The following is a 212,432-nucleotide window of genomic DNA, read 5'->3' as shown; positions in this document are numbered from 1 at the left end:
GTGTCCGCGCCGCCCTCGAGACGGATCTGGTTGCCGTAAAGCCGGCCGCGCGCCCCGATCGAGGCGACGTCGGCGCCCATCATCGGCTTGTAGCTGGGGTCGAGGTTGTGCCGCTCGGTGATGACCTGGGCGATGATCTCGCCGTCGCGCTCGACGTAGCTGCCGAGATGCGCAAAGCCCGAATTGCCGCCCAGCATCCTGCCGTCATGCAGGCACATGATGCTGCAGCCGAACGCATCGTTGACGCCGTATTCAACCTTGTAGAGCCCGTCCAACAACGTCCTGAACCTGCAAAATCAGAAATGAATTGCGGGCGACCCAGCATCGTCGCCCCAGCGAGACCACCGGCTTTTCTGCGCATTACCGCCCCGGGGACCTCCGCCCGCCATGATGCCATTATGCCCCTGTTTTGCCCGACGGGTCAAACTCCACTTCGCAAAATCCGCAGTCAATGATTTCAGGGACTTGGCTACTGTGCATGGGGTTGTTTTTCGACTTTTTATGTCCGGTCCTGTGGAAAGGGCCTTCACGCCTCAGTGGCGCTTGAAATACTGCACCTCGCGCTCGTGCTTCTCGGCGGCCGCACGGCTCTTGAAACTGCCGAGGTTACGGCGCTTGCCGGTCTTCGGATTCACCTTGCGTGAATAGAGGCGGTATTCGCCCGATGCCAGTTTGCGGATCATCATCGCGCTCCGTTTCGTCTGGATGTCAACGGCGTACGCGCGAGCCGGGTTCCGTCGAATCGTGGCTCTGTTCGTGAAGCACTGCGCGACCCGATGGCGTTCAGAAGCACAGCGTGGTCACCAGCCTGCCCTGCTTGTCCTTGATCGCATAGGGACAGCGAATGCGCTCCAGCGCCTTCTTGGCGTCCTCGTCACCGAGCGCGGCGGCGCGCTCGTAATAGGCTTTCGCCGCGTCCTTGTCCTTTGCACCGCCGCGGCCGCCTTCCGCGAAGGCGCCCATCCGCTCCAGCGCGCCGGGATGGTTTTGGGCCGCCGCCTTCTCGAACAAGGCGCGCGCCGCAACATCGTCCTTGTCGCTCCCTGAGCCTTCGGACAGCATCAGGCCGAGCTGGTACTGCGCCTCCGCGTTGGTCTCGGCGGCCTTGCCGAGCAGCGCGCGCGCCTGGGCGGGGTCGGCCGGCGCCGCGCCGCCTGCAGCGCCGAGCGCGGCAAGGTTACTGACCCCGCGGGGATTGCCGGCCTGCGCCGCCTTCTCGAACAGCTTTCGCGCTTGCACTTCGTCCTTCGCGACGCCCGAGCCGGTGGCGTAGGTAACACCGAGCTCGACCATCGCCGCACTCGATCCCTTGTCGACGGCCTTGCGCCAGGCCGCGATCGCCTCTGCCGTCTGCCGGTTGGCCGCGTAAGCGCGCCCGAGCTCGAACATCGCGCGGCGCGAAGAGTTTGCCGCCTGCTTGCAGAACTTGATCGCGGTGGCGATGTCGGCGGAAGCGATCTCCGCGACGCCCTTCACATCGGCCGGCTTGTCGGGATCGCTGGGATCGGCGGCGAGACGGTCGCACAACACGAGGTCGGCCGATTGCGCCTGCGCCGTCAGAGGTGCGGCGAGCGCAAAGAGCATGGCAAGAAGGAAAGTCCGCATGATCGTCACGTTGCGTCTGTGGCTCGGCAAATTCAAGGCTCGAGTCGGCTCACGTCTGCGATGGTGGCTCAGGCGCGATGCATCAGCTTGAGCGCTGCGGTCAGGCGCAAAGATCGCTTGCCGGCCAGCGCGGTTGCCTCCAGCACCGCCTGCTCCGCGTCGTAGCTGCCGGAGAAGCCGATGCCGACCTCGTGCCCGCCGAAGATCGGATCGTCCTTGGCCGGCGTGTGCTCCTGGTTGAGGATCTGGCCCTTCCAGCGGCCCTTCGCGGCGGTGTAGCTGCCGAGATAATAGAACGATGCATCGCCGCCGAGGATGCGGCCCTGGTTGAGCAGCATCACCCCGGTGAGCCCGCCGTCGAGGCCATCGAGCATGCGCAGGTGGATGGAGTAGAGACCGTCGCTGATACCGGCTTCGCCGATGCCGCCGGCGATCGGCACCTCCTCGTCCGTGATCGGCGTCATCAGCGACTGAAACGGCACGCCCGGCAGCTCCTTGAGCTCGCCCTTGAAGCGATAGAGATCGCCGTCGGCCCAGCCCTTCGCGATCAGGGTTGCATCGTCCGTGCCCGCCATGGCGCGGTAGCTCGGATCGGGATTATGGCGGACGGTCTTGATCACGATGTCGACGCCGCTGCCCGTCTTCTCGTAGCTGCCGATATGGGCGAAGGCCGAATTACCGCCGAGCATCTTGCCGTTGCCGACATGCATCACGCTGCGGCCGACGGCATCGCCGAGCTGAAATCTCACCTTGTAGAAGCCTTCAAACACCAGCCGTGTCCCCGGCCCTCGCTCGCATCCGGATGCACTCTATCCCGCTTTCGCCGGCGATGGACAAGTTTCGCGGCGCCGAAGTCGGCAGGCACACGGACAGTTGTCATCAAAATGCAAAAATCCGCCGGAGCCTGCGCTCCGGCGGATTGCAAGCCAACCCGGGCCAGCCCCCCAGCCCGGGCCGGGAGGATCTTAGGCCGCGGCCTTCTTGTCGGTCGGCACGGACGAGATCGTCTTCAGGATCTGCGAAGCGATCTGGTAGGGGTCGCCTTGCGAGTTCGGACGGCGGTCTTCCAGATAGCCCTTGTAGCCGTTGTTGACGAAGGAGTGCGGAACGCGGATCGAGGCGCCGCGATCGGCAACGCCGTAGCTGAACTTGTTCCACGGCGCGGTCTCGTGCTTGCCGGTCAGACGCTTGTCGTTGTCCGGGCCGTAGACGGCGATGTGATCCATCAGGTTCTTCTCGAAGGCGGCCATCAGGGCCTCGAAATACTCCTTGCCGCCGACCTCACGCATATAGGCGGTCGAGAAGTTGGCGTGCATGCCCGAGCCGTTCCAGTCGGTGTCGCCGAGCGGCTTGCAGTGGAATTCGATGTCGATGCCGTACTTCTCGGTCAGGCGCAGCATCAGGTAGCGGGCCATCCACATCTGGTCGGCAGCGGTCTTGGAGCCTTTGCCGAAGATCTGGAATTCCCACTGGCCCTTGGCGACTTCCGCGTTGATGCCTTCATGGTTGATGCCGGCGGCGAGGCAGAGGTCGAGATGCTCTTCGACGATCTTGCGGGCGACGTCGCCGACGTTCTTATAGCCGACGCCGGTGTAGTACGGGCCCTGCGGTGCCGGATAGCCGGCCTCGGGGAAGCCGAGCGGACGGCCGTCCTTGTAGAAGAAGTATTCCTGCTCGAAGCCGAACCAGGCGCCGGGGTCGTCCAGGATGGTGGCGCGCTTGTTGGACGGATGCGGGGTCTTGCCGTCGGGCATCATGACTTCGCACATCACCAGCACGCCGTTGGTGCGCGCACCGTCCGGGAACACGGCGACCGGCTTCAGCACGCAATCGGAGCTGTGGCCTTCGGCCTGCTGGGTGGAGGAGCCGTCGAAGCCCCAGAGCGGAAGCTGCTCGAGCGTCGGGAACGACGCGAATTCCTTGATCTGAGTTTTGCCGCGCAAATTCGGAGTCGGCGTATATCCGTCGAGCCAGATGTACTCGAGCTTGTACTTGGTCATTGAGCCTCTCTGTAGATGATGCGAAAGGTTGGGGGCCCGGGAGGGCCCCCGCACGTTTGTACCCGGCCATCATCGGCCGGCCCTTCCCAAGCATTTCGCGTGCCAAAAGGCCGCAGTACGGGCGGTTTTCCACCGCTTCCGGCTCCTCCTCACCGCGGACAAGCCCTCCACGGTGCCATGCGTCATAGCCGCGCACCTTGACGCGAAGCTGCGCTGCAAAAATCCCGCGGAAAACGCCCGATTCAGAAGCAGCGGACGCCACTCGGCGCGTTGCCGATGAAACGCGCATCAACGTCCGGTAACTTTCGCAAACTCCGCCACCCCTCCGCAGCAACCTTCGGAATAGCACACGCGTTGGTCAGCAGCAGCGTGCCTTGGAGGATGCAGAAGGCTATCTGCCTACAAATTGGGCGGAAACTGATTTCCTTTTCAGCACTTTCCAATCCGGGATGAGCGGCCGATATGGGGATTCCAGTAACCACAATCGAACGAGTCGGGCGCACCATGGAGGCCAAGGCGCTTCGACCAAGGAGAATCGCAATGATGAACAATGGTCTGAGTCACGGATCTGCAAAGATCTACCAATTCCCCGTCGGCGGCCGTGCGGCCCTCGCCGGACGCCGCTATGGCGAGACCCGCCTTCCCGCCGATCAGGCTTCGCTGCCCGCGAACGTCTCGATCTGCAGCGACAGCTGGTATCATCAGGATGCGGTCGACGAAGCCAAGCCCAAATGGGAACGCTGATGCCAGCTGCTGGTCTGACAGTGCCGGGCTTTCGCAAGCGGCCGGCGGCAGTTTGCAAAAGGGTCGAAACAACGGCGTTTCGGCCCTTTTTGATTCGAGGTGCGCCCCCGCCTAGATCCCGGGCTTTTCGACCACCGCGCAGGCCGTAACCGGCCGCTTCAGGTGCTTGACCGTGGCGGGCCCGGTCTTGGGAATCCTCAGCGTGACTCCCGCCCCCGAATAGCGCGCCCCCGAAACCGCCAACCGCTTGGCGAGCGTGACCGGCTGGCCATCGATCTGGACGAAAGCCCGCTTGTCGTAGTCATAAAAGCCCAGGATGAACTGCGTACCATCGGCGCAGCGGTAAGTCTGGAAGGTCTGCGCATCGACCTGCCGCGCACCGAGCATTGCGCCCGCCAGCATACTGACCGTCAAAACAATGGCCTTGTGCCGGCCCATGATCGCCCCCTGTAATAGACCGCAAGGACGCCAAACGTGCATCCGGTGGAACCATAACCCAAGCTGATCCCATGCAAGACTCCTCCCCGAAGGACTCCCCCGCCCGCCATCTCGCCCTGCAGGGTGCGAGCAATTTCCGCGACCTCGGCGGCTACCCGACAATTGATGGCCGCACCACACGCTGGCGGCACATTTTCCGCTCCAACCATCTCGGCCAGCTCACCGCGGCCGACATCGAGGTCGTCCGCGCGCTGGGCGTGCGCAGCGCGTTCGATTTCCGTGGCCTGGAGGAGCGCGCGGCCGGCATCTGCGTCGTGGACGAGATCACGGTGCATTCGCTGCCGATCGAACCGACCGTCGTAGCCGCGCTGCGCGCCGAGCTCGCGAAGGGTACGCTGACCGCGGCCGTGGCGCTCGAGCTCATGCGAGAGTCCTATCGCAATTATGTGCGCCACAACACGCACAGCTTCCGCGCGCTGTTCGGCCATCTGCTGGAAGATCACGCGCCGCTCGTGATCCACTGCACCGCCGGCAAGGACCGCACCGGCTTCGCCAGCGCGCTGATCCTGCATGCACTCGGCGTGCCGGACGAGGTCATCGCCGAGGATTATCTCTTGACCAACCGGCACTACAAGCACGACCCGTCGAACGCCTCCGATCTACCCGCCGATGTTCTCGACGCGATTGGCAGCGTCGAGGCCTCGTACCTTGCGGCCGCATTCGAAGCGGTCGACAGCGAATATGGCGATCTCGAAGCCTATTTGCGCGACGGGCTCAAGCTCGGCAGGGCAGAACGAGACGCACTGAAGGCGCGCTATCTGCAGGTGTGACCCGCGGCGGTAGCGTCAGGCCATCGGCCCGAGGGCTTTGATGATGGCGTTCTTGAGCGCCAAGGAAACTTGTTGGGTGCTCCAATCATTCTGGTGCAGCTTGTCGGGATCGCTCGGGTCGATCAATTGCTCGAACGAGACATTGTTATGCACGTGCCAGTGCCGCATCAGCGACCAACGCCGAAACAAATTCACACCTGCCTCATTGGCAGCTTCGCGGATAAGCCGGACCATCTTGCCAGCGAGCTCGGCGCGGTCATCCCAAAGCATCTTCGTCACATATTGCGGATCGATCACCAGAACCTCGAAGCCGCGAGCGCGTAATTGCGCTAGGCCCTTCCTGATGATCCCGGCAACGATCTCCACGTCATACTTATCGTTATGAAAGACCGCGTTGGTTCCGACCTGCCAAATGACCAATGCCGGATCATCACGAAAAACATCGTCCTCGAAGCGTCCGAGCTCTTCGTTTGCTTCTTCGCCGCCCTTGCCCCGGTTCAGGACGTCAATCCGGATGTGCGGCCGCGGCACCACATCCTTGAAATACTGCCGCAAATACATCTCCAGCCGATAGGGATACGGGACGACATCGGCTCGTCCGGCGGTTGACGACGAGCCGATGGCGACGATGCGCACGGGTCCCTTATCATCCAGCGCCTGTCGGAGCCGCATCAGCGGATATGTCAGGTCGACGATCGCAGCGGGAAATTCGACGATTGGCAAATTGTCAGACATGAAATGACCTCCTCAACGATCTAAAGTTGCATTTGTAGCCCAGTCTTGATGTTGCCGCCATTGCAAGCGCAATCCACCCCGCGCAATAGTCAGTGAAGTATAACGATGGAGAGCAATCGTGCAGGGGAAAGTGGTTGTCGTGACCGGCGCGTTCGGCGCGCTCGGCAGGGTCGTCGCGGAGATGGCACGGTCCCGCGGCGCGCGCGTGGCCTGTATCGATCACGCGCCTTCACAAGTGTCCGCGACTCCCGAACGCATCGAGATCGGCGGTGTCGATCTGTCCGACCCAGCGCAAGCGAAAGCGGCTGTCGATGCGGCCGCGAAACATTTCGGCCGGCTCGACGCACTGATCAACATCGCCGGCGGCTTCGCCTTCGAGACCGTCGGAGACGGCGACATCGCGACGTGGCAGCGCATGCATGCGCTGAACGTGCTGACCGCGCTCAACGCCTCGCGCGCGGCGCTGCCGCACCTCGCCGAGTCCACGGCCGGTCGCATCGTCAATATCGGCGCCATGGGCGCGCTTCAGGCCGGCAACGGGATGGGCCCCTATGCGGCATCGAAAGCCGGCGTGCATCGCCTGACCGAGGCCCTCGCAAGTGAGTGGAAGGGCAAGGTCACCGTCAATGCGGTGCTGCCCTCGATCATCGACACCAAGGCCAACCGCGCCGACATGCCGAAAGCCGACTTCTCCAAATGGGTGACGCCACACGAACTCGCCGAAGTCATCCTGTTCCTCGCCAGCGATGCCGCGAGCGGCGTCACGGGCGCCCTGATTCCGGTCGGTGGACGGGTGTGATCGCGTTCCGATCGAAACGTTAGAGGCATCGGCTCCGATTCAATCGGGGCCGAGAACGCTCTAGACTGTCTGCAACTGATTCTCCGATCGGACGTCCCTTGGAAACCGCGCTTTACCTGCCCGTCAAACGCTTCCTCGAAGAGCTCGGCTTCACGGTCAAGGGCGAGATCGGCGGCTGCGATCTTGTCGGCCTCAGCGCCGGCGATCCACCCGTCGTGGTGATCGGCGAGCTCAAGCTTGCCTTTAATCTCGAGCTGATCCTGCAGGCAGTCGATCGCGCGCCGGCCGGCGACGAGGTCTGGATCGCAGCGAAGATGTCCGCGCGCGGCAAGGGGCGCGAGTGCGACGCGCGCTATCGCAATCTCTGCCGTCGGCTCGGCTTCGGCATGCTTGGCGTGACCGATCGCGGCCAGGTCGAAGTGCTGGTGAAGCCGCCGACCGCGGCGCCGCGCCGCGAGCCGAAGGTGCGCTCGCGTCTCGTCGCCGAGCATCAGCGCCGCCAGGGCGATCCCGTGCTCGGCGGGAGCACCCGCGCCCCGATCATGACGGCCTATCGCCAGCAGGCGTTGTCCTGCGCGGCGGCGCTTGCCGATGGGTCGAAGCCGGTGCGCGAGCTGCGCGCTCACTGCCCCGATGCCGGCAAGATCTTGCTTAACAATGTGTATGGCTGGTTCGAACGCACTGAGCGGGGAATCTACCGGCTGACCGAAGCCGGACACGCGGCCCTGAAGCGCTGGCCCCAGCAACGGGTGGAGGTCGGCGCAGGTGCTGCGTCACCGCTGTGACACCAGAGCGGTGCATAGCTGAGATGCCACACCGATTTCATATTGCAATGCAACATTGGCGGCACTAGGTATCCCGGCATCAAAATGAGGCCGTTATGAGCGCAGACTGGAATACCAAATATGGCACGCGGCGCGTCCGCCACGATCCCCCGACCCTGGACGAGGCGATCTTCGCCGCTGTCGGCATCACTGACGACCAGGCGCAGCAGGCTGAGATCGCCGCAGCCTTGATGGGGATGCCGCTCGACGTCGTCCAGGCCGAGGTGAAAAAGCAAGCCCGCACCAACAGCCGCATCACGGCCACGCGCGTGATCGCCGGCGAACAGGGCGCGCAGCGCTCCGTCGTGGTCGAACGCCGCGTCGTCCGCCGCTTCGGCGCCGCCACGCGCAGCTGAGCATTCGTTTCATCGCATCGAACACGAAAGCGGACCGGCCTTGCCGGTCCGCTTTGTGATTCCTGACCGCAATTTCCGGGCTATGCGGCGCGATTGCCGTACATGCTCGAGATCAGCTTCCAACACGTGCTGTTGAAGCTGAGGAGCGCGCGCCCGGCCGTGAACGGCGAGGCCGCGAGATCGGCAAGCTCGGCCTCGGGCGTCTTCTTGGCGAGGTCGATCGTGCCGGTCGATTCACCGTGGCGGAAAGCCAGATGGGCCCCGAACTTCCTGGCGAGCGCCCGCATCGCATGATTGTCCGCGCCCGTCGTGATGCGCAGCTGCTTGTAGCCCTTCCAGCGCGCCTCTGCGATCAGGCGGCGGAACAGCACGGTGCCGACGCCCTGGCGGCGCGCGGAGGCTTCCACGCTGAAGGCGACCTCCGGCAAGGAACCGTCCTCCGGCGGGTGCAGCTCGGCCGCGCCGCGCACCACGCCATCGACGATATAGGCAACGATCACGGTGCCGTCCTCGGCGCAGCGGGCGGCGTAGCGCTCGATGAAGCTGTCGTCGAGAAAGCCGTTGAAACGGTCATGCCGGCTGCCGGCATCAAGCCTTAGCAGGTGATCGCGCAGGAGCGGCAATTCTTCCTGCTGGATCAAGGTCCGTACATAGCCGGGAATGGTACGGACGGTGTCTTCAAGTACCACGTCAGAACTCCTCTTGGTGTTCCCTCGAGGAGGCGTTCGAATCCCTAGGCCCCCTATATTGTGCATCGCACCATGATTTTCAAGACGGAGACCTGCCCAAGTTTCGGGCACCGGCGCGACTAATTCGTGAATAAAATCAAAGTCCGGTAGTTTCACAGGACCAGCTGGGTCTGGGTCACCACCGCGACCAATTTGCCGTCCTCGGTTTCCAGTCTGGTGGTCCAGACCTGGGTCCGCCGGCCCCTGTGCACCGGGGTGGCGGTGGCGATGAGCCTGGCCCCCTCCTTCGCCCCGCCGATGAAATTGGTCTTACTCTCCAGCGTCGTCGTACCCTTGGCGTCCTCGGGCAGATTGATCACGGTCGCCGCCGCGCCGACGGAATCGGCCAGCGCCATCACAGCCCCGCCGTGGATGGTGTGGTGAAGCGTGCAGAGGTCCGGCCGGACCGTCATCCGCGCCACCACGCGGTCCTTCTCCGCCTCGACAAACTCGACGCCCTTGAGCTCGGCGAACGGCATCTTCATCGCTTTAAGTTTCTCGAGCGGCGTCATCGGAACTGCTCCCAATTGGTTGTTGTCTCAGCGTGAATTGCCGCGCGGGGCGAAGCAATGACGTCCCAGGTAATCATCCCGGATATCTGAGAATCGTCCTTCCTCACGTCACCGCATTCACGACCTGGTACTCCGGCCGGCGCCAAATCTCATCAGCAATCACCTCTTCGATGATCTCGGCCGCACGGATGATCTCGTCCTCTCCGACATAAAGCGGCGTGAGGCCGAACCGCATGATGTCGGGCGCGCGGAAATCGCCGATGACGCCGCGGGCGATCAGGGCCTGCATCGCGGCATAGCCGTCGGCGAACGCGAAGGAGACTTGCGACCCGCGCCGCTCATGCTCGCGCGGGGTCACCAGCTCGAGTTGCGGACAACGGCGCTCGACTTCACTGATCAGGAGATCACCCAGCGCCAGCGAACGCGCGCGAACCTCCGCGATGTCGACCTGGTCCCAGATATCGAGCGAGGCCTCCAACGCCGCCATGGCGAGCACCGGCGGCGTGCCGACGCGCATGCGTTCGACCCCACCCGCGGCCGCATAGCCAAGCTCGAACGCAAACGGTTTTGCGTGGCCCATCCATCCCGACAGAGCGGCGCGCGCGCCGTCGGCATGGCGCGGCGCGACATAGAGGAAGGCCGGCGCGCCGGGGCCGGCGTTGAGATATTTGTAGGTGCACCCCGCGGCGAAATCGGCACCGCTCCCGGCGAGATCGACCGGCAGCGCGCCGGCGGAATGGGCGAGATCCCAGACCGTGACGATGCCGAGCGCATGCGCTTTCGCGGTGAGCCTTGCCATGTCGTGGCGGCGGCCGGTGCGGTAGTCGACCTCGGTAAGGTAGAGGACGGCGATCTCCTCGGATAATGCGCCCTCGATCTCCTCCGGTGCCACCAGGCGCAATTGATGGCCGCGTCCGAGCGTCGCGATCAAACCTTCGGCCATGTAGAGGTCGGTCGGGAAGTTGCCGGTATCCGACAGGACGATCCTGCGGGACGGGGTCATGTCGAGCGCGGCGGCGAGCGCCTGATACACCTTCAGGGACAGCGTGTCTCCGACCATCACCGAGCCGGCCTCCGCACCGATCAACCGCGCGATGCGATCGCCGACATGGCGCGGTTGGACATACCAGCCGGCGGTATTCCAGGCGCGGATCAGCTCGTTGCCCCACTCCGCGGTGATCACGCGGTTAACACGCTCGGCAACGCCCAGCGGCAGCGCCCCAAGCGAATTGCCGTCGAGATAGATCACGCCGTCAGGCAAATGGAACAACGCTCTGGTATCGTCGTAGACGCGAAGCCGGGCCATGGACATCCCTACAAAATCGTACGCACGCGCCAGAGCTCGGGAAACAGTTCGACCTCGAGCATGCGCTTCAGATAACTGACGCCGCCAGTGCCGCCCGTACCACGCTTGAAGCCGATGACGCGCTCGACCGTGGTGACATGGTTGAAGCGCCAGCGCCGAAAATAGTCCTCGAAATCGACCAGCTTCTCGGCGAGTTCGTAGAGCATCCAGTGCGTCTCCGGCGCCTCGTAGACGATACGCCAGGCCTGCAGCACGCCTTCGTTGAAGCTGTGGGTCTCGCGAACGTCGCGCGCCAGCACCGCCGCAGGCATCTTGAGCCCGTTGCGGTCGGCGAGCCGCAGCACCTCGTCATAGAGGCTTGGCGTCGCGAGCTCGGCTTCGAGCAGCCTGATTGTCTCTGCATCGTGCGCGTGCGGCTTCAGCATGGCGTGATTGCGGTTGCCGAGCAGAAATTCGATCAGCCGATATTGCCGCGACTGAAAGCCCGAGGATTGTCCGAGCTGCGAGCGGAAGCGGGTATACTCGCTAGGCGTCATGGTGCGCAGCACGTCCCAGGCGCCGTTGAGCTGCTCGAAGATGCGCGACATCCGCGCCAGCATCTTCATCGCGGGCTGCACCTCATCCCGTGAGATCGCACGGCGCGCGGCGCTGAGCTCGTGGATGGCGAGCCGCATCCACAGTTCCGTGGTCTGATGCTGGATGATGAACAGCATCTCGTCATGCGCCTCCGACAGCGGATGTTGCGCACCGAGGATCGCGTCCAGCGCGAGATAATCACCGTAGGACATGCGCCGGGCGAAATCGGTCTCGGCACCTTCGCTTGTGGGATCGTAATCGCTGGACGTCATGGCTGGCCCTCTCGATCGATCGTTCCCTGGCCTCATTCATCGAGGCCGATCAGGCGCGCGGTGATCTGTGACGACGGATCCTTGAGCCCGTCGATCACTGTGAAATGGTTGAGGCCGGGCTCGACGACGAGGTGCGTCGGCACGTCGAAGCCGGTCCAGATATTGGCCATCAGATCGGACTGGCGGATGAATTCGGGCCGCTCGCTGCCGCCGACCCAGGCCGTTACGGGCGAATGCCCCCGTGGCAGATGCAGTGCGGCGCTTTCCAGCGTCGCCTCCTCCATCGTCATGCGCAGCGTCTCGTTCATCCCAGTCTTCAGAAGCGGACGTAAGTCGTGCAGGCCGCTGATCGAGAGCGTACCGGCAACGCGGGTGTAAACGGCGGACTCGAGCCGGCTGTCGTTGCACAGCATGCGCGTGACGAGATGGCCGCCGGCAGAATGGCCTGCGAGCCGGATCGGTCCCGAGACGAGCGATGCCGCTTTGGCGATCGCGGCGGTGATTTCCGCAGTGATATCGGAGATGCGGGCTGCCGGTGCCAGCGTGTAGCTCGGCAGCGCCACCGTCCAGCCATGATGCCGCGCACCTTCGGCGAGATCGGTCCAGGTCGACTTGTCGAAACGCATCCAGTAGCCGCCATGGACGAAAACGACGAGACCCTTGCTGTCGCCGTCAGGCAGGATCAGATCGAGCTTCTGGCGCTCGCCGCCGCCGTAGGCGATGTCGGGGCGAAACTCCTTCAGCCCGGCGCGGTAGGCCGCCGCCCGCTCCGCCCACAGCGCCGGCATCTTGTCCGAGCCCGGGATGTGGGCCGAATTGGCGTAAGCGTCATCCCAATCGCGCATCGTTGCTCCCGAGGACTCGTCCGACGAACCGAACGCCAGTCTGCCACCGGTCGGGACGGCATCCTAGTCTTTCTTTTAAGCTTAAAGGAATTAGGAAGCCGGTGGATTGGGCGCTGGCCGCTCCGAACGAGACGCCGTAGGGTGGGCAAAGCGGAGCGTGCCTACCAATTCATTCGAGTGAGGATAACGTGGGCATGGCGCAAGAGCGCCTTTGCCCACCCTCCGATATCTCGCAATGACGGGGGAGAGGCCTACGCCTTCTCCACGCCGCACCATTCCGCGATGAACAGCGCCATCGTCTTGGTCGCCTTCTTCAATGACTCCAGGTCGACGAACTCGTTGAAGCCGTGCATCTCGCCTCCGCTGGCACCAAAACAGAGACTCGGGATGCCGTGGTTGAGGCCGTAGAAGCGCGTATCGGTCAGTGCCGTGAAGACGAGATCCTCTGGCGTGCCGCCATAGACTCTGTTGAAGGCCTTCCCGAACGCCGCCTCGGGCTCCGCGGCATTGGTCAGCTCATAGCCTTCCGAGAGGAAGCCGGACCACTCGACCTGCGGCGGATTGTTGGCGAGGAAGCGGTGGTTGCGCGAAGCGGCGGCGACGCAAGCCATGATCTCCTTCTGGTGATCGGCGATCGACCAGCCCGGCAACACTGCAATCCGGCAGTCGACGTCGCACCAGGCCGGCACGCTCGAGGCCCAGTCGCCGCCCTTGATTACGCCGGCGTTGAAGTTGACGGGATGATCGAGCGTCTTGAAGTGACGGTCGGTCTTGGCCCGCTCGTTCCATTCGATCTCGAGCTTTTGCAGCGCCTCGATCAAATGATACGCCGCCATGATCGCGTTCGCGCCGGAGCCTGCGAAGGCAACGTGGGTCGGGTGCCCCTTCACGCGGAGGCGGAACCAGATCACGCCGACCTGGGAGCGCACCATCTTGCCGCCGGTCGGCTCCGGAATGAAGCAGGCGTCCGCGCGATAGCCGCGTTGCAGCGTCGAGAGTGCGCCGACACCGGTGCTCTCCTCCTCGATCACCGATTGGAAATGGATCCGCGCCGTCGGCCTGAAGCCCGCAGCCTTGATCGCGTCCAGCGCATAGAGCGCACCGATCGTTCCGGACTTCATGTCGCAGGCACCGCGGCCGAACATCTTGCCGTCCTTGATGACCGCCGCGTATGGCGGCGTATCCCACAATTCCAGCGGACCGGCCGGCACCACATCGCAGTGTCCCTGCAGGATCAGCGACTTGCCGCCATTGGTTCGCGGACGGTAAGTTCCCACCACGGATCGCGCCTTCGAAAAGTCGTGCTCGATCGGACCGAAGCCGCGCAGATCCTTCAAATCATCGACATCGATGTGCCAGTCGTCGACCTCGTAGCTGCGTTCGCGCAGGAGATCGCCGATCATGTCCTGGCACGGTCCCTCCGCCCCGCGGGTCGAAGGGATCGCGACGAAATCGCAGGTGGTTGCAAGCTGAGCCTCGAAGCCGCTGTCGACGGCGTCAAGAATCCTCTGCTGCGTTTCGGCATTCATTCGGGCGACTCCAGACATTCCAATGGTCCCATGGAGCGCGCAAACTAGCCGATTTCAGCCGTTCGGGTACTCTAGAAAATATGCATCCCGCAATGCATCTTCGAGCAGCCGGCCTTCGGAATAGCCGTTCAGCGTCGCAGGCCGGCTCACACCCTGGAGCAGGCGCGGGCAAGGTTCGGGGGCGCCGAGCACGGTGCGGACCGGAATGCGTTCCGCATAGATCGGCAACGCGTAGTCCTCGTCGTCGTCGGCGACACCCTTGGCGCGGATCTTGGCCGAGGCTTCCTCGATTTCCATTGCGATGAAGGACGTCGCCTTGATTTCCTGCGTCGTGCTCTGTCGCAGGCCGGCGGTGCGATCCGGGAAGAAGCGATCGACCATCGCGATCACCGCCCGCTCCTTCTCATCAGGGTCGGTGACGAGATAGGCCGTGCCGAACGCCATCACGGCGCGGTAGTCGGCGGAATGGTTGAAGCCGCAGCGCGCCAGCACGAGGCTGTCGAGATGGGCGACGGTCAGGCAGACGCGCTCGCCCTTGCTCTGGTTGCGCAGCATGCGGCTGGCGCTCGATCCGTGCCAGTAGAGCCTGGTGCCCTCGCGCCAGAAGAAGGTCGGCGTGCAATAGGGCTGGCCGTCGATCACGTAGGAGACGTGGCACAGCATCGAGGAATCCAGGATGCGATGAACCGTGTCGTGATCATAGAAGCCGCGGTCGTGCCGGCGCTTCACCTGGTTGCGTGCCGATGTCGGATAGGAATTCGAGGTCTCGGTCTGGCTCACGGCCGCTCCTGCTCGGATGGAAGAAATCCGGAAGCAGTTGTAGCGGCGCATTTGGTCTGCGATAGTTCCAATTCCATGCAAAAAATTCCGACCAATTCGCCCTCCAGAGCCAAGCCCGAGCTTCCGCTCGACCTCACCGGCCCTCACGTCACGGCCGGCGCTTCCGCCGCGCACCGGCTCTATCAGGCGCTGTGCGAGATGATCGTCTCCGGTCTGGTCAGGCCGGGCGAGCCGCTGCCGCCGACGCGGATGCTGGCCAGGCAGACCGGCTTCCGCCGCAATGCGGTCGTCACCGCCTATGAGCGCCTGATCGCCGACGGCTTTGCCGACGCAACGGTCGGCTCCGGGACGTTCGTCGCGGCGCGTATCCCCAAACGCGCCGCCGAGCCGAACAAGCCGAAAGTCGTTCTCGAAGCTCCAAGGCAAGGCGCGTTTGCCCTTGGCTGCACCCATATCGACGAACGCGCCGTGCAGCGCTTTCGCGCTTTCGTCGGCCGCCGCATGCGCGCATTCGGATCCGAGCACCTGCATTATGGCGACCCTCGGGGCAGCCGCGAGCTGCGTGTGGCGATCGCCGACCATCTGTTGTCGGCGCGGGGCCTGCGTTGCGACCCCGACCAGATCATGCTGACCTCGGGCACTCTGCACGCGCTGCGCATCGTGCTGAGCGCGATCCTGAGATCCAGCGACCAGGTCTGGTGCGAGGACCCGGGCTATCCCGCCGTGCAAAAGACCATCGCCCATTGCGGTTATCGCACCGTGCCTGTCCCGGTGGACGAACACGGGATGCGCGTCGCCAAAGGCCGCATCGCAGCGCCGTCCGCGCGCGCGGCCTACGTCACACCGTCGCACCAGTTTCCGCTTGGCGTACAGATGTCGATGCCGCGACGGCTCGAGCTTCTGGACTGGGCGAAACAGGCCGGCGCATTCGTGCTCGAGGACGACTACGACAGCGAGTTCCGCTATGACGGCGCGCCGCTGATGTCGCTCGCCGGCATCGATCGCCTCCAGCGCGTGATCTACCTCGGCACCTTTGCCAAGACGCTGTTTCCGGGCCTGCGCATCGGGTATTGCGCCCTGCCCGAACGTCTGATCGCGGACGTGACGGCGGCGCGCGCGGCGCTCGACCGCTTTCCCGGCACGCTGATGGAGGGCGCGGTGGCGGACATGCTCAATTCCGGCGCCTTCGCCGCGAACCTGAAGCGCGTGCGGAAACTCTATCGCGAAGCCCGCGACGTGCTCGCCGAGACGCTGGAAGTCGCATCCGGTGGCGCGCTTTCGGTGCCGGTGCCATCACAAGGCCTGCATCTTGTCGCCCGGTTCGATCCTGCCGTCGATCCGGCGGTGGCGGCGCATGCTAAGCAAGCGGCCGGCGCCGAAGGCTGGCTATTGGCGGACACTTATTCGCGCGGGCGTCCCCTGCCCGGCTACGTACTGGGATTTTCCGGGCATCCGATGCCACAGCTCGTGGCCTCTGCCGAACGTCTGGCAAGGGAAGCGCGCGCAGCCTTGGGCGCCGGGGGAAACCGGCCCGCCGGGCGTGACGAAGCTTCACTATCAGAATCGCCCGCCGCTCCCTAGATTGCGGCATCGATCCGAGACCTCACATCATGCTCCTGCGCCATGCGACCTGCCTCTCGCTGCTGATCTCCATCGCACTTGCCTCGACGGCACGCGCCGCCACCATCGGACGCGAGCAGGACATCGGCGATCTCAAGCTCGGCCAGCGCGTGCTCGTGGATGACGGAACCTGCCCCGCCGGCCAGGTCAGGGAAGTGCGCGGTGCGAAGATGACCGACAAGGGAGTCTCGCGCACGAGTTCCTGCGTGCCGCGGCACGGACCGAAAACGAAGTGAGGATCTGGGAAGCTATTTCGTCGGATCGAACATGCACTGCAAGGTCGGTTTGGCGATCTTGGTGAAGGTCGGGCCGATCTCGCTGTGCTTGGAGGCCGGCACCCAATCGGTTTCGATGGTGGGCACGCCGGTCTCGCTGATGCCGCGCAGCAGCGCTTCGCGCAGATCGCGATCCTCGACGGCTGCGGCGGCGTGATCGTGCAGGCAGCCGCAGACCTCCTCCGGATGCTCCCAGCGCCCGAGCATGCGCGGCGCACACTGGCGCACGAATTCGCCACGGGGATCGGGTAGCCTGGACGGTGAGCGGACCTGCGCCTGAACGGAGCTGATCGTCAGAAGGGACACGAACGCTGCGGCGCAGAGACGAAGCAACATGATGGCTTTGCCGGCTGTTTTATTGTGTGCGGTCAGAAGCGCGCGGCGACCATGATCGGCTGAGCGGCCGGAACCGCGACGGGCGAGCCGCTGTACTGGAAGGTGCCGACACCAGGGAGATTGCCGTCAGGCGCGCCCGCCAATGAGGAGCCGGCAAGCACGAAACCGAAAGCAAGGATGAAGCTGAGCGCGCGCATGATCTGAGTCCCAATTCGGTGGCCGGCGGTGCGCCGTCGTCGTTATGAGCCTGATAACCATGGGCGGTTTCGCGCGTGATGCGCGAAAAGCTGAAAATGGTTTCGTCTTCGTGAGAATTGTTTCGTCCCAGCATGGCGACGAAACAATTCTCGGAAAATGCCAGTTATTTCAGACAGGTCTCGCGGCAGCCGAAGTCGCCTGCCAAGTTCCGGCGCCGGCCCGGACATCCGCCCTGCGCTGGCGTCGTCATGTGGCCGCCGCGCGCGCTTCACATGCATTTTACGTTTTTCTGTTGAAAGGACGGCAAAAGAAGGCTGGATCCTGTCGAACCGGAATTGGTTCAACAACGACCCAAGCCATCGAAACCGAGACGCCCGGATCACCGGGCGCATTCACGTGAGGGATGGCCATGATGGCGGGAAATCGCGCAACGCCGCGCGATGAAAATCCACCGACGGACCGCGGAGATCAACCAGTCATTCGGGGCAGCGCCGGCGCAATGGCGCTGCAATCGAGGCGCGGCCTCGAGGCGGCGCCGCAGACGTTCGTGCGACTGACCGGATCGCGCCTTGCGACGCCGCGCGATCGCCACCTGGTGAACACGAGCGCGTCGCAGGAGTGAACGCGGAGCGCCTCACTGCGTGAAGAACTCGCCGCACTTCTGGACGCTTGCGTCTGCCGCTCCCCACGGCATGATCGGCACGGTCGAGGTTGAGTTCTTGGGCGAGCCTTCGATCAGCTTGTCCGAATAGACCATGTAGACCAGCACGTTGCGCTTGGCATCGCAGCCGCGCACGATCTGCATCTTCTTGAAGAACAGCGACCGGCGCTGGCGGAACATGTCGTCGCCCTGCTCCATCTTGTGCTTGAACTTGATCGGACCGACCTGGCGGCAGGCCAGCGAGATATCTGAGACCTCCTCGGCAAGGCCGAGCCAGCCCTTGAAGCCGCCCTTCTCCGGCACCGTGAAATGACAGGCGACGCCCTCGACCTCGGGATCGTCGAGACCATAGGTCGCGAGCTTATCGTTCGGGCTCATCCATTTGAACACGGTGGAGCGGCGGAAGATCAGATCGGGCTCGTCGGCCGCGGATGCCGATGCCATAGGCGCGGTTAGAGCCAAGAGGATTAAAGCGAGGCCTTTCAGACGGATGCTGGAAAGACCGGGGAAACGAGATGACATGAAGTTCTCCGGTAACAAGTCCCCGCAATGTAGGAACGCAAGCGGCGGTCAGGAAGGCGGCGACGGAGCGGACGCGGCCGTCGTTTACCGCTCCGTGAGGCTTTTTTGCTACGCCCTGAACAAAAGTAGCTGATGGCAGAACCGCGCTGCCGGTGAACGCGTATCCCCTTTGCGAGACTAACGTCTGATTTGGATTATGGATTCGAAGATGAACAGCATGAACGGGTGGGGTTCTTCTGCCAGGCCGGCACGGCTGTGGCAGGTCGCCATTTTGACGGCGGCGGGTGCGATCGGCGCGACCAGCGAGGCAAACGCAGCATTTTATTACTGGACGGACTATTCCGACGGGTCCTACTACGCCCGGCAGGATCGGTTTCCCGAAATACCGCGCCAGAAGCCGCAAAAGCGCGGCGCCGCGAGCAAGAAGGACGTCATCGTCGAGAAGGAAGCGGGCACCAAGCCGCAAGGGCCGCTTGTCATCGTCGTCTCGATCGAGCGGCAGAAGGTGACGGTCTACGACAAAACCGGCGTGTTCGCCGAATCACCGGTGTCGACTGGCATGAAGGGCCACTCGACGCCGATGGGCGTGTTCAGCATCATCCAGAAGCACAAATTCCACCATTCCAACATCTATAGCGGCGCGCCGATGCCGTACATGCAGCGGATCACCTGGTCCGGCGTCGCGATGCATGCCGGCGTGCTGCCGGGCTATCCGGCCTCGCATGGCTGCATCCGCATGCCCATGGCGTTCGCGACGAAGATGTGGAACTGGACCAAGATGGGCGCACGCGTGATCGTGGCACCCGGCCAAGTGTCGCCGCAGAGCTTCTCCCATCCCATGCTCGCCTCCATGCGCGTGCCGCCGCAGCCCGCCGCGAGCCTCGCGCCGCAGACCAATGTCGCTGACAAGGCCGACACGGGCGCGGCCGAAGCCAAGCCGGTCGAGACCAAGACGGCCAGCGCCGACAGCGTGCTCGAGCTGCGCACCTCGGTCGGCCATGCCGTGTTGTCGGACGTGACCACCGGCCATGCGGCGGCGCGCGAGGAGGCCGCGGCGACGGCCGACGAGGTCAAGACGGCCGACGCAGTCAAGCCTGCGGCCGAAGACACCGCCAAGCCGGCGAACGAGAACAAGCCCGCCGACAAGATCGAGCCGGTCAAAACGGAAGCCGCGAAGGCACCCGATGCGCCGGCGCTCGCCACCGCACCCGATGCAAGGAAGGACGAGGGCCTCGTCACCGATCCTGCGCCGGCGGCAAAGCCGGACGTGCCCAAGCGGGTCGGCCAGGTTGCCGTCTTCATCAGCCGCAAGGATTCCAAGCTCTATGTGCGGCAGAATTTTGCGCCGCTGTTCGAGGTGCCCGTCACGATCGCGGCGAGCGACCGGCCGCTAGGCACGCATGTCTTCACTGCCGAACTCGACAAGGCCAATGCCAACACGCTGCGCTGGTCGGTGGTGTCGCTGCCCGTGTCCGCCCGTTCCGCGGCGCGCGAGGACGACAGCCGCGTAGCGCGTCGCCAACGCGGCGCAGCTTTGATCCCCATCGCCGCAAAACCGGTGGTGACGCCGGATAGCCCGGCTGAAGCCCTCGATCGCATCTCGGTCCCTGCCGACACCCTGGCGAAGATCAACGAGATGCTGACGTCAGGCGGCTCGATCATCGTCTCCGACCAGGGCATCAACCAGGGCGAGACCGGCGAAGGCACCGACTTCATCGTCCGCCTGTACTAGCTCGCTCGCAGGACCGATAACGCTGTGTTGACGCGCGAGGTCGCAGTTGCGGAGTAATCTGTCCTCGGATCATCTCGGGGGGCGCCGTCATGATGAATCGCAGAACCGCGCTGAGCGTCACTCTTGCGGGCGCGTTTGCGCCTGTCACGCGCGCCCTCGCTGATGGCGCCATGAGCCGGATCTCGGCCTACGCCTTCTCCTTCCCCGCATTGTCAGGCGACGACATCCGCCTCGCAGCGTTCACCGGCAAACCGTTGCTGGTGGTGAATACGGCCTCGCTCTGTGGCTACACGCCGCAATATGCCGGCCTGCAGGAAATCTGGAGCGAGTTTCGCGGGCGCGGACTCACCGTGATCGGCGTGCCCTCCAACGATTTCGGCAGCCAGGAGCCCGGCGGCAGCAGCGAGATCACGCAGACCGCACATCACCAATATGGTGTTACCTTCCCGATCACGGCCAAGGCGGCGGTGCTCGGTGCGAGGGCGCATCCCTTCTACAAGTGGGCCGCCGAGGCCCGACCGAAGGAAGTTCCGCGCTGGAACTTCCACAAGTACCTGATCGGCCGCGACGGCTATATTGCCGAGGTGTTTCCCTCCGCCGTGGAGCCGGCCGACACGCGGATCAAGACCGCCATTGCCAGGGCCCTGGCCGACACGTGACGCAGGTGCACGCCATGCGGCTGGGCACAATTGCGACGTGCGGTCAAACAGCCGTTGCAATGGCGATGGCCCACCATCTAGGCTAGGATTGTTTTGGGCAGGACGGTTTTTGCCGCAGGCGAAAAGCCACGGCGGAACAACGGGATCAATCTCGAGGACAACACCATGCGCGTGGCGGCAGGACTGATTCTAGCAGCGGCGATGTCGGTTGCGATGACCGGCGCCGCATGGTCGCAGACGCCGGCCGCGAAGCCCGCGGCCGCACCGCAAGCCGCGCCGGCGGCAACACCGGCGGCTGCGACGTCCCCTGCAGCTCCAGCGCCCGCAGCAGCGGCCGCGGCGCCAGCGGGCTTCGTCAATCCGCCCCCGCCGAAACAGGCGCCGCAGCCGGCCCGCGCGGCCTGCAACACGCCGGGCGCCCTCGGCGTCGCCCGCACCGTCGAGATCGACACCACGGGCGGTCCCGGCTTCGGCTTCGAGCATTTCAAGGAACTCGACTTCCTGCGCGACCACGAGGTGGTGCTGACCTTCGACGACGGCCCCTGGCCGCGCAACACGCCCGCGGTGCTCAAGGCCCTCGCGGACGAATGCACCACCGGAATCTTCTTCATCATCGGCAAGCATGCGACCTATGAGCCGGAGATCCTGAAGCAGGTCTACGCCGCTGGCCACACCGTCGGCGCCCACACCTGGTCGCACGCCAACCTCAACAACAAGAAGCTCAACGAAGCGCAGCGCAAGGAAGAGATCGAGAAGGGCTTTGCGGCGGTGAAGTGGGCGCTGGGCGGCATCTCGCCCGCGCCGTTCTTCCGCTTCCCGGCGCTGCAGCATCCGCCGGAGATGGTCACCTATCTCGGCAACCGCAATGTCGGGATCTTCTCCTGCGACATCGACTCGTTCGACTTCAAGGCCTCCAAGCCCGAGAAGGTGGTCGAGACCGTGATGAAGAAGCTCGACACCAAGGGCAAGGGCATCGTCCTGATGCACGACTTCCAGAAGCACACCGCGGAGGCCCTACCCGAGCTGCTCAAGCGGCTGAAGGCCGGCGGCTACAAGGTGGTGGCGATGCGTGCCAAGTTCCCGGCCTCGACCCTGCCGGAACACGACCAGCAGCTGCTCAAGGACATCAAGCTGCCGACGGTGAGCCAGCGCCCGGTCAATTCGGTGGTGACCACCGTCTCCGAATAGCAGGCCATTGTCTTTCCGCTTCGAAGGCTACGTCATCGTCTCGGCGGACGGCATGCTGGCCGACGCGGGCCGCGTCATGCCCGGCAGCCTGAAGTTCGAAGGCGACAAACGGTTCTTCGAGCAGGCGCTCGATCGCGCCGCGCTGATCGTGCACGGCCGCAACTCGCACGAGCAGCAGCCGAATTCGGCCAAGCGCAAGCGGCTGATCCTGACCCGCAAGATCAGGGACCTCACCGTCGATCCGGAGATGCCGAACGCGACGCTGTGGAATCCGGCCCATGCCAGCTTCGAGGAGGCCTGCGCCTTCGCCGACGTCGCCTCCGGCATGGTCGCGGTCATCGGCGGCCCGGTCGTGTTCGACCTGTTCATGGATCGCTACGACACGTTCTGGCTCTCGGAGGCTCCGCATGTGCGGCTGCCCGGCGGCGAGGGCTGCTTCGTCGGTGTGCCCCAGCGAACGCCTCACGAGGTGCTGGCTGCGCACGGGATGAAGCCGGGTGCGCCGTACCTTCTCGACGCCGCGCATGAGGTGACCGTGACACCGTGGCGGCGAAAATAGCTCACGATCATGGTGCAAATCGCCGCCAGTCCGCTGTGAGCCGCCGAAGCCAGCCGCCCGCTTTCAGGGAATCGCCGCGGCCCGCGCCCGTCGTCGCGCACGCTCCTGCATCCCCGGTTGCAGACAGAGAGAGCCGTACCGAATGGCGAGGGTGCGGCGGAGTCAAGACGTTCTCATCCCGAGCCTGTTTAAGGCGCCGTGAACCGGCGAAGCCAAAGCTCCTTCCCACACGAGCAAAAAATTAGAACTTCTCTGTTATGCAGATCGCATATGCGACTTCATTCCGCTCTCTGGCGATAGCCCGGCCTCTCATTAAGGACAAAGAGACCATGCGTTCGATTTTTGCCTCCCTCTCCTGCCGCAAGTTTCTCGGCGCCATCGCCGTCCTGGTGTCACTGACCTTCCTGTCAGCGATGTCGCCGTCATCGGCGTACGCCATCGACCTGCCGACCGACGACGAGCAGGACGTGCTGGTTCGCACGACGCTGATGACCTTCAACGACGCCAACATGACCGGGAACTACTCGGTCCTGCTTGCCAAGGGCTCGAAGCAGTTCCAAGAACAAATGACGGCCGAGAAGCTGGCGGCCGCGTTCGAATCCTTCCGCAGCAAGAAGTTGTTCTTCGAGGGGATCGTCACCGACGACTACGAATCACAGCAGAAGGCCAAGCTCGATTCGGAAGGTGCGCTTGTTCTCGCCGGCGAGTTCAAGAACGACGATGTCCGGGTCAAGTACAAGCTGCGTTTTGCGCAAAGCGACAATGCCTGGAAGGTCATCGGCATCGACGTCGATGCCAAGAAACTCTGACGAGACGCCGAGACGGGAAATCCTGAGCCGGCGGTCCGGCGCGGCTGCCAAGAGGAGGTTGCTTCGATGTCGACAAGCAATACTCGATCGACGCCAAAACCTTTTTGGCGCCGTGGCCTCGCCGGCTTTCTCGACTTCCTGACGGTGTTCTTCGTCGGCGGCTATTCCGTCGGCGCCGCTACCGGCGAGACAACGAAGGACGGTTTCAGCCTGCACGGCGCGTCCGCTCTTGTGCTGTTTGCCCTGATCACCCTGTACTTCTATCTTGGCTGGAAGGTGCTGGGTGGCACGCTCTGGCAGCGCATCCTCGGCGCGCGTTAGAAGCGGCGGTCATACCCTGCCCTAGACGTCGCCGTAGGCCGCCTCGGCCGGGCGGGTGGTGCGGCCGTAGCCGATGATCATGCAGAGCGCGCCGATGATCGAGAGGTTCTTGAGCGCGTCGACCAGCATCTTGGCGTTGTCGGGGGCCGGCTGATTCCAGAAATCGTAGAACAGGACGGTGGCGACCGCGACGTAGACGATCAGCAGCATCGCGAAGAAACGCGCGCCGAAATTCAGCGCGATCATCAGGCCTGCGATGATCTCGAGCCCGCCGATCGCGATCGCCAAGAGCTGCGGCATGGTCATGGCGGTCGCCGTCTCGACCTGCTTGGCGTAAGGCGCGATGACGTCGGGCACCACGAGCTTGGTGGCGATGAAGTCGGCGGTGGCCTGGATGGCAAAAAGCTTGGTCGCGCCCGTGTAGATGAACAGCACGGCGAACAGGATTCGCCCGAAAGTCACGAACGCTGGCATGATCGGCCTCTTGGCAAGCTCAGAGCGCGGAACGCTTGAAGGGATTATGGAGAGTCGTGCGCCGGTTTACAAACGGGGAAATGGCGAACTGCTTTGAAAAGCTTGAGATCAAAAGGCTCGGATGGTGCGCCCCTGGCCCCGTTCTTGCGGGGAGAGGGTTGGGGTGAGGGGCTGCTTCCGCAATCACGGTGAGAGTCGGACTCGCGGAGAGTCCCCCTCACCCGGAATTTGCTCTCGCAAATTCCGGCCTCCCCCCGCACGCGGGGAGAGGCGAAGGCAGCGTCGCAAACCGCCTTACGTGAACAACGTCGGCTGCTGGCGCGAGGCGCGTTCCTGCGCTTCCACCACAGCGACCGCGGTCATGTTGAGGATGCCGCGTGCCGTCACCGAGGGGGTGAGGATATGAGCGGGCCGCGCCGGGCCGACCAGGATGGGGCCGACGGGCAGCGCGTCCGCCAGCGACTTGATCATCTGATAGGCGACGTTGGCGGTATCCAGGGTCGGCATGATGAGGATGTTGGCCTCGCCCTCTAGCTTGGAATGCGGCAGCACCATCCTTCGCGCAGCTGCGGAGAGTGCGGTGTCGCCCTGCATTTCGCCGTCGGCCTCGATCTCCGGATGCTTGTCTTTCAGAAGCTGGGTCGCCAGCCGCATCTTGCGCGAGGAATCGGTGTCGTAGCTGCCGAAATCCGAATGCGAGACAAAGGCGATTTTCGGCTTGATGGTGAAGCGCTGGACGTGGACCGCGGCGAGCGATGCGATCTCGGCGAGCTCTTCCGCGCTCGGATTGGGCCGCACCTGTGTGTCGGCGATGAAGAAGGCGCCCTTGCTGGTGATCAATAGCGCCAGCGCCGCGTAGTCGCTGATCCCCGGCGAGAAGCCGACGATCTCGCGGACATGGCGCAGATGGCTCATGTAGCGGCCCTCGACGCCGCAGAGCATCGCGTCCGCCTCACCGCGCGTCACCGCAAGCGCCGCGATCACCGTGTTGTTGGTGCGCACCACGGTGCGCGCCGCATCCGGCGTCACGCCGCGGCGACCGGCGACCTCGACATAGGACTGCACGTAGGAACGGTAGCGCGGATCGTCCTCGGGGTTGACCAGGTCGAAATCCTTGCCGGCGCGGATCGAGAGGCCGAAGCGCTTGATGCGCGCCTCCACGACCGACGGACGGCCGACCAGGATCGGCCGTGCCAGCTTTTCCTCCAGCACGACTTGCGTGGCGCGCAGCACGCGCTCATCCTCGCCTTCGGCATAGATCACGCGCACCGGCTGGGTCTTGGCCTTGGCGAACATCGGCTTCATGACGAGGCCGGAGCGGAAGGCGAAGCGCTCGAGCAGCGCCCTGTATTCGTCGAAATTGGTGATGGGACGCGTTGCGACGCCCGATTCCATCGCCGCCTTCGCCACGGCCGGCGCGATGCGGAGAATCAACCTGGGATCAAAGGGGCTCGGGATCAGCGAGCCCGGACCGAAGCCCTGCGTCTCGCCGGTGTCGAAACCTTGCGCAACCGCATCCGACGGCGCCTCGCGCGCGAGCTGAGCGATGGCTTCGACGGCGGCGTGCTTCATCTCCTCGTTGATCGCGGTGGCGCCGACATCGAGCGCGCCGCGGAAGATGAAGGGAAAGCAGAGGACGTTGTTGACCTGGTTCGGGTAGTCGGAACGGCCGGTGCAGATCATGGCGTCGGGGCGCGCCTTGCGCGCCTCTTCCGGCATGATTTCCGGCACCGGATTGGCGAGCGCCATGATCAAAGGCTTGTCGCCCATCGCCTTGGCCATATCAGGCTTGAGCACGCCCGGCGCCGAGAGCCCGATGAAGATGTCGGCGCCGCCGATGACCTCGGCAAGCGTGCGCTTGTCGGTCTTCTGCGCATACACCGCCTTCCAGCGGTCCATCGAGGTGTTGCGGCCCTCGTGCACGAGGCCGTCGATGTCGCAGACCCAGATGTTCTTGCGCTGCGCGCCCATCGAGACCAGGAGATTGAGTGTCGCGATCGCGGCGGCCCCTGCTCCCGACGCCACGATCTTGACGTCGGACAGCTTCTTGCCGTTCAGCCTGAGGCCATTGACGATGGCGGCGGCGACGATGATCGCAGTGCCGTGCTGGTCGTCGTGGAAGACCGGGATCTTCATGCGCTCCTTCAGGCGCGCTTCGATCTCGAAGCATTCCGGTCCGCGGATGTCCTCCAGATTGATGCCGCCGAAGGTCGGCTCCAGCGCGGCCACGGTCTCGACCACGCGGTCGATGGTGTCGGCGGCGATCTCGATGTCGAACACGTCGATGCCGGCGAATTTCTTGAACAGGACCGCCTTGCCTTCCATCACCGGCTTGGAGGCCAGCGGGCCGATATTGCCGAGGCCGAGCACCGCGGTGCCGTTGGAGACCACGGCAACCAGATTGGCGCGCGTGGTGAGCGTGGCCGCCTCGGCCGGGTTCTTGGCGATCTCGGTGCAGGCCGCGGCGACCCCCGGCGAATAGGCCAGCGCGAGGTCGCGCTGGTTGGCAAGCGGCTTGCTTGCCTGGATCTCGAGCTTTCCAGGGCGCGGCAGACGGTGGTAGGCGAGCGCCGCCTGGTGGAGATCATCAGAATAGGACGACATGCGGTGTCTCGCCTCGCGTTACCGGCCTCAAAAATGCAGGATCCGGAGCGACGGCCGAAGCGGACCGCATTTCCGGGTCATGGAAACGGGATGAAGCACGGCCGAAGGCCCGGTGGCAACATCCGATTGCGTCCCCGTCAACAGGGCGCGCCGTCAAATATTTGAAACCAAAGCTTTCTCTGGACCGCGCGGCGTTTCGCGAATATGGCAGGTTGCGCGGTGCGAAACGAGCAACTGGAGCTGGGAATGAAGCGAATCCTGATCGGCCTGGTCGTGGCTGCCGTGCTCGCTGCGGGAGGATGGTTCGGCTTCAACCTCTATGTCCAGCACCGGGCGACCAGCGAGGTCGAGGCGGCGTTCGCGCAAATCCGCTCGGGCGGTGGCAAAGCGAGCCATGGCAAGATCACCTTCGAGCTCGCGACCCGGACGCTCACGGTCGACGACATCGCAATCACGCCAGCCGGCCAGCCGCAAGCGCAGGTCAAGATCGCCGGCATCAAGGGCACCGGCGTTCGCCTGATCGACGATGCCAGCTTCTCGGCCGACAGCATCGACATCAGTGGCTTCGACGTCGCCCTGGACCAGGTTGGCGCCGCGAAGCTGAAGGCATCCTACAAGATCCCGCAGCTCACTCTCCGGGCCTATGCCGGCCCCATTCGCGGCGGCAATCCGCCGGCGGGCGGCTCCTTGTTCGACATTTATCGTCACGTGCTCGAACAATACGCAAGAATCACGGCATCATCAGTCGCGGCTCCGACGCTGACCATGACCTTCGACGCGAGCGGCACCGCCGCTGGAAGCGGCGAAATCACCTATTCCGGGCTGGCGATCCAGAATCTCAAGCGCGGCAAGCTGGAGGCCATGAAGGTCGATCGCGCCGTCTTCACCATCGACGTGCCGCAGCCGGGCAAACCGGACAAGCTCACCGGCGACCTCTCCAACATCATCGTCAACGATTTCGACACGACCGCAATTGCCGCGGCGCTCGACCCGCAGAAGGCCGCCGACGACAGCTATCACCGCATCTACAGGCAGATCTCGGCGGGCCCCTATGTGCTGAAATCCAGTCAGGGCATGCGGATGGAGATCGACGGGATCAGGTTCGAGGACATCGCGGTGCAGCCCTCCAAATTCCGGCCGGCCGAGATCGTTGCACTCATGCCGACGGACCGGTCGGTGGTCGCAACCGCCGCGCAATCGCGCGAGGTGATGGAGAAGCTCGCCGGATACTATGAGGGTCTTCGCATTGGTCGGATCGAGATCGGCAAGACGTCGATGGGCCTTCCGCAAGGAACGGCCACGATCAAGGCGGTCAGATACCACGACGGCGAATTCGCGATCGAAGGCGTCGACACGCCGTCTCCGCAAGGGCCGTTCAAGATGGAGCGCTTCGCGCTGAAATCGTTCAGCGCGGCAAACCTGATGCGCTGGGCGGCCGGCATCAGCAGGCAGGGCCAGCCGCCCCCGCCCGAAGAGATGCTGGGCCTGTTCCGCGTGCTCGAAGGCGCCGAGGTCAAGGGCGTGGTTGCGCCCCACAACGCCGCGCGGCAGCCCATCACCATCGACACCATCAGCCTGAACTGGGGCCAGCTGGTGGGATCGATCCCGAGCAAGGCAAATCTGGTCGTGAAGATGGTCACGCCGACCGATCCCGCCAATCCGGCGCTGCAGCCGCTGATCGTGGCAGGCGTGGACAAGCTCGCGATCGACCTCGATCTCGGCGCGGCCTGGACGGAATCGTCGGGCGCATTCGCGCTCGCACCCGCCACGCTCGATCTCGGCAATCTCGCCAGGGCGCAGGTGAGCGTGGCCCTTGCCAAGGTGCCGCGCGATCTCTTCACCACGACGGACCCGTCCGAGGTGATGGGTCAGTTGGCGCAGGTCGAGACCGGCGCGATCGAGCTCTCCTTGCGCGACCGCGGCGTGGTCGATCTGGTCGTGGCCCAGTTCGCGCGCATGCAGAATGTCAGCCGCGATGGGGCGCGCAGCGCCATCGTCGCGATGATCCGGGCCCAGGGCGAGAAGATCGCCGCCTCCAATCTCGATGCCAAGGTCGCGGTCGATGCACTCGCCGGCTTCGTCGAGACCTCAGGGCAAACGCTGAGCATCAGGCTGACACCGCTCGGCAAGCTGCCGGTGCTTCAGCTGATGGATGTCCTCGACCAGGAACCAACCATCGCGCTGGCGCAGTTCAGGATCGAGGCCTCGACGGGGTTGTGAGGCTTATTGCTGCGAAAGCGCCGGCAACTGGCCTGGCGAAAATCCCACCCCGTCATTGCGAGCACAGCGAAGCAATCCAGAGTCCCTCCGCGGAAAGATTCTGGATTGCTTCGCTGCGCTCCCAATGACGGGGTAAGAACAGCGTCACTTCTGCGGCAGGTTCACCCGGATGTGCAGCTCGCGGAGCTGTTTCGTGGTGGCTTCCGACGGGGCGCCCATCAGGAGGTCCATGGCCTGCTGGTTCATCGGGAACAGCGAGATCTCGCGCAAATTCGTGGTGCCGCAGAGCAGCATCACGATGCGGTCGACGCCTGCGGCCATGCCGCCGTGCGGCGGGGCGCCGTACTGGAAGGCGCGGTACATGCCGCCGAACCGCTCGACCACTTCCTGCTCGCCGTAACCTGCGATCTCGAACGCCTTCACCATGGCTTCCGGCACGTGGTTGCGGATGCCGCCCGAGGCGATCTCGTAGCCGTTGCAGGTAATGTCGTACTGGAACGCCTTGATGGTCAGTGGATCCTGGCTCTTCAGCGCCTCCAGCCCGCCTTGCGGCATCGAGAACGGGTTGTGCGAGAAGTCGACCTTCTTGTCGTCCTCGTTGTACTCGTACATCGGGAAGTCGACGATCCAGGCGAGCTCGAACCGCTCCTTGTCGGTGAGGTTCAATTCCTCGCCGACCTTGTTGCGGGCAAGCCCTGAGAACTTCCAGAACTTGTCGGGATCGCCGGCGACGAAGAAGGCGGCATCGCCTTCCTTGACGCCGAGCTGTGCGCGGATCGCGGCGGTGCGCTCGGGCCCGATGTTGTTGGCGAGGGGACCGGCGCCCTCGCCGCCCTCGCGCCACATGATGTAGCCGAGGCCGGGCTGTCCCTCGCCTTGCGCCCACGAGTTCATGCGGTCGCAGAAGGCGCGGCTGCCGCCGCCCGCTGCGGGAATCGCCCAGACCTGGTTCTTGGGATCCTCTAACATGCGCGCGAACACCTTGAAGCCGGAGCCGCGGAAGTGCTCGGAGACGTCCTGCATCTCGATGGGGTTGCGCAGGTCCGGCTTGTCGCTGCCATACTTGCGCAGCGCTTCCGCGAACGGAATCCGGCGCCAGCCCTTGGTGACCGGCTTGCCCTTGGCAAACTCTTCAAAGACGCCCGTGATCACCGGCTCCATCGCCGCGAACACGTCTTCCTGCGTGACGAAGCTCATTTCGACGTCGAGCTGGTAGAACTCGCCGGGCAGACGGTCGGCGCGCGGGTCCTCGTCGCGGAAACAGGGCGCGATCTGGAAATAGCGATCGAAGCCGCTCATCATGAGCAGCTGCTTGTACTGCTGTGGCGCCTGCGGCAGCGCGTAGAACTTGCCGGGATGGATGCGCGACGGGACGAGGAAGTCGCGTGCGCCTTCCGGCGAGGACGCGGTCAGGATCGGTGTGTTGAACTCGAAGAAGCCCTGCCCCTCCATGCGCCGGCGCATCGACTTGATGATCTCGACGCGCGTCATGATGTTCTGGTGCAGCTTCTCGCGGCGGAGGTCCAGGAAGCGATACTTCAGGCGGATGTCTTCGGGATATTCCTGGTCGCCGAACACCGGCAGCGGCAGGTCGCCGGCCGGGCCCAGCACCTCGATCTCGTTGACATAGACCTCGACCTTGCCGGTAGGCAGGTCATCATTGTCGGTGCCTTCGGGGCGGCGGCGGACCTTGCCGTCCATCTTGACCACGAATTCCGAACGCAGCTTTTCGGCGAGCGAGAACGCCGCCGAGTCCGGATCGACCACGCACTGGGCCAGGCCGTAATGGTCGCGCAGGTCGATGAACAGCACGCCGCCATGGTCGCGGACGCGATGGACCCAGCCGGAGAGGCGGATGGTCTCGCCGATATTGCTCTCGCGGAGCGCGCCGCATGTATGTGACCGGTAGCGATGCATGGTCGTCCTAAAATCGATGTCGAAAGGAGGCGAATCGAACGGCCTGAAACGACCGGTCCGAAGTTGCGGCAGGGTTTACCCGACGAGGACCAAGGCGGCAACCAAGGGAACGGCCTGTTTTGGACCCGAAGGGCCCATTTTTGGCTTATCAGAGACCGAGCCTTTGCCATCAGGCGTTCCAGACCTATCTTGAGCCCATGACGGTCCATTTCCCCTTCCAGAACTCCTATTCGGCGCTGCCGGACAGCTTCTTCGCCCGCGTCGCGCCGACCCCTGTGGCCGCCCCCCGGCTGATCAAGCTGAACCGGCCGCTGGCGGTCCAGCTCGGGCTTGATCCCGACATGCTAGAGACGGCGGAAGGGGCCGAGATCCTGGCCGGCAAGACGGTTCCCGCCGGCGCGGATCCCATCGCCATGGCCTATGCCGGGCACCAGTTCGGGCATTTCGTGCCGCAGCTCGGCGACGGCCGCGCCATCCTGCTCGGCGAGGTCATCGACAAGGACGGCGTCCGCCGCGACATCCAGCTCAAGGGATCGGGCCCCACCCCGTTCTCCCGCCGCGGCGATGGCCGCGCCGCGCTCGGCCCGGTGCTGCGCGAATACATCGTCAGCGAGGCCATGTATGCGCTCGGCATTCCGACCACGCGCTCGCTCGCGGCGGTCGTCACCGGCGAGCATGTCATCCGCGAGACCGCACTGCCCGGCGCGGTGCTGACCCGCGTCGCCTCCAGCCACATCCGCGTCGGCACCTTCCAGTTCTTCGCCGTCCGCCGCGACACCGAGGCGATCCGCCGGCTCGCCGATCACGTCATCGCGCGCCACTATCCGGAGTTGCTGCAGGCCGAGCGGCCCTATCACGCCCTGCTCGCGGCGGTCGTCGCGCGCCAGGCCGAGCTGATCGCGCGTTGGCTGCTGGTCGGCTTCATCCATGGCGTGATGAACACCGACAACACGTCGATTTCAGGCGAGACCATCGATTACGGCCCCTGCGCCTTCATGGATTCCTACAATCCGGCGCAGGTCTTTTCCTCGATCGACGAGATGGGCCGCTACGCCTATGCCAACCAGCCGCGCATCGGCTTGTGGAATCTGACGCGCCTCGCCGAATGCCTGCTGCCGGTATTTTCGGACGAGCAGGAGAAGGCAGTCGCCGAAGCCCAGGACATTCTCGGCGCGTTCTCCGACCAGTTCAGCGCCGCCTATCAGGCCGGCCTGCGCAGGAAGGTCGGCCTGTTCACGGAGCGCGACGGCGACGATGCGCTGATCCAGGACCTGCTCGATGCCATGGCCAAGAACCAGGCCGATTTCACCCTCACCTTCCGCAAGCTCGGTGATGCCGCCGCCGATGACGGCACTGAGGTGCGCGCGCAGTTCATGGACCCTGCAGCCTTCGACGAATGGGCCGGCCGCTGGCGCGCGCGCGTCGCGCTGGAGCCGCAGACCGCGACCGAGCGGCAGGCGGCCATGCACGCCGTCAATCCGCTGTTCATCCCGCGCAACCACCGCGTCGAGGCCGTGATCCAGGCCGCGGTGAACGACGACGATTACGCGCCGTTCGAGGAATTGGTGAAGGTGCTGGCGAGGCCGTTCGACGACCAGCCAGACTACGCCGCCTACGCCGATCCGCCGCTGCCGGATCAGCGGGTGTTGCAGACGTTCTGCGGGACCTAAGCGCCTCGCCAACAACGGACTGAGCGAGCAAGCGCGGCTTAGTGCTCAACAGCCTGCCAAGTCGTGACCGCGGCGGACCACTCGCAAAACCTACCGGCTCGCACCGTGAGAAGCTCGACGCCGTAGACGTTCATACGCATCTGGGACTCGGCGTCGACCCAGGAACCCGTCCACGAGGACGCGAATCTCGGGGCCGAGATGAACTCCAGACGCTTGGACAGCCGGTAGTCACGCATCCGAGCAAATCGCTGCCGGAGCAGATCTCGAAGCTGGGATTTGCCGGCGAACGGCGGATGGGCGCCATAGCGGACTCGCACGTCCTCCGTAAAATCCTCAACAATGGCTTCGACGTCTCCTCGCGAAAACAGCTCCTCGTATCGCGTCAGGGCGGATTGGATCGCGTGCTCCGTAAGTTCCGACAACATCGTATCGTCCTTCGTCAGCGTGACGCGCCCGGCGTGCTGCCAGACGGTGCGGTCACAGTAGAGCCGAGAGAACTCAGGAAATCCGGCACCGACCGTCCTCGTGATCTGAGAAACGTCACCATCGGTCCGAGGACGGCGTGCACAGCCGGTCTGGCGCTGATGCGGTCGCGCCAGCGCAGCACAGCCGGCGTTGCGTCGGTCGCCGGGGCCCCCATGCGAGCGCCGAACACGTGTGCCATGTAGAATGCAATGTCGGCAAAGGAGTAGCGGCCCGCCAGGTAATCTCGCTGTAAGAGAAGTGCCTCCATGTCTTCGTAGTATCGGGCGGCCCCTGCGCGGGCCGACACGGCTGCCGAATCCTCACTGCCCCAGGGAAGGCCCATCAAGCGAACGATGTGGAGAAAATAGACTTCGTCGGATTTGAGCTCGAGCAAACGCGCCTGCGCTCGCTCCTTGACGTCCGTCGGCCAAAGCGCCGGCTCAGGTTGCAGATCCTCGAAATATTCGAAGATCTGGGTGGAATCGAAGATCTCAAGGTCGCCGTGAATGAGGATCGGGACCTGCCGCTTCGGATTGACGCGCAGCACGTCCGGGTGCTTCGGCTCGTAACTCGTTTCGAACGGAACCATCACAAGCTCGAAGTCCAGCCCCTTTTCGAGTGCCGCGATTTGCGCCTTGGCACCGAACATGCTGAGCGGGCCCGAGAACAGTCGGAGCGGCGCGTTGACAGTGTCCATTGCTGCCTCCCGGATATGTTTAGGTTCGCCAGGCCGGCGCCCGAGACGAATGGCTTGCGGTCTTGATGCAAACAGGTCGTCACGGGCGCAGCTGTGAGCGCGACGTCGGCGCGAGTCTCAAGATGTGTGGACGCCCCTGAAGACGCCTAAGCAGAGCGGGATGGATTTCGCGCCGCCATTCGGAGTTATGACCGAGGACGGTCATGGACTTGTGATAGGCCGCCAGACTGTCGAATGCGACAAAGCAAATGAAAACATTCTCGCCTTCCCGAAGCGGCAGCGCGGGGAAATTGTTGGGGCTGTGTTCAGTAGCGAATAGGCCAACGAGGCGCCCGCCCGCAGCGGTGAGAATCGGCACGACATTCTCCTGGAAGAATTCAAGGAAGTCGGCATCGACCGGCTGTGGCAGTGGATGGACGGTGGCGACGATCAATCCCGGCGAGAGCGGTGAATTGACGGACGGCCGATCCGCCGCACGCGCGAGGGCAAAGGCGGCATCCGGACGGATCGGGTGGAGCAGCAGCGCGTCGCTGCTGTCGATCATCTGAGAACGGGCCAGCGCGCTGAAGCGCCGCCATGCTTCACCCTGCTCATAGAACGCCGTCAGCGCCTCCTTGCGTGACGGCATGTCGGGAAAGCCTCTCATCCACACGAAGCGATTGGGATCGCCCAGATCCCGAAACTGGCCGATGATCCGCATTCCCACGCTTTCCTGCGTTTCGACGAACTCGCCATCGAAGAGCTCGATGAATTGATCTCGCGTGCCCGGATGCAGCGTGTACTGCCGCAGATCGATGATCGGGCTGCAGTGCTCTAACGTGGCGGCGGATGGGGCAACTTCAAAGGAGATCATGGTGCAGTCGGCTCCAGAAAAGACCGGTCGTCCTGTTTCAAATACAAACCGGTTGCCCGGTTTTGTCAAGCTGCTAGATTGTGACGGAGGTGACCAGGACATGATTGGCGAAAAAAAACGTACGTATGATCCGCTAGCGTTGCGCGCGCGCATTCTCGATGTTGCAGCAGCGGCGTTTCAGGCCCGGGGCTATCATTCGACCAGCACGCACGACATCATGCGAGAAGCCGGCGTCACCGGCGGCGCCCTCCACCATCATTTTCCGACCAAGAAATCGCTCGGGCTTGCCGTGATCAAGGAAAGAGTCGGTCCGGCCGTTCAGGAAAGTTGGATTGATACTGTCCGCCATGCCCGCACGGCGCTGGACGGAATCCTGCGCGCCTTCGACGATATCGCCGAGTCGATCGACAACCGCGGCACCGTGCTGGGCTGCCCGCTCAACAATCTTGCAATCGAGCTGTCGTTGGCAGATCCCGAATTCCAGGAGGCGATGCGTCACATCTTTGCAGTCTGGCGGGATGCCGTTGCTGACAAGCTGCGGAGCGAGAGATCGGATGCGCAGCAGGCCCGGCAAGCGGAGGAGCTGGCGACGTTTGTCGTCGCGTCCTACTCCGGCGCCATTGCGATCGCCAAAGCGCAGCAGAACGCAGAGCCGCTGAGAACCTGCGCGCGGCAGCTCGCAGCCATGCTGGGGCAGCGCCCCCCGGCACGGCGGCGCCTCGCGCGGGAGCAGCCAGCGTCCTGAGCTGCAACACGAGCAAGACCACTTGGCTCTGCCGGAATTGCTTCCGAGTGGAGGATTGCGCCTTCGGTGCTGGCGAAGCCATTCGGGAGCCAGCTGACACCGCGCCACGCGGATTTCCGATACAGGCAACATGCCCCCTGTTTTGCCCGACGTGTCAACTTGCGTCGGAAAACGCGTAAGCCATTGTCCCGACAACCATTGGCTACTGTGCATGGGGTTGTTTTGGAGATTTCGCGTCGCATCCAGTGGAATTCGGAGACCGCGGAACCGCTGTCATCAAACTGAAACACACGCGCTCTAACGGGCTGACAGCGCCGTCTTGCCGGAGGCGCCGATCCTCCAACCGTCCCGATACAGCGCGCCCATGCCCTTCAAATTCATCCACCTCACCGACACGCATCTCGCGAACCCCGGCTTGAAGCTCTACGGGCTCGATCCGCGCGCCCGGCTGGACGCGGCGATCGCCGACATCAACAAGCACCAGTCCGACGCTGCGTTCGCGGTCGTGACCGGCGATCTCACCCATTGGGGCGAGGCTGAATCCTACGCCAATTTCGCCGAGGCGATGGCGGCGCTGAAAATTCCCTACATCGCGATGGTCGGCAATCACGACAAGCGCGTCACCTGCCTCGACGCACTAAAGGCCGCTCCGCGCGATTCCAACGGCTTCGTGCAGGGCACGCGCACCACCGAGCACGGCCTGTTCGTCTTCCTCGACACGCTGGACGAGACCAGCCATGCCGGCGAGATGTGCGCAAAGCGCCTCGGCTGGCTGGCGAGCACGCTCGCCGGCGCGCCCGACGACCAAGAGTTCGTCGTGTTCATGCATCATCCGCCGTTCCCGGTCGGCGTGCACGCCATGGACGAGATCGCGCTGAAGCAGAGCGCCGAATTCGCGGAAGTCATCGCGCCGTATCGCGCGCGGATCCGCCATCTCTTCTTCGGCCATGTGCACCGGCCGATCTTCGGCAGCTACGGCAAGATCCCATTCTCGACGCTGCGCGGCACCAACCACCAGGTCTGGTTCGAGCTCGACGTTGCGGCCAGCCAGCATCTCGCCAGCCACGAGCCGCCGGCCTATGGCGTCGTGCTGATCGACCAGGAGAACCTGGTCGTGCACAGCCACGATTTCCTCGACCAGAGTCTGCGCTTCCCCTTCGAGCCACCGGCCGGAGTGGACGGCCGCGACTATGCACTCAATTTCCCGGCGCGATGAGATGAGCCTCGCTGAACCCGCGGCTCTCCCGGTCGCGACGTCGGCGGCACCGCGTCTACGCGTCCTGAAGCGGGTCCTGGGCCGCTTCAAGGCCTCGCTGCCGGCCTATTTGCTGCTGCTGCCGTCGCTGATCTTCCTCGCGCTGTTCACCTATGGCGCGATGGGCCGCGTGCTCGTGGATGCGCTCTATCAGCGCGCGAGCCCGAAGGCGCCGGTGCGTTTCGTCGGCTTTGAGAACATCAGCGCCGTGCTTGCCGACCCCGCCTTCACCGGCGCCATCGTCAACAATTTGATCTACGCCGTCGGCACGGCGGTGCCGAGCATCGCGCTGGCGCTGCTGTTCGCGCTGGCGCTGTCGCGCACCAACGCGGTGACCAGTGCGCTGCGCGCCGCGCTGTTCCTGCCGGTGCTGATCCCGATGGTCGCGGCCTCCGCGCTGTTCCTGTTCATCTTCCTGCCGAATGTCGGCCTGCTCGACTATTACATCGGCCGGCTGCTTCCGGTGCTGCCGAACTGGCTCGGCGACCCCGACATCGCGCTCACTGCGATCATGATCATCACGATCTGGAAGAACGCCGGCTATTACATGCTGTTCTTCCTCGCCGGCCTCCAGGCCGTGCCTGAGGATGTCATGGAGGCCGCGCATCTCGACGGCGCCGGGCCGTATCGGCGGCTGCGCCACATCATCCTGCCGGAGCTCAAGCCCACCTTCCTGTTCGTCACCGTCATCGCCACGCTCAACGCGGTGACGCAGGTCGACCACGTCTTCGTCATGACCCAGGGCGGTCCGTCCAACGCGACCAACCTCGTGCTGTTCTACATCTACCAGCAGGCGGTCGAGCACTACGACATCGGCAAGGCTTCGGCGGCGACGCTGCTGACGCTGGCCGCGCTGATGACCCTCACCGCGCTGTCGTTCCGCACCCTGGCGAACCGCGAGGGCGGGCCATGAAGCTGATCGATACGCTGTGGAAGGACGCCCCGCTCGCCACCCGCGGCGAGATCACGCCCAAGCTCGGCTTCGCGCTGACCGTGCTGCTCGCGATGGTCTGGCTGATCCCGTTCCTGTGGATGGGCGTTGCGACGCTGCGCCCGGCCTCGGACGGCATCAACGCCATGGCCGAGCTGATGCCGAGCCTGAAGCCGACGCTCGACAACGTCAGGGATGCCTGGGAGATCGGCGATTTCCCGCGCTACACGCTCAACACCACGATCATCTGCACCGGCATCCTGCTGGTGCAGTTCGTCACGATCACGCTGGCCGGCTTTGCCTTCGCGCGCCTCGACTTCGCCGGCAAGACGCCGATCTTCTACCTGTTCCTGATGCAGCTGATGCTGGTGCCGGTGCTGCTGATCGTGCCGAACCTGTCGCTGGTGGCGCAGCTCGGCCTCTATGACACGCTCACGGGCGTGATGATGCCGTTCTTCGCCTCGGCCTTCGGCACCTTCCTGATGCGCCAGGCGTTCGAAGCCATTCCGACCGAGCTGGAAGACGCCGCCCTGATCGACGGCGCGGGCCTCATCCAGCGCATCCGCCACATCTACGTGCCGCTGTCGATGCCGAGCTTCTCGGCCTTCGCCATCATCTCCGTCACCAGCCACTGGAACGACTTCCTGTGGCCGCTGATGGTGATCAATTCGCCGGACAAGCGCCCGCTCACGGTCGGCCTCTCCGTCTTCACCAAGACCGCCGAAGGCACGCAGGCCTGGGGCACCATCGCCGCGGGGACGCTGATGGTGATCGCGCCGCTGCTCGTCGCCTTCCTGATCTTCCAGAAACGCTTCATCAGCTCTTTCGTCACCTCAGGCATCAAATAGGAGATTTTCCGATGCTGTTCTCCCGCAGGATCGTGCTCGGCCTTGCCATGGCCGGCTCAATAGCAGGCGCCCTCGCCTTCCCGGCTCTCGCCGGCGAAGGTCCGACCGAGGTCGACCTGTTCTTCCCCGTTCCCGTCGACGGCAAGCTCGCCCGCGACATGGGCACCTTGATCAAGGAGTTCAACGAGACCCATCCCGACGTCAAGGCGACCGCGGTCTACACCGGCTCCTACGACGACACGCTGATCAAGACGCGCGCCGCGATCAAGGCCGGCAAGCCGCCGGCGGCCGTGATCATGTCGGCGAACTTCCTGCTGGACATGCAGATCGAGAACGAGCTCACCAACCTCGATGCGCTGATCAAGGCTGACGGCACCACCAAGGAGCAGTTCCTCGGCCAATTCTTCCCGGCGCTGCACGGCAATGCCGTGATCAACCGCTCGGTCTACGGCGTGCCGTTCCACAATTCGACGCCGCTGCTCTACATCAACGCCGACAAGGCCAAGGAAGCGGGCCTCGATCCGAGCAAGCCGCCGCAGACCTGGGCCGAGCTCACCGACTGGGCCAAGAAGCTGACCAAGCGCGAGGGCGACAAGGTGACCCAATGGGGCATCGCGATCCCCTGCGCCTACGATTATTGCGGCTGGATGATGGAAACGCTCACCATGAGCAATGGCGGGCGCTACTACAACGAGGAGTTCGGCGGCGAGGTCTATTACGACACGCCCTCGATGCTGGGTGCGCTGACCTGGTGGAACGACCTGATCTACAAGCACAAGGTCCACACGCCCGGCGCCACGCCTGGCCCCGCCGTCAGCACCTCCTTCATCTCGGGCAACGCCGCGATGATGATGCTGTCGACGGGCTCGCTCACCTATGTGCGCGACAACGCCAAGTTCGCCTACAAGGTCGCCTTCATCCCGCGTAACGTCCGCAACGCGGTGCCGATCGGCGGCGCCTCCCTGATCATGCCGGCTGGGCTCGAAGCCGACAAGCAGAAGGCCGCCTGGACGCTGATCAAGTGGATGACCTCGCCGGAGAAGAGCGGCTGGTGGAGCCGCGCCACCGGCTATTTCGCGCCGAACATGGCCGCCTACAAGACGCCGGAAATGGTCGAATTCCTGGGCAAGAACCCGGACGCCAAGACCGCCGTGGAACAGCTCGACGTCGCAAAGCCGTGGTTTGCGACCTACAAGACCGTCCCGGTCCGCAAGAACCTCGAGGACGAGGTGATGCTGGTCCTCAACGGCAAGAAGCAGCCGAAGGAAGCTCTCGCCGCCGCCCAGAAAGCCGCCGACGAGACGCTGAAGCCGTACAACGCGGAGACGTCGCTGAAGCTGCCGTAAACTCGGTAGCTCATGGCACGAACGAGCTTCGGCGCTCCGTCATGCGGGGCGCCGAATGCGTTTTGGACAGAGCAACTCAGATTGGCACGACGATCTTGCCGATTGAGGATTTGACTTCAGGAGACTTCTCGAACGGGAGCGTTCGGGCAATAACCGGCTTCAGCGAATCGCATGAGTCTGCCGATCGTGAACGTGCGTACCTTCGCGAGGCGCGGAATCGCGGATGATCTGAGCGCGGCTTCATCATAGGGAATTCTAGGCGGCACCTACCGGTGGATCCGCTCGTTCGCAACGTCGCCTTCAGCCGATCACACATCAACTGATCGCTAGACCTGACCTCGATTGGCTGACCATGCCGGGAAGTATTCGCGACGACGCATCTGACCGATATTCACCGACTTGAGTAGGCATCTCGCGATCAGCGCGCCAGAGTGATCTCGATCCGCTCCATTTCGGCATGCGATCAACAGGATGCGATCGAGGTCCGTCCTATCCGCAGTCGCAGGTGAGTATATTGGACAGGCGTTGCCACTCCTCTCGACAGCGAATCTTCTCACGCGCATACTAGAGCATAGTCTATTTATGATTGAGGAGCATCAGAATATGCTTTGCAACCATGGCCTGTACGATTTGGCAAAAGACTTCCAGCCGGCACTCTCCGCAGCTATCGCTCTCTGCGCCGCAGGCGTTGCCTACGTCGTTGGAATGTCAAAAATAAACTTTGACCGTAGGGTCGCCGCGTTCCAACGCATCAGCAGTCAGTTTGGGATATGTCTGCGGCTTAGATCACGAGCCGGGCATCTCGACGATGTAGCGAAGAGTATCAAAGACTGGCTTGCCCAAGGCGAACCTGACCCAACAAAACTCTACCAGGTACTGAAAGCGTGGCCCTCCGCATCCGAGTTGGACGAAGCGTGGAAGGTTGTTGAGAGCATGCCTCGAGATGCAATGGAACACTTTGAGGCGGTGCTGTACTGCCACCGAGGAATGGCGGCTTACGCGAGTGAGCAGCGAGCGGAATGGCTCGACCAGAATAGACCGCGAACGGTGACAAAACTCTGCACCGAGCTGGGCAAATCTTATGCCCAACTCAAGGAAGCACTCAACAAGGAGATTGAAACCCTCAATGACCAAAGAGAGCGCCTGCGCCGACACCTGTGAACGGGATACAAGGTATTTGAGGAGGCCCCTATTCGTAGATCCAACTCTGAGACTTGCCCCTGCCGTCGACACGCCGGCGGCAGCGCACGATTAACCCCTCGTCCACCATGCGGCCGTGCCTGCCGCCGGTAACCATTGCAATTAACAGACCCTCAACGCAGCCCCGACAAATCTAGCCATGTTTCTGGAGATTTCGCCGTGGATCTGTTGGTTTTCGAGTTCCTGGGACTGGCTCTGGTCGCCATGTGCGTGATCGTGGTGGCGCTGCCCTGCGCGCGAAAACCATCGCAGCGGGTCCGCTACGAATAGGAATTTGGTCGGAAAGCGACGATTCCGGCCCGATGCAAGGCTCGAATTCGCTTAGAGCCCCTTGACATCACAGCACTTTCGGCGGAACGGCTGATATCAAGTGTCATGGGCCGTTCATGGATTTAATTACTACCACCGCTGACCTCGCGGCTGCCTGCAGCCGGCTGGCCAAGCACCCCGTCATAACAGTCGATACCGAGTTCCTGCGCGAGACCACTTATTACCCGCTGTTGTGCGTGGTGCAGATGGCCAGCGCCGAGGAAGCCGTGGTCATCGACACCCTGGCCGAGGGGATCGACCTCAAGCCGTTCTTCGAGCTGATGGCTAACGAGGGCGTGCTGAAGGTATTTCACGCCGCCCGCCAGGACATCGAGATCATCTGGCACCAGGCGGGCATCATCCCGCATCCCGTGTTCGACACCCAGGTGGCCGCGATGGTGCTCGGCTACGGCGACAGCATCGCCTACGACGCGCTGGTCGAGAAGGTCACCGGCCACCGCCCGGACAAGACCCACCGCTTCACCGACTGGTCGCGCCGGCCGTTGACCAAGGAGCAGATGCATTACGCGGTCTCCGACGTCACCCATTTGCGCGACGTGTTCGCCGCGCTTGACGCCGACCTGAAGAAGCGCCGCCGCAGCGAATGGGTTTCCATCGAGATGGAAGTCCTGACCTCGCCCCGCACCTACGACTTCCATCCCGAGCGCGCCTGGGAGCGGCTCAAGACGCGGGTCCGCAAGCCCAAGGACCTCGCGGTGCTGATGGAGGTCGCAGCCTGGCGCGAGCAAGAGGCGCAGAGCCGCGACGTGCCGCGCGGCCGCGTGCTGCGCGACGAAGCCATCACCGACATCGCGACCCATGCGCCGACCACGCTGGAGAAGCTCGCGCATCTGCGCTCGGTGCCGAAGGGGTTCGAGAAATCCAAATGGGGTGCAGACATCATCGCCGCAGTCGAGCGCGGGCTGGCGCGGGATTTCTCGAAGCTGCCCAAGCTGGAGAAGCCGCGCAACAATTCCAACGGCGCCGCCATCGTCGAGCTGCTGAAGGTGCTCCTGCGGATGACCGCCGAGCGCCATGCGGTCGCCAGCAAGGTGATCGCGACGGTCGACGACCTCGAAGAGATCGCGGCGGACGATGAGGCCGACGTGCCCGCCTTGCGCGGCTGGCGCCGCGAGCTGTTCGGCGACGCCGCCTTGAAGCTCAAGCGCGGCGAGCTGGCGCTGGCCATCGAGAAAGGCCGCGTGATCGGGGTGCAGCGGGCGTAGGGCTCACTCCGCTCATACCATCGTCATTGCGAGAAGCTCTTGCGACGAAGCAATCCAGACGGTTTCCAAGGAGGGATTCTGGATTGCTTCGCGGAGCCTGTCATCGGGCCGCACTTCGCGCGGACCCGTTGGCTCGCAATGACGCGGAGAGAGCGGTGCTCTATGCCGGCGTCAGCTTCGCGACTTCGCCTTTCATGTCGTTCAGCACGCCGGAGATCGCGTCCACCAGCTCGTCGATCTGGGCCTTGGTCGTGATCAGCGGCGGGCAGATGGCGATGGCATCGAGCATGTTGCGCGAGATCACGCCGCGCTCCTGGAGCAGGCGGCTGGCGATGCCGCCGACGGCGCCGGGCGTCGTGGCGGCGGTCTTGCGCCCCTTGTCGAGCACGAGCTCGAGCGCGGCGATCATGCCGACGCCGCGGACCTCGCCGACCAGCGGGTGGCTGGCGAGTTCACGTAGGCGGCCCTGCATGTAGCCACCGAGCTCGGCCGCGTGTGCGACGAGGCCGCGCTCCTCGATGATCTTAAGGTTCTCCAGCGCAATCGCCGAGCCGACCGGATGGCCGCCCGCGGTGAAGCCATGGCCGAGCACGCCGATCTTGTTGCTCTCGTCCGCGATCGGCTCGAACATGCGGTCGTTCAGGATGACGGCCGAGAGCGGGAAATAGCTCGAGGTGATCTGCTTGGAGACCACCATCGCATCAGGCTTGATGCCGTAGGTCTCGCAGCCGAACATCTTGCCAGTGCGGCCGAAACCGCAGATCACCTCATCGGCGACCAGGAGAATGTCGTACTTCTTCAGGACCTTCTGGATCTTGTCCCAGTAGGTCGCGGGCGGAACCACGACGCCGCCCGCCCCCATCACCGGCTCGCCGAAGAAGGCCGCGATCGTGTCCGGCCCCTCCTTCTGGATCAGCGCGTCGAGCTCCTCGGCCCGGCGAGTGGCGAAGGCTTCCTCGCTCTCGCCGGGAACACCGTCCTTGTAGAAGTGCGGCGAGCCCGTATGCAGGATGTTCGGCAGCGGCAGGTCGAACGAGCGGTGGTTGTTCGGCAGGCCCGTGAGGCTGGCGGATGCGATGGTGACGCCGTGATAGGCACGTAGGCGGCTGATCACCTTCTTGCGCTGCGGCTGACCGAGCGCGTTGGAGCGATAGGCGATCAGCTTCAGCACGGTGTCGTTCGCTTCCGAGCCGGAATTGGTGAAGAACACCTTGCTCATGGTAACAGGCGCGAGCGCGACCAGTTTCTCGGCGAGGTCGATCGAGGGACCGTGCGATTTGGCGGAGAACGTGTGATAGAAGGGCAGAGCCTGCATCTGCTTGTACGCCGCCTCGACCAGCCGCTTCTCGTTGAAGCCGAGCCCGACGCTCCACAGGCCCGCCATCGCTTCGAAATAGCGCTTGCCCGTCGCGTCAAAGACGTAAGGCCCCTCGCCGCGCTCGATCACCAGGGGACCGGCCTGCTGATGCGTGCGCGCATTGGTGTAGGGATGGAGCTGATAGGCCACATCCCGGGCCTCTTGCGAATTGGGCAGCATGGACATTTGCGGAGATCCTTGAAAGCGTCACGGCGCGGGAGCGGCCGGCGTCATCACTCGATGGCACGTACTTGTCTCACGTACTTGGCTATTGCCACGACGCAAAACTTGCAATGCCAATTCGTCGGCGGCAAGCGCTCAGCAGCGATGCACAAAGCCGCACATGACAGCACGGGAATCGCAGAATCCGGCTGGGCAGCTCTCACGCCGCGCCGTCGTCGTCCCCTTCGTCGGTGGCGGAAACGGCTTCCCTCACCTCCACCAGCGCCATCGAGAGCAGGTAGACCGTCGTGGGCAGCCCCAGCCTGCGCGCCTTTTCGGCGGCATGCGACAGATCGCTCGCCAGCTCCTTGAGTTCGTCTCCCCGCGACAATTCTCAACCCCATCGACCGGTCGCGGCCGCCTACACCGCAACGGCGCCGCTGGTTCTGATCAGTTCGGCGCTGGACTGGATTGTAGCAAAATTCGCGATGACATTCACTACCGCATGCCGGTAGGCAACGGCATCGTCCGTGCCCGGCTGCCGGCACGCCACCGCGTCGGTGATCACATGGTAGCGATGACTGCGGTGAAACCCGTCGACGACCGTGGCCAGGATGGTCTCCTCCAGGGAAAAGCCGACCAGGATGCAGCGTGTCGTGCGGATAGAGGACATGTGGCCGACAAACCGCGACGAGCTGTAGGCCGACGGCAGCGGGTGCTCGAACGTCATCTCGCTCGGCTGTGGCCTGATCTCCGCGATCCAATCGGTCAGCCTGGATGACGGATTGAACCAGGCCGCCTGCGCGATGCGCTTCAGATGCATCACCGGCCACAGATTGCCGCGCCACAGCGTCAGGAGTTCCAGACAGCGCGCCGTCGTCTTATCGCCGTCGCGGATGACGTGGCGGCGGCCGGGAGTCAGGTACTCGACCTGAAGATCCGCACATATCAGGATCGGCGGATCATCGTTCATGGAAACCAGCATCGTGTTGCGCGCAGCTGCACCTATTTCAGCGGTCGGCGAGCGCGAGGTCCCGCAGCGGTGAGGTCACCGCCCGCCCGGCCGACGCATCGAGCACGCCAGGCCGGTCCCAATCGCCCTCGGGACGAATGATCACATAGGGATCGCTGTCCAGCGTGATGGCGTCCGGGCCCGGCTCGATCTCCAGCAGCATCTCCGTGTAGGAAAAATCCGAGAAGGTGATCTTGCGGTTGTGACCGAGCGGCTTGGCGCCGAAATGGGCCCAGAAATCGACCAGCCGGTCCTGCGCCTGGCCGTAGATCTTGCGAAAGCCCTTGCGCTTCACATAATCGACGCTGGCCTGCACCAGCTTGAACGAGACGCGCGAGCGCCGATATTGGTGACGCACCGCAAGCCGCTCCACCTTGGCGAAATCGCCGAAGAAGCGTACCCGCAGGCAGCCCGCAGGCTCGTTGCCGACGAAGCCGATGAAATGCGCCGCGACCATGTCATTGCCGTCGAACTCCTCCTCGAACGGACAATCCTGCTCGGCGAGGTAGACCGCCGAGCGGATCGCGGTCACCAGCATGAGATCGCTTGGGTCGCGCGCGAGGCGAATGGTGATGGCGCGGGAACAGGGCTTGGCGACTGGAATCCTAGTACCGTGCATCTGCAAAGCTCCTTGATTGGATGATCGCCGCCGGCATGCGCATCGGCCGCCGATGCCAGGGCCGCTCGTAGCACCAAAGGTCGGGTTGGAAGCTCGGGACAGGCGCAAAGCCTGTCGCCTTCATGATGTCGCGTCCGGCCACCGTTGACGGCTGCGCATAGCAATCCGCGCCGCGAAACCTTATCTGCCGCAGATGAGCCGCGGCCTTGCCGAGACCGGCGATGCCGCGTCCCGTCGCCGCGATCGCCCAGATGTAGATGGCTGCAACGTCTTCGTTCGCCGATGCGAGATAGTGCGCCTCGGGCGCGGTGAGGCAAATCTCGTCGAGCAGCAGCGCATCGTGTCCGCGGTCATTGAGGAACAGGAAGGCCATGCCGCCGACGAGCTTGCCTTTCCGGCTGAATGCCAGGATGCTCTGAGGATCGAAGGTGTAATATTTCGCAAGCTCTGCCGTCCCGATCTGCACGCCCGGTACCAGCCGGAGCGCCATCTCCGAAAGCGCCCCAATTTCGGAAAATTGAGCGCAGCGGACGTCGACATCCGGGCTCAGCGGCAGGGCATCGAAATCGTGTCTTGCGGCAAACGAGCCCCTTTCCATACTCATATCACGCCTCTATCGTTCAAGGTTTTCATGCCCCGCTATGACGATGAGCTTAGCGGTTGGGGATCAGGAGTATGCAGCAGTTATTGCACCGGGGTGCTGCGATGATGCAGCACCGTGAAGAAGCCCTGGGCGCGTCCTGGGATGATTTGAAGCTGTTTTTAGCCTGCGCAAAATATAAAAGTTTTCGGAATGCCGCCGAAGAGCTCGGCCTCACCTCCACCACGCTGATGCGCCGCATCGACCGGCTCGAGGAGAGCATCGGCTGCAAGCTGTTCCTGCGCGACCAGAGCGGGCTCACGCTCAGTGATGAAGGCACCGCGATGATCGCCGACGTCACGCATATGGAGCGTCACGCCTTCAACGTCTTCCGCCGCGCTGCGCGGTCATCGAACGACACCTCGGGCACCGTGCGCGTCGCGGTGACGGAGGGGCCCGGCAATTTCTGGATCCTGCCGCGGCTGATCGACTTCCAGAAGACGTACCGCAAGATCACGGTCGATCTGCGCTGCGCGATGGAGCAGGCCGACGTCGCGCGGCTCGAATCCGATATCGCGATCCAGCTCGAGCCGCCGACCAATCCCGATCTGATCGTCGCCAAGCTCGGCCGCCTTCACATCTATCCCTTCGTCTCCAAGGAGTATGAAAGCCTCTATGGCGTGCCGGCAACGCTCGCCGAATTGAGCAATCACCGCATCATCAAGCAGAGCGCACCGCAGGTCGACGACGGCGCCTATGCCCGCGTGCTCGGGCTGAAATCGCTCGAGGGCATCGTCGGGATCAAGACCAATTCGTCGGTCGGCGTGCTCTACGCGGTGGAGCGCGGCGCCGGCATCGGCTTCCTGCCGACGGTGTCGATCGCGCTCGGTGCGCCGCTCGTTGCGGTCGATCTCGGCGTCAGCCACCACGCCGATCTCTGGCTCACCTATCACAAGGAGTTCCGCACCTCCGAGCGGCACAAGATCGTGGTCGACTGGCTAAAGAAGATCTTCGATGCCCGGACCTATCCCTGCTTCCGCGACGAGTTCATCCATCCGAACGCGCTGGTGCCGATGATGACGGCGGCGCGCGAGGGCTTTGGCCTGGCGGGATACGTGGCGACGGCGCCGACCTAAATGCTCACCATTTGTATTCGAAGCCGAGCGTGCCCTGATGCGAGGTGAGCTCGTTGCGGAACTTGCCGTCGTAATTGACGTAGAGCCGCGCCACGTTGGTCAGGCTGAGCGAAGCCGAGGCACCGGCATCCGCGCCGTAACGGCTCTCGCCGATCCCGGGGACGATGATGTTCTGGGCGCCCAGGCTGACCTGGATGGTTCCCAGGTCCTGGTGGAAATTGTCGACGAACTTGCCGTAGGCCGAAAGGTCCAGGATCTTCTGGTCGATGATGAAGTAGCGGCCGATCTCGGCCCCGATCATGATGCGCGCGCGCGAGAGCGCCGACGAGCCGACGTTGAGCGGATCGAGCCCACCGGTCTCCTGGAACGCGGCGCTGGTGGCGCGCACATATTCCAGCGCGCCCTTGGGCACGATACGCATCTCGTCCTTGGTCCAGTAATAGCTGATCTCGGTCAGCGCGCCGTCGACGGCGGCGCGGTAGCCCGCGGTCGCAAGGCCAAGGCCGGTGTCGCGGCTGGAATGAACCTTGCCGAAGCCGTGCACCACGGCAAAGGCCCAGGTCCACGGGCCCTTGTCGACGGAGCCACTGAAGCCGAGCTGGGTCAGGTCGAGGGTTGCGGATTGCAGCGCCAGCGGCACGTCGACATCGGTGTGGCTGTGGTCGACGGAGAATCCGATGTTGACGCCGGGTGCGAGCCGCGCGCCAAAGCCGGCGACGCCGCCAAAGGTCTTGCGCTTGTCGCCCACGAAGTCGCCTTGCGCATCGGTGCGGACCGAGAGGCCGTAGCCCTCGAACCAGGTGCGGTAGCGCGGATCTTCCGCAGCCGCCGAGGCGCCGCCGCCGCCCGGATTGGTGCGGAACGCCCGGTTGACGCCGCCGGAGGCTTGATTGCCGAGCCGCTCCAGAAAGCCCGAGCCGAAACTGAGCATGCTGTTGCCGGCTGACTGATTTTGATTGGTCGAGGTCGGCGACGGAATCGGGGTCGGTGACGGCGTGGGTGTCGGCGTCGGGGTCGGCGTGGGCGTCGGGCTTTGCGCGAAGCCGGGCGTTGCGGCCGCCATCGTCACGACCAGTGCAAACGCTATCGCAAGCGCACCCACGAACCGGCGGACGCGATCCAGCCCGATTGTCCGCCGTATCCCGGAGAGCTGCGCGGCGCAGCGCATGACGATGAATCCCGTAGCGAAGTGGCGGCGCGCAAAAATGCAACACGGTCGGCGACGCTTGCGGCGATTTGTGCCGAACTGCCACGAGGGGTCAACCGTTCGGCACATGACGGCCGAGGCTATTGCATCGATTGTGGTTCTGCTGCCACAGGTGGCAAATTGCGCTTGAAGGCACCTGGCATGGTCTTGAAATCCGCGCGCGGCTTGCTAGCCGGCGATTTTCATGTTGCAATATCGGTCACAATCGGAATTGGCCGCTGGCCTGTGCGTTTCGCGACATTGCGCCTCAAGACTCGAACAGACTTCCGGAAGCCCGTTTGTGGCGTGGCACGCGAAAAAGCGGCCGCGTCTTTTTTATATCTAGTGGAGGAGACGAGCGATGCCGCAAAAGGGCACCGTCAAATGGTTCAATCCGACCAAGGGCTATGGGTTCATCAAGCCGAACGGCGGCGACAAGGACGTGTTCGTCCACATCTCCGCCGTCGAGCGTGCCGGACTCTCCACCCTCAATGAAAACCAGGTGGTTGAATTCGACCTCGTGGAGAACCGCGGCAAATCATCCGCGGAGAACCTCAAGGTCTCCTGATCTCTCTCGCGGCATGCGAGCGATCATGACGTTGCCCCCGGCTCTGCCGGGGGATTTTGTTTGTGGGGCGCGGAACGAGGGCTCGCCCGTTACGCGTAGGTTCATGGTTCGGCGCGCGCGCCACATATTCCGTCATTGCGAGCGAAGCGAAGCAATCCAGAATCTCTCCGCGGAGCGATTCTGGATTGCTTCGTCGCAAGAGCTCCTCGCAATGACGGGGCGGCGCTTCAGCGCACCAATGGCGATACCAAAAAATTCTCCGACGCCGCGCTCCCCTCCGTCCTGCAGATATCGCCCTCGATGCGGACCTTGCCGGTCGCGAGCAGCCGCAGCGCCTCGGGATAGATGCGATGCTCGATTTCGAGGATGCGCTCGGACAGCGTCTCCGCGGTGTCGTGATCGCCGACGGGAACCGCGCCCTGCATCACGATCGGACCGGCATCGGTCTCGGGGATGACGAAGTGCACCGTCGCGCCGGACAGTTTGACGCCGGCGCGCAGGGCCTGGCCATGCGGGTCGAGGCCGGGGAACGACGGCAGCAGCGAAGGATGGATGTTGAGCATCCGCCCGTACCAGGCCTTGGTGAACTCGGCCGTGAACAGGCGCATGAAGCCGCCCAGACAGATCAGCTCGATGCCGTGCTGGTCGAGCGCGGCCTGCAGCACCTTCTCGAAACCGGCGCGGTCCTTGCCGAACGGCTTGCTCTCGATCACCTCGGTGGTCACGCCGCCCGCCCGGGCGCGTTCGAGGCCGGGCGCATCCGCCTTGTTCGAGATGACGAGCGATATCTCCGCCGGGAAATCCGGAGCGGCGGCTGCCCTGATCAGCGCGGCCATGTTGGAGCCGCGCCCGGAGATCAGGATGGCGACGCGGCGCTTCATCACAGCGCCAGATCGAGGTGGCCGTTATAGACGACGCGGTGCTCGCCCTCGGCGGGAATGACGGTGCCGAGCTGCGCCACGGTCTCGCCGGCGTCGGTGAAGACCTCGATCACCTTGTCGACCTTGTCGGGCTCGACGATCGCGATCATGCCGATGCCGCAATTGAAGGTGCGCAGCATCTCCAGCTCGGCGATACCGGCTTGCGCCGCCAGCCATTTGAACACCGGCAGCACCGGCACGCGCACAAGGTCAATGCCGACACCGAGGTGCTTCGGCAGGACGCGCGGGATGTTGTCGGTGAAGCCGCCGCCGGTGATGTGGGCGAGCCCCTTCACCGCGCGGGTCTCCCGGATCGCGCGCAGGCAGGATTTGACGTAGAGCCTGGTCGGCGTCAGCAGCGCGCCGCCGAGCGTCATCACCGGCGCGAACGGCGCCTGCGCCTCGAAGCTGAGGCCCGACTGCTCGACGATCTTGCGGACCAGCGAAAACCCGTTGGAATGCACGCCGGACGAAGCGAGGCCGATCACGGCATCGCCCGCGGCGATGTCCTTGCGCGGCAACAACGTACCGCGCTCGGCGGCGCCGACGGCAAAGCCGCCGAGATCGTAATCGCCGTCCTTGTAAAGGCCGGGCATCTCGGCAGTCTCCCCGCCGATCAACGCGCAGCCGGATTCGCGGCACCCCTCGGCAACGCCTGCGACGATGGCGGCCGTGGCCTCGGAATCGAGCTTGCCGCAGGCGAAATAGTCCAGGAAAAACAGCGGCTCGGCGCCCTGCACCACGAGGTCGTTGACGCTCATGGCGACAAGGTCGATGCCGATGCCGCCATGCAGGCCTGTCTCGATCGCGATCTTGACCTTGGTGCCGACGCCGTCAGTTGCGGCCACGAGGACCGGGTCCTTGAAGCCGGCCGCCTTGAGGTCGAACAGGCCGCCGAAGCCGCCGATCTCGGCATCCGCGCCCGGCCGTGCGGTGGCGCGCACCATCGGCTTGATCAGGTCGACCAGGCGGTTGCCCGCGTCGATATCGACGCCTGAATCGGCGTAAGTGAGGCCGTTTTTGCGGTCGGTCATGCCCGATTTCCAGTGGGTTTGCGGCTGGTTACGTCGAATTCCGGGGACGCGCAATGGCTCGCATGGCGCTCCCCGCTATACTATGTAGACATATCAACCGGTTCAGCCTGCAACGGGCCGGATTTGAGGTCAGAACCGGTGCCGGGAAGCGCTTTCGTGAGTATTCCGAACATCATTACCTTGGGCCGCATCATGCTGGTCCCGATCATCGTCTGGGCCATCGTGTCGAGCCAAATGGAGGTAGCGTTCGCCGTCTTCCTGATCGCCGGCATCAGCGATGCCGTGGACGGGTTCTTGGCCAAGCGCTTCAACATGACGAGCGAGCTCGGCGCCCTGCTCGACCCGCTCGCCGACAAGGCGCTGCTGGTCTCGATCTACATGGCGCTCGGCATCTGGGGCGCGATCCCGCGCTGGATCGTGATCCTGGTGGTCTCGCGCGACATCATGATCGTCGCTGCCGTGATCGTGTCCTGGCTGTTCGACCGGCCGGTCGAGATGAAGCCGTCGAAAGTGTCCAAGCTCAACACGGTTGCACAAGTGGCGTTCGCAGCTTTGGTGCTGGCGGCGCTTGCCTTCGGCTTCAAGCCCGCGCCTTATGATATCATCCTGATGGGTCTCGTCACGGTCTTCACGCTCTCCTCCGTGTCGCTCTATCTCGTCGAGTGGCTGCGGCACATGAGCACGATCGAGGCAAAATGACGTGGGGATGCGGCCAAGCAAAAGGCCAAGTCCCACATCATCAAATCTTCTCTTCGAACGGGCCGGCGCGCCGGCATGGAGCAAAGCAAGCGTGGCAGGCCGCGTTCATCCCCGACAATTGGCGTTTGCGCTTCCGCATGCGGAGAGCCTTAGCCGGGACAACTTCCTTGAAGGCCCCGCCAATGCGGCCGGTCTCGGCCTGATCGACAGCTGGCCGGAATGGCCGAACCGGATCATGTGGCTGGCGGGCCCGGAAGGAAGCGGCAAGAGCCATCTCGCCGCGATCTGGACCCAGGAGGCTGGCGCCCGCTCGACCACCGCCAATGCGCTGGCCGCGGCCAGCGTGCCCGGCGCGCTCACCACCGGCGCGCTGGTGGTCGAGGATCTCAAGGCTGGAGAATTTGACGAGCGCGCCCTGTTTCACCTGATGAACCTCGCCCGCGAGGACGGCGCCTACGTCCTGTTCACCGGGCGCGAGGCGCCGGCCGCGCTTCAGATCGAGCTTCGCGACCTGCGCTCACGCCTGCGGGCCGTTCCGGTGGTCATGCTGCTGCCGCCCGATGACCAGCTGTTCCGCGGTCTCATCGTCAAGTTCTGCGCCGACCGCCAGCTCAATGTGGACGAGAGCGTGGTCGGTTACCTCGCGACGCGCCTGGAACGATCCTCGGCCGCCGCCCGGCGTGCCGTAGAGCTGCTCGACAGCGAAGCCCTGCGGCTCGGCCGCCCGGTCACTCGGGCGCTCGCCGCCGAGCTGCTTCGGGACGCTTGACTGGCTCGCAGGCCGCCCTGAAGCCCGCTTGACGCGGCGCGGCGGCGGAACATCAATGTCATCGAAACGTCATCGCTCTAACACATGCTCCCGCCGATTTTGCGTTTAAGTCGCAATTGGGGTGAACTGGATGGACCGACTTCTGATGGACTCTGCGCAAGCTGTTGAAATCAAAGAGAAAGCCCCGGAAACCGAGAGCCTTCCGGCGATCGCGTCCAGCCCCGAGCGGTTCATCAACCGCGAGCTGTCCTGGCTGCATTTCAACCGCCGCGTCCTGGAGGAATCGGTCAACCCCAGCCATCCCGTCCTGGAGCGGGTGCGATTCCTGTCGATTTCGGCGAATAACCTCGACGAGTTCTTCATGGTCCGCGTCGCCGGCATCAAGGCCCAGGTGCGCGAGGGCATCGCCGAGCGCAGCCCCGACGGCCTGACGCCGTCGGAGCAGCTCGCGCTGATCAACCGCACCGTCTCCCAGCTCGCCTCCGACCAGCAGGCGATCTGGCGCGACCTCCGCCTCACGCTGGCCGAGGTCGGCATCGTGCTGGTGGACGGCAAGGACGTCACCAAGGCGGAACGAACCTGGATCGAGGACTACTTCCTCAATAACGTGTTCCCTCTCCTGACCCCGCTCGCGATCGATCCGGCCCACCCCTTCCCGTTCATTCCGAGCCTCGGCTTCACCATCGCGCTGCAGCTCACGCGCGCCGCCGACGGCAAGCAGATGAACGCGCTGATCCGCATGCCCGGCAAGATCGATCGCTTCATCCGCCTGCCGGCGGATGGCACGGTGCGCCTGATCTCGCTGGAGCAGGCCACCGCCCTGTTCATCAACCGCCTGTTCCCGGGCTACAATCTGCACGGCCAGGGCGCCTTCCGGATCATCCGCGACTCCGAGCTCGAAATCGAGGAAGAGGCCGAAGATCTCGTCCGCCTGTTCGAGACCGCGCTGAAGCGCCGCCGCCGCGGATCGGTGATCCGGCTCGAGATCGACGCCAAGATGCCGGAGGAGCTGCGCAGCTTCGTGCAGCACGCGCTCTCGGCCGCCGACGACGAGGTGTTCCTGGTCGACGGCGTGCAGGCGATGAACGAGCTCTCGCAGCTCACCCGCCTCGACCGGCCCGATCTCGAATTCACCCCTTACGTGCCGCGCCACCCCGAACGCGTGCGCGAGCATGGCGGCGACATCTTCGCCGCGATCCGGCAGAAGGACCTGATCGTCCACCATCCCTACGAGTCGTTCGACGTCGTCGTGCAATTCCTGCAGCAGGCCACGCGCGACCCCGATGTCGTTGCGATCAAGCAGACGCTCTACCGCACCTCCAACAACTCACCGATCGTCCGCGCGCTGGCCGAAGCGGCCGAAGCCGGCAAATCAGTCACCGCACTGATCGAGCTGAAAGCGCGGTTCGACGAAGAAGCCAATATCCGCTGGGCGCGCGATCTCGAACGCGCCGGCGTGCAGGTCGTCTACGGCTTCCTCGAATTGAAGACGCACGCAAAACTCTCGATGGTGGTGCGCCGCGAGGGCGGCAGCCTGACGACCTACGTCCATACCGGCACCGGCAATTATCACCCGGTCACCGCACGCATCTACACCGACCTCTCCTACTTCACCTCGGACCCGACGATCGGCCGCGATGCCGCTCGCGTGTTCAATTTCATCACCGGCTATGCCGCGCCGAGCGATCTGGAAAAGATGGCGGTGTCGCCGCTGACCTTGCGCAAGCGCATCATCGAGCACATTCAGGGCGAGACTGCGCATGCGCGGCATGGCCGTCCCGGCGCGGTCTGGATGAAGATGAACGCGCTGGTCGATCCCGACATCATCGATGCGCTCTATGAGGCCTCCCAGGCCGGTGTCCAGGTCGAGCTCGTGGTGCGCGGCATCTGTTGCCTCAGGCCGGGCATTCCCGGTCTGTCGGAGAACATCCGCGTCAAGTCGATCATCGGCCGCTTCCTGGAACATGGCCGAATCTACTGCTTCGGCATGGGCCAGGGACTGCCGAGCGCGAAAGCGGCTGTGTATATCTCGTCCGCCGACATGATGCCGCGCAACCTCGACCGCCGCGTCGAGGTGCTGTGTCCGCTGCAAAATCCGACGGTGCATCAGCAGGTTCTCGAACAGATCATGGTCGCGAACCTGAAGGACAATGAGCAGAGCTGGCAGTTGTTGCCGGACGGGTCTTCAACGCGTATGAAGACCGCGAAGGGCGAGGAGCCTTTCAACGTCCACAACTACTTCATGACGAATCCGAGTCTGTCTGGCCGTGGAAAGTCGCTCAAGGAATCCTCGCCGCGTCGTCTCACGCGCCGGAACGAACGTCATCCATCCTGATCGGGGATTTGCGACGTGAAGCGGCCGCGCAAGCGCGGCTCGAGCGTCGCGGTTATCGACATAGGCTCCAACTCGGTCCGCCTCGTCGTCTACGAGGCGCTGGCGCGCAGCCTCATCCCGATCTTCAACGAGAAGACGCTGTGCGGCCTCGGGCGCGAGGTGCAGAGCACGCGCCTGCTCGCGCCCGACGCCGTCGACAAGGCGCTGACCTCGCTGAAGCGCTTCCGTGCATTGTGCCGGGTGATGCAGGTCGGACGCGTGTTTGCGATCGCGACCGCCGCGTGCCGCGACGCCTCCAACGGTCCCGACTTCATTGCCAAGGCCGAGCGGATCTGCGCGGTGAAGATCGAGATCCTGTCGGGCCCGCGCGAAGCACGATTGTCGGCGCTCGGCGTGATCTCCGGCGTCCACCATCCGGACGGCATCGTGGGCGATCTCGGCGGCGGCTCGCTCGAGCTGATCGACGTGCGCAGGAACGCGGTGCGCAGCGGCGTGACGCTGCCGCTCGGCGGCCTCGCGCTACAGGACCTCGCCCACAAATCGCTCAAGCGCGCCGACCGCATCGTGCGCGAGGAGATCGACGGGGTGCCGCAGCTGACCGCAGGTCGCGGCCGCACCTTCTACGCCGTCGGCGGCACCTGGCGCGCGCTTGCGCGCATCCACATCATCCAGAGCGGCTATTCGCTCCAGGTGATGCACGGCTATTCCATCCCAGCTGCGGAAGCGCTCGACTTCTCGCGCCGCCTGCGGCGCCTCGCCGCCGCGAACATGCTGGCCGACATCGAGATCGTGGCCGATGCGCGGCGGCCTCTGCTCACCTATGCGGCGCTGGTGCTCGAGCACATCATCCGCGTCGCGAAGCCAAAGAACATCGTGTTCTCCACCTTCGGCGTGCGCGAGGGCCTGCTGCACGAGAAGCTGTCCGAGACCGAACGCAACAAGGACGGGCTGATCTGTGCGGCCGAGGAACTGAACCAGCTGCTGTCACGTTCAGCCAGGCACGCACGCGAGCTGATCGCCTGGACCGACCGCCTGGTGCGCGTCGTCAAGCTGCGCGAGACGGAAGAGGACCGGCGCCTCCGCCACACCGCTTGCCTGCTCTCCGATATCGGCTGGCGCGTGCATCCCGATCATCGCGGCGAGCAGACGCTCAGCCTCGTCGTCAACGGCAATTTCGGCGCGATCACCCATACCGAACGCGCCTTCGTCGGCCTCTCGGTGTTCTATCGTTATGCCGGCCTCAGCGAGGAAAACCAGCCGCCGGTCACCATGCAGGAGCTGCTGACGCCGGCCCAGCTCGAACGCACGCGCCTTCTGGGTGCTGCATTCCGCGTCGCGCATCTGATCTCGGCCGCACGTCCGGGCGTCCTGCCCGCCACGCATTTCCGCAGCCAGGGCCGCAAATTGATGCTGGTGTTCGAGCACCGGCTCGGCGACCTCGTCGCCGACCGCGTCGGCAGCCGCTTCCGTCAGCTCGCCCGCCTGATCGGCCGCTCGGGATCGATCGTGCGACGCTGATATCGGCGGTGTGAGTGCTCACCTCTCCCTGCGGGAGAGCTGAAGTACGCAATCCCCGGAAAACTCTATTCCGCCGACACCTTGGCGTGGCGCTCCGAGGATTCCAGCGCGGCCTGGGTCAGGCTGCGCCGGCGCCAGATGGTGCCGACCACCAGCACGACGATGACGCCGAGCGCGGCGCAGAAATACTCGCCGCCAGCCCCGCCATGGCCGAATTGCGGCGGGATGCGCAATACCCCGAGCATGGCGTCGAGCGAGGCGCCGAACGGGCCCTCGAACAGCGCGTGCAGCCGCGGCGTGACCCCGGGATCAGTCGCCATCACCTCGCCCGCGATCCAGCCGAGCAGCGCCGCACCGGCCCAGACCAGCACCGGCAGCTTTGTGAGCAGTGCCATGATCAGCGCGGCGCCGGCGACGATCAACGGCACGCTGATGGCAAGGCCGAGGATCAAGAGCGGCACGCTGCCATTGGCCGCGGCAGCGACCGCAATGACGTTGTCGAGACTCATGACGATGTCGGCGACCACGACGATCTGTATGGCGTGCCACAGATGCGCGGCAGCGTCTACATCGTCCTCGTCCTCGTTCTCCGGCACCAGGAGCTTTGCCGCGATCACGATCAGTGCAAGGCCGCCGACCAGCTTGAGGTATGGCAGCTCCATCAGGGTGGCGACGATGCCGGTGAAGATGATCCGGAGCGTCACCGCTGCGCCGGCACCGAAGATCATGCCCCAGAGCCGATGCCGCGGCGACAGACCGCGGCACGCCAGTGCGATCACCAGCGCGTTGTCGCCGGAGAGCAGGATGTTGATCCAGATGATCTTGCCGACCGCGATCCAGAAAGTCGGTGCGGCCATTTCGTTGCGGAACTGGGTGAAGAAGGTCCCGATCGTAGCGGGATCGAAGATCTGCCAGAGCCAGTCCACAATGAGTCCTTTCGCCCGTCGCCTCTAACCTGCCGCCCGGATCAGCCGACGATCTCGTTACCCGAGAAGAACTGCGCGATCTCGATCGCCGCGGTCTCCGGTGCATCCGAACCGTGCACCGAGTTCTCGCCGATCGACTTGGCGTAGAGCTTGCGCACGGTGCCCTCGGCGGCCTTGGACGGATCGGTCGCGCCCATCACCTCGCGGTACTTGGCGATCGCGCCCTCGCCTTCCAGGACCTGAACCACGACCGGGCCGGAGGTCATGAACTCGACGAGCTCGCCGAAGAAGGGGCGCGCCTTGTGGACGGCATAGAAGGTCTCGGCCTGTTCCCTGGTCATGCGGATGCGCTTCTGCGCGACGATGCGCAGACCCGCCTTCTCGATCACGGCGTTGACCGCGCCGGTCAGGTTACGCTCAGTCGCGTCGGGCTTGATGATCGAGAAAGTGCGTTCGATGGCCATAATGTCGTCCTTGGGAAGAAAGCAGGTGGTTGGCGGGTTGCGGGGCTTATATCGGCGCCTTTGCCGGACGGCAAGCGACCGCCGAAACGGCATCACGGGCGCTTCGCCGCAGGCGGCCGGCGTCCGATTTCGGCTTGGATGACAACAATTTCACCCAGATGAACCCAATCTGAAACCGCCGTCAGGGTTCGGTTCAGCTTCGCCGGCGTAAGGTCGGCCCTATCGAAACCGAAGCCTGATGATCAGGCGGACCGTTTCGGCGGCCTTTCCATCGACGCGGATCCCCCGCGCCGGCAGTTTTGAGGAGATCACCATGTTGAGGAAACTTTCGCTTGCCGCTGTCGCTGCGGTTGCGCTCGGTGCCGCGTTGGCCCCGACCTCGGCCTCCGCTCACTGGCGCGGCGGCGGCTGGGGCTGGCACGGCGGCGGCTGGCACCACGGCTACGGCTGGGGCGGCCCGCGCTTCTATGCCCCGGTCTCCTACGGTTATGGCGGCTGCTATGTGCGCCGGCTGGTCCCGACCCCCTGGGGACCCCGCTGGCGGCTGATCAACCGCTGCTACTGAACCCGTCAGCACCTTCCGAAGGCTACCTAAGCCCCCCAAGGTACCTTCCAAGAGAAGCCCCGGCGCCCCCCTCGCCGGGGCTTTGCCTTGAGCGTACAAGGCGCCGCTCATACAATTTTTACGAGAATGCCCGGCGCTCCCGACAATCCGCGAAACCATTTGGCCGGCAATGACTTGGTACCGTGTCCTGACTTTGAGAACACGGAACCTTGCGATGGCTGGGCTTTTTGCCAATGACAGCGAACAGATCGACCGGCGCACCAGCCGCTCGATTTGCGATGCCGTGGGCGAACGGCTGCAGCAGAGCCTCCGGCCCGAGCCGCGCCTTCCAACCCAACTCGAGAAGCTCCTGAAGGAGCTGCAGCGGCGCGAGCGCGAGAGGCACTGACGGAAAAACGAGTTGCGTTCGACGCGCCTTGCGGTGACAAGGCCGCATGCTCGCCATCACCGACCTTTCCATCCGCCTCGCCGGACGCCTTTTGATCGACCAGAGTTCCCTGCAGATCACGCCCGGATCGCGCGTCGGGCTGGTCGGACGCAACGGCACCGGCAAGTCGACGCTGTTCAAGGTGATCCGCGGCGAGCTTGCGGCCGAGCACGGCTCGGTGACCCTGCCGCCACGCTGGCGCATCGGCAGCCTCGCGCAGGAAGCGCCGAACGGACCGGAAAGCCTGATCTCGGTCGTGCTCAAGGCGGACCTCGAACGCGACGCACTGCTGAGCGAGGCGGAGCACGCGACCGATCCGCACCGCATCGCCGAGATCCAGACCCGCCTCGTCGACATCGACGCCCACTCGGCGCCGAGCCGCGCGGCTGCGATTCTCTCCGGCCTCGGCTTCTCCGCCGCCGATCAGCTCCGCCCCTGCGCCGAGTTCTCCGGCGGCTGGCGCATGCGCGTTGCGCTCGCCGCAACGCTGTTCGCGGCCCCCGACCTTCTGCTGCTCGATGAGCCCACCAATTATCTCGACCTCGAAGGCACGCTGTGGCTGGAGGATCACCTCGCGCATTATCCGCGCACGGTGATCGTGATCAGCCACGACCGCGACCTCCTGGAAAGCTCGGTGGACCAGATCCTGCACCTGGAGCGCGGCAAGCTCACGCTCTACAAGGGTTCGTATTCCTCGTTCGAGGAGCAGCGCGCCGCGCGCGAGCTGCTCGACGCCAAGGCGGTCAAGCGCCAGGAGACCGAACGCGCCCGCCTGCAGGCCTTCGTCGATCGCTTCAAGGCCAAGGCATCGAAAGCCCGTCAGGCACAGTCGCGCGTCAAAATGCTGGAGCGGCTGAAGCCGATCACGGCGCTGGTCACCGAGGACGTGCGCGAGATCAGCTTCCCGGCGCCGGAGAAGATCTTGTCGCCGCCGATCATCGCCGTCGACAACGCCTCGGTCGGCTACGATCCGGCGAGCCCGGTGCTGGGCCGCGTCACCTTGCGCATCGACAACGACGACCGCATCGCGCTGCTGGGCGCCAACGGCAACGGCAAGTCGACGCTGGTGAAGCTGCTCGCCGGGCGTCTTGCGCCGTTCTCGGGCAAGGTGACGCGCGCGGACAAGCTGTCGATCGCCTATTTCGCGCAGCACCAGCTCGACGAGCTCAACGAGGACGCCTCCGCCTACGACCACGTCCGCAAGCTGATGGGCGATGCGCCCGAAGCCAAGGTGCGCGCCCGCGCCGGCGCGATCGGCTTCTCCGGCAAGGCCGCCGACACCAAGGCCGGCAAATTGTCAGGCGGCGAGAAGGCGCGGCTGCTGCTGGGCCTTGCGACCTTCTTCGGCCCCAACATGATCATCCTGGACGAGCCGACCAACCATCTCGACATCGACAGCCGCGGCGCTTTGGCCGAAGCCATCAACGAGTTTCCCGGCGCAGTGATCATGGTCTCGCACGACCGCTATCTGATCGAGGCCTGCGCCGATCGGCTCTGGATCGTCGCCGATCGCACGGTCACCAATTACGACGGCGATCTCGACGAATATCGCCGCCTGGTGCTGTCGACGCGCAACGCGGAAGCCCCGCGCGAGCGCAGTGCGCCGGCCGAGAAGCCGCAGCGCCCAAGAGCGGACAATCGCGGCTCGCTGAGGAAGCGCATCGCGGAAGCCGAGGCCGAGATCGCCCGCGTCAGCGAGATCATCGCCAAGATCGACACGGCGCTCGCTTTGCCCGACATTTTCACGCGCGATCCCAAGCAGGCGGCGCAACTGTCGAAGGCGCGCGCCAATGCCGCCGACGCGCTGGCGCGCGCGGAAGAGCAATGGCTCGAGGCGAGCACGCAGTTCGATGAGGCGGCCGGTTAGCGCCTCCACCAAAGAAGCCGCGCCAACAAAAAACGTGCAAAACAACCCCATGCACAGTACCGGCATTATGGCACCGGTGAGCTAACTATTGAATTAGCTGCGTTTTGTCCGCTCGGTGTCGGCAGTCCCCGCGGACCGCACCAGCTCAATCCGCGTATTGCCCGGCCGCCTTGATGATCGGCGCCCAGCGGTCGATCTCACTCGTCAGCATCGCGCCTAGCGCCTCCGGCGTCGCCTTGTCCTGCGGGACCGGCTCGGTGTTGATGTCGTTGAACCGGGCGATCAGCGCGGGATCCCTGAGCGCGGTCTGCAGCGCCGCGGTCAGCTTCTGAACGACCGCCGGCGGCGTGCCCTTGGGCGCATAGATGCCGTGCCAGACACCGAGCTCGAAACCCTTGAGGCCGGCCTCGTCGGCCGTCGGCAGATCGGGCAGGCTCTTCAGCCGCTCCTTGGTGGTGATCGCGTAGGCCTTGACCTGCTTGGCCGTGATCGGACCGGTGGTGTTGGTCGCCTGATCGCAGGTGAGATCGATCTGCTTGCCGAGCAGATCGTTCATGATCGGGCCGTTGCCCTTGTAAGGCACCGTGGTGAGCTGCTTCTGGATCGCCGTCATGAACAGCATCCCGCACAGATGCGAGGCCGCACCCAGGCCGGCATTGGCGTAGGTCAGCTTGTCGCCCTGCTGCTGGGCGTAGGCGACCAGTTCCTTGAGCGAGTCGGCCGGAAAATCCGGACGCGCGATGATGGTCATCGGCGCGTTGGTGACGAGCCCGATCGGCGCAAAGGCGGTCTTGGTGTCGTAGCTGAGATTGCGATACAGCGTCGCCGCGGTCGAGATGCCGACATGATGGATCAACAGCGTGTAGCCGTCCGGCTGGGCGCGCGCGGCGCGGGTCGTGCCGATGGTGCCGCCGGCGCCGGTCGCGTTCTCGACGATGACCTGCTGCCCAAGGGATTTCGCCATGCCCGCCGCGGTCAGACGCGCGATGGTGTCGGTCGGCCCGCCCGCGGCGAATGGAACCAGCATGGTGATGGGCCGGGTCGGATAGTCCTGCGCGAGTGCCGCGCCAGACGACAAGAGCAGCGCCGACACGAGGGCAATGAACCGCATGGTTTCCTCCGGATTGTGGTTGGCGCCATCAAAGCGCATTCCGGAGCGCGCGGCAAAGAGTTTACAATCAATGCTTCCGAACCGCCGGCTTTGCTGATGCATGTTCCGGCGGCGCCATCGAAACCGCGAACGTCACCCACGTGCTCCAAGTGCTCGCGCGGTTCTCCACCTCCAGATCCTTGTAGCCCTTCAGATTGAGGTAGCCTTGGTATCCATCGGACAACGGGATGATGAAACCGATCTGCGGTCCAATGCCAATTGCACGTCCCCGGAAACCTCCGAGCTTCGCGCCCGGACCGGAATCATCGGTGATCTGCTGGTAGAAGTAGCCGACCAGCCCGATCTGCAAATTCTTGCTCAGGAATTGTGACGCCGCCCAGTCCACATGGAAGTCGATGCCGTTCTGGTACTGCAGATACGGATTGGGCAAGCTGTAAGTCAGCCCGCCGACGACCGAGAATTCATGACCGGTCTTCGGGTCGAAGTAGGTGTAGCCGACACCTGCATCCCAGGCGACGAAGCCGAGATTGAGGTTCGCAAGACGCGTTGGATCGTAGGTGCCGCTAGGGATGTTGCCGGTGATGTAGACCATCTCGTTGTGGACGCCTTGATTCCATTTGAGCGTGCCTTGATAGAACACATCCGAGACCGTGGTCCGATTGTCGGTTCTGCCTCCCGAAATGACATTTCCGGCGGGGCCGGTCAGCGTGGCGTCGATGCCGAGACCGACATTGCCCGGCGCGGTGATCAACGAGATCGCGGCTTGCCCGCCAAGCACGGGGGTCGGTGAGACGTAGGTGATGCCGAGGGCGAGTGCATCGGCGTGCGCATTCAGCCCGGTGACTACGGACCCGCTGCCTCCGCCGCTCGTCACGAAATTTTTGGTGGCTCCCGCATCGGCCTGCAGGTGCAGATAGATCGACGCGTAAGCCCAGCCCGGCACAGTTGGCGCAGCGGCAAGGCTGCCGAAGATGCCTGGCAGCCAGAAGCCGACGCCGCCGGCATCGGCGCGGGCGTCCTGCGCGTGGATCGACAGCACAAGCGCACAGGCACCGGCGATGGAAGATACTCTTTTCACCACAGACATCGGTCCCTCCTGCATTCCGCTTTTATCATTTTACCTGCTGTGGCTCGGGAAACTTCCACGTGCCGTTCAGGATCTCTTCACGCGGCCGGTACAAGCGCACCCAGTAATTCCAGCCGCTCGTGGTCGGCAGACAATTCGGGACCTTTCCATCACAGCCTCCGAACTGGATGCGCACTGAACCGTCCGCCTGCTTTTTAGCGCTGACGTTGTTGAGGGAGTAGGCACCGTACGGGTTCGGCTCGATGTAGCCGCTCGCGTTGTACATCGTGACTGACCAGAACCCGTCTACCGGCACGTCCTTCACCTGGAGCTGGTAGACCGTCGAGCCATCGTTCTTCTCGGGGGTGACTGTGAGATACATGGCGTCCCGATCCGGGTTGCCGCCCCAGCCCGTGGCAGCGCCGATCAGGTGACGAACGGAGTCCGTCTGGTCCTTCGATCCGAACATCCCCTTCGCATCCGGGAGCGTGGCGGCGAGCAGCAGCAGAGCGTCACGGACCTTCTTTTGACTGACCGGGTCCCATGAGGGAATCTCGAAGTTGCCTGAACCCTGCTTTTGTTCGATACGGACGGCGTCCTGGAGAGCATGGACCTTCGCAAGATCGTCCGGATCGTTCGGATCCACGAAGGTCCGGATCCCGACGAGGACGTAGCGGGTGCCGACTTCGGATTTGGTGAGCGTCCTGCTGCCGGCGCCATAATGAACGAAGGGGATATATTCGTCTTCGTTGATGATGATCATCGACATGAAGCGTGACCCGGCGTCCGGCATGGTGATGGTCACCGGCCCCGCATCGAGGTCGAACACGGCTGCGGAATAAAGCGTATCGCGGTTGGCCCGGATCACCTTTTGATCGTCGATCGCCATCGGCTTTCGGTTGTGATCAAAGCGCGCCAAGCCGCCTGCGGCCTTCACGATACCGGCAAAGTAGGTGTCCGACTCGGCCCGTACGAAATTGTCCGGCGTCACGGTCATTTTGCCGGCGGACTGCGCCTTCGCGTGATCAATCGGAAGGAGTCCCACCACAAGTCCGGCCGTCCAAAGCAGCTTAAGAACACTCATCGGCATAGCGACGTCCTTCAATTCACGTCCTGCACTTGAGGCCGCTTCCATCGGCGGTTTACGGCCTTGAGCTTAGGCCAATAGATGCGCAAGGTCGGGAACAGACTGAAGATGAAGTAGCCATGGCCGTCACCTATTGCGCAGCGAGTTTCTCGACGTCCGGCAGCGACCATTTCTTTTCGAAGAACTCCTTCTGTGGCCCGTAAGCGCGAAACATCACCTCAAACTCGCGCTCGGGGTCGGTCGGCACCCAGTTCGATTCCTTCCCGGCCGGCGCTTTGGGTCCAAAATAAATGTCGATCGAGCCGTCCGGATTCTTCTTCACGTCGGTGCTGTTTGAAGCTCGGCTGGCGCGACTCATGTTTCGAACGAGCGCATGGGTCTGTCGGTCATAGACGGTGGCCGACCAGTATTGATCGATCGGGACATGCGGCGGCACGGTCAGCTTGTAGGAGTTGGCGCCGTCGAGGGCTTGACCGTCCTTGGACTTGGGTGTCAGTAGGTAGAACTGACCGACGCCGAGGCGTTTGATGCCGATATAGCCCAGCGTGTAGATCATGCCGCGCCAATCGAGCGGATATGAATCGAGCTCAGCGTAGCGTGCCGACATGGCCTTCGCGAGTTCAGGGACGCCGCCTGGACGCCAATACGTTCCGGGATAAAAGGACTCCCACCCGGCTTCGTAGCGCGCATCCAGCCACGCCTTTGCGTCCACGGCGGCCTCGTCGAGGATGACGCGCATCCGGGCGTCAGGCTTGTACGGCTTCCCCTTTTCGATGCCGAGGGTGCGCAGCGTATCAATCATCGCGCGATCGCGTTCAAGCCACGTATCGCGCTGAAGGACGCGGTTCAGGCTTTCGAAGAAGGTGGAGTCGAAGCGGATCGTGGAGTCGAACAGAACATTCTGTGCGTCGTTGAAAACAGTAGGGAGCGGGTTGGCCGCGGCGGAGAGAGGGTAGACCTTGACCTTCTTGCCGTAAGCGATCGACGCCGCCACGTCGGCGTCGCTATGGCTCTTCAGGTTCGAGCGGATGAGAGCGTATCCCTCATAGGTGTCCGACTGAAGCGGCGTGTAACCGGGAGGCGGCTGATTTGCGAAGCCAGGCGGCAGAATGGCGAACTTCCCCCCTGCTCCCTTGTCGATTCCGAGCAGCCCTGCATCCTCGAGCGGCATCTGCCAGATGGTCACCATATTGACGTTGAGCGAACCGCTCTGGTCCGCGGGCGGAACGTCTATGACGATCGGACCGGAATGCGTATCGAAGAAGGCCATGAAGTAGATCGTGTCGGGATTCGGGGTCAGCGTCTGGTTCATCCAGTCGAGCGCACGACCCCAGTAGACGACCTCACCTACCTTGGTCCTCGTCTTAGTCAGCATCTCCTGCCGCATGAGCTCGTAGTTCACGACCGGCATGCCCCAGATGACGGCTTCGACGGCGCGGCTTCTGACGAGACGATCTTGCAGCGACGATGTTTCCGCCGTGGAAACGCCGGTGAGGTATAACAGCGCAAGTACGGCGATGATTGCTCTTCTCATTCGCGTCCCTCATCGGCTCATAACGGATTTACGTAGTCGAGAATTGCGACCTGCCTCAGCAGTACCCGGCGAATGACATGGCTGGGCTTGACGAGGTCGGTGAATATTGCGGCCGTGCCGGTTGCGTCGGCGGGCAGCCGCTGCGCAAATTCTGCGTCGTCCAGCACGACGCGGGCGACGAAGGGGACGGTCGTGATCGTCCTGGGCATCACGGACCGCTTGAGCCCGGCGATGGCCGCGGCGCCTAGCCACGTGGCCCGGCGTCGAACCCATCAACCAGACCACAAGGGCGATCACTGCAACCAGCATGCCCAATGCGATCCAAGCGAGAATATCGAGAGCGCTCATTCAGCTACCCCCAAGGTCATTCACCGACAACATCGTCGGCGAGCGCCAGCAGCATGGGCGGAATCGCAAGATCCAGCGCCTTTGCGGCTTTAAGGTTGAACACAAGCTCGAAGCGCGATGGTTGTTGGATCGGCAGCTCACCGGCCTTGTCCCCGTTGAGGATCCGACCCACGTAATTTCCCAGCTCCTTGTATATCTCCGAGAAATTAGTCCCGTAGCTCATCAGCCCGCCGGCTTCCGCCCATTCACGCTGCGGATAGGCGGCCGGCAATCCGTTCGCAGTAGCGAGCGCTGAAATCTTCGCGCGCCGGCTGTGCAGGAAAGCGTCGCCTCCGACGTAGAGGGCGTCCGCGCGCTGCCGCAGGTCCTTGAAGCAAGCTTCGATCTCTCGGTCGTTTTCTGCCTTCACCACGACAACCTTCAACCTCATCGCAGGAGCGGCAGCTTCCACCTCTCCTACCGCTGGTGCCATAGCTGCCGTGTCGGCCGGATTGACTAATACCGCGACACGGGACAGCCCTGGCGCAAGCTTGCACAACAGGTCGAGACGTTTGGCGTAGAGCTGGACGTTGAAATAGTTGATGCCGGTCATGTTGCCGCCCGGTCGCGCCAGACTCGCCGCGAGACCGAGCTTCACTGGATCATCGGCAGCGAGGAAGACGATCGGAACCTCGCTTGTTTCCGCTCTTGCGATGAGCGCAACCCTCGATCCTCCGGACGCCACGATGAGAGAGAGCGGCCGTTGAACCAGCTTCTTGGCGAGCGCCGGGAGACGGTCGAAGGAGTTGCCGCCCCATTCGTAGGCGATGGTCAAGTTCTCGCCGTCGATGAAGCCGCGCTCGCGCAAGCCGCGGTGGAAACTGGCGAACTGCGCGGCGAAGTCGTCGGCCGACCCTCTCGGATCGAGAAATCCGATGACAGGGGCTGCGTCGTCCGCACGCGCGATGGACTGCCAACCCAACGCAGCACCTGCGGCAAGCCGTAGTGCCTGGCGGCGATGCATGATGCTGCAAATGCTGGTCATCCCCGTTCGCTCTGTTGGACGAACCCCGCTCGCGGAGACAAACGGCACCCCGGACCAGATCGGCGCGCCCATCCAAGCGAAGACGTCGTATCCACTCATGCTCACGCCAGTCTGATCAATCTCCCGTCCTCATTGCGGAAATCACCATTTCCACGCGGGCCTGGTCACGATCGGGAACCAGAACGGCGGAGCCGCTGTCAAACTCAGAAGCTCCGCCAGGGCGGTCCTGCTGCCGTCCACGCTTAGTCCGACAGTCTCGCCAGGCTTGCCCCCCATTAGCGAGGCGACGATCTCCGAGCTCGTCCCTTTGATGGTCATGTCCGGCGACGCGGAGAGTCTGTTGAAGTGGTTCAATACGCGATTGCGCAGCACGAGAGAGCGCTTCTCCTTGCCGTCCACCTCGAAGTTGATGGTTATCGTTTGCCGGCTGCCTTCTCACTATCGATTTGGATTCCTAGAAAATCGAAGGCCATCTCGATCGGCAGCGCTTTGATCATGTCGGGAGATGCGGCCAGACCCGGCTCCGTCTGCGGCAGGCCGCGCCGCAGCTCCTGCGCGCCGGCGAAATAGATGTTGCGCCACGTCGCAGCTTCCGCCTGATAGCCGAGCTGCTCGAAGGCATCCGCCTGGAGATATCGGGCGTCGCGATTGTCCGGTTGGGCCAAAACGAGGTGCTGCAGGATCTGTGCGGCCCAGCGGTAGTCGCCGGCGTCGTAGGCCTTCTGCGCCTTCTCCAGCAGCGCGTCGGCGCCGCCCATCAGCTCCACGTAGCGGGGAGCGGCCTGTACCGGCGGCAGGGGCTCAAGCTCGGCCGGATTTTCGCTGAAGTAGCCGAGATAGAAGTTATAGACAGCCCGCGCATTATGGCTAACGGTGCCGTAGTAGCCACGGGTCGCCCAGTTGCGGTCGAGCTCAGGAGGCAGCTTCACCATCTCGCCGATCTCCGGCATCGTGTAACCGGCATTCGCCAAGTGCAACGAGCGGTCGTGAATGAACTTGAACGCGTCCCGATAATCTTCGATGTGCTTGCGGATGTTGGCATTGCCCCACAAAGGCCAGTGATGCGGCGCAAAAAGTACCTCGGCCTGATCCCCCCACATCTCCAGCGTCTGGTTGAGGTAGCTCACCCATTTTGAGGAGTCGCGCGTCTTTGCGCCGCGCAGCGTGTAGAAATTGTGCAAGGTGTGGCAGGCGTTCTCGGCCGTGCACAGCGCCTTCAGAGCTGGGATGTAAAAGTGCATCTCGCTCGGAGCCTCGCTGCCGGGCGCCATCAAGAACTCGAACTCGAGTCCGTCGATCGTCATCTTTTGGCCCGTTTGGGTGACGAAATCCGTGGGCGTGATGAGGGTCAACGGATCGTTTGCTCCCGATATCCCCAGCGCCGAGCCGAGAGTCTGCCCCGGTCCCGGACCGCGCGGCATCTCGCCCCCGCCCATGTACATCGCTCTGCGCAGCATGGCGTTCCCGGCGTAGACGTTCTCGCTGACCGCCTCCTCCGTGAACCCCGCAGGCGCAATAACCCTCACCTTCCCCGCCGCGACGTCCTCCTTTGAGATGACCGCCGCGACGCCGGCGAAATGGTCGATGTGGCTGTGGGTGTAGATCACCGCTCTGATCGGCTTCTTTGGGCGGTGCGAAAAGTACAGCTCGACCGCGTTGCGCGCTGCGGATGTCGCTATGGCCGGATCCATCACGATCACGCCGGTGTCACCTTCGATGAAAGTCACGTTGGCGATATCCAGGTTGCGGGCCTGGTAGATGCGATCGGCGACCCTGAACAGGCCGGCAAAGCTGTTGAGCTGCGAGATGCGCCAGAGGGAAGGATTCATTGTGTCCGGAGCCGCCGCATCCGTCGGCACTTGAACCGACGAGAGGTCGAACGTCGCCTTTCCCTGCGGATCTCTCAGAGCATTGCCAGGTACACCTGCAATAAAGCCTCGCTGCGCATTTTCGAAGTCGGTGCGGTCATTGAAGGGAAGGGTTTCCAGCACCCGACGGTTCGCAGCTTTGGTGAACTCGGTCGGCGGTTTTGCGGTCGCCGATTGATTGCGTCCGGTCTGCGCCCGGACCGCAGTACCCACGAGGGAGACGGCGGCTATCGCTGAACTCGCCAGCAGCGCGGAGCGGCGATCAATGCCCTGCATGCGGCCCTGAGATACCTCGCCTCGGCTGATTTCTTCACTCATGATTCACTCCCGTGATAGAGCTGAGCCTCATGGCTTCGTCAAAACGACAGCCGTTCGCGCACGGCCGGACGCGCGCTGCGTGAACTCTGCCGTTTCGAGGGGTAATTGGTTGCGGAACGGTGACATGCTGCCGGCCGACATCTACCGTGGGCAGTAGTCCCAGAAACCCTGAGTCTTGGACGGATCGGTGTAGTACCAGCACATGCCGGGCGCCGGGGCCGCGCCTGCCCAGGCGGCCGCGCTTGCTGCGGTCACGAAGCCGATCGCGGCGCCGGCAGCGATGGCGCCGCCTACGGGCCACCGATACCAGCCGGGACGCGCCCAGCGCACGCCACCGCCGTGATAGCCGGGTCGAACGACTGTCGTTCGTCGCACGGCGACGTTGCCGCGTGGCCCGACGACCGCAGTGCCGCGGCGGACCACGGCGCCTCCGCGCGGGCCAACCACTGCGCCTCCGCGATGTGCGATGGCGCGGACCGGTGTGACATCGTCTTCGAATTGAAAGCTTGCCGCGTGGGGCGCGAGGGGCGCAGCCTCAAGTGTGCCTGGGATCGCCAGGCAAGCTGCTACGGCGAGCAGGATCGAGGGCGCAATACGGAAGGTCGTTCCAGGCAGGCGACCAGAATTGATGCGATCAGGCATTGTCAGGCTCCAGACTTTTTCTTGTTTCGCGCGCGAACGATGCGGGCGCCTATGTCAGCCTCATCGGTGATGGGGTTCGGGGGTCTCCTGTTGATGTGCTGCTCCGGCGAGGTGATCGCGTAGTGATTGCATATCAATGATAACTCACCTCGCGCCTCTTGTGATGCGCGGTTTGTGCCATTGCGACGCCTTGCCGCTTGCGATCGAAAAACCATTGCCTTTCAACAGGATGAAGCGCGCGCAATTCAACACAAATTGGCCGCGCCGCTTTTTCGTCGCAATGACGGCGGACGCTGAGATACAGAAGCCAGTGGGTTAGAGATGTCGGGCGTCGTCGGGATCATCGAGCGGGGTCATGGCGGCAGCAGCATCAGCTGCGGCGAGATCACGCTCAACGGGTTCGAACAGCTGCGCGCCGCCACGCCGACGAGCAGCGCCGAGATCATCCAGCTCCAGCCCGGTCGCATGCAAGGTCGCTTGAAGCATGCGAGTGTCGCGGGGCTGTCGCTTGGCTTCGGCACGTTCTCGCACGGGGTTATTTCCCGCGGCGTCTACAGCGACGAGCGCATCACCATCGGGTTCCTCACACAGACCAGCAGGCAAAGGACGCGCCAGCGGGGCATCGGCGGCATACGAATCTGGTCTCCCGGCGTGGAACATCAAAGCCGCTACGTCGCGGGCGTATCCTTCGGCGCGCTCTCGGTCTCGACCGGGGACATGGCGCGCTTCTTCGGGCCCGACAGCCGGTTTAGCGAGCCGACCGTGTGGCTGGGAAAGAGCACCTTCCGCACCAATCCGGAAACGGGCGACGCTTCGGCCAGCGTGCTCAGAAGCATCATGGCCGGCTTCGACCGATACGCCGGCAAATTGGGACCTCCCGAGGCGGAGTATTGGAAGCGGGCCATTCTCGAAAGCGCGTGCTACGCGATCGCAAACTCGGAACGCTCGGATGTCTTTGTCTCTTCACCACAACGGTTGGTGAGGAGAGCGCAGGAATATCTCGATGCCTCCGGTGATGCTCCCATCCACATCTCGCAGCTACTTTCGAGTTTGCGCGTGTCCCGGCGCGCGCTGCATCGGGCCTTCGACGAGGTCCTCGGCATCCCACCGATGAGGTACCTTCGGCAAAAGCGGTTGTGCGAGGCGCGGCTGTTTTTGCAGCAAGGAGCTACGACCGACCTCACCGTGGCGGAGGTTGCCTTCAAGCAAGGCTTCTCCGATTTCAGCCGGTTCTCGGCTTACTACCGCGCCTTGTTCGGCGAAAATCCATCCGAGACATTGAGCAGACATCCAATCCGGAGCTGAAGTCAGCTCGCAGCCAGCGCGCGGTCCGGTTAACGCCTCCGGCGTCGCCTTGTCCTGCGGCACCGGCTCGGTGTTGATGTCGATCATGTCGCTTAATGCTACGATCTAGGTGCTGACTTTTCGGCCAAGGGTATTTCAAATAGCAAATTTCGAAGGAGATCCCGGATGTCGTCACCCGAACCGATCAGATTCACCGACGGCGCGGCTTACGAACGCTTCATGGCGCCCTGGAGCAGATCGGCCGGCAGCCTGTTCCTCGACTGGCTGGCGCCCCGTCCGGGACTGGCCTGGGTGGACATCGGTGCCGGAAATGGCGCGTTCACCGAACTCCTGCTTGCAAGATCGGCCCCCTCGTCGGTTTGCGCGATCGATCCCTCCGACGCGCAGATTGCGACGGCACGCGAAAAGTTGTCGGCAAAGCAGGTCGAGTTCTCGATCGGCGATGCGATGGCCTTGCCCTACGAGCCCAACCGCTTCGATATCGCCGTGATGGCGCTGGTGCTGTTCTTCGTCCCCGACCCGCGCAAAGGCGCCGCGGAAATGGTCCGCGTCACCAAGCCCGGCGGCCTGGTCGCGTCCTACACCTGGGACATTATGCGCGGCGGCACTCCCACGCAGCCGGTGTGGGAGGAGTTGGATGCGCTTGGCATTCCGGCAGCGCGCCCTCCGAGCGCAGAGATCTCGCGTTTCGAGGCGCTTAAGTCACTCTGGACGGAGCTCGGTCTCCGCGATATCGAAACCCGCGAGCTGGTGGTCGAGCGGACATTCGCTGACTTCGACGACTACTGGCTGTCGATGGTCGTGAGCAGCCCGAGCGGAATCGTGGGAAAGCTATCGCAAGCCGAGGGCGCGGAGCTCAAGCGCCGGCTCGAGGCACGATTGCCGGTAAGCGCGAGCGGTGCGATCACCATTCATGCCTCGGCGACTGCGATCAAGGGCCGCAAAGCTGGTTGATGACCTGCACGGCATGGGCGTGGTGAGCCAGCCAAGCGCGCTTATGAGGGCGCGCCGATGCCGCGCACCACATCGCATTCGGTGTGACCCGCGCACGACCTTGCCACTCGCCCAAGCTTAGGTCTGCGCCTCGGCTTCGCTCTCGAGCTTCGTCCGTAGGGCCGAGACGATACGATGAACCGTTTGCAGATCCTTGACCGCAAGCCCTTCGGAAAGGCTGTTGACCCACGGCATCTGCAAAGCCATGGCGGCATCGAAAGCGCGGCGCCCCTTATCGGTCAGGACGACGAGCTGCGCGCGGCGGTGATGCGGATTGGCCTCGAAAGCAACGAGGCCTTCCGCATGGAGGTCGTTGACAATCCGCTGCACGTTCTGGCGATTGCCGCCGAGATCGCGGGCAAGCCAGGCCACCGGCTGGGGCCGCTCCGCCTGCACGATGGCGCCGAGAATTTGCCAGCGGGCGCTAGTGAGCCCGAGCCGGGCCACCAAGCGGTCACCGGCGGTCAAGAGCAGGCTGTTCAGCCGGAACAAGTCAAGCATGAGGTTCGTCAGAGCATCGCCGGCCGGCGTTCGTTGGGCTTTCCGCATCCGTCACCATGGACAGTTATTGACATCATGATGTCAAACTACTAGATTAACATAGTACCATATTGGCATCATGAAACCATCTCGACGGAGTTCGTCATGGCGCGCCTACGCCCACTGGACCCGGACTTTCCCCTCGAGCGTCAGCTCGGCATCGACACCGGCCCCGTGGTGCTGGTGAATCTGTTCACGCTCGACAACGCCGACGAACAAAGCTTTCTCCAGATCTGGCAAGACGATGCCGCCTTCATGAAGCGACAGCCGGGTTTCATCTCTACCCAGCTTCACCGCGCGATTGGCGAAAGCCCCACGTATCTGAACTATGCGGTTTGGCAGACCGTTGCCGACTTCCGGGCCGCGTTCACACACCCCGAGTTCAGGTCGAAGATCTCGGCTTACCCCGCTTCCGTGGTCGCCTCCCCCCACCTGTTCCAGAAAGTCGCGGTGCCCGGCATCTGCGTCGCGTAGCCCGCTTCGAAAACGGCAGACCCGTGACCAAGATCATCCACGCAGTCGCAGGAGCGGCCGCACTGATGACCATTGCGACCTTCTGGCTTTCCACGGCTCTCACCGAGCTGTTTGCGCCGCACGAGACTATAGCCCTGGTGAAGATCGCCATACCGTGGGGCTTCCTGTTGCTTGTTCCGATGCTTGCGGCGACGGGAGGCTCGGGATTCTTCCTGGCAAAGGAGCGGCGCGCCGGCTTGATCGGTGCGAAGATCAAACGCATGCCGTTCATTGCCAGCAACGGCATCCTGGTTCTGATTCCCGCCGCGCTGTTCCTTGCCTCCAAGGCGAAGGCCGCGGAGTTCGACACCACGTTCTACGCCGTGCAGATGCTCGAACTGGTCGCCGGATTAACGAACATCGTTCTGCTCGGTCTCAATATGCGTGACGGCTTCAAGATGAAGGGCCGTTTCCGCGTTCGCCAGCCTGATCGCTTGAGCACCAAGCCGATCCTCTGAGACGCGAACCCGGTTTGCATCGGGTCCGCCCGCTCAAACTCTGGATCGAAGAGTCTCCCGTTTCACTGCGGCGCAGGCGAGCGCTTAAGCGTGCTTCTTCTTCGGCTTGGCCGCCCTCGGCACCGGCTGCGGGTCCGGATTGCCTTCGATCGAGGACAGGCGTCCGGCCGTGAACGTGTAGATGCCGGCGCGCGGACCGGTGGTCCAGGTGACGACGGCGACGCGGCGGCCGATGGCGTCGTTGGAGAGGTTGACGCTCGAGGGCGCGCCGATGCCGCGCACCACGTCGCATTCGGTGTGGCCGAGCGCGACCGTGCCGCCCATCGGCGCGGGCGTCGTCGAGGCATTGGCATCGGCCGGTCCGGGCGGCGGCGCCATGCCGGGACAGGCGCCGTCGGCGCTGACGAGATCCTCAGCTCCGACCGGCTTGTCCGGGGTCAGCGGCGGCGATTCGATCGAGATGTTCTTGATGAAGAGACGGCCGGGTTTCTGGAACCATTCCGCATCCTTCGACAGCAAATCGCTCGCGCCCGAACAGCCCGCGACCAGCGGTGCCACGGCAGCCAACGTAATCAAGAGCGATCCGGGAAGCTTTTGATGTCGCACGATAACGAATTCCCCGCGTGAAGGACCAGCCCTAAGCGATTGTCCCAACATCCCTTTGCGGCACGAAGGTGACAGACGCCAGCATCGCCCGAAAAGTCCAAATTATGATTAATTGCAGCTAATTGCGCTTCTGCCACCGGCCGCGGTCGTCGGCCTGCCAATAAGTGACATCAAATCCCCGCGCCTTGCAATCCGTCCAGGCGGTGCGGGCGAGCGCAAGCGCGTCGGGATCGTCGCCGTTGAACAGCAGCACCATGCGCTCATAGCCCTGTGCGTCCTCCGGCAGCGCGGCGTTGTCGACCAGGAAGCGGACATTGGCCCCATTGGGATTGCCGCCCTCGATCGCCAGCACGATCGGCTGGTCGGCAACATCGTTCACCCGCCATGTCGCGTGCGGCAGGAATGAATCATCGCGATAGGTCCACAAATGCGAATCGAGCGCGTCGGCGCGCTCCTCCGAGGTCGACTGCACCACGACGCGCCAGCCGCGCTCGAACGATTTCTCGAGAAGCGGCGGCAAGACATTCTCCACCGTCATGTTTTGCAGATGGTAGAACAGCACTTCAGTCATGTCGGGTCATTTGCGCTCGTAATGGTCGGCGACCAGGCGGTCGAGCAGGCGGACGCCGTAGCCGCTGCCCCAGCTCTGGTTGATGTCGGTCTTCGGCGCACCCATCGCGGTGCCGGCGATGTCGAGATGGGCCCAGGGCACATTGTCGACGAAGCGCTGCAGGAACTGCGCGGCGGTGATCGAGCCACCATGGCGGCCGCCGGTGTTCTTCATGTCGGCGAACTGGGAATCGATCAGCTTGTCGTATTCCGGGCCGAGCGGCATGCGCCAGACCTTCTCCCCGCTCTCGATGCCGGCCGTGAGCAGCCGGTCGGCCAGTTCGTCGTTGTTGGAGAACATGCCGGCATGCTCGGTGCCGAGCGCCACCATGATGGCGCCGGTCAGCGTCGCAAGATCCACCATGAATTTCGGCTTCACCTTCTTGGCGACGTACCAGAGCACGTCGGCGAGCACGAGGCGGCCCTCGGCGTCGGTGTTGATGATCTCGATGGTCTGGCCGGACATCGAGGTGACGATGTCGCCCGGCCGCTGCGCGTTGCCGTCGGGCATGTTCTCGACGAGGCCGATGGCGCCGACCGCGTTGACCTTCGCCTTGCGCGCGGCGAGCGCATGCATCAGGCCGACGACGCAGGCCGCGCCCCCCATGTCGCCCTTCATGTCCTCCATGCTGCCGGCCGGCTTGATCGAGATGCCGCCGGTGTCGAAGCAGACGCCCTTGCCGACGAAGGCGACCGGCGCCTCGTCCTTCTTGCCCCCATCCCAGCGCATGATCACCGTGCGGCTCGGCCGCGCCGAGCCCTGGCCGACGCCGAGCAGCGCGCCCATGCCGAGCTTCTGCATCGCCTTGACGTCAAGCACCTCGACCTTGACCCCGAGCTTGCGGAGCTGACCCGCTCTGCGGGCGAACTCCTCCGGGAAAAGCACGTTCGGCGGCTCGTTGACGAGGTCGCGTGCGATGATCACGCCGTCGACGACATGGCCGGCCGCGGCGAACGCCTTCTTCGCCGCACCGGCATCGCCGACCGCAAGCGACACATCGGCGCGCGCGCCGCCCTCCTCGCCGTCCTTCTTCTTGGTCTTGTAGCGATCGAACTTGTAAGCGCGTAAGCGCAGGCCCGAGGCGATCGCAACCGCCTGCTCGCTCGTCATGGCGCCACCGGGAAGCTCCGCCAGGATGGTCATGGCGCTGGTGCCGGCGGGCAGCTTGCTGGCCGCCACCCCGCCGAATTTGAGGAAATCGTTGGCCTTGAGGCCGGTCGCCTTGCCGGCCCCGATCACGATCAGCCGGGTCGCCTTCACCCCCTCCGGCGCCAGAATGTCCAGCGCCGCACCACTCTTGCCCTTGAAGGCGGCCGCAGCCGCCGCGCGCTTCACGATCTCGGCAGCGCCGCCCAGTGCCTTGGCCGTCGCCGGGCCGAGCTTCAGGCCGTCGTCGCAGAACACGACCAGGATGCCACGAGGGGCGGCAGACAACGGGACAAAGCCGACCTTGATGGCATCGGACATGGATTAACTCCTCCAAAACATGGGGCTTTTCGTCGTTCGGGGGCTCCAGCCACAACCGGAGCTGAACGGCGATTCACTGAGGGCTTCCCCACTATGGGCCAGCCGCCCGGCAGATGCCAAGCACCGCCGTGGCGGCCTGGCCACAACGGGCGAAATATTAACCGTATAATGAGGGTGCCATGGGGCAGCCATTTTGTTGACGGATCAAAGGGATGGTAGTGAGAGAATGAGCTGGCGGAAGAGCTGTTGGCCGACCTTGGGGATCCCTTGAATCGGGGGATTGGTTGGGCAGCCGGAATTCCGGCCGACATTGGGGACTTGGTGGGTTCGTGCGGTAGCGCATGGGGTCGATCGATAGGTATATCTTCCGCACGACGCTGGCGTCGTTTGCGCTGGTCCTGGTCAGCCTCACCGGCGTGATCTGGATTACGCAGGCGTTGCGCGGCATCGACCTGATGACGAGCCAGGGTCAGACCATTCTCACCTTCCTCGGCATCACCAGCCTCGTGATCCCGGCCCTGGTCCTGATCATCTCGCCGATCGCGCTGATGATCGCGATCTCGCACACGCTGAACAAGCTCGCGACCGATTCCGAGATCATCGTGATGAATGCCGCCGGCTTCTCGCCGTTCCGGCTGTTCTTTCCGTTCTTCTACGCCACCTGCGTGGTGGCGCTGCTGGTCGCGTTCATTGCGGCCTACCTCGCCCCGGACGGGATGCGGCGCATCAAGCAATGGGATGCCGAGATCACCGCCGACGTGCTCACCAACATCCTGCAGCCCGGCCGCTTCGCCCGGCTCGACGAGAGTCTCACGATCCGGATTCGCGAACGCCTGCCGGGCGGCATCCTTGCCGGCATCTTCATCGACGACCGTCGGGATCCGAACGAGCGCGTCTCGATCGTCGCCGAGCACGGCGAGGTCGTGAAGAACGAGACCGGCTCGTTCCTGGTGCTGGAGACCGGCAATCTCCAGCGCTTCGAAGCGGGCAAGCGCGATCCGGCGCTTGTGGCCTTCGGCCGCTACGGCTTCGACATGTCGAAATTCGCCAAGGGCCGCGACGTCACCCTCGGCATCCGCGAGCGCTATCTCTGGGAGCTGTTCTCGCCCTCCGAGAACGATCCCGTCTACAAGCAGATTCCAGGGCAGTTCCGCGCGGCCCTGCATGACAGCCTGCTCGCGCCGATCTATCCGTTCGCCTTTGCCGTGCTGACCTTTGCCTTCCTTGGAGCGCCGCGCACCACCCGCCAGAGCCGCAACTTCTCGATCGCCTCCTCGATCGTGGCGGTGTTCGGCCTGCGCATGGCCGGTTTCGCCTGCTCGGTGATGGCCGTGAAGTCGCCGGGCCCGGTGCTGGCCCAATATGCGATGGTTCTCGGCGCGATCGGCGTCGGACTGTGGATGATCATCCGCGGTGTCGTGGTCGAGCCGCCTCCCGGCCTGATGGAGGCCATCAACAGGTCGAACGCACGGATCGCGCGGCTGTTCGGACGTCCGGCCACCGCATGAGCATGCTCACGAACACACTCGGGCGCTATTTCGCCGGCCGCTTCGTGGTCGCGGCGCTCGGCGTCTTCGGCGGGATTTTCCTGCTGCTGGTGCTGGTCGACTACATCGAGATGGTGCGCAAGACCTCAGGGCTCGCATCCGCCTCCGCGATCATGGTGGCCGAGACCTCGCTGTTCCGGGTGCCGCAGCTGCTGGAGAAGCTGACGCCGTTCTGCATGCTGATCGGCGCCATGACCTGCTATCTCGCCCTCTCGCGCCGGCTTGAGCTCGTGGTGGCGCGCGCCGCGGGCATCTCCGCCTGGCAGTTCATCGCGCCCGCGCTTGGCAGCGCGCTGCTGATCGGGGTGATCGCCACCATCGCCTACAATCCGATGTCAGCGAACTTGCGCGAGCTGTCCAAGCGCATGGAAGCCGAGCTGTTCGGCTCGGCGCCCGGCGGCGGCATCCAGGACGCCTCCGGCTTCTGGCTCAACCAGGTGACCAGCGACGGGCAGACCATCATCAATGCGGCGCGCAGCGAGCAGCAGGGCATCCGGCTCACCGGGCTGACGCTGTTCCGGTTCGACCAGGACCAGCACTTCAAGGAGCGGGTCGAGGCACGCGAGGCGACGCTGGATGCCGGCCGCTGGCTGTTCAAGGGCGTCCGCCGCTTCACGCTGGACGGACCGCCGATCGACCAGGCCACTCTGGAGATTCCGACCACGCTGACCGAGGCGCAGGTCCGCAACAGCTTTTCCACCCCCGAGACTGTGTCCTTTTGGCAACTACCGAGCTACATCCGCTCCTCCGAAAGCTCGGGCTTCGCGACAGCCGGATACCGACTCCAGTATCAGAAGCTTCTGGCACAGCCGTTTTTGCTCGCAGCCATGGTGATGCTCGCGGCCTCCGTGTCGTTGCGCTTCTTTCGGATGGGCGGCGTGCAGAAGATGGTTTTGAGTGGCGTGGGCGCAGGCTTTCTGCTCTACGTTCTGTCGAAAGTAACTGAGGATTTGAGCAAGGCTGAGTTGATGCATCCGATCGCTGCGGCGTGGTTGCCCGTTGTGGTGGGCGGCCTCACCGGCTTTTTGGCCTTGCTCTATCAGGAGGACGGATAGTGACTGCCGTCCGCCGAGGGCTCGTGTCTCGTTTGACGCGGCGCATGTTGGTGCGCGCGAACGGGTACGGCTGGTCCGTCCGCAGGCTTCTGCTCGCTGTCGCCGCTGCCGCCTCGCTCGGCGGGCTGATCGACATTGCCGCAGTCGCGCCCGCCTCCGCCCAGTACACCTATAATCCGCTGCCGCCGCGTCCGAAGCCGCCGAGGGCCCCCAACGACAACCAGATGCTGGTTCAGGCCACCGAGGTGGACTACGACTACAACAATTCGCGCGTCTCCGCGGTCGGTAACGTGCAGCTGTTCTACAACGGCACCAGCGTCGAGGCCGACCGGGTCATCTACGACCAGAAGACCAAGCGGCTGCATGCCGAAGGCAACATCCGCATGACGGATGCCGACGGCAAGATCACCTATGCCGAGATCCTGGATCTCTCCGACGATTATCGCGACGGTTTTGTCGATTCGCTGCGCGTGGACACGGCCGATCAGACCCGCATGGCCGCGCGCCGCGCCGACCGCTCCAGCGGCAATTACACGGTGTTCGAGAACGGCGTCTACACGGCCTGCGCGCCGTGTAAGGACGATCCGAAGAAGCCGCCGCTATGGCAGGTCAAGGGTGCCCGCATCATCCACGACCAGCAGGAGAAGATGCTGTATTTCGAGACGGCGCAGATCGAGTTCTTCGGCGTGCCGCTCGCCTACATGCCCTATTTCTCGACGCCCGACCCGACCGTGAAGCGTAAATCCGGCTTCCTGATGCCGGGTTATATTTCCGGCACGGACAGGACGGGCTATGGCGTCGAGGTTCCCTATTACTGGGCGATCGCCCCCGACATGGACGCAACCATCACCCCGCGCTTCCTGTCGCGGCAAGGCGTGCTGCTGCAGGGCGAATTCCGCCAGCGCCTGATCGACGGCGCCTACCAGATCCGTGCCTACGGCATCAACCAGCTCGATCCCGGAGCATTCGCCGGGCAGCCGGGCGACCGCGACTTCCGCGGCGCCATCGACACCAAGGGTCAGTTCGCGCTGAACGACAAATGGGTCTGGGGCTGGGACGGCGTGCTGATGTCCGACTATTATTTCTTCTCGGACTACCGGCTCTATCAGTACCGCGATCCGCTCGGCTCGTTCCTGCTGCTGCCGACAGAAGCGCTGTCGCAGCTCTATCTGACCGGCGTCGGCAACCGCAGCTTCTTCGATGCGCGCACGATGTACTGGCTGAGCTATTCGGGCAACCAGAGCCAGGTGCCGATCGTCTACCCGGTGATCGACTATTCCAACGTGCTGAACTATCCCGTCTTCGGCGGCGAGTTCAGCTACAAGACCAATTTCGTGAACCTGTCGCGCGACGATGCGGTGTTCGACCCGATCACGACGCTCGCCAACACCAACAGCCTGTGCACCACGGCATCGGCCGATCCGCTGGCGCGCATGCCCTCGCAGTGCCTGCTGCGCGGCTTCCCCGGCAGCTACACCCGCCTCACCGCCGAAGCGCAGTGGCGCAAGTCCTTCACCGACCCGTTCGGCCAGATCTGGACGCCGTTCGCGAGCCTGCGCGCCGACGCGATCAGGTCCTCGATCTCCAACCAGCCCGGTGTATCGAACTACCTGCCCGTCGGCGACACCCAGGCGTTCCGCCTGATGCCGACCGTGGGCCTGGAGTACCGCTATCCCTTCATCAACGTTCAGCCCTGGGGCTCGACCACCCTCGAGCCGATCGCGCAGATCATCATCCGGCCGAACGAGACCTATGCGGGCAGGCTGCCGAACGAGGACGCCCAGAGCCTGGTGTTCGACGCCTCGAACCTGTTCAGCGTCGACAAGTTCTCCGGCTACGACCGCGTCGAGGGCGGCGGCCGCGCCAATGTCGGCGTGCAGTCCACCACGCAGTTCGACAGGGGCGGCGCCGTCAAGGTGCTGTTCGGCCAGTCCTACCACCTGTTCGGCCTGAACTCCTTCACGGTCCAGGATGCCATCAATACTGGCCGCGATTCCGGCCTCGACAAGCCGCGGTCGGATTACGTTGCGAGCGCCAACTACTCGCCGAACAGCACCTACACGTTCAGCGTCCGCTCCCGCATGGACGAGCAGACCTGGAACGTGCAGCGCTTCGAGGCGGAAGGCCGCGCCAACTTCAATCGTTGGTCGGTCAGCGTGGTGTACGGCAATTACGCAGCCCAGCCGGAGCTGGGCTATCTGACCCGCCGCGAGGGCATCCTGACGACGGGCTCGCTGAAGGTCGCGAGCAACTGGGTCGTATCGGGCTCGGCGCGCTGGGACCTCGAGGCCAACAAGATCAACCAATATGTGCTCGGTGCCGGCTATGTCGACGATTGCTTCGTGCTGGCGGCGAATTACGTAACTTCGTATAGCTATTCGGCGGGCACCGCACCGCCCACGCTGAGCCACGCGTTCATGTTCCAAATCGGCCTGCGCACGCTGGCGAACACGTCCACATCCAGCAGTTCCGCCGGCCTCCAGTGAATGGTTTGAAGTGCCGGCCGCGTTCGCCCTATCTCAACGCGGCCGACATGCGAGCGACATCATGACGACGCCATTGCCTGTCTTCCGCCTCCTTCTCGCCATCGGTGCCGGGCTGATGTTGGCCGCCCTGCCCTCGCCGTCGCGCGCGCAAAACATCGTCGTGATGGTCAACGGCGATCCCATCACCGATTTCGACATCGAGCAGCGCACCAAGCTCGACCAGCTGTCGACGCAGAAGACGCCGAGCCGGCAGGACGTCATCAACGAGCTGATCGACGACAAGGTCAAGCTCAAGGAAGGCAAGAAATACGGCGTCGATCCCGGCGTCTCAGATATCAATCAGTCCTATGACAGCACGGCGCAGCGCATGCGCATCACGCCCGATCAGCTTACAAAGTCGCTCGAATCCAAGGGCATCCGTCCGGAGACGCTGAAGAGCCGCATGAAGGCCGAGATGGTCTGGGGCAGCCTCGTGCGCGGCCGCTTCAAGGAGAAGCTGCTGGTCGGCGAGCGCGACGTCGCGCAGGCCGTGCAGGCGCAGACCGGCGACAAGCTCCAGGTCGAGGGCACCGAGTACAAGATGCAGCCGATCGTGCTGATCGTGCCGCGCGGCTCATCGGCGGCGTTCCTGGAAACCCGGAAGAAAGAAGCCGAGTCTTATCGCGCCCGCGTCGGGAGCTGCGAGGAGGCCAATTCGCTGTTCCGCTCGACCCCGAACGCGACCATCCGCGACACCGTCACCAAGACCACCGCGGAGCTGCCCGAGCCGCTGCGCAAGGTGCTCGACGACACCCCGATCGGCCGCATGACCGCGCCCGAGATGACCAAGAACGGCATCGAGATGGTGGTGCTGTGCTCGCGCAAGCCGACCATGATCGACACGCCGAAGAAGCGTGAGGTCCGCGAGAAGATGTATCAGGAGAAGTACGAGAAGACGCAGAAGGCCTATCTCGACGAGCTGCGCAAGGCGGCGATGATCGAATATCGCAACCGCTGATGGCCAAGCCCTCTCCAGAGCCCTCCACCGAGTCCGCAGCCAAGCCCCTTGCCCTCACCCTGGGAGAGCCCGCCGGCATCGGCCCCGACATCACGATCGCAGCCTGGCTCAGGCGGGGCGAGCTGAACCTGCCCGCCTTCTATCTGCTCGGCGACGAGGCCCTGATCGCGCGCCGCGCCAAGGCGCTCGGCGCCGATATCAGGATCGCCACGGTGAGCCCCGGTGAAGCGGCTTCCGCCTTCACGGACGCCCTGCCCGTGGTCGCGACCGGCGAGCGCGCCACCGCCGAGCCCGGCAAGCCCGATTCATCCAGCGCGCCGGCCGCGCTCGCCTCGATCCGGCAGGCGGTCATTGACGTGCGCGCAGGCCGTGCCGGCGCCGTCGTCACCAACCCGATCGCCAAGAGCGTGCTCTACCGCGCCGGCTTCCGTCATCCCGGCCACACCGAATTCCTCGCCGAGCTCGCCGCGGAGAACGGCCGCGTGCCGCAGCCGGTGATGATGCTGTGGTCGCCCCAGCTCGCCGTCGTGCCCGTGACCATCCACGTCTCGCTGCGCGATGCGCTGGGAGAGCTCACCAGCGAGCTGATCGTCTCGACCGTTCGCATCGTCGCCGCCGAGCTGAAGTCCCGCTTCGGCATCGCCAGGCCGCGCATCGCGGTCTCCGGTCTCAATCCCCATGCCGGCGAGGATGGCTCGCTCGGCCACGAGGAGCAGACCGTCATCGCCCCGGCGCTCAAAGCGCTGCGCAACGACGGCATCGAGGCCAGGGGGCCGTTGCCCGCCGACACCATGTTCCACGAGGCGGCGCGACGGACCTATGATTGCGCGGTCTGCATGTATCACGACCAGGCGCTGATCCCGATCAAGACCGTCGCCTTCGACGACGCCGTCAACGTCACGCTCGGACTGCCCTTCGTCCGCACCTCGCCGGATCACGGCACCGCCTTCGACATCGCCGGCACGGGCAAGGCCAATCCAGCGAGTCTGATCGCGGCGCTTCAGCTTGCCCGTCGCATGGCGGCTGCGACAAGCTGATGAGCGCTATCGACGACCTCCCGCCGCTGCGCGAGGTCATTCGCCAGCATGCGCTGTCGGCCAGGAAATCGCTCGGCCAGAACTTCCTGCTGGACCTCAATCTCACCGCGCGCATCGCGCGTGCGGCGGCGCCGCTCGAGGATTCCACCATCGTCGAGATCGGCCCCGGCCCGGGCGGGCTGACGCGGGCGCTGCTGGCGCTCGGCGCTCGCCGCGTCATCGCCATCGAGCACGACGAGCGCGCAATCCCGGCCTTGCAGGATATTTCCGCGCGCTACCCCGATAGGCTCGAGATCGTGCATGGCGATGCCATGACCTTCGATCCGCGCCCGCTGCTCTCGGGCGAGCGCGCCAAGATCGTCGCCAACCTGCCCTACAACATCGCGACCCAGCTTCTCATCAACTGGCTCACCGCCGAACCCTGGCCACCCTGGTACGAGATGATGGTGCTGATGTTCCAGCGCGAGGTCGGCGAGCGCATCGTCGCGCGCGAGGACGAGGAGGCCTATGGCCGGCTCGGCGTGCTCGCCAATTGGCGCTGCGAGACCAAGATCCTGTTCGATATTGCGCCGTCCGCCTTCGTGCCGCCGCCGAAAGTCACCTCCTGCGTCGTGCGCCTCAAGCCGCGCCCAGAGCCGTTGCCGTGTGATCGCAGGCTGCTCGAGCAGGTCGCCGCCGCCGCGTTCGGCCAGCGCCGGAAAATGCTGCGGCAAAGTCTGAAATCGCTGAATGTCGATCCGGCGCGGCTTGCACGAGCCGCCGGCGTCGACGCGACGCGGCGCGCCGAGACCATTCCCATCTCCGGCTTTGTTGCCATGGCGCGTGAATTGGCAGATATACGCAGCGAAACTGAGTAACCAAGAATTCCGGAGGAAAGAAAATGGCGTTGATGCGTCGGCAGTCCCTGGTCAAGTTCGATGCGCCGCTGTGCGAGACCATCGTCGAGACGCCCAAGCCGCAAGGCCGTGAGGTCCTCGTCCGCATCGAGCGCTGCGGCCTCTGCCATTCCGATCTCCACATCCAGGACGGCTATGCCGATCTCGGCGGCGGCAAGAAGCTCGACACCACGCGCGGCATGACGCTGCCTTTCACGCTCGGCCACGAGATCGCCGGCGTCGTCGATGAGGTCGGCCCCGACGTTCCGGCAAGCCTCGTCGGCGCCAAGAAGGCGGTGTTTCCGTGGATCGGCTGCGGCCAGTGCCGCGACTGCGCCAATGGCGACGAGAACCTCTGCGTCAAGCAGCGCTTCCTCGGCGTCTCCATCGACGGCGGCTTCGCCACCCACGTTCTGGTCCCCGACGCAAAGTACCTGCTCGACTACGATCCCCTGCCCGTCAACCAGGCCGCCACCTTGATGTGCTCCGGCGTCACCGCCTATGGCGCGCTCAAGCGCCTGGTCGACCGTCCGCGCCAGCGCAATTTGTTGCTGATCGGCCTCGGCGGCGTCGGCATGATGGGCCTGTCGTTCGCGCAGGCGATGTTCAACCAGCCGATCACGGTGGCCGACCTCTCGCCGGCCGCGCGCGAGACGGCGCTCAAGAACGGTGCGGCGGTGGCCTACGATCCGGCCGAGCCGGAAGTGATCCGCCGCATCCTGAAGGAGACCGAGGGCGGCTTCGACGAGGTCGTCGATTTCGCCGGCAACGAGAAGTCGATGGCCTTTGCCGTGGCGGTTGCCGCGCGCGGCGGCAAGATCGTGGTCTCCGGCCTGATGGGCGGCCAGTTCACGCTGCCGATGGTGCAATGGGTCTACAAGCGCATGACCATCGAAGGTTTCATGGTCGGCACGCTCTCCGAGGCCCACGAGCTGATGGCGCTCGCCCGCGCCGGCAAGATCAAGCCGACGCCGATGCGCGAGGAGCCGATGGGCGACGTGCAGAAGTGGATCGACGAATTGCGCGCCGGCAAGGTCGTCGGTCGCATCGTCTTGAAGAACTGACGGCTGCGCGGCGGGTCCGAGGCCAAGTCCCGCCCACCGTACGGAACGCCTGCGGCCGCGCCGCGTTGGCTGCGCATGTCGATCCGTTGCACCGTCGAAAGCGCATTCTTCATCGCCTGGAGCTGCCTGGAGAAGAGCGGCGAGCTCGGCTCCCCGGACGCGAGCGCGAACTTCCTGCTCGACGCCATAGAGGCCCAGCTTCGAACCGGTGAGCGCCGGCCATTGATGCTCGCCAACAGGGCGATCGACGCGTACCGCGCCGCTGCGGCACAAGGCCGACTGACGGGGGATCGTGAAGTCCGCTGCGGCTGACGATCCTCGCTGCCGTCCAGCCCGCTGAAGCCCGCGACGTCGTGGTCTAGTTTTCAACGCCCGAACGTCCGTTGTGTGCACTTTGGAACCGTCGGTTCCGCCGCGGAAACGTAGGTTTGCCGCTGGCGCCGATTCCCGGCCCGCCAAGAGAACACGATGTGACCGGTCGGCCCCAGAACGATCTGCTCCGGCAGCTCAATCATCAGGATTTCGAACTGCTCGCGCCTCACCTCCAGCTGGTCGAAGTCGAAGCGAGCCACGTGCTGCATCACGCCGGCGACGACGTCGCCGCGGTCCATTTTCCATGTGGTCCGGCGCTGGTGTCGTTCGCCGTGCCGGTCGAGGATGATCGCGAGGTCGAAAGCCTGCTGGTGGGACGCGAGGGCGCGGTCGGCATCGCCGCCGGCCGCAGCCCTTCGCTCGCCTATTCACGCATGATCGTGAAGTTCGGCGGCACCCTGGTGCGGCTGCCGCTGCGCGCGCTCGAGCAGGCGCAGCAGAGGTCGGCGACGCTCCAGGAGGCTTTCGCGCGCTATGCCGACTGCCAGTTCGCGCAGCTCTTGCAGGCCGCTGCCTGCAACGCTGCGCATTCGATCGAGCAGCGGGCCGCCAAGTGGATCATCTCAGCGCAGGAACATATCGGCGGAGCCGAGATTCCTCTCACCCACGAGCAGCTCGCCGGCATGCTGGGCGTCTCCCGCAGCTATGCCAGCCGCGTCATCCAGATGTTCAAGGCGCGGCGCATCCTCGCGACCCGCCGCGGCGCCATTCTGATCCTCGACGCTGCAGCGCTCGAAGCGAGAGCCTGCTGCTGCAACGATTGGGTGAAGAAGCATTTCGACGAGGTGCGCGGTGGAGCGGCGACCGTGGAAGGCTGACGCCTCCGTCTCACCCACGCGGCTGCGACTGCCGCTTCAGATGCAGATAGGCCGGACTGAAATCGCCGAGCCGCTGCAGCTCGCGCCATTTCAGCACGACCAGCTCGCCGTCACGAAGATCCATCGCGCCGCTGCGCCTGAGATCGGCGAGCGTCCGGTTCACCGTCGCGATCGCCATGCCGAGCGTCTCGCCGAGCTGTGCGAGGCTGATCGGCATGCGGCAGCGATTGCCGCGGACCAGCTGCGCCGCGCGGGCGCGGTAGAACAGCTCGCAAAACAAGTGCGCCATGCGCGTCTGCATCGGCCGGGCGCTGTTGTTGGTGATGGCCTCGCGAAAGATCGCAGCATCGCGCAGCGTCTCGCGCCAGACCGCGAGCCCGAAGGTCGGCCGCCGCCGGAATGCGATGAACAATTCGCGGTGCGGGATGAACGCGACCGACGCCGGCCCGAGCGCACTGAGCCCGTGATCCATCTGGTCGATGAACAGCCCCTGCGCGTCCGGAAGATCGCCGGTGAGATGGAACGCCAGATATTGCCGCCGCCCGCTGCCGAGCAGGTGATAGCGGGCAACCATGCCGGAGACGACCAAAGCGGAATGCTCGGGTTCGTCGCCTTGACGAATGAAATCCTCATTGGACGCGAAATCGCGCAGCATGAAGGTCAGCGCGCGAATCTCGCCCGCATCCTCCTCTGCGAGCGCGGTGTGCTCGCTAAGGTTCCGTATCAGCACGTCGTGAGCTTTTTCCATCGGGTCCGCCAAAAATCGCGCCGGTTCTATCAAATGATACGTGCGGCTTGCGTTCAGCGGACTAGAACGCTGATCGGAAGCACAGGTTGCTAATTGGCTTGCGACGCACCGATCGCAGCCGCGCCATCCCCCGATTTCGGACCAGCCAGCCTTCTCATGAAAAGTACCACTCTCCTGGAGCGCATCCGCCGCCTGTTCGCGTCCGATGCCGGCGAGCATCTGGACAGCATCAGCGATGCCTTGCTGAAGGGAACGCTGAGGGAGCCGGTCCGGCCGATGTCGGATCAGGAGCTCGCTCGCGCCATCCGCGAGTTCCGATCCGCGCCGGTTTCCGACTGGACGCTTGCGAAACTGTCGCGTCGTCTCGCCGAGGCCTCCGTGCCGCGGGACGGCTGAAAACAGCACGCGATGCTCATGCCGCATCCGAAGTTCATCGCCCGCCTGCAGGCGATCGAAGGCCTGTCCGAGGACGAGCGCCGGCAGATCGCGGGCTTGCCGTCCACGCTGCGCCAGGTCGCGGATGGCGAGATCGTGCTGCGCCAGGGAGAGGCTGCGACCCGCTGCGTCTTCATCGTCAGCGGCTTCCTCTACCAGTCGCGCATCGTCGGCGATCGCAGCCAGACCCTCGCCTTCCATGTTCCCGGCGACATGCCGTGCCTGCACACGCTGCTGGTCTCGCCGATGGACGCGGACCTCGTCGGGCTCGGCCCGACCATCGTCGGCACCGTCGCCCACAGCCAGCTGCGCCAGCTGCTCGACGGCTCGATCCACCTGACCCGTGCCTTCTGGCGCGAGACGCTGATCGACGCGGCGGTCTCGCGGCAATGGATCGCCCGCCTCGGCGCGCAGGCGGCGCTGCCCAAGGTCGCGCACCTCATCTGCGAGCTCGCCGCGAGGCTGGAGGTCGTCGGGCTCCTCAAGAGCAACTGTTTCCAGATGCCGATGACGCAGCGTCACGTCGCGGACGCCTGCGGATTGTCGATCGTCCACGTCAACCGCACCGTTCAGGAGCTGAGGCATCGCGGATTGATCGCCTGGGACGGCGCCGAGATCGAGCTGCTCCAGCCCGACGAGCTGCGCCAGCTTGCGGATTTCACGCCGGATTATCTGAGCTGAGCGGTCCGCCAGGCGTCGAGCAGCGGCCCGCCGCTCCCCAGCACGGGATCCGTCTTCGGCTTGCGGACCTTGGCAATGCGCTTGACCGCGTCGGGACGCTGGCGCGTGTCGGTGCACTCGTCATACGTGCCGTCCTGCGGATAGGCGCCGACGACCAGAAAGTCCCGGCTGGATCCGATCAGCCGGTGGCCGGTGCCCGCGGGCAGGACCAGCACGTCGCCGGCTTTCAGTTTCAGGATGCGGCCCTTGATCCCGCCGCACTCGATCCTCGCCATGCCGCGCGCCACGCCCATCACTTCATGGATCTGCGAATGATAGTGGACGAAGTCGTAGACGGTATCGCGCCACGACCGGCCCCAGCCGTTCGTGTCGAACAGCGTATCGATGACCACCTCGGGCGGAAAGCGCCGACCGTTCAGCTTCACCACCCCGCGATAGAGCAGCGCCGGAAAGCGCGGATTGTTCGGCACGATGCCATCGTCGCGAAAGTGCATGGCGGTGGGCTTGCGGGCCCGCACCAGCTCCCGCAGCATCGCTGCATCGGGCTGGTCCTCCACCAGCTTCTTGGCGAAGTTCTTGATCTGGTCCTTGACCGGCATGACGTCTCCTCAGCCGCGAACTAACGGCTGCGGAGGCGAGAAGTTTCCGGGCCCTGTCGGAGCAAGGCTCGACAGGGCCTCTCCAGCTCATCATGACGCGGCGTTGGAAAGGAGCGCGTCAACCCTTGCCGGCAATCAGCTCGGCAAACCGCCGCAGATAGAGCGGCCAACCCTGATCACTGTCAACGCCGCTGCGGACGCCTTCCCAGCCCTCGCCGTGGCGATCGAGGTGACGGTGCTCCAGCTCCAAGCGGGTCCGGCTTGGTGTCTCCGCAATGAAGCGGACCTCCCATTCACTCGTCTTGGCGGGATCGGTCTCGATTTGCCAGCGCGGGCTGATGTCCCAGCTCAAGAGGACTCGAGTGGGCGGGTCGAACGCCAACACGCGCGCCCAGCGGCATTCGCTGCCATCGATCCCCCGATCATAGATGCTTCCGCCCACCCGAGGTTCGAATACGGTCTCTGCGATGGGGACAGCGAGCAGATTGTGCTCGCGCGGCTTGAAGCTGCCGAAGTCTTCGGTGAAGATCTTGAACGCGCGCTCGATCGGCGCCTCGACGACAACGGAATGTTTTACGGGCGCAACCGCCACACGTGTGTTCATTTGGATCCCTCCGGTGGTTTTTCGACGGCTAATTTGTAAGCGGCCAGCGTGTCGCTCCAGAACCGGTCGAGCCACGCGCGCATCTGGCCGAGCCCCGCTGGATCGATGTGATAGACGTTGCTGGCGCCCTTCGGCTCTGCACGAACCAAACGAGATTCGCGCAGCACCTTGAGATGCTGTGAGACGGCCGACTGGGACACGGGCAGCTGTCGCGTGATCTCAGCGACGGTGCGTGGCCGTGCACCGACAAGCTCGAAGATCCGCCTGCGGGTGGGATCGCCGAGTGCGGCCAGTTGTGCGCTGTCTTTAGCCATAGCCACTCACCGCCGGATGCCATGCCTGCTCGAACCATTATAAGTGATTGCTAATGATTAGTGGAAACTAATTATCGTGTCAACCGGCTGAGGTCGCGGCGTGAAACTCTAATTTTGGTGTTGAAGAGTCTCGTCCGGCGGCGGAACGAACGCCGCGCAGGCCCGATTCAGGCCACATCCTCTCCGGATTTGCGGCTCATTGCCACCCAAGTCTTTGATGACAAAGGGGTGGTCAAGAGTTGCGTCATGCGTAACCGGGAGACCAGGATGGGCAACCGCGCCGCAAAGTTCATTTCGACCCTCGTCGCCAGCATCCTTGCGGGCGCGCCATTGGCCGCGGTATCGCAGAACGCGCCGACGCCATCGAGCACGGCCAATGCGGCGCCCGACTGCCTGGCTTCGCCAAAGGATGCCGCGCCGCAGGGGCAGCATTGGTACTATCGCCTCGATCGCACGACGAAGCGCAAGTGCTGGTATCTGCGCGCCGCCGGTGAGAAGGAGAGCGCGAAGACCGCGCAGGCCGTCCCGACCGAGAGCGATCCACCGACCGCGGATGCACGGGCGCCGCAGCAGAACCCGGTACAGGACGCGCGCGCCGAATATCTGACGCCGCGCGGAACTGCTGCTGCCAAGACGGCGAACGTTCCGATGCAAGCCGCCGCTGCGGCACCGGTGCAACAATCCACGGACCAGTCCGCTGACGGCAACGCGCAGCAACCCGCTGGCGCCGCGCCCTGGCCCGATGTCTCCACGGCATCCGCGCCGCCCCCGGCACCGACCGTTGTCGCAGCAGCCGCGCAGCCGAGCGCAAAGCCGTCGAAATCCTCCTCGCCCGTGGCGCTCGCTGCGGCAGACAACAGCACGACTGACAAGCCGACCGGCTCGTTGCAGATGCTGCTGCTCGTGATCGGCGGCGCCCTGGCGCTCGCTGGAATCCTTGCCAGCCTCATCTACCGCTTCGCCGGCTCGCGCGTCCGCCTCCGGTCGGCGGACCGTCACGGGCATTGGGACGATTGGCAGGCGCACAACCAGGATGCAAGCCGTGCGCCCTGGCGGGATTCACCGCCGGCCGCCGCCCAGCCGCCACGCCCGATCGACTTCGATGCGGTACGTCCGCGACCGACAAGACAAGCGACGAAACTCGCCGCGATCGGCCGCGAGATCGAGCTGATCGACGCGCGCAGGCAGCGTGCCGCCGCTCCGGCCGCAGAACCTGTCGAGACCAGAAGCAACAAGGTCGAGATCGAAATGGCCGACGAGAAAGCCGAGCTCGTCGCCGCAGCGCTCCAGCTCGCCGCCAGCGAGATCGGCCAGGATCGCGATGACGCGCCGGCGGGTCGGGACGCCGATGCGGTCGACGTCGACGTCATCACGACGATGCTGGAACAGCTGGCCAAGCAAGGGCCGCGGCTGTCGCGGCCTAACCTTGAAGCTGACCTTGCAAACTTCGCACGAAGCCTACGAGGCCAATCCGCCGCTCGCGCTTGAGGCGTTCGGCCTTCAGGATCGACTGCACCTCGGCGAAGGCCTCGTCGACCGCGTGGTTGATCACGATGTAGTCGTACTCGGCCCAGTGACTCATCTCGTCGCTGGCGCGGCTCATCCGCTTGCGGATCACCTCATCGGAATCCTGCGCGCGCGAGTGCAGGCGCTTCTCGAGGTCGGCCGCCGAGGGCGGCAGGATGAAGACGCTGACGACATCGGCGCGCGCCTTCTGCTTCAATTGCTGGGTCCCCTGCCAGTCGATGTCGAACAGCACGTCCTGGCCTGCCGACAGCGCCGCCTCGACGGGGCCGCGCGGCGTGCCGTAGCTGTTGTCGAACACCGTGGCCCATTCCAGGAGCTCGTCGGCCTTGACCATCGCATCGAACGTCGCCTTGTCGACGAACGTGTAATCCTTGCCGTTGACCTCACCCGGGCGCATCGGCCGCGTGGTCGCCGAGACCGACATTTTCAGGCCGGGCATCCGCTCGATCAAAAGACGGGACAGCGTCGTCTTGCCCGCGCCTGACGGCGAGGACAGCACGAACATCAATCCACGGCGCTCGACACCGTCAGTTCCGTGACCGCCCGTCGTCATCGATCACTCCAGATTCTGCACCTGCTCGCGGAACTGCTCGACCACGTTCTTCATGGCGAGGCCCGTGTTGGTCAGCTCAATGTCGTTCGACTTCGAGCAGCAGGTGTTGACCTCGCGGTGAAACTCCTGCGCCAGAAAGTCCAGCTTGCGCCCGATCGGGCCGCCCTTGCCGATCAGCTCGCGCGCCTGCGCGAGGTGGGAGGCGATGCGGTCGAGCTCCTCGCGGATGTCGGCCTTGGTCGCGATCAGGATCGCCTCCTGCATCAGGCGGTCGGAGTCGAAACGGTCGGAGGTGTCGAGCAGCGCTGCGATCTGCTCAGCGAGCTTCGCCTTGATCGCCTCCGGCTTGCGGCCGGGCGCGGCCTCCGCCTTCTTGGCAAGCTGCTCGATCTCGTCGACGCGCTGGGTCAGGATCTGCCCGAGCGAAGTGCCCTCGCGCTTGCGCATCGCGACGAGCTCGTCGAGCGCCTTGTCGAAGGCCTCGGCGGCCGCGGCGCGCGCCGCCTTATCCTCCTCCTCGTTGCCCTCGGGCTCGGCGACCTCGACGACGCCCTTGATGGCGAGCAGGCCGTCGATGCTCGGCGCCACTGCGTCGACCTTCCCCGAGATCAGCGCCGCGGCCTTCAGCACCGCGTTGAGCACATCCTCGTTGACGCGCACCGTGGCGGCGGCGTTGGTGCGCTTGACGTTGAGATTGGCATAGACGGTGCCACGCGAGAGCAGCTCGCCCGCGCGCTTCTTGGCATGGGCCTCGAGCTCGTCAAACCCCTGCGGCAGCCGCACCCGCAAGTCGAAGCCCTTGGCATTGACCGACTTCAATTCCCATTCGAACGTGTACGGCCCGCTCGCGCCGTGGCTTCTCGCAAAGCCGGTCATGGACGACAGCGCCATCAGTTCAGAGTCTCCAGGAACAGGGGATTCGCGAGGCCATCAAGCCACGCGAATCTTAAGACTATTTTGCCGGAAAGTGGAATCCGCAATGCCCGCAAGCTGGTCTGCGCCAAGAAGGTCTGCACCAAGGCTCAGCGCTGGACCACCGGCGGCGAGCCCTGCACCGCGCCCTGTCGGGCCGGTGCGGGATTGGCTGGACCAGCCGGGCGTGCCGCCGGCGGCCTCTTCTGCTGATTGGGCCGTGCCGGCGTGGTCGCGGTCGGCGCGTCCGCGGCGCCAGGCGCGGCAGCCGCCGGCGGCTGCGCGTCCTCGGCCGGCTCGACCGTGTCGTTCTGGATCTGCTTCTCCATCGCGCGGAGCTTGGCGACGTTCTTCTGGTGCGCGTCGTAGGTCTCGGTGAAGGCGTGCCCGCCGGTGCCGTCGGCGACGAAATAGAGATCGCGGGTGCGGGCCGGGTTGGCGGCGGCCTCCAGCGAGGCGCGGCCCGGATTGGAGATCGGGCCCGGCGGCAGCCCATCGATCACATAGGTGTTGTAGGGCGAGGGCTGCGTGATCTCGCTGCGCTTGATCGGCCGGCCCAACGTGCCCTTGCCGCCAACGAGGCCGTAGATGATGGTCGGATCGGACTGCAGCTTGATCCGCTGCTTCAGCCGGTTGACGAACACCGCGGCGACGCGGCTGCGCTCGTCCGCCTTGCCGGTTTCCTTCTCGATGATGGAGGCCAGCGTGACCAGCTGCTCCGGCGTCTTGACCGGAATGTCCGGGTTGCGGCGCTCCCAAATCTCGGTGAGCACGCGCTTGTGCGCCTGCTGCATGCGCTGGATCACCTGCTCGCGCGGGGTGCCGCGCGGGAATTTGTAGGTCTCCGGGAGCAGCGTGCCTTCGCGCGGCAGCTCGCGCACGCTGCCGGTGAAGATGTCGTTGTCGGACAGCCGCGCCACGATCTGCTCGGAGGTCAGGCCTTCCGGAATCGTGACCGCATGCTGCACCACCTTGCCCTCGACGATGGTGGCGATGACGTCGCGCAGCGAGGCGTTCTTCTGGAACGAATACTCACCCGGCTTGAGGTCCGAGCTCGCCTTCAACGCGGCGACGCTGGCGATGAACACCCAGGGATTGACGTCGGTCACGCCTTCCCGGTTCAGCGTCTCGGCGATGTCGCGCTTGCCCGCACGCTGCGGGATGTTGACGATCTTGTCTTCTTTCAGCGGTCCGGGCGCCTCGAGCACCTGGCGGCCGTAATAATAGACGCCGCCGGCGCCAAGCATGGCGATCAGCAGAAGGGTGATGATGGCGTTGCCGACGATGACGAGCGGATTGCGCGCACGGTCCGACCGCTTGGGCGGCGGCGGGAGTTGCTCGGGCTCGAGCGCGGCCCGCGGACTCCTGGGTGAAATGGGCGGCCTTTCACTCATCGAAACAACCTGAATCCTGCCGGTTCAATCGCGGCCCGACAATCGCTTGCCCTGCCAAAAACGCACGCGCCCACGTCCATGACTATCGCCGAATACGGCAAAACGGTGGATTCGTCTCAAACACAAACTAACTGACTAGGCGCCGGACGATCACCGACGCATTGGTACCGCCAAAACCAAAGGAGTTCGACAACGCGACGTTGACCTCACGCTGCTTCGCCTTGTGCGGCACGAGATCGATCGCAGTCTCCACCGACGGATTGTCGAGATTGATCGTCGGCGGCACGACATTATCGCGAATCGCCAGAATCGCGAAGATCGCTTCGATCGCACCGGCCGCCCCGAGCAGATGGCCGGTCGACGATTTGGTCGATGACATTGCCACCTTGGAGGCGGCGTTGCCGAGCAGACGTTCGACCGCGCCGAGCTCGATCTCGTCGCCGAGCGGCGTCGAGGTGCCGTGCGCGTTGATGTAGTCGAGATCGGACGGCGTCAGCCCGGCGCGCTTGAGCGCGGCCGACATGCTGCGGAAGCCGCCATCGCCATCGGGTGACGGCGACGTGATGTGATAGGCATCGCCCGACAGACCATAACCGATCACCTCGGCATAGATCTTCGCGCCGCGGCGCCTGGCGTGCTCCAGCTCCTCCAGCACGAGGACGCCGGCGCCCTCGCCCATCACGAAGCCGTCGCGGTCCTTGTCGTAGGGACGCGAGGCCTTTTCGGGCGTCTCGTTGAAACCAGTCGAGAGCGCGCGCGCGGCGTTGAAGCCGGCAATGCCGATGCGGCTGATCGGCGACTCGGCGCCGCCTGCGACCATGACGTCGGCATCGCCCAGCGCGATCAGGCGGGCCGCATCGCCGACCGCATGCGCGCCGGTCGAGCAGGCCGTGACCACGGAATGGTTCGGTCCCTTCAGCCCATGCGCGATTGAGACGTAGCCGGAGGCGAGATTGATCAGGCGGCCCGGAATGAAGAACGGCGACACCCGGCGCGGCCCGCGCTCCTTCAGCAGGATCGCGGTATCGGCGATGCCGTTGAGGCCGCCGATGCCGGAGCCGATCATGGTGCCGGTCGCGCACTTGTCCTCTTCGGTCTCGGGATGCCAGTTGGCGTCGTCGAGCGCCTGGCCGGCCGCGGCCATGCCGAAGATGATGAAGTCGTCGACCTTGCGCTGGTCCTTCGGCTCCATCCACTTGTCGGGATTGAAGCTGTCGTTCGACCCGTCGCCGCGCACGACCGTGCAGGCGATCTTGGTCTGCAGATCGGAGACATCGAAGCTCTCGATCCTGCGCGCACCGCTTTCGCCGTTGAGGATGCGTTTCCAGGTCGGCTCGACGCCACAGCCGAGTGGCGAGACCATGCCGAGACCCGTGACGACAACCCGCCTCATATCCGAAAACTCCGCATCGAAAGATTCACGGCCAATAACAAGAAACCGGCTGACCGCTGCGAAGCGGCCCGTCCGGTTTCAATGTTGTCCCCGCGAAATTGAAGAGCCTTAGCTCTTCGCGTTCTTCTCGAGAAACTTCGTGGCGTCGCCGACGGTGAGAATCGTTTCCGCAGCGTCGTCCGGAATCTCGCAACCGAATTCCTCTTCGAACGCCATCACCAGCTCGACGGTATCCAGACTGTCGGCGCCGAGGTCGTCGATGAAGCTCGCGTTGTCGACAACCTTCTCGGGTTCAACACCAAGGTGTTCGACCACGATCTTCTTAACCCGCTCGCCAATGTCACTCATTGCTTAACCTCGTGTTGTTCCCTGTAGACCCGACCCCCCGGGACGATACGAGCCGTCGTGGTCGTTTGACTGCCTTCGCTTACGAACTTTGATTTGGCCCATCCTAACCGATGGAGGCCCCGGCGAACGACGGCCAAAGGCTCCGCATCGCCAATATACAGGGTTTCAAAAACCTGCAATGGCGTTCTTTGCCCATCCGTTGAAGGTCCGGTTATCATACTTCAATTGCCTTGACTACAAGCCTCATTTCGCTCCGGAAACGGCCGTTTGCCGCATGCCGCACCGCCCTGACAGGCGGCGCGGCACGAGACATCAGATCATGGCCATGCCGCCGTTGACGTGGATGGTCTGCCCGGTGACGTAAGCTGCTTCGTTCGAGCTCAGATAGACGGCCGCCGCCGCGATGTCCTCGGGCGTCCCCAGGCGGGCGGCGGGAACCTTGGTCAGAATCGTTTCGCGCTGCTTGTCGTTGAGCGCATCGGTCATCGGCGTCTTGATAAAGCCGGGCGCGATGCAGTTCGCGGTCACGCCGCGCTTGGCGTATTCGGCCCCTAACGTCTTGATCATGCCGATCAAGCCGGCCTTCGACGCAGTATAATTGCCCTGCCCGGGATTGCCGGTGACGCCGACCACCGAGGTGATGGCGACGATGCGGCCGAAGCGCTTGCGCATCATCAGCTTGGTCGCGGCGCGCGCCAGGCGGAAGGTCGCGGTCAGATTGACGTTGATGACCTCGTCCCAGTCCTCGTCGCGAAGCTGCACGAAGAGATTGTCGCGCGTGATGCCGGCATTGGCGATGAGAATGTCAACCTGGCCCATCGCTGCTTCCGCAGCGGGCACCAGCGCTTCGACCTCATCGGCCTTAGAGAGATTGCAGGGCAGCACGTGGGCGCGCTCGCCGAGCTTGCCGGCAAGCTCGTCCAGCACTTCCTTGCGCGTCCCCGATATGGCGACAGTGGCGCCCTGCGCGTGCAGCGCCAGCGCGATCGCACCGCCAATGCCGCCGGTCGCGCCGGTGACGAGCGCCTTTCGGCCAGTCAGATCGAACATTGATGGACTCCTTTAAGCCTGCTTGGCAGCGGCCAATGCATCCTTGGCGGCGGCAATATCGTTCGGGCCGCCGACCGCAATGCCGACGGCGCCGTCCGCGATGCGCTTGACGAGACCCGTCAGCACCTTGCCGGCGCCGATCTCGAAGAAGCGGGTGACGCCCTGCCCGGCCATGTAAGCTACCGACTCGCGCCAGCGCACCGTGCCGGTGACCTGCTCGACCAGGCGGCGGCGGATCTCGTCGGGATCGGTGATGGCGCTGGCCAGCACGTTCGACACCAGCGGCGCGGCCGGCGCCTTGATCGTGACCTTCGACAGCGCCTCCGCCATGGCATCCGCAGCCGGCTGCATCAGCTTGCAATGGAACGGGGCGGACACCGGCAGCAGCATCGCGCGCTTGGCGCCCTTGGCCTTGGCGATCTCGACGGCGCGATCGACCGCAGCCTTGTCGCCGGAGACGACGACCTGGCCGCCGCCATTGTCGTTGGCGGCCTGGCAGACCTGCCCCTGCGCCGCCTCGCCCGCGACCTCCATGGCGGCCTCGTAGTCGAGACCGAGCAGCGCGGCCATCGCGCCGGCGCCGACCGGGACGGCCTTTTGCATTGCGAGACCGCGGGTGCGAAGCAGACGCGCGGTATCCGAAACCGTCAGGCTGCCGGCCGCCGCCAGCGCCGAATATTCACCAAGCGAGTGGCCGGCGACGAAGGCAGCGTCTCGCCCCACGGAAAAACCAGCCTCGGCCTCGAGCACGCGCAAGGTCGCGATGGACACCGCCATCAGCGCCGGCTGGGCGTTCTCGGTGAGCTGGAGGGTTTCGGCCGGACCTTCCCAGATGATGGCCGTCAGCTTCTCGCCGAGTGCGGCATCGACCTCATCGAATACGGCGCGCGCCACCGGAAAAGCGTCGGCCAGGGCCTTGCCCATGCCGACCGCCTGGGAACCCTGCCCAGGAAATGTGAATGCAGCCGTCATCGGCGCTCCCTGCTGTCAGGCATGATCCCTATTCTGAACCGGCAGCCGATTACGCCCAGCCTTGGGCCATGGTTCCGGATCATGCTCCAAAGGGGGCCGTAGACACCGTCCGAGGCCGCACTGTCAAGCCGAGACGGGAACTTGGAGCAGCATTCAACGGGGAATGCGCCCCCTCAAAACCCGCCCGCGGTCTGGTTGGCATCGACGTCGGCACCTGCTCGCGCGCGGCGCGCACTGCTGACGAGTTGCCCCGGCCGATCCTCGCGGTTCGGCTTTGCCGTGGCCAGCCGCAGCACCGAAGCATAGTTCGGCTGCACTTCCATGCGATCGGCGTACCGGCTCGCACTCAGCAGCCGATGCACCTTGGGCAGATTGTAGCAGGGCACGTAGAACAACAGATGATGCTCGAGGTGATAGTTCACGTAATACGGCGCGATGAACAGGCGCTCGAGAAAATTGGCATGCGTCGTGCGCGTGTTGCGCAAGGGGTCGCTGCTATCGGGGACGACGGCGTGCTCGGCGATATTGCGGATGCGGGTGATGACCATCATCCAGGTCAATAGCGGCACCAGCCAGAGCAGCGGATAGGCCCACCACACGCGGGCCGCCGCACACGCGGCAAACATGATCCCGTTGACCACACATTGCGGGCCGAGCTTCTCCCAGAAATGCGCCGCACGCTGCCGCCACGGCCAGTCCGCGGGTCCGAGCGCGTTGAGCAGCTGCGCCTTGCGCTGCTGATAGCCCGTCTGCCCGGTGATGTCGCGGATGAACTTGCGGCGGTAGCTCAGCCTGGTGATTGGAAACGGCGCCGACAGCACGAGATCGGGGTCGTCCTCCTGCTGGGTGCGCGCATGGTGCTGAAGGTGATAGCGGCGGTAGCTGCGCGTTTCCGCAAACAGCGGATAGGCGCAGAACCACTGGCTCAGCGCCAGATTGGTTTTCTCGTCGGGGGACAGGCAGCCATGGGCACCGTCATGCATCAGGATCGCAAGGCCGAGCTGGCGCGAGCCGATGATGGCGACGGCGAAGACATAGGTGAGCGGATTGGGCCACCACGCGACCAGCGCGACGGCTGCAATGATCAGCGCCCAGGCGTGCGCGATCAGCGCGGCGCCTTTCCACGTCGCGCGCTGGCGTACCTCGGCCAATTGATCATCGGTGAGGAAATCGCGGGCACGCATGCGAAGCGCGGTCATGGCTAACCCTCTCCATTCGAATGGTCGGATGCCTCGCGCGCCTCGACGAGACGCAGGCGCCCGGTGGCTTCAGTGGATTTTGCCTGCTCGCCCAGGACGCGCAGCATCTCGGCGCAAAGCGCCTCGGGTGAGCGGCCCATCGCATAGCCTTCGAGAATGACGCCGATCGCGACCGCCCAGAAGCGCCGCGAGCTTTCGTCGGGCGCCCGCAGCGAGCGCCAGCCGTGCCGCTCGACCTGCCCCGCATAAGCGCGCGCACCCTCGCTGTGCAGGCGCTCGATGGTGCGCTCCACCAGTGGCGCGAGATCCTGGCGACGCCGCGTCAGCGTCAGCGCCTCGGCGAAGAAGGCGACCGAATCGCTCGCCGTCACGGTCTCGGCCAGCGCGTGGGTGTATTCCCCGGGCGTCCGCGCCTTGAGCGCCGCCTGCTCGGTGGCGCGCGCCAGGTACAACAGATCGCGGCAGGCGCATTCGACGAACAGCGCCTCCTTCGTGCGGAAGTAATAGGTGATCTGGCTCGGGAATGCGTCCGCGGCGGCCGCGATGTCGGTGATTGCCGTGCCGGACAGACCCCGCTCCCGAAACAGCGGGCTCGCGGCATCCAGGAGCAGCGACCGCATCTTGCGGCCGGCCGAGCGCGTCGCGCGCGCGGCGTGCTTGGGGTCGCCTGCCGCCTCGAGCGGCGCATCGGCCGACGTTTCCGCCATGGGAACCTCTTCGCTGATTTATTTGTATGTCATACAAACAAATAGATCAAGCCAAATCTTGGTATTTGAGGATGGGGTCTGGCTCCCGTCGGAGGGGCGGACCCGGCTCGGCTTGAAAATGCCCCTCCAACCTTGCAAAGCCGGCCAAAATCCGTATAAGGCGCCCATCCGCAGACCCCGGCCGGGAGCTGAACGGACGGTCTCAGCAAATCATTCGTGATTTTGGTGTGGCAGGGCCAGTCGGCCCGTCGTCCCGTGTTTCCGCCTTCTGAGCTTGATCCCAGAGTCCTTTCCGAAGGCCTCTTAAGGGTTTGACGCCGGGCGATGCGCCAACATGAGGAAAGGACGACCATGCCTCTTTACGAGCATGTTTTTCTCGCGCGTCAGGACGCGAGCCCGCAGCAAGTCGAAGAGCTGACTGCGCAGATGACCGGTATCGTCGAGGGTCTCGGCGGCAAGGTCACCAAGACCGAGAATTGGGGCGTGCGCTCCCTCACCTACCGCATGAACAAGAACCGCAAGGCGCACTTCGTGCTGCTCAACATCGACGCGCCGTCCGCGGCGATCGCCGAGATCGAGCGCCAGGAGCGCATCAGCGAGGACGTGATCCGCTATCTCAGCGTCCGCGTCGAGGAGCTCGAGGAAGGCCCGTCCGCGATGATGCGCAAGGCCGACCGCGACCGCGAGCGTGACGATCGCGGCGGTGGCTTCCGCGGCGAGCGTGAAGGCGGCTTCCGTGGCGACCGCGAGGGCGGTTTCCGCGGCGATCGCGGTCCGCGCCGTCCGCGCGATGAAGCTGAAACCACGGATGGGGAGTAAGACCAATGGCTGAAGCTGGTGCACGTCGTCCGTTTTTCCGTCGTCGCAAGAGCTGCCCGTTCACGGGCGCCAATGCTCCGAAGATCGACTACAAGGACTCCAAGTTGCTGATGCGTTACGTCTCCGAGCGCGGCAAGATCGTGCCGAGCCGCATCACCGCGGTGTCCGCGAAGAAGCAGCGTGAGCTCGCCCGCGCCATCAAGCGCGCGCGCTTCCTGGGCCTGTTGCCCTACGTCATTCGCTGATACGACCAATTCGACCGGCGGACGCTTGCGCCGCCGGTCGCGACTTTTCTGAACTCATAAGGCTTCCGGGTCGTCCGGTCGCCGATGGTTGGGGCAAACGATGCCTCTAACCGCTCGAAGGGAGCGGGACAGCTGATGATGGCCTTTGGACTGATCGCCCTGATCGCCGGCGCTGCGTCGGCCCTGATGTTCGCTTCGATCATTTCGGGCGCGCTGATCTCGCTCGTCCTGTTCTATCTCGCTCCGCTCCCTCTGATGGTCGCCGCGATCGGCTGGGGCCCGCTTTGCGCCAGCCTCGGCGGCATCGCCGCCGCGATCGGTCTTGGCGCCCTGTTCGGCCTGCCCTACTGCATCGCTTTCGCCGTCACCGTCGCGCTGCCGGCGTGGTGGCTCGGCCATCTCGTCCTGCTCGGACGTCAGGTGGAAAGCGCCGCGCCTGCCACCGGCACCTCCGCGGCGCCCGACATCGAGTGGTACCCGGTCGGCCGCATCCTGCTCTGGATTGCAGGCTTCGCCACCCTGACCACGATGGCCGCTCTGCTCACGCTTGGGACCGACGCGGAGACCATCACCGGCACGTTGCGGCGCGGCCTGATGCGCCTCCTGCGCGCCACCGACCCGCAAACTTCGGGCGAAGCCAGTCAGTTCGTCGACGCGATGGTGCGCATCGCACCGGCCGCCGCCACGATCGCTGCGACGATGACGCTGACCCTCAACCTCTGGCTCAGCGCCAAGGTGACCGCGACGTCGGGCCGGCTGCGCCGTCCGTGGCCGGACCTCAAGACCACCGAGCTGCCGCAGATGACGCTGGTGGTGCTGTGCATCTCCCTCGCCTTCTGCTTCACCGGCGGGCTGCTTGGCATCGTGGCGCAGATCGCCACCGCCGCGCTGATGATGAGCTATGCGCTGGCCGGTTTCGCCGTGCTGCATACGCTGACGCTCGCGCTGAACGGCCGCACGTTCTGGCTCGGGTCGACCTATGCCGCCGTCGTCGTGTTCGGATGGCCCGTGGTCGCGATGGTGATCCTCGGGCTTGCGGATGCGGTGTTCGGCTTGCGCGAACGCTACCTGCGCAGCCGGCAGCCGCCACCACTGCCTACCCCCTGAGTTCAACCCCGAAACTGAAACCTACAGAGAGCACTTCAAAAGGAGAACGAATATGGAAGTCATTTTGCTGGAACGCGTCAACAAGCTCGGCCAGATGGGCGAAGTCGTGAAGGTTCGCGACGGCTACGCTCGCAATTTCCTGCTCAAGCGCGGCAAGGCGCTGCGCGCCACCGCCGACAACCGGGCCAAGTATGACGGCATGAAGGCCGAGCTCGAAGCGCGCAACCTCAAGGCCAAGGGCGAAGCGTCCAAGGTCGCCGAGAAGATCGAGGGCAAGAACATCATCGTGATCCGCCAGGCCTCCGAAGCCGGCCAGCTGTTCGGCTCGGTCACGGTGCGCGATATCGTCATGGCATTCGAAGCCGACGGCGTCCATCTCGACCGCCCGCAGGTGCAGCTCGATGCGCCGATCAAAACCATCGGCAAGCACACGGTCACCGTTGCCGTTCACCCCGAGGTCGAGGTCGAGATCACCGTGACGGTCGCGCGCAGCCAGGATGAGGCCGAGCGCATCAACCGCGGCGAGGACATCTCGACCCGCAACGAGGATCGCGACGCGGCCGCCGAGGCGATCGCCGCCGCCGGCGAGTTCTTCGATCCGGAGGCCCAGCACGACGACGTCGCGCCGGCGCCGGCTGCGGAAGAGAAGTAAGACACTACTCGTCATGCGCGGGCTTGACCCGCGCATCCATCGTCAAAGAATCTTCTTGATGGATTGCCAGGTCAAGCCCGGCAATGACGAAGAAACAACGAAGCCCGGCTGCCTCACGCGGCCGGGCTTTTCGTTTTCGCAGCGACGTCCTCGCTCAGCATCGCGATCGATGCCAGTGCGGTGGCCGTATGCTTCTCGAAGCCGTCGCTGACGCAGAACACGTCGGCCGCGACCACCGCGACCTGGCGGCCCGGCTTGATCACCCGGGCGCGGCAGATCAGCTTTTCACCCACCGCAGGCGACAACAGATTGAGCTTGTATTCCGCCGTCAACGCCGGCTGACCACGCGAGGTGGCGGCTGCGATCGTCGTGGCGTTGTCGACCAGGAAAGCGGTGACGCCGCCGTGGAAGAAGCCGTGCTGCTGTAAGAGTTCGGGCCGGCGCTCCACGGCGATGGTGCAGGTGCCGCGCGACAATTCGGAGAGTTTTGCGCCGACCAGATTCATGAAACCCTGTCGGCCAATATTGGCGTGGATGCGCTCGGCAATCGGCGCAAAGTCCGGATCAGCTTCGGTCCGCATGCGGTCTCCCCTTATTGCTTGTTGATGCGATCGAACGGCCTCAGCGCACGATTGGCGCAGGCGATCAGCGTATCCGCCTCGATGCGCGGATCGGTGCGCTCGCGACCCGACAGGAAGGCGCGGCAGAAGATCTGCGCCGGACCGATCAGCTGGCTGACGAACATCACCGGCGTCATCGGCAGAAGTTCGCCGCTTGCGACCAGCGGCGCGCGCCAGCGCTCAATGCCTTCGGCAAGCCGCGCATTCTGCGCCCGCTGGGCGTTGCGCACGTCCTCGCCCCACTCGCTGCGCGAGATCTCGAACAGGTACCGCGCCTCGCGCCGGCTGGTGACGACCCAGTCGAGATGCGCCCGGATCAGGCGATCGATGCCCTGCTCGACGTCGGGGAGGGGATCGAGCGCGGCCAGGATCGCGGCGTGATAGTGCCGCAGGACCTCGAGAAACAACGCACCGGCAAGTTCTTTCTTCGAACCGAAGACGTGGAAGAAGCTGCCGTTGGAGGCGCGCGCGCGCGTGCGGATCGCGGCCACCGTCGCGGCTTCGAAGCCGACGCGGTCGAACACGGCAAGGCCGGCCGCCAACAAATCGTCTCGCATGCTCGCCGTCATGGGGCGCCTCCTAGAGTAGCACTCTAGAGCACCACTCTAATCACGGTCAAGACGATGCGAAGGCCGCGGATGGCGCAGCCTTCGCATCGTCGATCGAAAGATCCGGCTGACCTAGCGCGAGATCGGCGGCGCCGGCGGACCGGAGGACGCAGGCGGCGCTAGCGGCGGGGCTGCAGCGGTCGCGGGCGGCGCCTGTTCCTGCGGCTTGGCTGCGGGCGCCGGCTCGGCGGATTTCGGAGCAGCCTCTTCCACCGGCTTGGGCGCGGCCGGCTCAGGGGGATTGGCGGCGGCTGGGGCTGCTGGCGTCACCTGCGGCACCGGATCTGGCCGCAGCGCCGGCGTCTCGCTGCTGCGCGGCTCCACCTTGGCGCTGTCAGGCTTGACGGCCTCTGGCTTCGGCTCGGTCTTCTTGTCGTCGGTCCGCGGCGCCGCGGCATCGTCCTTCGGGGCCTCCTCCGTCCCGGGCTTGGCGCGCCGCTTGCCTTTGCGTGCCTCGGGCGCAGCCTGTCCCTCAGGCTTCGCGCCGTCCTCGGCCGGCCGTGCGGCACGCTTCTGGCGCGTACCCTCGGCGGCCGGAGGGGCGCCCTCGCCCTCGGGCCGGGCCGCCTCCTGCGCGCGCGGGCGTCGGCCCTGCTGCTCCGGCGAAGCGCCATCCTTCTTGCCGTCCTTGGCCTGGTAGCGGGTGTCGGTGGCCCCGTTCGAGATCAGATAGGCGGAGAGGACGCCCGCCATATCCGAGCTCGTCGTGTAGTGCTGGCGCAGGAATCCCGGTAGCGAGCCGGGCGGGACGGACTTCAGCAGCCCGCGCGGGCTCTTGTGGCAGGCATTGCAGGTCTGCGAGAACAGCTGGGACGGAGTCTTGCCGGCCTCGAGGTTCGTCGCCTGCGCAAGAACGGAATCGGCCGCACCGAAGCCAATCAGAAGCAACACCGTCGCGAGGCTGAGCGCTCGGCTCGACATTCCCATCATCTCCGTTGAATTTACGCAAATGCAGCCGGCGTCCGGCGCGGCGGCGGTGACCTTTTAACCGATTGAGCCGCGAATGGAAGCAGGTCCGCGCGCAAGGATGTGATTAAGCGGTTTTCGAATATCTACTTTGAATACAGTGCAATAGCGCAGCCGGAACCGGCTCGCTAGATTTGAATGCAAACGCATAGGAACCGCTGCGGCGCTTGGGCGTCAGGTATGAAGGCCGGGTAGTCGCATCTTTCGGGTTCGCTCGAGAGGATTGCCAATGGACCGTTTGTTGCGTCGATTCCTGTCCCAATTCATCCGCCGCGGATCGCTGACGGTGACCAGCGCGAGCGGGGCTAAGTTCACCGTGGGCGACGGCTCCGGCGAAGGGGTCGCGGTCCGCTTCGTCACCGCGGACGCCGAGCGCAGGGTCCTCGTCAATCCCGAGCTGGGGCTGGGCGAGGCCTACATGAACGGCGAGTTCGTGGTGGAGCGCGGCACCATAGCTGATGCCCTCGCGATCCTGCTCGATCAACCCGACCTGTTGCCGCAGTGGGCAAAGCCGTGGTGGCACCTGCGCTACCTGACGCGGCACCTCAAACAGTTCAATCCCCGCCCGCGCTCCCGTCAAAACGTCGCTCATCACTACGATCTCGACGGCCGCCTCTATTCGCTGTTTCTCGATGCCGACAAGCAATATAGCTGCGCCTATTTCGAAACGCCCGAGATGTCGCTGGACGACGCGCAGCTTGCCAAGAAGCGGCACATCGCGGCGAAGCTTCTCGTCGCGAATGGCCAGCGCGTGCTCGACATCGGCTCCGGCTGGGGTGGCCTCGGGCTCTATCTCGCCGAGATCGCGGGCGCCGACGTCACCGGCGTGACGCTGTCGACCGAACAGCTGCAGGTCGCCAATGCGCGCGCAGCCGAAAAGGGCCTGACGGGCTCGGCCAGATTCCAGCTCCAGGATTATCGCGACGTCGAAGGTACGTTCGACCGCATCGTCTCCGTCGGCATGTTCGAACATGTCGGGGCAAGATTCTACGACACCTATTTCCAGCGCTGCGCCGAGCTGCTGAAGGAAGACGGCGTCATGCTGCTGCATGCGATCGGCCGTTCGCAGGGCCCGGATTCGACCAATCCCTGGATCGCCAAATACATCTTCCCCGGCGGCTACATCCCCGCCCTCTCGGAGGTGCTGCCGGCGATCGAACGCGCGGGCCTGCTGGTCTGCGACATCGAGATTCTGCGCCTGCACTATGCCGAGACGCTGAAGGCCTGGCGCGAGCGGTTCATGGCGCGGCGCGAGGATGCCGTGCAGCTCTACGACGAGCGCTTCGCCTTGATGTGGGAATTCTACCTGGCGGCCTGCGAGATGACGTTCCGCAAGCAAGCCATGATGAACTTCCAGATCCAGATCACCCGTCGCCAGGGCGTGGTGCCGATGACCCGCGACTATATCCCGCGGGAGGAAGCCCGGCTGCGGGCCCGGGAGGGCGCGGCCTTGCCAAGGCTCAAGCTGGCTGGTGAATAGATCCGGGATCGTAAAGCGCGATGCGATTGAGATGAATCGTCATCGCGCTTTAGGTTATTGTTTAAGCATGATCTTTCGGAAAACCGCTGCACACTTTTCCCGAATGCTCTAGTGACGAAGCGTCGAAATCCCGAACGTCCGGAAAGAAGCCGTTAACGCCAATTGCGCCCGCAATTCCAGCAGGATTTCGGGGGCGACCGGCTGGCGACGCACCTCAGGCCGCTCCGCGTGCTTCATGGCCGCGATGAGCCCCGACAGCCAAAGCCGGCTGCCTGCCTCGCTTCGCCAATTCTGGTGCTGCCGTTCTGGCTGCATCGCTCGCCTCGTATCCCTGTCGGCGGGGAATGCGATAATCCCCTGCCCTTGCGCCTGTTCCGGCATGCCCCCGAAAGAATCCGGGGAGATGTGATCTGCTTCACATAAGTCTGGTCGGGCCTGGCTTAGACCGTCGCAATGAGCAAAGAGACCCAAACCTCATTCGACGTGCAGGACGACCTCCGCACCGATTACGCCCTGATCGTCACCGGCGTTGGGGCGGCCCTGGTTGCGCTGGTCTACCTCCTGCTGGTCTGAAGCCGAGCCGAATACGGCCAGCGGGCGTCATTTCGCGCGCCTCTCGATAGGTCTGCGCGTCAGCCCTCGGGGTTCACGGGTTTCAGGATTTTTCCGCGGCGCGACCATAGCCCTCTGCGCCGAGCCAGTTCCGCCAAAATCCAGTCAAGCGCGGCGCGTGCTGCGGCTGCAAATCATCCACCATTTTAACTGAGCGGTTGATAGCGGTCAGCTTTTGCTTCCGCTTTGACCTTCGGCGGCGCTTTATCCCGGCCCCGCATCCGCCCAAGAAAATTGCTAAGCACGTCCGACCATGGCACCGACTGATTCGAACGTTCTCAAACTCGCACCCGATGCCGGAACTCCCGCCTATCGGAGCGCGCCGCACAATATCGAGGCGGAACAGAGCCTTCTGGGCGCGATCCTGGTCAACAACGACGCCTTCTACCGCGTCTCCGATTTCCTGGAGGCCAAGCACTTCTTCGAGCCGCTGCACCAGACCATCTTCGAGACCGCGGGCAGCCTGATCCGGATGGGCAAGATTGCCACCCCGGTCACGCTGAAGACGTTCCTGCCGGCCGATACCGATGTCGGCGGCATGACCATTGGACAATATCTGGCGCGGCTTGCAGCCGAAGCGACCACCATCATCAACGCCCAGGACTATGGCCGGACCATCTACGATCTGTCGTTGCGCCGCGACCTGATCGGCATCGGCGAGGACATGGTCAACGTCGCCTATGACGCACCGGTCGACTTCGCGCCGCGGGCGCAGATCGAGGACGCCGAGCGCCGCCTCTACGAGCTCGCCGAGTCCGGCCGCTACGACGGCGGCTTCCAGAAATTCTCGCAGGCTCTGACCGTCGCGGTCGATCTCGCGGCCAAGGCGTTCCAGCGCGACGGCAAGCTGTCGGGCATCTCGACGGGCCTGCGCGACCTCGACACCAAGATGGGCGGCCTGCAGCCCTCCGACCTCATCATCGTCGCGGGACGCCCCGGTATGGGCAAGACGTCGCTGGCGACCAACATCGCCTACAACGTCGCGCAAGCCTATGTGCCGGAGCTTCAGGCCGACGGCACCATGAAGGCCGCCAACGGCGGCGTGATCGGCTTCTTCTCCTGCGAAATGTCGGCCGACCAGCTCGCCACGCGTATCGTGGCCGAGCGCACCGGCATCCCCTCCTCCCACATCCGCCGCGGCGGCATCACGGAGGCCGATTTCGAGAAGATCCGGCAGGTCTCGATCGAGCTGCAATCGCTGCCGTTCTACGTCGACGCCACCGGTGGCCTGTCGATCGCGCAGCTGATGGCGCGCGCGCGCCGGCTCAAGCGCCAGAAGGGTCTCGATCTCCTGGTGATCGACTACATCCAGCTGCTCTCGGGCTCGGGCAAGCGCGCCAGCGACAGTCGCGTGCAGGAAATCACGGAGATCACGACCAGCCTGAAGGCGCTGGCCAAGGAGCTCAACGTTCCCGTGATCGCACTCTCGCAGCTCTCGCGCCAGGTGGAATCGCGCGACGACAAGCGGCCACAGCTGTCGGACCTGCGCGAATCCGGCTCGATCGAGCAGGACGCCGACGTCGTGCTGTTCGTGTTCCGCGAGGAATATTACCTCGCCATGAAGGAGCCGCGCCCCGGCACCGAAGAGCACGCCAAATGGCAGGCCGACATGGAACGTACGGTGGGCCGCGCCGAAGTCATCATCGGCAAGCAGCGCCACGGTCCGACCGGCACGGTCGAGCTGCACTTCGATTCCTCGGTCACGCGCTTCGGCGACCTCGCGCATGACGGCCAGTTGCCGGACCGCAGCGACTACTAGATTGTTCCCCGGGTTGAACGGCGCCGGCCTCTTGCGTAAAACGGCGCCATGACAATGGCGTCCGCCCCGAAATCGATCCCGCAATCCGGCCCACTCTCCGCCGAGGCCAACCAGGCTGCCGCGCTCGCGGCCTATGGCGGCGTCTTGACCGTCGATCTCGACGCGATCATCGCCAATTGGCGCAAGCTCGAGAAGACTGCGGTGCCGGCCGAATGCTCGGCGGTGATCAAGGCCGACGCCTATGGCTGCGGCGCCGAGCAGGTGTCGAGGGCCCTGAGCAAAGCCGGTTGCAAAACGTTCTTCGTCGCCACCATCGAGGAAGCGCGCAAGGTGCGCGCCGCCGTTCCGGAGCCCACGATCTACGTGCTCGGCGGCTATTTCCAGAACACCGGCGAGCACTACGCCAAGATCAATTGCCGTCCTGTCATCGGCGATCTCAACGAGCTCGCCGAATGGGACGTGTTCTGCCGCCGCACCGGCTGGAACGGGGGCGCAGCTGTTCACATCGACACCGGCATGAACCGGCTCGGGCTGACGCTGTCGGAAGCGCAGGCCATCATCCCCCGCATCAATGCCGGCGATCACGGCATCACGCTGGTGATGAGCCATCTGGTCTCGGCCGAGCAGCTCAACAGCCCGATCAATGCCAGACAGCTCGCGGCCTTCCGCAGCATCGCCAGCGAGTTCACAGGCGTGCCGGCGGCGCTCGCCAACTCCTCCGGTATCTTCCTCGGCGCGCCCTTCCAGTTCGACCTGGTGCGGCCGGGAGCTGCGCTGTACGGCGTCAACCCGACGCCGGAGGCCGACAATCCGATGCAGCAGGTGGTCGACCTCAAGGCGCGCATCGTGCAGATCCGCACCATCGAGCGCGGTGAGACCGTCGGCTATGGCGGCACCTGGACCGCGCGGCGGCCGACGAAACTGGCGATCATCGCGGTCGGCTATGCCGACGGCTATTTCCGCGCCGCCAGCTCCAATGACGGCACCCGCGGCGCCGAGGTCATCGTGGCCGGCAAGCGCTGCCCTGTCGCAGGCCGCATCTCCATGGACCTGATCGCGATCGACATCACCGATCTGCCGCCGAACGCGGCGCGGCGCGGCCACATGGTGACGCTGCTCGGAGACGGCATCACCGTCGACGAGCTCGCGCACCATTTCGGCACGATCGGCTATGAGGTGCTGACCAGCCTCGGCCACCGCTATGCCCGCCTCTACAAGGGCGGCCATGTCGAGGAGCCGCTGGTCAAGCCGGAGCCCGCCTCGAACGCCGGGCAGCCGCCGGCGTCGCCGCCGCTGCCGTCTTAGTCAATCTCTCGTGCCCCGGACGCAACGCAATGCGCCGCACTTCGCGGCGTAGTGCGCTGCAGAGCCGGGGCCCACATCTCAACAGTGCACTGTGTCGCCTCTGGGTCCCGGCTCGCGCTGCGCGCGTCCGGGACACGAGACCTACTTCTTCTTTCTGCTGTCCAGCGCCGTCTTGCAGGTGGCGGTGAGTTGGTCGCGCTTGGCGTTGAGACAGGCGACGATACCGCTGCCCGGCGCGATGCCGGCGCAGAACTTGTCGTAGTCCGCCTTGCATGCGCCGCGCGTTTCGGCTGACTGTGCCGTGGCCCCGGAGAACGCAGTGACGAAGGCGATAGCGGCAAAGCTCAACTTGGACATTGTATCTCCGAGGACGGAAGGCAGGAGCCGGTAGCTCTACATGAAGATCGCGACATTCAACATCAACAACATCAACCGCCGCCTGCCCAATCTGTTGGCATGGCTGCGAATGGCGAAGCCCGATGTCGTCGCGCTTCAGGAGTTGAAGGCAAGTGATGGCGAATTTCCGGCAGCCGCCATCGAAAGGGCCGGCTATGGCGCGGTGTGGCGTGGACAAAAGACATGGAACGGCGTCGCCATCCTCGCCCGCAACGCCGAGCCGGTGCTGACGCGCGACCGCTTGCCCGGAAAGCCCGCCGATCTCGAAGCGCGCTATATCGAGGCCGCCGTGCGCGGCGTCATCGTCACGAGCATCTATCTGCCCAACGGCAATCCGCAGCCGGGACCGAAATTCGACTACAAGCTCGACTGGTTCGCGCGGCTGCGGCGCCACGCCAACACCTTCATCAAGCAGGACCTGCCGGTGGTGCTCGCAGGCGACTACAATGTTGCGCCAGGCGAGATCGACATCTATCCGACGCGCTCGTGGGACAAGGATGCGCTGATCCAGCCGAAGAGCCGCGTGGCCTTTGCCGCGCTGGTCGAGCAAGGCTGGTGCGACGCGATCCGCGAGCTCAATCCGGACAAGCGCATCTACACGTTCTGGGACTACAAGCGGAACCGCTGGCCGCGCGATGCGGGCCTGCGGCTCGACCATCTCCTGCTCAGCCCTGCCCTCGCCCCGCGCCTCGTCAATGCCGGCGTCGACAAGAAGACGCGCGGCGAGGACGGCGCGAGCGACCACGCGCCGGCGTGGGTGGTGTTGCGGTGACCCTCACCACAAATTCCTGCCGTCGATCACGTTCACCGGCACGGCCTCCAGATCGAAATCGTCGAACAGGCGCGCATTGAGGGCGACCTTGGGATTGTCGAAATCGGGCTTGCCGGTCGACCAGTCCGGCGACTCCGAATATGTGCCACAGCCGCAAGCCGCGCAAAAATGGTGTTTGACGGTGCGGCTGCCCCAGAGATAGGTCGCGACGTTTTCCGGCGGCGACAGCAACCGGAACTGCTCCGGCTTGTAATAGGCCCACAGCGCACCGCGCTTGCTGCAGAGCGTGCAGGTGCATCGCGTCAGGCTCGAAGGCGCCTCCGTCACCTCGAACACCGTCTCACCGCAATGACAGCTTCCTTCGATCGGCATGATCCGCATCTCCCCATTTGTCAGGAGATGGTCGTAGCCGGCTCCTGCTGCCAACATGCTGTCAGCAGCGGGACGTCCCAAAACCAGAACATGAAAAACAACCCCATGCACAGTAGCCGAGCCCTGTGTTCTCAATGACTTAACGCACCACCGAATAGCTGCCCTCGCCTGGCGCGCATCGCCCTCACACCACGCGGCGGCTACACTGCCCCGATTCCCGGAGCGCTCCCTCCTTGGCCTTCCTGTTCGTCCTCACCGTCGGCCTCCTCGCTGGCACCATCTCAGGCATCGTCGGCACCGGCTCGTCGATCATGCTGATGCCGGTGCTGGTCTATGCCTATGGACCGAAGGAGGCCGTGCCGATCATGGCGGTGGTCTCGGTGATGGCGAATTTTTCGCGGATCCTGGCGTGGTGGCGCGAGGTCGATTGGCGAGCCTGCGCGGCCTATTCGGTCACTGGCATTCCCGCGGCGGCGCTCGGCGCGCGGACGCTGCTGGCGCTGCCCGCGCATGCCGTCGATCTCGCCATCGGCCTGTTCCTGATCGCGATGGTGCCGGTGCGGCACTTTCTGGCGCGGCACGATCTCAAGGCCAATCTCTGGCATCTTGCGATCGGCGGCGCGGTGATCGGCTATCTCACCGGCATCGTGGTCTCGACCGGGCCGCTCAGCGTGCCGCTGTTCCTGTTCTACGGCCTGTCCAAGGGAGCCTTCCTCGCAACCGAAGCGGCCTCCTCGCTCGGCCTCTATTTTGCGAAATCGGTGACCTCCGAGCGTTTCGGCGCGCTGACCGGGGAGGTCTTCATCAAGGGACTGATCGCGGGCGCCTCGCTGATGTCGGGCGCCTTCATCGCCAAACGCTTCGTGCTGCATCTGAGGCCTGATGTTTTCCGCCTCTTGATGGACGCGATCATGATCGCGGCCGGGCTCTCGATGCTCTGGAATGCAGCACAGCCGTGAGCCGGCCGCGGCTCAGGCGGCGAATTCCGGGGTGATCGAGGGGCTGTCAGCGATGACGCGGCTCGCCACGGCCGGCTGCCGGTCAAGCCATTGCAGCACGGCCTCGAGCGGCTGCGGCCGCTGATAGAGGAAACCCTGCCCGAGCCGCACGCCCATCTCACGCATGGCCTCGGCCTGCTCGGCGCGTTCGATGCCCTCGGCGACCAGGGTCAGCCCCAGCGTGGCGGCGAGCGATGCGATGACGCCGACGATGGCCTTGTCCTCCGCGCTGCTGGGGATTTCGCTGATGAAAGCCTTGTCGATCTTCACCTTGTCGAGCGGGAAGCGCCTGAGATGAGCAAGCGAAGAGTAGCCCGTGCCGAAATCGTCGAGGGCGATCGTGGCACCCAGGCGCCGCAGGCGATGCAGCGTTTCGGAGGCGCTGGCGATGTTGTTGATCAGCGACCCTTCCGTGATCTCGAGCTCGAGCATCGATGCCGCGACACCGAAGCCCGCGCAGGTCGCGCGCAGCTCGGCGGCGAGCGAATGGTCGGCAAGCTCCGACGGCGGCAGGTTGATCGCGATCCGGATCTGCGGCCTGCCCGCGGCGGCCAGTTGCTGCAAAGCCCGGCAGGCATCGGTCAGCACGTAACGGGTCAGTCGCGCATTGTTGCCGCTGCGCTCGATCAGCGGCAGGAATTCGCCGGGGCCGATCACGCCGTGCTCGGGATGGCGCCAGCGGATCAGCGCTTCCAGACCGACGACCTCATGGCTGTCGAGGTCGACCTGACTCTGGTACCAGACCTCGAACTGTCCTTCGGCGAAGCCGGTGGGAATGGCGAGCTCGAGATCCCTGCGCCGGCGATAGTCGCGCTGCAGCGCTTCGTCCAGGACGGCGACCGTGCCGGGCGCCTTGCTCTTGGCATGATAGAGCGCGATGTCGGCGAGCGTCGGCAGATGCGACAGCTCCGGATCGTCGGAATGGCGCACGGCAAGGCCGATGCTGGCGCGCGGCACCACCTGCTTGTCGTGGAGGCGGATCGGCTCGGAAATGGCATCGAGCACGCGTTGAGCGAATGCGTGCGCGGCCTGTTCGCCGCTCACCTCGGGGCGAATGACGACGAACTCGTCGCCGCCGAGCCGGGCGACCCAGTCCTCGGCATCGACGGCGCGACGAAGACGCTGCGAAATCTGGACCAGGAACGCATCGCCGGCCTCGTGCCCGAAGGTGTCGTTGATGCCCTTGAAGTCGTCGAGATCGATGAAGCAGAACGCGACCAGCGTATCCGGCGCGCCTCCAGTCTGGCTCGTCACGGCAAGGCGCTCGGTCAGGGAGCGCCGGTTCGGCAGCCCAGTGAGCGGATCGTGCGTCGCCATGTGCCCGAGCCGGTCCAGCGCGCCCGACGTCGTGTGCTGCATGGCGTTGAAAGCGCGCGCGAGCTGGCCGAATTCGTTCGAGGACGTGACGTCGGCCGGATAGGCCCGGCCGTCCTGCTTGCTGCGCTGGATCGCCGACATCATGGCCGCGAGCGGCCTGCCGATGAAGATGTTGGCGGAGATCCGCATGGCGATCAGGGTCGCGAACGTTGCGAGCAGCCCGACGACGAGCAGCAGCATCAGGCGGCTGCCCGCATCCGCGTACAGCGTCGCACGCGAATAGGCGATGGCGATGCGGCCGGCCTGAACGGCCATATTGCCGTTGCTGTAGCGGATCGGGTGCGAGACCTCGGCGGCCGACTGGCCTTCGGGGCGCGCGACCACGCGGGCGATCGCAGCGCCGGTATCGTCATAGACGGCCGCCGCCGCAATGGTCTCGTCGTGCATGATCTCCTTGAGCACGCTTGTGACCTGGTCGTAGCGCATCTTCCAGAGCGGCTCGGCGATCAGCTCGGCCCGGCTCTCGGCGACGCGGGCCATGCGGGCGTCGAGCTGCCTGAGCTGCGACCAGAAGCTCGATGCCTCGACGCCGGCGGAGGCGAGCAATTGCACCAGCAGCAGAACGGGCACGGTGGCCCAGATCATCGCGTGGACGACCGAGCGCAAGCGCGGTGGCGCCGCCTGCTCGTTGCGATCCGGATCGGTCATCACCTCATCCTTGCGCATCAGTCGGCAACGCCTTCAGCAACCGGCAGCGACGAGATGAGCGCATCGAGGGAGAAGTCATATTGGCCGCAGCGCCCGGCCTTCGCCCGGAACCGCGTGAAGTCGATCCGGTCGAACGCACGGGTCTTGATGAGGTCGCCGACCGAAGCGAGATTGTCGCGCGTGATCGCGGACGTCTTGACCTCCACGCGCGGCGAAACGGCTGCAAAATCGCAGCCGTCGGCATAATCGCGCAGGAGAACGACGGACCAGCCGCCGAGCAGGAAATGCCCGCCATCGGTCAGGAGCAGACGGCCCGCCTTGATCTCGCGCAGCGCATCCTCCGACCAGTTGAGGCCGACCACCTGGATGTTCTCGCCGGGGACGAGGCCGGCGGCGATCGCCGCGCGCAGCGCGCCGAGCGCCATCGGATCGTTTCCGGCCCAGATCCCGGCAGGCCGGATCTGCTTGCGCGCGGCCCAGCTCAGGTAGTTTGCCGTGACCCGCTCGGCCTCGGACTTCGTCCAGTTGGCGAACAGCATGCGGTCCACCACGACGTCGGAGGCAGCGTCCACCGCGAGCTTGAGACCGGCGTTACGGGCGATCGAGGCGGGCGTGGTCTCGTCGCCACCGATGCCGAGAATGTGGATCTTGCCGTCTGCGCTCTGCCATTTCTCGGCGCGCGCCGCGGTGATCAGCGCATTGGCCATGCGCGCGCCCGCGGTCTGAAGATCGGTCGTGATGTCGCCGAGCCAGGTCTTGAGCTTTTGCCTCGGCGGTCCAAGACGCACCGCGTCCTCGCCGATCAGCGTGTTCGAAAGCAGCAGGGTCTTGACCCCCGCGGCTTCGGCCGCCTCCAGGATGGGAACGGCGGCGGATTCCTCGTTCGACAGGATGAGGAAGTCGGGCTTGTCGGGACGGGCCACCACGCCGAAACCGAGCTCCTGCATGGTGCGGTAGTTCCGCTCGCTGGTCAGAACCTCGACATGCGCGTCGAGCTTGCGGCCGGCGGCCTGCATGGTCTGCGCGACCATGTCCCAATAGACCTCGCCGGTCTTGCCAGGATTGACGAAGACGATGTCGAGGGGCTTGGCGATGCTTCGGCCAAGGGACCCAAAAACGCCGCAGACCATGCCCGCCGCGAGCAATATTCGCAGGAATTTCGTCAATTTCGCCGCCCCCATTGGTTCCGAGATTGGACCCACGTCCGCTAAGAATTGGCAAAACCGCACCGGGCACAGCCGCGCAGGGCTAACGAAAAGTATATCTCCCGCGCCGAACTGAGATATTCGAAGCGCCCGCGATCGGCCTGCCATTCCGTGCTATCAGCACATCTGAAACTCGCGACTCACGCCCCATGGCCAAATCCACGCTCTCTTTCGTCTGCCAGAACTGCGGCGCGGCCTATAACCGCTGGCAGGGCAAGTGCGAGTCCTGCGGCGAGTGGAATACACTCGCGGAAGAAGACACCAGCGGCAGCGTGCCGGTCTCGATCCGCTCCAAACGCAAGGGCCGAACGTTCGCGCTGGAGAGTCTTGCGGGCAAGAGCCCGGATGCGCCGCGCCTGTCCTCAGGCATGACCGAGCTCGACCGCGTCACCGGCGGCGGCTTCGTGCGTGGCTCGGTGCTGCTGGTCGGCGGCGATCCCGGTATCGGCAAGTCGACGCTGCTGACGCAGGCGACCAGCCTGTTGGCGCGCGCCGGCCACCGCGTCGTCTACATCTCCGGCGAAGAGGCGGTCGCCCAGGTGCGCCTGCGCGCCGAGCGGCTCGGGCTGTCGGACGCGCCGGTGCAGCTCGCTGCCGAGACCTCGGTCGAGGACATCGTCTCGACCCTGTCGGAGGGCGCGGTGCCCCGGCTGATCGTGATCGACTCGATCCAAACCATGTGGACCGACACGGTGGAATCGGCGCCCGGCACGGTGACGCAGGTGCGCGCCTCGGCGCAGGCGCTGATCCGCTTCGCCAAGAAGACCGGGGCCGCCATCATCCTGGTCGGCCACGTCACCAAGGACGGCCAGATCGCCGGCCCCCGCGTGGTCGAGCATATGGTCGATGCGGTGATGTCGTTCGAGGGCGAAGGCTCGCAGCAATTCCGCATCCTGCGCGCGGTGAAGAACCGCTTCGGGCCGACCGACGAGATCGGCGTATTCGAAATGACGGGCCTCGGCTTGCGCGAGGTCAGCAATCCGTCCGAGCTGTTCCTGTCGGAGCGCGATCTCGGCACGCCCGGCACCGCGGTCTTCGCCGGCATCGAGGGCACGAGGCCCGTGCTGGTCGAATTACAGGCGCTGGTGGCCCCGACCTCGCTCGGCACCCCGCGCCGGGCCGTGGTCGGCTGGGATCCGAGCCGGCTGTCGATGGTGCTGGCGGTGCTGGAGGCCCATTGCGGGGTCAAGCTGTCCGGCCATGACGTCTACCTGAACGTCGCGGGCGGCCTGCGCATCAACGAGCCGGCGGCCGATCTCGCCGCTGCGGCGGCCCTGGTGTCGTCGCTGGTTAATGCGCAGTTACCCACCGATGCCGTCTATTTCGGCGAAATCTCGCTGTCGGGCGTGGTGCGCCCGGTGGCGCAGACCCCGGCCCGGCTGAAGGAAGCGGCAAAGCTCGGCTTCCAGCGCGCCGTGCTGCCCGAATCGGCACGGGGCGATGCGGGCGGCGACGCCGGGCTGTCCCTGAATGCGGTGAACAGCCTGACGACATTGGTGGCCGAGATCGCAGCCCGGGGCTCCCGTCGGGGCGAATCCGGCGCGCCGGCCGAAAAAATGCCACACCGGCAAGATTCCGCCGTGGAGAGGGTTAGGTGGAGGTGACGCCGGGGGCCCTCGCCGCTATACAGCCGTCACAAAAGCAGCATGGGATTGCGTGGTTGCGGCCTTGCCGGGAACGCCGTCTGCCCTTCTTTTAGGGCAGCGGCCAAACACCGATTCGCTAGAGCACCTTTGAAGTACGAGCGGACCAGACCAGCCGATGCCAGTGACACTCCTCGACCTGATCCTGCTCGGTGTGATGCTGATCTCGGGCCTGCTCGCGATGGTCCGCGGCTTCATGCGCGAAATCCTGTCGATCGCGGCCTGGGGTGCGGCGGCGATCGTGACGCTGTACTCGTTCTCCAAGCTGCTGCCGACCGCCAAAACCTATTTCAACAACGACACGGTCGCGAGCGTGGTCGTGGTCGCGGGCGTGTTCGTCGGCACCCTGGTCGTGGTCTCCGTCATCACGGTCCGGATCTCCGACATGATCCTGGATTCGCGGATCGGAGCGCTGGATCGCACCCTCGGCTTCCTGTTTGGGCTGGCTCGCGGGCTTTTGATCGTCGTGGTCGCATTCCTGTTCTTCACCTGGCTGGTGCCGGACAAGCAGCGCCCCGACTGGGTCACCGGGGCCAAGTCCCGCGTCGTGCTCCAGGGAACCGGCGATTGGCTGATGGCCCTCTTGCCTGACGACCCCGAGAACACCATCTTGAAGAGATTCAAGAAAAACAAACCAGATGATGATCAAGCTGAATCCGAGCAGCAGCCTTCGGGCAGTGGCGACGGGTACAGTAAATCGGCTCGTGACGGCATGAAAAAGCTGATCGAGAAACCTGCGGCGCGTTGATAGGGCCCAAAAGAGAGGCGAGAACGAGATGCGACACCCTGACCAGGACGCCCTGCTTGATCTCGATCCAAATGCCGGTCCAGGCCCGGCGGCTCTTGAGCTTCAGGACGATCTGGAAGGCGATACGCTGCGCGAGGAATGCGGCGTCTTCGGCATCTACGGCCACCCTGATGCGGCCGCCATCACCGCGCTTGGCCTTCACGCCCTGCAGCACCGCGGCCAGGAGGCCGCCGGCATCGTCTCCTACGACGGCAGCCGCTTCCATTCCGAACGCCGCCTCGGCCTCGTCGGCGATACCTTCTCCCGCCGCGAGGTGATCGACCGCCTGCCCGGCAGCGTCGCAGTCGGCCATGTCCGCTACTCCACCACCGGCGCCACCATCCTGCGCAACGTCCAGCCGCTGTTCGCCGAGCTCAATGCCGGCGGCCTCGCCGTCGCTCACAACGGCAATCTCACCAACGGCCTGACGCTGCGCCGCGAGCTCGTGAAGCACGGCGCGATGATGCAGTCGACCACCGACACCGAGGTGATCCTGCACCTGGTCGCGCGCTCCAAGCGCGCCCGGTTCATCGAGCGCTACATCGACGCGCTGCGCGAGATCGAGGGCGCCTATGCGCTGGTCTCGCTCACCAATAAGAAGCTGGTCGGCGCGCGCGATCCCCGCGGCATCCGGCCGCTGGTGCTGGGCGAGCTCGACGGCTGCCCGATCCTGACCTCCGAGACCTGCGCCCTCGACATCATCGGCGCGCGCTTCGTGCGCGACATCGAGCCCGGCGAGGTCATCGTGTTCGACGAGAACGGCCAGGACATCCACAAGCCGTTCCCGCCGATGGCGCCGCGTCCCTGCATCTTCGAATACATCTACTTCTCACGGCCGGACTCCATCGTGCACAGCCGCTCGGTCTACGAGGTGCGCAAGAATTTCGGTGCGCAGCTCGCGCGCGAGAGCCACGTTCCGGTCGACGTCGTGGTGCCGGTGCCGGATTCCGGCGTGCCCGCCGCGGTCGGCTACAGCCAGTATTCCGGCGTGCCGTTCGAGCTCGGCATCATCCGCAACCATTATGTCGGCCGCACCTTCATCCAGCCGACGCAGGCGATCCGCGAATCCGGCGTGCGCATGAAGCACTCGGCCAACCGTGCCGCGATCGAAGGCAAGCGCATCATCCTGATCGACGATTCCCTGGTGCGCGGCACCACCTCGAAGAAGATCGTGCGCATGATGCGCGATGCCGGCGCGACCGAAGTGCATTTCCGCCTCGCCTCGCCCCCGATCCTCTATCCCGATTATTACGGCATCGACCTGCCCGACCGCGGCGGCCTGCTGGCCGCAACGCATTCGCTGGAGGAGATGCGCGAGATCATCGGCGCCGACTCGCTCGCCTTCCTGTCGATCGACGGCATGTACCGCGCCATGGGCGAGCCCGGCCGCGATCCCGCCAATCCGAAGTTCTCGGATCATTGTTTTACCGGCGCCTACCCGACCCACCTCACCGACCAGACCCAGACCGAACCGCAGCCGCGGCAGCTGTCACTGCTGGCGGAGGCGAGCTGACCTCCTCCTGTCATTCCGGGGCGCGCGCAGCGCGAACTATGGTGCGCAATTGCGCACCTGAGAATCTCGAGATTCCGGGTTCGATGCTTCGCATCGCCCCGGAATGACGACCATGCGGGGCTTGTCCCGGCCGTCCACGGCTGTAAAACCCCGCCATGACCAAACCTCTCGCCAACCGTATCGCTCTCGTCACCGGCGCCTCGCGCGGCATCGGCTTTGCCACCGCGCTCGCACTCGCCAAGGCCGGCGCACATATCGTTGCCACCGCGCGCACCCAAGGCGGGCTCGAGGAGCTCGACGACGAGATCCGGAAAGAAGGCGGCAGCGCCACCCTGGTGCCGCTCAACCTCACCGATTCCGACGGCATCGCGCGGCTCGGCGCCGGCCTGCACGAGCGCTATCGCAAGCTCGACATCCTGGTCGGCAATGCCGGCGTGCTCGGCCCCTCCTCGCCGATCGGCCACATCGAGCTGAAGACTTTCAACGACGTGATGGCGGTGAACGTCTCCGCGAACTTCCAGCTGATCCGCTGCATGGAACCGCTGCTGAAGCAGTCCGATGCCGGCCGCGCCGTGTTCATCACCTCGGGTGCCGCGAACAAGGCAACCGCTTACGTCAGCCCCTACGCGGCGTCCAAGGCGGCGCTGGAGACGCTCGCGCGAGCCTGGGCACACGAGACCGCGAACACGAAGCTGCGCGTCAACCTGTTCAATCCCGGCCCGGTGCGCACCCGTATGCGCGCCACCCTGATGCCCGGCGAGGATCCGGCGACGCTCGACACGCCCGAGCAGGTCGCAGATTTCATCGTGCCGCTGTGCGCGCCCGACTGGACCGAGACCGGCAAATTCTACGACTACAAGAGCCGCACCTTGATGAGCTTCCGCGCGCCGGCGTGATTGCCCTCCTGCGCCACGGACGTCATGCCGGGGGTAACGACCATACCGCCGAGCTCGATACCGGACAGCGCATTCAGAAGTTCAAGCGGGCATCGGACGCGCTGAAATAGCGTCTCAACGCATTTTCTCCAAAAGTTAACCGATGGATGACGCTACGACGCAGCGTCATCCGGCTTTAGGTGCATTGCCGTCGGCCGTGGGACACGGTAGAGCGTCAATTTGGAACAAGGCTCCCGAAGAGGGCCGTCCGCATATTTGACAATGGAGGAAGCCTTTTATGACGATGCCCGCACGCCGCACTGCGGCTCTTCTGGCCTGTGCCGCTTTCGGCTTTGCCACATCCGCCTTCGCGCAGGACAAGACCATCAAGATCGGCGTGCTCAACGACATGTCGAGTCTCTATGCCGACATCGGCGGCCCGAACTCGGTGGCGGCGGTGAAGATGGCGGTTGAGGATTCCGGCCTGAAGGCCAAGGGCTGGACCATTGAGGTGCTCTCCGGCGATCACCAGAACAAGCCCGACATCGGTGTCAACATCGCCCGGCAATGGATCGACGCCGACAAGGTCGATGCCATCGCCGACACGCCGAGCTCCGGCGTCGCGCTCGCGGTGAGCAACCTCGTCAAGGAAAAGAATGCGGTGCTGCTTAATTCGGGTGCCGCCACCGCCGACCTCACCGGCAAGGCCTGCACGCCCAACACCGTGTCCTTCACTTACGACACCTACATGCTCGCCAACGGCACCGGCAAGGCGCTGACCAAGGCGGGCGGCGACAGCTGGTTCTTCCTCACCGCGGATTACGCGTTCGGCCATGCGCTGGAGCGCGACACCAGCGCCGTCGTCACCGCTACCGGCGGCAAGGTGCTCGGCGGCGTCAAGCATCCGCTGAACACGGCCGACTTCTCCTCCTTCCTGTTGCAGGCGCAGTCCTCCAAGGCCAAGATCATCGGCCTTGCCAATGCAGGCGGCGACACCACCAACGCGATCAAGCAGGCCGCCGAGTTCGGCATCGTCTCCGGCGGCCAGAAGCTCGCCGCGCTGCTGCTGTTCATCAACGACGTGCATTCGCTCGGCCTGAAGACCGCGCAGGGCCTGACCTTCACCGAGTCCTTCTACTGGGACCTCAACGACCAGACCCGCGAATGGTCGAAGCGCTTCCAGAAGGTCTCGCCCAAGGGCTCGATGCCCTCGATGACGGTTGCGGGCCTCTATGCCGAGATCCTGCATTACCTGAAGGCGATGGACGCGCTCGGCAGCAATCCGCATGACGGCGCCAAGGTCGTCGCCAAGATGAAGGAGCTGCCGACCGACGATCCGCTGTTCGGCAAGGGCCCGCTGCGCCAGGACGGACGCCGCCTCATCCCCGCCTATCTGTTCGAGGTGAAGAAGCCCGAGGAGTCGAAGGGGCCGTGGGACTATTACAAGCTGGTCGCCACCATCGCGCCGGAAGATGCGGCCAAGCCGCTCAAGGACAGCGACTGCCCGCTGGTGAAGAAGTGACCGCGTAGCGGTCGTACAAATAGTGTTGACGACGTCATGCCCGGGCTTGTCCCGCCTGCGCGGCCGAAGCCGCTTCGGCGAGGCGAAGGCCCGGGCATCCACGTTTGGTCCAACGAGAAAGAACGTGGATGGCCGGGACAAGCCCGGCCATGACGAACAATCAGGCGTTCTTCGTCGCACCCAGCGACCGCACGGCAATCGCCACGCACACCACCATCAGCACCGCTGCGAGCAGGAACGGCGCGCCGGGCAGATGCAGCGGCGCGCTGGCGCCGATGAAATAGGAAAATGTCAGCGTGAACAGGAACGGGCCGACGAGCTGCGACACGCTCTGCACGCTCGCGGTTGCGCCCTGCAGCTGGCCCTGCTGATCCGGCGCGACGAGCCGCGTCATCAGCGCTTGCGAGGCGGCACCGGAGATGCCCCACAGCGCCAGAATGGGAATCCCGAGCCACGATAGCGGCCCGGTCGGCGCAGCGCCGAGGACCACGAAGCCGACCGCGCCGCAGCAGAGGCCGAGCAGCAGCGCGTTGCGCTCGCCGAGCGCGCGCACGATCGGCCCGATCGCAAAGCCCTGCACCACCATGGCGCAGATGCCGACCATGGCGAGCGTCAGGCCCACCGTCTTGGAGTCCCAGCCGTAACGATAGGTCGCGTAGAGCACGAAGGTCGAGGGCAGCACGACGTGGGCGACCTGCGCGATAAAGTTGACGATCGACAACGCGGCCAGCACCGCGTTGGAGCGCAGCAGCTGCAACGCGCCGAGCGGATTGGCGCTGCGCCAGCGGAACGGCGCGCGCTTGTCGGGCGCGAGCGACTCCGGCAGCACGAACAGTCCATAAAGCGCGTTGGCGAAGCTCAAGATGGCCGCGGCCCAGAACGGCAGGCGCGGATCGATATCGCCGAGCAGGCCGCCGAGCGCCGGCCCTAAGATGAAGCCGGCACCGAAGGCCGCGCCAATGCGGCCGAAGATCGCCGCACGCCGCTCCGGCGGCGTGATGTCGGCGATATAGGCGAAGGCGGTCGAGATGCTCGCCGAGGTGATGCCGGAGATCACGCGGCCGATGAACAGCCACGCAAGCGACGGCGCCAGCGACATCAAGACGTAATCGGCCGCGAGCCCGAAATTCGACAGCAGCACCACCGGCCGCCGTCCGAAACGATCCGACAGCGCACCAAGCATCGGCGAGAACACGAACTGCATCAAGGCCCAGGCGGTGCCGAACAGGCCGAAGATGCGCGCCGCATGCGCGGTGTCGTTGTCGACGAAGCTTTCGATCAGCTTCGGCAGGACCGGCATGATCACGCCGAGCGCGACCATGTCGAGCAGGATGGTGACGAAGATGAAGGCGACCGCGCCGCGGCGGGCCGGCGCTGCGCCCTGCACCACCGCCTCGCCGGCACCGTCGCTCACGACGGCCGCTTGCGCTTGTGCGCGAAGGGATTGGCCTTCTCGCGCAGTGTAATGCGCACCGGCGTGCCCGGCAGCTCGAAGGTCTCGCGCATGGAATTGGTGAGGTAGCGCAAGTAAGACTGCGGCACCGCGTCGGCGCGCGAGCAGAACAGCACAAAGCTCGGCGGCCGCGCCTTGGTCTGGGTGATATAGTTCAGCTTCAGCCTGCGGCCGGAGACCGCGGGCGGCGGGTTGGCCTGGATCGCCTGCTCGAACCAGCGATTGAGCGCCGAGGTCGGCACGCGCCGGTTCCAGATCGCATAGGCCTCCTGGATCGCCTGCATCAGGCGATCGATGCCCTCGCCCATCAGACCCGACACGGCGACGATGGGCACGCCCTTGAGCTGCGGCAGCCAATGGTCGGCATCGCGGCGCAGGCCCGAGATCGCGCCGCCGCCCTTGGTCTCCATCAGATCCCATTTGTTGACGGCGAGCACGACCGCCCGTCCCTCGCGCTCGATCAGGTCGGCAATGCGCAGGTCCTGCTCCTCGAAGCGGTTCTGCGAATCCATCATCAGCACGACCACCTCGGCAAAGCGCACCGCGCGCAGTGCATCCGCGACCGAGAGCTTCTCCAGCTTCTCCTCGATGCGCGAGCGCCGGCGCAGGCCCGCGGTGTCGAACACGCGGAAATCGCGGCCTTTCCAGTTGATCTCGACCGCGATGGAATCGCGCGTCGTGCCGGCCTCCGGGCTGGTCAGCAGGCGCTCCTCGCCGAGCAGATGGTTGATCAGCGTCGACTTGCCGGCATTGGGCCGGCCGACGATGGCGACCCGGATCGGGCGCATCGCTGCCTCTTCCTCCGAGATCGGCGCGTCGTCCTCATCGTCGTCTTCCTCGACGGGCTCGGGCATCAGCTTGGCCAGGGCATCGTAGAGCTCACCCATGCCCTCACCGTGCTCGGCCGAGATCTGGATGGGATCGCCGAGGCCGAGCGCGAACGCTTCCATCGCCCCGGCATCGCCGTGCTTGCCTTCGCTCTTGTTGGCGACCAGCAGCACCGGCTTGTCGGCCTTGCGGGCGAAATCGGCGAAGGCGCGATCGGTCGGCGTCAGGCCAATGCGGGCGTCGATGACGAAGAACAGCGCGTCGGCCTGCGCGATCGCGGTCTCGGTCTGCTCCTGCATGCGCGCGGTGAGCGAGCCCCTGGCGCCCTCGTCGAGGCCGGCGGTATCGATGATGGTAAAGCGGAGATCACCGAGCCTGGCCTCGCCTTCACGGCGGTCGCGGGTGACACCGGGCAGGTCATCGACCAGCGCGAGCTTCTGCCCAACCAGGCGGTTGAACAGCGTCGACTTGCCGACATTGGGCCGGCCGATAATGGCGATCGTGAAGGACATCGGTCATTCGTGCGCTGCCGGAGCTGCGCCTGTCAATGCAACGGGAAAATATCAGCGCGAGAAGCTGCCGCTCGGCAGCGGCGCCGGGAAGGCGGTCTGCGATTGCTGCTGCGGGGCCTGGGTCGGTTGCGCCTGCTGGGCCGGCTGATCCGGCGGCGGCGCGGTGGTGCGCTTGCGGACGATCTTGTGCTTGGGCGGTGGAGCGGACGTCGCCGGCGCGGCCTCCGGCTGCGCCTCGCCGTCGACCTCGCCGGCGGGTGCTTCGGCCGGCGCGGCCGCCGTGGCGGGCTGCTTGCTATGCTTTGCCTTGGCTCCCTTCGCCGGCTTGGCCGGCTCCGGCTCCGCAGGCAGGGCCGCCACCGCAGGTGCGTTCGGATCGGGCTGCTGTTGCTGAGCGCCTTTGTACAGGTCCCTCGGCACACCCTGCTCGAGGCCCGGCACGCCCTCGGGGAAGACCGGCTTGCGGTCGCCCGGCAGCTTCTTCTTGGTATCGAGGAAGTCGAGCAGGTCGCTCGGATCGAAGCTGGAGCAGCCGCCCAGGACGCCGGTGAAGGCGATCAGGACGGCGGCTGCGATCAAGCGTGGCGTGCGGCGCATCTTGGTGTCTCGTTACGTCGGAGAACCGTCGTCAGCTTTTGGCGACGGGTGGCAACAAAGCCTGGAGCGCCTCGGCGCGAGAGCGCAGGCCGGGCGGCGTTTCGCCGTCTCCGTCAATCGCCTCGAGCCATTTGCGGGCTGCGGTCATGTCGTTGTTACGCCATGCCGACAGCGCCAGCATCTCGCGGGCGCTGTGGCGGAAGGTCGATTTTGGCGCGGCGGAAGCTTCCAGCCGCTGCTGGATTTCGGCGTAGCCGGCGCTGTCGAGCAGGAGGCCCGCGGCCCGGATCTTGGCCAGATCCTGCCACTCGCCGCCAATGCTGCGGTCGGCGGCGATGTCGTCATACATCTTCGCGGCGGCCTTGGGATCGCGGCTCGCGGCCTCGGCCGCAGCGCGCAGCCGCGCCAGGGTGCGATAGCCGGACGGCGCCTTGGCGGCGAGCTCGGTGAAGGCCTTCTCAGCGTCCTCGTGCTTGCCCTGCTCGGACAGCTCGACGGCCTTCTCGAAGGCGGCGCCGGCCTCGGCGGCCTTCTGGGCCTCGAAATATTGATGGGCGCGCCAGCCACCGACGGCGGCGACGATCAGCACCATCAGCGCGATGAAGTAGATCGAATACTTGTCCCACAGCTTCTTGAACTGTTCGCGACGTACTTCCTCGTCGACTTCGTCAAATAATTCAGACACTTATGCTAATCCCATACCCGTCCGGGTGCGCGCGCCAATGCGTTCGCGTCAGGAATCCCGTCCCCGTGTGGCGGCGAGGTAGCCTAACGATATGGCGGTGGCAAGGCAAAGCGAGCCCGATCAAGGCGTTAACCACCCCGCAGAAGCCCGGGAAAGGCCCGCCGGCTCAGGTTCCGAGGCGCTCCCGCAGCTGCCGCTTCAACACCTTGCCGTTGGCATTGCGCGGCAGCGGCTCCGATGTGATCGCCATGGTCTCGGGGACCTTGTAGTCGGACAGCCGCTCGGCGCACCAGGCGCGCAGGTCCGCATCGGTCACAGGCTGTCGCGTCACCACCACGGCATGGACGCGCTCGCCCAGCACCGGGCAGGCCTTGGCAACGATCGCGCTCTCGACCACGGCGGGATGGCCGGCCAGCACGGATTCGACCTCGGCCGAATAGATCTTCAGGCCGCCGCGATTGATCATGTCCTTCTGCCGGTCGAACACGCGGACGAAGCCTTGCGCATCGATCGAGCCGAGATCGCCGGAGTGCCAGAATCCGCCCGTGAAGCTTTCGGCGGTCGCCTTCGGATTATTCCAGTAGCCCTTGATGACGGAGGCGCTCTGGACCCAGAGCTCGCCGATCTCGCCGCGCGGCAGCTCGCGGCTGTCCTTCCCCATCGCGACGATGCGCGCGCCGGGACACGGCAGGCCGACGCTGTCGATATGGCGCTCGGTCAGCTCGCCCGGCATGATGGTCGAGGGCGAGGTCGTCTCGGTCGCGCCGTAGCAGTTCATCAGCTTCAGGCCGGGAATCTTCGCCTTGAGCTTCTCGATGGTGGCGACCGGCATCGGCGCGCCGCCGAAGCCGCCAATGCGCCAGCTCGAGAGATCATAGGCGTCGAAATCGGGCTGGAGCAGGCAGAGATTGTACATCGCCGGCACCATCACCGTGTAGGTCACGCGCTCGCGCGCGGCGAGCTTGAGGTAATCGGCCGCCTTGAACTCGGGCATGATGATCAGCGCGCCGCCACAGCGGATCATCGTGGTGATGTTGGCGACGACGCCCGTGACATGGCCGAGCGGCACCGCGGCGATCGAGCGATCGGCTTGCGTCAATTGCAGGCAGGACACGAACACCATCGAGGAATGGACGATGTTGCAATGGGCCAGCATCGCGCCCTTCGGCTTGCCTGTTGTGCCGGAGGTGTAGAGGATCATCGCGGTGTCCTCTTCGCTCACCTCGATCGGTGCCGATGCTGGCGCGTTTTCGGCGAGCGAAGAGAAGCGCGATCGGGCGGGATCGTCATCGATGGCAATGCGATGGATCACATCGGGCACATCATGCGCATCCGGCAGCCGCTCGGCGAGCGAGGCCTCGTGAATCAGGATCTTCGCGCCGCAATCGGCGAGCACATAGGCGATCTCCGGCGTCTGCTGGCGCGTACTGAGCAGCACGGTGACGAGCCCCTCATGCGCGGCGGCAAACAGCAGCAGCGGAAATTCGATGCGGTTGCCGAGCAGGATGGCGACGCGATCGCCGCGCTGCAGGCCGAGCTTGCGCAATCCCGCAGCGATCCGCGCGGCCTGCTCCACCGCGTGGCCCCAGCTCAGGCGGACATTGCCGCAGATCAACGCTTCGCCATCGGCATTGCGGGCGCAGGCGTCCGCGATCATCGCCCAGAGGCTCGTTGGCCGATCACAGAATGCCGGCACCACCCGATCGCCGAACCGAGCTTCGAGCCGCATCGGCGGGATCTGAGATTGCGACCAGTCCATCGGAATGCCCTCGGCTTGTTGCTCTTGTTATCTTCCCCGCATGGACATCCGGGTTTCGTCTTGTGCTGACCGGCTAGACCCCGAGCACGGGAACACCGATCACGACCGGATGGAACGCGAAGGCCAGGGCCAGATAGGCGACCACGCCGACCGCGACCGCGATCAGATCGTTGGTGACGCCGCCGACCGGAATCGGCGGGCCGCCGGGGTCGGTGCGAGCTTTAAGCGAGATGCGGTCATAGACCGCCCAGGCGAGGAACGAGCCGAACAGGATGATGGAGCCGAGATCGCCATTGGCGAGCAGATGCGCTGCCGCCCACAGCTTGACGCCGGCCAGCATCGGATGCTTCAGCGTCGCGTAGATGCGGCCGCGCAAATACGAGGCGACCACCAGGACCACCGCGGGCAGCATCAGCGCGAGCGCGATGTGCTTCATCGCCTTCGGCGGATACCAGACGTCGATCCAGCCGGAGCTGCGGTAATGGGCAAAGCCCCAGATGATCAGCGCGAGCCCCGCAAGCGAGACCAGCGTGTAGAGAAGCTTGTAGGTCCCCTCGCCCAGCCTCGCGATCGCCTGCGCGCGTGCCTTTCGTTTCGTCGTAAAAATGTGGGTGGCGAAGAACAGCACCAGCCCCAGGATCATCACCAGCAGACCCACGACATCCTCCCCGCAAAGCAGCCCCCGCCTCTGAGGTACCATCGATCGGCCGATGGTCGCAACTGCGCTACTTGCCCAGCTCGCGATTGTCGACATAGCGGATCGCGATCGGTCGTCCGGCCAGCGCGCCGCCGAGACCGTCCGTGAATTTCAGCGGCAGGCAGGCCTCTAGCGATGAATTGATCGCGTTCAGATAGGTGGTGCGGATATCCGCCGGCACACCCGCAGTCGCATATGTCAGGCGCGGCGGACCGATCAGGCCGCCGTCCCTGTTGAAACTGAAACGCACCGACATCTGCATGCCTGTGCGCGCATGGTCCGATGGCGGCGACCAGCAGCTGCGCAGCGCGGCGAAGAGGTCGCCGATCGTGTCGAGATCGTGATCGGGTTTCTGGTATTTGGCGCGGTCGGCCTCAGCGGGCACGCTCTCGATCGTGAGCTGGAGGTTCTGGCCGTAAGGGTAGTCGATCTCGGGAATGCAGGGGCCGGGCTCGAGCGGGCTGCAATAGGACGGCGTGCAGGGCTCGCCGTCGAGCACGCTGCAAGGCTCGTGCGCGAACGGAATTGGATTGATCTGGCGTCGCTGCGCGTCGGCGACGATCGAGGTCATTGCCAGCAAGAGAAGAGCAAGAATGCCGCGCCACATGTGCCGAGATCGCATTTGCATCTGCAGAGGTGGCAACGGTTGTGAAGGGTTCAAGGCTGGCCGCGATGCGACGACCGCCTTTCCGCCAAATTTCACCCCCCGTGCAAAGCTGCCGCTCCGAGGCGAAGCCGGCTCAGCCGGGACAGCAATCCGCTTCACTCGATAATCTGATCCGCTTGTGCCACCAGCGTGGGCGGTACACTCAGTCCCAGCGCGCTGGCGGTCTTGAGATTGAGCAGGAACTGGAACTCATTCGGCTGCTGGACTGGCAAATCTGCCGGACGCGCTCCTCTCAACACGCGGTCGACATAGTCCGCCGAGCGACCGACAAGATGCGAAATCGAGACTCCGTACGACATCAGCCCGCCGTCCGTAACGAAGGACGGGAACGGATACATCGCCGGCAGACGGCGCGCGGCCGCCAGGTCCAGAATCAATCGCCGATGAACGAGTGGAAATGCGTCGGGAAAGATCAGCAGCCCGCCGTCTGGCTGCTCTGCAAAGCGGGAGATCGCCTGTTCGAGCTCGGCGGCGTTGTGCGCGGGCGCCGGAACGAGCTGGAGCTGGACTGCCGGAATAGCCACCTCCACGGACGGCATCAAGATCATGGGCGCCGTTCGCGGATTGAAGACTGCGGCAACCCTTCGTATTGCAGGGGCCGCTTGCTTGAGCAGTTGCAGCCACTTGCCGGCCATTTCAGGCTCGAAGGTCGTGAAGCCTGTAATATTTCCACCCGGCTTGCCCAGACTTTGAACGAAACCGGCACCCACCGGATCGGCAACGACCGTGAAGATGATCGGTAAGATCGGCGCGCGTCGCCTCAAGGCGTCCACGGACGGAGTGCTGATTGCCAAAAGCACATCCGGCCGCAACTCCACGAGCTCGGCCGCGTGAGCATCGGCGAGATTTGGATCGCCGGCCCACCAACGATATTCGATCTGGATGTTGCGTCCCTGTTCCCAGCCAAGTTCACCTAGACGCTGTATCAGTTTCTGGTAGCTGGCCTGGCTCTCCGGATCGCTGGCCTTCCCTCCCGCCAGCGCACCGATTCGCCGCACATGACCTTGCGCGGATGTGCCAAGCGGGTACGCCGCCGCCCCTGCAGCGAGCATGATGAATTCGCGCCGCCTCATGACCGTCGACCTCGCTATGCGTTGCCGTCCTGCATCACGGAGAACGTCCGGGAAACATTACCCCTTTTTCTTGACGTCCTTGACGTTGCTGAACTCGATGCCCTCGGCGCGCTCCTTGGTGTAGCCGAGGTAGAACTCGTTCCGGGCGAGGTAGACGGGATCGCCGTCGACGTCGTCGGCAATGCTCGAATTATTGGCAGCGATGAAGCTGTCGAGCTTCTTGCGGTCGTCCGACGAGATCCAGCGCGCCAGCTGGAACTCGCTGACCTCGAACTCGACCGGCAGCGAATATTCCGCCTCGAGCCGCGCCTTGAGCACGTCGAGCTGCAGCGCGCCGACCACGCCAACCAGCGCCGGGGCGCCGTCGCGCGGGCGGAACACCTGCACCACGCCCTCTTCCGACATCTGCTGCAGCGCTTCTTTCAGCTTCTTCGCCTTCATCGCGTCGGTGAGACGAACGCGGCGGACGATTTCCGGGGCAAAGCTCGGCACGCCGACGAAGTTGAAATCCTCGCCCTCGGTCAGCGTATCGCCGATGCGCAGCGTGCCGTGGTTGGGAATGCCGACGACGTCGCCGGCGAAGGCTTCGTCCGCGACCGAGCGGTCCTGCGCGAAGAAGAATTGCGGGCTCGACAGCGGCATGCTCTTGCCGGTGCGCACGAGCTTGGCCTTCATGCCGCGGCTGAGCTTGCCCGAGCACAGGCGCGCAAACGCGATGCGGTCGCGGTGGTTGGGATCCATGTTGGCCTGGATCTTGAACACGAAGGCGCTCATGCGCGGATCGGTGGCCTCGACCTTGCGCTGGTCGCTGTCCTGCGCGCGCGGCTCGGGCGCGAACTTGCCGAGGCCCTCCAGGAGGTCGCCGACGCCGAAATTGCGCAGCGCGCTGCCGAAATAGACCGGCGTCAGATGGCCTTCGCGGAACGCGTCCAGCTCGAACGGCTTGGACGCCTCGGTGACGAGCTCGAGCTCGTCCTTCACGGCGGACACGTCGAGATTGGCGTTGAGCTTGGCGAGCTCTTCGATCTCGATCTCGAGCGCCGCGCCGGTCTTGGCGCCGCCGCCTTCGAGGAGGCGCACGCCGCCATTGACGACGTCATAGGTGCCGAGGAAATCGCGGCCGCGGCCGACCGGCCAGGTCATCGGCGTGGTGTCGAGCGCCAGCGTCTTCTCGATCTCGTCGAGCAGCTCGAACACGTCGCGGCTCTCGCGGTCCATCTTGTTGATGAAGGTGATGATCGGGATGTCGCGCAGGCGGCACACCTCGAACAGTTTTCGGGTGCGCGCCTCGATGCCCTTGGCGGCGTCGATCACCATCACGGCGGAATCGACTGCCGTCAGTGTGCGATAGGTGTCTTCCGAAAAGTCCTCGTGGCCCGGCGTGTCCAGCAGGTTGAAGACGAGGCCTTCGAACTCGAAGGTCATCACCGAGGTCACGACCGAGATGCCGCGCTCGCGCTCGATCTTCATCCAGTCAGATCGCGTGTTGCGCCGCTCGCCCTTGGCCTTGACCTGGCCGGCGAGGTTGATGGCACCGCCGAACAGCAGCAGCTTTTCGGTCAGCGTGGTCTTGCCGGCGTCGGGATGGGAGATGATCGCAAAAGTCCGCCGCCGCGCCACCTCAGCGGCAAGCGGGGAACGGGCCGGCGATTCGGCTGTGGTGGTGGCGATGTCGGACATGGCGGGAGCGTGTGGCAGGGAAAACGGGCCTGATCAAGCCTCATTTGGTGATTGCGGAGACTTCCGGCCAGCCCCATATCGGCACCTGGATCTATCAGCCTTGGGGGAGGACGGCCTCCCCTGCCCATCAGCACCTCAGCCGCGGGGACGACCCTGCCTTGAATGGAGGGTCGTCATGGCCTGGAGCATCCTGTTCGTCGCCGGTCTTCTTGAGATCACCTGGGCGATCGGCCTGAAATACACCGAGGGTTTTAGCAGGCTTGTTCCGTCCGCGGTCACGCTCGCGGCCATGGCCGGCAGCGTCATCCTGCTCGGACTTGCGCTCAAATCACTTCCCGTCGGAACGGCCTATGCGGTCTGGACCGGCATCGGCGCGGTCGGCACCGCAACGCTCGGCATCGTCCTGTTCGGCGAGCCGGCTGCGGCCTTCCGCCTCGTCAGCATCGGCCTGATCGTCGCCGGCATCATCGGACTGAAGCTCGTCACTTGACGAGCTGGACCATCCACCAGGTCAGCGCGGCCACGATGGCCGAGGCCGGGATCGTGATCACCCAGGCATAGACGATCGAACTGGCGACGTTCCAGCGCACGGCCGAGACGCGGCGCGCGGCGCCGACGCCGACGATGGCGCCGGTGATGGTGTGGGTGGTCGAGACGGGAACCCCGAGATAGGTCGCCATGAACAGGGTCGCCGCGCCCCCGGTCTCGGCGCAGAAGCCCTGCATCGGGGTCAATTTCGTGATGCGCAGGCCCATGGTGCGGACGATGCGCCAGCCGCCCATCAGCGTGCCCAGGGCCATCGCCGCCTGGCACGACAGCACCACCCAGAACGGCACCGAGAAGTCGCTGCCGAGATGGCCCTGCGAATAGAGCAGCACCGCGATGATGCCCATGGTCTTCTGCGCGTCGTTGCCGCCATGGCCGAGCGAATAGAGCGAGGCGGACGCGAATTGCATGATGCGGAAGGCGCGGTCGACCGCGAACGGCGTCGAGCGCACCGAGGCCCAGGACACGATCGCAACCAGCGCCATTGCGAGCAGGAAGCCGACCAGCGGCGACAGCACGATCGCCAGCACGGTCTTGGACAGGCCGCTCCACACCGCGGCCGAGATCCCCGCCTTGGCCAGGCCGCCGCCGACGAGCCCGCCGATCAGCGCATGCGACGACGACGACGGGATGCCGAGCGCCCAGGTCACGAGATTCCAGACGATGGCGCCGACGAGTGCTGCGAAGATCACCTGGGCGTCGACGACCGCGGGATCGATGATGCCGGTGCCGATGGTCTGGGCGACGTGTAGCCCGAACACCAGGAAGGCGATGAAATTGAAGAACGCGGCCCAGAACACCGCGAATTGCGGCCGCAGCACGCGGGTCGAGACGATGGTCGCAATCGAATTGGCGGCGTCGTGCAGCCCGTTCAGGAAATCGAACAGCAGCGCGACGGCGATCAATCCGACCAGGACGGGAAGACCCAACGCGGCATCCACGGCGAGGCCCCTACTCTAAGCTTTGCGCATGATCTCCGCGCAAACGCGTTCCGCGTTTGTCGCGAAGGAAAACCGCTGCACACTTTTCCGGATCATGCGCTACACCTGCTCGATGACGATGCTGTTGATTTCGTTCGCAACGTCATCGAAACGGTCGGCCACCTTCTCGAGATGGTCGTAGATCTCGACCCCGACGATGAAATCCATCGCATTGCCGTCGCGATGCTTGAGGAACAGCTCCTTCAGGCCGATGTCGTGGAGATCGTCGACCCGGCCTTCGAGCTTGCCGAGCTCCTCGGTGATCGCGGTCAGCATGGCGACGTTCTTGCCGATCTCCTGCATCAGCGGCAGTGCACGGCCGACCAGATTGGCGCATTCGATCAAAAGTCCGCCGATCTCGCGCATCGGCGGCTCGAAGCTGCGCACCTCGAACAGCATCACGGCCTTGGCCGTCTGCTGCATCTGGTCGATGGCATCGTCCAGCGAGGTGATCAGGTTCTTGATGTCGCCGCGGTCGAACGGGGTGATGAAGGTGCGGCGCACCGCCGTCAGCACCTCGCGGGTGATGTTGTCGGCGTCGTTCTCGAATTGGTTGACGCGCTGGCAATAGACCGGCGTCTCCTCGCCACCGTTGAGCATGCCCTGCAGCGCGACTGCGCCCTGAATCACGGTCTGGGCATGCCGATCGAACAGGTCGAAGAACCGCTCTTCCCTGGGCAGGAACGCACGAAACAATCGCATCATGGGGATAGGCTACCGGTTGGAAAATGGTCAGGCCCGCGAGGGCTGTCATAAAACTGTCATAGACCATTTTCGATCCGCACGCGTGTCGTCTCGCGCCCGCGGAGCCCGGTCATCCACCGCTTTCATTCATCAATGAAATTGATGAAATATCAGCTACTTAGAGCGAACGCCGGAAGTAATGCGCGATTTCGCCGATGACGCCGCGGCGGAAGGTGAGCACGCAGACCACGAAGATCACGCCCTGGATCACCGTCACCCACTGGCCGAAGCCCGCCAGATATTGCTGCATGGCGATGATCACGAAAGCGCCGACCACGGGACCGAAAATGGTGCCGAGCCCGCCGACCAGCGTCATCAGCACGACTTCGCCCGACATCGTCCAGTGCACGTCCGTGAGCGAGGCGTTCTGCGCCACGAACACCTTCAGCGCACCGGCAAAGCCGGCAAGCGTCCCCGACAGCACGAAGGCCAGGAACTTGTACTGGTCGGTGCGGTAGCCGAGCGAGATCGCGCGCTGCTCGTTCTCGCGGATCGACTTCAGCACCTCGCCGAACGGCGAGTTGATGATGCGGAAGATCAGGAGGAAGCCGGCGAGGAAGCCGACCAGCACGACATAGTACAGCACCGTCGGCTTGGAGAGATCGAGCACGCCGAACATGCGGCCCTGCGGGATGCCCTGGATGCCGTCCTCACCATGGGTGAACGGGGCCTGGAGATAGATGAAGTACAGGAGCTGCGACAGCGCCAGCGTGATCATCGAGAAATAGATGCCCTGGCGGCGAATCGAGATGTAGCCGGTGACGATCGACAGCACGAATGCCGCGGCGACGCCGACGAGAATGCCGAGCTCCGGCGGCAGCGCCCAGACCTTCAGCGCATGCGCGCTGCAATAGCCAGCTGTGCCTAAGAACATCGCGTGGCCGAACGACAGCAAGCCGCCATAGCCGACCAGCAGATTGAAGGCGCAGGCGAGCAGCGCAAAGCACAGCGCCTGCATCACGAAGAAGGGGTAGACGCCCGTGAACGGCACCGCTGCGAGCAACAGCGCCATCACCACGAACACAATCATCTCGTCGCGCATCGCGCGCGGGGTCACAGGGAGCGTGTCGTCCGTTAGGGTTGTCATCTCAGGCCGCCCTTCCCGTCAATCCCGTCGGCTTCACAAGGAGCACCAGCACCATCAGCACGAACACGACGGTGTTGGACGCCTCGGGGTAGAAATACTTGGTCAGGCCCTCGATCACGCCGAGCGCGAAGCCGGTGATGATGGAGCCCATGATCGAACCCATGCCGCCGATCACCACCACCGCGAACACGACGATGATGAGGTCGGCCCCCATCAGCGGCCGCACCTGGTTGATCGGCGCCGAGAGCACGCCGGCGAGCGCGGCAAGGCCGACGCCGAGACCGTAAGTGAGCGTGATCATGCGCGGCACGTTGATGCCGAAGGCACGCACCAGCGTCGGATTTTCGGTGGCGGCGCGCAGGTAGGCGCCGAGCTGCGTCTTCTCGATCAGGAACCAGGTCGCAAGGCACACCGCCAGCGAGAACACGACGACCCAGCCGCGGTAGATCGGCAGGAACATGAAGCCGAGATTCATGCCGCCCCTGAGCTGGTCGGGAATGGCGTAAGGCAGGCCCGAGGAGCCGAAATAGTTCTGGAACACGCCCTGCACGATCAGCGCGATGCCGAAGGTCAGGAGCAGGCCGTAGAGATGATCGAGTCCGGTCAGCCATTGCAGCATGGTCCGTTCCAGGATCATGCCGAAAATGCCGACGATGATCGGCGCCAGCAGCAGCGCCCACCAATAGTTGATGCCGCCGAGGTTCAACAGGAAATAGGCGACGAACGCGCCCATCATGTAGAGCGCGCCATGGGCGAAATTGATGATGTTGAGCATGCCGAAGATGACGGCAAGCCCGAGACTGAGCAGCGCGTAGAACGAGCCGTTGATCAGTCCCACCAATAGCTGAGCGTAAAGAGCCTGCATCGATCCCGCACCCGGTCCCTTCTCGTCGTTCCCCAAAGGCAAGCCGGCGCTGTTCGCGCGCCGGCCCGCATCGTCACACTTACTTCTTCACGAGCGGGCAGACGCTCTCGGACAGCGGCCGGAACGCCTGATCCGCGGCCGTCGTACCGATCAGCTTGTAATAGTCCCAGGGCCCCTTGGATTCATCGGGCTTCTTGACCTCAAAGAGATAGGCCGGATGCAGCTTGCGGCCGTCGGCGCGGATCGAGCCCTTGCCGAACAGCTGATCGTCCGTCGGCATCTCCTTCATCTTGGCGACCACCTTGGCCCCGTCATGCGGGTTGCCGCCCATCGCCTCCAGCGCCTTGAAATAGTGCAGCAGACCCGAATAGACGCCGGCCTGTACCATCGAAGGCATCGCCTTGTTCTTCATGCGCTCGGAAAAGCGCTTGGAGAAGGCGCGCGTGCCGTCATTCAGGTCCCAGTAGAAGGTCTCGGTGAAGTTCAGTCCCTGGGCGACCTTCAATCCGAGCGCATGGACGTCGGTGATGAACAGCAGGAGACCCGCGAGCTTCTGGCCGCCCGAGACGATGCCGAACTCCGCCGCCTGCTTGATCGTGTTGGTGGTGTCGCCGCCGGCATTCGCCATGCCCACGATCTTGGCCTTGGACGCTTGCGCCTGGAGCAGGAAGGAGGAGAAATCCGCCGTGTTGAGCGGATGCTTGACCGTGCCGATCACCTTGCCGCCCGATTTCAGGACCACGGCGGTGGTGTCACGCTCGAGCGCGTGGCCAAAAGCGTAGTCCGCGGTCAGGAAGTACCAGGTGTCGCCGCCGGCCTTCACCAGCGCCTGCCCCGTGCTGTTGGCCAGCATGTAGGTGTCGTAGACCCAGTGGATCGTGTTCGGCGAACACTGCGCATTGGTCAGGTCGGACGTCGCCGCACCCGTGTCGATCAGAATCGAATTCTTCTCCTTGACGACATTGTTGACCGCGAGCGCCACGCCCGAGTTCAGCACGTCCATGAAGACGTCGACCTTCTCGACATCGATCCATTGCCGCGCAATCGCAGTCCCGATGTCCGGCTTGTTCTGGTGGTCGGCCGAAATCAGGTCGATCTTCCAGCCCTTCGCGGTCAGGCCGGCATCCTCGATGGCCATCTGCGCCGCCAAGGTCGAGCCCGGCCCGCCGAGATCGGCATAGAGGCCGGAATTGTCGGTGAGCACGCCGATCTTGATGGTCTTGTCCTGCGCCATCGCCGCGCTCGCTCCCGCGAGTGCGATGGCGGTGCCGAGCAACATCGTCGAAATGATCCGTCTCATGGTCGCTCCCAATATCCTCTCTCAATGCTCATCAGAAAAATTCAACCCGCCCGGCGCTCAGACGCCGAGATAGGTGTGGAGCTTGTCCATGTTGGCGGCAAGCTCCGAATTGGAAAACCCGTCAATGATCTTGCCGTGCTCGACCACGTAGTAGCGGTCGGCCACGGTGGAGGCGAAGCGGAAGTTCTGCTCGACCAGGAGGATGGTGAAGCCCTCCTTCTTGAGCCGCGCAATGGTGTGGCCGATCTGCTGGATGATGACGGGTGCAAGGCCCTCGGTCGGCTCGTCCAGCATCAGGAAGCTCGCGCCGGTGCGCAGGATGCGCGCGATCGCGAGCATCTGCTGCTCGCCGCCCGACAGCTTGGTGCCCTGGCTGCTCAGCCGCTCCTTCAAGTTCGGGAACAGCTCGAAGATCTGGTCGAGCGGTAATCCGCCCGCACGGACCACCGGCGGGAGCATCAAATTCTCGCGGACGTCGAGGCTGGAGAATATGCCCCGCTCTTCCGGGCAGAAGGCGACGCCCATGCGCGCGATTCTGTCGGAGGTCGCGCGGATGATCTCCTGATTGTTGAACTTCACCGAGCCGGTGCGCTTGCCGATGATGCCCATGATCGACTTCAGCGTCGTCGTCTTGCCGGCGCCGTTGCGCCCGAGCAGGGTGACGACCTCGCCCGCGTTCACGTCGAAGTCGATCCCGTGCAGGATGTGAGACTCGCCGTACCAGGCTTCCAGGTTGCGGACTTGCAGGATGTTCCCGCCGGTCGCAGCCCTGGCCGGAGCCTCGGCGATCGCAGTGTCAGGCATGACCGGCTCCCAGATAAGCTTCCTTGACGCGCTCGTCCTTGGTGAGCTCGGAGTAATGGCCCTGCGCGAGCACCTGCCCGCGCGTCAGCACCGTGATGATGTCGGACAGGTTGGCCACGACGCTCAGATTATGCTCGACCATCAGGATGGTGTATTTCGCGGAGATGCGCTTGATCAGCGCCGCGATCTTGTCGATGTCCTCGTGGCCCATGCCGGCCATCGGCTCGTCGAGCAGCATCATCTCGGGGTCGAGTGCCAGCGTGGTCGCGATCTCGAGCGCGCGCTTGCGCCCATAGGGCATCTCGACCGCGGGCGTGTTGGCAAACTCGCTGAGGCCGACGTCGTTCAAAAGCTCGCGGGCGCGATCGTTGAAGCGGTTGAGCACGGACTTGGAGCGCCAGAAGTCGAACGAGGAGCCATGCTGGCGCTGCAGCGCGACACGGACGTTCTCGAGCGCGGTGAGATGGGGAAACACCGCCGAAATCTGGAACGAACGGACCAGCCCCATGCGGGCCACATCCGCCGGCGCCATCGCGGTGATGTCCTGCCCCTTGTACAGGATTTTCCCGGCCGACGGCTTGAGGAACTTGGTCAAGAGATTGAAGCAGGTCGTCTTGCCGGCCCCGTTCGGGCCGATCAACGCGTGAATGCTCCCACGGCGAACCTTGAGCGCAACGTCGCGGACGGCGAAGAAGCCCGCGAACTCCTTGGTCAAGCCTTCCGTTTCGAGAATGAACTCATCGGCCAAACAGTTTTCCCCCTGCCCGCGCGCGGCGCGTGGCTGTCCTTGTTGCTTCGGCTGTCCGGAGGACTTGCAGCCCACCGGGGCGCCGCCTCCGGGCGCGGAATATGCCGGAGGTGACGGGGGTTAGGCAAGGCGGAAAGCTGAGCAGGTCAGGCCTTCGGCTGGGATACAAATGCTCCCTTAGTCGCAGATGTCGAGGTCGTGCCTGCCCGGCCTTTCCGGTTCGCAAGGCACCGGCCATCAAGCCGTCGTTAACGGTCTTTCGTCTCCCGCGCCAGTCTTCATCGAAAATTTTCCCGCAAGCCCGATCATCCCAGGGTTTTCACGTCGGAGAGTATGTCTTGGATTTTGCAAGCGCGGCTCCCTCCATCGTCAAGTCGATCCGCCAGCGTGATCTCCTCAACACGTGGCTGCGACTTTATGCGCGCCAGCAGACCGCTCCGGCGATCTGGGAGTATCAGCCCGCACGGCTCCAGGAGGAGCTGCCGGATCTCGTCTATTATACGGTGAAGCTTTCGACGCCGACGCCGCGTCTCGTCATCGAGAGCGAAGGCACGCGCATCTCGCGCGCCTATGGGCATACCGGCAAGGGCGTTTCGCTCGACGATTTCGTCGGACCGCGGCTCGCGCCGTACGTGCTGCCGATCTATCATGAATGCGTCGCGCGCGGCCTTCCGGTCTACAGCGTTGCCGACGTCGACGACATCTATGGCCGCATCGTCGCCTATGAGCGGCTGCTGCTGCCGTTCCTGACCGACGGCAGGGTCAGCCACGTCATCGCGTCAGTAAAGACCTTCTGCGAGGACGGCGGCTTCGAGATCAGGAATCTGATGCGCGGAAATGACGCGCTGCCGCGCCCGAAGCTGCGGGCCGTGATCGATCGCGAGCTGTTTCATCGCGCCCCCGGCCGCATCGCGCCCGCCGATCCGGTCGAGTTCTCGGAACAGCCGGGCCCCGCCATCTCCAACGAGATCATCGAGCTGAAATAGCCGTCAGCGCGCCTTGCCGCCGACCTCCTTGGCATAGATATCCGGCTTGAAGCCGACCAACAGCTTGCCGCCGATTTCGAGCACCGGCCGCTTGATCATCGATGGTTGCGCTAGCATGAGGGCGAGCGCCTTCTTCTCGGTGAGGCCTTCCTTGTCGGAATCGGGGAGCTTCTTGAAGGTCGTCCCGGCGCGATTGAGCAGGGTCTCCCAACCGACCTTGTCGCTCCACTGCTTCAGCCTGTCCTTCTCGACACCCGCCGCTTTGTAGTCGTGAAACGCGTAAGCCACGCCATGGGCATCGAGCCAGGCGCGGGCCTTCTTCATGGTGTCGCAGTTCTTGATGCCGTAGATGATGGTGGGCAAGACGGTCCTCGTGCATGGCGTATCGGTGATATGCGTGGCGTTGTACGAAACTCCGCCTCGCGCGACAATGTTGCGACACGCGCCAACCCTCCGAACGGACATCCCATGCACGTTACCCACGATCCCGCGGCGGCCGCCGCACCAACCATCGACTTCGACGCTTTCCTCGCGGTCGACGTCCGTGTCGGCACCATCGTCGACGCCAAACCGTTTCCGGAAGCGCGCAAACCGGCCTGGCGGCTGTGGATCGATTTCGGCCCCGCCATCGGCGTGCGCAAGAGCTCGGCCCAGATCACCGAAAACCACCCGCTCGAAAGCCTCGTGGGCCAACAGGTCGCGGCCGTCGTCAATTTCCCGCCGCGCCAGATCGGCCCCGTCGTCTCCGAGGTGCTGACGCTCGGCTTCCCCGATGCGAACGGCAAGGTCGTGCTGGTGCAGCCGAGCAAGCCGGTGCCGAACGGCGGACGGCTGTTCTAGCCTCAGGCCGTGTCATGGCCGCTGCGGAATGTTCAATCCACGCTGCACCGCCGGACGCGCAAGCCCGCGCTCGAGCCAGGCGCCGACCGCGCTGAACTGACTGAACTCGACGACATCGCCGGCGCCATAAAAGCCGATGAGATTGCGCACCCAGCCGAGCATGGAGATGTCGGCGATGGTGTAGTCGTCATCCATGAACCATTGCCGGCCGGCGAGATGCGCATCCATCACGCCGAGCAGGCGCTTGGCTTCGGCCACGTAGCGGTCTCGGGGCCGCTTGTCCTCGTAGTCCTTGCCGGCGAATTTGTGGAAGAAGCCGACCTGGCCGAACATCGGCCCGACGCCGCCCATCTGGAAGTGCAGCCACTGCAGCGTCTGATAGCGCCGCGCGGCATCCTGCGGCAGCAGCTTGCGCGTTTTCTCCGCGAGATATTGCAGGATCGCCCCGGACTCGAACAGGGGCAGCGGCCTGCCTCCGGGGCCGTTCGGATCGAGGATCGCCGGGATCTTGCCGTTCGGATTGAGCGAGAGGAATTCCGGCGTCTTCTGATCATCCTTGCCGAAATCAACGAGGTGAACCTCGTACGGCAGCCCGATCTCCTCCAGCATGATCGAGACCTTGACGCCATTCGGCGTCGGCAACGAATAGAGCTGGAGCAGTTCGGGATGCTTGGCGGGCCAACGCCTGGTGATGCGGAAGACGGACAGATCGGACATCGGGACCTTGGGTGCATGGACTGAGGCGTGCTCAATCTAGGCAAGATGCCGCACCGCGCAAGTCACTTCCGGCTGTGCTTAAGGCGGCAGCGTCGCCATCGCCACGATCGGGGGCATTGCTTCGTGCTGCAGCCGAGACTCGATGAACCGTTGACCCGTGATCAACAGCAGGGCCGTAAAGGCAATCGCGAGCATCGCGGTCGCCAATTGGCACTCGTCGTACATGGTATTGTGTCCCTCGACAGCCTCTGCCGTAGAACGTCGGCTCAAGCGCCACGTTCCTCGGCGGCAACCAAATATTGCTATTTTTTCCTGATTTCGCTGCGAAGACATCCCTGTTCCTGCGGCTCTCACAGGGACCAATGGCCCCCTCGCGCGTTGTCGATCGATGAACATCGAGAAACGCGCCCTGCTCGACCACGCTGAACGCTGTCGCCGCGTGGCGAACGATCTCACGCACAGCAAAGCCGCGCAGCGGTTGCGGGCAATGGCCGACGAGTACGAAGCGAGAGCAACAAGACTGGACGACGAAGACGTCCGCTCGACTGCAAGCCGCGATAGTCGCTGCCACCTGGAAGGCAAGGGCGAGCGGCAGGGCTGATCGCCTTCAGAAGTTGATCTCCATCCGTAGTCCGCGCGGATCGGTCCTGCCGTCACCAACGGATTGCGTGCTGTCGCGCGCTGCGAGGGCGCAGGCACAGGCGTCGATGAGATCGTCGCGACCAATCCCGGTGCCGCGGCGCAGCGTGAGCCATCTCTCGACCTCAGTGAAGCCGCGGCCTCTCAAAAGCGCGATACGCTGCTCGCGGCCACGCGGCGAGGTCTTCGGTTCGAGCCGCACGCGCCCCGCCAGATCCCAGAAGATCAATTCCGGATGCGCTTCGCCGATCGTCGCCTGCCGCGCCGGCGTCATGACCTCATCAACCTCCCTCATCTTGTCCCTGATATTCCACAGTTGCGCCGACACGCCCCTGCCCTTGCCTTCGTGCTTCCAGTAATGGCGATTGGCCGCCGCCATGTCCTGGAATGTCCAGAGGTTGCGGCGGGCGCCGAGAAACACGGCTGGACCGATCAGTTCGCGCGCCCGCAGATCGCAGGCGCGATAGCCGCTCGCGTTCAGTCCGATCGGCATGTCGATCATCGCGCGGGCGTGCGGCATTGCGAGCAGACGCGACAGGCTAGGCGAATAATCGAAGCCGTGATCGCCGCGCTCATCGATCCACGCTGCGACCCAGCCGAAGCGAAATCCGTCGAGCCCCAGATAGTTTTGGCAAGTCATGCGTCCGTCAATTTCAGTTTCCGCGCGCGTCTCGCTTGACATCCGCAAGTTGCGGGCGTATGTCCCGCGCCCTCGCAAGCACTTCCGTTTGCGACAGACACCATGAACCGAGCGATGTCGTACCGCTACGAAAGAATTGTCTGCACGCCGAATAGCTCCAAGCTATTCGATTGCGCATGCCTGGCTCATGGGAGCGATCTTGCCTGACCGCAAGATCGACAATCCGCTTCTCACGGACCCTCCCGAGCCTGCCGCTCCGGAGGGTTTTTTGTTGCCCGCCGCGCGGCCCAACCGAACAACCCGGCAATGGCCGGAACGGGAGACCCGGATCCCGGGGCTCGCGCTGAGAAGGCGCGTGCCCAAGTGCGCGGGGCCTGCCGGAGGGAACGAGGCGATGAGCCGGACACCGATGGCAGAGCGAGCCCAGTGGGTTCGCAATGTGCGGCGCGTCGACAGCGCCGCGATCGAATTTTTTGTAGCTCGGTTTGCCGCGAGTGGTCGCGGCTCAACCGACGCTGGTGGTGAAGATGCCGGATACTTCCTCCACGGCCAAGCGGGGATAGCCTCCCGCCTTTGACACACGCACCGGGATGCGGCCTCGGAAAAGGTTCGCACGCGGCCCGGCGCAGGATCTGTCCGCAAGGAAACATCCTGTGTTGTCGTCACTGACGCCGACATCGCCCGTTCCCCAGCGTATCCATCAAAGGCCGATGCGAAAGCATCGGCCTGGCGGTGGTGAAGATGCCTGTTACTTCGGACCGCGCAGGTTCGACTCCTGCAAGAGCAAGGGCCGGTCGCCCGCAAGGGCAGCAACAGCATCGCTCGTTCCCCGCCAACCCCATCACGATCCGTGGTGAAGATTTCTGTTACTTCGCCTGCAACGCGAGAGGTCGCGGGTTCGAATCCCGCCCGGTGTCCCATGCACCGGTAGCTCAGAGGATAGAGCGCTTTCCGGCGAGCTTCGGCTCGTCGGGTCACAGCAATCGCCTGTTCCCGGATCGTGTCCCCTTAGCCACCGCCGGTGGTGAAGAGTGCTGCTACTTCGGCGTCGGAGGTTCGAACCCTCCCGGACGCAAGTCCGTAGCTCAGTGGGTAGAGCACGAACAGCCTCGCTTGTTCCCCGGCACCCTTTCATTTCCCCATCAACCCAAGAGGAGGCCGTCATGGTCAGGCTCAACAAGATCGCTCGCGCCTTCACGCGGGAGGGCGCACGCGCCGTGCGCTTCACGCCCGAGATGGAGCTGAAGCGCGCGCTGATGAACTGCCTTCTCTGGGAGGACCAGTTCTATGAGGACGGCGTTGCGATCGCCGACCGCATCAAGGCCCTCGTGCCCAAGGTCGCGCCTGCGCGCGTCGCGCAGCTTGCGATCGAGGCCCGCGAGGTGATGAAGCTGCGGCACGCACCGCTGCTCGTCATCCGCGAGATGGCGCGGAACGAGAAGCACCGCGCTCTCGTCGCGGACACGCTCGCTCAGGTGATCCAGCGCCCCGACGAGATGACGGAGCTGCTTGCGATCTACTGGGCGGATGCGCTGGGGCCGATGCAGCAGCGCAAGCGTCAGCCGGTCTCGGCGCAGGTCAAGAAGGGCCTTGCCCGCGCGCTGACCAAGTTCGACGCCTATCAGCTCGCCAAGTGGGACCGCGACGGCGCGGTGCGGATCAGGGACGTTTTGTTCCTGGTGCACGCCAAGCCGAAAGACGCCGAGCAGGCGAAGGTGTGGAAGCAGCTCGTCGATGGCGAGCTCGCCTCCCCCGACACCTGGGAGGTTTCGCTGTCGGCCGGCAAGAACAAGCGCGAGACCTTCGAGCGGCTGATCGCCGAGCGAAAGCTCGGCGGCCTGGCGCTGCTGCGCAATCTGCGCCTGATGCAGAATGCGCAGGCCCCGCGCGAGACCATCGCAGGCGCGATCGAGGCGATGCGGACGGATCGCATCCTTCCCTACCGCTTCATCACGGCGGCGCGCTATGCGCCGGACTTCGAGCCCGAGCTCGAGGCTGCGATGCTCAAGTCGATCAAGGACCATGTCCGGCTTCCGGGCCGCACCCGGCTCCTGATCGACGTGTCCGGTTCGATGTTCATGCCTCTCTCCGCGCAGTCGGAAATGACCCGTGCGGAGGCGGCGTGTGGCCTTGCCATCCTCGCCCGCGAGATCTGCGACGAGGTCGAGATCTTCACCTTCTCCAATGAGGTCGTGAAGGTTCCGCCCCGCCGCGGCTTCGCGCTTCGAGATGCGATCATCAACTCGCAGCCGCATGGCGGAACCTATCTCGGCAAGGCGGTGACGGAGATCGACCGCAAGGGCGATCGCCTGATCGTCTTCACCGACGAGCAGAGCCACGACCAGGTGCCCGAGCCGAGGGCGCGCGGCACCCTGGTCAACGTGGCCTCGTATCAGCACGGTGTCGGTCACGGCGCCTGGACCCGCGTCAACGGCTTCTCCGAGGCCGTGGTCGCGTGGATCGCAGCGTCCGAGACGGCGTTGAACTGATGCGCAACGACAACGGCCCCGGACGCGAGATGCGCCCGGGGCCAGCGAAATCTCTGAAATGATCCGCCCGCCCCGTTATGGTGCGCGCGGAATGACAAGGACCTGCGACCATGCGACGACCCGATCCCTACATGGAACGCGCCCGCGAGCTCTGCCTCGCCGCCGGTATCGATCCCGACTCGCGCGTCGGCGAAGGACGCGGCCAGCCGGCCTGGTGCCTGTACAAGGACGCAGCGCGCAAGGAGCATCTTGCCCGCGAGGCCAATGCGACCGCGAGCTCGATTGCCGCGTTCCGGACGCAGGATGCCCGTTTCCAGAATGCGCCGCTGAAGGTGTTCGGCCCGCACGAGGATGCGACGATTGCACAGATGCGCAATTGCATGGCAATCGGCAATGTCGTCTCCGGCGTGATCTGCGCCGACGGCCATCTCGGCTACGCGCAGCCGGTCGGCGGGGTCATCGCCTATGAGAAGCAGATCAGCATCTCCGGGGTCGGCTTCGACATCGGCTGCGGCAACATGGCGGCTCGGCTCGACACGCGCTTCGAGGACATCGCGGAGATCGCACCCACGATCATCCGCGACGTCGCCAAGGTGATCTCGTTCGGCGTCGGCCGTGCCAACGCGGAACGGGCCGAGCACGACCTGTTCGACGACGGCGACGCCTGGCGCGAAAGCGACATGGAGGACTACCGTCAGAAGGCCGTGAAGCAGCTCGGCACGGTCGGATCGGGCAATCACTATGTCGACCTCATGCGCGACGAGGAAGGCTTTGTCTGGATCGGCGTCCACTTCGGCAGCCGCGGCCTCGGACACACCTCCGCGACGCGGTACCTCAAGGCCGCCGGCGGCAAGGACGGCATGAACGTCCCGCCCGCCGTGGTCGACGAGGACAGCGAGCTCGGCCGCCGCTACATCGCGGCGATGCAGCTCGCCGGGCGCTATGCCTATGCGGGCCGCGAGTGGGTGGTGGAGCGCGTCCGCCAGATCATCGGCGGCAGCGTGACCGAGACCGTGCACAACCACCACAATTACGCCTGGCGTGAGACCCACGACGGCAAGGATTTGTGGGTGGTGCGCAAGGGCGCGACGCCGGCGTTTCCCGGCCAGAAGGGATTCGTCGGCGGCTCGATGGGCGACGATGCCGTGATTCTCGAAGGCGTCGACAGTCCGGAAGCCAGGGCTTCGCTCTACTCGACCGTGCATGGCGCCGGCCGCCTGTTCGGACGACGTGAGGCCAAGCGACGCTTCTCGCGCGACGAGATGGATCGCTGGCTGAACGAGCGCGGCGTCGCCTTGATCGGCGCCGACCTCGACGAAAGCCCGATGGCCTATCGCCGCCTGCCGGACGTGCTGGCCCAGCACGCCGGCACCGTGCGGGTGCTGCACACGCTGCGGCCGTTCGCCGTCGCCATGGCCGGCGAAGGCGAGTTCGATCCTTGGAAGGACTGACGCGAATGACGAGCGGAGGCGGGTGCGTCCTGCTCGTTTCGTTTCTAGACCGGCGCTTTCGTCAACCCCTGGACCGCCTGATAGGCCAGGCGCTTGAACTCGAAGAAGAACGGATTCCAGAAGCCCATGTAGCGCTGGGCCATCAGGACGCCCGCGGTATTGGCTTCCGGACAGATCCACCAATGGGTGCCGGCAAGTCCGCCCCATTGGAATTCGCCGGTCGAGTTCGGCGGATCAAACGGTGTTGGCGTGAAGGTGACGGCGCCGCCGAGGCCAAAGCCCTTGCCGGGGATCGGCCCGAGATTGGCGAACCGAATGGTCTGGCCTGCGGGCAGCTGGTTCGTCATCATCTGCCGCAGCGTCTCCGGCTTCAGCAGCGTATCCGACCCAGGCAGCAGCGCACGCACCAGCGCGAGCATGTCCGGCAGGGTCGAGACCAGACCGCCGCCGCCCGAGAGCCGCGGCAGCGGCCGCCGATAGGCTTGCGGGTAAGGCAGATGGTCGGCCCGCGTGAGGCCGGGCTTCATCGGGTCGAGCACGTCGGCGCCGTTGTAGAGCGCGACCAGCCTGCCCTGCTGTGCTTCGGGGACATGGAAGCCGGTATCGGTCATCCCGAGGGAATCGAAGATGCGCGCCTTCAGGAAGACATCGAGCGGCTGGCCGGAGACCACCTCGACCACACGGCCGAGCACGTCGGTCGCCACGGAATATTCCCAGGCCGTCCCAGGGTGATAGGACAGCGGCAGATCGGCGAGCTTGCCGATCATGTCGGAGAGCGGGGTCAACGGATTGAGCACGCCTGCCTCGTTGTAACCCTTGAACAGCACCGTGCCGGGATCGAAGATGCCGTAGCTGAGACCCGAGGTGTGGGTCAGGAGCTGGCGGATCGTGATCGGGCTGTTCGCCGGCTCGACATCGGCAAGGCTCGAAGCGCCCTGCTTCAGCACCTTGCGATTGCCAAGCTGCGACAGAAATTTTTCGATGGGATCATCGAGGCCGATGCGGCCTTGCTCGACCAGCAGCATGATCGCGCAGGTGACGAAGATCTTGGTGTTGGAAAACGCGCGGAAGATATGGTCGGGCCGCAGCGCGGTGTTCGCCTCGCGGTCGGCAAAGCCGACGCATTGCTGATCGACCACCTCGCGGCCGCGCAGCACGGCCCACGATATGCCGGGAATGATCTCCCGATCGACGTAGCGTTGCATCGCCGTCCGTACGGCGGAAAAATCAGGCGTTCTGGCGTCCATGTGCTCCCCCCAGTTGTGGTTGGAATCGATATAGCGCGATTTCTCAGGATAAGAAGCCCACCGCGCAGCTCATCCCTGCTTCATCAGCACGGTGACCTGCAGGCGACGCCGAATCCGCATGCCTTGCCGCTGGTACAGCGCAATGGCAGACGTATTGTTCGAGAACACGTGCAGGAACGGAATTTCCCCGCGCGCCTCGATCTGGCGCGCGATGGCGGCGAGCAAAGCCTGCGCGTAGCCGCGACCGCGATGATCGGGATGCACGCAGACCGCCGTCATCTCAGTGAAATTGCCCGGCTTCATCCGCTCGCCGGCCATGGCGACGAGCTCGCCGCGAGCGCGGATGCCGAGGAAGGTGCCGAGCTCGTGCGTCCGGGCCGCGAATGGCCCGGGTTTGGTCAGCTCGGTCAGCGCCATCATGGCGGGAACATCGGCTGCGCCGAGGCGGACGATCTCGGCATCGGGCAGCGAGGCGTCGGCGGGCGAGCCGATCATCTGCTCGCCGGGCTCGGCGAGCAGCACCTTGAAGCCGGCGGGAATTTCGACCGGCTCGGGCGTGAACAGCACCGAGACTTGCGAGCCCGACATGAGGTCGCCGAGCGCCGCAAAACTTGCCGCGGACATGTCCGCCATATCGGCAAACGGCGTCATGTCCACGGGATAGCGCAGAGCCCGCGGGCCGCCCTCGGCCAGATGCTTCTGGCTCGTCGTCAGCGCGCTCCAGATCGGATGATCCAGCAGTGCCTCATCGCTCGCGGACATCAGCCTTAGTCCTTGTCGAAGCTGACGATGACGGCGGCATTGGCAATCAGGATGGGATCGTTGGCCACTTCCGTGGCCGAGGGGATCTCCAACCCGCCCTTGACCGCGGTGACGGTCACGGTGCCGTAAGGCAGCTCCTTGGCGACGGCTTCCTTGTCCACCGCCTCGGGATTGGGCACGCCGATCGTGACGTCCACGAACATGTCGTTCGCGGTCTTGCCGATCATCCGGAAGAAGCCGAGGCTCGAATGCCTGATGGCATCGGAGACAGCGCGCTTGGCCGCCTTGGTGGCGTCCCTGCCATGGACGTCGACCCCCATGCCCATCTCGGTGACACAACGAACGCGGGTCATTTCATATTCCTGTGGTTGGTTGAGTGATTGAAAGTGTCTGCGATCAGCGAGTGCGGCACAAGTGCGATCGCCCCTCGCGTGTCCCGGACGCGCTGCAACGCTTTCGGCGTTGCTGCGCAGAGCCGGGACCCAGGAAGCCGCAGCATTCGCTGATGGATGGGCCCCGGCTCTGCAGCGCACCGCCAAGGGGCGCTGCGCGGCGTCCGGGGCACGAGACTATCGCTTTCACGCCTTCGCCTTCTCATGCGCCCGCAGCTCGTCCACGAGCACCCGGACGTTCTCCGAATAATCGACCGGGATCGAGACCAGATGTACGCCGCCCTCCCTGAAGGCGGCATCGAGCGTCGGGCCGAAGCTGTCGATGCTTTCGATGCGATGACCCTTGGCGCCATAGGCCTTGGCGTACAGCGCAAAATCCGGATTGCCGAACGTCATGCCGTAATCGGCGAAGTGATCGACGGCTTGCTTCCAGCGGATCATGCCGTAGGCGTTGTCCTCCAGCACCAGCACGACCAGGTTGAGCTTGAGGCGGACCGCCGTCTCCATCTCCTGGCTGTTCATCATGAAGCCGCCGTCGCCGGCAACCGCAAGCACACGGCGGTCGGGATAGAGCATCGCGGCCATCATCGCCGACGGCAGGCCGGCGCCCATGGTCGCCAGCGCGTTGTCGAGCAGCAGCGTGTTGGCGACGCGGGTGCGGTAGTTGCGCGCGAACCAGATCTTGTACATGCCGTTGTCGAGCGCGACGATGCCGTTCTCCGGGATCACCTGGCGGATATCGTGCACGATGCGCTGCGGCGTCGGCGGCCAGCGCGCCTCGGTCGCCCGGTCGGCAATGTGATTCAGGATCTCGTTGCGCAGCGGCAGCAGCGCCGCCGCCTGCGGCAGCTTGCCTTCGAGCCGGTCCGCCAGCAACTCCAGGCTTGGGCCGACGTCCCCGACGACCTCGGCGTCGGGAAAATAGACCTGCTCGACGCTAGCCGGCGTGTAGCTGACGTGAATGACCTTCGGACCCGAAGGGCCCATGATGAATGGCGGTTTCTCGATCGGATCGTGGCCGATTGCGACGATCAGGTCGGCAGCGTCAATGGCATCGTGCACATAGTCGCGCTCGGATAAGGCGGCAGTGCCCATGTAGAGATTGGTGCCGCCGGGCACGGTGCCCTTGCCCATCTGCGTCGTGAAGAACGGAATGCCGGTCCGCCGCACGAAGCTTGCGATGCCGTGGGTCGACCGTGGCCGGCTGGTCGCCGCGCCCATCATCACCAGTGGACGCCTTGCGGCCGTGATCATCTCGGCGGCGCGGTCGAGCGCGGCGCGATGAGCGACCGGGATTTCGATCGGATGAACGGGGACCATGGGAACGCCGGGCACTTCGTCGCCGGCAACGTCCTCGGGCAGCTCGAGATGCACGGGCCCGGGCCGCTCCTCCATCGCGACGCGAAAGGAGTCGCGCACCACAGTCGGAATGCTGGAGGCGCTGACAATCTGCCGTGACAGCTTGGTCAACGGCTTCATGGTCGCCACCACGTCCACGATCTGGAAGCGGGCTTGCCGGCTGCTCATGATCGGCTTTTGACCGGTGATCAGGATCATCGGCATGGCACCGAGATGCGCATAGGCGGCGCCTGTCGACAGGTTGAGCGCGCCGGGGCCGAGCGTCGACAGACAAACGCCGGGCTTGCCGGTCAGCCGCCCATGCGTTGCGGCCATGAAGGCGGCAGCCTGCTCGTGGCGGGTGAGGACCAGCTCGATCCTGGACGCGCGCAGCGATTCGATCAGGTCGAGATTCTCTTCGCCGGGAATGCCGAAGATGCGGTCGACACTTTCATTCTCCAGGGCCGCGACGAACAGGTCGGACCCCTTTTTGCGTTCCATCCCGCCCAATGTCGCCTCCCAGTAAGCCGGCTCCCGTATTCCACGGCAGCAGCCGAATGGTAACGCTCCGCGGCGCAGGCACAACTCACAAAGAGAGGCGCAATTGAATCGACCTCGTCACTCTCGAGCGCCACGACATCCTGCAGCGCCCTGGCAGCGTCAAGCCATTCCACCACGCAAGGTCGCGGCCAGTGCGCCGAGCAGATCGGCCAGTCGCGATTGACAGCCCCAGATATCTGACTAAAGTCAGACATCATGCTCGATCCCGTCTCGCGCGTTCGCCGCTTCAACCGCGCCGTCACCTCTGCCGTCGGAGCACTCGATACCTCGTTTCTCGGGCGCGGCCGGCCGCTCGGTGCCGCGCGCGTGCTCAATGCGATCGGGCACGGGCGTTCGGACGTCGCCGAAATCCGGGACTATCTCGGTCTCGATTCCGGGCTGATGAGCCGGCTGCTCCGCAGCCTCGAGGACGAGGGGTTGATCGAGACCGCCGCACGCGAGGACGATGCGCGGCGGCGCATGGCAAAGCTCACACGGGCAGGCCGGCGCGAGTTCACAGCCTACGAGGCGCTGTCCAACGCGCAGGCCGAAGGTCTTCTCGCGCAACATTCGCAACGCGAGGCGTTGCTGGCGGCGATGGACCTGATCGCCTCCGCGCTGGCGCGCGAGCGCGTCATCCTGGAGGAGATGGATCCGCGCTGCGAGCAAGCGCGCTACTGCCTCGGCGAGTACTATGCCGAGCTCGGCCGCCGCTTCAGCCAAGGCTTTGACGTCTCGCTGTCACGCGACCCCGACGCCAGGGACATGCGCCGCCCGCGCGGCACATTCCTCGTTGCGATATCGGACACCCTGCCGATCGGCTGCGTCGGCCTGAAGGGCACCGATCACGGCTACGCCGAGATCAAGCGGCTGTGGGTCGCTCCCGCCGCGCGCGGGCTGCGGCTCGGCCGCCGCCTGATGGATGCGGCCGAGAGCGCCGCGCGCGAGCTCGGCATCACACTGCTGCGGCTCGACACCAACAGCGCGCTGCCCGAAGCCGGTCAGCTCTATCGCGGCACGGGCTGGCGCGAGATCCCGCGCTTCAACGACGATCCGTATCCGGACCTCTTCTTCGAAAAGCGGCTCTGATGCTGGACCGGTTCGCGATCCTCGCGCGTTAGGTCGAAGCCGTGTTAGTCGAAGCCGTGTTAGTCGAGGCCTTGGGAGCTTCGATATGACGAGAGACGACCTCGCCGACATCTACCGCGCCTACATCGCCTGCCTGAACCGGCGGGATTGGCCAGCGCTCGGACAATTCGTGCATGAGGAGGCCACCCACAACGCGCGGCCCCTTGGGCTTGAGGGTTATCGCGCGATGCTGGAACAGGATGTTCGGGAGATCCCCGATTTGCAGTTCCACATCCAGATGCTGATCTGCGATCCTCCCCGCATCGCCGCCCGATTGAAGTTTGACTGCGCACCAGTCGGGACATTCCTCGGTCTCGCGGTCAATGGGAAGCGCGTGTCCTTCTGCGAAAACGTGTTCTACGAATTTCACGACGGCAAGATCCGGCAGGTCTGGTCGGTGATCGACAAGACCGCGGTCGAGGCGCAGCTCTGAAGCCGCGCCTCGATCTCGAATTCACGCCGCCGCCGGCGCCACCTCGCCCTGCGGCTTTGCGAAGGGGCGGAACGTCATCGCCATCAGGAAGGCCCCCAGGCCCATCGCCCAGGAGGCGATGTAGAGCCAGGCATAGCTGGAGAAGGCATCGTAGATCAGGCCGCCGGCGAGCGGGCCGGTCGCCATGCCGAGGCTGCCGGCCATCGCCGTGCCGCCGATCACCGTGCCCATCATCTTGAGCGGGAAGTTCTCACGGATCAGAACGGCGTAGAGCGGCATGGTGCCGGCATAGATGAAGCCGAAGATGGCGCCGACCGCATAGAACGTCGTGAGCTGTTGCGCGAAGACGTAGGCGAGCGCGCCGAATGCCTGCAGCAGCAGGCCCGAGACCAGCACGCGCTTGGCGCCGAAGCGATCGCCCATCAGGCCGAAGGCGATGCGCCCGCCGAGGCCGGCAAATCCCTCGATGCTGTAGATCGTCACCGCCGCGACCAGCGGGATGCCGCAGCTCACGGCGTAGCTGACGGTGTGGATGATCGGGCCGGAATGCGTCGCGCAGCAGAAGAAGTTGGTGGCGAGCAGGATCAGGAATTGCGGCGAGCGCAGCGCCTCGCCCATCGACATCTCGTTTGGTCCGGCGGCTTCGGCGACGGGCGCGGCCGGGCCTTGCGCGAGCGCCGGCGGACGGCGCACCAGGAACGAGACCGGGATCATGATGGCACCGACCACGAGCGCGATGATCTGCATCGAGGTACGCCAGTCGTGGCCGGAGACGAGCCAGGCCGCCAGTGGCGACATCGTCATCGGCGCCATGCCCATGCCGGCGGAGACCAGCGACACCGCAAGGCCGCGATTGGTGTCGAACCAGCCGGTGACGGTCGCCATCATCGGCGCGAAGATCGCCGCGCAGGCGGCGCCGACCAGGAGGCCGAACACGATTTGGAACACGAGAAGCGAGGTGGCGTGGCTCGCCGCAAACAGGCTGAGCGCCAGCACGGTCGATCCCGTCAGCACCACCGGCAGCGGCCCGAACCGGTCCGACAGCGTGCCCCAAGCCATGCTGGTGAACGCCATCGCCAGGAAGCCGATCGTCATCGCGCTGGAGATGCCGGTCACGGACCAGCCGGTGTCCTTCGTGATCGGCTGCAGGAACACCGGCAGCGAAAACATGCCGCCGATCGCGACGCAGCCAAGCGCGCCGCCGGCGGCGACGATCACCCAGCGATAGTTGGAAGAAGTCATTTCAGTCTCCCGTCAGGTCTGTCTCGCGTGGAAGACGAATGGGAACTGGGCCGGCCGACAGGCTGACGTCATTTTTGCCGCACGCTTTCGTGACCCGGCAACAAAACTCGAAAAACAACCCCATGCACAGTAGCCGCCGTCAGCAGGATCAACGACTTAAGAGGCCAGGAACTGCCAACTCGGCGCTTACTCTCGTCCACTGCCGACATCATCACCACGGGTTTGACCCGTCGGGCAAAACACCGGCATAATGGCATCATCCCACGAGCTTGACCGCCGCTGTATGGACGCCCGCCGATCATGGCGCCGGCTGCCTATCCGGCGCGCTTTCACGCTCGGATTTCGAATGGAACGCTCCACATGCCAAAGGTCGACGTCGCCGCCGTGCCCGCCCGCAAGGGCTCCGGCTATCCCGCGCCGTTCAATGCGCCTTGCGCCGAGCGCGTTCGCAAGCGGCTCGGCGATGCCGGAGGCCTGACGGATTTCGGCGTCAATCTGATGCGCCTGCCGCCGGGCGGCTGGTCGAGCCAGCGGCACTGGCATTCCCACGAGGACGAGTTCGTCTACATCCTCGAAGGCGAAGTGACGCTGATCGAGGATGGCGGCGAAACCGTGCTGCGCGCGGGCGACTGCGCCGCCTTCCCCAAGGCCAGCGGCAACGGCCATCACATGATCAACAGGTCGAGCGTGACGGCAGTCTATCTCGAGATCGGCTCGCGCTCGCAAGCCGACCTCATCACCTGCTCCGACATCGACATGATGAGCCCGGCATCGGACGGCCGCTTCCTGCACAAGGACGGCACGCCTTATCCGGGGCAGTAAGAGGCGCATCATGACCATTCGCCCGATCATTCGCTATCCCGACCGCCGGCTGGCGCTGCCGGCCCGCCCCGTCACCGCGTTCGACGAATTCTTGCGCGAGCTTGCGCAGGATCTGCTCGACACGATGCGCGCAGCGCCCGGGATCGGCATCACCGCACCGCATATCGGCGTGCCCTTGCGTGTTGTGGTGCTGGAGCTCGACGCGAAGGACGGCGCGCGGACCTACGTCAATCCGGAGATCGCATGGGCCTCGCCGGAGATGATCATGCATCGCGAAGGCAGCGTCTCGATGCCGGGGGTCAATGACGAGGTGCAGCGCCATGAGCGGGTGCGGATCAGCTATCAGGACCTGGACGGCAGCATGCACACCGAGGAATCGGATGCCTTGCGCGCGGTGTGCCATCAACACGAGATCGACCAGCTCGACGGCATGTTCTGGATCCAGCGGCTGTCGCGGCTGAAGCGGGAGCGGCTGGTGAAGAAGTATGAGAAGATGGCACGGAGTTCGTAGGGTGGATTAGCGAAGCGTAATCCACCAATTTGAGCATCTGTAGCCCGGATGGAGCGCAGCGTAATCCGGACGGACCAGCGGCTTCGCACAACTGCCTGTGTGAGTCCCGGATTTCGCTTCGCTCCATCCGGGCTACGGAAACGCACTCACGCCCTCTTGCCGCTCCGCTTTACGATTGGCGCCTTGCGACGCTCGCGCCTGCCGCGCGCGATCTCGGTGGCGAGCGCGTCCAGCTTCGGCTCCCAGAAAGTCCTGAACTGGCCGACCCAGGCATCGACCGTCTGCAGCCCGGCGGCGTCGACCGAATAGAGGCGCCTTTGCGCCTCGGCCCGAACGCTCGCAAAGCCGCTCTCGCGCAGCACCTTGAGATGCTGCGAGACCGCCGCCTGGGTGATGCCGAACTCGGCCCCGATGACGTCGACGACCTCCCCGGATGCCATCTCCTTGAGGCCGAGCAGCTCGAGGATGCGACGGCGCACGGGATCGGCGAGGACCTCAAAGGGGTGCATCAGCTTCCGGTGCCGGGATGAACGATGTCGGGCGGCGTCTCGCCGCGATAGAACGCGATGGTGCGGTCCGAGCGCTTCTTCGCCGTGGCTGGATCGACCCCGCTTGCGACATGCGCCGCACGCCAGGACTCGCCGCTCGTCGTCATGAATTCCTTGCCCTCTGGCGAGACCATCCAGGCCTCCGCCGTTTCATGATCGACCGATGCCCCGGTCGCAAGGTATCGCTCCAGTCCGGCAAGCGCGAGGTCCCAGCCGATACCCACCGCACCCGGACCGAACTGATTCCAATGATCCTCGATGATCGCGGTGTGCTCGAGCGTCAGGCGCGCCTGGCTTCGCTCGGCTGTCAGGCTGACGTCGATCCAGCTCGTGGCGCCGCCGAATTCCCAGGTCGCGGCGAAATGGGTCGGCGGCGTACAGGACGTGATGGTGCCGCCCGCATTGCCCTTGACCTGGTAGCGTCCGCCGAGCCGGAGCTCTCCCTCGACCGGCGCAAACCAGCGCGGGATCCGCTCCCTGCTGGTCACGGCGTCCCAGAGATCGTCGACGCTGGTGTCGTAGAGCCGCGTGAGGGTCACGACGCTCGCCGGTTTCCCGTCTTTCTCGAAGCTCCTCACCGAGCGTGTCACAAGCCCCAAGACCGTGGCGACATCGATCTGCATTGATTCCTCCTGATGGTCTCGTCAAAGCAGGAATATCGATTCCTACTAATATAAGTCAACTCTTATATTACGATCCGCGTCGAACCGCTTCGCCGGTCCTATCAACGAACTCGACTGACTATGCTGGCACGCTGTCGTCGCTCGACTTGGCCGGGCGGTGACAGCGGAGGATTGAGGTAGGGCCGGCTCTCGCGCGCCCTACCCGCCCGCCATCAGCGCCTCGGCCAGCGCCATGTAGGCCGGCAGCGTCACGGGATCGTTGGCGGCGTTGCCCGCCATGGGATGCGAGGCGTAGCGCGCGATCACCATCTCGGCCTTGGGATCGATGTAGATGCCCTGGCCGTAAACGCCGCGCGCCATGTAGGCGCCGTGGTCGTTGTGCGTGACCCACCATTGATTGCGGTAGGAGGCGCCCGGCAGCGTGGTGTAGCCGGCCGGCTTGAACTTTTCGGGATCGCCGCCACGCGCGATGTCCTCGACCACTTGCGACGGCACGATCTGGCGGCCGTTGAAGCGGCCGTGATTGCGCATGGTCTCGCCGAAGCGGGCGAGATCGCGCAACGTGGTGGAGAGGCCGCCGCCGCCGCTCTCGGTGCCGATGCGATCGACGTGATAGTGCGCATCCTCCTCCGCGCCCATCGGCTGCCAGATTCGCTCCGACAGAAGATCGGACAACGTCAGGCCGCTGGCGCGCCGGCAGATCCACGCGAGCACGTCGGTGTTGACGGTCTTGTAGGCAAAGGCCTTGCCGTGCTCGCCCAGCTTCTTTTGCGCGATCAGGAAATCGAAAATGGTGGTCGGCCCGTCATAGCCGGGCGGGATCGGCGCCATGCCGTTGGCGCGCCGAAGGCCCCACACGTCCGAGTTCTTGTCGGCATAGACCTCGGTGTAGAGCAGCCCCGTGGTCATATCCATGACCTCGTGCACGCGCGCATCGCCAAACGCGCTTGGCTTCAACTCCGGGACATAGTCCGTGACCGGCGCCTGCGGATCGATCTTGCCCTCGGCGACCAGGATCCCGGCGAGCACGCCGGTGAACGATTTCGTCACCGACATCGCGATATGCGGCTTGTGCGGCTTCAACGCGCCGAAATAGCGCTCATAGATCAGCCTGCCCCGATGCAGCACCGCGATGCCGTCGGTGTAGGTCTCCTCCAGCATCTTTGCGAAGGTCATGGGCCGCCCGTCCATCGTGGTCGAGGCCACCGCGCCGATGTCCTGTTCCGCGCGCGGCAGCGGCGACGCCGGCCCCGCCCCGCGCCAGACATTCACCGTCGGCACCAGCTGGCGGATGTTGCTCCAGGCCCAGCGGAGTTCGGGGAAATTGCGGAAGGAGCCGTTTTGGAAGGTGATGAGGCGGTCGGGGGATGGCGGGAAGCCACGCATCCAGCCGAGGGCTTCGGGGTCGGTGGCAGTGGCGGTAGGCGCGACGGACATCAAGGCTGGCTCCGGAAGGGCGATTCTGATCTCGTATCACGTGCGAGCAGAGCGCACATCCGACGCAAGCGCGGAGCACCTGCGCGGCGATCAGGACAGCGGCAACTTGCCGAAAGGATCGAGCACCTGCACGCCGAGCGGCTCGAAATGCCTGACGTTGCGCGACAGGATCGTCAGCGCGTACTGGCGCGCCGTGGCAGCAATGACGATATCGGCGAATCCGGGCGCATGCCTTTGCCGCGAGCCCGGTCCGACACTACCCCGCAAGCCGCGCGGCAGGCGTGTCGAACGCCAGAATTCGATCGCCGGAGAGATGCAGCACGACCTCTAGCCAATGCGCCAAGTCCTTGCTCCTGCGCGTGGCTCTCTCGCGCCGCAGCTTTGCTATTCCGTCCTCGACCTCTGCGATCGTCACGACGGACAAGTACAGGGAGGCGGATTGTGCGCAAGACGATCTCAATCAAGATGCCTTGGCCGGCTCAGACATTGTTATCCGGTTCTTGACACTAGGACGCTCCTGCATCCTTGCATACCATGCCAAAAGAGCCTCGCACTCCACCGGCACCGGCACGCTCACGAGTCCCGCGAAGATCAAGCCGCCTATGAGGGTGATATCGGCCATCGTGAACGCTTCGCCGGCGACGAACGGCTGTTCTTTCAGAATGCCGTCAAAGTAGAGCATCCCCCTGAGTGCCTTGTCGCGCTGGCGGAATCCCCATTCGGGGTTCTGATAGATCTCGACATGAGGCCCAAGACCCGGCGTGGCGTGGTGGAAATAGACACTGATGGCATCGAGCAGTTCCAGTTCGGCGCGCTTGCTCATCATGTGAATCACACCCTTTTCGCGCGGGGTCCTGCCGGTCAGCGTCGGCGCGCCATCGAGCGCATCAAGGTACTCGGTAATTGCCGTGCACTCGCCAATGAAGGTCCCGTCGTCGAGTTCGAGCACCGGCAGGGTGCCGGAGTAGTTCTTGGCGAGGAATTCGGGCTTCTTGTGCTCGCCCTTGTAGAGATCGACCAATACGAACTGCACGTGCGACGGCAGGTTCTTTTCGGCCAAGGCGATGCGAACGCGGGCCGGATACGGACCAGTGGGCCAATCGTAAATCTTCATCACGACTCCTATTTTGTCTACCTGTCACTTGGTAGGCCCGATATGAAGACTTCCAATCCGAGGGGTCAAGCCCTACCTGTCACTTGGTAGATAACGAAGCAGTGAGGGCGACGAAGTGAGTTCAAGCGCTCGGGAGGCCATCTTGGCGGCAGCAAAGCGGACGGCGCAGGCGCACGGCTATGTCGGCTTGAATTTCCGCGATCTCGCGGACGAAGTCGGGATCAAGGCCGCCAGCATCTACCACCATTTCCCAAGCAAGGCCGATCTCGGCGTAGCCGTCGCACGGCGCTACTGGGAGGACACCGCCGCCCAACTCGAGGCGATGCTGGCAGAAACCGCCGATCCTGTCCGCTGCCTGCGTCGATATCCCGATCTGTTTCGCAAAGCGCTGGAGAGCGACAATCGCATGTGCCTCTGCAGCTTCATGTCCGCGGAAGTCGAGGACCTGCCGGGCGCAGTGAAGAAGGAGGTCCAGACATTTGCCGACGTCAACGTGGCGTGGCTGAGCAAGCTGTTGGTGGCCGCGGGCCTGGTCAGTCATAGAAAGAGCGAACAGCGGGCCCGCGCCATTTTCGCCGCCATCGCCGGCGCGCAGCTCATCGCCAGAAGCCGCTCCGATATTTCGCTCTACGACTCGATGATCGACAACTATCGCGCCGCGGGTCTTCTGCCGGCATAGATGGTCCTAACATCAGACCGCAGTGAGGTGGCCGCCCCCTCACTCCCACTCGATCATCAACGGAGCGAGAAAACCCCCATAAAATGGGACTTTCCAGACGTTTCGCTGTCGCGATACCGCCACATATACCGTCAAGTGGAAGCGGTCGCCCTGACCTTCCTTGTGGAGTGGACGGCCAGCACGTTGCACACGAAGCGCGCGCCGCTGTGACGCGCGCTGATAGCGCAGACCACGTACTGAAGGACGAAGAAGCCACCCGCGATCCATCGAGCAGCCGGAGCCGCGCCAGCGTACCAAAGCGCGGCGGGCACCAGCGGGATCAACAGCAGCGACACCACAGCCATGTCGCGGTACATCAGGTACAGCCGGTGCGCCTGGACCACCGCAGCATCGTCTCCCACCAGCCGGTAGAGCTTGTACCACTTCGCGTTTTGCTCGCCGGGGTCAGTCGGCAGCGTCCCGACGTTCTTGCCCAGGGCCTTCATGTCGATGCGGGAATCAGCGGGCGCGTGCTTCGTGAACGCCTGACTTCCGGGCAGCGGGTTCCTGATCCTCCAGAAGATAAGCCGAGCCTTTGCGTCGTGAGACAGCGGCCCCGTCAGCAAGAGCACCACGACGGGCAGCAGCGGCGACACGCTCGCGCGCAGGATGGTGGTCATGCTCGCGTCCACCAGCTCGGGCGCAATGAACAGCAGCACGACGGCCACATCCAGCGCGGCCAGAGCGGCCAGCCATTTGATGTTCGCAGCCTTCAGCGCGTCGGAGCGGCTTTTCATCCCATCCACTCGGTGTCGATGGCGAAATTGCCGTTGTCCTGCACGTCAAACTGAATCCAGCCGTCTCGCCGCGTGGTCAGGACGTGGCGGCGCTTCATGGTTGTTCTGACCAGGACGCCGGCATCCGACACCACGGGCCTGTAATCCCTGCGCTGGGTGTCGTGGATGATGGACTTGTCAGAAACGACCACTGCCTGCGGGCGGCAGATTTCGAAAGCCTCTTTGCAAAAGCCATTCTCTCGGCCGTGGTGCGACGCCATCAACACATCAACCCCGCTGAGACGGGCGCGAAAATCTGACCTTTCTAACAGCGCCAGCCATCCGTCGCGCTCCAGGTCGCCGGGGAACAGAAACACCGTGCCGGCGTAGCGGATGAATACCACCAAGCTCAAGTTATTGGTGTCGATGAAGCGTGGAAAAGGGTTGTGAAACAGCTCGCAGGTGATGCCGTTCATGCCCTGGTCGAAAGGCAGTATCGCGGGCGCGTTGAAGCTGTCGCAGGCGGACACATACCATTCGGCGTCGCCCGTCAGCGGGCCACTGCCCAGCTTGATAGCGCGCATTGCCGCCCCTGTGTAGGAGGGGTTTCGGATCAGCGTGTCCACGCTGATGCCCATCTGTCCCAGGCCGCGCAGGTCGCTCATGTGGTCCTGGTCAGCGTTGGTGATGAACAGGTAATCGAGCGTGGTCCGGCCGAGGTTATACCGGATGTAGGCGCTGGGCGACCAGTTATCGGAGTTGCCGGCGTCGATCATCGCCAGCCTTCCGCCGACATCGCCCCCGAGCGTTGGCGTGATGTGCTGAATCATCGCGCACGCGCCGTGCTCCACGTCCCAAACGCGTAGGCGCATAACCCCAGGCATTGACCACCCTCGCCCCTATACCAGCGGCTGGAATGTAGTGACTGGGGCTCGCGCCCGCTAGGGTTGCAGCAGTGGAAAACTCAGGTTCTACCCCGCAAAGTGCGTAGGCATTCGCGGACGGCTGGGTCCGTGGCGTACCTGACGGCGGCGCGCTCTTGCGCGCAGTGGCGGCACTGTCCTCCGCTGGTGTACCGCTGGCCGGCGTGGCCGCGATAACAAGGCACCCCGTAGAAGAACCGCCTCCCGGCCTGTTGTGCGGCTTTGCGCGCGCCTGTGGCGATGCTCATGTCCGGTATGGCCCCCAGCCAACGGATGCGGTCCGCAGGCGTCGCATACGGGCCTCCAGGGCCTCCAGGTCAGAACGCAGCTCGGCACGTTTGGCGGCATCGGCGCAGGTTCGGCAGCGTTGGACTAGCGCGGCACGCTGGGGGCGCATGGTCGCAAGGCGCGCGTCCTCGCTTTTCAGCTCGGTCGGGAAGCCAGCCGCCAGCGCGATCAGCATCGCGGCCCATGCGCTCAGACCGGTGGTGTTCATGCCTTGCCCCCGGTCTTGTAGTCGCGGAAGCGATACGCGGACGGCTTCCATGCCTTCATCGCGTCGCGCAGGCGTTCAGCAACTTTCCGGTCATCAGCCGACACGCCGCCATCGGTTGCAACGGTGTCGGCCAGCTTCTCGGCGGCGACCAGCAGGGAGAACAGATCGGCGTCCTTCATTGTTCAGCCTCCAGTGCGATGTCCAGGGACCGAAACGCCAAGTCATCGCGGCCGGCGCGAATGCACTGCTCGACTGCTTGACGCATCAGGCTTGCGGCGGTTGCCAGAGCGTCGGCGCGGTCGGACTCGCTCGCATGCGGCGGGTTGAGGAACACGGCGGCGCCCCTGGCGGCTGCTTTGGTCGTGGTGAAAATGGTTTTCACTCGTCTTCTCCATCGATTTCGATTGGCGGTTTCACGTCCAGCTCCGCAGTCGCTACGGCCGTCAGGGCTAGGCGCAGTTCCTCGGCCAGCACTTGTTTGAAGCGGGTTTCATCCTTCATCCCCAGAAGGGTGAGGGTCACGCGCCTCGGCACTTCCATTACTCGGGTGCGAATGAGCGTGTTCCTCGCGACCTGGACAGCTTCGAACTCGCTTATGAGGGCTACTTCACCGCGCGCGCGCGCCAGCTCCAGCTCCACCCGATCAGCCTCGGCCTTGAGCTTGCGGACGCGCTGCTTGTTGAGTTCGCTTCCGTCGCCTGCGGCGTTGTCAATCAGGGCCTTGATGGACGCGCCGAGTTCGAAACGCCCACGCTCGACGCGCTCAAGGGTGCCTTGCTCGGCCATGCGTCGGATGTGGCGAGCACCGACGCCGATCAGGGCGCCCAGTTCTTCGTCCGTAACGAGGGCTTGCGGGTCGATCATGGCTTCAGCGGTCCAGGCCCTGACGCACGCGGTCAGCGAACTGATGCGCACGCGGGTTGTCGTTCGGGTTGCCACGTTCGCGGCGGCTGCGTTTGCCGCTGTTGGGCTTGCGGCGCTTGCGCTTCTGGCCCTCGGGCTTGGCCTCCAGGGCCTGCGGGAGCGCAGGCCGAGTGACGTGGACGGGCGCCGCTTCTTCGACTTGGAGAAGGTTCGCGAGCACGTTGCGGATGCGTTTGATGAACATGGTGTCAGGTCTTGCGATGCCCCGGACTTGAAGTCGGCGGCGGGGCTATGCCGGTATTGGTCGCTGGCCCTTTCCTCTCCACGGCGGCCAGCGTTCCGTGCCCGTGCTTTTCCGAATGTCGTGAACGGGGACGACAGCCACGCGCGTGGCAGGAGAAATCAGGATCGAGTGTTGCGCTCGGCGGCGACAGCCGCGAGGCCACGGCGCAGCAGCATTTGCAGAGCACCGCTCGTACTGAGGTTGATCGACTGTTCGGCCAGGATGCGGGCGCGGAGGCCGTCGATTTCCTGGGCAATCGACTCATCGAGCTTCACCGACAGCGGCACGGTGCGACGGGAGACGGATTCGGTACGGTGGTTGTTCATGGTCGATCACCAGTCCATTGCGTAGTTGCGGGGGCGGTCGGTGCGGTCGGCGTCACGACCCGCCTGCCGGCTTGCCGCGAGGGCGTTGCGGGCTTCATCCGTCAACATGCGGGCCGTCTTCGCAACCTGGATGTCATTGAGGAACGGCCATGCTTTGCGGGCGAGGTCTTCGGCGTTCTCGTCGGTCAAGACGGCTCCGCGACGACCCGGGAGCATCACGACGACGCGACCGATGTAGCCGCCGTTCTCTGCGTTGTGGAATTCGCGGGTGATATAGCTGGCGGCCTGGATCGCGGATGCGACTTCGCCAGGGACATCCCGGGGCACTGCCACCACTTGGGGGGCAGCGCCACCGGTCAGTCGGGACCAAATGGCGCGCATCATGCTCAGGCCACCGGGATGGTTTGGAACCAGTCCTTGCGGGCCACCAGCGGATGCAGCTCCAGCAGTGCCGTCAGCACCACGTCGCCATCCTTGCCAGCGCGCGTCACGTTCAACGTGATTTCACGCCCCAGTCCGACCCCTGCGCCGGCCCACTGCCCGACGATGACCTTCGAGCCTTGCGAGGTCAGCTCAGCGGGCACGCCACCAGCGACAAGCTGGCCGTCAGGGCGGAAGGACACGAGGCCGGTACCGTTGTCGTGTTGCGGCCCCACCAGCGCGCGTAGCTGTTGCGCATCGACATTCGCAGCAGCGAAGCGGCCGAAGTCGATAACGGGCACCGAGTTGAACGGAATCGCCGCCAGGGACTGGAGCAGCACACGGTCAACCGTCTGCGCGATGCCGGACGCGATGGCGTACGACAGAGCCGCGTTCAGATCGAAGTCCGTATTGAGTTGTTCGCGTCGGGTAATCGTCAGTGATGCCGCGAACGTCGGCGCGCCTTCGAACACCGCATAGATGCGTTTCAGCAGCGAAGCCAGGGTCACCGCCGGAGCATCAGTGCCGTCAGCGATTTTCGTTAACGCCAGTGGAGACACGTTCACCAGTCCGGCCACTTGCTCCCGCAGAGCGATCACGGGCAGCTCGCCAGTGCTCGGAACGGGCACCGCCGGAGCTTGCACCAGGAGCGTTGCGCCAGCGCGGATCACGGCGGAGGCGGAGGCGATGGCGGACGAGAGGGAAATGCGTTTCGACACGCTCGTTCCCATGTCGGGCACCAGCGCGGCACGGACGCTTCCGTCAGCAGCGGAGCGCTTCGCGTCAGGGAGCGTGCTGGCCGTCAGGTCGATGGTCGCGGAAACGGTCGGCGAACGACGATGCACACGGAAACTGTCGCTGCCCGGGTTCTCGCGCACGATGGCCGCCGGCTCATTGCGGGCGCGGTCGATCAGGGAGCGCACGTCCAACTGGTCGAGAGCGATGGCGGGAGAAACCGCAGCGGAGGTTTCGGTGGTACGGATAAGGGGAGTAAGGGTGCTCATGTGTGACTCAGGACTCAAAAAGTTTCGACACCTGAAGTCTGAGCAATCAGCAGGGAAAAAACCTCCCGGGTGATTGGAGTGGTGTTGGCTGCACCGTTGGTAGTCGGGGAATTCTTTGGAGACCGCTCCACTCGCGTCAGGGTTTGGCTATCTGGCTGCGAAAATTTGGCGCCTCGCAGATATCGCGTTTCAAGGGACCAGTGCTCCCGCGTGGTGCCGGGGGTCGAAAAGGACCCGTAACTTTTACCAATGCACCGACGCGGTGCGCATCGGCTGACGGGCGTGGCGAGCACGTCACGCCACCATGCACCCCACCACGACGCATGGCCCTCGCGCTGCTGTGGCTGCTCGATCAGGACCGCGCCAATGCCCACCCACGTCACCGCGCCCCGCGTCGATCCTGCGGCCTCCTATCGCTTCCCAGCCTTGCGCACCCTTCGCTCCGCCTCACGCATGGCCCGCTTGAACCCCGACGAACTCAGCAGCTCATCCGTCAGCACCCAGCCACCAGGGCGACCACGACGCACCAATCCAGCGGCCTCCAGCCTGTTGAGTCGCCGCACGACGCTCGGCCTCGCCTGCCCGATGTACTGCGCCAGCTTGTAAGCCGCCATCGGCCTGCCCTCTGCTTGCCCCACGCACACCCCGCACAGGATCAGCAGGTCTTCCGCACGTGTGCCGAAACGATCGGTCCGCAATAGACCCGTCCCAAGAGCACGAGTCAGGTCGATCAGCAGCATGCAGGCTTCAGCGGATTTCATCCCGGCGCAGTAGCTGGCTCCAGGCCGGTTCTCAACCCTGAACCCGCTCGCGCTCAATTGGGCAGATCGGGCAGATAGTTCGCACTATGGGCAGATGGTTAGATCGACCTGCCCACGACTTAACTGCCTATCGCGCAAAGAGATTTCGATTGGCTGATTCACATTGGGCAGGTCGGGTAGATTCGTGCACCACTCCCTAGACCACATGTAACCAGCCCCACGGACCAGTTACATCTACCTTCTAACTCTCTAGCTCATCTACCCAATCTGCCCATCTACCCAAGCGCCTGAAAAGGCATTACGCGACAGTCACTTGCGAAAGCCCAAGCTTGGGCAGATGGCTTATATGCATCTACCCAATCTGCCCAAGCGCAAACGTGAAAAAGCCCGCTCAGCGGCGGGCTTCATGGTAGTCGCCATCAGATCGGGCGTTCGTCCTCGTAGTCCACGCGGTTGACCTTGTTGGGCATGTCGAAGCCGAGGAATCCGCTCTTGCGTTGAGTGAAGCCCATCGCCTTCAGAACCCGCGACAGCGTGCGCGCCTGGGCCGTAGTCGGCTTGTCGTAGCCCAACTCACGCAAGATGGTGATCGCCGGGACGAAGCGCACCACGGGCTCATCAATCCGATACGCGGCGCGAATCAGGTCCTCCAGCGGATCGCGCTGCTGATGTTCGGCGTTGACGTTTCCGAGGGCCGCGTTTTCCTCGTCGGTCAAGTGCCATTGTTCGCCGTCGCGGTACCACGTCATGACCTCGGCCCAAAGCTGTTGGGTGTCGATGTCGTGGTTGTGGTCCAGGCTGATGACAGCGATGGTCCAGAACCGGCGATTGCCCGTTTCGTCCACGAGGTAGTCGCGATCATTCACCGACGCGCAGAACACGGTGCGGCGCTGGCGCTCGTCTTCGGCTCGTTCATAGGGCCGGCGAATCTTGTCCGTGGGTTGGGTGATGAACGCCTTCAGCCTCGCAATGTCGGACTTGCGGAACGTCGCGTCCAGCTCGCCAAGCTCCACGATCCAATGTGACAACGCATTGATGAGCGTGTCCTTGTTCGACGCGTCGATGATGGCGCCATCCAGGATCAGGTCGCGGCGCATGTCCTCCGGGACGAGACGCTTCACCCAGCGCGTCTTACCGGCGCCCTGGGGGCCAGTGAACACGATGGCGCCATGCGCTTCGAACCCAGGCGCACCGGCCGCAGCAGCGACGGCCGACAGCAGCCAGCGACGCAGCAGTTTGTCCCTCAGGTCCGTGCTGTAGCCATCCTCAACACGAACGGTCGCGCACAAGTCGGCGAAGCGGCTGCGACCATCCCACGGACGGGACTCGATCCATTCCGTGACGGGGTTGTGCGGCGTCTCGGCCGCGAGCGCGCCGATGTAGGTTGACACCTGACCCTGGGGGAACCCGTTGCGGATCGCGACTGACTCCAGCTCCGCGATGATGGCCTTGTTGTAGTCGTCCAGCATGAACGACTTCCCCGGGATGGTCACGTCGTGGCGCTTCTTGATGACGTTGGAACGAGCGCTGATGCCGTAGAACCGGCACATCGCGCGGAAGTTCTCAAGCGTGCCTTTGATAGCACCCTTCCCACCTTGGTCGATCCAATCGAAGAAGATTTGCGTGACCGGCGGGAATTGTCGCTCGACCTTGTGCGCTGGTGGCCTGGGCGCGGGCAGCGGCCCGCCATCGGCGTAAACGCGCGTCGGCGCAAGCGTCGGGTACAACCTCTCAAGATCGGCATCGACCCCATCCTGACGCGCCTGACGCTCCGCCATTAATCGCGCTTTGGTCGCTGCCACATGCGCCCGGTAAGCGTCCGCGTGGGGCGACGTGGGCCGGCCAATCATGCGGCCTCCCGTTCCATGCATTCCCGCAGGATCGCATCCAACTCGCGCCGCCCGATACGGTGCGCGGGCGAGCCCTGTCGGACGTACGGCGCAAGGGCAGCGCTCAGCAGCTTGGGAAGTGGCTCACAGCCTGCCATGACAGCGCGAGGGTCCTTCTGGCGCGCGAATTCGCGGATAGCCTCCAGGCGCTGAGCACGCGTCAGCCACGGCGGGAGGTAGCCGCCGAGCGGATACGGCAGGTCATCCAGGTTGTGCCGCGACGGCGCTTGACGAAGTTGGATAACGTCGGCAGAATTCACATGCACATTTTCCTTTGGCCTCCCAGCCACCGAAACCCCTGCGATTGCCGTCGCGGGGGTTTCCTCTTTTCGGGGCTGCACACTCATGCGCGCACCTCCGCGACATATTCACCGTTCTGCCACGCGGCGATTTGCGATTGCTTCCAGGCGGTGATGCGGCCGATGCGGATCGGCTGCGGAAACGAGCCTTCTTTGACTTTCCGCCAGAGCGTCGGTTCGCTGAACGGCAACATGCCGGACTTCAGCAATTCGAACGCTCGGATCATCGGCTCAGGCTTTTGGACTTCCATAAATTTCCCCTTTGAAAATAAACAAGGCACCGAACGGTTTTCCGTGTCGGTGCCTGATTGTTGGGGAAAGCTTCCGCCTATTCCTCCCGGGTGATGAGGCCCGGGTGCCAGCGCTTTACAGGTCGAACTCTAGCTCTGGCTCCGGCACCTCCGCCGCCCTGCGCTTGGCCTCGGTAAACACGTCGCGTGCGGACTCGCCACGACTCCACGACTCCACTGCATCGCTCCAGGCTTGCAGCATGATGCGTCGCTCATCCAGCCAACGGTTCGCGTTGTACGTTGCGGCAATCTGATTTCGGGGCGCGTGCGCCAATGCAAATTCGATCCATCGATCATCAAACTTCGCCGCGTTCAGGCCCGTGGAGAATGTCCGGCGCAGATCGTGAACGCTGAAGGTTTCAAATCCCGGGGTGTCCTTGTGAATGACTGCAATGGCCGCGTCGATCACTCGATTGAGAGTGGCGTTCGAAATGGGCGCGTCGCTGTCATACCTGCTTGGGTGCAGATAAGGGCTGACCGGGAAGCACTCCCGCAGTGCCGTGAGAATATCCAGCGCCTGGGATGACAGCGGGATAACGTGCGGTTTTCCGGCCTTCATTCTCTCCGCCGGAATTGTCCAGGTGTCCGTATCGAAATCGACCTCGCTCCAGGTCGCGTCGATGAACTCCGATTTTCGGACGCCCGTCAGCAAAATGAATTTCAGCGCGAGCCGCAGGGTCGGCATGGCTGCGGTCCTTTCAAGCGCCGAGAGGAACAGGCGGATTTCCGCAGGCGTCAGGAATCGCTCGCGCGGTTTAAACGTCGCGATGCTTCGCGTCTCCACGAGGTCGGCGGGATTGGTGGTTGTCTGCCCACTCGCCTGAGCGTGACGGAAAACCATTTGAACCACTTCACGAACGTGCACGGCGACGGCGGGACCGCGCTTGGCCTTCACGCTGTCGCATAGCGCCTTCAGACGAGCCGGCGTCACCTCCTCCAGGCGAAGGCGGCCAAACTCCGGTTCGATGATCCGCCGGTAAGTGGACCGGCGGAATGCCAGGGTGCTTTCGGCAAGCTGCTGCTCACCGGACTTGGGATCGGCTTTGAACGCGAAATAGGCGTCGGCCCATCCGCCGAAGCTGCGGGCGTTCGCCGCGTCATTTCGAGCCTCAACCTTGGCACGGCTCGGCGACTCCCCGCGCTCCACCGTGCGCCGGGCGCGTCGGAGCAGTTCGCGAGCCTCGGCCAGGGACAGCGACATGCCGTAGTCAAGCGCGTCGGGATCGCGCTGCGGCTGGCGAGCTTGCTCGGCGTCGTACCGTCCGATCACCAGCGTTTCGCGGCGCCCGTTCAGGCGGTAGTCGTACCGGAAGGACTGCGCGCCGGCCGGAGTGGTGACGACGTACATCCCTTCAGCGTCGGCGGTCTTGTAGGCTTTCTCCCTGGGCTTAAGGGCCGCCAGGGTCTTGGGGGTCAGCATCGGTAGGCTCCGGTTAGGCCCCTACCGGTACCGTCACGGTATCAAGTCGGTAGGGGAGCAAGGCCCGCATCATGCCCGGTTCCGTACCGCCAGTCATCCCGTCACTTGGCGCGAGTTCTCAGGCTGGCTTGTGATAGCTCATGACTGTCGCAAACCCTTGTCACGACTGGGAAAACTGACCGTTTAAACGGGATAACGACCGCCCTTGAGAGCCCACGAAAGCCCTAGGGATTACTCCCACTCGATCGTCCCAGGCGGCTTGCTGGTCACGTCGTACACCACCCGGTTCACGCCCTTCACCTCGTTGATGATACGCGTCGCCGTCTCGCCCAGGAATTTCATGTCGAACTGGTAGAAATCGGCGGTCATGCCGTCGGTGGAGGTGACGGCGCGCAGGCCGACCACATAATCGTAGGTGCGGCCGTCGCCCATGACGCCCACCGTCTTCACCGGGAGCAGCACGGCGAAAGCCTGCCAGATGTCGTCGTAGAGGCCGTGCTTCCTGATCTGGTCGATGTAGACGGCGTCCGCCTTGCGCAGGATGTCGAGCTTGTCCTTGGTGATCTCGCCGGGGCAGCGGATGGCAAGGCCCGGGCCCGGGAATGGGTGGCGGCCGACGAAGATTTCGGGAAGGCCGAGCTCGCGCCCGAGCTTGCGGACCTCGTCCTTGAACAGCTCGCGCAAGGGCTCGACGAGCTTCATGTTCATGCGCTCAGGCAGACCGCCGACGTTGTGGTGCGACTTGATCGTGACGGAAGGGCCGCCGGTGAAGGAGACGCTCTCGATCACGTCTGGGTAGAGCGTGCCCTGCGCCAGGAAGTCGGCGCCGCCGATCTTCTTGGCCTCAGCCTCGAACACCTCGATGAAGAGGCGGCCGATGGTCTTGCGCTTGGCTTCGGGGTCGGTGACGCCCTCCAGCTCGCCGAGGAATTGCTTGGAGGCGTCCACGTGCACGAGCGGAATGTTGTAGTGGTGGCGGAACAGGTCGACGACCTGCTCGGCCTCGTTGAGGCGCATCAAGCCGTGATCGACGAAGACGCAGGTGAGCTGGTCGCCGATCGCCTCGTGGATCAGGACCGCCGCCACCGCTGAATCGACGCCGCCGGAGAGGCCGCAGATCACCCTGCCCTTGCCGACCTGCGCGCGGATCTTTGCGATCTCCTCCTCGCGGAAGGCGCGCATGGTCCAGTCGCCGGTGAGGCCGGCGATCTTGCGCACGAAGTTGCGGATGAGCTTTGCGCCGTCGGGCGTGTGCACCACCTCAGGGTGGAACATCAGGCCGTAATATTTGCGCTTCTCGTCCTGGATAATCGCGAACGGCGCGTTCGGCGAGGTGCCGGCGACGGAGAAGCCGGGTGGCATCTTGGTGATGCGGTCGCCATGGCTCATCCAGACCTGGTTCTTGCTGCCTGACGACCAGACGTCCGCGAACAGCTGGCTCTCGGCCTTCACCTCGACATCGGCGCGGCCGAATTCGCGGTGATGGCCGCCCTCGACCTCGCCCCCTAACTGGGCCGCCATGGTCATCTGGCCATAGCAGATGCCCATCACCGGCACGCCGGAATCGAAGATCAGTTGCGGGGCGCGGGGCGAGCCGGCCTCGTGCACCGATTCCGGGCCGCCGGAGAGGATCACCGCTTTCGGCTTCATCTCCTCGAAGGCGCTTTCTGCCTTGTTGAACGGGACGATCTCGCAATAGACGCCGTCCTCGCGCACGCGACGCGCGATCAGCTGCGTCACCTGGCTGCCGAAGTCGACGATGAGAATCTTGTCGTGCGCCGAGGGCGTCGCCGCGGAGCGGTCGTTCTGTGCTGCTGTCATGGCCAGCCAATACGCTGGCCGCGCGCGGGCCGCAACCGCGGCAGCAGTGCGCCCACATGCTTCTTTGGGCATGGACAAACCAATATAGGTAAGTATTATTTACCTATTATGCCCCTTCCTCAGAAAGGGGCCGATCAGGGAGAACGCCATGTCACAGCACCATCAGCCCTCAACGCTTGCCGCGCTCGGCCGGACCTGGGTCGAGGCCTGGAATGCACGCGACCTCGAGCGCGTGCTTGAGCTCTACGACGAGGCGGCCGTGATGACGTCGGACCGCATTCCGGCGCTGGGGTTCGACGCCAGCGGCACGGTGCGCGGCAAGGATGCCTTGCGCGCCTATTGGGGCAAGGCGCTTCCGCTGCTGCCCAACCTGCATTTTTCGCTGATTGATCTGTTCGTCAGCCCGGACAGCCTTGTGGTGTTCTACGAGAACGAGCGGGGCAAGAAGATCTGCGAATATCTGCGGGTGAATGAGGCGGGGCTGATCGTGCAGGGCTCGGCGAACCATTTGGTGGGGTGACGCTGACGCGCTGGCTGTCGCAGCAGCGCGCGGAGGCGCGAGCGCCCCAAGCGTCATTGCGAGCGCAGCGAAGCAATCCAGGCTGCCGCCGCGGATGCATTTCTGGATTGCTTCGCTGCGCTCGCAATGACGGAGACTGCGGCGCGCGCGTGCGCTAACACTGCGCCCGCCGGCTCCAAGACAGGATTCCCCCATGAAACTCCCCACCTCCCCCTTCACCGTCACCGACTGGAGCAAGGTCGCGCCGACCACTCATCCCGGCGAGAGCGGCGAGGCCACATGGCGCACGCTCAACATCGGCGATCTCCGCGTGCGGATGGTGGAGTACTCGCCGGGCTATCTGGCCGATCATTGGTGCGATCGCGGCCACGTACTCTACGTGCTGAAGGGCGAGCTCGACTCCGAGCTGCGCGACGGGCGCAAATTCAAGCTCACGGCGGGGATGAGCTACCAGGTATCGGACTTCGGCGACGCCGCGCACCGGTCCTCGACGACGACGGGCGCGACGCTCTTCATCGTGGACTGACCAGCGGTTCATATGCACCGCAAATAGCAAACGCGCGCGACATCCCGAGCCACGGGTGGCGCCTTGAAGTAGCCCCAAATTCTCGCTATATTGTGATCATCGATACTTGGGCCGAACGACTGGGCCGCTTCGCTTCGTTACGACGGGCGCGCACGCTTCAGATGACTTCTCCAAACATCGACTGAACAGGATCATGGGCGCAGCGACGCGTACCGGTCCGCGTGCGTACCATCTCTAACAAAGGAAATTCCCATGGCTATGGGCACAGTGAAGTGGTTCAATACCCAAAAGGGTTATGGTTTCATCCAGCCGGACGACGGCCAGAAGGACGTATTCGTGCACATCAGCGCCGTCGAGCGCGCCGGCCTCTCCACCCTCAATGAGGGCCAGAAGGTCTCGTTCGACATCGTCGCCGATCGCCGCAGCGGCAAGTCCTCGGCTGACAACCTCCGCGTCGGCTAACGCCCTCGCACCGTTCTGACCACGGACGTACCGGCAGAACGTTGGAACTCGAAGGCCCCGCGACCGGGATCGGTCTGCGGGGCTTTTGTTTTTGATTGATCGTCATTCCGGGGCTCGCGAAGAGAGAGCCCGGAATCCATGGAACCGCAGAGACTGCCGCGCGATGGATTCCGGGTTCGCCCTACGGGCGCCCCGGAATGACGTGCTGGGGTACGATCAACCGACCTTCCTCAACACCGAGACGAAAAATCCATCCGTTCCGGTCCGGCGCGGAGTCATCAGCCAGCCTTCGGCTGATTGCAGCGCGGCCTCGCCAAAAGCTTCCGCCTTGTCCCAGAGCACGCTCGCGGTCTGCGCGGGCGGGACGATCGAGAACTCGCCATGTCGGCCGACGAACGCCCTCACCTGCTCGCCGTTTTCCTCCGCCAGCACCGAGCAGGTGATGTAGGCGATGCGGCCGCCCGGCTTGACCAGCGGAACCGCACGGTCCAGCACCTCGGCCTGGTCGCGCAGGCGGATCTCGAGCGCGCCGGGGCGCATCCGCCATTTGGCATCGGGGTTGCGGCGCCAAGTGCCGGTTCCCGTGCAGGGCGCGTCGATCACGACGAGGTCGGCCGAGCTGCGGATGTCCTGGAGCGGATCGGCCTCGCCCTTGGGCGTGCGGACGTCGGCATTGTGGACGCCGGCGCGCGACAGCCGCTCGTGGATCGGCGCGAGCTGGCGCTTGTCGCGGTCGGTCGCGATCAGCCGGCCCTTGCCCTGCATCAGGGCGGCCAGCGCCAGCGTCTTGCCGCCGGCGCCGGCGCAGAGATCGATCACCTGCTCGCCGGGTTTTGCCGCGGTGAACTGGGCGGCAAGCTGGGATCCCTCATCCTGCACTTCAATTGCGCCCTTGATGAAATCCTCCTCGGCCTGGATGCCGGGGTTGCGCGCATCGGCTGGAAGCTCGATACGCAGGCCGGTTGCGGACCAGGGCGTCGGCTTCGCATGAAGATGAGAAAGCGCCTTCAGCACCTTGTCGTGATTGGATTTTAGCGTGTTGACGCGCAAGTCCAGCGGCGCCCGGCTCGCCATCGCGGCGGCCTCCGCGGCGCGGTCCGCGCCAAACACCTTTGCAAGATGCGGGTCGAGCCACTCCGGGTAGTCGCCGGCGACGGCGGCCGGCGCGTCCTTCAGGGAGCGCGAGGCGAGCGCAGCCTGCTCGGCATCCGTCAACGGCGCCGGCGCGAAGCGGCTGCCGTCGAACAAGGCGCCCATGGTCGCCGTGTCCATGTTGCGCTCGAGACGGAGCATGCCGATCAGCCGGGCCCGCGCGGTATCGGAATCCATCAGCCAGGCGCTCGAGGCGTAGCGGCGCAGCACATCCCAGACGAGGCCGGCGATGGCCGCGCGGTCGCCGGAACCGGCGAAGCGGTGCGCGGTACCCCACTCCTTCAGCGCCTTCGCCGCGGGCACGCGGTCCCTCTCGATGGTGTCGATCAGTTCGATGGCTGCGGACAGCCGGGCAGCGGGGGTCATTTGAGTTCTTTCAAGTGGTGCGCAAGCGCCTAGATCAGCAGCAAAAGCTTCAGCGCGAAGTAGATCCACATCGCGAGCAACACCAGCACGCCGGCGAGCCAGACCGTGGAGCGGCGGCCGAGATCGTTGGAGGAGACGAACACGCCGGCATGGGCAAAGCGCGTCACCACGAACACCCAGGACATCAGCACGATGAAGAGGTCGGCCCGGCGCAAGGGCAATGCCAGCGCGATCAGGATATAGAACAGCACCGGCAGCTCGAACTGGTTGCGGTAGCAATTGGCGATTTGTGTGGCGCCTTTCGGCCAGTTCGGCTCGCCCAGGGCAATGTCACGGATCTTGGTCTCGCCGGAGACCAGGGCCTTGCGGCGCGCCAGGACCATGCCGATCAGCAGCGCGAAGGTGAGAGCGACCTGCACGAAGACCGGCAGCAAGACCATTTGAACGGACATCGGAACTTTCCCGCAAGGCGAAATGCCGCCGACGTCATTAGCCGCGACTTTTGGCGCTGACAATGAACGACTTGAACCGGCGTTCCCGCTTCAGCGACCAACCATCGATTGTTAAAGCGATTTCGGCCCCTTTGGGCCGCGAGGCGAGACAGCGCCATGAATTCCTTGTCCAGCTTCTCCGAGGGCCAACTCGGCATCCTGATGTCGGCGCTGTCGGGGATCGCGGCCGCGCTCGCGGTCGCGCTGGCCATGACGGTCTACTTCCGCCTGAGTTATCGGACCTGGCGCGACGTCGCCCGGCATGGCCTGGCTACCTTGGCCGCGCTCGCGCTGTTCGCCTTTGCCGCCTACGACATGCGCCACGCGGCGCTCGCCTATCTCGGCCTCAATCCCTCAAAGCCCGCCGTCGAGTTCGAGATCCGCGTGCCGCGGGAGATGCTGACGGCGGTGAGCGACAGCCAGATCGAGCTGCATACCGACCGCAACCAGACATTGGCGCTGGTCGACGGCGTGCGCGACCTCCAGGACGGCCGGGCCGTGCTGCGCGGCGCAGTGGTGCTCAACCACCGCACGGCCGATCGCGTTCTGGTCGTGAACCTGTCCGGCAAGGGCATCTTCGAGTTCCGCCTCCGCCTGCCTGCTGAGCCGCATCGCTCCGCCCAGTTCGGCCCTTGGCACCTGGCCGACCGCATCGCCTCGCCAGTGGCCGGCAGCGTCGCCCCGCAGGACGGCTACACCATCCGCTATCGCGTGCTTTAAACTTTGTTGGTTGCGATCCATGCCCGGCCCGTCATCGTTCCGACGCGCGGCGACGGGTAGGATAATCGCATGCCCGAATTTCGCCTCACGCAGATTTCCGATACCCATCTCGGCCGGCGCTTTCCCGGCCTGATCGCCAACTTCCACCGCGTGAGCGAGCACATCTACGCCGGCAGGCCCGATCTCGTCATCAACACCGGCGACGTCTCGTTCGACGGGCCGACCAGCCGCGACGATGTCGAATTTGCGAAAGGGCTGCACGACGCCCTGCCCGTCACCTGTCGCTATCTTCCCGGCAATCACGACATCGGCGACAATCCGACCGCGATCGGGCCGGCGCCGAAGCCGCCGGTCAGCGAGACGCACCGCCGGCAGTTCTGCGACATCATCGGCGAAGACCATTGGTCGTTCGAGGCCGCGGGCTGGCGCTTCATCGGCCTCAATTCGCTGGTCATGAATTCGGGCCTCGCCTTCGAGGCCGAGCAGTTCGACTGGCTGTCTTGCGAGCTCGCGCGCACGAACGGCAGGCCGGTCGCGCTGTTCCTGCACAAGCCGCTGTTTCTCAACCTGCCCGACGACACCGAGACGCCGGAGACGTCCATCCGCTACGTGCCGCAGCCGGCGCGGGCGCGGCTGATCGAGATGTTCGGCAAGGTCGACCTGCGTCTCGTCGCCAGCGGCCACGTGCACCAGCGCCGCGACTTCACCTTCCGCCACACCCGCCACGTCTGGGCGCCGTCAGCGGGCTTCGTCATCAATGATCAGCGCCAGAACAGGATCGCGATCAAGGAAGTCGGCCTCGTAGAATACCGCTTCCAGCCCGACAGCCTTGAAGTCCGCCACGTCAGGGCCGCCGGCCAGGCCGATGTCGACATCGAGGAGCTGCTCATCCAGATGGGCGACAGGCATTAGCCTACTCCACGGGCAGCACTCCTTTACCTAAATACCTCATTGCATCGAATTCGGCCTCAGAATGGCTAAAATCTGCTAATGACAACGTTGTCATTTGGACATATCGTTCCTAAGCCGCGGCCGAGGCCGCGGAGGGAGCGATGATGCAGTTCTTGTCCCGGTGGGATCACCAACGCCTTTCGACGACGATACGGGGCATTCCCCTGGTCGATGGCGTCACCATCGAGGACATCAGCAGCCAGCGCTGGTCACCTGCGCGCTGCGATCTCGCCCTGCCCGTCCTCACCCTGGATGAAGCCGCCTTCGCGGCCAACCGTGACCTCTTCCTGAAATGGTGCACGAGCGCTGGCGTTGTCGTCGCCCCGCACGCCAAGACGCCGATGTCGCCGGAGCTCGCCTGCTCGCTGCGCGCCGCCGGCGCCTGGGGCACGACGGTTGCCAACGTCCAGCAGGCCGCCGTGCTGCTCGCGAGCGGCGAGCGGCGCCTGCTGCTGGCCAACGAGATCGGCGGGCTCGCCGCCGGCCGGCGGCTCGGCGCGCTGCTCAGCGCCTATCCCGACGTCGAATTTCACGCCTTCGCGGATTCACCGGCTGCGGTGGCAGCTCTCGCCGAGGCCGCGCGGATCGCAGGCCGCCGGGACTTGTCCGTGCTGGTCGAGCTCGGCGCCGGCCGCGCCGGTGCGCGCGACCACGCAGCAGCCGAGGCAACGATCGCAGCCGTGCTCGCCGCCGACCGGCTTGCGCTCGGCGGCGTCGCAACTTACGAAGGCGCCGCTGCAACGTCCGATACCAACGAGACGATGCGCGCGATCGCCGCGCTGCTGGAGCGCACCATCGAGACATTTGCGTTGGTGCGCGCGGCCGCCCCGAAGCGGCCATTGATCATGAGCGCCGGCGGCTCGGCCTATTTCGATCTCGTCGCGCGCGCACTTGCGCCCGCGTCTCAGGCCGACGGCAATGCCAGCGTGATCCTGCGCTCGGGCGCGCTGTTCTTCGCCGATCACGGCATCTATGCCCGCGCATTCGCCGAAATCGACCGGCGCGGCGGCCTTGTTATCGACGGCCTGCACCACTCCGCCGTGGAGAACTTTCGCCCAGTGCTGACGCTCTGGGCCGAGGTGCTGTCGCGTCCCGAAGACGGACTTGCGATCGCCGGTTTCGGCATGCGCGACGCCTCCTTCGACCAGGGACTACCGGTGCCCTTGCGCGTGTTCCGCGACGGCGCCGAGCAGCAAGGCCTCGCCGCTGCGCTCACCGTGACGCGCCTCAACGACCAGCATGCGTTCCTGTCCGTTATGCCCGAAGCCGCGCTTGCGGTCGGCGACATCATCGCCTTCGGCATCTCGCATCCCTGCACCTGCCTCGACCGCTGGCGCGTCATCTTCGGCCTCGATGCCGACGGCGTCGTAACGCGCGCCCTCCCCACCCAGTTCGGCTGAGAGCGGCGATGAATTTCCTGCCGCTCTGGCGCTACCAGAACCAGCTCATCGACGGCGCCATCATCACGCTGGAGCTGACGGTGATCTCGGCGCTGGCCGGACTCGTGATCGGTATTGCCGGCGCGGTCGCGCTGAAGGGGCGCATCACGCCGCTGCGCTGGCTGGTGCGCGGTTACATCGAGCTGTTCCGCAACACGCCCTCGCTGATCCAGATCTTCATCGTCTTCTTCGTGCTGCCGAACTTCGGCCTGAAGCTGCCTGCCTTCGAGGCCGCCGCCGTCGCGCTGTCGCTCTATTTCGGCGCATATTCCGTCGAGATCATCCGCGCCGGTCTCGATTCCATTCCGCGCAGCCAGGTCGAAGCCGGCCAGTGCTTGGGGTTGTCGGGCTGGCAGGTGTTTCGCCACATCATCCTGCCGCCGGCGCTGCGCAACGCCTATCCGGCCGTGACCAGCCAGTTCGTGCTCTTGCTGCTCGGCACCTCGCTCGCCTCGCAGGTCGCCACTGATGAGCTATTTCACGTCGCCGGCTTCATCGAGAGCCGCACTTACCGCAGCTTCGAGGTCTATGCGGTGATCTGCGCAGTCTATTTCGCGATGGCGATGTCGTTCAAGGCGCTGTTCGCCGTGATCGCCCTGGCGGCCTTCCGCTGGCCGCGGCGGCGCTGAGGGATAAGCGATGCGATCCTTCTCTCTCATCGACTTCGTCTCGCTGTTCGCGGCGCTGCGCTGGACCGTCGCCCTCGTCGTGCTCGCGCTTCTCTTGGGTGCACCGCTTGCGCTCGGGCTCGCCCTCGGCCGCATCAGCCGGTTCGCAGGGCTGCGCTGGGCGATGGCCGCACTCATCCAGGTGATCCAGAGCGTGCCGCTGCTCGGGCTGTTGTTCTTCTTCTATTTCGGCATGCCGGTTTTCCTCGGCGTCCAGGTGCCGGCGCTCATCGCCGTGACCGTCGCCTACACGCTCTACACTGCCGCCTTTCTCGGCGAGATCTGGCGCGGTGGCTTAGAGGCCGTGAAGCAGGCGCAATGGGAGGCCAGCGCCTGTCTCGGCCTCTCCGCCTGGCAGCAATTCCGCCACATCATCGCGCCGCAGGCGCTGCGGCTGTCGCTGCCGCCGACCGTCGGCTTCCTGGTGCAGCTCATCAAGGGCACATCGCTCGCCTCGATCCTCGGCTTCGTCGAGCTCGCCCGCGCCGGACAGGTGGTGAGCGCGGCGACGTTCCAGCCGCTGCTCACCTACGCGCTGGTGGCCGCGATCTATTTCGCGCTGTGCCTGCCGCTCACGCTCTGGTCCCGCTCCCTGGAGGCCCGCCTCGATGGCTCTCGTTGAAATCCGCGACGTGCGCAAGACATTCGGCAAGATCGAGGTGCTCAAAGGTGTCTCGCTCGACGTCGAGGAAGGCGAGATCGTCACCATCATCGGCCGCTCCGGATCGGGCAAGTCGACCCTGCTCCGCTGCATCAACGCGCTGGAGAGCGTCGATTCCGGCGAGATCCGGGTCGAGGGACAGAAGGTCCACGCCAAAATGCCTGACCTGAAGAAATTCCGTCAGCGCGTCGGCATCGTGTTCCAGGCCTTCAATTTGTTTCCGCATCTGAAGGTCGAGCGCAACATCACGCTCGCCCCGCTCCTCACCGGCCGCGTCGAGAAGGCCAAAGCGCGTGTGCTGGCGGAGGACGTGCTGACCCGCGTCGGGCTCGCCGACAAGATCGACGCCTGGCCCGAGCAGCTCTCCGGCGGCCAGCAGCAGCGCGTCGCCATCGCCCGCTGCCTCGCCATGGCGCCTCACCTCATGCTGTTCGACGAGGTGACCTCGGCGCTCGACCCCGAGCTCGTCGGCGAGGTCCTGAAAGTGATGGAAGCGATGGCGGAACAGGGCATGACCATGATCCTGGTCACCCATGAGATGGGCTTTGCCCGCAACGTCGCCGACCGCATCGTCTTCATGCACCAGGGCCGCGTCTGGGAACAGGGGCCACCGGCAAAACTGTTCGCCAATCCTGGGACCCCCGAGCTCAAAAGCTTCATCGCATCTGCCAAATGAAACCTTCCAGGTGAGAACCTTCCCCTTCAAGGAGAGAGTCATGAGAAAGTTGAAGTCCCTCTTCACCATTGCCGCGGCCCTCGCCGTGCTCGCCGCACCGAGCCTTGCCAAAGCCGACAAGCTCCAGGACGTGCTCGGTGCCGGCAAGATTCGTGTCGGCATTCTTACCGATGCCGCGCCGTGGGGCTTCAAGGACGACAAGGGCGAGATCGCCGGCCTCGATGCCGATCTTGCCAAGCTGATCGCCACCGATATGGGCGTGAAGCTCGAGCTCGTCCCGGTGACGGGTGCCGCGCGCATCCCGAGCCTGCTCTCGGACAAGATCGACATTCTGATCGCAGGGCTCGGCGCCACACCCGAGCGCGCCCAGCAGGTGATGTTCTCGCAGCCCTATGCCGTCGTGAATCTCGGCGTCTACGGCGCAAAATCGCTGCCCTCTGCCGCCGGCAAGAAGCCGGACAATCTCGACGGCCGCAGCGTTGCGGTGGCCAAGGGCTCGACGCTCGACGTCTGGCTCACCGACAACGCGCCTAAGGTGAAGCTGGTGCGCTTCGAGGACACGCCGGCGGCGATCGCGGCCTATCTCGCCGGACAGGCCGACACGTTCGCGGAGAACAGCGCCATTGCGCTGAAGGTGCAGGACCAGAACCCGACCAAGGAGGTCGAGCTGAAATTCCTGATCCGCCAGTCGCCGGCCCATGTCGGCGTGCGCCAGGGCGAGCAGAACCTGCTCAACTGGATCAACACCGACATCTTCTTCAACAAGCTCAACGGCAAGCTCGGCGCACTTCAGCTGAAATGGTTCAAGGAAGAGCAGTCGCTGCCGACGCTGTGAATTCAGCCACGGCTCCCGCCCGTCATGCGGGAGCCGACCTTCCCAAGGAGAATTGAGATGATCAAACGTTACGTCGTGGGATCGCGCATGAGCCAGGCCGTCGTCGCCGGCGGCATGGTGCACATCGCAGGCCAAGTCGCCGACGACCGCAAGGCCGGCATCGTGTCGCAGACGCAGCAGGTGCTCGCCAAGATCGACGCGCTGCTCAAGGAGGCCGGCTCCGACCGCTCCAAGCTGATCGCGGTCAACGTCTTCCTGCCGCATATCACCGACTTCGACACCATGAACTCGGTTTATGATTCCTGGATCGATCCAGCCAATCCGCCGGCGCGCGCCTGCGTCGAAGCCCGTCTCGCCGATCCAGATCTGCGCGTCGAGATGACCGCGGTCGCCTTGCTGTAACGACGCCTTCCTTCAAACTTCGGCCGGCGTCGGCGACGACGCGGCCTCGAGGCAAGCCATGCATACCGGACTTTTCCACGAGATCGATTTCGAGCAGGACCAGAAATGGTCCGGCCATCTCGGCATTCCCTTCTCGATCGATCGCTCGCCCTACTACCAGCTCAAGATCCCGATCTTCCGGATCAAGAACGGCGCCGGGCCGAAGCTGCTGCTGATGGCCGGCAATCACGGCGACGAATATGAGGGCGAGATCACGCTGACGCGGCTGTATCGCCGGTTGGATGCGAAGGATGTCAAGGGCGAGATCACCATCCTGCCCTTCGCCAATTGGCCGGCCGTGATGGCGGCGCGCCGCCGCTCGCCGCTCGACGAAGGCAATCTCAACCGCGCCTTTCCGGGCGATGCCGCGGGCACGCCGACATTCCGCCTGGCGCACTTCCTCGAGCACGAGCTGTTTCCGCGCCACGACGTCGTCTTCGACATTCATTCCGGAGGCACGTCGATGGCGCACGTGCCTTGCGCATTGATCGAGCGGCAGGGACCGCCCGAGATGTTCGGCCACGCGTTACGCCTGATGGAAGGGCTCGGCATGCCCTTCGCCTTTGTCGCCGAGAACGGCGCCTCGGCGCCAACTTCAATGGCGGCGGCCGCGCGCGCCGGCGCGATCGGACTCTCCGGCGAATTCGGCGGGGGCGGCACGGTGACGCCGCAGACGATGGCGTTCACCGCGCGCGCGGTCGACCGATTGCTGCTCGCGCTCGGCCTGGTCCAGGCGCCCGTGCTGGGGCCGCATGCGCCGGTCGAGCGTGCCACCGAACTGTTGGCGTTGCAGAGCCATGCCCAGGCCGTGTTCGCGACGCGCCATGGCTGGTTCGAGCCCGCGGTCACCGTGGGTGCGCGGGTCAAGGCCGGCGATATCGCCGGCTGGTATCACGATTTCGAGCGTCCCGAGCTGCCCGAAGAGATGCTGCGCTTCCCCGCCGACGGCATCGTGATCTCCCAGCGCCTGCACACCGACAGCCAGAGCGGCGACTGCCTGGTGCAGGTCGGCCGCGCATTGAAACGCGAGGAGGTTTTGGGACGGTGAGCTTCGGCCGCACGCTCGCTGCACCTCCCCCCTTGCGGGAGGGAGCGCAGCGCCGTCGCGGTTGCAGTACGATCTGATGTCATGATGCTCTAACCTGACGTCTCTCCAGGGATTCGATGACCGATCCGGCCAAGCCGAGCTATGACGACGTCGTGCGCATTCCGGCGCCGCCCGGCCGCAGCAGCGCGACCGGGCGGCCGCCGCGCATCGAGGAAGTCGCCGAGCGCGCCGGCGTCGCGCCGATCACGGTGTCGCGGGTGCTGCGCCACCCCGAGAAGGTCAATCGAAAGACCCGCGAGCGAATCCTCGAGGTGATCGAGGCGACGGGCTATGCCTCCAACCCGCATGCGCGCGCGCTGCGCTCGGGGCGGTCCAACGTGGTCGTGGCCTTCGTCTCCAACATCCTCAGCCAGCAGTTTGGCCTCGCTGTGCGCAGCTTTGCCGCCACGGTCGAGCCGGAAGGTTTTGAGGTGCTGGTCGGCCAGACCTCCTACTCCTATGCCAAGGAGGTCGCGATGATCCAGTCGCTGCGCGGCATCCGCCCGGCAGCGGTGATGTTCACCGGCGTCATTGAGCTCGAGGAGAACCGCACGGCGCTGGCCGAACTCGGTATTCCCGTGATCGAGACCTGGGCGTTTCCGCGCGATCCCATCGACATGCTGGTCGGCCTGCCCAATGCGGACGCCGGCGCGATGGCCGCGCGCCGGCTGGCGCAGGCGGGACATCGCCGCGTCGCCTTCATCGGCCGCAGCAGCGGCCGCGGCGCGCTCCGCCGCGACGGCTTTCGCGCCGCCGCCGCACAGCTCGGCCTCGAGATCGTCCACGAGATCGGCATCGGCGAGATCACGGGCCTCGTCGACGGCCGTGCCGCCTTTGCTGCCCTGCTCGAGCGCGGCGGCGACGTCGACGCCGTGTTCTGCGCCAACGACCTGCTCGCGACCGGCGCGCTGATCGAGGCTCGCGCCCGCGGCCTGTCGGTGCCGCGCGATCTGGCCGTGCTCGGCTTTGGTGACAACGACGTCGCCGATCAGATGATGCCGGGCCTCACGACCATCTCGTTCGATGCGGCGGCCGTGGGACGTCTCGCGGGCGAACTGCTTTTGGCGCGGCTCTCAGGCACGCCGCTCGCCGAGCAGCGGCTCGCGGTCGATCTGTTCCTGGTCGAGCGCGGCAGCGTCTGAGCGTTGCGGCTTAAGCGACGCTCTTGCGATCCTGCTGGATCGCCGCGAGCAGCGATTGCAGCGCGGCGCTGTTCGCCCGCTTTGGCCTCGGTGCCGACCGGCTGAACAAAGGCCGGCTGCGCAGCTTTCACCGGACGCTGCGGGAATGGCGGTGGCGCAGGCATTGCGGCCATTGAGGAGCTGCTCGCTCAGATGGGCGCCGGCACTCCTAAAATCGGCTGCCTACAGCCCACTTGAAGTCCGCCTGTCACTCAACATCGGCGTAGAACCGGACACGCGTGCTCCACATCCCGAACCAGTAAAGCGAGGTTTGCCTTGTGTTTCTGGAGCTTTGCCTTCCGACCAACGGGAACATCGCTAGCTCAGCGCGCATTGAAGGACGATCAGAATACGTCGATGGAGGCCCCCCATGATTAGGAAAACGCTGATCGAAACCAGGCTGACCAATTTGGCGACGGCTTGCGCGGCCTTGGCACTCGTCCTCGCGATGGGTCCGGCAACGGCGCAGGAGGCTGGACGCTCAAGGGTCGGCACACTCACGTGCAACATATCGCCCGGAGTCGGCATGATCGTTGCGGGACAACGACAGTTGAGCTGCATCTATGCATCGGCGCGAGGCAGGGCACGCGAGGCTTACGAAGGCACCGTCAGCACGCTTGGTCTCGACATAGGAGCGACGTCCGGCGGTCAGCTCGTTTGGACCGTGTTTGCGCCAACCACACTTCGCCAGGCAGCCTTGGCCGGAACCTATGCGGGCGCGACCGCCGGCGGAACTGTCGGCGCCGGGGTTGGTGCCAACCTGCTGGTGGGCGGCTCGGATCGCACGATTGCCTTGCAGCCGGTATCCGTCCAGGCGCAGACAGGTGTGAACATCGCAGCAGGCATATCGAGAATGGAATTGCGGCCCGTCGCTGCGCCTGCACGCCGCAAGGTGCAGTGACGGCCGTGGCCGGCGAATGGAAGAAGAGCGCTTTTGAGTGTGAGTGCTCTTCTTCCGGCGCGTTCAAGTCGATGGACAAGCTGCGACTCTAGGGATTTGCCACTGAACTGACGGCCTCCACGATGGCGGCGGGGTCAGCGCAAGTAACCATATGCCCGGCATTTGGAACAAGGTGCAGATCGGACCGAGACAGTGCTTGATGTAGATCTCGCGCTTGTTTGACTTCGATTACCTGGTCCTCTGTTCCGTGGAAAATCTGCACTTTGCCGCCTATGGTCGAGTAATAAGCTTGGAATCGTGCTGCAGTTGGAATGAGGAGTGCACTTTCCTCCGCAGCCGCCCTCAACTGTGTGGGCCTGAGCACCAGAGACGCTGGAAATTCAAGCCGATGTTACCGACGACGAGAAGCGCCAATAACAGGGCAGCGATGAGCAACACGGTTTCATCGGTGGTCCATTGGTGAGCCTTGATGATCGAGGGTAAGAACATGAGACCCGCGGTGCCAAGCAAATGAACCAATCCATCGAGTAATTGGAAGTTGAAGCGCTCGTTCCTGCGCGCGATCGCGGAGGATTGATTAAAAATCACGTGCCCCGGAACGGTCGAGAAATGCCCACGTTGGCCGCTTAGGATCGCACCTGTGACGGAGAGGATCCGACGTCACCAACAACAACGATGGAGCAACAAATGGCTAATCCACGCCCGGAGGAAAAGTCTACACAAGGCCCTGAGGACACAATGCGCCGCGCGGCCGAAAGGACTGCTGAGCAGACCAGACGGATCGGCCTCGCGACTGCTGAGGTCAGCGAGGAGGTGGCCCAAGCGAGCAGTCATCTCCTGCAACAAAATGCGGAGATGTTGCAAAACAGTTGGCGCTTCGGCGTCGACATGGCCACTGCGATGATGGGCCGCTCCACGGATCAGCTCGGTCGCACGTTCGGTTTGACGGGCAATGAAGCGCAGCAGGCAACGGAACGCTCGGTGCGCAACGCAGAAGCAATCATGTACTCTACAACCGCGGTCGCTAAAGGGTTGAACGGCGTCTCACGGGAGTACTTCGATTTCGTTCGACAGCAGATCGAGAGGACCATGGACCGTATGAATGAACTCTGGCGCTGCCGAACTCCGCAGGATTTGGCGGCTGTGCAGACCGATCTGATGCGCGATTCGATCAGAAGCGCCCTCGATACCAGCCGCCGGATGGCGGATATGTCTTTGAAGGTGGCTGACGACGCAGGAAACCATATTACTCAGAGTATCGAACGCATGCGGCACGCAGCCTAGCGCGCTATCATAACCATGGCACACATGCGCGGCTCAATGTCAGCCGCTCATGTGCGTTCTGCTTAGTTGCGGCCTTGCGGAAGACTTAAGCCACGCTCTTGAGATCCTGCTGGATCGCGGCCAGCAGCGATTGCAATGCTTCGCTGTTCACCGGCTTGGAAGCGGGGACAGGCGGTTGACCGGCAGTTTGAGCGGCTTTGACCGGACGCTTCGGGAACGGCGGTGGCGCAGGCCTTGCGGCCGGCGTGAATTCGCCCTCGTCCTCGCTGTGAACGAACTTGCCATGGATGACGTCGTCGCGACGGCCCATGATGAACATGGTCGCCCAATAGCCGGCGGCCAGCAGGATTACGCAGAAAATACCAATCTCTAACATCGCAGCACCTAAAATATGCGCGATGATTCAATGCCTTCATCCGGCCGTCAATGAACAGGCGGTCACACCTGCGGCTTTTGCGGGCAGGTGTGACCATTTGGTGACTCTTTCTTAACCATCCCCACGCGGCGTGTGGCCGCGGGGCCACGTGAGTTCCATTCCCTGTCGCGCTAGGCCTTGTCCGGCCCGACCCGGACCAGCTGCTTGCCGAAATTGGCCCCCTTCAGCAAGCCAATGAAGGCCCCGGGGGCGCTTTCCAGGCCCTCGGTGACGAATTCCTTGTACTTGACCTTGCCGTCGCGAACCCAGCCGGACATGTCGCGCAGGAAGTCGCCATGGCGGGCGGCGAAGTCTGACACGATGAAGCCGCGGAAGGTCAGCCGCTTGGTCAGCGTCGCGCGCATCAGGCTGGCCGCCCATTTCGGCGGCTTGGCCTCGGTGTCGTTGTAATGGGCGATCAGGCCGCAGACCGGCACGCGCGCAAACGGGTTGAGCAGCGGGAACACCGCCTCGAACACGGCACCGCCGACATTCTCGAAATAGACGTCGATGCCATCAGGGCAGGCGTCCTTCAGCTTGGCGGCAAGATCGGGATTGCGGTGATCGATGCAGGCATCGAAGCCGAGCTCCTTCACCACGTAGTCGCACTTGTCCTTGCCGCCGGCGATGCCGACCGCACGGGCGCCCTTGATCTTGGCGATCTGCCCCACCGCCGAGCCGACCGCACCGGAAGCACCGGCGACAACGACGGTCTCGCCCGGTTGCGGCTTGCCGATGTCGAGCAGGCCCGTATAGGCGGTCATGCCGGGCATGCCGAGCACACCGATCGAGGTCGAGATCGGCCCGAGCTTGGGATCGACCTTGATCAGGCCCTTGCCGTTGGAGATCGCGTGCGTCTGCCAGCCGGAGCGGATGCGGACGATGTCGCCGACCGCGAAATCGGGATTGTTGGAGGCCGCGACCTCGCTGACCGCCTCGCCTTCCATCACCCCGCCGACCGGCACCGGAGCTGCGTAGGACGGCCCCTCGCTCATGCGCCCGCGCATATAAGGATCGAGCGACAGCCAGATCGTGCGCAGCAGGACTTCGCCCTGCCCTGGCGTTGGAACGGCGAATTCCTCCAGGCGAAAATCAGACGGCTTGGGTTCGCCGACGGGACGCGCGGCGAGAACGATGCGTTTGGCTTGGGCCATGGCTTCCTCCACTTTTCTGTCATTGCGAGCGAAGCGAAGCAATCCAGCCGCGTCAACACCAAAAGGATGGGAGTGGGCAGTCGCGCTTGCAACGACGATATCGAGAAGGCTGGCGCCTCATTCTCCGTCGTCTGCCCGGGCTTGACCCAGGCATCCACGAAGCCGCGGAGCAAGACCCCAAGGCGTGGATGGCCGGCTCAAGCCCGGCCATGACGATGGAGAGAGAGAAGCGACTAACCGCCGCCCGGATAGTTCGGGCTCTCGCGCGTGATCGTGACGTCGTGGACGTGGCTTTCGCGCAGGCCCGCGCCGGTGATGCGGACGAACTGGGCCTTGTCGTGCAGCTCCTTCATGTCGCGCGCGCCGACATAGCCCATCGCGGCGCGCAAGCCGCCGGCGAGCTGGTGCATGACGTTGCCGACCGGACCCTTATAGGGCACCTGGCCCTCGATGCCCTCGGGCACGAGCTTGAGCGTGTCCTTGATGTCCTGCTGGAAGTAGCGGTCGGCCGATCCGCGCGCCATCGCGCCGACCGAGCCCATGCCGCGATAGGCCTTGTAGGAGCGGCCCTGCCACAGGAACACTTCGCCGGGCGTCTCGTCGGTGCCGGCGAGCAGCGAGCCGACCATGGCAATATCGGCGCCCGCGGCGAGCGCTTTCGCAAGATCGCCGGAATATTTGATGCCGCCGTCGGCGATGACGGGGATGTCGGCCTTCTTCGCCGCGTCCACAGCATCCATGATCGCGGTGAGCTGGGGCACGCCGACGCCGGCGACGATGCGCGTGGTGCAGATCGAGCCGGGGCCGATGCCGACCTTGATGCAATCCGCGCCAGCGTCGATCAGCGCCTGCGCGCCTTCTGTGGTGGCGACGTTGCCGGCGACGACCTGCACCGAGTTCGACAGGCGCTTGATGCGGTTCACCGCCTGCAGCACGTGACGGGAATGGCCGTGCGCGGTGTCGACGACGACGAGATCGACGCCCGCATCAATCAGCCGCTCGGTGCGCTCGAAGCCGGTGTCGCCGACCGTGGTGGCGGCGGCGACGCGAAGACGCCCCTGCGCGTCCTTGCAGGCGAGCGGATGGGCGACCGCCTTCTCCATGTCCTTCACGGTGATGAGACCGACGCAGCGATATTGATCGTCGACGACGAGCAGCTTCTCGATGCGGTGCTGGTGCAGCATCCGCCGCGCCTCGTCCTGATTGACATTCTCACGGACCGTGACGAGCCCTTCATGCGTCATCAGCTCGGAGACTTTTTGCCGGCGGTCGGTGGCAAAGCGCACGTCGCGGTTGGTGAGGATGCCGACCAGCTTGCCGGGCGTGTTCTTGCCGGCGCCGGTGACGACGGGAATGCCGGAGATGCCGTGATCGCTCATCAGCTTGAGCGCATCGTCGAGCGTGGCGTCAGGGCTGATGGTGAGCGGGTTCACCACCATGCCGGACTCGTAGCGCTTGACCTGTCGCACCTGGGCGGCCTGCCCTTCAGGATCGAAATTGCGGTGGATGACGCCGAGGCCGCCGGCCTGCGCCATGGCGATCGCCATGCGCGCCTCGGTGACGGTGTCCATGGCGGAGGCCATGATCGGGATGTTGAGCGGAATGGCGCGGGTGACGCGGGAGCGGATGTCGACCTCGCCCGGCATGACGTCCGACAGGCCCGGCTTCAACAGCACGTCGTCGAACGTAAAGGCTTCGCGGATGCCCTGAAGTTGCACCGTGGCCATCTGCCAACTCCTTCCTGCGGTCTTGCCGCAAATGCTAATGGATGAGCGCCGCCCTCGGCGTCCCTTGCGGCGACGCCTTGAGAATCGGAGCCCATCGGTGGGGTTGACGCGGGTCGATAGCACGGCCGCGTGACGAATCAAAGCAAATCGGGCCGCTGGCCAGCCATGCACAGGGGTTTTTTGGCCGAAATCGGCGGGCACAGCTCCATGCGCCAGCCCAACCCTGACCCGTCATTCCGGGGCGCGACGAAGTCGCGAACCCGAAATCCATCTCACAGCACCCTTGCAGCCCAATGGATTCCGGGTTCGCGCCAAGTGGCGCGCCCCGGAATGACGGAGAGGGTCACACCGTTGTTACGCGGGATTTAGGTGCCATGCGTGGATCCGCAATGGTCCCCGCCCGGCAGCGATGATAAGCCGCAACTCCACTCCTCCTTCCGATTTCATTACCCCTCATGGTCGACAAGCAACGCGTCATTCCGCTGATCGTGGCCACGGCTCTGTTCATGGAGAACATGGATTCCACCGTGATCGCCACCTCGCTGCCGGCGATCGCGGCCGACATCGGCACCAGCCCGCTGACGCTGAAGCTCGCGATCACTTCCTACCTGCTGTCGCTCGCGGTGTTCATTCCGGCGAGCGGCTGGACCGCCGACCGGTTCGGCGCGCGGATGGTGTTCGCGATCGCCGTCGGTGTGTTCATGGTCGGCTCGGTCGGCTGCGCGCTCTCGACCTCGGTCACCGATTTCGTGTTCGCGCGGATCCTGCAAGGCATGGGCGGCGCCATGATGACCCCGGTCGGACGCCTCGTGCTGCTGCGCTCGGTCGACAAGAGCGCGCTGGTCAACGCCATGGCCTGGGTGACGGTCCCTGCCCTGATCGGCCCGGTGATCGGCCCGCCGCTCGGCGGCTTCATCACGACCTATGCATCCTGGCACTGGATCTTCCTGATCAACATCCCGATCGGGCTGCTCGGCATCTTCATGGCGCTGCGTTTCATCGATCCGATCAAAAGCGAGGCGCAGGAGCCGTTCGATCTCTACGGCATGGTGCTCGCTGGGCTGGGGCTCGCCGGGATCGCATTTGGCCTGTCGGTCGCCGGGCTCAATTTGCTGCCATGGAGCACGGTGGCCGCGCTGGTCGTAGGCGGTACGATCTCGATGACGCTCTACGTCATCCACGCGCGGCGGACCGGATCGCCGGTGCTGGACTTCTCGCTCCTGAAGCTGCCGACGCTGCGCGCAGCCGTGTTCGGCGGCTTCCTATTCCGGCTCGGCATCGGCGCGCTGCCGTTCCTGCTGCCGCTCCTGATGCAGATCGGCTTCGGCCTGTCGCCGTTCCATTCCGGCCTCGTCACCTTTGCTTCCTCGCTCGGGGCGATGGGCATGAAGACGCTGGCGGCGCGGATCATCCGCACGTTCGGCTTCCGCAATTTGATGACGGTGAACGCGATCGTCAGCGCGTTCTTCCTCGGCGTCTGCGCGCTGTTCACGGTGACGACGCCGCTGCTCATCATCATGGTGATCCTGGTGGTCGGCGGCTTCTTCCGCTCGCTGGAGTTCACCGCGATCAACACGGTCGCCTATGCCGACGTCGAGACCGCGCAGATGAGCCGCGCCACCACCCTCGTCAGCGTCAACCAGCAGCTCGCGATCTCGGCCGGCGTCGCCGTCGGCGCGGCCTGTGTCGAGACGACGATGTGGTTCAGCCATGTCAGCGAGCTCAACGCCACGGTGTTCGCGCCCGCTTTCGTCGTGGTCGCGCTGACCTCGGCGGCCTCGAGCTGGTTCTTCTGGCAGATGCCCGCGGACGCCGGCCACGAGATTTCGGGGCGCAAGGCGGTGGAGATCGCGAGTCGCAAGGGGGCCGGCAAGGGCGCAGAGAAGGCCGCGGTCAAGGCGGCGTCCGAAGATACGCAGGACGTGCGGGATCAACGGCTGGGATAGTTTTGCCTCTCGTCATTGCGAGCCAACGGGTCCGCGCGAAGCGCGGCCCGATGACAGGCTCCGCGAAGCAATCCAGAAATGCCTCCGCGGCAACGCTCTGGATTGCTTCGTCGCAAGAGCTCCTCGCAATGACGGTGGCTACGCCGTTCCCCCGCCCCGAAACCCCGTCGCCAGCACGTAGCGCTCCGAGGAATCCTGCCGGCTAGCTGCCGGCTTGACGTGACGCACCGTCGCAAAGTCGCGCTTGAGCTGGGCCAGCAGCTCGGCATCGGCGCCGCTCTGGAACGTTTTGGCGAGGAACGTGCCGCCGGGCTTGAGCACGTCGCAGGCAAAGGCCGCCGCGGTCTCGACCAGGCCGACGATGCGGAGCTGGTCGGTCTTGCGGTGCCCGGTGGTGTTGGCGGCCATGTCGGACATCACGACGTCGGCCTTGCCGCCCAGCATCGCGGTGAGCTTTTCGGGGGCGTCGTTGTCCATGAAGTCGAGCTGCGCGAAATCGACGCCGGGAATCTCCGGCATCTCCAACAGATCGATGGCGACGACCTTGCCCTTGCCTTCCGTCGAGCCGACGCGCTTCGCGGCAATCTGGCTCCAGCCGCCGGGTGCCGCGCCGAGATCGACCACGGCCATGCCTGGCTTCAGAAGCCGGAACTTATCGTCCATCTCCAAGAGCTTGAACGCGGCGCGCGAGCGATAGCCCGCCGCCTTGGCCTTGGCGACGTAGGGATCGTTGAGCTGCCGCTCCAGCCACAGCTTCGACGACAATTTGCGCTTGCCGCCGGTCTTGACCTGAACGTGCAAGCGGCCGGTGCTGTCCTTAGCCATACTCACCAGCTCCTGAGCGCGCCGTCCTCGCGCATCATCTCGACCAGCATGCCCTCGCGCAAGCCGCGGTCGGCGACACGCAGGCGCGGCAGCGGAAAGGCGCGGCGGATAGCATCGAGGATGGCGCAGCCCGCCAGCACGAGATCGGCACGCTCGACACTGATGCAGCTGTTGGCGGCACGCTCCTCATAGCTCATGCCGAGCAGCTTGTTGATGGTCGCGGTGATATCTGAATCGTTCATCCAGATGCTGTCGATGCGGCGGCGGTCGTAGCGCGCCAGGTTGAGATGAATGCCGGCCAGCGTCGTCACCGTGCCCGACGTGCCGAGCAGGTGCATGTCGCGGAGATCGCGGCCGTGCTCCTCGGCGAACGGCGCGACGTGGTTTGCGACCTCCTGCTCCATCGCCGCGTAGATCCCCGGCGTGACATCGCGTCCGCCGAACTGCTCGGCGAGCGTGACCACACCGTACGGGATCGACATCCAGGCTTTTATGCGCGGCTCCGGATTGGTGGCGTCGCGCTCGATCCGCACCAGCTCGGTCGAGCCGCCGCCGATGTCGAACAGGATAGCGCCGCGTCCCCTGGGGTCGACCAGCGGCGAGCAGCCCAGCACGGCGAGCGCGGCCTCGGTCTCGCGGTCGATCACCTCGAGCTCGATGCCGGTCTCGGCCGCAACGCGGCTGCGGAAACCTTCCGCGTTCGAAGCCGCACGGCAGGCTTCGGTCGCGATCAGCCGCAGCCGGCGCGCCTTCCGCAGATTGATCTTGTCCCGGCAGATGCTGAGCGCGGCGATGGCGCGCTCGATCGCGGCCTCGCTGATGCAGCCCGTGGCCGAGACGCCCTCGCCGAGCCTGATGATGCGCGAGAAGGAATCGACCACGCGAAAGCCGTCCTGGGTCGGACAGGCGATCAGCAGCCTGCAATTGTTGGTGCCGAGGTCCAGCGCCGCATAGACGCCGGTTCCCGGCGCCTGCGCGCCGACGGCCGCTTCGGTGGCCAACGCCACCGCCGCCATCGACCCCTCCAGCTCGCCGTGCGGCGCATGGCCGTCGCGGAGCCGCGTGTGGTCATTCATACAAACTGTCTTTCCGCGGCCGGTCGGGCCGGTCTGGAATTGATTATTCGCCTGAAACATTAGCAGCGCGGCAGGCCTGCGCAACAACGCATCACATGGGACCATGTCCAATCGTGCGTTGTCGTGAACGGGGGTGGTGGGTTATCTCAAGGGAGTCCGGTGCTCCGCTGCCGCGAAAATGCGCAAATGCCGGCTTTTCAGGTCAATCCCATGCAAGAACACACCAAATCGTCGACGCTCGAGAACGCTATTGCACTGCAAAAATATGGCGTCGGGCAACCGGTCCGCCGCAAGGAGGACGACACGCTGGTGCGCGGCAAGGGCCGCTACACCGACGATTTCAACCTGCCGAACCAGGCCTATGCCGTAGTCGTCCGCTCGACCCATGCCCATGGCATCATCCGCGGCATCGGGCTCGATGCCGCCAAGGCGATGCCGGGCGTGCTGGGGGCGTGGACCGGGAAGGATCTCGATGCCGCCGGCTATGGCCCCTTCACTTGCGGCCTGCCGCTGAAGAGCCGCGACGGCTCGCCCCTGCTCCAGACCAACCGGCAGCCGCTGGCGACCGACAAGGTCCGCTTCGTCGGCGATCCCGTCGCCTTCGTGGTGGCGGAGACGCTGGCCCAGGCGCGCGACGCGGCCGAGGCGGTCGAGCTCGACATCGAGCCGCTGCCGGCGGTGACGGACCCCGAGGCAGCCGCCAAGCCCGGCGCGCCGCAGCTCTATGACCACATTCCTAACAACGTCGCGCTCGACTATCACTACGGCGACATGGACAGGGTCAACGCAGCCTTCGCCAGCGCCGCTCATGTGACCAAGCTCGACATTGAGAACACCCGGGTCGCCGTGGTCTCGATGGAGCCGCGCGTGGGGCTTGCCTCCTACGACAAGAAGACCGAGCGCTACACGCTTCAGGTGCCGACGCAGGGCGTTGCCGGCAACCGCGCCAATCTCGCGAAGAATCTGAAGGTGCCGAACGAAAAGGTGCGCATCCTCACCGCCAATGTCGGCGGCTCCTTCGGCATGAAGAACATCAACTATCCAGAGTATATGTGCATTCTGTATGCGGCGAAGGCACTGGGACGCCCGGTGAAGTGGCTGGACGAGCGCTCCACCAGCTTCCTCTCCGATAGCCACGGCCGCGCACAGAAGATCCACGCCGAGCTCGCGCTCGATGCCGAGGGGCACTTCCTCGCGGCAAAGCTGTCCGGCTATGGCAATCTCGGCGCCTACATCACCGGCGTCGCGCCGGGGCCGCTTTCGCTCAACACCGGCAAGAACTTCTCCAGCGTCTATCGCACACCGCTGATGGCGGTCGACATCAAGGTGGTACTGACCAACACCACGCTGATGGGGGCCTATCGCGGCGCCGGCCGGCCTGAGGCGAACTATTACATGGAGCGCCTGATCGACCGCGCCGCCGACGAGATGGGCATCAACCGGCTGACCTTGCGCAAGCGCAACTTCATCAAGCCGAACCAGATCCCGTTCGCGGCGTCCTCCGGAGTCACCTATGACAGCGGCGACTTCCAGGCCGTGTTCAACAAGGCGCTCGAAATCTCCGACTACGAGAATTTCGCGAAGCGCAAGAAGGAGAGCCGGAAGGCCGGCAAGCTGCGCGGCATTGCGGTCGGCTCCTATCTCGAGGTCACCGCGCCGCCGAGTCCCGAGCTCGGCAAGATCGTGTTCGACCCTGATGGCACCGTGCAGCTCATCACCGGCACGCTCGATTACGGCCAGGGCCATGCCACGCCGTTCGCGCAGGTGCTGTGCGAGCAGCTCGGCGTCCCCTTCGAGAGCGTGAAGCTCGTGCAGGGCGACAGCGACATCGTCCACACCGGCAACGGCACCGGCGGATCGCGTTCGATCACCGCGACCGGCCAGGCCATCGTGGGGGCCGCAAAGCTCGTCATCGAGAAAGGCAAGCGCGCCGCCGCGCATATGCTGGAGGCGTCCGAGGCCGATATCGAGTTTGCCGATGGCAGCTTTACGATCGCCGGCACCGATCGCAGCATCGACATCATGGAGCTTGCCAAGCGCCTGCATGACGGCAAGGTGCCGGAGGGCGTGCCTGATACGCTCGACGTCGACCATACCAGCGAACCGGTCGCCTCGGCGTTCCCGAACGGCTGCCACGTCGCCGAGGTCGAGATCGACCCGGACACCGGTGTGGTGCAGATCGTGCGCTACAGTGCGGTCAACGATTTCGGCACGGTGATCAACCCGATGCTGGTCGCGGGCCAGCTCCATGGCGGCGTGGTCCAGGGCATCGGCCAGGCGCTCATGGAGCACATCCGCTACGACGACAATGGCCAGCCGATCACGGGCTCGCTGATGGACTACGCCCTCCCCCGCGCGGAGGACGTCCCCAACATGACGATCGGCGATCATCCGGTGCCCGCCACCACCAATCCGCTCGGCAGCAAGGGTTGCGGCGAAGCCGGCTGTGCCGGCAGCCTGTCGACGGTGGTGAACGCTGTGCTCGACGCGCTGTCGGAGTACGGAATCAAGCACATCGACATGCCGCTGACCCCCGAGCGGGTGTGGCGCGCGATCCAGGACGCGAAGGCCAAGGCGGCGTAAGGGCCGCGCTTCTTCGGTCGTCATGGCCGGGCTTGTCCCGGCCATCCACGCCTTGCCACGAGGGCATGAAGAACGTGGATGCCCGGGACAAGCCCGGGCATGACGTTGTGGCGATGGTGTGCCCCGTTCCCGCTACGCCGCCGCCTGCTCGCGCGGCTGGTAGATTGCGGTGTGCTGGCAATGCGCGAGCGGCGTCGTGCCGTTGGCGACGAGCAGCGCGTCGAGCTCGACGAAGCGGTGGCCTTTCTTCTCGTAGTTCGCAGTGACCTTGGCCCGCGCCGTGATCTCGTCGCCGATGCGCGCGGCTGACAGCAGCTGCATGCGGCTGCCGACGTGGATCCAGGGTCCCAGGATGGTGTTGTCCACCAGCACGCGGTTCATGACGCGCTGGATCAGGCCGGGATGGCCAAGCCCCTCGCGCGCGAAGATCGGATCTTTCTCCCTGACATCGGCGAGATAGTCGGCCGCATCCTGCCCGGCCCAGCGGCGCGGCGTCGTGCCCAGCCACTTGCCCATCTCGAACGTCGCTGGGCTGACCGGCTTGCGCTCGGCGACGGCGGGGACTTCGACATAGTCGCTCAGCGACACCGCCGGCGCGGCCGCCGGCAGCGAGGCCGTCCCAGTCGCACAGAGCTCGGTGCGGCTGAACACCTCGATGGTCAGCAGGCCGTTGTGTTCGGTGGCATCAACATCCGCGGTCTCGCCGTCATAGACGGGCTTGATGAAGCGGGCCTCGACGAGCCCGCGAGACAGGAAATCGCAGCCCCAGCGCGCGATCGGCACGTGCATCATGTAGGCGAAGACGTCGACGCCGGGGACCAGCCCGCCGGAAAAGCCGAAGCGGCGGGCCACATTGTCATCGTGCATCTTGTTTTCGGACTGCTTGGCGGTGTTGTAGGCCTCGACGCGGTAGGTTTCGAGCCGGTTGGGCATGGCTGGCCTTCCCTGTTCTTGTTGTTCGAGCCCAATCGTAGGCCCCGCGGAACAGCGGTCAATCCCCTCGCCTTTGCGGCCCGAATGGGCTACCACGCGGCGGAATGACCGAGACCCCGACCCGCATCTATGTCGACGCCGACGCCTGTCCGGTGAAGGACGAAATCTATCGCGTGGCGATCCGGCACGGCGTGCCCGTGAGCGTGGTCGCCGGCAATTTCATCCGCGTGCCGCAGGATCCGCTGATCGAGCGCATTGCCGCAGGGACCGCCATGGACGCCGCCGACGACTGGATCGCCGAGCGTGCGAGGCCGGGCGACGTCGTGGTGACCTCGGACATTCCGCTGGCCAGCCGCTGCGTCAAGGCGGGCGCCGACGTGATCGCCCCGAACGGCAAGCCGTTCACGGAGGAGTCGATCGGCATGACGCTGGCGGTGCGCAATCTGATAACCGATCTGCGCTCGGCCGGCGAAGTCACCGGTGGCCCCCGCTCGTTCTCGCCGCGCGACCGCTCCGCCTTCCTGTCGGCGCTCGACCAGACGCTGCGCCGGATCCAGCGCCGCCGCGCAGATCAGGCCGCAACGAGCCAAGGTTAGCCATGGCCCCGCCGCTGATCCAACTCAAAGATATCCGGCTGACCTTCGGCGGCACGCCGCTGCTGTCAGGCGTCGAGCTCAACGTCGCGCCATCCGAACGCGTCTGCCTGATCGGCCGCAACGGCTCCGGCAAGTCGACCCTTTTAAAGATCGCAGCCGGCCTGGTCGAGCCGGACTCCGGCACGCGCTTCGTGCAGCCGGGCGCAACGGTGCGCTACCTGCCGCAGGAGCCGGATTTCGGCACGCACAAGACCACGCTCGCCTATGTCGAGTCCGGGCTCGCGCCTGGCGACGACCAGCACCAGGCGCGCTATCTCCTGGAGCAGCTCGGCCTCACTGGCGAGGAGAACCCGCACAACCTCTCCGGTGGCGAGGCGCGCCGCGCGGCGCTGGCCTTTGTGCTGGCGCCCTCGCCCGACATTCTGCTGCTGGACGAGCCGACCAATCATCTCGATCTCGCCACCATCGAATGGCTGGAGCAGGAGCTCGACAGCCGCCGCAGCGCGCTTGTCATCATCAGCCACGACCGCCGCTTCCTCACCAATCTCTCGCGCTCGACCGCCTGGCTCGACCGCGGCAAGATCAAGCAGATTGATCGCGGCTTTGCCTCGTTCGAGAGCTGGCGCGACGAAGTGCTCGCCGAGGAGGAACGCGACCAGCACAAGCTCGACCGCAAGATCGTCGACGAGGAGCACTGGCTGCGTCACGGCGTCTCCGGCCGGCGCAAGCGCAACGTCAAGCGCCTCGCCAATCTGCATGCGCTGCGCGCCCAGCGCCGCAATTATCGCGGCACCGCCGGCAGCGCCAACCTCGCAGCCAGCGAAGCCGAGCAGTCCGGCAAGCTGGTGATCGAGGCGAAGAACGTCACGAAAGCCTATGGCGAGCGCAAGATCGTCGAGAATTTCTCCACCCGCATCCAGCGCGGCGACCGGCTCGGCATCATCGGCCCGAACGGCGCCGGCAAGACCACGCTGGTCAATCTGCTGACCGGCGGCTTGCAGCCTGATTCCGGTACAATACGGCTCGGGGCCAATCTGGAGATGGCGACGCTCGACCAGCATCGCGAAAGCCTCGATCCCAAATCGACGCTCGCCGAAGCGCTGACCGGCGGCCGCGGCGACCACGTCATGGTGGGCGGCAAGCCGAAGCACGTCGTCGGCTACATGAAGGATTTTCTGTTCGCGCAGGAGCAGCGCGGCACGCCGCTGGAGGTGCTCTCGGGCGGGGAGCGCGGCCGACTGATGCTGGCGCGCGCGCTGGCGAAGCCGTCGAATCTCTTGGTGCTGGACGAGCCGACCAACGATCTCGATCTCGAAACGCTCGACGTGCTCGAGGAGATGCTTGGCGACTACGAAGGCACCGTGATCCTGATCAGCCACGACCGCGACTTCCTCGACCGCGTCGTCACCTCCGTGATCGCGCCCGAGGGTCACGGAAAGTGGATCGAATATGCCGGCGGCTACAGCGACATGCTGAGCCAACGTGGCGCCGATTTGAAGCGCGAGACGCCGAAGGCGCCACCGGTTGCGGAGAAGAAGGACGAGCGTCCCGCGGTCGCCTCGTCCGCACCCAAGCGCAAGCTCAGCTTCAACGAGAAGCACGCGCTGGAAACGCTGCCGAAGAAGATGGAAACGTTGCAGGCGAATATCGCCAAATTGCAGCGCGTGCTTGATGATCCCAACCTCTACGCCAGGGATCGCAAGACATTCGACGACACCTCGGCCGCAATCGCCAAGGCGCATGAGGAACTGTCCGCCGCCGAAGAGCGCTGGCTTGAACTTGAAATGCTCCGTGAAGAGATAGAACAGGCCTAGCGCGTATTCCCGCAAAAGTGGGCACCGGTTTTGCGATCAGAGTACGCGCCAACTAAAGGACTCCCATGACCACTCCCCTCGCCGCAAAAATCGCCCGCGAATACGGCACGCCCTGTGCCGTCATCGACATGGACAGGGTCGAGCGCAACATCGCGCGGATCCAGAAGGCCTGCGACGACGCCGGGATCGCCAATCGTCCGCACATCAAGACGCACAAGAACCCGACGATTGCCAAGATGCAGGTCGCGGCCGGCGCCAAGGGCATCACCTGCCAGAAGCTGGGCGAAGCCGAGATCATGGCCAATGCCGGCATCGACGACATCCTGATCAGCTACAATCTGCTGGGCGAAGAGAAGATGGCCCGCCTCGGCGCGTTGCAGGCCAAGGCCAACATGACGGTGGCTGCCGACAATTCGACCGTCGTTGCCGGCCTGCCCAAGGCGGCTGCAGCGTCAGGCCGCCCGCTCTCGGTCATGGTCGAATGCGACACGGGGCGCAAGCGCGCCGGCGTCGAGACGCCGGCCGAGGCCGTCGCACTGGCGCGCGAGATCGCGGCGTCCAAGGGACTCGAGTTCGCCGGCTTCATGCTGTATCCGACCGAGACAGGCTGGGCTGAAGCGCAGAAATTCTACGACGAGGCGCTGGCCGGCGTACGCGCCCACGGGCTTGACGCCAAGATCGTCTCGACCGGCGGCACGCCGAACCTCGTCAATATCGGCAAGCTCAAGGGCGGCACCGAGCATCGCTTCGGCACCTACATCTACAACGATCGCATGCAGGTCGCCGCGGGCTCGGCGACCTGGGACGATTGCGCGCTGCACATCTATTCGACGGTGGTCAGCCGCGCCGCGCCCGAGCGCGGCATTCTGGACGCCGGCTCGAAGACGCTGACCACTGATACCGGCGGGCTCGACGGCCACGGCCTGATCCTGGAGCATCCCGAAGCCAGAATCGCGAAGTTCGCCGAGGAGCACGGTTTCCTCGACCTGTCGCGCAGCAACACGCGGCCCAATGTCGGCGACGTCGTCCGCATCGTGCCGAACCATGTCTGCGTCGTCGTCAACATGATGGACGAGGTCGTCATGGTGCGCGGCGAGGACATCATCGGCACGTTGCCGGTCGCGGCGCGGGGGAAGCTGCGATAGGCGGTTCGGCGCCCGCGCATCTTTCGAGGCTCCCGGCGCGCTGCTTTGCATCGCGCCACTCGCACCTCAGGATGACGCTCTCTTGAACGGTATCACCAGAAGAGAACGGCGCTCTCTCGTAGCCGTCACCCTGAGGTGCCGGAGCGCAGCGGAGGCCTCGAAGGGGGGCGGCGTCCTAAGAACGCTTCAGCCACTCCAACACGCCCCGACCCGCCGCAGCCCCGGTCGCGAACGAGGCCTGCAGCAGATAGCCGCCGGTCGGCGCCTCCCAATCCAGCATCTCGCCGGCGGCGAACACACCTCGCAATTTGCGCAACATGAGGTGTTCGTCGAGCTCGTCGAACCTTATTCCGCCTGCCGTCGAGATCGCGCGATCGATCGGAGCGACACCGGTGAGCTGAACCGGAATGGCGTTGATGAGCTGCGCAAGCTCCGCCGGCGAGAACGAAGCCAGCGTTCGGCCGGATGCAATGGCGGCTTCCTGCATCAGACCGATGCCGACCGGCGACAGCTGCGCCGCCTTGCGCAGGAAGTTCGCCAGCGATTGCTTGCCGCGCACGCCTGACAGCCGCGTGGCCAGCGCAGCGGCGTCGAGATCGGGCCGCAACGCGATCATTAGCGTCGCCTGCCCGAGATTCAGCACCGCCTCGCGCAGTTCCGCCGACAGCGCGTAGATCGCGCCGCCTTCGATGCCGCCGCGGGTGATCATGGCCTCTCCGCGCGCCGTGTGCGCGCCAATCGTCAGCGCCACGCCCTTGAGCGGCTGGCCCTCGAAACGGTCGCGGAACAATTCGGACCAAGCGACCGTGAAGCCGGAATTGGCCGGCCGCAGTTTTGAGACGGCTATGCCCCTTGCGGCGAGGATGTCGACCCAGCGTCCGTCAGAGCCGAGCCGCGGCCAGCTTGCGCCGCCGAGGGCGAGCAGCGTGGCGCGAGCGGCGACGGCCAATGTGCTATCGGGTGTTTGAAACTTCAGCCGCCCTTCCCCATCCCATCCGGTCCAGCGATGCCGAAAGGCGAATTTCACGCCGGCGGCATCGAGCCGCCGCAGCCAGGCGCGCAGCAAGGGCGAGGCCTTGAACGCCCTGGGAAACACGCGTCCGCTGCTGCCGACGAAGGTCGGCTCGCCCAGCGCCTCGCTCCAGGCCCGCAGCGCATCCGGCGAAAATGCGTCGAGCGCCGCCTGCAGCTTCGGTGCGGCCTCGCGATAGCGCGTCACGAATTGCGGCAGCGGTTCGCTATGTGTGAGGTTGAGCCCGCCGCGGCCGGCCATCAGGAATTTACGGCTCGCGGACGGCATGGCGTCGTAGACGGTGACACGGGCGCCGCCTTGCGCCAGCACCTCCGCCGCCATCAGCCCGGCGGGACCTGCGCCGATGACGGCGACGTCGGTCAGAGCTTGATCCCCGCCCGCGCGGCGGCCTGCGCGACGTATTTCTGCGTCTGCTCGAACGCGCCCTGCAGGGCCCTGGCCTTCGACATGTCGCTGATCTCGGCGAAATGGGCGGCGATCGCATCGGGCGTCCACTCACCCTCAGGCAGGTTGATGCCTTCGCTCTCCAGGATCTTGATCACCGCAAACGAGCCGGCACCGGCGCCCATGATGGTGCGGGTCGGCGCATCCTCGCTCAGCATGTACTCGACCGCGGGCGTGATCGCGCTCGGCTTCATCAGCTGCAGCGCCTGCGGCGGCAGCAACTCTTCGGTCATGCGCGTCGCCGCCGTCGGCGAGATGATGTTGACGCGGATGTCGTTCTTGCGGCCCTCTTCGGCCAGCACGTTCATCAGGCCGACCATGCCGGATTTCGCCGCGCCGTAATTGGCCTGGCCGAAATTGCCGTAGAGCCCGGAGGACGACGTCGTCAGCACGATGCGGCCGTAATTGCGGTCGCGCATGCCGGCCCAGGCTGCCTTGCAGCAATAGAAGGTGCCGACGAGATGCACATCGAGCACCTTCTGGAAATCGGCGACTTCCATCTTGCCGAACGACTTGTCGCGCAGGATGCCGGCATTGGCGCACAGAAGATCGACGCTGCCCCATTCCTTGGTGGCGCGCTCGACCATGGCGGTGACCTGCTCGAAATTGGAGACGTCGGCGCCGTCGGCCATCGCGGTGCCACCGGCTTTGCGGATCTCCTCGACCACGGCCTCGGCTGGCGACAGCGAGCCGCCGGTACCGTCGCGCGCGCCGCCGAAATCGTTGACCACGACCTTGGCGCCGCGGCTCGCCAGCCCCAGCGCATGCGCCTTGCCGAGACCATTGCCCGCGCCGGTGACGATGGCGACGCGTCCGTCGAACCTGATTGGCATTGTGCAGCTTCCTGCTTCTTCTCCTTCTCCCCTTGTGGGAGAAGGTGGCGCGAAGCGCCGGATGAGGGGTTGTCTCGACAGCCGAGTTCGTGGAGAGAGACCCCTCACCCGGCTTCGCTCCGCGAAGCCACCCTCTCCCACAAGGGGAGAGGGTTACAACGCGCTTTTGGGTCAGCTTTTTGAGCAGCGATGGGTTGCCGGGTCAAGCCCGGCAACGACGGCGCCGGCTTACCCGAAATAGATCAACCCGAGCCAGTCGGCGACCAGCGCCGGCTTGTCCTCGCCTTCGATCTCGACCGTGACGTTGGTGCGGGACTGCAATTCGTTCGGCTTGCGGAGCTTGGCTTCCGCGAGCACGAAGCGGCCGCGCACGCGCTTGCCTGAGCGCACCGGCGAGATGAAGCGCAGCCTGTCGAAGCCGTAGTTCACGCCCATCGTGGTGCCCGCGATCACGGGCATCACCTCGTAGGACATGATCGACAGCAGCGACATCGTGAGAAAACCGTGCGCGATGGTGGTGCCGAAGGCGGTTTCCTTCTTCGCGCGCTCCGGATCGACGTGGATGAACTGGTGATCATCGATCACGTCGGCATAGGCATCGATGCGCGGCTGATCGACCAGGTGCCATGACGACACGCCGATCTCCTTCCCGACCAGCGCCTGATAGGCCTCGAGCGCAACAGGCGGCTTCTTCCAGACTTCGTTCACTTAGGTCTCACTCCGTGTCTTCGCCAGCTCCGGAAAATCCTCCTCGCGGAATTCCCGGCCGCGCAAGGGATCGCCCCGATCGTCGTCGCGTTCGAGCCGTCGTAGCTGGACGCGGCGGATCTTTCCAGAGATCGTCTTCGGCAGCTCGGTGACGATTTCGAGGCGGCGGATGCGCTTGAACGGCGCCAGACGCGCGTGCAGGTGCTTGAAGATGGACAGCGCGGTCTCCGGCGCGCGTTCCGCGCCCGACGTCAGCAGCACGAAGGCCTTGGGAATCGCGAGCCGGATCGGGTCGGGGCTAGGCACCACCGCAGCTTCGGCGACGAGCTCGTGCTCGAGCAGCACGCTCTCCAGCTCAAATGGGCTGATGCGATAGTCGGAGGATTTGAAGACATCGTCGGATCGGCCGACGAAGGTCAAGTAGCCGTCCTCATCCGCGAAGACGACGTCGCCACTGCGATAGAGCGCGCCTTCGGCGCCGGACAATTTTCCATCCTCGCCCTGGTAGCCCTGCATCAGACCCGCGGGGCGATCAGCGCCCAGCACCAGCGTCACCTCGCCCTCCTTTGCGGGGTGGCCGTCGGCATCGCTGATCTGCACGCGATAGCCCGGCAGCGGCCGGCCCATCGAGCCGATCTTGATGGGCTGGCCCGGCGAGTTGCCGGCGAGCGCCGTGGTCTCGGTCTGGCCGTAGCCGTCGCGAATGGTGAGGCCCCAGGCGGCCTGAACCTGGTCGATCACTTCAGGATTGAGCGGCTCGCCGGCGCCGCAGACCTCGCGAAGCGCGACCTTGAACGAGGCGAGGTTCTCCTGGATGAACAGCCGCCACACCGTCGGCGGCGCGCACAGCGTGGTGACGCCGCAGCGGCCGATGGTGGCGAGCAGCGCCTTGGCGTCGAAGCGCGGCTGGTTGACCACGAACACGGTCGCGCCCGCATTCCACGGCGCGAAGTAGCAGCTCCAGGCATGCTTGGCCCAACCGGGCGAGGAGATGTTGAGATGGACGTCGCCGGGCTTCAGGCCGATCCAGTACATGGTCGAGAGATGGCCGACGGGATAGCTGCGTTGGCTGTGCCGCACCAGTTTTGGTTTTGCTGTCGTGCCCGAGGTGAAATACAGCAGCATCGGGTCGTCGGCATTGGTCGGACCATCCGGCGCAAAACTTTCGGAAGCCTTTGCCGCTTCGTCATAGGCAAGCCAGCCCTCCGAGGCCGCGCCGACGACGATGCGGGCGACGTTCTCGGCGCCCAAGCTCGCGAATTTTGCCACCTGGTCCTGGGCGGCGACCACCGCAGCTGCCTTGCCGCGATCGAGCCGGTCGCGCAGCTCGTCCGCGGTAAGCAGCGTCGTGGCGGGAATGACGACCACGCCGAGCTTCATCGCGGCAAGCATCGTCTCCCACAGCGGAACCACATTGCCGAGCAGCAGCAGGAGATGATCGCCGCGCCTCAAGCCCTGGGCGCGGAGGAAGTTGGCCACCTGGTTGGAGCGGCGCGACAGCGCCGCGAACGACAGTTTTGTCTGTTTGTCCTGCGCGGCATCGACGATCCAGAGCGCGGGGCGGTCCCTACTTTCCGCATTGGTCGCCAGCTCGGCATCGAACCAGTCGAGCGCCCAGTTGAAGGGGACAGGATCGGGCCAGCGGAAACCTTTGACCGCGGCCTCGTAATCCGTACGGTTTTGCAGAAGGAACGCGCGTGCTTCCTGGAATGTGGTCATCAAGCTTTCCCGGCTAAACTCCTAACGTGCTTGATAATTCCGGAAAAATCCACCCCGCCATGGCCGGCTGCGTCGAAAGACTGATAGATCTCCTGCGCATGCTTGCCGAGCGGCGTGGCCGCGCCCGCAGCCTTGGCCGCGTCCTGCGCCAGGGTGAGGTCCTTCACCATCAGCGCCGAGGCAAAGCCCGGCTTGTAATCGTTGTTGGCCGGCGAGGTCGGCACCGGGCCCGGCACCGGGCAATAGGTCGTCAGCGACCAGCACTGGCCGGACGAGGTCGAGGCGACGTCGAACAGCGCCTGATGCGAAAGCCCGAGCTTCTCAGCCAACGCAAACGCCTCGCTGACCGCGATCATGGAAATGCCGAGGATCATGTTGTTGCAGATTTTTGCGGCCTGGCCGGCACCGGCGCCGCCGCAATGCACGATCTTCTTGCCCATGTTCTCGAGCACGGGCTTTGCCGCGGCAAATGCCTTGTCCTCGCCGCCGCACATGAAGGTGAGCGTCGCACCCTTGGCACCGCCCGTGCCGCCGGAGACCGGCGCATCGACCGAGAGCACGCCGTGCTTGGCGGCGAGCGCATGCGCGGCCCGCGCGCTTTCGACGTCGATGGTGGAGCTGTCGATGATCAGCGCACCCTTGGCCATGGCAGGTACGACCTCGTTCCAGACGCCGAGCACGTGCTTGCCTGCGGGTAGCATGGTGACGACGACATCGGCGCCCTTCACCGCGGCGGGCGCGCTGTCGGCAATGCTGGCGCCATCGGCCTTGGCCTGATTGCGCGAGGCTTCGACGAGATCGAACGCCACCACCTTGTGGCCGGCCTTGACGAGGTTGGCCGCCATCGGGCCGCCCATGTTGCCGAGACCGATGAATGCGATCGTGGCCATTGTCGTTTCCTCCGCTGTTGCGTTGTTAATTGAACCTCAGCTCGTCCGCGCCGATCTCGGCGAAATAAGGCGCAAGCATCTCCGGCGTCACATCCTCGATGCGTGGCGGCGACCAGGTCGGATTGCGGTCCTTGTCGATCACGGCGGCGCGCACGCCCTCGCGGAAATCATCGCTCCGAAACACTTCCAGCGCGGCGCGGTATTCGCGCACCAGGCACTCTTCCAGGCTCGATCCGCGCGCAAGCCGCAGCAGCTTGAGCGTCACCACCATGCCGCGCGGCGATTTTTCGTTCAGCGTCTTCAGCGTGGCCAGCGCGAACTCGGAACCATCGCGCTTCAGCGCAGCGACAATGTCCTCCATGCGGTCGAAGCCGAACAAGGCATCGATGATCGGCTCCTTGGCGGCGACCGGCCCGGCGGTCTCGCCGGTGGCGAAGCCGGTGATGAGCTTGCTCACATCGGCCGCGGTCGCACCCGAGCGCAGCTTCGTCAGCGCCTCGCGCAGGTCGGGCGATCTCGCCGCCGTCACGACCCAATCGGCAAACTTCGCATGGATCGCGTCCGGCCCGTTCATGGTCTGGCCGGTCAGCCCGAAATAGGTGCCGATCTCGCCCGGCGCATGCGACAGCAGATAGGTGCCGCCGACATCGGGGAAGAAGCCGAGACCAACTTCCGGCATCGCGAGCTTTGTGCGATCCGTGACGACGCGGTGGCTGGCGTGGGCGGACAAACCGACACCGCCGCCCATCACGATGCCGTCCATGAAGGCGACATAGGGTTTTGGAAACTTCTTGATCCGAGCATTGAGGATGTATTCCTCGCGCCACAGGATCTTGCCGAGATCGCCGCCAGCCTTCGAGCTTTCCCAGAGCGTGCGGATGTCGCCGCCGGCGCAGAGGCCGCGCTCGCCGGCGCCTTCGAGCAGGATCACGGCAATTGCAGGATCAGCTTCGAAGCGATCGAGCGCCTTGTCGATGTCGCGAAACATCTCCAGCGTGACGGCATTGATCGCCTTGGGACGATTGAGCCTGATGATGCCGGCCCCGCCTTCGACGCGCGCGACCAGATCGCCCTCTTCCGCTCCGCTCATCGCGCGCCCTCGATCAATTTGCGCGCCACGATGAGCCGCATGATTTCGTTGGTGCCTTCGAGGATCTGGTGCACGCGCAAGTCGCGCACGATCTTCTCGATGCCATATTCGCTGAGGTAACCGTAGCCGCCGTGAAGCTGCAGCGCATGATTGGCGACCTCGAAGCCGACATCGGTGCCGAAGCGCTTGGCCATCGCGCACAGCATGGTGGCGTCGGGGTCCTTGCGGTCGAGCGCCGCGGCGGCGCGCCACAGGAAAGTACGCGCAGCCTCCAGCTCGATCGCCATGTCGGCGAGACGGAATTGCAGCGCCTGGAATTCGTCCAGTCGCTTCCCGAACGCCTTGCGCTCCTTCATGTAGGCGCGCGCCTTGTCGAGCGCTGCTTGCGCGCCGCCGAGCGAGCACGCCGTGATGTTGAGACGGCCGCCGTCGAGGCCCGCCATCGCGATCTTGAAGCCTGTGCCCTCCTCGCTCAGGCGGTTGGCCACAGGCACGTGGGCGTCCTCGAACATCACGGCGCGGGTGGGCTGCGCGTTCCACCCCATCTTGCGCTCATTGGCGCCGAACGAAACGCCCGGCGTCTTGCCGTCGATGACAAGGGTCGAGATGCCGCCCGGCCCGTCGCCGCCGGTACGGACCATCGCGACCAGAACGTCGGTGCCCCCGGCGCCGGAGATGAACTGTTTCTGGCCGTTGAGGACGTAATGATCGCCGTCGCGCACCGCGCGGGTGCGGAGCGCAGCCGCGTCCGAGCCGGCGCCCGGCTCGGTCAGGCAGTAGCTTGCGATCAGCTCCATGGTGCAGAGCTTCGGCAGCCATTGGTGGCGCTGGGTGTCGCTGCCGAAGGCATCGATCATCCAGCTCGCCATATTGTGGATGGAGATGAAGGCCGAGGTGGTCGGGCAGCCCGTCGCCAGCGCCTCGAAGATCAAGGCGGCGTCGAACCGCGTCATCGCGGATCCCCCGACATCGTCGCGGATGTAGATGCCGCCCATGCCGAGCTTGGCCGCCTCGCGCATCACGTCGACAGGGAAGTGCTTCTCCTCGTCCCAGCGCAGCGCGTGCGGCGCGATCTTCTCCGCCGCAAACGCCAGCGCCATGTCGCGTAGGACGACCTGATCCTCGTTCAGAGCGAATTGCATGCCGGCCTCGCTCCTTAGGAGGATTACTTCATCAGCGGGATCGAGAACTCCGCACCTTCCTTGACACCTGACGGCCAGCGCGAGGTCACCGTCTTGGTCTTGGTGTAGAAGCGGACCGAGTCCGGGCCGTGCTGGTTGAGATCGCCGAAGCCCGACTTCTTCCAGCCGCCGAAGGTGTAATAGGCGATCGGCACCGGGATCGGCACGTTGATGCCGACCATGCCGACGTTGACCCTGGCCGCGAAGTCGCGCGCGGCGTCGCCGTCGCGGGTGAAGATGGCAACGCCGTTGCCGTAGTCGTGCTCGGACGGCAGCGCCAGCGCTTCCTTGTAGTCATGCGCGCGCACGACCGAGAGCACCGGGCCAAAGATCTCTTCCTTGTAGATCCGCATGTCCTTGGTGACGTTGTCGAACAGCGAACCGCCGAGATAGAAGCCGTTCTCGTAGCCCTGCATCTTGAAGCCGCGGCCGTCGACCGCCAGCGTCGCGCCTTCCTTGATGCCGATATCGATGTAGTTCTTGACCTTCTCGACCGCCTCGCGAGTCACCAGCGGACCGTAATCGGCCGACGGATCGATCGAGGTGCCGATCTTCAAGGATTCGACGCGCGGGATCAGCTTTTCCATCAGGCGGTCGGCGGTGGACTTGCCGACGGGGACGGCGACGGAGACGGCCATGCAGCGCTCGCCGGCGGAGCCGTAGCCGGCGCCGATCAGCGCGTCGACGGCCTGGTCCATGTCCGCATCCGGCATGACGATGGCGTGGTTCTTGGCGCCGCCGAAGCACTGGCAGCGCTTGCCGGTCTGGGCTGCGCGCTCATAGATGTACTGCGCGATCGGCGTCGACCCAACGAAGCCGACGGCCTTGATATCGGGATCGTCGAGGATGGCGTCGACCGCTTCCTTGTCGCCGTTGACGACGTTGAGGATGCCGGCCGGCAGGCCCGCCTCGATCATCAGCTCGGCGAGCTTCATCGGCACGCCGGGATCGCGCTCCGACGGCTTAAGGATGAAGGCGTTGCCGCAGGCGATCGCGGGGGCGAACTTCCACATCGGGATCATCGCCGGGAAGTTGAACGGCGTGATGCCGGCGACGACGCCGAGCGGCTGGCGCATGGAATAGATGTCGATGCCGGGGCCAGCGCCTTCGGTGTACTCGCCCTTCATCAGGTGCGGGATGCCGCAGGCGAACTCGACCACCTCGAGGCCGCGCTGGATGTCGCCCTTGGCGTCGGGCACGGTCTTGCCGTGCTCGCGCGCGAGCAACTCGGCGAGCTTGTCGTAGTCGCGCTGGATCAGCTCCAGGAATTTCATCATGACGCGGGCGCGGCGCTGCGGGTTGGTCGCGGCCCATTCGGGCTGTGCGGCGCGCGCGTTCTCGACGGCGGCGCGGACCTCGGCCTTCGACGCCAGCGCTACCTTGGCCTGGACGTCACCGGTCATCGGCTCGAAAACGTCGGCGGTGCGGCCAGAGGTGCCCTTGACCTCCTTGCCACCGATGAAATGTCCGATTGAACGCATGGAATGGTCTCCTTCAGGCCGAGCGTGGTCGCTTTGACAAATCCTATTGACCTGCATTTTATAGGATTCAAGTCTGAGATAATGCACCATAGATGTGCGAAAATGCTGGATCAAGGCGCTATCGATTGGGACGACTTTCGCTTCGTGCTGGCCATCGTGCGGGGCGGCTCGGTGTCGGCTGCGGCAAAACAGCTGGGCGTCGACCATGCGACCGTCATCCGCCGCGTCGACCGGCTGGAGAAGCACCTCTCGGCCAAGCTGTTTGACCGGCGCAAGACCGGCTACCTCCTCACCGAGGCGGGCCAGCGCGTCGCTGACAGCGCCGAAGCCATGGAATCGACCATCGTCGCCAATCAGGAGCAGGTCGGCGGCTCCGTGGCGCGCCTGACCGGGACGGTGCGGATCGGCGCGCCTGATGGCTTCGGCACCGCCTTCCTGGCGCCGCGGCTGGCACCGTTCGCGGACCGTTATCCCGATCTCGACCTGCAGCTTGTGGCGACCGCGCGGCTGTTCAGCCTCTCCAAGCGCGAGGCCGATATCGCCATCAGCCTGACCATGCCGAAGGAAGGTCGCATCGTCGGCCGCAAGCTGCTCGACTACCGCCTTGGACTCTACGCGGCCCCCGCCTATCTCGACCGCTTCCCGAAAATCGCCTCGCGTCAGGACCTGATGCAGCACCGCTTCGTCGGCTACATCGAGGAGCTCTTGTTCACGCCGGAGCTCGACTATCTGCCGCAGGTGTCGCCACGGATATCGGCGCGCTTTCGCAGCGCCAATCTGATCGCCCAGCTCAACGCCACGCTCTCCGGCTTCGGCATCGCGGTGCTGCCGCATTTCATGGCGAGCGATTATCCGCAGCTCGTGGCCGTGCTGCCGGAGGAGATTTCGATCACGCGAACGTTCTGGATGCTGATGCACGCCGACAGCAAGGACCTGGCGCGGATCAGGGCCGTGGCGGATTACATCTCGGAGATTGTCGAGCGCGAGCGGACGTTGTTTGCAGGACGATGAACGACGATCTGGTAGGGTGGGTTAGCCGAAGGCGTAACCCACCTCTTCCGCCTCCGCGGACGAACACAGTGGTGGGTTACGCCAAGCGAATGCGCTTCGCGCAATCGCATGGCTAACCCACCCTACGGCATCTCACCTAGTTCTGTTTCGCCTTCTTCGCAGCAGCAACCTTCGGCTCACGCTTCGCTCCCTCGAGCGCGTGGTCCCGGCCCACCTTCAGCATCTCGTCGGACAATTCGCTCGAGCCGGCGATGCGCGCCAGCAGCATGGTGCCGGCCATCGTCGCCAGCGTCGCGATCGCCTGCTTGCGTGCCGCCTTGCGCGGCATGTTCGGGATGGTGTCGGTCAGGGTCTCGATCATCTCGTCGAGCTTGCCGGCGAAGGCCTTGCGTGTCTTCGGGCTCTCGCGAGCGATCTCGGCTCCCAGCGCGGGAATCGAGCAGCCGTGCCCGGGGTTGTCGCGGTGCAGCGTGGACAGATAGCTTTCCGCGATCAGCGCCAGCCGTTTTTCGGGAGCGGCCTCACCGGTGAGCTTGCGCCAGTGTTCCATCGAACGGTCCATGGCGTAGGCAAAAGCCTCGATCACCAGCGCCTCGCGGGAATCGAAATGCGCGTAAAAGCCGCCGTGGGTCAGGCCCGCCTCCTTCATGAGGTCGGCGACGCCGATGCCGTGGGCGCCCTTCTCCCGCAGCCGCACCGAGGCCTTCTTCACGATGCGATCGTGGGTTTCCTGCTTGTGTTCCCGGGAATAGCGCATGCAGAGCTCATTGGATGTCGGAGATCATCTCATAGCACAGAAACGGACCAGTACGTGCATTAATTCACGTTAAGACATTGCGATCATGGAAAAGGTTGCCGTCGCGTGGACGGCGAGCGCACCCTTGCCGTCGCGGACGAAACCCTCGGTATAGCTGGTCTGCCGCCCGAGCTTGATGATCTTGCCCTCGGCCGAGATCAGCCCCGAGCGAACTGACAGCGGGCGCAAATAGGTCAGCTTCAGATCGAGGGTCACCGAACTTTGTCCGGCCTCGAGCCGGGTCGAGATGGCACATCCCATGGCCGTATCGAGCAGCGCCGCTGCGGTCGCGCCGTGGAGAAGACCGATGGTGTTTTCGAGATCCTCGCGCGGCTCCAGTTCCATGACGATCCGGCCCGGCTCGACCACGGCCATGGTGAAGCCGATCAGCTTGGCAAAGGGCGGCGGCGGCAGCCGGCCGTCGCGGATGCCGAGCATGGCATCCATGCCGGACAGCCCCATGGCCGCCCGCGCGACCGGCGCGGGCGCCTGCCAGTCCACCACGCGCTGGCGCCGCTGCGCGGGGGAAAACAGGTCGGGTTGATCGTCACCGGTCATGGCGGGCTCTTTAAATGATGATTGTCATACTATGCCACGGACTTCACGCTGGCAAGCCGCCTTTCCTGCCGCTTGACAAGAAGTACGTTTCGGCCCGGAAGTGATCCCGACCGGCGCGCCCCGCGCATGTCCACGAAAGCTTCGAGACTTAACGATGGAAATGCTCAACAATCATTGCGGCGTGACGCGCGATGCGCGCGGCGTCGTTCATGTCGCCATCTGCAACGCCGGCCCGCTCAACATTCTCGGCTCGCCGGTCACCGATGGCGTGCGCGAAGGCCTGCAGCAGCTCGCATCCGACCGCAGCATCCGCGTCGTGGTGCTGCGCGGACATAGCGAGAAGAGCCTGATCGGCGGGGCCGACATCAAGGAGATGGCCGGGCTCGACCAGACGTCCGCGGAGGCCTTCATCAGCCGCCTGCGCGATCTCTGCGAGGCGGTGCGCCAGTTCCCTGCCCCGGTCATCGCACGCATGCCGGGCTGGTGCCTCGGCGGCGGGCTCGAAGTGGCCGCGGCCTGCGACTTCCGCATCGCCGCCCACGATGCCCATTTCGGCATGCCGGAGGTGCGTGTCGGCATCCCCTCGGTGATCCATGCCGCGCTGTTGCCGCGCCTGATCGGCTGGGCCCGCGCGCGCTGGCTGGTGATGACGGCGGAGAACATCGATGCAGCCACTGCGCTCGCCTGGGGGCTGGTCGACAAGGTCGCGCCGGAGGGCGGGCTGGATGCGGAGATTGAGCACCTGGTGAAGGCCTTGCTCGAATGCGGCCCCGAGGCGCTGCGTTCGCAGAAGGCGTTGCTGCGACGATGGGAAGAGCTGCCTCTGACCGAGTCGGTG

The 212,432-nt window shown here is 64.7% G+C and carries 222 protein-coding genes and 5 pseudogenes (1 of these 227 only partly in view); 96 read left to right on the top strand and 131 right to left on the bottom strand.

Going from position 1 to position 212,432, the window contains the following annotated elements; all coding sequences use genetic code 11:
* From HZZ16_RS04355 to HZZ16_RS04335, 5 genes and pseudogenes are all read right to left on the bottom strand, one after another.
* Positions 1-278 (bottom strand): annotated as a pseudogene (locus HZZ16_RS04355) (GrlR family regulatory protein); the annotation flags it as partial.
* Positions 279-533: 255 nt separating this feature from the next.
* Positions 534-683, bottom strand: a complete 150-nt coding sequence (locus tag HZZ16_RS04350) for a hypothetical protein (RefSeq protein ID WP_197947241.1) — start codon at positions 681-683, stop codon at positions 534-536.
* 100 nt (positions 684-783) lie between these two features.
* Positions 784-1,605, bottom strand: coding sequence for a tetratricopeptide repeat protein (locus tag HZZ16_RS04345; protein ID WP_197947240.1), 822 nt, complete (start codon positions 1,603-1,605; stop codon positions 784-786).
* A gap of 68 nt (positions 1,606-1,673) precedes the next feature.
* Complete coding sequence (locus HZZ16_RS04340; protein ID WP_197947239.1) at positions 1,674-2,375, bottom strand: GrlR family regulatory protein; 702 nt, start codon at positions 2,373-2,375, stop codon at positions 1,674-1,676.
* Between the two features lie 195 nt (positions 2,376-2,570).
* Positions 2,571-3,605 (bottom strand): glutamine synthetase beta-grasp domain-containing protein, encoded by a 1,035-nt coding sequence (locus tag HZZ16_RS04335; RefSeq protein ID WP_197947238.1) that lies wholly within the window; start codon positions 3,603-3,605, stop codon positions 2,571-2,573.
* 540 nt (positions 3,606-4,145) lie between these two features.
* Here HZZ16_RS04335 and HZZ16_RS04330 point away from each other — a divergent pair.
* The gene (locus tag HZZ16_RS04330; protein ID WP_036022780.1) at positions 4,146-4,349 is read left to right on the top strand and encodes a DUF2735 domain-containing protein; all 204 of its coding nucleotides are present in this window, start codon (positions 4,146-4,148) and stop codon (positions 4,347-4,349) included.
* A gap of 111 nt (positions 4,350-4,460) precedes the next feature.
* Here the strand turns inward: HZZ16_RS04330 and HZZ16_RS04325 are convergent, their stop codons facing one another.
* Positions 4,461-4,787, bottom strand: a complete 327-nt coding sequence (locus HZZ16_RS04325; protein WP_197947237.1) for an MliC family protein — start codon at positions 4,785-4,787, stop codon at positions 4,461-4,463.
* 71 nt (positions 4,788-4,858) lie between these two features.
* Here HZZ16_RS04325 and HZZ16_RS04320 point away from each other — a divergent pair, with 71 nt between their 5' ends.
* On the top strand, positions 4,859-5,617 hold the full coding sequence (locus HZZ16_RS04320; RefSeq protein WP_197947236.1) for a tyrosine-protein phosphatase: 759 nt from the start codon (positions 4,859-4,861) through the stop codon (positions 5,615-5,617).
* A gap of 15 nt (positions 5,618-5,632) precedes the next feature.
* On the opposite strand, the gene HZZ16_RS04315 is transcribed toward HZZ16_RS04320, so the two are convergent.
* Positions 5,633-6,352, bottom strand: a complete 720-nt coding sequence (locus HZZ16_RS04315) for an SGNH/GDSL hydrolase family protein (protein WP_197947235.1) — start codon at positions 6,350-6,352, stop codon at positions 5,633-5,635.
* 118 nt (positions 6,353-6,470) lie between these two features.
* On the opposite strand from HZZ16_RS04315, the gene HZZ16_RS04310 reads away from it, so the two are divergent.
* The 3 genes from HZZ16_RS04310 (at position 6,471) to HZZ16_RS04300 (ending at position 8,331) form a co-directional block, all read left to right on the top strand.
* Positions 6,471-7,151, top strand: a complete 681-nt coding sequence (locus HZZ16_RS04310; protein WP_197947234.1) for an SDR family oxidoreductase — start codon at positions 6,471-6,473, stop codon at positions 7,149-7,151.
* 98 nt (positions 7,152-7,249) lie between these two features.
* A complete protein-coding gene (locus HZZ16_RS04305) occupies positions 7,250-7,936 on the top strand; it encodes a DUF2161 domain-containing phosphodiesterase (protein ID WP_197947233.1) in 687 nt (228 codons plus the stop codon).
* A gap of 95 nt (positions 7,937-8,031) precedes the next feature.
* Positions 8,032-8,331, top strand: a complete 300-nt coding sequence (locus tag HZZ16_RS04300; RefSeq protein ID WP_197947232.1) for a hypothetical protein — start codon at positions 8,032-8,034, stop codon at positions 8,329-8,331.
* 80 nt (positions 8,332-8,411) lie between these two features.
* On the opposite strand, the gene HZZ16_RS04295 is transcribed toward HZZ16_RS04300, so the two are convergent.
* From HZZ16_RS04295 to HZZ16_RS04265, 7 genes are all read right to left on the bottom strand, one after another.
* Positions 8,412-9,020, bottom strand: a complete 609-nt coding sequence (locus HZZ16_RS04295; RefSeq protein WP_197947231.1) for a GNAT family N-acetyltransferase — start codon at positions 9,018-9,020, stop codon at positions 8,412-8,414.
* A gap of 152 nt (positions 9,021-9,172) precedes the next feature.
* Positions 9,173-9,571 carry a PaaI family thioesterase gene (locus HZZ16_RS04290; RefSeq protein WP_197947230.1) on the bottom strand — a complete coding sequence of 133 codons (399 nt, stop codon included), beginning with the start codon at positions 9,569-9,571 and terminating at the stop codon, positions 9,173-9,175.
* A gap of 103 nt (positions 9,572-9,674) precedes the next feature.
* On the bottom strand, positions 9,675-10,877 hold the full coding sequence (kynU, locus tag HZZ16_RS04285; protein WP_197947229.1) for a kynureninase: 1,203 nt from the start codon (positions 10,875-10,877) through the stop codon (positions 9,675-9,677).
* Between the two features lie 8 nt (positions 10,878-10,885).
* Positions 10,886-11,725: a tryptophan 2,3-dioxygenase gene (kynA, locus tag HZZ16_RS04280; protein ID WP_197947228.1), complete on the bottom strand. Its 840-nt coding sequence runs from the start codon at positions 11,723-11,725 to the stop codon at positions 10,886-10,888.
* Between the two features lie 32 nt (positions 11,726-11,757).
* Entirely contained in the window at positions 11,758-12,570 is an 813-nt protein-coding gene (locus HZZ16_RS04275) for a hormone-sensitive lipase (RefSeq protein ID WP_197947227.1), read from the bottom strand.
* 251 nt (positions 12,571-12,821) lie between these two features.
* Positions 12,822-14,099: an ArgE/DapE family deacylase gene (locus tag HZZ16_RS04270; RefSeq protein ID WP_197947226.1), complete on the bottom strand. Its 1,278-nt coding sequence runs from the start codon at positions 14,097-14,099 to the stop codon at positions 12,822-12,824.
* Between the two features lie 54 nt (positions 14,100-14,153).
* Complete coding sequence (locus HZZ16_RS04265) at positions 14,154-14,879, bottom strand: pyridoxamine 5'-phosphate oxidase family protein (RefSeq protein WP_197947225.1); 726 nt, start codon at positions 14,877-14,879, stop codon at positions 14,154-14,156.
* A 75-nt stretch (positions 14,880-14,954) separates the two neighbouring features.
* Here HZZ16_RS04265 and pdxR point away from each other — a divergent pair, with 75 nt between their 5' ends.
* Both pdxR and HZZ16_RS04255 read left to right on the top strand, forming a co-directional pair.
* Positions 14,955-16,460 (top strand): MocR-like pyridoxine biosynthesis transcription factor PdxR, encoded by a 1,506-nt coding sequence (gene pdxR / locus HZZ16_RS04260; RefSeq protein ID WP_246509941.1) that lies wholly within the window; start codon positions 14,955-14,957, stop codon positions 16,458-16,460.
* A gap of 29 nt (positions 16,461-16,489) precedes the next feature.
* Positions 16,490-16,735, top strand: a complete 246-nt coding sequence (locus HZZ16_RS04255; RefSeq protein ID WP_197947224.1) for a DUF6719 family protein — start codon at positions 16,490-16,492, stop codon at positions 16,733-16,735.
* Between the two features lie 12 nt (positions 16,736-16,747).
* Here HZZ16_RS04255 and HZZ16_RS04250 read toward each other — a convergent pair whose 3' ends face one another.
* Positions 16,748-17,110: a hypothetical protein gene (locus HZZ16_RS04250; protein ID WP_197947223.1), complete on the bottom strand. Its 363-nt coding sequence runs from the start codon at positions 17,108-17,110 to the stop codon at positions 16,748-16,750.
* A 32-nt stretch (positions 17,111-17,142) separates the two neighbouring features.
* The gene (locus HZZ16_RS04245) at positions 17,143-17,307 is read right to left on the bottom strand and encodes a hypothetical protein (RefSeq protein ID WP_167361658.1); all 165 of its coding nucleotides are present in this window, start codon (positions 17,305-17,307) and stop codon (positions 17,143-17,145) included.
* A 59-nt stretch (positions 17,308-17,366) separates the two neighbouring features.
* On the opposite strand from HZZ16_RS04245, the gene HZZ16_RS04240 reads away from it, so the two are divergent.
* Positions 17,367-17,708, top strand: coding sequence for a hypothetical protein (locus HZZ16_RS04240; protein ID WP_197947222.1), 342 nt, complete (start codon positions 17,367-17,369; stop codon positions 17,706-17,708).
* A gap of 99 nt (positions 17,709-17,807) precedes the next feature.
* Positions 17,808-17,930 carry a hypothetical protein gene (locus HZZ16_RS37855; RefSeq protein ID WP_283815746.1) on the top strand — a complete coding sequence of 41 codons (123 nt, stop codon included), beginning with the start codon at positions 17,808-17,810 and terminating at the stop codon, positions 17,928-17,930.
* 12 nt (positions 17,931-17,942) lie between these two features.
* Here HZZ16_RS37855 and HZZ16_RS04230 read toward each other — a convergent pair whose 3' ends face one another.
* On the bottom strand, positions 17,943-18,491 hold the full coding sequence (locus HZZ16_RS04230) for a CreA family protein (RefSeq protein WP_197947221.1): 549 nt from the start codon (positions 18,489-18,491) through the stop codon (positions 17,943-17,945).
* A 208-nt stretch (positions 18,492-18,699) separates the two neighbouring features.
* Between HZZ16_RS04230 and HZZ16_RS04225 the strand changes: the two genes are divergently transcribed.
* The 6 genes from HZZ16_RS04225 (at position 18,700) to HZZ16_RS04200 (ending at position 23,759) form a co-directional block, all read left to right on the top strand.
* Positions 18,700-20,223, top strand: a complete 1,524-nt coding sequence (locus HZZ16_RS04225; RefSeq protein ID WP_197947220.1) for a L,D-transpeptidase — start codon at positions 18,700-18,702, stop codon at positions 20,221-20,223.
* 89 nt (positions 20,224-20,312) lie between these two features.
* Positions 20,313-20,882 (top strand): glutathione peroxidase, encoded by a 570-nt coding sequence (locus HZZ16_RS04220; RefSeq protein ID WP_197947219.1) that lies wholly within the window; start codon positions 20,313-20,315, stop codon positions 20,880-20,882.
* Positions 20,883-21,047: 165 nt separating this feature from the next.
* Entirely contained in the window at positions 21,048-22,070 is a 1,023-nt protein-coding gene (locus HZZ16_RS04215; RefSeq protein ID WP_197947218.1) for a polysaccharide deacetylase family protein, read from the top strand.
* A 7-nt stretch (positions 22,071-22,077) separates the two neighbouring features.
* Positions 22,078-22,629, top strand: a complete 552-nt coding sequence (locus tag HZZ16_RS04210) for a dihydrofolate reductase family protein (protein WP_197947217.1) — start codon at positions 22,078-22,080, stop codon at positions 22,627-22,629.
* A 329-nt stretch (positions 22,630-22,958) separates the two neighbouring features.
* Positions 22,959-23,438, top strand: coding sequence for a hypothetical protein (locus HZZ16_RS04205; protein ID WP_197947216.1), 480 nt, complete (start codon positions 22,959-22,961; stop codon positions 23,436-23,438).
* A 66-nt stretch (positions 23,439-23,504) separates the two neighbouring features.
* Positions 23,505-23,759, top strand: a complete 255-nt coding sequence (locus HZZ16_RS04200) for a hypothetical protein (protein ID WP_197947215.1) — start codon at positions 23,505-23,507, stop codon at positions 23,757-23,759.
* Positions 23,760-23,780: 21 nt separating this feature from the next.
* Here the strand turns inward: HZZ16_RS04200 and HZZ16_RS04195 are convergent, their stop codons facing one another.
* Complete coding sequence (locus HZZ16_RS04195) at positions 23,781-24,233, bottom strand: DoxX family membrane protein (protein ID WP_197947214.1); 453 nt, start codon at positions 24,231-24,233, stop codon at positions 23,781-23,783.
* Positions 24,234-24,527: 294 nt separating this feature from the next.
* Complete coding sequence (locus HZZ16_RS04190; RefSeq protein WP_197947213.1) at positions 24,528-26,837, bottom strand: NADP-dependent malic enzyme; 2,310 nt, start codon at positions 26,835-26,837, stop codon at positions 24,528-24,530.
* A gap of 246 nt (positions 26,838-27,083) precedes the next feature.
* On the opposite strand from HZZ16_RS04190, the gene HZZ16_RS04185 reads away from it, so the two are divergent.
* The gene (locus HZZ16_RS04185) at positions 27,084-29,057 is read left to right on the top strand and encodes an aq_1923 C-terminal domain (protein WP_197947212.1); all 1,974 of its coding nucleotides are present in this window, start codon (positions 27,084-27,086) and stop codon (positions 29,055-29,057) included.
* A 144-nt stretch (positions 29,058-29,201) separates the two neighbouring features.
* Here the strand turns inward: HZZ16_RS04185 and aspS are convergent, their stop codons facing one another.
* Positions 29,202-30,974 carry an aspartate--tRNA ligase gene (gene aspS, locus HZZ16_RS04180; RefSeq protein WP_197947211.1) on the bottom strand — a complete coding sequence of 591 codons (1,773 nt, stop codon included), beginning with the start codon at positions 30,972-30,974 and terminating at the stop codon, positions 29,202-29,204.
* Between the two features lie 197 nt (positions 30,975-31,171).
* On the opposite strand from aspS, the gene HZZ16_RS04175 reads away from it, so the two are divergent.
* Positions 31,172-32,644 carry a protein adenylyltransferase SelO gene (locus tag HZZ16_RS04175; protein ID WP_197947210.1) on the top strand — a complete coding sequence of 491 codons (1,473 nt, stop codon included), beginning with the start codon at positions 31,172-31,174 and terminating at the stop codon, positions 32,642-32,644.
* A 38-nt stretch (positions 32,645-32,682) separates the two neighbouring features.
* Here HZZ16_RS04175 and HZZ16_RS04170 read toward each other — a convergent pair whose 3' ends face one another.
* From HZZ16_RS04170 to HZZ16_RS04160, 3 genes are all read right to left on the bottom strand, one after another.
* A complete protein-coding gene (locus HZZ16_RS04170) occupies positions 32,683-33,069 on the bottom strand; it encodes a nuclear transport factor 2 family protein (RefSeq protein WP_197947209.1) in 387 nt (128 codons plus the stop codon).
* Between the two features lie 14 nt (positions 33,070-33,083).
* A complete protein-coding gene (locus HZZ16_RS04165) occupies positions 33,084-33,806 on the bottom strand; it encodes a glutathione S-transferase family protein (RefSeq protein WP_197947208.1) in 723 nt (240 codons plus the stop codon).
* A 79-nt stretch (positions 33,807-33,885) separates the two neighbouring features.
* Positions 33,886-34,659 carry an NIPSNAP family protein gene (locus HZZ16_RS04160; protein WP_197947207.1) on the bottom strand — a complete coding sequence of 258 codons (774 nt, stop codon included), beginning with the start codon at positions 34,657-34,659 and terminating at the stop codon, positions 33,886-33,888.
* Between HZZ16_RS04160 and HZZ16_RS04155 the strand changes: the two genes are divergently transcribed.
* The 7 genes from HZZ16_RS04155 (at position 34,658) to rnd (ending at position 42,519) form a co-directional block, all read left to right on the top strand.
* A complete protein-coding gene (locus HZZ16_RS04155; protein WP_246509940.1) occupies positions 34,658-35,404 on the top strand; it encodes a TetR/AcrR family transcriptional regulator in 747 nt (248 codons plus the stop codon). The two genes, HZZ16_RS04160 and HZZ16_RS04155, sit on opposite strands and share 2 nt — an antisense overlap.
* 364 nt (positions 35,405-35,768) lie before the next feature.
* Entirely contained in the window at positions 35,769-36,620 is an 852-nt protein-coding gene (locus tag HZZ16_RS04150; protein ID WP_197947206.1) for a phosphodiesterase, read from the top strand.
* Position 36,621: 1 nt separating this feature from the next.
* Positions 36,622-37,572, top strand: coding sequence for a carbohydrate ABC transporter permease (locus tag HZZ16_RS04145; RefSeq protein ID WP_197947205.1), 951 nt, complete (start codon positions 36,622-36,624; stop codon positions 37,570-37,572).
* Entirely contained in the window at positions 37,569-38,438 is an 870-nt protein-coding gene (locus HZZ16_RS04140; RefSeq protein ID WP_197947204.1) for a carbohydrate ABC transporter permease, read from the top strand. Before HZZ16_RS04145 ends, HZZ16_RS04140 begins: the two co-directional genes overlap by 4 nt.
* 11 nt (positions 38,439-38,449) lie before the next feature.
* A complete protein-coding gene (locus HZZ16_RS04135; protein WP_197947203.1) occupies positions 38,450-39,784 on the top strand; it encodes an ABC transporter substrate-binding protein in 1,335 nt (444 codons plus the stop codon).
* A gap of 582 nt (positions 39,785-40,366) precedes the next feature.
* Positions 40,367-40,945: a hypothetical protein gene (locus HZZ16_RS04130; protein WP_197947202.1), complete on the top strand. Its 579-nt coding sequence runs from the start codon at positions 40,367-40,369 to the stop codon at positions 40,943-40,945.
* A gap of 425 nt (positions 40,946-41,370) precedes the next feature.
* Positions 41,371-42,519, top strand: a complete 1,149-nt coding sequence (gene rnd, locus HZZ16_RS04125; protein ID WP_197947201.1) for a ribonuclease D — start codon at positions 41,371-41,373, stop codon at positions 42,517-42,519.
* A gap of 160 nt (positions 42,520-42,679) precedes the next feature.
* Here the strand turns inward: rnd and HZZ16_RS04120 are convergent, their stop codons facing one another.
* From HZZ16_RS04120 to HZZ16_RS04100, 5 genes are all read right to left on the bottom strand, one after another.
* The gene (locus HZZ16_RS04120; RefSeq protein WP_197947200.1) at positions 42,680-44,062 is read right to left on the bottom strand and encodes an aspartate aminotransferase family protein; all 1,383 of its coding nucleotides are present in this window, start codon (positions 44,060-44,062) and stop codon (positions 42,680-42,682) included.
* Positions 44,063-44,258: 196 nt separating this feature from the next.
* The gene (locus tag HZZ16_RS04115) at positions 44,259-44,429 is read right to left on the bottom strand and encodes a hypothetical protein (protein WP_197947199.1); all 171 of its coding nucleotides are present in this window, start codon (positions 44,427-44,429) and stop codon (positions 44,259-44,261) included.
* A gap of 30 nt (positions 44,430-44,459) precedes the next feature.
* Positions 44,460-45,023: an isochorismatase family protein gene (locus HZZ16_RS04110; RefSeq protein WP_197947198.1), complete on the bottom strand. Its 564-nt coding sequence runs from the start codon at positions 45,021-45,023 to the stop codon at positions 44,460-44,462.
* A gap of 25 nt (positions 45,024-45,048) precedes the next feature.
* Complete coding sequence (locus HZZ16_RS04105) at positions 45,049-45,669, bottom strand: GNAT family N-acetyltransferase (protein ID WP_036000546.1); 621 nt, start codon at positions 45,667-45,669, stop codon at positions 45,049-45,051.
* On the bottom strand, positions 45,656-46,273 hold the full coding sequence (locus HZZ16_RS04100) for a hypothetical protein (RefSeq protein ID WP_197947197.1): 618 nt from the start codon (positions 46,271-46,273) through the stop codon (positions 45,656-45,658). The genes HZZ16_RS04105 and HZZ16_RS04100 overlap by 14 nt, the downstream gene beginning before the upstream one ends.
* Before the next feature lie 71 nt (positions 46,274-46,344).
* Between HZZ16_RS04100 and HZZ16_RS04095 the strand changes: the two genes are divergently transcribed.
* On the top strand, positions 46,345-47,385 hold the full coding sequence (locus tag HZZ16_RS04095; protein WP_197947196.1) for a LysR family transcriptional regulator: 1,041 nt from the start codon (positions 46,345-46,347) through the stop codon (positions 47,383-47,385).
* Positions 47,386-47,389: 4 nt separating this feature from the next.
* Here the strand turns inward: HZZ16_RS04095 and HZZ16_RS04090 are convergent, their stop codons facing one another.
* Positions 47,390-48,553 (bottom strand): autotransporter outer membrane beta-barrel domain-containing protein, encoded by a 1,164-nt coding sequence (locus HZZ16_RS04090; RefSeq protein WP_197947195.1) that lies wholly within the window; start codon positions 48,551-48,553, stop codon positions 47,390-47,392.
* A 379-nt stretch (positions 48,554-48,932) separates the two neighbouring features.
* Here HZZ16_RS04090 and HZZ16_RS04085 point away from each other — a divergent pair, with 379 nt between their 5' ends.
* Positions 48,933-49,139 (top strand): cold-shock protein, encoded by a 207-nt coding sequence (locus tag HZZ16_RS04085; protein WP_024338088.1) that lies wholly within the window; start codon positions 48,933-48,935, stop codon positions 49,137-49,139.
* A 227-nt stretch (positions 49,140-49,366) separates the two neighbouring features.
* On the opposite strand, the gene purN is transcribed toward HZZ16_RS04085, so the two are convergent.
* The gene (purN, locus tag HZZ16_RS04080) at positions 49,367-50,020 is read right to left on the bottom strand and encodes a phosphoribosylglycinamide formyltransferase (RefSeq protein WP_197947194.1); all 654 of its coding nucleotides are present in this window, start codon (positions 50,018-50,020) and stop codon (positions 49,367-49,369) included.
* The gene (gene purM, locus HZZ16_RS04075) at positions 50,020-51,093 is read right to left on the bottom strand and encodes a phosphoribosylformylglycinamidine cyclo-ligase (protein WP_197947193.1); all 1,074 of its coding nucleotides are present in this window, start codon (positions 51,091-51,093) and stop codon (positions 50,020-50,022) included. The genes purN and purM overlap by 1 nt, the downstream gene beginning before the upstream one ends.
* A gap of 156 nt (positions 51,094-51,249) precedes the next feature.
* On the opposite strand from purM, the gene HZZ16_RS04070 reads away from it, so the two are divergent.
* The 4 genes from HZZ16_RS04070 (at position 51,250) to ppx (ending at position 56,414) form a co-directional block, all read left to right on the top strand.
* Positions 51,250-51,792: a CDP-alcohol phosphatidyltransferase family protein gene (locus tag HZZ16_RS04070; protein WP_025035876.1), complete on the top strand. Its 543-nt coding sequence runs from the start codon at positions 51,250-51,252 to the stop codon at positions 51,790-51,792.
* A gap of 91 nt (positions 51,793-51,883) precedes the next feature.
* Complete coding sequence (locus tag HZZ16_RS04065; protein ID WP_197947192.1) at positions 51,884-52,561, top strand: P-loop NTPase family protein; 678 nt, start codon at positions 51,884-51,886, stop codon at positions 52,559-52,561.
* Between the two features lie 145 nt (positions 52,562-52,706).
* Positions 52,707-54,896 carry an RNA degradosome polyphosphate kinase gene (locus tag HZZ16_RS04060; protein WP_197947279.1) on the top strand — a complete coding sequence of 730 codons (2,190 nt, stop codon included), beginning with the start codon at positions 52,707-52,709 and terminating at the stop codon, positions 54,894-54,896.
* 15 nt (positions 54,897-54,911) lie between these two features.
* Positions 54,912-56,414: an exopolyphosphatase gene (ppx, locus tag HZZ16_RS04055; RefSeq protein WP_197947191.1), complete on the top strand. Its 1,503-nt coding sequence runs from the start codon at positions 54,912-54,914 to the stop codon at positions 56,412-56,414.
* Between the two features lie 65 nt (positions 56,415-56,479).
* Here ppx and HZZ16_RS04050 read toward each other — a convergent pair whose 3' ends face one another.
* Together HZZ16_RS04050 and ndk are read right to left on the bottom strand one after the other, a co-directional pair.
* On the bottom strand, positions 56,480-57,340 hold the full coding sequence (locus tag HZZ16_RS04050; protein ID WP_197947190.1) for a TerC family protein: 861 nt from the start codon (positions 57,338-57,340) through the stop codon (positions 56,480-56,482).
* A 41-nt stretch (positions 57,341-57,381) separates the two neighbouring features.
* Positions 57,382-57,804 carry a nucleoside-diphosphate kinase gene (gene ndk, locus HZZ16_RS04045; protein WP_197947189.1) on the bottom strand — a complete coding sequence of 141 codons (423 nt, stop codon included), beginning with the start codon at positions 57,802-57,804 and terminating at the stop codon, positions 57,382-57,384.
* A 313-nt stretch (positions 57,805-58,117) separates the two neighbouring features.
* On the opposite strand from ndk, the gene HZZ16_RS04040 reads away from it, so the two are divergent.
* The 3 genes from HZZ16_RS04040 (at position 58,118) to HZZ16_RS04030 (ending at position 60,663) form a co-directional block, all read left to right on the top strand.
* A complete protein-coding gene (locus HZZ16_RS04040) occupies positions 58,118-58,369 on the top strand; it encodes a sulfur globule protein precursor (protein ID WP_197947188.1) in 252 nt (83 codons plus the stop codon).
* 214 nt (positions 58,370-58,583) lie between these two features.
* A complete protein-coding gene (locus HZZ16_RS04035) occupies positions 58,584-58,757 on the top strand; it encodes a hypothetical protein (RefSeq protein ID WP_197947187.1) in 174 nt (57 codons plus the stop codon).
* Between the two features lie 46 nt (positions 58,758-58,803).
* Complete coding sequence (locus tag HZZ16_RS04030) at positions 58,804-60,663, top strand: ABC-F family ATP-binding cassette domain-containing protein (protein WP_197947186.1); 1,860 nt, start codon at positions 58,804-58,806, stop codon at positions 60,661-60,663.
* A 145-nt stretch (positions 60,664-60,808) separates the two neighbouring features.
* On the opposite strand, the gene HZZ16_RS04025 is transcribed toward HZZ16_RS04030, so the two are convergent.
* The 9 genes and pseudogenes from HZZ16_RS04025 to HZZ16_RS03985 all read right to left on the bottom strand — a co-directional run bounded on the left by HZZ16_RS04025 (position 60,809) and on the right by HZZ16_RS03985 (position 69,661).
* Complete coding sequence (locus HZZ16_RS04025; protein ID WP_197947185.1) at positions 60,809-61,774, bottom strand: tripartite tricarboxylate transporter substrate-binding protein; 966 nt, start codon at positions 61,772-61,774, stop codon at positions 60,809-60,811.
* Between the two features lie 67 nt (positions 61,775-61,841).
* Positions 61,842-62,861 carry a SphA family protein gene (locus tag HZZ16_RS04020; RefSeq protein ID WP_197947184.1) on the bottom strand — a complete coding sequence of 340 codons (1,020 nt, stop codon included), beginning with the start codon at positions 62,859-62,861 and terminating at the stop codon, positions 61,842-61,844.
* Positions 62,862-62,886: 25 nt separating this feature from the next.
* Positions 62,887-63,924, bottom strand: coding sequence for a DUF1254 domain-containing protein (locus HZZ16_RS04015; protein ID WP_197947278.1), 1,038 nt, complete (start codon positions 63,922-63,924; stop codon positions 62,887-62,889).
* Positions 63,925-64,057: 133 nt separating this feature from the next.
* Positions 64,058-65,461 (bottom strand): DUF1254 domain-containing protein, encoded by a 1,404-nt coding sequence (locus HZZ16_RS04010; protein WP_197947183.1) that lies wholly within the window; start codon positions 65,459-65,461, stop codon positions 64,058-64,060.
* Positions 65,462-65,478: 17 nt separating this feature from the next.
* A pseudogene (locus HZZ16_RS37070) lies at positions 65,479-65,667 on the bottom strand (efflux transporter periplasmic adaptor subunit); the annotation flags it as partial.
* A 58-nt stretch (positions 65,668-65,725) separates the two neighbouring features.
* Positions 65,726-65,770 (bottom strand): annotated as a pseudogene (locus HZZ16_RS38245) (hypothetical protein); the annotation flags it as partial.
* A gap of 55 nt (positions 65,771-65,825) precedes the next feature.
* Positions 65,826-66,932: an ABC transporter substrate-binding protein gene (locus HZZ16_RS04000; protein WP_197947181.1), complete on the bottom strand. Its 1,107-nt coding sequence runs from the start codon at positions 66,930-66,932 to the stop codon at positions 65,826-65,828.
* A gap of 42 nt (positions 66,933-66,974) precedes the next feature.
* Positions 66,975-68,524, bottom strand: a pseudogene (locus tag HZZ16_RS03990) (alkyl/aryl-sulfatase).
* Positions 68,525-69,160: 636 nt separating this feature from the next.
* Entirely contained in the window at positions 69,161-69,661 is a 501-nt protein-coding gene (locus tag HZZ16_RS03985) for a hypothetical protein (protein ID WP_197947178.1), read from the bottom strand.
* Between the two features lie 321 nt (positions 69,662-69,982).
* Between HZZ16_RS03985 and HZZ16_RS03980 the strand changes: the two genes are divergently transcribed.
* Together HZZ16_RS03980 and HZZ16_RS03975 are read left to right on the top strand one after the other, a co-directional pair.
* Positions 69,983-70,966: a helix-turn-helix domain-containing protein gene (locus tag HZZ16_RS03980; RefSeq protein ID WP_197947177.1), complete on the top strand. Its 984-nt coding sequence runs from the start codon at positions 69,983-69,985 to the stop codon at positions 70,964-70,966.
* 165 nt (positions 70,967-71,131) lie between these two features.
* Positions 71,132-71,920 carry a class I SAM-dependent methyltransferase gene (locus HZZ16_RS03975; protein ID WP_197947176.1) on the top strand — a complete coding sequence of 263 codons (789 nt, stop codon included), beginning with the start codon at positions 71,132-71,134 and terminating at the stop codon, positions 71,918-71,920.
* 117 nt (positions 71,921-72,037) lie between these two features.
* Here the strand turns inward: HZZ16_RS03975 and HZZ16_RS03970 are convergent, their stop codons facing one another.
* On the bottom strand, positions 72,038-72,508 hold the full coding sequence (locus HZZ16_RS03970; RefSeq protein WP_197947175.1) for a MarR family winged helix-turn-helix transcriptional regulator: 471 nt from the start codon (positions 72,506-72,508) through the stop codon (positions 72,038-72,040).
* A 96-nt stretch (positions 72,509-72,604) separates the two neighbouring features.
* Here HZZ16_RS03970 and HZZ16_RS03965 point away from each other — a divergent pair, with 96 nt between their 5' ends.
* Positions 72,605-72,973, top strand: coding sequence for an antibiotic biosynthesis monooxygenase family protein (locus tag HZZ16_RS03965; RefSeq protein WP_197947174.1), 369 nt, complete (start codon positions 72,605-72,607; stop codon positions 72,971-72,973).
* Between the two features lie 23 nt (positions 72,974-72,996).
* On the top strand, positions 72,997-73,470 hold the full coding sequence (locus tag HZZ16_RS03960; protein WP_197947173.1) for a hypothetical protein: 474 nt from the start codon (positions 72,997-72,999) through the stop codon (positions 73,468-73,470).
* Between the two features lie 84 nt (positions 73,471-73,554).
* Here HZZ16_RS03960 and HZZ16_RS03955 read toward each other — a convergent pair whose 3' ends face one another.
* The 3 genes from HZZ16_RS03955 to HZZ16_RS03945 all read right to left on the bottom strand — a co-directional run bounded on the left by HZZ16_RS03955 (position 73,555) and on the right by HZZ16_RS03945 (position 76,153).
* Positions 73,555-74,037, bottom strand: coding sequence for a hypothetical protein (locus HZZ16_RS03955; RefSeq protein ID WP_197947277.1), 483 nt, complete (start codon positions 74,035-74,037; stop codon positions 73,555-73,557).
* Positions 74,038-74,194: 157 nt separating this feature from the next.
* Positions 74,195-74,647: a DNA polymerase III subunit chi gene (locus tag HZZ16_RS03950; RefSeq protein WP_197947172.1), complete on the bottom strand. Its 453-nt coding sequence runs from the start codon at positions 74,645-74,647 to the stop codon at positions 74,195-74,197.
* Between the two features lie 6 nt (positions 74,648-74,653).
* Positions 74,654-76,153 (bottom strand): leucyl aminopeptidase, encoded by a 1,500-nt coding sequence (locus HZZ16_RS03945; protein WP_197947171.1) that lies wholly within the window; start codon positions 76,151-76,153, stop codon positions 74,654-74,656.
* Between the two features lie 341 nt (positions 76,154-76,494).
* On the opposite strand from HZZ16_RS03945, the gene lptF reads away from it, so the two are divergent.
* The 9 genes from lptF to HZZ16_RS03900 all read left to right on the top strand — a co-directional run bounded on the left by lptF (position 76,495) and on the right by HZZ16_RS03900 (position 86,404).
* Positions 76,495-77,661 carry an LPS export ABC transporter permease LptF gene (gene lptF / locus HZZ16_RS03940; protein ID WP_197947170.1) on the top strand — a complete coding sequence of 389 codons (1,167 nt, stop codon included), beginning with the start codon at positions 76,495-76,497 and terminating at the stop codon, positions 77,659-77,661.
* Entirely contained in the window at positions 77,658-78,755 is a 1,098-nt protein-coding gene (gene lptG / locus HZZ16_RS03935; protein ID WP_197947169.1) for an LPS export ABC transporter permease LptG, read from the top strand. The genes lptF and lptG overlap by 4 nt, the downstream gene beginning before the upstream one ends.
* 44 nt (positions 78,756-78,799) lie before the next feature.
* A complete protein-coding gene (locus HZZ16_RS03930) occupies positions 78,800-81,241 on the top strand; it encodes an LPS-assembly protein LptD (RefSeq protein WP_210342311.1) in 2,442 nt (813 codons plus the stop codon).
* Between the two features lie 61 nt (positions 81,242-81,302).
* On the top strand, positions 81,303-82,238 hold the full coding sequence (locus HZZ16_RS03925; RefSeq protein ID WP_197947167.1) for a SurA N-terminal domain-containing protein: 936 nt from the start codon (positions 81,303-81,305) through the stop codon (positions 82,236-82,238).
* Positions 82,238-83,275 carry a 4-hydroxythreonine-4-phosphate dehydrogenase PdxA gene (gene pdxA / locus HZZ16_RS03920; protein ID WP_197947166.1) on the top strand — a complete coding sequence of 346 codons (1,038 nt, stop codon included), beginning with the start codon at positions 82,238-82,240 and terminating at the stop codon, positions 83,273-83,275. Before HZZ16_RS03925 ends, pdxA begins: the two co-directional genes overlap by 1 nt.
* Positions 83,275-84,132, top strand: a complete 858-nt coding sequence (gene rsmA, locus HZZ16_RS03915; protein WP_197947165.1) for a 16S rRNA (adenine(1518)-N(6)/adenine(1519)-N(6))-dimethyltransferase RsmA — start codon at positions 83,275-83,277, stop codon at positions 84,130-84,132. Before pdxA ends, rsmA begins: the two co-directional genes overlap by 1 nt.
* A gap of 23 nt (positions 84,133-84,155) precedes the next feature.
* Positions 84,156-85,214 carry an alcohol dehydrogenase gene (locus HZZ16_RS03910; protein WP_197947164.1) on the top strand — a complete coding sequence of 353 codons (1,059 nt, stop codon included), beginning with the start codon at positions 84,156-84,158 and terminating at the stop codon, positions 85,212-85,214.
* Between the two features lie 75 nt (positions 85,215-85,289).
* Positions 85,290-85,526, top strand: coding sequence for a hypothetical protein (locus tag HZZ16_RS03905; RefSeq protein WP_197947163.1), 237 nt, complete (start codon positions 85,290-85,292; stop codon positions 85,524-85,526).
* Positions 85,527-85,684: 158 nt separating this feature from the next.
* Positions 85,685-86,404, top strand: coding sequence for a Crp/Fnr family transcriptional regulator (locus tag HZZ16_RS03900; RefSeq protein ID WP_197947162.1), 720 nt, complete (start codon positions 85,685-85,687; stop codon positions 86,402-86,404).
* 10 nt (positions 86,405-86,414) lie between these two features.
* On the opposite strand, the gene HZZ16_RS03895 is transcribed toward HZZ16_RS03900, so the two are convergent.
* Positions 86,415-87,152, bottom strand: coding sequence for a Crp/Fnr family transcriptional regulator (locus tag HZZ16_RS03895; protein ID WP_197947161.1), 738 nt, complete (start codon positions 87,150-87,152; stop codon positions 86,415-86,417).
* A 156-nt stretch (positions 87,153-87,308) separates the two neighbouring features.
* On the opposite strand from HZZ16_RS03895, the gene HZZ16_RS03890 reads away from it, so the two are divergent.
* Together HZZ16_RS03890 and HZZ16_RS03885 are read left to right on the top strand one after the other, a co-directional pair.
* Positions 87,309-87,548: a hypothetical protein gene (locus HZZ16_RS03890; protein ID WP_197947160.1), complete on the top strand. Its 240-nt coding sequence runs from the start codon at positions 87,309-87,311 to the stop codon at positions 87,546-87,548.
* A gap of 18 nt (positions 87,549-87,566) precedes the next feature.
* A complete protein-coding gene (locus HZZ16_RS03885; RefSeq protein WP_197947159.1) occupies positions 87,567-88,268 on the top strand; it encodes a Crp/Fnr family transcriptional regulator in 702 nt (233 codons plus the stop codon).
* Here HZZ16_RS03885 and HZZ16_RS03880 read toward each other — a convergent pair.
* The 3 genes from HZZ16_RS03880 to HZZ16_RS03870 all read right to left on the bottom strand — a co-directional run bounded on the left by HZZ16_RS03880 (position 88,256) and on the right by HZZ16_RS03870 (position 89,785).
* Positions 88,256-88,867, bottom strand: a complete 612-nt coding sequence (locus HZZ16_RS03880) for a cupin (protein ID WP_197947158.1) — start codon at positions 88,865-88,867, stop codon at positions 88,256-88,258. The two genes, HZZ16_RS03885 and HZZ16_RS03880, sit on opposite strands and share 13 nt — an antisense overlap.
* A 118-nt stretch (positions 88,868-88,985) precedes the next feature.
* On the bottom strand, positions 88,986-89,471 hold the full coding sequence (locus HZZ16_RS03875) for an SRPBCC family protein (protein ID WP_197947157.1): 486 nt from the start codon (positions 89,469-89,471) through the stop codon (positions 88,986-88,988).
* Positions 89,468-89,785: an ArsR/SmtB family transcription factor gene (locus HZZ16_RS03870; RefSeq protein ID WP_197947156.1), complete on the bottom strand. Its 318-nt coding sequence runs from the start codon at positions 89,783-89,785 to the stop codon at positions 89,468-89,470. Before HZZ16_RS03870 ends, HZZ16_RS03875 begins: the two co-directional genes overlap by 4 nt.
* A gap of 246 nt (positions 89,786-90,031) precedes the next feature.
* Between HZZ16_RS03870 and HZZ16_RS03865 the strand changes: the two genes are divergently transcribed.
* Entirely contained in the window at positions 90,032-91,273 is a 1,242-nt protein-coding gene (locus tag HZZ16_RS03865) for a hypothetical protein (RefSeq protein ID WP_246509938.1), read from the top strand.
* Here HZZ16_RS03865 and gmk read toward each other — a convergent pair.
* The 9 genes from gmk to HZZ16_RS03820 all read right to left on the bottom strand — a co-directional run bounded on the left by gmk (position 91,206) and on the right by HZZ16_RS03820 (position 99,840).
* Complete coding sequence (gene gmk, locus HZZ16_RS03860; protein WP_172786453.1) at positions 91,206-91,865, bottom strand: guanylate kinase; 660 nt, start codon at positions 91,863-91,865, stop codon at positions 91,206-91,208. The genes HZZ16_RS03865 and gmk overlap by 68 nt on opposite strands.
* 3 nt (positions 91,866-91,868) lie before the next feature.
* Positions 91,869-92,756: a YicC/YloC family endoribonuclease gene (locus HZZ16_RS03855; protein WP_197947155.1), complete on the bottom strand. Its 888-nt coding sequence runs from the start codon at positions 92,754-92,756 to the stop codon at positions 91,869-91,871.
* Between the two features lie 131 nt (positions 92,757-92,887).
* Positions 92,888-94,171 carry an endolytic transglycosylase MltG gene (gene mltG / locus HZZ16_RS03850; RefSeq protein WP_197947154.1) on the bottom strand — a complete coding sequence of 428 codons (1,284 nt, stop codon included), beginning with the start codon at positions 94,169-94,171 and terminating at the stop codon, positions 92,888-92,890.
* A 127-nt stretch (positions 94,172-94,298) separates the two neighbouring features.
* Complete coding sequence (gene fabF, locus HZZ16_RS03845; RefSeq protein WP_197947153.1) at positions 94,299-95,564, bottom strand: beta-ketoacyl-ACP synthase II; 1,266 nt, start codon at positions 95,562-95,564, stop codon at positions 94,299-94,301.
* A 108-nt stretch (positions 95,565-95,672) separates the two neighbouring features.
* The gene (locus HZZ16_RS03840; protein ID WP_008551805.1) at positions 95,673-95,912 is read right to left on the bottom strand and encodes an acyl carrier protein; all 240 of its coding nucleotides are present in this window, start codon (positions 95,910-95,912) and stop codon (positions 95,673-95,675) included.
* Between the two features lie 312 nt (positions 95,913-96,224).
* A complete protein-coding gene (fabG, locus tag HZZ16_RS03835) occupies positions 96,225-96,962 on the bottom strand; it encodes a 3-oxoacyl-[acyl-carrier-protein] reductase (RefSeq protein ID WP_197947152.1) in 738 nt (245 codons plus the stop codon).
* 12 nt (positions 96,963-96,974) lie between these two features.
* Positions 96,975-97,934 (bottom strand): ACP S-malonyltransferase, encoded by a 960-nt coding sequence (gene fabD / locus HZZ16_RS03830; RefSeq protein WP_109144010.1) that lies wholly within the window; start codon positions 97,932-97,934, stop codon positions 96,975-96,977.
* Positions 97,935-98,107: 173 nt separating this feature from the next.
* A complete protein-coding gene (locus HZZ16_RS03825; RefSeq protein WP_197947151.1) occupies positions 98,108-99,133 on the bottom strand; it encodes a fatty acid desaturase family protein in 1,026 nt (341 codons plus the stop codon).
* Positions 99,134-99,135: 2 nt separating this feature from the next.
* Positions 99,136-99,840, bottom strand: a complete 705-nt coding sequence (locus tag HZZ16_RS03820) for a TetR/AcrR family transcriptional regulator C-terminal domain-containing protein (RefSeq protein WP_197947150.1) — start codon at positions 99,838-99,840, stop codon at positions 99,136-99,138.
* Between the two features lie 351 nt (positions 99,841-100,191).
* Between HZZ16_RS03820 and rpsF the strand changes: the two genes are divergently transcribed.
* The 4 genes from rpsF (at position 100,192) to rplI (ending at position 102,663) form a co-directional block, all read left to right on the top strand.
* Positions 100,192-100,659 carry a 30S ribosomal protein S6 gene (gene rpsF, locus HZZ16_RS03815; RefSeq protein WP_024338128.1) on the top strand — a complete coding sequence of 156 codons (468 nt, stop codon included), beginning with the start codon at positions 100,192-100,194 and terminating at the stop codon, positions 100,657-100,659.
* Positions 100,660-100,664: 5 nt separating this feature from the next.
* On the top strand, positions 100,665-100,904 hold the full coding sequence (gene rpsR / locus HZZ16_RS03810) for a 30S ribosomal protein S18 (RefSeq protein WP_007592020.1): 240 nt from the start codon (positions 100,665-100,667) through the stop codon (positions 100,902-100,904).
* A gap of 135 nt (positions 100,905-101,039) precedes the next feature.
* On the top strand, positions 101,040-102,011 hold the full coding sequence (locus HZZ16_RS03805; RefSeq protein WP_197947149.1) for a DUF2232 domain-containing protein: 972 nt from the start codon (positions 101,040-101,042) through the stop codon (positions 102,009-102,011).
* Positions 102,012-102,063: 52 nt separating this feature from the next.
* Positions 102,064-102,663 carry a 50S ribosomal protein L9 gene (rplI, locus tag HZZ16_RS03800; RefSeq protein WP_197947148.1) on the top strand — a complete coding sequence of 200 codons (600 nt, stop codon included), beginning with the start codon at positions 102,064-102,066 and terminating at the stop codon, positions 102,661-102,663.
* Between the two features lie 113 nt (positions 102,664-102,776).
* Here the strand turns inward: rplI and HZZ16_RS03795 are convergent, their stop codons facing one another.
* From HZZ16_RS03795 to HZZ16_RS03785, 3 genes are all read right to left on the bottom strand, one after another.
* On the bottom strand, positions 102,777-103,244 hold the full coding sequence (locus HZZ16_RS03795; RefSeq protein WP_197947147.1) for a PaaI family thioesterase: 468 nt from the start codon (positions 103,242-103,244) through the stop codon (positions 102,777-102,779).
* 11 nt (positions 103,245-103,255) lie between these two features.
* Positions 103,256-103,852 carry a TetR/AcrR family transcriptional regulator gene (locus HZZ16_RS03790; protein ID WP_197947146.1) on the bottom strand — a complete coding sequence of 199 codons (597 nt, stop codon included), beginning with the start codon at positions 103,850-103,852 and terminating at the stop codon, positions 103,256-103,258.
* A 111-nt stretch (positions 103,853-103,963) separates the two neighbouring features.
* Positions 103,964-104,812, bottom strand: coding sequence for a hypothetical protein (locus HZZ16_RS03785; RefSeq protein ID WP_197947145.1), 849 nt, complete (start codon positions 104,810-104,812; stop codon positions 103,964-103,966).
* 274 nt (positions 104,813-105,086) lie between these two features.
* Between HZZ16_RS03785 and HZZ16_RS03780 the strand changes: the two genes are divergently transcribed.
* Positions 105,087-106,337 carry a cyclopropane fatty acid synthase gene (locus HZZ16_RS03780; protein ID WP_197947144.1) on the top strand — a complete coding sequence of 417 codons (1,251 nt, stop codon included), beginning with the start codon at positions 105,087-105,089 and terminating at the stop codon, positions 106,335-106,337.
* 108 nt (positions 106,338-106,445) lie between these two features.
* Here the strand turns inward: HZZ16_RS03780 and HZZ16_RS03775 are convergent, their stop codons facing one another.
* Positions 106,446-106,718, bottom strand: coding sequence for a transcriptional regulator (locus HZZ16_RS03775; RefSeq protein WP_246509937.1), 273 nt, complete (start codon positions 106,716-106,718; stop codon positions 106,446-106,448).
* Between the two features lie 484 nt (positions 106,719-107,202).
* Between HZZ16_RS03775 and HZZ16_RS03770 the strand changes: the two genes are divergently transcribed.
* Both HZZ16_RS03770 and alr read left to right on the top strand, forming a co-directional pair.
* Positions 107,203-108,708, top strand: coding sequence for a replicative DNA helicase (locus HZZ16_RS03770; RefSeq protein ID WP_197947143.1), 1,506 nt, complete (start codon positions 107,203-107,205; stop codon positions 108,706-108,708).
* 54 nt (positions 108,709-108,762) lie between these two features.
* A complete protein-coding gene (gene alr, locus HZZ16_RS03765) occupies positions 108,763-110,013 on the top strand; it encodes an alanine racemase (RefSeq protein ID WP_197947274.1) in 1,251 nt (416 codons plus the stop codon).
* A gap of 141 nt (positions 110,014-110,154) precedes the next feature.
* On the opposite strand, the gene HZZ16_RS03760 is transcribed toward alr, so the two are convergent.
* Positions 110,155-110,370 (bottom strand): cysteine rich repeat-containing protein, encoded by a 216-nt coding sequence (locus tag HZZ16_RS03760; RefSeq protein WP_197947142.1) that lies wholly within the window; start codon positions 110,368-110,370, stop codon positions 110,155-110,157.
* A gap of 40 nt (positions 110,371-110,410) precedes the next feature.
* Between HZZ16_RS03760 and HZZ16_RS03755 the strand changes: the two genes are divergently transcribed.
* On the top strand, positions 110,411-111,181 hold the full coding sequence (locus HZZ16_RS03755) for an exodeoxyribonuclease III (protein ID WP_197947141.1): 771 nt from the start codon (positions 110,411-110,413) through the stop codon (positions 111,179-111,181).
* A 3-nt stretch (positions 111,182-111,184) separates the two neighbouring features.
* Here HZZ16_RS03755 and HZZ16_RS03750 read toward each other — a convergent pair whose 3' ends face one another.
* Entirely contained in the window at positions 111,185-111,553 is a 369-nt protein-coding gene (locus tag HZZ16_RS03750; protein WP_197947140.1) for a GFA family protein, read from the bottom strand.
* 233 nt (positions 111,554-111,786) lie between these two features.
* Here HZZ16_RS03750 and HZZ16_RS03745 point away from each other — a divergent pair, with 233 nt between their 5' ends.
* The gene (locus HZZ16_RS03745) at positions 111,787-112,512 is read left to right on the top strand and encodes a sulfite exporter TauE/SafE family protein (RefSeq protein WP_197947139.1); all 726 of its coding nucleotides are present in this window, start codon (positions 111,787-111,789) and stop codon (positions 112,510-112,512) included.
* Positions 112,513-112,524: 12 nt separating this feature from the next.
* Here the strand turns inward: HZZ16_RS03745 and HZZ16_RS03740 are convergent, their stop codons facing one another.
* Positions 112,525-114,594 (bottom strand): putative bifunctional diguanylate cyclase/phosphodiesterase, encoded by a 2,070-nt coding sequence (locus HZZ16_RS03740; RefSeq protein ID WP_197947138.1) that lies wholly within the window; start codon positions 114,592-114,594, stop codon positions 112,525-112,527.
* A complete protein-coding gene (locus HZZ16_RS03735; protein ID WP_246509957.1) occupies positions 114,594-115,706 on the bottom strand; it encodes an ABC transporter substrate-binding protein in 1,113 nt (370 codons plus the stop codon). The genes HZZ16_RS03740 and HZZ16_RS03735 overlap by 1 nt, the downstream gene beginning before the upstream one ends.
* A 224-nt stretch (positions 115,707-115,930) precedes the next feature.
* Here HZZ16_RS03735 and radA point away from each other — a divergent pair.
* The 5 genes and pseudogenes from radA (at position 115,931) to HZZ16_RS03710 (ending at position 122,121) form a co-directional block, all read left to right on the top strand.
* Positions 115,931-117,375 (top strand): annotated as a pseudogene (gene radA, locus HZZ16_RS03730) (DNA repair protein RadA).
* Between the two features lie 167 nt (positions 117,376-117,542).
* Positions 117,543-118,172, top strand: a complete 630-nt coding sequence (locus HZZ16_RS03725; protein WP_158668178.1) for a CvpA family protein — start codon at positions 117,543-117,545, stop codon at positions 118,170-118,172.
* A gap of 28 nt (positions 118,173-118,200) precedes the next feature.
* Positions 118,201-119,724 (top strand): amidophosphoribosyltransferase, encoded by a 1,524-nt coding sequence (gene purF, locus HZZ16_RS03720; RefSeq protein ID WP_197947136.1) that lies wholly within the window; start codon positions 118,201-118,203, stop codon positions 119,722-119,724.
* 155 nt (positions 119,725-119,879) lie between these two features.
* Complete coding sequence (locus tag HZZ16_RS03715; RefSeq protein ID WP_197947135.1) at positions 119,880-120,620, top strand: SDR family NAD(P)-dependent oxidoreductase; 741 nt, start codon at positions 119,880-119,882, stop codon at positions 120,618-120,620.
* A 277-nt stretch (positions 120,621-120,897) separates the two neighbouring features.
* Positions 120,898-122,121 (top strand): ABC transporter substrate-binding protein, encoded by a 1,224-nt coding sequence (locus tag HZZ16_RS03710; RefSeq protein ID WP_197947134.1) that lies wholly within the window; start codon positions 120,898-120,900, stop codon positions 122,119-122,121.
* Positions 122,122-122,281: 160 nt separating this feature from the next.
* Here the strand turns inward: HZZ16_RS03710 and HZZ16_RS03705 are convergent, their stop codons facing one another.
* The 9 genes from HZZ16_RS03705 to HZZ16_RS03665 form a co-directional block, all read right to left on the bottom strand.
* A complete protein-coding gene (locus HZZ16_RS03705) occupies positions 122,282-123,535 on the bottom strand; it encodes a TCR/Tet family MFS transporter (protein ID WP_197947133.1) in 1,254 nt (417 codons plus the stop codon).
* Entirely contained in the window at positions 123,532-124,914 is a 1,383-nt protein-coding gene (der, locus tag HZZ16_RS03700) for a ribosome biogenesis GTPase Der (RefSeq protein ID WP_197947132.1), read from the bottom strand. The genes HZZ16_RS03705 and der overlap by 4 nt, the downstream gene beginning before the upstream one ends.
* Positions 124,915-124,965: 51 nt before the next feature.
* Entirely contained in the window at positions 124,966-125,511 is a 546-nt protein-coding gene (locus tag HZZ16_RS03695; RefSeq protein WP_197947131.1) for a hypothetical protein, read from the bottom strand.
* Between the two features lie 31 nt (positions 125,512-125,542).
* The gene (locus HZZ16_RS03690) at positions 125,543-126,196 is read right to left on the bottom strand and encodes a tetratricopeptide repeat protein (RefSeq protein WP_197947130.1); all 654 of its coding nucleotides are present in this window, start codon (positions 126,194-126,196) and stop codon (positions 125,543-125,545) included.
* Between the two features lie 166 nt (positions 126,197-126,362).
* On the bottom strand, positions 126,363-127,955 hold the full coding sequence (locus tag HZZ16_RS03685; protein ID WP_197947129.1) for a class I adenylate-forming enzyme family protein: 1,593 nt from the start codon (positions 127,953-127,955) through the stop codon (positions 126,363-126,365).
* 73 nt (positions 127,956-128,028) lie between these two features.
* Positions 128,029-128,613, bottom strand: coding sequence for an NnrU family protein (locus tag HZZ16_RS03680; protein ID WP_197947128.1), 585 nt, complete (start codon positions 128,611-128,613; stop codon positions 128,029-128,031).
* 67 nt (positions 128,614-128,680) lie between these two features.
* Positions 128,681-129,259, bottom strand: coding sequence for a UCP034077 family protein (locus tag HZZ16_RS03675; RefSeq protein ID WP_197947273.1), 579 nt, complete (start codon positions 129,257-129,259; stop codon positions 128,681-128,683).
* Between the two features lie 155 nt (positions 129,260-129,414).
* Positions 129,415-130,392, bottom strand: a complete 978-nt coding sequence (locus HZZ16_RS03670; protein ID WP_197947127.1) for an ABC transporter substrate-binding protein — start codon at positions 130,390-130,392, stop codon at positions 129,415-129,417.
* A 57-nt stretch (positions 130,393-130,449) separates the two neighbouring features.
* Positions 130,450-132,072, bottom strand: coding sequence for a peptide chain release factor 3 (locus HZZ16_RS03665; RefSeq protein ID WP_197947126.1), 1,623 nt, complete (start codon positions 132,070-132,072; stop codon positions 130,450-130,452).
* Positions 132,073-132,247: 175 nt separating this feature from the next.
* On the opposite strand from HZZ16_RS03665, the gene sugE reads away from it, so the two are divergent.
* Positions 132,248-132,562: a quaternary ammonium compound efflux SMR transporter SugE gene (sugE, locus tag HZZ16_RS03660; RefSeq protein WP_197947125.1), complete on the top strand. Its 315-nt coding sequence runs from the start codon at positions 132,248-132,250 to the stop codon at positions 132,560-132,562.
* Here sugE and HZZ16_RS03655 read toward each other — a convergent pair.
* The 7 genes from HZZ16_RS03655 to HZZ16_RS03625 form a co-directional block, all read right to left on the bottom strand.
* Positions 132,555-133,559: an inorganic phosphate transporter gene (locus HZZ16_RS03655; RefSeq protein WP_197947124.1), complete on the bottom strand. Its 1,005-nt coding sequence runs from the start codon at positions 133,557-133,559 to the stop codon at positions 132,555-132,557. The two genes, sugE and HZZ16_RS03655, sit on opposite strands and share 8 nt — an antisense overlap.
* Positions 133,560-133,658: 99 nt before the next feature.
* Positions 133,659-134,303, bottom strand: a complete 645-nt coding sequence (locus HZZ16_RS03650; protein WP_197947123.1) for a DUF47 domain-containing protein — start codon at positions 134,301-134,303, stop codon at positions 133,659-133,661.
* Between the two features lie 157 nt (positions 134,304-134,460).
* Positions 134,461-135,429 carry a branched-chain amino acid ABC transporter permease gene (locus HZZ16_RS03645; RefSeq protein ID WP_197947122.1) on the bottom strand — a complete coding sequence of 323 codons (969 nt, stop codon included), beginning with the start codon at positions 135,427-135,429 and terminating at the stop codon, positions 134,461-134,463.
* A 1-nt stretch (position 135,430) separates the two neighbouring features.
* On the bottom strand, positions 135,431-136,294 hold the full coding sequence (locus HZZ16_RS03640) for a branched-chain amino acid ABC transporter permease (protein WP_036000843.1): 864 nt from the start codon (positions 136,292-136,294) through the stop codon (positions 135,431-135,433).
* A 79-nt stretch (positions 136,295-136,373) separates the two neighbouring features.
* Complete coding sequence (locus tag HZZ16_RS03635) at positions 136,374-137,594, bottom strand: ABC transporter substrate-binding protein (RefSeq protein ID WP_197947121.1); 1,221 nt, start codon at positions 137,592-137,594, stop codon at positions 136,374-136,376.
* 57 nt (positions 137,595-137,651) lie between these two features.
* Positions 137,652-138,398, bottom strand: a complete 747-nt coding sequence (locus HZZ16_RS03630) for an ABC transporter ATP-binding protein (RefSeq protein WP_197947120.1) — start codon at positions 138,396-138,398, stop codon at positions 137,652-137,654.
* Entirely contained in the window at positions 138,391-139,146 is a 756-nt protein-coding gene (locus HZZ16_RS03625) for an ABC transporter ATP-binding protein (protein WP_008551999.1), read from the bottom strand. Before HZZ16_RS03625 ends, HZZ16_RS03630 begins: the two co-directional genes overlap by 8 nt.
* Before the next feature lie 338 nt (positions 139,147-139,484).
* Between HZZ16_RS03625 and HZZ16_RS03620 the strand changes: the two genes are divergently transcribed.
* Positions 139,485-140,132 carry a hypothetical protein gene (locus HZZ16_RS03620; protein ID WP_197947119.1) on the top strand — a complete coding sequence of 216 codons (648 nt, stop codon included), beginning with the start codon at positions 139,485-139,487 and terminating at the stop codon, positions 140,130-140,132.
* A 3-nt stretch (positions 140,133-140,135) separates the two neighbouring features.
* Here HZZ16_RS03620 and HZZ16_RS03615 read toward each other — a convergent pair whose 3' ends face one another.
* Positions 140,136-140,495, bottom strand: coding sequence for an ArsC family reductase (locus tag HZZ16_RS03615; RefSeq protein ID WP_197947118.1), 360 nt, complete (start codon positions 140,493-140,495; stop codon positions 140,136-140,138).
* Positions 140,496-140,600: 105 nt separating this feature from the next.
* On the opposite strand from HZZ16_RS03615, the gene HZZ16_RS03610 reads away from it, so the two are divergent.
* The gene (locus HZZ16_RS03610; RefSeq protein WP_197947117.1) at positions 140,601-140,972 is read left to right on the top strand and encodes a tRNA-binding protein; all 372 of its coding nucleotides are present in this window, start codon (positions 140,601-140,603) and stop codon (positions 140,970-140,972) included.
* 12 nt (positions 140,973-140,984) lie between these two features.
* Here the strand turns inward: HZZ16_RS03610 and HZZ16_RS03605 are convergent, their stop codons facing one another.
* Both HZZ16_RS03605 and HZZ16_RS03600 read right to left on the bottom strand, forming a co-directional pair.
* Positions 140,985-141,689 (bottom strand): glutathione S-transferase family protein, encoded by a 705-nt coding sequence (locus HZZ16_RS03605; RefSeq protein WP_197947116.1) that lies wholly within the window; start codon positions 141,687-141,689, stop codon positions 140,985-140,987.
* A 78-nt stretch (positions 141,690-141,767) separates the two neighbouring features.
* A complete protein-coding gene (locus tag HZZ16_RS03600; RefSeq protein WP_197947115.1) occupies positions 141,768-141,914 on the bottom strand; it encodes a hypothetical protein in 147 nt (48 codons plus the stop codon).
* Positions 141,915-142,077: 163 nt separating this feature from the next.
* Between HZZ16_RS03600 and HZZ16_RS03595 the strand changes: the two genes are divergently transcribed.
* Entirely contained in the window at positions 142,078-142,290 is a 213-nt protein-coding gene (locus HZZ16_RS03595; RefSeq protein ID WP_197947114.1) for a hypothetical protein, read from the top strand.
* 6 nt (positions 142,291-142,296) lie between these two features.
* On the opposite strand, the gene HZZ16_RS03590 is transcribed toward HZZ16_RS03595, so the two are convergent.
* On the bottom strand, positions 142,297-142,968 hold the full coding sequence (locus HZZ16_RS03590; protein WP_197947113.1) for a DUF429 domain-containing protein: 672 nt from the start codon (positions 142,966-142,968) through the stop codon (positions 142,297-142,299).
* 1,163 nt (positions 142,969-144,131) lie between these two features.
* Between HZZ16_RS03590 and HZZ16_RS03585 the strand changes: the two genes are divergently transcribed.
* A complete protein-coding gene (locus HZZ16_RS03585; RefSeq protein ID WP_197947112.1) occupies positions 144,132-145,457 on the top strand; it encodes a TROVE domain-containing protein in 1,326 nt (441 codons plus the stop codon).
* A 110-nt stretch (positions 145,458-145,567) separates the two neighbouring features.
* Positions 145,568-146,908, top strand: coding sequence for an RtcB family protein (locus HZZ16_RS03580; protein ID WP_197947111.1), 1,341 nt, complete (start codon positions 145,568-145,570; stop codon positions 146,906-146,908).
* A 44-nt stretch (positions 146,909-146,952) separates the two neighbouring features.
* On the opposite strand, the gene HZZ16_RS03575 is transcribed toward HZZ16_RS03580, so the two are convergent.
* From HZZ16_RS03575 to HZZ16_RS03560, 4 genes are all read right to left on the bottom strand, one after another.
* Positions 146,953-148,155, bottom strand: a complete 1,203-nt coding sequence (locus HZZ16_RS03575) for a serine hydrolase domain-containing protein (RefSeq protein ID WP_197947110.1) — start codon at positions 148,153-148,155, stop codon at positions 146,953-146,955.
* A 69-nt stretch (positions 148,156-148,224) separates the two neighbouring features.
* Entirely contained in the window at positions 148,225-148,917 is a 693-nt protein-coding gene (locus tag HZZ16_RS03570; RefSeq protein WP_197947109.1) for a GNAT family N-acetyltransferase, read from the bottom strand.
* Positions 148,918-148,922: 5 nt separating this feature from the next.
* A complete protein-coding gene (locus HZZ16_RS03565; RefSeq protein WP_018646107.1) occupies positions 148,923-149,270 on the bottom strand; it encodes a Lin0512 family protein in 348 nt (115 codons plus the stop codon).
* A 225-nt stretch (positions 149,271-149,495) separates the two neighbouring features.
* Entirely contained in the window at positions 149,496-151,148 is a 1,653-nt protein-coding gene (locus tag HZZ16_RS03560; RefSeq protein ID WP_197947108.1) for an acetolactate synthase large subunit, read from the bottom strand.
* A 255-nt stretch (positions 151,149-151,403) separates the two neighbouring features.
* On the opposite strand from HZZ16_RS03560, the gene HZZ16_RS03555 reads away from it, so the two are divergent.
* Entirely contained in the window at positions 151,404-152,276 is an 873-nt protein-coding gene (locus HZZ16_RS03555) for a bifunctional helix-turn-helix transcriptional regulator/GNAT family N-acetyltransferase (protein WP_197947107.1), read from the top strand.
* Between the two features lie 85 nt (positions 152,277-152,361).
* Positions 152,362-152,748, top strand: a complete 387-nt coding sequence (locus tag HZZ16_RS03550) for an ester cyclase (RefSeq protein ID WP_197947106.1) — start codon at positions 152,362-152,364, stop codon at positions 152,746-152,748.
* 21 nt (positions 152,749-152,769) lie between these two features.
* Here the strand turns inward: HZZ16_RS03550 and HZZ16_RS03545 are convergent, their stop codons facing one another.
* Positions 152,770-153,990, bottom strand: a complete 1,221-nt coding sequence (locus HZZ16_RS03545) for an MFS transporter (protein WP_197947105.1) — start codon at positions 153,988-153,990, stop codon at positions 152,770-152,772.
* A 360-nt stretch (positions 153,991-154,350) separates the two neighbouring features.
* On the opposite strand from HZZ16_RS03545, the gene HZZ16_RS03540 reads away from it, so the two are divergent.
* Both HZZ16_RS03540 and HZZ16_RS03535 read left to right on the top strand, forming a co-directional pair.
* Entirely contained in the window at positions 154,351-154,812 is a 462-nt protein-coding gene (locus HZZ16_RS03540) for a cupin domain-containing protein (RefSeq protein WP_197947104.1), read from the top strand.
* A gap of 10 nt (positions 154,813-154,822) precedes the next feature.
* Entirely contained in the window at positions 154,823-155,323 is a 501-nt protein-coding gene (locus HZZ16_RS03535) for a peptide deformylase (RefSeq protein WP_197947103.1), read from the top strand.
* 146 nt (positions 155,324-155,469) lie between these two features.
* Here HZZ16_RS03535 and HZZ16_RS03530 read toward each other — a convergent pair whose 3' ends face one another.
* The 5 genes from HZZ16_RS03530 to HZZ16_RS03510 form a co-directional block, all read right to left on the bottom strand.
* Positions 155,470-155,832, bottom strand: coding sequence for an ArsR/SmtB family transcription factor (locus tag HZZ16_RS03530; RefSeq protein ID WP_197947102.1), 363 nt, complete (start codon positions 155,830-155,832; stop codon positions 155,470-155,472).
* On the bottom strand, positions 155,832-156,494 hold the full coding sequence (locus tag HZZ16_RS03525; RefSeq protein ID WP_197947101.1) for an SRPBCC family protein: 663 nt from the start codon (positions 156,492-156,494) through the stop codon (positions 155,832-155,834). The genes HZZ16_RS03530 and HZZ16_RS03525 overlap by 1 nt, the downstream gene beginning before the upstream one ends.
* A gap of 198 nt (positions 156,495-156,692) precedes the next feature.
* Positions 156,693-157,931, bottom strand: a complete 1,239-nt coding sequence (locus tag HZZ16_RS03520) for a serine hydrolase domain-containing protein (RefSeq protein ID WP_197947100.1) — start codon at positions 157,929-157,931, stop codon at positions 156,693-156,695.
* A 90-nt stretch (positions 157,932-158,021) separates the two neighbouring features.
* Positions 158,022-158,198 (bottom strand): PIN domain-containing protein, encoded by a 177-nt coding sequence (locus HZZ16_RS37060; RefSeq protein WP_246509933.1) that lies wholly within the window; start codon positions 158,196-158,198, stop codon positions 158,022-158,024.
* A gap of 193 nt (positions 158,199-158,391) precedes the next feature.
* Positions 158,392-159,045, bottom strand: a complete 654-nt coding sequence (locus tag HZZ16_RS03510; protein WP_197947099.1) for a glutathione S-transferase — start codon at positions 159,043-159,045, stop codon at positions 158,392-158,394.
* A 115-nt stretch (positions 159,046-159,160) separates the two neighbouring features.
* Here HZZ16_RS03510 and HZZ16_RS03505 point away from each other — a divergent pair, with 115 nt between their 5' ends.
* Complete coding sequence (locus tag HZZ16_RS03505) at positions 159,161-159,724, top strand: TetR/AcrR family transcriptional regulator (protein WP_197947098.1); 564 nt, start codon at positions 159,161-159,163, stop codon at positions 159,722-159,724.
* 131 nt (positions 159,725-159,855) lie between these two features.
* Here HZZ16_RS03505 and HZZ16_RS03500 read toward each other — a convergent pair whose 3' ends face one another.
* From HZZ16_RS03500 to guaA, 16 genes are all read right to left on the bottom strand, one after another.
* A complete protein-coding gene (locus tag HZZ16_RS03500; RefSeq protein WP_197947097.1) occupies positions 159,856-160,500 on the bottom strand; it encodes a hypothetical protein in 645 nt (214 codons plus the stop codon).
* Positions 160,497-161,309: a ComEC/Rec2 family competence protein gene (locus HZZ16_RS03495; RefSeq protein WP_246509931.1), complete on the bottom strand. Its 813-nt coding sequence runs from the start codon at positions 161,307-161,309 to the stop codon at positions 160,497-160,499. The genes HZZ16_RS03500 and HZZ16_RS03495 overlap by 4 nt, the downstream gene beginning before the upstream one ends.
* Before the next feature lie 337 nt (positions 161,310-161,646).
* Positions 161,647-161,898 carry a hypothetical protein gene (locus tag HZZ16_RS03490; RefSeq protein ID WP_197947095.1) on the bottom strand — a complete coding sequence of 84 codons (252 nt, stop codon included), beginning with the start codon at positions 161,896-161,898 and terminating at the stop codon, positions 161,647-161,649.
* Positions 161,895-162,077 carry a hypothetical protein gene (locus tag HZZ16_RS03485; protein ID WP_197947094.1) on the bottom strand — a complete coding sequence of 61 codons (183 nt, stop codon included), beginning with the start codon at positions 162,075-162,077 and terminating at the stop codon, positions 161,895-161,897. The genes HZZ16_RS03490 and HZZ16_RS03485 overlap by 4 nt, the downstream gene beginning before the upstream one ends.
* The gene (locus tag HZZ16_RS03480; RefSeq protein WP_197947093.1) at positions 162,074-162,280 is read right to left on the bottom strand and encodes a hypothetical protein; all 207 of its coding nucleotides are present in this window, start codon (positions 162,278-162,280) and stop codon (positions 162,074-162,076) included. The genes HZZ16_RS03485 and HZZ16_RS03480 overlap by 4 nt, the downstream gene beginning before the upstream one ends.
* Positions 162,277-162,762, bottom strand: a complete 486-nt coding sequence (locus tag HZZ16_RS03475) for a type IV toxin-antitoxin system AbiEi family antitoxin domain-containing protein (protein WP_197947092.1) — start codon at positions 162,760-162,762, stop codon at positions 162,277-162,279. Before HZZ16_RS03475 ends, HZZ16_RS03480 begins: the two co-directional genes overlap by 4 nt.
* A 4-nt stretch (positions 162,763-162,766) precedes the next feature.
* Positions 162,767-163,006, bottom strand: a complete 240-nt coding sequence (locus tag HZZ16_RS03470; RefSeq protein WP_197947091.1) for a hypothetical protein — start codon at positions 163,004-163,006, stop codon at positions 162,767-162,769.
* A 158-nt stretch (positions 163,007-163,164) separates the two neighbouring features.
* Positions 163,165-163,371 (bottom strand): hypothetical protein, encoded by a 207-nt coding sequence (locus tag HZZ16_RS03465; protein ID WP_197947090.1) that lies wholly within the window; start codon positions 163,369-163,371, stop codon positions 163,165-163,167.
* 6 nt (positions 163,372-163,377) lie between these two features.
* A complete protein-coding gene (locus tag HZZ16_RS03460; RefSeq protein WP_197947089.1) occupies positions 163,378-163,755 on the bottom strand; it encodes a hypothetical protein in 378 nt (125 codons plus the stop codon).
* A 2-nt stretch (positions 163,756-163,757) separates the two neighbouring features.
* Positions 163,758-164,795: a hypothetical protein gene (locus HZZ16_RS03455; RefSeq protein WP_197947088.1), complete on the bottom strand. Its 1,038-nt coding sequence runs from the start codon at positions 164,793-164,795 to the stop codon at positions 163,758-163,760.
* A gap of 410 nt (positions 164,796-165,205) precedes the next feature.
* Positions 165,206-165,535, bottom strand: coding sequence for a MarR family transcriptional regulator (locus tag HZZ16_RS03450; RefSeq protein WP_197947087.1), 330 nt, complete (start codon positions 165,533-165,535; stop codon positions 165,206-165,208).
* Between the two features lie 440 nt (positions 165,536-165,975).
* Positions 165,976-167,406, bottom strand: a complete 1,431-nt coding sequence (locus HZZ16_RS03445) for a VapE domain-containing protein (protein WP_197947086.1) — start codon at positions 167,404-167,406, stop codon at positions 165,976-165,978.
* Complete coding sequence (locus tag HZZ16_RS03440; RefSeq protein WP_197947085.1) at positions 167,403-167,792, bottom strand: hypothetical protein; 390 nt, start codon at positions 167,790-167,792, stop codon at positions 167,403-167,405. The genes HZZ16_RS03445 and HZZ16_RS03440 overlap by 4 nt, the downstream gene beginning before the upstream one ends.
* Positions 167,789-167,953, bottom strand: coding sequence for a helix-turn-helix transcriptional regulator (locus HZZ16_RS03435; protein WP_197947084.1), 165 nt, complete (start codon positions 167,951-167,953; stop codon positions 167,789-167,791). Before HZZ16_RS03435 ends, HZZ16_RS03440 begins: the two co-directional genes overlap by 4 nt.
* Before the next feature lie 157 nt (positions 167,954-168,110).
* Entirely contained in the window at positions 168,111-169,454 is a 1,344-nt protein-coding gene (locus HZZ16_RS03430; protein WP_197947083.1) for a tyrosine-type recombinase/integrase, read from the bottom strand.
* 231 nt (positions 169,455-169,685) lie between these two features.
* Positions 169,686-171,275, bottom strand: coding sequence for a glutamine-hydrolyzing GMP synthase (gene guaA / locus HZZ16_RS03425; RefSeq protein ID WP_197947082.1), 1,590 nt, complete (start codon positions 171,273-171,275; stop codon positions 169,686-169,688).
* Between the two features lie 148 nt (positions 171,276-171,423).
* Between guaA and HZZ16_RS03420 the strand changes: the two genes are divergently transcribed.
* From HZZ16_RS03420 to HZZ16_RS03410, 3 genes are all read left to right on the top strand, one after another.
* Complete coding sequence (locus HZZ16_RS03420) at positions 171,424-171,795, top strand: nuclear transport factor 2 family protein (RefSeq protein WP_197947081.1); 372 nt, start codon at positions 171,424-171,426, stop codon at positions 171,793-171,795.
* Between the two features lie 193 nt (positions 171,796-171,988).
* Entirely contained in the window at positions 171,989-172,321 is a 333-nt protein-coding gene (locus HZZ16_RS03415) for a DHCW motif cupin fold protein (RefSeq protein WP_197947080.1), read from the top strand.
* A gap of 252 nt (positions 172,322-172,573) precedes the next feature.
* Entirely contained in the window at positions 172,574-172,783 is a 210-nt protein-coding gene (locus HZZ16_RS03410; RefSeq protein ID WP_015686739.1) for a cold-shock protein, read from the top strand.
* 216 nt (positions 172,784-172,999) lie between these two features.
* On the opposite strand, the gene HZZ16_RS03405 is transcribed toward HZZ16_RS03410, so the two are convergent.
* Entirely contained in the window at positions 173,000-174,301 is a 1,302-nt protein-coding gene (locus HZZ16_RS03405; RefSeq protein ID WP_197947079.1) for an RsmB/NOP family class I SAM-dependent RNA methyltransferase, read from the bottom strand.
* Positions 174,302-174,330: 29 nt separating this feature from the next.
* A complete protein-coding gene (locus HZZ16_RS03400) occupies positions 174,331-174,753 on the bottom strand; it encodes an MAPEG family protein (protein ID WP_197947078.1) in 423 nt (140 codons plus the stop codon).
* A gap of 156 nt (positions 174,754-174,909) precedes the next feature.
* Between HZZ16_RS03400 and HZZ16_RS03395 the strand changes: the two genes are divergently transcribed.
* The 12 genes from HZZ16_RS03395 to HZZ16_RS03340 all read left to right on the top strand — a co-directional run bounded on the left by HZZ16_RS03395 (position 174,910) and on the right by HZZ16_RS03340 (position 185,636).
* On the top strand, positions 174,910-175,512 hold the full coding sequence (locus tag HZZ16_RS03395; protein ID WP_197947077.1) for an acriflavin resistance protein: 603 nt from the start codon (positions 174,910-174,912) through the stop codon (positions 175,510-175,512).
* Between the two features lie 69 nt (positions 175,513-175,581).
* Positions 175,582-176,424: a metallophosphoesterase family protein gene (locus HZZ16_RS03390; RefSeq protein WP_197947076.1), complete on the top strand. Its 843-nt coding sequence runs from the start codon at positions 175,582-175,584 to the stop codon at positions 176,422-176,424.
* 143 nt (positions 176,425-176,567) lie between these two features.
* Positions 176,568-177,863, top strand: a complete 1,296-nt coding sequence (locus HZZ16_RS03385) for an alanine racemase (protein ID WP_197947272.1) — start codon at positions 176,568-176,570, stop codon at positions 177,861-177,863.
* Between the two features lie 8 nt (positions 177,864-177,871).
* Positions 177,872-178,531, top strand: coding sequence for an amino acid ABC transporter permease (locus HZZ16_RS03380; protein ID WP_197947075.1), 660 nt, complete (start codon positions 177,872-177,874; stop codon positions 178,529-178,531).
* Positions 178,532-178,541: 10 nt separating this feature from the next.
* The gene (locus HZZ16_RS03375; protein WP_197947074.1) at positions 178,542-179,192 is read left to right on the top strand and encodes an amino acid ABC transporter permease; all 651 of its coding nucleotides are present in this window, start codon (positions 178,542-178,544) and stop codon (positions 179,190-179,192) included.
* Complete coding sequence (locus HZZ16_RS03370; protein ID WP_197947073.1) at positions 179,179-179,907, top strand: amino acid ABC transporter ATP-binding protein; 729 nt, start codon at positions 179,179-179,181, stop codon at positions 179,905-179,907. The genes HZZ16_RS03375 and HZZ16_RS03370 overlap by 14 nt, the downstream gene beginning before the upstream one ends.
* Before the next feature lie 40 nt (positions 179,908-179,947).
* Complete coding sequence (locus HZZ16_RS03365) at positions 179,948-180,742, top strand: transporter substrate-binding domain-containing protein (protein WP_197947072.1); 795 nt, start codon at positions 179,948-179,950, stop codon at positions 180,740-180,742.
* Positions 180,743-180,799: 57 nt separating this feature from the next.
* Positions 180,800-181,144, top strand: coding sequence for a RidA family protein (locus HZZ16_RS03360; protein ID WP_197947071.1), 345 nt, complete (start codon positions 180,800-180,802; stop codon positions 181,142-181,144).
* Positions 181,145-181,202: 58 nt separating this feature from the next.
* Complete coding sequence (locus tag HZZ16_RS03355) at positions 181,203-182,231, top strand: succinylglutamate desuccinylase/aspartoacylase family protein (RefSeq protein WP_197947070.1); 1,029 nt, start codon at positions 181,203-181,205, stop codon at positions 182,229-182,231.
* A 116-nt stretch (positions 182,232-182,347) separates the two neighbouring features.
* Positions 182,348-183,412 carry a LacI family DNA-binding transcriptional regulator gene (locus HZZ16_RS03350; protein ID WP_197947069.1) on the top strand — a complete coding sequence of 355 codons (1,065 nt, stop codon included), beginning with the start codon at positions 182,348-182,350 and terminating at the stop codon, positions 183,410-183,412.
* Positions 183,413-183,821: 409 nt separating this feature from the next.
* Complete coding sequence (locus HZZ16_RS03345) at positions 183,822-184,352, top strand: DUF992 domain-containing protein (protein WP_246509927.1); 531 nt, start codon at positions 183,822-183,824, stop codon at positions 184,350-184,352.
* Positions 184,353-185,039: 687 nt separating this feature from the next.
* Entirely contained in the window at positions 185,040-185,636 is a 597-nt protein-coding gene (locus tag HZZ16_RS03340) for a phasin family protein (RefSeq protein WP_197947068.1), read from the top strand.
* An 85-nt stretch (positions 185,637-185,721) separates the two neighbouring features.
* On the opposite strand, the gene HZZ16_RS03335 is transcribed toward HZZ16_RS03340, so the two are convergent.
* The 3 genes from HZZ16_RS03335 to guaB all read right to left on the bottom strand — a co-directional run bounded on the left by HZZ16_RS03335 (position 185,722) and on the right by guaB (position 188,932).
* Entirely contained in the window at positions 185,722-186,012 is a 291-nt protein-coding gene (locus HZZ16_RS03335) for a hypothetical protein (protein WP_197947067.1), read from the bottom strand.
* A gap of 170 nt (positions 186,013-186,182) precedes the next feature.
* The gene (curA, locus tag HZZ16_RS03330) at positions 186,183-187,205 is read right to left on the bottom strand and encodes an NADPH-dependent curcumin/dihydrocurcumin reductase (protein ID WP_197947066.1); all 1,023 of its coding nucleotides are present in this window, start codon (positions 187,203-187,205) and stop codon (positions 186,183-186,185) included.
* Between the two features lie 233 nt (positions 187,206-187,438).
* Entirely contained in the window at positions 187,439-188,932 is a 1,494-nt protein-coding gene (gene guaB, locus HZZ16_RS03325) for an IMP dehydrogenase (protein WP_197947065.1), read from the bottom strand.
* Positions 188,933-189,387: 455 nt separating this feature from the next.
* Here guaB and HZZ16_RS03320 point away from each other — a divergent pair, with 455 nt between their 5' ends.
* Positions 189,388-190,878 carry an MDR family MFS transporter gene (locus HZZ16_RS03320; protein WP_197947064.1) on the top strand — a complete coding sequence of 497 codons (1,491 nt, stop codon included), beginning with the start codon at positions 189,388-189,390 and terminating at the stop codon, positions 190,876-190,878.
* A 138-nt stretch (positions 190,879-191,016) separates the two neighbouring features.
* On the opposite strand, the gene HZZ16_RS03315 is transcribed toward HZZ16_RS03320, so the two are convergent.
* Positions 191,017-191,703 (bottom strand): RlmE family RNA methyltransferase, encoded by a 687-nt coding sequence (locus HZZ16_RS03315; RefSeq protein WP_197947063.1) that lies wholly within the window; start codon positions 191,701-191,703, stop codon positions 191,017-191,019.
* 2 nt (positions 191,704-191,705) lie between these two features.
* Positions 191,706-192,779, bottom strand: a complete 1,074-nt coding sequence (locus HZZ16_RS03310; protein WP_197947062.1) for a Ppx/GppA phosphatase family protein — start codon at positions 192,777-192,779, stop codon at positions 191,706-191,708.
* A 210-nt stretch (positions 192,780-192,989) separates the two neighbouring features.
* Between HZZ16_RS03310 and HZZ16_RS03305 the strand changes: the two genes are divergently transcribed.
* Positions 192,990-195,362, top strand: coding sequence for a xanthine dehydrogenase family protein molybdopterin-binding subunit (locus HZZ16_RS03305; RefSeq protein WP_197947061.1), 2,373 nt, complete (start codon positions 192,990-192,992; stop codon positions 195,360-195,362).
* Positions 195,363-195,494: 132 nt separating this feature from the next.
* Here the strand turns inward: HZZ16_RS03305 and HZZ16_RS03300 are convergent, their stop codons facing one another.
* Positions 195,495-196,295 carry a hypothetical protein gene (locus HZZ16_RS03300; RefSeq protein ID WP_197947060.1) on the bottom strand — a complete coding sequence of 267 codons (801 nt, stop codon included), beginning with the start codon at positions 196,293-196,295 and terminating at the stop codon, positions 195,495-195,497.
* Between the two features lie 104 nt (positions 196,296-196,399).
* Between HZZ16_RS03300 and HZZ16_RS03295 the strand changes: the two genes are divergently transcribed.
* From HZZ16_RS03295 to HZZ16_RS03285, 3 genes are all read left to right on the top strand, one after another.
* Entirely contained in the window at positions 196,400-196,891 is a 492-nt protein-coding gene (locus tag HZZ16_RS03295) for a YaiI/YqxD family protein (protein ID WP_197947059.1), read from the top strand.
* Between the two features lie 2 nt (positions 196,892-196,893).
* Positions 196,894-198,705, top strand: a complete 1,812-nt coding sequence (locus HZZ16_RS03290) for an ABC-F family ATP-binding cassette domain-containing protein (RefSeq protein WP_197947058.1) — start codon at positions 196,894-196,896, stop codon at positions 198,703-198,705.
* A gap of 65 nt (positions 198,706-198,770) precedes the next feature.
* On the top strand, positions 198,771-199,850 hold the full coding sequence (locus HZZ16_RS03285) for a D-TA family PLP-dependent enzyme (protein WP_197947057.1): 1,080 nt from the start codon (positions 198,771-198,773) through the stop codon (positions 199,848-199,850).
* A gap of 175 nt (positions 199,851-200,025) precedes the next feature.
* Here HZZ16_RS03285 and HZZ16_RS03280 read toward each other — a convergent pair whose 3' ends face one another.
* From HZZ16_RS03280 to HZZ16_RS03245, 8 genes are all read right to left on the bottom strand, one after another.
* Positions 200,026-201,246, bottom strand: coding sequence for a BaiN/RdsA family NAD(P)/FAD-dependent oxidoreductase (locus tag HZZ16_RS03280; protein ID WP_197947270.1), 1,221 nt, complete (start codon positions 201,244-201,246; stop codon positions 200,026-200,028).
* Positions 201,243-202,160: an SDR family NAD(P)-dependent oxidoreductase gene (locus HZZ16_RS03275; protein ID WP_197947056.1), complete on the bottom strand. Its 918-nt coding sequence runs from the start codon at positions 202,158-202,160 to the stop codon at positions 201,243-201,245. Before HZZ16_RS03275 ends, HZZ16_RS03280 begins: the two co-directional genes overlap by 4 nt.
* Positions 202,161-202,388: 228 nt before the next feature.
* A complete protein-coding gene (locus HZZ16_RS03270) occupies positions 202,389-202,868 on the bottom strand; it encodes a MaoC family dehydratase (protein ID WP_197947055.1) in 480 nt (159 codons plus the stop codon).
* Positions 202,869-204,587 carry an AMP-binding protein gene (locus HZZ16_RS03265; protein ID WP_197947054.1) on the bottom strand — a complete coding sequence of 573 codons (1,719 nt, stop codon included), beginning with the start codon at positions 204,585-204,587 and terminating at the stop codon, positions 202,869-202,871.
* On the bottom strand, positions 204,587-205,507 hold the full coding sequence (gene mmsB, locus HZZ16_RS03260; RefSeq protein WP_311973703.1) for a 3-hydroxyisobutyrate dehydrogenase: 921 nt from the start codon (positions 205,505-205,507) through the stop codon (positions 204,587-204,589). Before mmsB ends, HZZ16_RS03265 begins: the two co-directional genes overlap by 1 nt.
* Positions 205,503-206,567, bottom strand: a complete 1,065-nt coding sequence (locus tag HZZ16_RS03255; RefSeq protein WP_197947052.1) for an enoyl-CoA hydratase/isomerase family protein — start codon at positions 206,565-206,567, stop codon at positions 205,503-205,505. The genes mmsB and HZZ16_RS03255 overlap by 5 nt, the downstream gene beginning before the upstream one ends.
* The gene (locus tag HZZ16_RS03250; RefSeq protein ID WP_197947051.1) at positions 206,564-207,709 is read right to left on the bottom strand and encodes an isobutyryl-CoA dehydrogenase; all 1,146 of its coding nucleotides are present in this window, start codon (positions 207,707-207,709) and stop codon (positions 206,564-206,566) included. Before HZZ16_RS03250 ends, HZZ16_RS03255 begins: the two co-directional genes overlap by 4 nt.
* Positions 207,710-207,732: 23 nt before the next feature.
* Complete coding sequence (locus HZZ16_RS03245) at positions 207,733-209,229, bottom strand: CoA-acylating methylmalonate-semialdehyde dehydrogenase (RefSeq protein WP_197947050.1); 1,497 nt, start codon at positions 209,227-209,229, stop codon at positions 207,733-207,735.
* A 102-nt stretch (positions 209,230-209,331) separates the two neighbouring features.
* Here HZZ16_RS03245 and HZZ16_RS03240 point away from each other — a divergent pair, with 102 nt between their 5' ends.
* Positions 209,332-210,240 (top strand): LysR family transcriptional regulator, encoded by a 909-nt coding sequence (locus tag HZZ16_RS03240; protein WP_197947049.1) that lies wholly within the window; start codon positions 209,332-209,334, stop codon positions 210,238-210,240.
* Between the two features lie 136 nt (positions 210,241-210,376).
* On the opposite strand, the gene HZZ16_RS03235 is transcribed toward HZZ16_RS03240, so the two are convergent.
* Both HZZ16_RS03235 and HZZ16_RS03230 read right to left on the bottom strand, forming a co-directional pair.
* Positions 210,377-210,997, bottom strand: a complete 621-nt coding sequence (locus tag HZZ16_RS03235) for a TetR/AcrR family transcriptional regulator (RefSeq protein ID WP_197947048.1) — start codon at positions 210,995-210,997, stop codon at positions 210,377-210,379.
* Positions 210,998-211,066: 69 nt separating this feature from the next.
* Positions 211,067-211,594: a PaaI family thioesterase gene (locus HZZ16_RS03230; RefSeq protein ID WP_197947047.1), complete on the bottom strand. Its 528-nt coding sequence runs from the start codon at positions 211,592-211,594 to the stop codon at positions 211,067-211,069.
* Between the two features lie 154 nt (positions 211,595-211,748).
* Here HZZ16_RS03230 and HZZ16_RS03225 point away from each other — a divergent pair, with 154 nt between their 5' ends.
* Positions 211,749-212,432, top strand: the 5' portion of a protein-coding gene (locus HZZ16_RS03225; protein ID WP_197947046.1) for an enoyl-CoA hydratase. It continues 87 nt past the right edge of the window; the window shows 684 of its 771 coding nt (coding positions 1-684); it begins with the start codon at positions 211,749-211,751; its stop codon lies beyond the right edge, outside the window.

Source organism: Bradyrhizobium glycinis (genome assembly GCF_016031655.1).
Classification (GTDB): domain Bacteria; phylum Pseudomonadota; class Alphaproteobacteria; order Rhizobiales; family Xanthobacteraceae; genus Bradyrhizobium; species Bradyrhizobium glycinis.
The sequence above is the reverse complement of the archived record's forward strand: the minus strand, read 5'-3'. Positions and strand labels throughout refer to the sequence as shown.

Bases quoted from the DNA above. Each gene is read 5' to 3' on its own strand.
- HZZ16_RS04350 (WP_197947241.1), bottom strand. From the start codon at position 683: ATGATCCGCAAACTGGCATCGGGCGAATACCGCCTCTATTCACGCAAG.
- HZZ16_RS04345 (WP_197947240.1), bottom strand. From the start codon at position 1,605: ATGCGGACTTTCCTTCTTGCCATGCTCTTTGCGCTCGCCGCACCTCTG.
- HZZ16_RS04335 (WP_197947238.1), bottom strand. From the start codon at position 3,605: ATGACCAAGTACAAGCTCGAGTACATCTGGCTCGACGGATATACGCCG.
- HZZ16_RS04330 (WP_036022780.1), top strand. From the start codon at position 4,146: ATGATGAACAATGGTCTGAGTCACGGATCTGCAAAGATCTACCAATTC.
- HZZ16_RS04325 (WP_197947237.1), bottom strand. From the start codon at position 4,787: ATGGGCCGGCACAAGGCCATTGTTTTGACGGTCAGTATGCTGGCGGGC.
- HZZ16_RS04320 (WP_197947236.1), top strand. From the start codon at position 4,859: ATGCAAGACTCCTCCCCGAAGGACTCCCCCGCCCGCCATCTCGCCCTG.
- HZZ16_RS04315 (WP_197947235.1), bottom strand. From the start codon at position 6,352: ATGTCTGACAATTTGCCAATCGTCGAATTTCCCGCTGCGATCGTCGAC.
- HZZ16_RS04300 (WP_197947232.1), top strand. From the start codon at position 8,032: ATGAGCGCAGACTGGAATACCAAATATGGCACGCGGCGCGTCCGCCAC.
- HZZ16_RS04290 (WP_197947230.1), bottom strand. From the start codon at position 9,571: ATGACGCCGCTCGAGAAACTTAAAGCGATGAAGATGCCGTTCGCCGAG.
- kynU (WP_197947229.1), bottom strand. From the start codon at position 10,877: ATGGCCCGGCTTCGCGTCTACGACGATACCAGAGCGTTGTTCCATTTG.
- kynA (WP_197947228.1), bottom strand. From the start codon at position 11,725: ATGACGTCCAGCGATTACGATCCCACAAGCGAAGGTGCCGAGACCGAT.
- HZZ16_RS04275 (WP_197947227.1), bottom strand. From the start codon at position 12,570: ATGCGCGATTGGGATGACGCTTACGCCAATTCGGCCCACATCCCGGGC.
- HZZ16_RS04270 (WP_197947226.1), bottom strand. From the start codon at position 14,099: ATGAATGCCGAAACGCAGCAGAGGATTCTTGACGCCGTCGACAGCGGC.
- pdxR (WP_246509941.1), top strand. From the start codon at position 14,955: ATGCAAAAAATTCCGACCAATTCGCCCTCCAGAGCCAAGCCCGAGCTT.
- HZZ16_RS04255 (WP_197947224.1), top strand. From the start codon at position 16,490: ATGCTCCTGCGCCATGCGACCTGCCTCTCGCTGCTGATCTCCATCGCA.
- HZZ16_RS04250 (WP_197947223.1), bottom strand. From the start codon at position 17,110: ATGTTGCTTCGTCTCTGCGCCGCAGCGTTCGTGTCCCTTCTGACGATC.
- HZZ16_RS04245 (WP_167361658.1), bottom strand. From the start codon at position 17,307: ATGCGCGCGCTCAGCTTCATCCTTGCTTTCGGTTTCGTGCTTGCCGGC.
- HZZ16_RS04240 (WP_197947222.1), top strand. From the start codon at position 17,367: ATGGGCGGTTTCGCGCGTGATGCGCGAAAAGCTGAAAATGGTTTCGTC.
- HZZ16_RS37855 (WP_283815746.1), top strand. From the start codon at position 17,808: ATGGCGCTGCAATCGAGGCGCGGCCTCGAGGCGGCGCCGCAGACGTTC.
- HZZ16_RS04230 (WP_197947221.1), bottom strand. From the start codon at position 18,491: ATGTCATCTCGTTTCCCCGGTCTTTCCAGCATCCGTCTGAAAGGCCTC.
- HZZ16_RS04225 (WP_197947220.1), top strand. From the start codon at position 18,700: ATGAACAGCATGAACGGGTGGGGTTCTTCTGCCAGGCCGGCACGGCTG.
- HZZ16_RS04220 (WP_197947219.1), top strand. From the start codon at position 20,313: ATGATGAATCGCAGAACCGCGCTGAGCGTCACTCTTGCGGGCGCGTTT.
- HZZ16_RS04215 (WP_197947218.1), top strand. From the start codon at position 21,048: ATGCGCGTGGCGGCAGGACTGATTCTAGCAGCGGCGATGTCGGTTGCG.
- HZZ16_RS04205 (WP_197947216.1), top strand. From the start codon at position 22,959: ATGCGTTCGATTTTTGCCTCCCTCTCCTGCCGCAAGTTTCTCGGCGCC.
- HZZ16_RS04200 (WP_197947215.1), top strand. From the start codon at position 23,505: ATGTCGACAAGCAATACTCGATCGACGCCAAAACCTTTTTGGCGCCGT.
- HZZ16_RS04195 (WP_197947214.1), bottom strand. From the start codon at position 24,233: ATGCCAGCGTTCGTGACTTTCGGGCGAATCCTGTTCGCCGTGCTGTTC.
- HZZ16_RS04190 (WP_197947213.1), bottom strand. From the start codon at position 26,837: ATGTCGTCCTATTCTGATGATCTCCACCAGGCGGCGCTCGCCTACCAC.
- HZZ16_RS04185 (WP_197947212.1), top strand. From the start codon at position 27,084: ATGAAGCGAATCCTGATCGGCCTGGTCGTGGCTGCCGTGCTCGCTGCG.
- aspS (WP_197947211.1), bottom strand. From the start codon at position 30,974: ATGCATCGCTACCGGTCACATACATGCGGCGCGCTCCGCGAGAGCAAT.
- HZZ16_RS04175 (WP_197947210.1), top strand. From the start codon at position 31,172: ATGACGGTCCATTTCCCCTTCCAGAACTCCTATTCGGCGCTGCCGGAC.
- HZZ16_RS04170 (WP_197947209.1), bottom strand. From the start codon at position 33,069: ATGTTGTCGGAACTTACGGAGCACGCGATCCAATCCGCCCTGACGCGA.
- HZZ16_RS04165 (WP_197947208.1), bottom strand. From the start codon at position 33,806: ATGGACACTGTCAACGCGCCGCTCCGACTGTTCTCGGGCCCGCTCAGC.
- HZZ16_RS04155 (WP_246509940.1), top strand. From the start codon at position 34,658: ATGGTGCAGTCGGCTCCAGAAAAGACCGGTCGTCCTGTTTCAAATACA.
- HZZ16_RS04160 (WP_197947207.1), bottom strand. From the start codon at position 34,659: ATGATCTCCTTTGAAGTTGCCCCATCCGCCGCCACGTTAGAGCACTGC.
- HZZ16_RS04150 (WP_197947206.1), top strand. From the start codon at position 35,769: ATGCCCTTCAAATTCATCCACCTCACCGACACGCATCTCGCGAACCCC.
- HZZ16_RS04145 (WP_197947205.1), top strand. From the start codon at position 36,622: ATGAGCCTCGCTGAACCCGCGGCTCTCCCGGTCGCGACGTCGGCGGCA.
- HZZ16_RS04140 (WP_197947204.1), top strand. From the start codon at position 37,569: ATGAAGCTGATCGATACGCTGTGGAAGGACGCCCCGCTCGCCACCCGC.
- HZZ16_RS04135 (WP_197947203.1), top strand. From the start codon at position 38,450: ATGCTGTTCTCCCGCAGGATCGTGCTCGGCCTTGCCATGGCCGGCTCA.
- HZZ16_RS04130 (WP_197947202.1), top strand. From the start codon at position 40,367: ATGATTGAGGAGCATCAGAATATGCTTTGCAACCATGGCCTGTACGAT.
- rnd (WP_197947201.1), top strand. From the start codon at position 41,371: ATGGATTTAATTACTACCACCGCTGACCTCGCGGCTGCCTGCAGCCGG.
- HZZ16_RS04120 (WP_197947200.1), bottom strand. From the start codon at position 44,062: ATGTCCATGCTGCCCAATTCGCAAGAGGCCCGGGATGTGGCCTATCAG.
- HZZ16_RS04110 (WP_197947198.1), bottom strand. From the start codon at position 45,023: ATGCTGGTTTCCATGAACGATGATCCGCCGATCCTGATATGTGCGGAT.
- HZZ16_RS04105 (WP_036000546.1), bottom strand. From the start codon at position 45,669: ATGCACGGTACTAGGATTCCAGTCGCCAAGCCCTGTTCCCGCGCCATC.
- HZZ16_RS04100 (WP_197947197.1), bottom strand. From the start codon at position 46,273: ATGAGTATGGAAAGGGGCTCGTTTGCCGCAAGACACGATTTCGATGCC.
- HZZ16_RS04095 (WP_197947196.1), top strand. From the start codon at position 46,345: ATGCAGCAGTTATTGCACCGGGGTGCTGCGATGATGCAGCACCGTGAA.
- HZZ16_RS04090 (WP_197947195.1), bottom strand. From the start codon at position 48,553: ATGCGCTGCGCCGCGCAGCTCTCCGGGATACGGCGGACAATCGGGCTG.
- HZZ16_RS04085 (WP_024338088.1), top strand. From the start codon at position 48,933: ATGCCGCAAAAGGGCACCGTCAAATGGTTCAATCCGACCAAGGGCTAT.
- purN (WP_197947194.1), bottom strand. From the start codon at position 50,020: ATGAAGCGCCGCGTCGCCATCCTGATCTCCGGGCGCGGCTCCAACATG.
- purM (WP_197947193.1), bottom strand. From the start codon at position 51,093: ATGACCGACCGCAAAAACGGCCTCACTTACGCCGATTCAGGCGTCGAT.
- HZZ16_RS04060 (WP_197947279.1), top strand. From the start codon at position 52,707: ATGGACTCTGCGCAAGCTGTTGAAATCAAAGAGAAAGCCCCGGAAACC.
- ndk (WP_197947189.1), bottom strand. From the start codon at position 57,804: ATGGCCATCGAACGCACTTTCTCGATCATCAAGCCCGACGCGACTGAG.
- HZZ16_RS04040 (WP_197947188.1), top strand. From the start codon at position 58,118: ATGTTGAGGAAACTTTCGCTTGCCGCTGTCGCTGCGGTTGCGCTCGGT.
- HZZ16_RS04035 (WP_197947187.1), top strand. From the start codon at position 58,584: ATGGCTGGGCTTTTTGCCAATGACAGCGAACAGATCGACCGGCGCACC.
- HZZ16_RS04030 (WP_197947186.1), top strand. From the start codon at position 58,804: ATGCTCGCCATCACCGACCTTTCCATCCGCCTCGCCGGACGCCTTTTG.
- HZZ16_RS04025 (WP_197947185.1), bottom strand. From the start codon at position 61,774: ATGCGGTTCATTGCCCTCGTGTCGGCGCTGCTCTTGTCGTCTGGCGCG.
- HZZ16_RS04020 (WP_197947184.1), bottom strand. From the start codon at position 62,861: ATGTCTGTGGTGAAAAGAGTATCTTCCATCGCCGGTGCCTGTGCGCTT.
- HZZ16_RS04015 (WP_197947278.1), bottom strand. From the start codon at position 63,924: ATGAGTGTTCTTAAGCTGCTTTGGACGGCCGGACTTGTGGTGGGACTC.
- HZZ16_RS04010 (WP_197947183.1), bottom strand. From the start codon at position 65,461: ATGAGAAGAGCAATCATCGCCGTACTTGCGCTGTTATACCTCACCGGC.
- HZZ16_RS04000 (WP_197947181.1), bottom strand. From the start codon at position 66,932: ATGAGTGGATACGACGTCTTCGCTTGGATGGGCGCGCCGATCTGGTCC.
- HZZ16_RS03985 (WP_197947178.1), bottom strand. From the start codon at position 69,661: ATGCCTGATCGCATCAATTCTGGTCGCCTGCCTGGAACGACCTTCCGT.
- HZZ16_RS03980 (WP_197947177.1), top strand. From the start codon at position 69,983: ATGTCGGGCGTCGTCGGGATCATCGAGCGGGGTCATGGCGGCAGCAGC.
- HZZ16_RS03975 (WP_197947176.1), top strand. From the start codon at position 71,132: ATGTCGTCACCCGAACCGATCAGATTCACCGACGGCGCGGCTTACGAA.
- HZZ16_RS03970 (WP_197947175.1), bottom strand. From the start codon at position 72,508: ATGCGGAAAGCCCAACGAACGCCGGCCGGCGATGCTCTGACGAACCTC.
- HZZ16_RS03965 (WP_197947174.1), top strand. From the start codon at position 72,605: ATGGCGCGCCTACGCCCACTGGACCCGGACTTTCCCCTCGAGCGTCAG.
- HZZ16_RS03950 (WP_197947172.1), bottom strand. From the start codon at position 74,647: ATGACTGAAGTGCTGTTCTACCATCTGCAAAACATGACGGTGGAGAAT.
- HZZ16_RS03945 (WP_197947171.1), bottom strand. From the start codon at position 76,153: ATGTCCGATGCCATCAAGGTCGGCTTTGTCCCGTTGTCTGCCGCCCCT.
- lptF (WP_197947170.1), top strand. From the start codon at position 76,495: ATGGGGTCGATCGATAGGTATATCTTCCGCACGACGCTGGCGTCGTTT.
- lptG (WP_197947169.1), top strand. From the start codon at position 77,658: ATGAGCATGCTCACGAACACACTCGGGCGCTATTTCGCCGGCCGCTTC.
- HZZ16_RS03930 (WP_210342311.1), top strand. From the start codon at position 78,800: ATGTTGGTGCGCGCGAACGGGTACGGCTGGTCCGTCCGCAGGCTTCTG.
- HZZ16_RS03925 (WP_197947167.1), top strand. From the start codon at position 81,303: ATGACGACGCCATTGCCTGTCTTCCGCCTCCTTCTCGCCATCGGTGCC.
- pdxA (WP_197947166.1), top strand. From the start codon at position 82,238: ATGGCCAAGCCCTCTCCAGAGCCCTCCACCGAGTCCGCAGCCAAGCCC.
- rsmA (WP_197947165.1), top strand. From the start codon at position 83,275: ATGAGCGCTATCGACGACCTCCCGCCGCTGCGCGAGGTCATTCGCCAG.
- HZZ16_RS03910 (WP_197947164.1), top strand. From the start codon at position 84,156: ATGGCGTTGATGCGTCGGCAGTCCCTGGTCAAGTTCGATGCGCCGCTG.
- HZZ16_RS03905 (WP_197947163.1), top strand. From the start codon at position 85,290: ATGTCGATCCGTTGCACCGTCGAAAGCGCATTCTTCATCGCCTGGAGC.
- HZZ16_RS03895 (WP_197947161.1), bottom strand. From the start codon at position 87,152: ATGGAAAAAGCTCACGACGTGCTGATACGGAACCTTAGCGAGCACACC.
- HZZ16_RS03890 (WP_197947160.1), top strand. From the start codon at position 87,309: ATGAAAAGTACCACTCTCCTGGAGCGCATCCGCCGCCTGTTCGCGTCC.
- HZZ16_RS03885 (WP_197947159.1), top strand. From the start codon at position 87,567: ATGCCGCATCCGAAGTTCATCGCCCGCCTGCAGGCGATCGAAGGCCTG.
- HZZ16_RS03880 (WP_197947158.1), bottom strand. From the start codon at position 88,867: ATGCCGGTCAAGGACCAGATCAAGAACTTCGCCAAGAAGCTGGTGGAG.
- HZZ16_RS03875 (WP_197947157.1), bottom strand. From the start codon at position 89,471: ATGAACACACGTGTGGCGGTTGCGCCCGTAAAACATTCCGTTGTCGTC.
- HZZ16_RS03870 (WP_197947156.1), bottom strand. From the start codon at position 89,785: ATGGCTAAAGACAGCGCACAACTGGCCGCACTCGGCGATCCCACCCGC.
- HZZ16_RS03865 (WP_246509938.1), top strand. From the start codon at position 90,032: ATGCGTAACCGGGAGACCAGGATGGGCAACCGCGCCGCAAAGTTCATT.
- gmk (WP_172786453.1), bottom strand. From the start codon at position 91,865: ATGACGACGGGCGGTCACGGAACTGACGGTGTCGAGCGCCGTGGATTG.
- HZZ16_RS03855 (WP_197947155.1), bottom strand. From the start codon at position 92,756: ATGGCGCTGTCGTCCATGACCGGCTTTGCGAGAAGCCACGGCGCGAGC.
- mltG (WP_197947154.1), bottom strand. From the start codon at position 94,171: ATGAGTGAAAGGCCGCCCATTTCACCCAGGAGTCCGCGGGCCGCGCTC.
- fabF (WP_197947153.1), bottom strand. From the start codon at position 95,564: ATGAGGCGGGTTGTCGTCACGGGTCTCGGCATGGTCTCGCCACTCGGC.
- HZZ16_RS03840 (WP_008551805.1), bottom strand. From the start codon at position 95,912: ATGAGTGACATTGGCGAGCGGGTTAAGAAGATCGTGGTCGAACACCTT.
- fabG (WP_197947152.1), bottom strand. From the start codon at position 96,962: ATGTTCGATCTGACTGGCCGAAAGGCGCTCGTCACCGGCGCGACCGGC.
- fabD (WP_109144010.1), bottom strand. From the start codon at position 97,934: ATGACGGCTGCATTCACATTTCCTGGGCAGGGTTCCCAGGCGGTCGGC.
- HZZ16_RS03825 (WP_197947151.1), bottom strand. From the start codon at position 99,133: ATGACCGCGCTTCGCATGCGTGCCCGCGATTTCCTCACCGATGATCAA.
- HZZ16_RS03820 (WP_197947150.1), bottom strand. From the start codon at position 99,840: ATGGCGGAAACGTCGGCCGATGCGCCGCTCGAGGCGGCAGGCGACCCC.
- rpsF (WP_024338128.1), top strand. From the start codon at position 100,192: ATGCCTCTTTACGAGCATGTTTTTCTCGCGCGTCAGGACGCGAGCCCG.
- rpsR (WP_007592020.1), top strand. From the start codon at position 100,665: ATGGCTGAAGCTGGTGCACGTCGTCCGTTTTTCCGTCGTCGCAAGAGC.
- HZZ16_RS03805 (WP_197947149.1), top strand. From the start codon at position 101,040: ATGATGGCCTTTGGACTGATCGCCCTGATCGCCGGCGCTGCGTCGGCC.
- rplI (WP_197947148.1), top strand. From the start codon at position 102,064: ATGGAAGTCATTTTGCTGGAACGCGTCAACAAGCTCGGCCAGATGGGC.
- HZZ16_RS03795 (WP_197947147.1), bottom strand. From the start codon at position 103,244: ATGCGGACCGAAGCTGATCCGGACTTTGCGCCGATTGCCGAGCGCATC.
- HZZ16_RS03790 (WP_197947146.1), bottom strand. From the start codon at position 103,852: ATGACGGCGAGCATGCGAGACGATTTGTTGGCGGCCGGCCTTGCCGTG.
- HZZ16_RS03785 (WP_197947145.1), bottom strand. From the start codon at position 104,812: ATGTCGAGCCGAGCGCTCAGCCTCGCGACGGTGTTGCTTCTGATTGGC.
- HZZ16_RS03780 (WP_197947144.1), top strand. From the start codon at position 105,087: ATGGACCGTTTGTTGCGTCGATTCCTGTCCCAATTCATCCGCCGCGGA.
- HZZ16_RS03775 (WP_246509937.1), bottom strand. From the start codon at position 106,718: ATGCCGGAACAGGCGCAAGGGCAGGGGATTATCGCATTCCCCGCCGAC.
- HZZ16_RS03770 (WP_197947143.1), top strand. From the start codon at position 107,203: ATGGCACCGACTGATTCGAACGTTCTCAAACTCGCACCCGATGCCGGA.
- alr (WP_197947274.1), top strand. From the start codon at position 108,763: ATGGCGTCCGCCCCGAAATCGATCCCGCAATCCGGCCCACTCTCCGCC.
- HZZ16_RS03760 (WP_197947142.1), bottom strand. From the start codon at position 110,370: ATGTCCAAGTTGAGCTTTGCCGCTATCGCCTTCGTCACTGCGTTCTCC.
- HZZ16_RS03755 (WP_197947141.1), top strand. From the start codon at position 110,411: ATGAAGATCGCGACATTCAACATCAACAACATCAACCGCCGCCTGCCC.
- HZZ16_RS03750 (WP_197947140.1), bottom strand. From the start codon at position 111,553: ATGCCGATCGAAGGAAGCTGTCATTGCGGTGAGACGGTGTTCGAGGTG.
- HZZ16_RS03740 (WP_197947138.1), bottom strand. From the start codon at position 114,594: ATGCGCAAGGATGAGGTGATGACCGATCCGGATCGCAACGAGCAGGCG.
- HZZ16_RS03735 (WP_246509957.1), bottom strand. From the start codon at position 115,706: ATGGTCTGCGGCGTTTTTGGGTCCCTTGGCCGAAGCATCGCCAAGCCC.
- HZZ16_RS03725 (WP_158668178.1), top strand. From the start codon at position 117,543: ATGCCAGTGACACTCCTCGACCTGATCCTGCTCGGTGTGATGCTGATC.
- purF (WP_197947136.1), top strand. From the start codon at position 118,201: ATGCGACACCCTGACCAGGACGCCCTGCTTGATCTCGATCCAAATGCC.
- HZZ16_RS03715 (WP_197947135.1), top strand. From the start codon at position 119,880: ATGACCAAACCTCTCGCCAACCGTATCGCTCTCGTCACCGGCGCCTCG.
- HZZ16_RS03710 (WP_197947134.1), top strand. From the start codon at position 120,898: ATGACGATGCCCGCACGCCGCACTGCGGCTCTTCTGGCCTGTGCCGCT.
- der (WP_197947132.1), bottom strand. From the start codon at position 124,914: ATGTCCTTCACGATCGCCATTATCGGCCGGCCCAATGTCGGCAAGTCG.
- HZZ16_RS03695 (WP_197947131.1), bottom strand. From the start codon at position 125,511: ATGCGCCGCACGCCACGCTTGATCGCAGCCGCCGTCCTGATCGCCTTC.
- HZZ16_RS03685 (WP_197947129.1), bottom strand. From the start codon at position 127,955: ATGGACTGGTCGCAATCTCAGATCCCGCCGATGCGGCTCGAAGCTCGG.
- HZZ16_RS03675 (WP_197947273.1), bottom strand. From the start codon at position 129,259: ATGTGGCGCGGCATTCTTGCTCTTCTCTTGCTGGCAATGACCTCGATC.
- HZZ16_RS03670 (WP_197947127.1), bottom strand. From the start codon at position 130,392: ATGAGGCGGCGCGAATTCATCATGCTCGCTGCAGGGGCGGCGGCGTAC.
- HZZ16_RS03665 (WP_197947126.1), bottom strand. From the start codon at position 132,072: ATGTCCGACATCGCCACCACCACAGCCGAATCGCCGGCCCGTTCCCCG.
- sugE (WP_197947125.1), top strand. From the start codon at position 132,248: ATGGCCTGGAGCATCCTGTTCGTCGCCGGTCTTCTTGAGATCACCTGG.
- HZZ16_RS03650 (WP_197947123.1), bottom strand. From the start codon at position 134,303: ATGATGCGATTGTTTCGTGCGTTCCTGCCCAGGGAAGAGCGGTTCTTC.
- HZZ16_RS03645 (WP_197947122.1), bottom strand. From the start codon at position 135,429: ATGACAACCCTAACGGACGACACGCTCCCTGTGACCCCGCGCGCGATG.
- HZZ16_RS03640 (WP_036000843.1), bottom strand. From the start codon at position 136,294: ATGCAGGCTCTTTACGCTCAGCTATTGGTGGGACTGATCAACGGCTCG.
- HZZ16_RS03635 (WP_197947121.1), bottom strand. From the start codon at position 137,594: ATGAGACGGATCATTTCGACGATGTTGCTCGGCACCGCCATCGCACTC.
- HZZ16_RS03630 (WP_197947120.1), bottom strand. From the start codon at position 138,398: ATGCCTGACACTGCGATCGCCGAGGCTCCGGCCAGGGCTGCGACCGGC.
- HZZ16_RS03610 (WP_197947117.1), top strand. From the start codon at position 140,601: ATGCACGTTACCCACGATCCCGCGGCGGCCGCCGCACCAACCATCGAC.
- HZZ16_RS03605 (WP_197947116.1), bottom strand. From the start codon at position 141,689: ATGTCCGATCTGTCCGTCTTCCGCATCACCAGGCGTTGGCCCGCCAAG.
- HZZ16_RS03600 (WP_197947115.1), bottom strand. From the start codon at position 141,914: ATGTACGACGAGTGCCAATTGGCGACCGCGATGCTCGCGATTGCCTTT.
- HZZ16_RS03595 (WP_197947114.1), top strand. From the start codon at position 142,078: ATGAACATCGAGAAACGCGCCCTGCTCGACCACGCTGAACGCTGTCGC.
- HZZ16_RS03590 (WP_197947113.1), bottom strand. From the start codon at position 142,968: ATGACTTGCCAAAACTATCTGGGGCTCGACGGATTTCGCTTCGGCTGG.
- HZZ16_RS03585 (WP_197947112.1), top strand. From the start codon at position 144,132: ATGGTCAGGCTCAACAAGATCGCTCGCGCCTTCACGCGGGAGGGCGCA.
- HZZ16_RS03580 (WP_197947111.1), top strand. From the start codon at position 145,568: ATGCGACGACCCGATCCCTACATGGAACGCGCCCGCGAGCTCTGCCTC.
- HZZ16_RS03575 (WP_197947110.1), bottom strand. From the start codon at position 148,155: ATGGACGCCAGAACGCCTGATTTTTCCGCCGTACGGACGGCGATGCAA.
- HZZ16_RS03570 (WP_197947109.1), bottom strand. From the start codon at position 148,917: ATGTCCGCGAGCGATGAGGCACTGCTGGATCATCCGATCTGGAGCGCG.
- HZZ16_RS03565 (WP_018646107.1), bottom strand. From the start codon at position 149,270: ATGACCCGCGTTCGTTGTGTCACCGAGATGGGCATGGGGGTCGACGTC.
- HZZ16_RS03560 (WP_197947108.1), bottom strand. From the start codon at position 151,148: ATGGAACGCAAAAAGGGGTCCGACCTGTTCGTCGCGGCCCTGGAGAAT.
- HZZ16_RS03555 (WP_197947107.1), top strand. From the start codon at position 151,404: ATGCTCGATCCCGTCTCGCGCGTTCGCCGCTTCAACCGCGCCGTCACC.
- HZZ16_RS03550 (WP_197947106.1), top strand. From the start codon at position 152,362: ATGACGAGAGACGACCTCGCCGACATCTACCGCGCCTACATCGCCTGC.
- HZZ16_RS03545 (WP_197947105.1), bottom strand. From the start codon at position 153,990: ATGACTTCTTCCAACTATCGCTGGGTGATCGTCGCCGCCGGCGGCGCG.
- HZZ16_RS03540 (WP_197947104.1), top strand. From the start codon at position 154,351: ATGCCAAAGGTCGACGTCGCCGCCGTGCCCGCCCGCAAGGGCTCCGGC.
- HZZ16_RS03535 (WP_197947103.1), top strand. From the start codon at position 154,823: ATGACCATTCGCCCGATCATTCGCTATCCCGACCGCCGGCTGGCGCTG.
- HZZ16_RS03530 (WP_197947102.1), bottom strand. From the start codon at position 155,832: ATGCACCCCTTTGAGGTCCTCGCCGATCCCGTGCGCCGTCGCATCCTC.
- HZZ16_RS03525 (WP_197947101.1), bottom strand. From the start codon at position 156,494: ATGCAGATCGATGTCGCCACGGTCTTGGGGCTTGTGACACGCTCGGTG.
- HZZ16_RS03520 (WP_197947100.1), bottom strand. From the start codon at position 157,931: ATGTCCGTCGCGCCTACCGCCACTGCCACCGACCCCGAAGCCCTCGGC.
- HZZ16_RS03510 (WP_197947099.1), bottom strand. From the start codon at position 159,045: ATGAAGATTTACGATTGGCCCACTGGTCCGTATCCGGCCCGCGTTCGC.
- HZZ16_RS03500 (WP_197947097.1), bottom strand. From the start codon at position 160,500: ATGAAAAGCCGCTCCGACGCGCTGAAGGCTGCGAACATCAAATGGCTG.
- HZZ16_RS03495 (WP_246509931.1), bottom strand. From the start codon at position 161,309: ATGATTCAGCACATCACGCCAACGCTCGGGGGCGATGTCGGCGGAAGG.
- HZZ16_RS03490 (WP_197947095.1), bottom strand. From the start codon at position 161,898: ATGAACACCACCGGTCTGAGCGCATGGGCCGCGATGCTGATCGCGCTG.
- HZZ16_RS03485 (WP_197947094.1), bottom strand. From the start codon at position 162,077: ATGAAGGACGCCGATCTGTTCTCCCTGCTGGTCGCCGCCGAGAAGCTG.
- HZZ16_RS03475 (WP_197947092.1), bottom strand. From the start codon at position 162,762: ATGATCGACCCGCAAGCCCTCGTTACGGACGAAGAACTGGGCGCCCTG.
- HZZ16_RS03470 (WP_197947091.1), bottom strand. From the start codon at position 163,006: ATGTTCATCAAACGCATCCGCAACGTGCTCGCGAACCTTCTCCAAGTC.
- HZZ16_RS03465 (WP_197947090.1), bottom strand. From the start codon at position 163,371: ATGAACAACCACCGTACCGAATCCGTCTCCCGTCGCACCGTGCCGCTG.
- HZZ16_RS03460 (WP_197947089.1), bottom strand. From the start codon at position 163,755: ATGATGCGCGCCATTTGGTCCCGACTGACCGGTGGCGCTGCCCCCCAA.
- HZZ16_RS03455 (WP_197947088.1), bottom strand. From the start codon at position 164,795: ATGAGCACCCTTACTCCCCTTATCCGTACCACCGAAACCTCCGCTGCG.
- HZZ16_RS03450 (WP_197947087.1), bottom strand. From the start codon at position 165,535: ATGCTGCTGATCGACCTGACTCGTGCTCTTGGGACGGGTCTATTGCGG.
- HZZ16_RS03445 (WP_197947086.1), bottom strand. From the start codon at position 167,406: ATGATTGGCCGGCCCACGTCGCCCCACGCGGACGCTTACCGGGCGCAT.
- HZZ16_RS03440 (WP_197947085.1), bottom strand. From the start codon at position 167,792: ATGAGTGTGCAGCCCCGAAAAGAGGAAACCCCCGCGACGGCAATCGCA.
- HZZ16_RS03430 (WP_197947083.1), bottom strand. From the start codon at position 169,454: ATGCTGACCCCCAAGACCCTGGCGGCCCTTAAGCCCAGGGAGAAAGCC.
- guaA (WP_197947082.1), bottom strand. From the start codon at position 171,275: ATGACAGCAGCACAGAACGACCGCTCCGCGGCGACGCCCTCGGCGCAC.
- HZZ16_RS03420 (WP_197947081.1), top strand. From the start codon at position 171,424: ATGTCACAGCACCATCAGCCCTCAACGCTTGCCGCGCTCGGCCGGACC.
- HZZ16_RS03415 (WP_197947080.1), top strand. From the start codon at position 171,989: ATGAAACTCCCCACCTCCCCCTTCACCGTCACCGACTGGAGCAAGGTC.
- HZZ16_RS03410 (WP_015686739.1), top strand. From the start codon at position 172,574: ATGGCTATGGGCACAGTGAAGTGGTTCAATACCCAAAAGGGTTATGGT.
- HZZ16_RS03405 (WP_197947079.1), bottom strand. From the start codon at position 174,301: ATGACCCCCGCTGCCCGGCTGTCCGCAGCCATCGAACTGATCGACACC.
- HZZ16_RS03400 (WP_197947078.1), bottom strand. From the start codon at position 174,753: ATGTCCGTTCAAATGGTCTTGCTGCCGGTCTTCGTGCAGGTCGCTCTC.
- HZZ16_RS03395 (WP_197947077.1), top strand. From the start codon at position 174,910: ATGAATTCCTTGTCCAGCTTCTCCGAGGGCCAACTCGGCATCCTGATG.
- HZZ16_RS03390 (WP_197947076.1), top strand. From the start codon at position 175,582: ATGCCCGAATTTCGCCTCACGCAGATTTCCGATACCCATCTCGGCCGG.
- HZZ16_RS03385 (WP_197947272.1), top strand. From the start codon at position 176,568: ATGCAGTTCTTGTCCCGGTGGGATCACCAACGCCTTTCGACGACGATA.
- HZZ16_RS03380 (WP_197947075.1), top strand. From the start codon at position 177,872: ATGAATTTCCTGCCGCTCTGGCGCTACCAGAACCAGCTCATCGACGGC.
- HZZ16_RS03375 (WP_197947074.1), top strand. From the start codon at position 178,542: ATGCGATCCTTCTCTCTCATCGACTTCGTCTCGCTGTTCGCGGCGCTG.
- HZZ16_RS03370 (WP_197947073.1), top strand. From the start codon at position 179,179: ATGGCTCTCGTTGAAATCCGCGACGTGCGCAAGACATTCGGCAAGATC.
- HZZ16_RS03365 (WP_197947072.1), top strand. From the start codon at position 179,948: ATGAGAAAGTTGAAGTCCCTCTTCACCATTGCCGCGGCCCTCGCCGTG.
- HZZ16_RS03360 (WP_197947071.1), top strand. From the start codon at position 180,800: ATGATCAAACGTTACGTCGTGGGATCGCGCATGAGCCAGGCCGTCGTC.
- HZZ16_RS03355 (WP_197947070.1), top strand. From the start codon at position 181,203: ATGCATACCGGACTTTTCCACGAGATCGATTTCGAGCAGGACCAGAAA.
- HZZ16_RS03350 (WP_197947069.1), top strand. From the start codon at position 182,348: ATGACCGATCCGGCCAAGCCGAGCTATGACGACGTCGTGCGCATTCCG.
- HZZ16_RS03345 (WP_246509927.1), top strand. From the start codon at position 183,822: ATGATTAGGAAAACGCTGATCGAAACCAGGCTGACCAATTTGGCGACG.
- HZZ16_RS03340 (WP_197947068.1), top strand. From the start codon at position 185,040: ATGGCTAATCCACGCCCGGAGGAAAAGTCTACACAAGGCCCTGAGGAC.
- HZZ16_RS03335 (WP_197947067.1), bottom strand. From the start codon at position 186,012: ATGTTAGAGATTGGTATTTTCTGCGTAATCCTGCTGGCCGCCGGCTAT.
- curA (WP_197947066.1), bottom strand. From the start codon at position 187,205: ATGGCCCAAGCCAAACGCATCGTTCTCGCCGCGCGTCCCGTCGGCGAA.
- guaB (WP_197947065.1), bottom strand. From the start codon at position 188,932: ATGGCCACGGTGCAACTTCAGGGCATCCGCGAAGCCTTTACGTTCGAC.
- HZZ16_RS03320 (WP_197947064.1), top strand. From the start codon at position 189,388: ATGGTCGACAAGCAACGCGTCATTCCGCTGATCGTGGCCACGGCTCTG.
- HZZ16_RS03315 (WP_197947063.1), bottom strand. From the start codon at position 191,703: ATGGCTAAGGACAGCACCGGCCGCTTGCACGTTCAGGTCAAGACCGGC.
- HZZ16_RS03310 (WP_197947062.1), bottom strand. From the start codon at position 192,779: ATGAATGACCACACGCGGCTCCGCGACGGCCATGCGCCGCACGGCGAG.
- HZZ16_RS03305 (WP_197947061.1), top strand. From the start codon at position 192,990: ATGCAAGAACACACCAAATCGTCGACGCTCGAGAACGCTATTGCACTG.
- HZZ16_RS03300 (WP_197947060.1), bottom strand. From the start codon at position 196,295: ATGCCCAACCGGCTCGAAACCTACCGCGTCGAGGCCTACAACACCGCC.
- HZZ16_RS03295 (WP_197947059.1), top strand. From the start codon at position 196,400: ATGACCGAGACCCCGACCCGCATCTATGTCGACGCCGACGCCTGTCCG.
- HZZ16_RS03290 (WP_197947058.1), top strand. From the start codon at position 196,894: ATGGCCCCGCCGCTGATCCAACTCAAAGATATCCGGCTGACCTTCGGC.
- HZZ16_RS03285 (WP_197947057.1), top strand. From the start codon at position 198,771: ATGACCACTCCCCTCGCCGCAAAAATCGCCCGCGAATACGGCACGCCC.
- HZZ16_RS03275 (WP_197947056.1), bottom strand. From the start codon at position 202,160: ATGCCAATCAGGTTCGACGGACGCGTCGCCATCGTCACCGGCGCGGGC.
- HZZ16_RS03265 (WP_197947054.1), bottom strand. From the start codon at position 204,587: ATGACCACATTCCAGGAAGCACGCGCGTTCCTTCTGCAAAACCGTACG.
- HZZ16_RS03255 (WP_197947052.1), bottom strand. From the start codon at position 206,567: ATGAGCGGAGCGGAAGAGGGCGATCTGGTCGCGCGCGTCGAAGGCGGG.
- HZZ16_RS03250 (WP_197947051.1), bottom strand. From the start codon at position 207,709: ATGCAATTCGCTCTGAACGAGGATCAGGTCGTCCTACGCGACATGGCG.
- HZZ16_RS03245 (WP_197947050.1), bottom strand. From the start codon at position 209,229: ATGCGTTCAATCGGACATTTCATCGGTGGCAAGGAGGTCAAGGGCACC.
- HZZ16_RS03240 (WP_197947049.1), top strand. From the start codon at position 209,332: ATGCTGGATCAAGGCGCTATCGATTGGGACGACTTTCGCTTCGTGCTG.
- HZZ16_RS03235 (WP_197947048.1), bottom strand. From the start codon at position 210,997: ATGCGCTATTCCCGGGAACACAAGCAGGAAACCCACGATCGCATCGTG.
- HZZ16_RS03230 (WP_197947047.1), bottom strand. From the start codon at position 211,594: ATGACCGGTGACGATCAACCCGACCTGTTTTCCCCCGCGCAGCGGCGC.